Genomic DNA, 230,686 nt, shown 5'->3' with positions numbered 1-230,686 from the left:
GCCGTGGTTTCGGCAGTGTCAGCCTGCGCGAGGTGGCGAAGACCGCTGGCATCGTACCGACCGGCTTCTACCGGCATTTTTCCGACATGGATGCCCTGGGCCTGGCCTTGGTGGCCGAAATCGACACCACCTTCCGCCAGACCATCCGCCTGGTGCGGCAAAACGAATTCGAACTGGGCGGCATCACCGACGCTTCGGTGCGCATCTTCCTCGACGTGGTAGCCGCCCACCGCGCGCAGTTCCTGTTCCTGGCCCGCGAACAGTACGGCGGTTCGCAGGCCGTGCGCCAGGCCATTGCCCGCCTGCGCCAGGACATAAGCGATGACCTGGCCACCGACCTTGCGCGCATGAAGCGCTGGCAGCACCTGGACAGCGCCGCGCTGGCGGTGATGGCCGACCTGGTAGTGAAGACCGTGTTCGCCACCCTGCCCGAACTTATCGACAGCCCGGAAGCAGGTTACCCACAGGCGCTGACGCCGCAGGAAAAGATCACCCAGCAGTTGCGCTTCATCTTCGTCGGGGCGCGGCATTGGCAGGGCTTGGGCAACCCTCAACCCTAGTTCTGCTAACATGGCGCCCTGCCCGACAGCGACGAGCGCCGACATGTCCGACCCCCGCCCCACCCTGCCCGAACTGGCCCGTTTCAACCAGCACTTCGCCGAACGCATCGTGCCAATGTGGCAAGGCCCAGGCTGGAACGCCGACATGGCCCTGCCCTACGAGGCGCTGGACGCCCAGCACCAACCCTTGCCGGTGCAGCGCTACCGGGCCATGGCCTGCGCACGCCAGCTGTATCTGTTCAGCAGCCGTATCGGGCAACCGGGCGCCGCCGAGCGCGCATCAGCCCTGTTCCGTTCGCTGCAAAAGCACTTCCACGATGCCGAGCACGGTGGCTGGTTCTACAGCATCGACGCCCAGGGCAAGCCGCTGGACCGGCGCAAAGACCTGTACACCCATGCCTTCATCGTGTTCGCCTGCGCGCACTACTGGGGCAAGGTGCGTGAAAGCCTGGTGGAATCCACCCTCAACGCCGCGCTCGACATCATCGACCAGCAGTTCGCCCGTGACGACGGCCTGTACGAAGCCAGCCTGGGCGAAGACTGGGCCGACCTGGGCAGCGGCCCACTGCAGAACCCGCAGATGCACTTGGCCGAGGCGTTTCTGCAGGTACTGGCAGTACGTGACGATGAACATGTCCGCCAGTCACTGCTGCAACTGTGCGAGGCGCTTGAGGCGCACTTCATCGAACCGGCCCACGGCCTGATGCTGGAAAAGCCACGCGGGGCTGTGGATAACTGGTTCGAACCGGGGCACCAGTTCGAATGGTTCTACTTGCTGCACACCTCGCCGCTGCTACGTGACACGCCGCTTTATGCGTCCATCGACCGGGCTTTCGGCTTTGCCGAACAGTTCGGAGTGAACGATGCGGCGGTGTTGGCGATGCTGAATGTGGACGGTCAGGTGCTTGATGCCACCCAGCGCATCTGGGCACAGGCGGAATACCTGCGAGCGCTTGTGTTGCGCGCGGGGGGCGAGGCAAAGCTGTCGGGGCAGTTGCAGGCGCTGCAAACGCGGTTCCTGCGGGAAGCGGGCTGGTATGAGTGCCGCGATGGTGAGGGGGCGGTGAGTCGGCATGATATGCCCTCTACTACGCCCTATCATTTGGCGACCTGCCTGGAAGGGTTGCAGCGCCTGAACTGACGCATTCGCGGGTAAACCCGCTCCCACAGTGATCGCGCCAGCTTTTAGGTTTTGTGCAAGACCGGTGCTCCCACAAGGATTGCACAGTACCTGTGGGAGCGGGTTTACCTGCGAAAAGGCCCTTGGATCAGCCCTTGGCCGACCGGTCGATCGAGAAGCCTGCCCAGTCCTGACTCACCGGCATCAGCTCCAGGCTGTTGATGTTGATGTGCGCCGGCTGGTTAAGGATCCAGAAGATGGTCTCGGCAATGTCCTGCGGCTGGATCGGCTCGGCACCTGCGTAGGTGGCGTCGTACTTGGCCTGGTCACCGCCGAAACGCACCAGCGAGAACTCGCTCTCGCACAGGCCCGGCTCGATGTTGCTCACGCGCACGCCGGTGCCGCGCAGGTCGCAGCGCAGGCTCAACGAGAACTGGCCGACGAAGGCCTTGGTGCCACCGTAGACGTTGCTGCCCGGGTACGGGTAGTTGCCCGCCACGGAACCTACGTTGAGGATCGAAGCGCCGCGGCCATGGGCGATCAGCCGTGGCAGCAGCAGCCGGGTGGTGTACATCAGGCCCTTGATGTTGGTATCGACCATGGTTTCCCAGTCGTCCAGGCTACAGTTCTGCGCCGCATCCACACCCAATGCAAGGCCGGCGTTGTTGACCAGGCCGCGAATCTTTTCGAACCCGGCCGGCAGATTGGCGATGGCCTGCTCCATGGCCTTGCGGTCACGTACGTCGAGCACCAGGCCATGCACTTCGGTCTTTGCCGACAGCTCGGCGCACAGGGCGTCCAGGCGCTCCTTGCGGCGGCCAGTGAGCACCAGCTTCCAGCCAGCCTCAGCGAAGCGGCGGGCGGTGGCCTCACCGAAACCGGAAGTGGCACCAGTGATGAATACGGTGGACGTCATGCTCTGTTCCTCAAGGTAGGTTCTCATGGCAGCTTTGCAGCATGCCCTCGCCAAGCGCCGGCAGCAAGCCGTTCAAGGCACTGATCATTTTTTGTTCATATTCGGCAAACCCTTGTGGCAGAGGGCTCGCCGACAGGTATGCGCATGTTATCCACAAGGCTTTCCCCACGGATTGGGGGCAACTTTTCCACCGTGCGGAACCCATTCAGCGCTCCGTGGTCGGTGGATATCTTTCAGGTGATGGCGCAAGGCTTTCAAGCATGCCGCCTGCAGCGGTCTGTCCAAGGTTTTTGCACAGAGTTATGCACAGGTTCGGCGCTAATTCCGGGGTGCTTTCAGGGCTGTGGGAAACCTTGGAAAATCATCCACAACGGGGATGTGATCAAAAAATGATCGCATTGCTGCAGAGCCTGGTATCAGTGGGCTGGAGCGAGATGCCACCATGTTTTCCACAGGCGGTTCCACATTATCCGTGGACAAGATCAACTTTGTGGAAACAAGGGTTTGTGAGGGAGTATTGGTGTGTGTCGAGAGCAAGACGCGGCAAGTTGTCCACATTGAGAATGGGGCTGCATTGCAGCCCCCGAATACAACTCAGTGCCCGCCAAGGTAGGCGTTACGCACCTCCTCGTTGACCAACAGCTCCTGCCCGGTCCCGGTCATGCGAATCTGCCCGTTGACCATCACATACGCCCGGTCCGACAGTTTCAGCGCATGGTTGGCGTTCTGCTCCACCAGGAAGATGGTCATCCCGGTCTTGGCCAGCTCTCGCAAGGTCGAGAAGATCTGCTTGACCACGATCGGCGCCAGCCCCAGCGAGGGCTCGTCCAGCAACAACAACTTCGGCCGGCTCATCAGCGCCCGGGCAATCGCCAACATCTGCTGCTCGCCACCGGACATGGTCATGGCCCGCTGGTTACGCCGCTCCTTCAAGCGTGGGAACAACTCGTACATGCGCTGCATGTCTTCGTCGGCATGTTTGTCGCCGATGGGGATGGTACCCATCATCAGGTTTTCCTCGACGGTCATGTCAGGGAACACCCGGCGCCCTTCCGGCGACTGGGCAATACCGTTGGAGGCGATGTAGTGCGACGACTTGCGGGTAATGTCGGTGCCGCGATAGACGATATGCCCAGACGCTGCCCGCGGCTGGCCGAAAATCGACATCAGCAGGGTCGACTTACCGGCACCGTTGGCACCAATCAGGCTGACCGTCTCACCTTCGTTGATGTACATCGAGACCTTTTTCAACGCCTGGATCGGCCCATAGAACACGTCCAGGTCCTTCAGCTCCAGAATGGGTGCACTCATACCAGTTCCTCTTCGTCTGCACCCAGGTAGGCGGCGATCACCGTCGGGTTGTGGCGGATGTCCTGCGGCGCGCCTTCGGCAATCACGTTGCCATGGTCCAGCACCACGATATGGTCGGAAATGCTCATGACCATGCCCATGTCATGCTCGATCAGCACCACGGTGATGTCGTGCTCGTCACGCAGTACGCGGATCATGCGGCTGAGGGCTTCGGTTTCCTGGGGGTTCAGGCCCGCCGCCGGTTCATCCAGGCAGATGATTTTCGGCCGTGTGCACATGGCTCGGGCAATTTCCAGGCGCCGCTGCTGGCCGTACGACAACTCGCCGGCCAGGCGGTTGGCGCAGTCGACCAGGTCGACCACTTCAAGCCAGTAGAACGCGTGGTCCAACGCATCGCTTTCGGCCTTGCGGTAGGCCTTGGTGTTGAGCACCCCGGCCAGCAGGTTGCGATTGACCCACATGTGCTGGGCCACCAGCAGGTTCTCCACCACCGACATTTCCTTGAACAGGCGAATGTTCTGGAAGGTGCGCGCCAGGCCCGCGCGGTTGACCAGGTGGGTGCCGCCGAACATCTTGTAGTACATGCGGTTGGCAAAGCGCGCAGGCGACACGAAATCGGCCGCCTGGAAGCGTTCGCCAAGCAGCTGGATGACGTTGGTGTGACTGCCGCGCACGTTCAGCTCGATACGCCCGCCACTGGCCTTGTAGAAGCCGGTCAGGCAGTTGAATACCGTGGTCTTGCCGGCGCCGTTGGGGCCGATCAAGGCAAAGATCTGATTGCGCCGGACCTTGAGGCTGACGTCGCTGAGCGCCTTGATGCCACCGAACTGCATCATCAGGTTGTCGACCGAGAGAATGATATCGTCGCTCATGGCGCCACTCCTTTACGCGGGGTCACACCGGTACGGCTGATGCGGATCAGCCCACGCGGTCGCCAGATCATCATCAGCACCATCAACACGCCGAACAGCAACACCCGGTACTCGGAGAAGCTGCGCAGCAGCTCCGGCGCCACTGTAAGCACGAACGCCGCGATGACCACGCCCACGGTCGACCCCATGCCACCCAGTACGACGATGGCCAAGATCAGCGCCGACTCGAAGAAGGTGAATGACGACGGGTTGACGAAGCCCTGGTAGGTGGCGAAGAACACCCCGGCCAAGCCGGCGGTGGAGGCACCCAAGGTAAACGCCGAAAGCTTGACCAGCACGTGGTTCAAGCCCATCGAACGGCAGGCGATTTCGTCTTCGCGCAGCGCTTCCCAGGCCCGGCCGACCGGCATGCGAGTCAGGCGGTGCTTGATGTACAGCACGGCCAGCACAACCAGGAACAGCACGGCGTAGATGAACACGAACTTGAGGTTGGCGTTGTACTCGAAGCCGAAGAACTCGTGGATCGGCACCCCGCCATCCTTGGCCCGGCGGCCGAACTCCAGGCCGAAGAAGGTTGGCGAAGGCGCCGGCATGCCGTTGGGGCCACCGGTGAACGACAGCCAGTTGTTCAGCACCAGGCGGATAATCTCGCCAAAGCCCAGGGTCACGATCGCCAGGTAGTCACCGTGCATTCGTAGCACCGGGAAACCAAGGATGCAGCCCGCCAGCGCCGCAGCGATGGCCGCCAGCGGCAGCACGCTCCAGAAGCCCAGGCCGAGGTACTGGTAACCCAGCGCCAGGCCGTAGGCACCGATGGCGTAGAACGCCACGTAGCCCAGGTCGAGCAGGCCGGCCAAGCCGACCACGATGTTCAGGCCAAGGCCCAGCAGCACGTAGATCAGGCCGAGGATGACCACGGTCAGCAGGTACTTGTTGGCGAAGATCGGGAAGACGATGGCAATCACGATCAGTGCAGGGATGATGTAGCGCAGGCGCGACTTGTAGTCCGGGGCATTCACATGCACGCCCGAGCCACCGCTGTCGAAGCTCTGGAGCATGCGCTGCCCAGGGGCGGTCTGCAGGAACAGGCTGAGCAGGAAGCGCCCGACCATCACACCACCGACCAGCCACGCCACGCGGCGCGGCTCGGCATTGAAGGTGTAGCCGTCGAGCACCACGCCAACGACCGGGCCAAACACGATGAGTGCCAGCAGGCCAGCGACGAGGGTCTCCAGCAGGCTGCGTTTAATGTCGAAACCCTTGGTTTCGCTAACAGAGGCAGTTTTGGCAACGGACATGTTCATCACACCTTAGCCACGAGCGGGCGACCCAGCAGGCCTTGTGGGCGGAAGATAAGGATCATCACCAGCAGCGAGAAGCTGAACACATCCTTGTAGTCGGAGTTGATCAAGCCAGAGAACAGCGACTCGGAAATACCCAGGATGATGCCGCCGAGCATGGCGCCAGGCAGTGAGCCGATACCCCCGAGCACCGCGGCGGTGAATGCCTTGATACCGATGATGAAGCCGGCGTAGAAGTCGAACGTGCCGTAGTTCATGGTGATCAGCACGCCGGCCAGGGCGGCCATCACGGCGCCGATGACGAACACGTAGGAGATTACCCGGTCGGTGTTGATGCCCAGGATCGAGGCCATCTTGCGGTCTTGCTGGGTGGCACGGCACATGCGGCCGAGCTTGGTGTACTTGATCACGTAGGTCAGCAGGCCCATGCCGACGAAGGCTGCCACCAGAATGAAGATCTTGGTATAGGTCAGTTGCACGAAGCCGGTGCCGACTTCGACACGCATGGCACCTTCCAGCAAGGTTGGCACGCCTTGCTGGCGGGCGCCCTGGCTGATCTGTGCGTAGTTTTGCAGGATCAGCGAAATGCCGATGGCACTGATCAGCGGCGCCAGGCGGGTGGAGTTACGCAGGGGTTTGTAGGCGATGCGCTCGATGGTGAAGCCATAGACGCCCGTGACGACGACGGTGAACAACAGCGTGCCCAACATCAGTAGCGGGAACGACTCGACGCCGAAGTAAGCCAGCAATGCCAGGCTGATTGCCGCGAGGTACGCGGAAATCATATACACCTCGCCGTGCGCGAAGTTGATCATGCCGATGATGCCATAGACCATTGTGTAGCCGATGGCGATCAGGCCATAGACCGACCCGAGGGTCAGGCCGTTGACCAGTTGCTGCAGGAAAATACCATCCATAACGCAATCTCACCTGATTGAGATTGCACGAGCGCCGACCACGGCGCGGGCCACCTGAGCGGGGCCCTCGCAGCGCAGAACTGTGCAGATCTACGAATAAAGACTGGTACCGCGGGGCTTGGGCCCGAGCATCAGCCCGGGCCGTGGGCCGTTTTTATTTTTGTTTTTCCAGCTGGTGGTATTTACCGTCTTTGTCCCACTGGTAGACCACATAGTCGGAGACGGTCAGGTCACCTTTGCTGTCCCACTTTTTCTCGCCCATGACGGTCTGCACCGGGTTGGCCTTGAGCCACTTGGCAGCGTCTTCGCCTTTGTTCGACTTGGCGCCATTGAACGCGGCGGCCAGGGCCTGCAGCGAGGCATAGGCGTACAGGGTGTAGCCTTCAGGTTCGGTACCGGCCTTACGGAACTCCTCCACCACCGCCTTGCTGTCTGGCAGCAGGCGCGGGTCGGCACCGAAGGTCATGTACACGCCATCGACGTACTGCGCACCGCCAGCGGTGGACACCAGTTCGTCGGTGACGATGCCGTCATCGGACATGAACTTGACGTCCTTCAGGCCCTGCTCGCGCAGCTGGCGTACCAGCGGGCCGGCTTCCGGGTGCAGACCACCGAAGTAGACAACGTCGGCGCCGGTGGAGCGGATCTTGGTCACCACGGCGCTGAAGTCTTTCTCGCCACGGGTCAGGCCTTCGTACAACACTGGCTTCACGCCGCGTTTTTCCAGCTGCGCCTTGGTCGCGTCCGCCAGGCCCTGGCCATAGGTGTCCTTGTCGTGCAGTACCGCGACTTTCTTGCCCTTGAGCACGTCGACGATGTAGTCGCCAGCGACGATACCCTGCTGGTCGTCACGGCCGCACATGCGGAACATGGCGCTCAGGCCGCGCTCGGTAACCTGTGGGTTGGTGGAGCCCGGAGTAATGGCGATGACACCCGCCTCGTCATACACCTCGGACGCCGGGATGGTGTTGGAGGAACAGAAGTGGCCGACCACGCCGATCACCTTGTCCTGATCCACCAGGCGGTTGGCCACGGCCACGGCCTGCTTCGGTTCACAGGCGTCATCGCCTTTGACCAGGACGATTTTCTCGCCGTTCACGCCACCGGCGGCGTTGATCTTGTCGGCCGCTGCCTGCGCACCTTTCATGTACTGCTCGCCAAACGCTGCGTTTGCCCCGGTCATGGGGCCCGCTACACCGATCTTGACGTCGGCCTGAACATACGAAGAAACACCCAGTGCCGTAGCTACGGCCAGAGCCAGGAAACCTTTCTTGTAAAACGTCTGCGACATGAGGTGGTGCTCCTAGAGTTTTTTTTGGTTGGCACTACAACTTCTCAGCCCTGTGCTCTGAGCAAGGGCCGTGCCATAGGTTTTGTCTTCCGGGAAAACACACTGTGCAGGGTGCCAGCAGGCGACCGGCGGCCTTTTCTTTATTGAGCGTGCAACCGTCTGCCGTGCGGCGGGCGCCACCACACGTACAGACAAGGAGCAACCGCCTGGTGCCATCATTGCAACCTCGGCAAGTGTTTACGTGCAACCGCCCTGTAACAGCGGACGTCACCGAAGTGCACACCGCTGGTGCGCGACTGCTACAGGCGGCACCGTTTGAAGGCTAGCCGGTGCACGGAAAAACACCTCTGTTTTGGCTGTTCTGGCTTCTTCGCGGGCCGGAACAGGCACAACAAGGCGCAAAAGGCTGGCACAATGTCGGCCATTCGCCGCTTCCGGAGCCCCCTTGATGAGCGAAAGCGCATTCGCCGAGCGCATCGTGCACAACCTGCTCGACACCGACTTCTACAAACTCACCATGATGCAGGGTGTGCTGCACAACTACCCGGACGCCGACGTCGAATGGGAATTCCGCTGCCGCAACGGCGAGGACTTGCGCCCTTACCTCGGCGAGATCCGCAACCAGCTGGAACGGCTCAACGACCTTACCCTGGACGATGGCCAACTGCCTTTCCTGGAACGCATCAGCTTCCTCAAGCCCGACTTCCTGCGCTTTCTGCGCCTGTTTCGCTTCAACTTGCGCTATGTGCGCGTCGGCATCGAGAACGACCAGCTGTTCCTGCGCCTGAAAGGCCCATGGCTGCATGTAATCCTGTTCGAAGTGCCGCTGCTGGCCATCATCAGCGAAGTGCGCAACCGCCAGCTGCACCCGCACATGCGCCTGGCCGAGGCGCGCGACCAGCTGTACCGCAAGTTCGACTGGCTGCGCGCGCATGCCAGCGACGAAGAACTGGCCGAACTGCAGGTAGCCGACTTCGGTACCCGTAGACGCTTCTCCAGCCGCGTGCAGGAAGAAGTGGTTCGCGTGTTGCGCGATGATTTTCCGGCCCGCTTCGTCGGCACCAGCAATGTCGACCTGGCATGGAAACTGGATATCAAGCCGCTAGGCACCATGGCCCATGAATGGATCATGGCCCACCAGCAGCTCGGCCCACGGCTGATCGACAGCCAGATTGCCGCGCTGGACTGCTGGGTGCGCGAGTACCGCGGCCTGCTCGGCATCGCACTGACCGACTGCATCACCATGGATGCCTTCCTCGGCGACTTCGATCTGTACTTCGCCAAGCTGTTCGACGGCCTGCGCCACGACTCGGGCGAGCCGGTGGCCTGGGCAGAAAAGGCCATCGCCCATTACCAGAAACTGGGTATCGACCCGATGACCAAGACCCTGGTGTTTTCCGATGGCCTCAACCTGACCCGCTCGCTGGAGATCTTCCGTGCCCTGCGCGGTCGCATCAACGTCAGTTTTGGCATCGGCACCAACCTGACCTGCGACATCCCGGGTGTGGCGCCAATGAGCATCGTGCTTAAAATGACCGACTGCAACGGCGCGCCGGTGGCCAAGATCTCGGACGAAGCCGCCAAGACCCAGTGCCGCGACGAGAACTTCGTCGCCTACATGCGCCACGTATTCAAAGTCCCCAGCAAGGAGTAACCCATGCAAGCGGTTCAGCAAGAGATTGCCCAGGCGCTGAAGGTACAGCCGCCGTTCGCCGACGCTGCAGCGCTTGAGGCCGAAGTTGCCCGGCGCGTGACGTTCATCAAGGGCTGCCTGGCCAACGCCCGGCTCAAGACCCTGGTGCTGGGCATCAGCGGTGGCGTCGACTCGCTGACTGCCGCCCTGCTCGCCCAGCGCGCCATCAACGAGTTGCGCGCCGAGACCGGCGACAAGGCCTACACCTTCATAGCCGTGCGCCTGCCGTACCAGGTGCAGCATGACGAGCATGACGCCCAGGCCTGCCTGGACGTGATCAAGGCCGATGAAGTGCACACCGTGGACATTGCCCCGGCGGTACGGGCTTTGGCGGCTGAAGTGGTGGAGTTGAAGAACGGCTCGCCGACGTTGGTGGACTTCGTGGTCGGCAACGTCAAGGCGCGTACGCGCATGGTCGCCCAATACACCATCGCTGGCGCCCGCGCAGGCCTGGTGATCGGTACCGACCACGCTGCCGAGGCGGTGATGGGCTTCTTCACCAAGTTTGGTGATGGTGCCTGCGACCTGGCGCCGCTGAGCGGGCTGGTGAAGAACCAGGTGCGAGCGATTGCACGCAGCTTCGGCGCACCGGAGTCACTGGTGGAGAAAGTGCCGACGGCGGACCTGGAAGACCTGGAGCCGGGCAAGCCGGACGAAGCGTCGCATGGCGTGACCTACCAGCAGATCGATGCCTTCCTGCATGGGCAGCCGGTTGACCAGGCAGCGTTCGACATCATCGTCGCCACCTACCGCAAGACCCAGCACAAGCGCGAACTGCCGTTCGCCCCATGAAAGCTTCGCGGGCACGCCCGCTCCCACAGATACACCACGCAAGCTGAACCTTGTGGTGTACCTGTGGGAGCGGGCGTGCCCGCGAATAGGCCCGAAAGCCCTGCAGCACTATCGTTACTTGACGATGACCTTGCCTTTCATCATCGAGATGTGGCCCGGGAAGGTGCAGAAGAAGCTGTAGTCACCACCGGCTTCCAGCTTGGAAGTGTCGAACTTCACTTCGGTTTCTTTTTCTGGCGCACCGATCATCGCGGTGTGGGCGATGATGTTGGCGTTATCTTCCTTCAGGTAGCCCTTTTCAATGCCCTGGCTCATGCCTTCGGTAGCAATGCCCTGCATGTCGGCAGTCTTGCTGATCACCAGGTTGTGGCCCATGACGTTCTTCGGCAGGTTGCCGGAGTGGGTCAGTTTGACGGTGAATTCCTTGCAGCTCTTGTCGACGGTGAATTCCTTGGTGGTATAGGACATTTGGTCCGTCGATTCGACAGTTACCGAGCACTCGGCGGCGAAGACAGAGGCGCTGGCGAGGGTCAGCAGGGATACCGCTACAGCTTTCGCAAACATCATGAATCTCCTTGGCAGGGTTTTATCAATTGCGAGACTGCCTGAACCCGTTCAGCCCCTTGCTGATATGGGTCAAGGGGGTGTCAAGTGGCCAGCCAGTAGAATTGTTCAATGGATTGTATACAACCAATCTAAGGGCACATCATGCCCTTTTATTGGACGATGGGACAACCTCTCATTTAGGAGCAATACCAAATGCCCATCTCCAACTTCCTGAATAGCCTGCTCGCTGCCTACGCCCATGGAGCCACCGGCGCCATCTGCGAATTCTCCCGGCCGGAGTGAAAGCGGCCTTGGAAGCGACGGACATGCACCGTACCCTGTGCACCTGAGTGACAGGAGATGAGCAATGCCCGTACGTTCCGTTTGTGTGTTCTGCGGCGCCAGCATCGGCGCCAACCCCGCCTACCGTGAAGCGGCCGTCGCGCTTGGCCAGGCCATTGCGCGTCGTGGGCTGACGCTGGTGTATGGCGGCGGCGCCGTTGGCCTGATGGGTGTGGTGGCTGACGCTGCCATGGCAGCAGGTGGCGAAGTGGTGGGAATCATCCCGCAGAGCCTGCTGGACGCTGAAGTCGGCCACAAGGGCCTGACTCGCCTGGAAGTGGTTGATGGCATGCACGCGCGCAAGGCCCGCATGGCCGAGCTGAGCGATGCCTTCATTGCCTTGCCGGGCGGGCTCGGTACGCTGGAGGAGTTGTTCGAAGTGTGGACCTGGGGGCAGCTGGGCTATCACGCCAAGCCGCTGGGGCTGCTCGATGTGAATGGCTTCTACGACAAGCTGGGCGGCTTCCTCGACCATATCGTCGAAGAAGGCTTTGTGCGGCCGCAGCACCGGGCGATGTTGCTGCTGGCGCAGCAGCCAGATGAGCTGCTAAATGACATGGACAGCTTCGTAGCGCCGGTGGCGCCGAAGTGGGTCGACAAGAAGCCTGATTGACCTCGAGATGTTGGGACCGCTTTGCGGTCCCAACATGGATCGATCAGCGCGGGATAACAGGCTGACGTGGCTTCTTGTTGCCCTTGCCACCCTTGGCCGCTTCCTTGCGCTCCTTGGCCGCCTTCTCGTTTCGGGCAAACGCTTCGGCCTTGGCCTTCTCACGCTTGTCCCAAGGCTTGCTGCCATCGCTGGCACGCGGCGGCAGACCGGTGTGCTGGGTCAGGATCTTCTGGTCCTTGCCCACCTTGTAGCTACCCGCCGGCGTCGAGTTCTTGCGGCGCGCGCTCTGGTAGGTATCGCTCTGCGGCTGGTGCAGCGGGATCAGTTGGTGCTTACCCGGCCCGATCAGGTCGGCGCGGCCCATGCGCTCCAGCGCTTCACGCAGCATTGGCCAGCCTTTCGGGTCGTGGTAGCGCAAGAACGCCTTGTGCAGGCGGCGTTGCTCGTCGCTCTTGACGATCTCCACCCCTTCGCTCTTGTAGGTCACCTTGCGCAGCGGGTTCTTGCCCGAGTGGTACATGGCCGTGGCCGACGCCATCGGTGACGGGTAGAACGCCTGCACCTGGTCGGCGCGGAAGCCGTTGCCCTTCAGCCACAGGGCCAGGTTCATCATGTCTTCGTCGGTGGTGCCTGGGTGGGCGGCGATGAAGTACGGGATCAGGTACTGCTCCTTGCCCGCTTCCTTCGAGAACTTCTCGAACATGCGCTTGAAGCGGTCGTAGGTGCCGATACCCGGCTTCATCATCTTGTCCAACGGGCCACGCTCGGTGTGCTCCGGGGCAATCTTCAGGTAACCACCAACGTGGTGGGTCACCAGCTCCTTGACGTACTCCGGTGATTCCACCGCCAGGTCGTAGCGCAGGCCGGAGGCGATCAGGATCTTCTTCACACCCGGCAAGGCACGGGCCTTGCGGTACAGCTCGATCAGCGAGCTGTGGTCGGTGTTGAGGTTTTCGCAGATGCCCGGGAACACGCACGACGGCTTGCGGCAGTGCTTCTCGATGTCGTGGCTCTTGCAGGCGATGCGGTACATGTTGGCAGTCGGGCCGCCAAGGTCGGAGACCACGCCGGTGAAGCCCGGCACCTTGTCGCGCATCTCTTCGATCTCGTTCAGGATCGATTCGTGCGAGCGGTTCTGGATGATGCGGCCTTCGTGCTCGGTGATCGAGCAGAAGGTGCAGCCACCAAAGCAGCCACGCATGATGTTCACCGAGAAACGGATCATTTCGTAGGCCGGGATGCGCTCCTTGCCATAGGCCGGGTGCGGCACACGGGCGTAAGGCATGCCGAACACGTAGTCCATTTCTTCGGTGCTCATGGGGATGGGTGGCGGGTTGAACCACACATCCACTTCGCCATGCTTCTGCACCAGTGCGCGGGCGTTGCCTGGGTTGGTCTCCAGGTGCAGCACGCGGTTGGCGTGGGCGTAGAGTACCGGGTCGTTACGCACCTTTTCGAACGACGGCAGGCGGATCACCGACTTTTCCCGGGTCACGCTCGGGCTGTCGAGAATCTGCACCACCTTGGCTTCGTTCGGGTCTTCCTGGTCGCCCTTGGCCTGCTCGATGGCGCAGGCCTGGGTGTCCTGGGTGTTCACGTACGGGTTGATGATCTTGTCGACGCGGCCCGGGCGGTCGATACGGGTGGAGTCGATTTCGTACCAGCCTTGTGGTGTATCACGGCGCACGAAGGCGGTGCCACGCACGTCGGTGATGGTCTCGATCTTCTCGCCGTTGGACAGGCGCTGGGCCACTTCGACCACCGCGCGCTCGGCGTTGCCGAACAGCAGGATATCGGCGCTGGCGTCGATCAGGATCGAATGGCGAACCTTGTCCTGCCAGTAGTCGTAGTGGGCAATGCGGCGCAGCGAAGCCTCGATGCCGCCGAGCACGATCGGCACATGCTTGTAGGCTTCCTTGCAGCGCTGGCTGTACACCAGGCTGGCGCGGTCCGGACGGCTGCCGGCCAGGCCACCTGGGGTGTAGGCGTCGTCGGAACGGATCTTCTTGTCTGCGGTGTAACGGTTGATCATCGAGTCCATGTTGCCGGCGGCCACGCCGAAGAACAGGTTCGGCTCGCCGAGCTTCATGAAGTCGTCTTTCGACTGCCAGTTCGGCTGGGCGATGATGCCCACGCGGAAGCCCTGGGCCTCCAGCAGACGGCCGATGATGGCCATGCCGAACGATGGGTGGTCGACGTAGGCATCACCGGTCACGATGATGATGTCGCAGGAATCCCAGCCGAGCAGATCCATCTCCTCCCTGCTCATCGGCAGGAAAGGTGCTGGCCCGAAGCATTCGGCCCAGTACTTGGGATAGTCGTAGAGTGGTTTGGCTGCTTGCATGTCAGTGACCGGTTCTGGTGTGCAGGGAAATCGCGGGCGCGGAATATAGCACAAATTTTGACCAAATCCGACTGGATTCGTGGGGATTGGTGAGCTGGGACGACAGTTGGGGGCGCGGGGTGTCGGCGATCACCGGCGCAGGCGGTGCCATCCTCCGCGCTGGATTCTTCGCGACTGAAGCCGCTCCCAGAGGTGTCCCTGCTAACCCAGTGAATTACGCGCTGCTACACGAAAACAGGCTTTATTCATCATCGAAGTTATACATACCCGGCGCCAAGTTATTGAAGCGGGTGTACTAACAGATAACCGGCTCTGATGTAATAGGAACTAGCAGGTGCGGGATATAGCACAAATTTTGACCTAATCCGACTGCAATGGCCGGCTGATCTCCCTCGAATGATCTGGCAATGTTGCCAGTTTCATCAACTTCCTGGCCCACCTAGCATTTAGGAAACACCCAACCCAGGAAGCAAGTGATGAAAATATTCTACGCGTCTCATCGCCCAACCCTATTGCTGGATGGCCGTGGATTCACCCGTATCTTCAATGCAGGGCCAGGCACCCTTACCACGCACCAGGAAAATCACAGCCGCTTGATCGGCAGTGAAATGTCCAATTCACCCTCTTGCACACTTGACCAAAACGGCCGCACCCAGCTGACCTTCAGTGCATACGGCGCTAGGGTCGACCACGGACAAATACCTGCCTTCAAAGGCGAGCTTGAGGATCTGGTCACCGGCCATTACCTGCTGGGAAATGGCTACCGCGCTTACAACCCTCATCTCATGCGTTTCAACAGTCCAGACAGCGACAGCCCATTCGCAAAAGGAGGGTTGAATACCTACTCATTTGCTCTTTGCGACCCGATCAACCGCCGTGATCCGACGGGGCACGCTTTCGAGTTCATTCGTAAGCTATTCGTCAACAAGACCTATCGCGGACCTATCGTGGCGGAGTTCGACGGAATTGTTGTTTTTACTGGGCAAGAACGACCGGACGGAAAATTACCCACCCTGTATATCAGCGCCCATGGCGCTCCAGGCGTGATAGGTGCTGACGGCACCAATACTTACGATGCAACACGCACTTTCAAGGCACTGACAAGCCGCAATATCCAGCTGCACAACAGGCAAATTCATGTACTTGCATGTGACACAGCTTTCCCCCACCCGCTTACCGGCAGCTCATATATCAGCGACCTAAGCGCCCTTACAAAGTTTCAAGTTTCTGGCTACGCGACCACAGTTGCAGTCGTGGAGCGCCGTCAAGGCAACGAATACATTGTAGAGAAACAAAGGGTGCTGCCGCACCATGGAATGACATCGACAAAGACCCGAGCGGGTAAAGGTAGAAAGCAGCAAGACGCCACTGACGACATTCAGGCTGAGATATCCAAGCGGATCAGGACTGCCTGAACATTGAGTCGCTCTAACGAGGCGAGCCTCTACCGACTCTTCTCATTCGTCGTCGTCGAAGTTGTACATGCCCGGTGCGAGGTTCTCGAAGCGGGTGTACTTGCCGATAAACGCCAGGCGCACAAAGCCAATAGGGCCGTTACGCTGTTTACCGATGATGATTTCCGCCACACCCTTGTGCTCGGTCTCGGGGTGGTACACCTCGTCGCGGTACACGAACATGATCACGTCGGCGTCCTGCTCGATTGCACCGGATTCACGCAAGTCGGAGTTCACCGGGCGTTTGTTCGGGCGCTGTTCCAGGGAGCGGTTCAGCTGCGACAGGGCGATGACCGGGCAGTTGAATTCCTTGGCCAGGGCCTTGAGCGAGCGGGAAATTTCGGAAATCTCGTTGGTGCGGTTATCACCGGAAGAGCCCGGGATCTGCATCAGCTGCAGGTAGTCGACCATGATCATGCCGATTTCACCGTGCTCACGCGCCAAGCGCCGCGTACGCGCACGCATTTCAGACGGGCTGATGCCGGCGGTATCGTCGATGAACAGCTTGCGGTCGTTGAGCAGGTTGACTGCCGAGGTCAGGCGTGGCCAGTCGTCGTCGTCCAGCTGGCCGGAACGAACCTTGGTCTGATCGATACGGCCAAGGGAGGAAAGCATACGCATGATCAGCGATTCACCTGGCATTTCGAGGGAGAACACCAGCACCGCCTTTTCGCTGCGTAGGACGGCGTTCTCAACCAGGTTCATGGCAAAGGTGGTTTTACCCATCGACGGACGGCCGGCGACGATGATCAAGTCGGCAGCCTGCAGGCCGCTGGTTTTTTCGTCCAGGTCGGTGTACCCGGTAGAGATACCGGTGATATCACTGTCGGAGTTGAACAGCGTATCGATACGGTCGATGGCCATGGTCAACAGCTCGTTGACGCCTACCGGGCCACCGGTTTTTGGCCGAGCCTCGGCAATCTGGAAGATTTGCCGCTCGGCATCGTCGAGAATCTCTGCAGCGTTGCGCCCCTGGGGGTTGAACGCGTTGTCGGCGATGTCGGTACTGATACTGATCAACTGGCGCAGCGTAGCCCGTTCGCGAATGATCGCGGCGTAGGCCTTGATGTTGGCCACCGACGGGGTGTTCTTGGCCAGCTCGGCCAGGTACGCCAGGCCTCCTACCTGCGAGGACAGGCCTTCCTTGTCCAACTGCTCGTGCAGGGTCACCACGTCGAATGGCTGGTTGGCATCGACCAACTTGTGCACGGCGCGGAAGATCAGCCGGTGGTCATGCCGGTAGAAGTCACCATCCGACACCTGGTCCAGCACCCGCTCCCAGGCATCGTTGTCCAGCATCAGGCCACCGAGCACGGCCTGTTCGGCCTCGATGGAATGCGGCGGTACCTTCAGGGCTGCGGTTTGCAGGTCTAGCTGTTCGGAGGTGGTGATCTCGTTCATGGCCACGAAAGAATTCTAGAGGATGAAAAAGACAAAGGGCACGGCCTGTAAAAAACAGGACCGTGCCCGATGTTAACCGCCTGACTCGCAAGGAGCCAGCCAGTTAGCGCAGCTTAGGCAGCTACGACGACCACACGTACGGTGGCTTCAACGTCGCTGTGCAGGTGCACGGCTACGTCGTATTCGCCAACCTGACGGATGGTGCCGTTCGGCAGACGAACTTCAGCTTTGGCCACTTCTACGCCGGAGGCGGTCAGGGCGTCAGCGATGTCGTGGGTGCCGATCGAACCGAACAGCTTGCCTTCGTCGCCAGCGGTGGCAGTGATGGTCACTTCCAGCTCGGCCAGTTGGGCAGCACGGCTTTCAGCCGACGATTTCTTGTCAGCAGCTGCTTTTTCCAGCTCGGCGCGACGTTCTTCGAACGCAGCCAGGTTGGCGGCGTTGGCAACGGTGGCCTTGCCGAATGGCAGCAGGAAGTTACGGCCGTAACCAGCCTTAACTTTTACTTTGTCGCCCAGGTTGCCCAGGTTAGCGACTTTTTCCAGCAGGATCAGTTCCATTTGGTAAAACCTCTTAACTTTTAACCTTCACCGTTCGCGGAGTCATTCCCCTTGGGGGACTTGCGACCGCGAAAATCAATCAGGCTGTCGACAATGGCCAAAACCATCAGCAAGGGGTAAATCAGCTGCATGATCAGCGGCAGCGTCACGTACATGCCCACCAGCCAGAAACCAGCCAGTCGGCCCTGTGCCACCAGCCCATGCATCAAAGCGATGCCGGCCAGCACCAGAACCAGGCTTGAGGCCGATGCCAGGATGATGAACTGCGGCCCGATGAACGGGGCCACCACCATCACTGCCACCAAGACCGCCATGGTCTGTTTCGGCAACTTCAGCGCGCGAAACTCGCGACCGAAGCCTCCAGGGTTGTACAACGCTGCCTGCCAGTAGCGCGCCAGCACCAAGGCCAGCACACTGAACAACTGCACCGTCACTGCTGTGGAAGCGACCAGCACAGGGCGGATCAGCTCACCGGAGAGCACCGGCTGCCCCTCGATTTTCGGCATGGCTTCGGCAAACGCCTTGGCCAGCACATCGAAGGTTTGCGCCAGCGCCAGATCGAGCACGAGGCTGAAAGCCACGGCGAACACGGCACTGACCAGCAACACACGGCTCCAGGGATGCTCGGCACGCAACAGGGCGGCCAAGGCCACAGCACCCGCAATCACCAAAAAGGTGATGGGATCGCCCATGACCCATACGGCCAGCCCGGCCAGCAGGCCGCCGGCGATGACCGTTGTAGCATCCTTGAACCCACGCCGCAGCAGCACAAGGCTGCAGGCAGCGGCACTCAACCAGAACAGCAGCGGCAGTACCGCGCTGATGACCACCACCAGGGTGGCCTGCACACGACCGCGCATGATGAAACTTGCTAACGCTCGCATGCTAATCCCTTACTGCTTGTCGACGACCCGGTCTCAGCGGCCGTGGCTGTCGGTGTAGGGCAGCAGGGCCAGGAAGCGGGCGCGCTTGATAGCGGTAGCCAGCTGACGCTGATAACGAGCTTTGGTACCGGTGATACGGCTTGGAACGATCTTGCCGGTTTCGGATACGTAAGCTTTCAGGGTGTTGAGATCTTTGAAGTCGATCTCTTTCACGTCTTCAGCAGTGAAGCGGCAGAATTTACGACGACGGAAGAAACGTGCCATTTAATAGGCTCCTCTAAAGGTCCGTGGATTACTCGTCAGCGTTATCGCTGGAGTCGCTGTCATTGCTGTCGTCGCCTTCGGCGGAGTCAGCATGCTCAGGACGCTCACGACGCTCACGGCGCTCGCTGCGGTTTTCTTCAGCCTTCAGCATCTCGGACTGGCCGGTAACGGCTTCGTCGCGACGGATGACCAGGTTACGGATAACGGCATCGTTGTAGCGGAAGTTGTCTTCCAGCTCGGCCAGGGCCTTGCCGGTGCACTCAACGTTCAGCATCACGTAGTGAGCCTTGTGAACATTGTTGATTGCGTAGGCCAGTTGACGACGGCCCCAGTCTTCCAGGCGGTGGATCTTGCCACCGTCTTCTTCGATCAGCTTGGTGTAACGCTCAACCATGCCGCCGACTTGCTCGCTCTGGTCCGGGTGAACCAGGAAGATGATTTCGTAATGACGCATGAATGCTCCTTACGGGTTAGTAGTCTGCCAGCGAATCTGGTCAGACAAGGAGTGAATGACACTGTATGTCTTGCACGGAGGGGAGGCACATAAGCGCCTGCCAGCTCGGCAAGGGGCGCAATTGTAGAGAAGGCGGGGCGCACAAGCAAGGCAATTGGTGAATATTTGAACAGCCTGAAACATATTCAGAATGTGCCCGCCCCCACAAGCAATCCGCATTGCCAAAGGCAACAGTGAACCTGTGGGAGCGGGCGCGCTCGCGAAGACGGTGGAACTGGCTGAAGATCAGCGCTTGGCTTGACGCTGACGCACCGCTTCGAACAGGCAAACCCCGGTCGCAACCGACACGTTCAGGCTGCTGACGCTGCCAGCCATCGGCAATTTCACCAGAAAATCGCAATGCTCGCGGGTGAGACGGCGCATGCCCTTGCCTTCTGCGCCCATGATCACCACCAGGGGGCCGGTCAGGTCCTGCTGGTAGATCTCCTGCTCGGCCTCGCCAGCGGTACCCACTACCCACAAGCCACGCTGCTGCAGCTTTTCCAGGGTACGCGCCAGGTTGGTCACGGCCACCAGCGGGATCACTTCCGCCGCACCGCATGCCACCTTGCGCACAACCGGCGTCAGCGTTGCAGATTTGTCCTTGGGCACGATCACTGCCGTGGCACCCGCCGCATCGGCCGTGCGCAGGCAAGCGCCAAGGTTGTGCGGATCGGTGACACCGTCCAGCACCAGGATCAGCGGCGGCGTTTCAGTGCGCTCGAGCAACTCCTCGAGCATCAACTCGCCCCATACCTGGCTCGGGCTCACCTCGGCGACCACGCCCTGATGCACGCCCTCTACCCAGGCATCCAACTCACGGCGCTCGGCCTGGCCGACCGGCACGCGGTTCTCCGCGGCCAGCGCCAGCAAGGTTTCGAGGCGTGGCTCGCTGCGCCCTTCCGACAGCCAGATCTGCTTGACCCGCTTTGGATGGTGCTGCAGCAATGCCTGCACGGCGTGCACGCCGTAGATCTTTTCCAGCTGACTCATGACTTGCTCTTGCTCTTGCGTGGCGCGCCGGACTTCGGCGGGCCTTTACGGTGCTTGGTCGGTTTGCCGGACGGCTTGCCACCTTTTTCCGACTTGCTGCCAGCACTGCTGCGCGCGTCGGTCATCAGGGCTTTTTTCATCTCGCGGCTTTTACGCACTTCAGCATTGCGCTGCACGGCATCCTTGGGGAAATACGCTTCGGACGCTTCGCTTTTGCGGCTGCGCGGCTTGGGCGTGGCTTTCGCTTCGGCAACCGGCGGCTGCTCGGCCTTTTCGGTAGCCTGTGCGGCGCCGCGCTGCTTGCGGCCGATCGGTGCGGCGAGGGTCTTGTCCGACACTTCGAAGTCGATCTTGCGCTCGTCCAGATCGACGCGCATGACCTTGACTTCGATGGTGTCGCCCAGGCGGAAGCTGCGCCCTGTGCGCTCGCCGGACAGGCGGTGATGCACCGGGTCGAAGTGGTAATAGTCGCCCGGCAGCGCACTGACGTGCACCAGGCCTTCCACATAGATATCGGTCAGCTCGACGAACAGGCCAAAACCGGTCACCGCAGTGATCACACCCGGGAACGTCTCGCCCACACGGTCCTTCATGAACTCGCACTTGAGCCAGTTGACCACGTCACGGGTGGCCTCGTCGGCCCGGCGCTCGGTCATCGAGCACTGTTCGCCGAGTTGCTCCAGGGTGTTTTCGTCGTACGGGTAGATACGCGCCTTGGGGATGCTCATGGCACCGGCACGCTTGACGTGCGGGGTATCTACCTTGGAACGGATGATGCTGCGGATGGCGCGGTGCACCAGCAGGTCCGGGTAACGGCGGATCGGCGAGGTAAAGTGGGTGTACGCCTCGTAGTTCAAGCCAAAGTGGCCGTTGTTCTCGGTGCTGTACACCGCCTGGCTCAGCGAGCGCAGCATGACGGTCTGAATCAGGTGGAAGTCCGGGCGCCCGGCGATGCTCGCCAGCAGAGCCTGGTAGTCCTTCGGCGACGGGTCCTTGCCCTTGTGCAGGCTCAGGCCCAGCTCACCCAGGAAGGCGCGCAGCTTTTCCAGGCGCTCCGGCGGCGGGCCGTCGTGCACGCGGTACAGGGCTGGCACGCCATGCTTCTGCAGGAACTCGGCGGTGGCCACGTTGGCCGCCAGCATGCATTCCTCGATCAGCTTGTGGGCATCATTGCGTACGGTCGGGCGAATTTCCGCGATCTTGCGCTGGTCACCGAAGATGATGCGGGTTTCCTGGGTTTCGAAGTCGATGGCACCACGCGTGTGACGCGCATCCACCAGCACCTTGTACAGGTTGTACAGGTTCTTCAGGTCCGGCACGACTTCCTTGTACTCTTCGCGCAGCGCTTTACCCTCACGGGTACGGGCGTGCTCGAGCATGCTGCTGACCTTGTTGTAGGTCAGGCGGGCGTGAGAGTGGATCACGCCTTCGTAGAACTGATAGTCGACCATCTGGCCGGCTTTGTTCATGGTCATTTCACAAACCATGGCCAACCGGTCGACATGCGGGTTCAGCGAGCACAGGCCGTTGGACAGCTCTTCGGGGAGCATCGGCACCACACGCTCGGGGAAGTACACCGAGTTGCCGCGCTGCTGGGCTTCGACATCCAGGGCCGAGCCCAGGCGCACGTAGCTGGAAACGTCGGCAATGGCCACGTACAGACGCCAGCCACCGGAGAACAGGCGCAGCTTGCCCAGGGGCTCGCAATAAACGGCATCGTCGAAGTCGCGGGCGTCTTCACCATCAATGGTGACGAACGGCAGATGGCGCAGGTCGACGCGCTTCTCTTTATCCTTCTCCTCGACTTCGGAGCGGAACTTGCGTGCTTCCTTGACCACATCAGCAGGCCAGACGTGCGGGATGTCGTAGCTGCGCAGGGCTACGTCGATTTCCATGCCTGGGGCCATGTAGTTGCCGATGACCTCGACCACATCGCCTTGCGGCTGGAAGCGCGGGGTTGGCCAGTGGGTGATCTTGATTTCGACGAACTGACCGATCTTGGCACCGCCGTTACGCCCGGCGGTCACCAGCACTTCCTGCTGGATCTTCGGGTTGTCCGGCGTCACGTAGCCAATGCCGCCTTCTTCGAAATAGCGACCGACCACGCTCTCATGGGCGCGGGAAATGACCTCGACGATCACCCCTTCACGGCGCCCACGGCGGTCTGTGCCGGAAACCCGCGCCAACGCGCGGTCGCCATCGAAGGCCAGACGCATCTGCGACGGGCCAAGGAACAGGTCATCACTGCCATCATCGGGGATGAGGAAACCAAAACCGTCGCGGTGGCCGGAGATACGGCCGCAGATCAGGTCCAGCTTGTCCACCGGGGCATAAGTGCCGCGCCGGGTATAGATAAGCTGGCCATCGCGCTCCATGGCACGCAGGCGGCGGCGCAGGGCTTCGATCTGGTCTTCCTCATACAGACCAAACTCTTTCGCCAGCTCCTCGCGGGCAGCGGGTTCGCCACGGTCGGCGAGGCGCTGCAGGATCAGCTCACGGCTGGGAATGGGGTTGTCGTATTTTTCCGCTTCGCGAGCGGCCTCGGGATCGAGGGATTGCCAATCGGCCATCAGAAGGGGTTCACCTTGGGGTATATAGATAGGAATTCTGGCATAGGCGTATTGAAACCGGAAATGTCTGCCTTGGACAGCCCCCGCTGCAGTGCATAGACAGCCGTAATAGGCCTGTGGAATCAACAAGTTGAATTTTTTGAATTTTTTTTTGATTGGGGGCTTTACAGCCTTGGGGAGCGTCCGTATAGTGCGCACCACAACGACGGACAACCCCGAAGTTGTAGTAGAGATGAACGGCGCTGTAAAGCATCTTGTAATCTCGAATGTGTGCCCAGGTGGCGGAATTGGTAGACGCGCTGGTTTCAGGTATCAGTGACCGCAAGGTCGTGGAAGTTCGAGTCTTCTCCTGGGCACCAAATATTTTCAAGTAACAGATGACCAAGGATCTGTTACTACTGTGTGAAAGCGAACGATAGTCGCCTTCTGCAGATGATGTAAAGCTTTGCCCAGGTGGCGGAATTGGTAGACGCGCTGGTTTCAGGTATCAGTGACCGCAAGGTCGTGGAAGTTCGAGTCTTCTCCTGGGCACCATACAAAAACCCACTAGCTTGCTAGTGGGTTTTTTCTTGCCTGCGTTTTGTGCATCCCTCCCCTTTCGGCCATTGGTGCAAACCCATTTCGACGGTTACACCATCGTCTGACCATGAATTTCTCGTCACCCGGCCACTTGAGAAACGATTTCGTTTACCATTGTTTCCAAATATGTAGCCGTAAGCGAGGAAGTACCCGCATGACGATCCGCCCGCAACCGCTGATGCGCACCTTGGCCGCCGCCGTGCTGAGCCTGGTCATCGGCGCTCCGGCCGCCATGGCAGACGCACCGGTCAGCCTGACCATGTACAACGGTCAGCACAAGGAAATCGGCGAAGCCATCGCCAAGGCCTACGAGGCCAAGACCGGTATTCATATCGACATCCGCAAGGGCAGCAGCAACCAGCTGGCCAGCCAGATCATCGAGGAAGGCGACCGTTCGCCGGCCGACATCATCTACACCGAAGAGTCCCCACCCCTGAACAACCTGGGCGAACTGGGCCTGCTGGCGAAGATCGACGACGCCACCGCGAACATGATGCCCAAGGAGTACGTTGGCGCCAACGGCACCTGGATGGGTATCACGGCCCGTACGCGCATCGTGGTGTACAACCCGAAGAAGGTCGACGAAAAAGACCTGCCAACCACGGTGATGGACTTCGCCAACCCTGAGTGGGAAGGCCGCGTCGGCTACGTGCCCACCAGTGGTGCGTTCCAGGAGCAGGCCGTGGCCATTCTGAAGATGCATGGCCGCGAAGCCACCGAAGAATGGCTGACCGGCCTGAAAGCTTTCGGCAAGACCTACACCAACAACATGGTCGCCCTCAAAGCCGTGGAAAAAGGCGAAGTGGCGGCGGTCCTGGTGAACAATTACTACTGGTACGCGCTTGAACGCGAGCGCGGCAAGCTGGACACCAAGCTCTACTACCTGGCCGACGGCGATGCCGGCAACCTGGTCACCATCTCTGGCGCGGCCGTGGTCAAGGCCAGCAAGCACCCGAAAGAAGCCCAGGCTCTGCTCAACTGGATGGCCAGCGAAGAGGGCCAACGCGTGATTACCCAGACTACCGCCGAGTACCCGCTGCACAAGGGCATGGTTTCGGACCGTGGCCTGAAGCCGTTCAACGAGCTGCGCCCGCCGAACATCTCGCCAGCCGACCTGGGTAATGCCGAAGAAGCCATCGAGCTCGAGCGCGAGGTCGGTCTGCTCTGATGACTGCCGCCCTGTCCGAACCGGCGCCGGTACGCTTCGTTCCGCGCCGCAAGCGCCCGTCCATCTGGGTGGTGCTGCCTGTGCTGTTCCTGGTGGCGATGAGCTTGCTGCCACTGGCTTACGTCGCCATCAAAGCCTGGGAAGCAGGCTGGCGCGAAGCCTTGCACCTGCTGTGGCGCCCCTTTGTCTGGGGGCTGATGCGCAACACCCTGATGCTGATGGTCGGGGTGACGCTGACCTGCATGGTGGTCGGCCTGGCGCTGGCCTGGTTGCTGGAGCGCAGCAACCTGGCCGGCCGTCGGCTGTGGGGCGTGGTGTTGTGCCTGCCGTTCGCCGTGCCATCGTTCGTCAGCAGCTTCACCTGGGTGTCGCTGAGCTCGGACTTCGAAGGCCTTGGTGGGGCGATCATGGTCATGGCCCTGTCCAAGTACCCGCTGGTGTTCCTGCCCGTTGCCGCGACCCTGCGCAACCTCGACACCTCGCTTGAGGAATCGGCGCGCACCCTGGGCTGCAGCCGCTGGGGCGTGTTCAGCAAGGTCACCCTGCCGCTGCTGTGGCCGTCGATGCTCGGTGGTGCGCTACTGATTGCCCTGCATATGCTGGTGGAGTTTGGCGCGCTGTCGATCCTAGGCCTGCAGACGTTCACCACGGCCATCTACCAGCAGTTCGAACTGGAGTTCAGCAATGCCAACGCGGCCATGCTGTCTGCTGTGCTGCTGGCGATGTGCCTGGTGATGCTTTGGTTGGAACTGCGCGTACGCGGCAAAGCCCGCCATGTGCGCATCGGCCAAGGCGTAGCGCGGCGCGCGCAACCCGTGCGGCTGCGGGGCTGGGCGGTGCTGGCGCAGCTGTTCTGCATTGGCCTGGCAGTGCTGGGCAGCGGTATTCCGCTGGCCATGCTCGGCTACTGGCTTAGCGTCGGTTCATCGGCAGCGTTCCCGGTGGCAGCCATTTCCAAGGCGCTGTTCACTTCGCTGTCGGTGTCACTTGGCGGTGCAGGTTTCTGTGTGTTGCTGGCCCTGCCGATCAGCTTCCTGGTGGTACGTTACAAAGGTCGCCTGGCGATCTGGGCCGAGCGCCTGCCGTACCTGTTGCACGCCCTCCCCGGCCTAGTGATTGCCCTGACCTTGGTGTTCTTCGCCCTGCACTACGTGCCGGCGCTGTACCAGACCACGGCATTGCTGCTGCTGGCTTATGCGCTGCTCTTCTTGCCATTGGCCCAGTCGCCAGTGCGCACCGCGCTGAACAAGGCCTCGCCGACGCTGGAGGAAGCCGCGCGCACGCTGGGTGCCAACAGCTTCGCGGCGTTCTGCCGGGTGACCTTGCCAATCATCTTCCCAGCCATGGCGGCAGCGTTTGCGCTGGTGTTCCTGGATGCCATGAAAGAGCTGACCGCTACCCTGCTACTGAGCCCGACCGGGATGACCACCCTGGCGACCGAGGTATGGGCACACACCGCCAACGTCGAATTCGCCGCAGCGGCGCCTTATGCGGCATTGCTGATCGTGGTGTCGGGGTTGCCGGTTTATCTGCTGACCACGCGGATGTACCTGAACAAGGCATGAGTCGCGTAGCCCTCATCGCCTGCAAGGCAGCGATGAGGGCACCCCAGCCATCACGCGATATTGCGCAGCATGCGCCGCACGATTGGCCCGTGAGCCATGCCGACAGGCAGCATGTAGTAGCGACCGAAACGATTGAAGCACTGCACCGAGGTGGTGACGCTAAGGCGCTGCCGACCTTGCTCTGCTTCATCCAGGTCCATGCTCACCATGACCGCCAAGTGCGTGTCACGTGAAGTCAGGACCAGTTGCTGGTCGCTGATCGCCTCGACGGTGAAGAAATCCAGAAGCCCACCCACTACCGGAGCCCGCTCGGGGTTAAGTGACGAGAAGCCGTGGATAGCAGCGACGTTGAACCGGCGCGAGATGAAGTCGCGCAGGCGGAAGGCTGCAGCCAACCAGCCCGGCACGTCCGAGGTCATGGCGTAATAGGCCTTGATGGCAGTCATTGGCGCAGTGACGTTTATGCCATCGCTATGAAGAAAATCCAGCTCCGCCGGAGCGGCGACCAGTTGGGCGGACATGAACAACTCCTTTTGTCACGTGTCGCCGCCATCATAGCAATGCCGCCCACGGAGTAACGGCCCTGTGTGCCGCTCCCACAACGCTCACCTTATGCCCTGAATTGTCCCAGGCTTGCCCGCAATTGCGCCGCCAAGTCATCCAGCACCTTGCTGCTGGCCGTGGTCTGCATCACCACCTCAGCCGAGCGCTCAGCCTGGGCATGGATGGTTTCCACCCGGCCACGCACCGCCTGCGCGCCATTCGCCTGCTGCTCAGCAGCGCGGGTAGCAAGGCCAATGGCCGCATGCACCTGCTCGACCGCCGCCTGCACCGACTGTTGCCGGCGTTCGTTGTCACGCAGCACCAGCAACCCTTCGCTGGCCTTGAGCCCGGCCTGGCTGATAGTCGCCACTGCTTCCTTGGCGCCCTTCTGCAACGCGGCAATATGCGCCTGGATATCCCCGGTGGAGCTTTGCGTCTTGCTCGCCAGCGCCCGCACTTCGTCGGCTACCACGGCAAAACCGCGCCCGGTTTCACCAGCTCGGGCCGCCTCGATGGCAGCATTCAAGGCCAACAGATTGGTCTGCTCGGCGATGCCATGGATCACTGTCAGCACCACTTCGATCTGCTCACTCTGCTTGGCCAGCCGCTCGATCACCTGGGAGCCGGTATTCACTTGCCCGGCCAGGTTCTCGATCAAGCCGGCGAGCTGGGTCGAGGTGCGACTGTTCTCGTCAGTGGCCTGGCGGATATCCACCACCTGCTGCAAGGCCGCCTGCATCGCATGGCTTTCGGCCTGAGCCTCATCGGCCATGCTCGACAGGTCACGCAGGCTAGCCGCCACTTCATCGCGCTGCAGCGCAGCAGCGGCATCGGCACCCGCATTGCGCTGGGCCATTGCACCAATTTCCACGCCGGTGCGCTGCGCCACTTCACCCGCCTCGCGCACGATCGGTTGCAGCTTGTCGACAAAGCGGTTCACCGCCGAGGCCATGTCGCCAATTTCATCGCGGCTGTCGAGCGGCACGCGCTTGGTCAGGTCACCTTCACCGGCCGCCAGATCGTCCAAGGCGCCAATTAACAAACGCAGCTTGCTCAACACTCGACGACCCAGCACTAAAGCCACCACCAACAGTACGCCCAGGCCAACCAGCACCAGGCCCAGACCGATGCGCCAGCGCAGCTCGGCGGCGGCTTCGCGCACGGTCTGCGCGGTATTGGCCTGCATTGCGGCCGCGCTGCCTTGGGCTTTCTCCAGGCGTTCGCGCAGGGTCTTGCCACTGTCGGCAGCAGCGCCGACCAGGCTGTCACCAACCAGCTGTTCACCACTGGCGATCAGTGCCGCAAAGCGTTGATCCAGGGCTTTGAGCTCCTGATCGATACCGGCCGTGGAAACCCCCATCACCACCTTGCCGATTTCTGCGCCATTGGGGTTGATCGAGGCTTCGACAAAGTACACCGCCGGGTCGCGCCGGGCGGCATCGATCACCTTGTCCAGCGCACGCTCGCCTTGGCCCTTTTCCATCAGCGCCTGATTGATCGGGTTTTGCCGGTTGAGGTAGCGGGTCAGGTGCTGGCCCTGGGCGTCGTCGTACACCACGAACAGCACGTTAGGGTTGCGCTGGGCGCGCCGGGCGAAGTCGGAGAGTACCGGCACATCGTTGTCCCAGATCGCCCTAGGCGCAACCGAAGCCAGTAGCTCGGCCATGTCGTTGGCGGAGTCCTTGAGGTTCTTTTCCAGGGTGTTGCGCAGTTGCTGCTGTTCGCTTTGCAGGCGTTCCGACAACCCTGCACTCAGGCGCTGACGGGTGCTGCTGGACAGGCCGTCGAGCCCCGTGCGCACATCTTGCCCAGCTTGCTCCAGGTCGCTGGCGAGCTGGCGGCTGTCATTGCCCAGGCGCTCGCCAAGGTCGGCCTCCAGAGCAGTGACTGTGCTTCGGGTAAGCGCAACGGCCACCAGCACCTGCACCAAAAGAGCGATACCAAGGGCAACAAACACAGGCCGCAAGAGGCGGCTTCGTAACAGTGAGAGGATGGCAGACACGGTGTAACCCTCGTGTTTTCTGGCGCCACTATTTTGATGGCATCTACAGAAACTTCTTACAGCAAGGGTTGTGCCGGAGGCAGCAGGGATAAACGCCAAGGTTCAGCAAGGCGGTTACCTGCCCCACAAATGAAAACGCCGCAGCCCCTTTCAGGGCCACGGCGTCAGATCAGCCTGGAGGGCAGATCAGGCGAACGGGTGACGCAGCACGATGGTCTCGTTGCGGTCCGGGCCGGTCGAAATGATGTCGATCGGTGCGCCGACCAGCTCTTCAATGCGCTTGATGTAGTCACGCGCAGCTTGCGGCAGCTCTTCCAGGGTTTTCACGCCCAGGGTCGACTCGCTCCAGCCTGGCATCTCTTCGTACACCGGCTCCAGGCCAATGTAGCTGTCGGCGTCGGAAGGCGCGTCGATGACAGCACCGTTCTCGTTCTTGTAGCCCACGCAGATGTTGATGGTTTCCAGGCCGTCCAGTACGTCCAGCTTGGTCAGGCAGATGCCCGAGATGCTGTTGACGTCGATGGCGCGACGCAGGATCACGGCATCGAACCAGCCGCAACGACGGGCACGGCCAGTGGTGGAACCGAACTCGTGGCCACGCTTGGCCAGGGTAGCGCCGGTCTCGTCGAACAGCTCGGTCGGGAACGGACCGGAACCTACGCGAGTGGTGTAGGCCTTGGTGATACCCAGGATGTAGTCCAGGTACATAGGACCAACGCCGGAACCGGTGGAGATACCGCCAGCAGTGGTGTTGGAGCTGGTGACGTACGGGTAGGTACCGTGGTCGATGTCCAGCAGCGAGCCCTGGGCGCCTTCGAACATGATGTCCTTGCCGGCGCGACGCAGGTTGTGCAGCTCGGCGGTGACATCGAGCATCATCGGCTTGAGCTGTTCGGCGTAGGCCATGCACTCATCCAGGGTTTGCTGGAAGTCGATGGCCGGCTCTTTGTAGTAGTTCACCAGCTGGAAGTTGTGGTAGTCCAGCAGTTCACCCAGCTTGGCAGCGAAACGCTCGCGGTGGAACAGGTCACCCACGCGCAGGCCGCGGCGCGCGACCTTGTCTTCGTAGGCTGGGCCGATGCCACGGCCGGTGGTGCCGATCTTGGCTTCGCCACGGGCTTTTTCACGGGCCTGGTCCAGGGCCACGTGGTACGACAGGATCAGCGGCGCAGCCGGGGAGATGCGCAGGCGCTCGCGCACCGGTACGCCCTTCTCTTCCAGCTTGGTGATTTCACGCATCAGTGCGTCCGGGGCAACGACCACGCCGTTGCCGATCAGGCACTGTACGCCTTCACGCAGGATGCCGGACGGAATCAGGTGCAGAACGGTCTTCTCACCGTTGATCACCAGGGTGTGGCCCGCGTTGTGGCCACCTTGGTAGCGCACTACGGCGGCAGCATGTTCGGTCAGCAGATCGACGATCTTGCCTTTGCCCTCATCACCCCACTGGGTGCCCAGGACGACGACATTCTTACCCATTACATTGGTCCTCATTCACGCAAACTTGGTTGCCGGCCTGTTGCCGACGCAGAAACTCACTGGGCCAGCAGCAGAACCTGCCAGCGCCCGTCTTGCTGAATCAATTGCCGATCACAATCCGCCTCGAGAGCAGCACTCAACGGCTGGCCAGGCAAAGCCTGGACCACACGCTGGCCCTCGTTGCGCAACTGGCAGACTTGCTGCCAGAGGGCCGCGTCGCCACTGTCCGGCATCCAGATGCCGCCCGTAGGCAATACGACCTCCGCTCGCCCCAGTGTGACCAGGGTCTTCAAATCCGTGGAGAAACCGGTGGCCGGGCGTGCCCGGCCAAAGTCGGCGCCGATGTCGTCGTAGCGCCCGCCCTGGGCGATCGATTGACCCTCGCCCGGCACGAACACGGCGAACACCACGCCAGTGTGATAGTTGTAACCGCGCAGTTCGCCGAGGTCGAAGTACAGCGGCAGGTCGGGGTAGCGCGACGCCAGGCGATCAGCGATCGCCAGCAGGTCGTCCAGCGCCGCCAGCACGCTGGCCGGGGCACGGCCCAGGCGCACGCGGGCGTCGGCCAGCACTTCACGGCCACCGCACAGCTCGACCAGTGCGCGCAGCATGTTGCCCAGATCCTTCGGCAGGTCAGCGGTCAGCGCCTGCACTTCATCGACGGCCTTGCGCTGCAGGGCGTCGAACAGCTGCTGCTCGACCGCGCCGGACAGGCCGGCAGCACGGGCCAGGCCGCGGTAGATACCGACGTGGCCCAGGTCCATGTGCACGTCCGGCACATCGGTCAGTTGCAGCGTGGCAAGCATCAGGCTGATGACTTCGACGTCGCTGGTCGGGCTGGCATCGCCATACAGTTCAGCGCCCAACTGTATCGGGCTGCGCGAGGTGGACAGTGCACGCGGCTGAGCGTGCAGCACGCTGCCGGCATAGCACAGGCGGCTCGGGCCTTCACGGCGCAGGGTATGGGCGTCGATACGCGCCACCTGCGGAGTGAAGTCGGCGCGGAAGCCCATCAGGCGGCCGGACTGCGGGTCCACTACCTTGAAGGTGCGCTGATCCAGGTCCTGGCCGGCGCCGGTGAGCAGCGACTCCAGGTACTCGATATGCGGGGTGACGACCAGTTCGTAGCCCCAACTCTGGAACAGGTCCAACACCTGGCGACGCGCGATCTCGATGCGCGCAGCCTCAGGTGGCAGTACTTCCTCGATGCCATCTGGCAGCAGCCAGCGGTCTACCGTTGCCATTACGCCATTTCCCCTCTGGTCCGGGCGGCTTGCCAGCAGGCGAGCCGTCAGTAAAGCCGGTATCGCGCACAGCAGCGGGCAGCACTGATCCCAGCGCAGCCACCGTACCCGACACCCTCGAATTGCCTTGCGACCTGACCAAACCGTCAACTGGCGCGGTGCCAATCAACCTTGCAGACGCAAAAAAGCCGGGAAATTTCCCGGCTGCCTCATCATACACCCCTTTTCATTCAGGATGCACCCCGCCTGGTGTTTTAGCTGCCAGGCGGGGCGCCGCTGCATGAAAATCAGGGCCTGAGCATCACGGCTTGCTCTTGTCCAGGTAACGGAAGAACTCGTTCTTCGGGTCCAGGACCAGCACGTCGCTCTTGCTCGAGAAGCTTTCGCGGTATGCCTGCAGGCTACGGTGGAACGCATAGAAATCAGCGTCCTGGCTGTAGGCCTTGGCATAGATGGCGGCCGCCTGGGCGTCACCATCACCGCGGGTTTCTTCTGCTTCGCGATAGGCCTCGGCCAGCAGCACACGGCGCTGACGGTCGGCATCGGCACGGATACCTTCAGCCAGCTCGTTACCTTTGGCACGGTGCTCGCGGGCTTCACGCTCACGCTCGGTGCTCATGCGATCGAACACGCTGCGGTTGACTTCCTTCGGCAGGTCGATGGCCTTGACGCGCACGTCGACCACCTCGATACCCAGCTCCTTGTTGGCCATGCGGTTCAGCGATGCAGTGATGTCAGCCATCAGTGCGTCACGTTCACCGGAAACCACCTCGTGCAAGGTACGTTTACCGAACTGGTCACGCAGGCCGCTTTCCAGACGACGCGACAGACGCTCGTCGGCGATCTGCTTCATACCGGACGTGGCAGTGTAGAAGCGCTCGGCATCCTTGACGCGCCACTTGGCGTAGGCGTCGACCATCACGGCTTTCTTCTCCAGGGTCAGGAACCGCTGGGTCGGGGCGTCGAGGGTCATGAGGCGGGCGTCGAACTTGCGCACCTGGTTCACGTACGGAATCTTCACGTGCAGGCCAGGCTGAACGTCCGCCTGGACCACCTTACCAAAACGCAGCAGTACCGCACGTTCGGTCTGGGACACGATGTAGAAGCTGTTCCAGGCCACGATGGCCAGGACCACGGCGGCGATCAGGGCGATCAGCGATCTATTGCTCATCAGCGGCTCTCCCTAGTACGCAGCGGCTGCTGTTGCTGTTGCATGTCCTGCGCCGCACGGGCGGCCGCATCGTTGACCGATGGCGACACAGTGCTGCTTGGCGTGGACGGGTTGCGGCTGCCTTCGACCATCTTGTCCAGTGGCAGGTAGAGCAGGTTGTTCTGCCCGTCCTTGGTCGCCACCATGACCTTGCTCGAATTGCTGTAGACCTCTTGCATGGTCTCCAGGTACAGACGCTGACGGGTCACGTCAGGTGCCTTGTGGTACTCGGCAACCAGCTTGGTGAATCGGTCGGCCTCACCCTTGGCGCGGGCGATGACTTCGTCGCGGTAACCGTTGGCGTCCTCGATGATGCGCTGGGCCTGACCACGGGCTTCCGGCACCACGCCATTGGCGTAGGATTCGGCCTGGTTGCGGGCACGCTGCTCGTCTTCGCGGGCACGGATCACGTCATCGAAGGCTTCCTGCACTTCACGCGGGGCTGCCGCGCTCTGTACGTTGACCTGGGTAACGGTGATACCGGTACGGTAGTTGTCGAGGAAGCGCTGCAGACGTTCGCGGATATCCACGGCCATCTGTTCACGGCCTTCGGTCAGCACCTGGTCCATCGAGGTGGAACCCACCACGTGGCGCAAGGCACTGTCGGTCGCGTGCTGCAGGCTCACCTCAGGCTGGTCGACGTTGAGCACGAAGTCCTGAAGGTTGCTGATCTTGTACTGGACGGTCAGCGGCACCTCGACGATGTTCTCGTCTTCGGTCAGCATCTGGCCCTGCTTGGTATAGGCACGCTCGCGCGTGACGTTTTCCATGTACTTGCGATCGATCGGCGGGAAGTAGATGTTCAGGCCGGGACCGACCGTCTCGTAGTACTTGCCGAAGCGCAGCACCACGGCCTGCTCCTGCTCGTCGACCACGTACACGGCGCTGTACAGCCAGATGGCCGCCAGTACCGCCAGGCCAATGCCCAGCAGGCCCAGGCCACCGCCCTTGCCGACATTGCGGTCACCGCCGCCACGTTTTTTGCTACCGCCGAACATGCCGTTGAGGCTGTCCTGCAGTTTGCGGAAGGCCTCGTCCAGATCCGGCGGACCTTTTTTGTCACCACCACCGCCACCGCCACCACGGCGGCCGCCCCAGGGATCCTGATTGTTCGAGTTGCCACCCGGCTCGTTCCAAGCCATAGCGCTCTCCATCTGATAAAGCAAAGACGCGCCCACGGCGCGCCGTCCAATGCTACAGAATGCCTGTCACTGCTGCCCGGCGACCTCGACGAGCATTTATTGCAAAGTGTGTTGCTCGACAAACACTTGCGGCTCCATGCCTTCGCGGCTGACCAGGCGATTCAGTTCGACCATGGGCAGTCGCACGCTCAGCAGGCTGCGCCCTTCTTCATCATGCTCTTCACTCTGCACGGCACCCAGGGCAAAGAATTGCGCGCGCAAGCGGGCAAAACGCTGCTCCAGGCACAGGGTACCGACAAACAGATCATCCCCCAGCAACTCGGCAACCGCCTGGCCAACCAGCTCCAGGCCACGACCATCGCGTGCCGATACCCAGACCCGTTCCGGCTTGCCATCGGCGTTGCGCTGGATCTGTGGCTCGACATCTTCGAGCAGGTCGAGTTTGTTATACACCTCGAGGATCGGCAAGCCTTCAGCGCCAATCTCGCCCAACACGGCCAGCACCTGCTCGATCTGCTCCATGCGCTCTGGCTCATGGGCGTCGATCACATGCAGCAACAGGTCGGAGTTGCTCGACTCTTCGAGCGTAGCCCGAAATGCCTCGACCAGCTTGTGCGGCAGATGGCGAATGAAGCCCACGGTGTCGGCCAGCACGATTGGCCCCAGGTCATTGAGCTCGAGCCGGCGCAGGGTCGGGTCGAGGGTGGCGAACAGCTGGTCCGCAGCGTACACCTCGGACTCGGTCAGGGCGTTGAACAGTGTGGACTTGCCGGCGTTGGTGTAACCCACCAGCGACACGGACGGAATATCCGCACGCTTGCGCCCACGCCGCGCCTGCTCGCGCTGGCTGCGCACTTTCTCCAGGCGTGACTTGATCTGGCGTATGCGCACCCGCAACAGTCGGCGGTCGGTTTCGAGCTGCGTTTCACCCGGGCCGCGCAGGCCGATACCACCTTTCTGTCGCTCAAGGTGAGTCCAGCCGCGCACCAGCCGCGTGCTCATGTGCTCCAGCTGGGCCAGTTCGACCTGCAGCTTGCCTTCATGGGTACGCGCCCGTTGGGCGAAGATATCGAGGATCAGCCCGGTACGGTCGAGCACACGACACTCGAACACACGTTCAAGGTTGCGCTCCTGACTGGGCGTGAGGGTGTGATTGAAAATCACCAGGTCTACCTGCTCGGCATGGACCAGGTCGTGCAATTCCTCGACCTTGCCACTGCCAATCAGGTATTTGGCGGAAGGCTGATGCCTTGTCACCGTGACCAGCGAGACGATGTCGGCACCGGCCGACAATGCCAACTCCTGAAACTCCTGCGGGTCTTCGCGCGCCTCAGGGTTCTGACCTTCCAAGTGAACGAGCAACGCTCGCTCACCACCACCGTGGCGCTCAAAGAACAATGCAGGCTCCTATCAGGCGTTGCCTGGCTCGCTGTCGCCGTGCTCGCCATCGGTCGGGCTTGGCAGGCGGACCGGACGGGCCGGAACCACGGTCGAAATGGCGTGCTTGTAGACCATCTGGCTGACGGTGTTCTTCAGCAGAACCACGAACTGGTCGAACGATTCGATCGAACCCTGCAGCTTGATACCGTTGACCAGGTAGATGGATACCGGGACCTTTTCTTTTCTCAAGGTGTTCAAGTAAGGGTCTTGTAGCGAATGCCCTTTTGACATATGCCGCACTCCTGTAAGGATAAATAATAGAAAATCAATAAAATCGATAAATTAGGCCGCCCCTTCGCAAGAATAGACGGCAATCAGCAGGGACTCAGCTCAATATGGAGATGGCCCCAAGGTATTTCAAGGTGCGGGACAGATTGTCGCAGGCCAGGCTGTCAAGCCAGTGCACTTCAGGCCAGCCACGCAACCAGGTGAACTGCCGTTTGGCCAGCTGCCGAGTAGCAATGATACCGCGTTCACGCATCTCATTCTCAGTCAGCTTGCCGTCCAGGTAATCCCAGACTTGCCGATAACCCACTGCCCGTATAGACGGCAGCCCGGCGTGCAAGTCACTTCTGGCTCGCAGCGATCGGACCTCCTCAACGAAGCCCTGTTCCAGCATCTGCGAAAATCGTAACGCAATTCGCTGATGCAAAATGTGACGATCTGTAGGAGCAATCGCCAAACTGGCGACAGTATAGGGCAAATGTCCGCCAGCGCCTGCGTCTGCGCCGCGACTTTCCGCGAATTGACGTTGACGATGGGCCGTCATGCTCTCGCCGCTCACCCGGTATACCTCCAGCGCCCGGATCAGCCGCTGCGGGTCGTTGGGGTGGATGCGCGCCGCCGACACCGGGTCGACCTCGGCCAGTTGACGGTGCAACTCGGCCAGCCCCAAGGCTTCGGCCTGGGCTTCCAGCTCGGCGCGCACTGCGGCATCGGCCGCCGGCATGTCGGCCAGGCCATCGATCAACGCCTTGTAATAGAGCATGGTGCCGCCGACCAGCAACGGGATCTTGCCGCGCGCAGTGATCTCGGCCATGGCCTCCAAGGCATCGGCACGGAACTGTGCGGCCGAATAGCTCTCGGCCGGGTCACGAATGTCGATCAGCCGGTGCGGGTGGGCGGCGAGGATTTCTTTCGAGGGTTTGGCCGAGCCGATGTCCATGCCCCGGTAGACCAGTGCCGAATCGACGCTGATCAGTTCACAGGGCAGCACTTTGGTCAGCTCGATGGCCAGGTCGGTCTTGCCGGCCGCCGTCGGGCCCATCAGGAATATTGCAGGGGGCTTGCTGCTCATTTCATCGACCGCGCAGGAAGAGTTTGTCCAGGTCGTCCAGGCCCATCTGGGTCCAGGTGGGACGGCCATGGTTGCACTGGCCGCTGCGCTCGGTGTTTTCCATGTCGCGCAGCAGGGCGTTCATCTCGGGAATTGCCAGGCGCCGGTTGGCGCGCACGGCGCCATGGCAGGCCATGGTACCGAGCAGTTCGTTGAGGTGCGCCTGAATACGGTCGCTGGTGCCGTATTCCATCAAGTCGGCCAGCACGTCCTGCACCAGGCGGTTGGCCTCGGCCTGCTTGAGCAAGGCCGGGATCTGGCGAACCGCCAAGGTCTCGGGGCCCAGGCGTTGCAATTCGAAGCCCAGGCGCTGGAACCACTGAGCATGCTCTTCGGCACAGTCGGCCTCACGCTGGCTCAGGGCCAGGGTTTCCGGCACCAGCAGCGGCTGGCCACTGAGGCCCTCGCTGGCCATGGCCACCTTGAGCCGCTCGTACATGATCCGCTCATGGGCGGCGTGCATGTCCACCAGCACCAGGCCGACGGCATTCTCGGCCAGGATGTAGATACCCTTGAGCTGCGCCAGCGCGTAGCCAAGCGGGGGAATGTCACCTTGGCTTTCGGGCAAGGCCGTCGCAGCTGCGGCACCGTTGTCCAACGGCTTGTAGAACTCGCGATACACCGCCTGCGCCTCGGCGGCCGGCAGCGGCTGCGAAGGACGCGGGGTGTACTGGTACTGGTAACCGGCGCCACTGCCGCCATTGGAAAATGACTGTTGCGGGGCTCGCGGCTGTTCGAGCACCGGCGAGGCCAGGCGCATTTCACCCTGGGGGCCGAACTCACCAGCCTGCTGGCCAGTGGGGCGAGCCAGCTCGGGCACGGCGGCAGGCGCGGCCAGTTGGTCTTCCGGGCGAACATCAGCCAGGGCTCGGTGCAAAGTGCCATACAGGAAATCGTGCACCGAGCGCCCTTCGCGGAAGCGCACTTCATGCTTGGTCGGGTGCACGTTCACATCGACGCCGTTGGGCTCCAGCTCCAGGAACAGCACGAACGTGGGGTGACGACCATTGAACAACACATCGCGGTAGGCCTGGCGCACGGCGTGGGCGACCAGCTTGTCGCGCACCGCGCGGCCGTTGACGAAGAAGTACTGCAAGTCGGCCTGGCTGCGCGAGAACGTCGGCAGGCCAACCCAGCCCCACAGGCGCAGGCCGTTGCGCTCGACGTCGATCGGCAGCGCCTGCTCCATGAAGCCAGGGCCGCAGATGGCACCCACCCGCCGTGCACGGGCGGTTTCGTCGTGAGCCTCGTGCAGGCTGAGGATGCTCTTGCCGTTGTGGCGCAGGTGGAAGCCGACATCGAAACGCGCCAGCGCCAGCCGGCGGATCACTTCCTGCAGGTGGTCGAATTCGGTTTTTTCGGCCTTGAGGAACTTGCGCCGGGCCGGGGTATTGAAGAACAGGTCGCGCACTTCCACCGAGGTCCCGACCGGGTGCGCCGCTGGCTGCACCCGTGGGGTCATGTCGCGGCCTTCGGTTTCCACCTGCCAGGCCTCGCTGGCACTGGCAGTACGGGAGGTCATGGTCAAACGCGCCACCGAGCTGATCGAGGCCAGCGCCTCGCCACGGAAGCCCAGGCTCATGACGCCTTCCAGGTCCTCAAGCTCACGAATCTTGCTGGTGGCGTGACGCGCCAGGGCCAGCGGCAGGTCATCGGCAGAAATACCGCTGCCATCGTCCCGTACCTTCAGCAGCTTGACGCCGCCCTGCTCCACTTCCACATCGATGCGCCGGGCACCGGAGTCCAGGCTGTTTTCCAGCAATTCCTTGGCGACAGAAGCCGGCCGCTCGACAACCTCGCCGGCGGCAATCTGGTTGGCCAGCCGCGGGCTAAGCAGCTGAATGCGCGAACCGCCGCTCATTATTGCGCCGCCAGGGTCGTGGCGGGTACATCAAGGCGTTGGCCGACCTTCAGCTCATCGGTCTTGAGGCTGTTGGTGCTGCGCAGGCTGGCCACGCTGACCTGGTAGCGTACAGCCAGCATCGCCAGGGTTTCGCCAGGCCGGACGGTGTGCTCACGCGGCCCAGCCGCAATCTTGCCGGTGTCGCGCAGCCAGGCGATATAAGTGCCTGGCGGCGGGTTCTGCTGGAAGTACTGGCGTACACCGGTGTGGATCGAGCGGGCCAGGGCTTGCTGGTGGCTCGCAGTGGCCAGCTTGGCGGCTTCGTTGTTGTTCGAAATGAACCCGGTTTCAACCAGGATCGACGGAATATCCGGCGACTTCAGCACCATGAAGCCGGCCTGTTCCACGCGCTGTTTGTGCAGCGAGGTGACACGCCCCATGTTGCCCAGCACTTTCTGCCCCACATTGAGGCTGGAGCTGAGCGTGGCGGTCATGGAGAGGTCGAGCAGCACCCCCGCGAGCATACGGTCCTTGTCGTCGAGGCTGACGTTACCCGCACCACCGATCAGGTCGGAGCGGTTTTCCGTGTCGGCCAGCCAGCGCGCAGTCTCGGAAGTGGCGCCGCGGTCGGACAGGGCAAATACCGAGGCGCCAAAGGCCGCACGCGACGGCGCGGCGTCGGCGTGGATCGAAATGAACAGGTCGGCGCCCTTCTTGCGGGCGATTTCCGTGCGTTTACGCAGTGGAATGAAGTAGTCGCCAGTGCGGGTCAGCTCCGCCCGGAAGCCGCGTTCGCTGTTGATCTGGCGCTGCAGTTCCTTGGCGATCTGCAGCACGATGTCTTTTTCATGCTGGCCACGCGAACCGGATGCACCGGGGTCTTCGCCACCGTGACCGGCATCGATGGCCACAACGATTTCACGCTTGCCGCTCGGCACCGGTGGCAGCTTGATGGCAGGCTGGGCCGGGCTTACCGGCACCGCAGGCGTGGTCGCAGGTGTTTGTACCGGGGTCGGGGTAGGAGGTGGCGCGCTGGCTGCAATGGCGTCGGCTTCCTGGTCGTACAGGTCGACCACCAGGCGATTGCCGTACTGGGCATTGGGCGCCAAGGTGAAGCTTTTTGGGGTAACCGACTTTTTCAGGTCGACCACCACGCGCAGGTCGGTCGGGGTACGTTGTGCCGAACGCACGCTGCTGATCGGCGTATTGGAGGTGGCCACGTTCAATGGCGCGGCCAGGGTCGCACCATTGATGTCGATAACCAGACGATCCGGTGCGCTCAAGGTGAAGACGCTGTGCTGCACGGGGCCAGACAGGTCGAAGACCAGCCGCGTGTTGTCTGGCGCGCGCCACAGGCGCATGCTCTTGACTTGTGTGACGGCCAGAGCGTCAACGGTCACCGTTGTCAGCAGCAGCCCAACGATGGCGACCAGTGCGCGTATGCGCATACCTACCCCACTTACTGTTTATAGTGTTCGGCCAGTGCCACGCACCAGGCCTCGCCGCGAGCCCCCTGCGGCGAAAGGATCAGCGAGCGTCCGCCCGCTTGGGGGCTTATGGTAATGGTCAGGTCAGGCTTTGGCAAAACGCCCGCACCCTTTTGTGGCCACTCGAACAGGCACAGCGGGTCGCCCTCGAAATAATCACGAATACCCATGAACTCAAGCTCCTCCGGGTCGACCAGGCGATACAGGTCGAAGTGAAAGGCTCGGACCTCGCCGATTTCGTAGGGTTCGACCACGGTAAAGGTCGGGCTTTTCACTGCACCAGTATGGCCCAGGCCACGGATCAGCCCCCGGGAAAGCGTAGTCTTGCCCGCCCCCAGGTCGCCTTCAAGAAAGATCACGCCGCGACCACCGGTCACCTCGGCCATTTTTGCACCGAAGTCGACCGTGGCCGCTTCATCGGCCAGAAACAGATTTAAGCCAGACACGCAGAATGCTCCTCCAACAACTCACGAATGACCGGCGCCAGATCACTGGCCGCCAGGCCTCTACCTTTTACCCCCAGACGCTCGCCCGCACAGGCGTGCAGCCATGTTCCCAAGCAACCCGCGCTCCAGGCGTCCAGGCCTTGGGCCAACAGTGCCGCCAGCACGCCGGTCAGCACGTCGCCCAGCCCGGCGCCAGCCATCGCCGGGTGGCCGCGCTCGCATAGCGCCAGTTGCCCGGCCGGTGCGGCCACCAGGGTGCCGGCACCTTTGAGTACGCAGACGCTGTTGTAACGGCGCGCCAACTTGCGCGCAGCCCCTGGGCGGTCGGCCTGCACGGCCTCGGTGGAAATGCCCAGCAGCCGCGCCGCCTCCCCCGGGTGAGGGGTGAGGATACTGCCACTGGGCAAGGCCAGCGGGGTGCGCGCCAGCAAATTCAGGGCATCGGCATCCCACACCTGCGGCCGCTCGGCGTTGGCCACCGCCGACAACAGGCTGCGGCCCCACGCCGCCTGCCCGAGGCCCGGACCGACCACCAGCACCGAGGCGCGCTCCAGCACGCCCATCAGCTGGTTGGCCGAACTGGCGCCAAGGCACATGACTTCGGGCAGGCGCGCCAGGCTGGCCGCTACATGCTCCGGCCGGGTTGCCACGCTGACCAGCCCGGCCCCGCAACGCAGGGCGGCTTCGGCACTGAGCAATACGGCGCCACCCGTGCCGAGGTCGCCACCGACCACCAGCACATGGCCAAAGTCACCTTTATGGGCAAGCGCGTGGCGTGCCGGCAGGTGCGCCACGGTCACGCTGCTGAGCAATTGAGGGGCATTGCTGGGGTGTTTGGTCTGCGGCATGGGGTCAAAGGCTCCAATGTCTGGCAGAATTATACGCACCTGAGCCCGTATTGCCTTGCCCATCCATGTCCGCCTCTACACCTGACCTCGCCCAACTGGCCCAATCGATCAAGATTTGGGGCCAGGAACTCGGTTTTGCCCATGTTGGCATCGCCGGGGTTGACCTTGGCGAACACGAACACCACCTGCAGCGCTGGCTCGACGCCGGCTACCAGGGCGAAATGGAATACCTGGGCGCCCACGGCAGCAAAAGGTCACACCCCGACCAGCTGATCCCCGGCACGGTACGCGTGGTCTCGCTGCGCATGGACTACCTGCCTGGCGACACACAAATGGCGCAGCGCCTGGCACAACCAGAAAAGGCCTACATTTCGCGCTATGCGCTGGGCCGGGACTACCACAAACTGGTGCGCAAGCGCGTGCAGTTCCTTGCCGATCGTATTCAGGAAGCCATCGGCCCGTTCGGGTACCGCGCCTTCGTCGACAGCGCCCCGGTGCTGGAAAAGGCCTTGGCCGAACAGGCCGGGCTGGGCTGGATCGGCAAGAACACGCTGTTGCTCAACCGCAAGGCCGGTAGCTATTTCTTCCTTGCCGAACTGTTTGTCGACCTGCCGTTGCCGGTGGACGAAGCCACCACCAGCGAGCACTGCGGGCGGTGCCAGGCCTGCCTGGACATCTGCCCGACCCAGGCGTTTGTCGGGCCCTATGTGCTGGATGCACGGCGCTGCATCTCGTACCTGACCATCGAGCTGAGGGGCGCGATCCCTGTCGAGCTGCGCGCGAAGATGGGCAACCGGGTGTTCGGTTGCGACGACTGCCAGATCGTCTGCCCCTGGAACCGCTTCGCCAAGCACAGCCAGGAGCAGGATTTCCAGCCACGGCACGGGCTGGAGAATGCCGAGTTGGCGGAAATGTTCCTGTGGGATGAACGCACCTTCCTGCGCAAGACCGAAGGTGGGCCGTTGCGGCGGGCGGGGTATGAACGGTTCTTGCGCAACCTGGCGGTGGGGTTGGGCAATGCGCCGTCCACGATTCCAGTGATAGAGGCACTGAAGGCGCGGCGTGAAGATGCATCTGAGCTGGTACGCGAGCACGTTGAATGGGCGCTGGCCCGACACGACATTCAGTAGCTGGGGCCGCGGCGCGGCCCAGAATTCACTGCTGGTCGTTGTAGTGGAACTTGGGCATTTCCCAGTGGAAGCGAATCGCCAACAGGCGCAGCAGGAAACCGCCAAACAAGGTCAGCAGCATCGCCTGCTCCGCCGGCACCTTGAAATACACGCAGCCCAGATAGAACCACGCCGCCGCGAACGACACGCTGGCATACAGTTCGCGACGGAACACCAGCGGGATGTCGTTGCAGAAGATATCCCGCAGGATGCCGCCAAACACCCCGGTGATCACCCCGCTGATGGACGCCACCAGCATGCCCTGCCCCATTTCCAGCGCCGTCATGCAGCCAATCAGGGTAAACGCCACCAGCCCCAGGGCATCGAGCACCAGAAACAGCGAGCGCAGGCGGCGCATCATCGGCGCAATGAAAATAGTCAGCAGCGCCGCAAAGCTGGTCAACACCAGGTACTCGGGGTGCTTCACCCAGGTCAGCGGGTAGTGCCCGAGCAGCACATCACGCACCGAGCCGCCCCCCAGGGCGGTGACGCAGGCAATCAGCACCACGCCGAACCAGTCCATGCCGCGACGCCCGGCAGACAGCGCGCCAGTCATGGCTTCGGCGGTGATGGCAACGAGATAGAGCATCAACAACATGGTGCGGGTCCGTGCAGGAAAGGCGCGCAGTCTAACCAGTTGCCCAAGGCACCAAAAGGGGGCGCAGACACAATATCTGCGCCGTTTCGGATCACAGCTTGATGAAGTGCTCGCGGTAGTGACGCAGTTCGGCGATCGACTCGCGAATATCGTCCAGCGCCAGGTGGGTATTGCCCTTCTTGAAGCTGTCACGCACATTCGGCGCCCAGCGCGCGGCCAGCTCCTTCAGAGTGGAAACATCCAGGTTGCGATAGTGGAAGTAGTTTTCCAGGTTGCGCATGTGACGGTAGAGGAAACGGCGGTCCTGGCAGATGCTGTTGCCGCAGATCGGCGACTTGCCTTTGGGTACCCACTGTTCAAGGAAGGCGATGGTCTGCGCCTCGGCTTCAGCCATGCTGACCTTGCTCTCGCGCACGCGCTGGGTCAGGCCCGAAGCGCCATGGGTGCGGGTGTTCCACTCATCCATACGCGCCAGCACGTCGTCACTGTGGTGGATGGCGATCACCGGCCCTTCGGCCAGGGTGTTCAGCTCGCTGTCGGTGACGATGGTTGCCATTTCGATGATGACGTCGCTGTCTGGATCCAGGCCGGTCATTTCCAGGTCGATCCAGATCAGGTTCTGTGGGTTTTGCATGCAGGGGCTCCTCGTATAGCCCGTCATAGTAGCCTAGTGGCCCAGGCACGCCCATTCACCGCTCAAAGGTTAGCGGAATAGTCCAGCGCCTGGCGTGCTAAACTGCCTGCCGTTTTCAATGCCCCACCCCGGGCCTTTCTCACGGTACCTTCATGGCCAAACGCCAGCTCAATCGCCGCCAGAACTGGCGGATCGAAAAAATCCAGGGCGAGCGCGCCGCTCGTGCAGCCAAACGCGAGCAGCATGCGCTGCAGGAACTGGAGGGAGGCGACCTGGGGCCGGAGCAACTGGGCCTGGTGATCGCGCACTTCGGCGTGCAGGTAGAAGTAGAAGCCCAGGATGGCGAAGGCGCAGGCCAGGTATTCCGCTGCCACCTGCGCGCCAACCTGCCGGCGCTGGTTACCGGCGACCGCGTCGTGTGGCGGGCGGGCAACCAGGGCATTGGTGTGATCGTGGCGCAGATGCCTCGCAGCACCGAGCTTTGCCGGCCGAACAACCACGGCCAGCTGAAACCGGTGGCGGCCAACGTCGACCTGATCGTGATTGTCTTTGCCCCGGCCCCGGAGCCACACCCGAACCTGATCGACCGCTACCTGGTAGCTGCCGAGCACGCCGGCCTGCGCCCGCTGCTGCTGCTGAACAAAGCCGACCTGATCAACGACGAGAACGGCCCCGGCCTGCATGCACTGCTGGAGGTCTACCGCGAACTGGGCTACCCGCTGCTGGAAGTATCGGCACACCAGGGTGACGGCATGCAGCGCCTGCAACAGCAACTCGACGGTCACATCAGCGTGTTCGTCGGCCAGTCGGGGGTGGGCAAGTCATCGCTGGTCAACAGCCTGCTGCCAGACGCTGGCACTCGCGTCGGCGACCTGTCGGAATGGTCGGGCCAAGGCACTCACACCACCACCACGGCGCGGCTGTACCACTTCCCGAACGGCGGCGACCTGATCGACTCGCCGGGTATTCGTGAGTTCGGCCTTGGCCACGTCAGCCGCGACGACGTGGAAGATGGCTTCATCGAGTTCCGTGACCTGTTCGGTACATGCCGTTTCCGCGACTGCAAGCATGACCGAGAACCGGGCTGTGCGTTGCTCAAGGCCCTGGACGAGGGGCGTATCAAGCCGCAGCGCATGAACAGCTACCGCTCGATCATCGCCAGCCTCACAGAAGACAGCTACTGACTGGGCGGCGGGCCAGAGCAATCTGTAGGATTTATTACCGAGCCGTGTAGGACGGCTCTGGTTTCGCCGTCATCTATTGCCCACACGTCCGCTTTCCCTGATGGTCATGGCTTCTATCAGGGAGGGTAACCGCCATGCCGGTTCTTATCAGCTACCGCCACGAAGTGCGGCTCGACGCCTTTATTCTCAACGAGCGCCTGCTGCTCGAAGGCATCCCCACCCAAGTGGTGCAGTTGGACTGCGACGGGCAAACCCATGACGACCTGTATGGCAGTTTCTGCCAGCAGATGAACGATGCCACCCACTGGATCGGAGTATTGCCGACCGATACCAACGACGCCTGGTGGACCGCCTGGCTGCTGGGGGCGGCAGCGATTACCTGCCGGCGAGTGAGTTTCTTCCGCAAAGGTTCAGGCGCACTGCCGGTTTGCCTGAGCAAATGGCCGGCCATGCGCGAACGTACGCATATCGACCTGTTCGTGCGGGCTTATCATGACGAACGCATGTTCGAGCGAGCCATGACACTGCCGCCGGGGCGCGGCTCTTGCACTGACAGGGATAATGCAGCCTTCTTTCATGCTGATCTCAAGGCCAAGATCAGGCGGGGGTTCTGACGGAGATGCAGCCGCAAACACCGGCTACGCCGGTGATCGCGAACCCCCTGGATGTTGAGCAAGACAGTTGTGCCCGCGAAATGCCGGGCTTACTGGTCCTTGGCCTCATCCATCTTCAACGTACCATCCTCGAAGATGTTCAGTTTCTGGCGCAGTTCGCGCGGCTGCATCGGTGCCTGTTCGGCCTCGCCACCCGTCCCCGATGCAGCTGGCGCGGCCGGTGCCGAAGCCCCTGGCGCAGCGTCATTGGCTGGCGGTGCGGCAGGCGGGGCGGCCGGTGCCTCCGGCGCTCCCTGCTCACCCTCGATGTTGCGCTGGGCCTTCTTGGTCAGCACGATGATGTCGATGCGGCGGTTGACCGGGTTGAACGGGTCCTTGCGGTCGAACAGCGACGACGAGGCGTAGCCCACCACCCGCGCCACCTGGCCGTCCGGGTAACCACCGGCCACCAGCGCACGACGTGCGGCGTTGGCGCGGTTGGCCGACAGCTCCCAGTTACCGAACTCGCCGGTGCCGGCATACGGCTTGGCATCGGTGTGGCCGCTGATGCTGATCTTGTTCGGCACCGCCTTGATGGTGTCGGCCATGGCCAGCAGGATGTCTTCGAAGTACGGCTGCAGGCGCGCACTGCCAATGTCGAACATTGGCCGGTTCTCGGCGTCCATGATCTGGATACGCAGGCCGTCCTGGGTGATCTCGAACAGAATCTGGTCCTTGAACTTCTGCAACTGCGGGTTCTCTTCCACCTTGTTCTGCAGTTCTTGCAGCAGCAGTTCCAGGCGCTCACGCTCCACCTGCTCGGCCATGGTCTCGACCTGGTCCTTGCTCAGTTGGGTGGTGGACTCTTGCGTCGGTTCGGCCTTCACTTCCGGGTTGATGGTCTTTTCCGGTGCCAGCTCAGGCGAGCCGCCCAGGTCGATGACGTAGGGCGTGCCGCTTTCCGAAAAGCCGATCGGGTCTTTGAAGTAGCCGGCAATAGCGATCTTCTGTTCTGGCGTGGCCGTGGACATCAGCCACAGCACCAGGAAGAACGCCATCATCGCCGTGGCGAAGTCGGCGAAGGCGATTTTCCAGGCGCCGCCGTGGTGGCCGCCGCCAAAGCGCTTGACGCGCTTGACGATAATGGGCTGGTTGTTTTCCATGACTCAGCGACCGCGAACCGCTTGTTCCAGTTCGGCGAAGCTTGGGCGGTGCTTGGGGTACAGCACCTTGCGCCCGAACTCGACCGCCAACGAAGGCGGCATGCCCGAGGCAGAGGCCACCAGCGAAGCCTTGATCGATTCGTACAGGTTCAGCTCTTCCTTGGCGTCGTGCTCCAGGCACTTGGCCAACGGGCCGAAGAAGCCGTAGGCCGCCAGAATACCGAAGAAGGTACCGACCAGCGCCGCACCCACGTGCATGCCGATGGCCGCCTGGTCACCTTCGCCCAGCGAGGCCATGGTCACCACGATACCCAGTACCGCCGCGACGATGCCGAAGCCCGGCATGCCGTCGGCGATGCCGGTCACCGCGTGCGACGGGTGCTCCAGCTCTTCTTTCATGCTCAGCAGTTCCATGTCGAACAGGCCCTCGAGCTCGTGCGGGGCCATGTTGCCGGTAGACATGATGCGCAGGTAGTCGCAGACGAACGCAGTCATGCGTTCATCGGCCAGTACCGTCGGGTACTTGGCGAAAATCGGGCTGGCGGCGGCGTCCTCGATGTCGGCCTCGATGGCCATCATGCCTTCGCGACGGCTCTTGTTGAGGATCTCGTACACCAGGCCCAACACCTCCAGATAGAAGGCATGACTGAAGCGCGAGCCGAACATTTTCATCGACTTCTTGATGACGTGCATGGTCATGTGGCCAGGGTTGGCCTGCAGGAACGCACCAAAGGCCGCACCGCCAATGATCAGTACTTCGAACGGCTGGATCAGCGCTGCGATTTTGCCGTGGGAGAGCACGTAGCCGCCGAGCACGCTCGCGAATACGACGATGATGCCGATAATTTTAGCCATAGGTTCAAAGCACTTGCTGTCGTGGTCAGGGGAAGAGACGGGAGCTTTAAAACTCTTCTTCTACTTATCGGCAGAACTGCGCCAGACTATAGCCACTCAATGCGAAAAGCCAGTTCGGACTGATGTCAAAATGCCAATTGAAACCAAGGTGCCCGCTCAGGCCCCGCGTACGTTAGAGGCCTGGGTAAAGCTGCTCGAGAGTGTTCGCATCCCCGTGCCGAAGCACAGCTACGACCGGGTCATGGCCGCCATAAACGATAGCCGCCGCTCGCTGCGCGATATCGCCGAACTGATGCAGGACAGCCCGGCACTGGTGCTGTCGGTGATGCGCGAAGCCAATCACCCCACCAATGCCAGCCTGGCCGAGCCCGCCGAAAGCCTGGAAGTCGCACTCAACCGTCTGGGCCTGGAGCGCAGCGAACAGCTGCTCAGACGCCTGCCAGCGTTGCCTGTGGAAGAAATCCCGCCGGTACTGTGCCAGTTCCAGATGATCAGCCAGCACGCCGCACAGCAGGCCAGCGGTCTGTTCGCCAGCCGCCTGGCACGGCTCTGGCAAGAAATTCACTGGGGCAGCCTGCTGTTCCTTTCGCCACTGTGGCCGCTGGCGCTGGCCTACCCCAAGTTGCTCGATACCTGGGAGTTGCGGGTAATCCACAAGGGGGAGGACGCAGCAGGGGTGGAGGAAGAACTGTTTGGCGTGCGCATCATGGCGCTGTGCCAGACCATGGCCGAGTACTGGCGCCTGCCACAATGGGTCACCCAGGGTTACCGCCTGCTGCTGGAAGAACGCGATCAACTGGCCCAGGTGCTGAACATCGCCCGCGACGAAGACCTGCTCAGCCAGCAGCACCGCCTGGACGCCGAGCCCGGCCTGCGGCGCTGGTTCAACCAGCCGGCCAATACCGTGTTGCTGGCCAACAACCTGGCCCTGGCAGCACAGGTCGGCTGGGACAACCCACACTTGCTGCGCTGGCAACTGCTGACTGCGTTGTACCTGCAGACCTCGCTGGAAGACGTGCAGCAGCAGGTGCACCAGCAGGCCGCTGCCAGCGCCCGCCGCCACGCCCGACATGCCTTGTTCCATCCGGCAGAAGCGTTGATCTGGCCGTGGCACCAACGCCGCCCGCACCCGGACATGCTGGCCCCGCCACCGCCCAGCAGCGACGACCTGGCACGCTGGCGCACACTGTGCCAGGACCTGCTGGCCCAACCCAGCCCGTTCACCAACACCGTGCACCTGGCCACCCAGGCCCGCGAGGCCCTGCTGGCCTGCGGCATGCAACGCATCATGCTGTTGAGCCTGGACAAGGCCAGTGACTACCTGCGCGTACAGCAGATTGCCGGCCTGCCCAAGGAAGCCGGGGCTTTGGCCCTGCAGGTGTCGCAGAACAAGCTGCTGCAAAAGCTGATGAGCCAGGCTGGGCAACTGCGCATAACCCCGGAAAACCACAGCCAGTTTTCGGCCCTGCTGCCCGCCCCGCTGCGTGCCTTGTTCCGCAGCGAGCATGTACTGCTGCGTTCATTGGCGGTGAACGACCAGGTGCTGATGCTGCTGGTGGCCGACCAGGGCTGTCGGCCCTTGGCCGATATCAGCGTGCAAGCTGTCGGCAAGACCGCGCAATGCATCGAGCGCGCCCTGTCGGTGTTTGCCAACCGCAAGGGCTGAGCCTTGCGCTACAATCGCCCCTCTTTCCACACTGGAGACCGTGGATGACTGACTTTTCCGGCCTGCCCCTGGTGATCGAAGCTGCAGACCTGCTGCCACGCCTGGATTCGCCGCAGCTGATCCTGGTCGACCTGAGCAGCGCCAACCGCTATGTCAGCGGGCATATCCCCGGCGCACGCTTTGTCGAAGGCAAGCGCACCCAGCTTGGCCAGCCACCCGCGCCCGGCCTGCTGCCGGCCCTGGGCGAACTGGAAAAACTGTTCAGCGAACTCGGCCATCGCGACGACGCCGTGTATGTGGTGTACGACGATGAAGGCGGCGGCTGGGCGGGGCGTTTCATCTGGCTGCTCGATGTGATCGGGCACAAGGGCTACCACTACCTCAATGGCGGTATCCAGGCCTGGCCGGCAGATACGCTGTCCACTGAAGTGCCCGCCAGCGGCAACACCCCGGTACGCCTGCGTATCGACAGCGCCCCCACGGCCACGCGCGAGTACCTGCAAAGCCGCCTGGGCGCCGATGACCTGGTCATCTGGGACGCGCGCGGCCCGCAGGAATTCAGTGGCGAGAAAGTGCTGGCAGCCAAGGGCGGCCACATCCCCGGTGCGATCAACTTCGAGTGGACCGCCGGCATGGACCTCAACGACCACCTGCGCATTCGCCAGGACATCGCCGACGTCCTGCTGGAGCTGGGCATCACACCGGACAAGGAAGTGATCACCCATTGCCAGACCCACCGCCGCTCCGGCTTCACTTATCTGGTGGCCAAGGCCCTCGGCTACCCACGCGTCAAGGCTTACGCCGGCTCGTGGAGCGAATGGGGCAACCACCCGGACACGCCTGTAGAAGTTTAAGGAACCTGCATGAAATCCCGTTTGTTCATCATCAGCCAGTACCTGCTGCCGCACCACCTGCTGTCGCGACTGGCCGGCTGCGTCGCCGAGTGCCGCGCACGCTGGTTCAAAAATGCCTTCACTGCCTGGTTCGCCAAGCGCTATCAGGTCAACATGAGCGAAGCGCTGGTCGAAGACCTGAGCGCGTACGAGCATTTCAACGCGTTCTTCACCCGCGCCCTGAAGCCAGGCGCCCGCCCGCTGGACGAAACCCCGGGCGCCATCCTGTGCCCGGCCGACGGTGCTGTCAGCCAGCTCGGCCCGATCGAGCACGGCCGCATCTTCCAGGCCAAAGGCCACGGTTTCAGCGCGCAAGAGCTGCTGGGCGGTGACCCGGCCATGGCCGCGCCGTTCATGGGCGGCGAGTTCGCCACCATTTACCTGTCGCCCAAGGACTACCACCGCGTGCACATGCCGCTGGCCGGCACCCTGCGTGAAATGGTCTATGTGCCGGGCCGCCTGTTCTCGGTCAACCAGACCACCGCAGAGAACGTTCCCGAGCTGTTCGCTCGCAACGAGCGTGTGGTCTGCCTGTTCGATACCGAACGTGGGCCAATGGCTGTGGTGCTGGTTGGCGCGATGATCGTTGCCTCGATCGAAACCGTATGGGCCGGGCTGGTCACGCCGCCAAAGCGTGAGCTGAAAACCTTCCGTTACGACGAAGCCAGCCGCGCGCCGATCCATCTGGAAAAGGGCGCCGAGCTGGGCCGCTTCAAGCTGGGCTCGACCGCCATCGTGCTGTTCGGGCCGGAGCAGGTGAGGTGGGCTGAAAGCCTGGGTGCTGGTTCTGCAGTGCGCATGGGGCAACTGCTGGCAGAGCCTGTACAGGCTTGACTGCGGTTTTTGCTTTGAAGTGGCTGGCGCGGTTTATTTAGCGCCTGTGAGATCGAGCGCCACCCGCGCGGCGCTCGATCTCACAGGCACTGAAGATACAACGACAAACTAGCCGCGCGCGTCGCGGTCGCGTAGGCCCAGCAGGTACAGCACGCCATCCAACCCCAGGGTAGAAATAGCCTGCTTGGCCGATTGGCGCACCAGCGGCTTGGCACGGAACGCGACACCCAGCCCAGCCAGCGACAGCATCGGCAGGTCGTTGGCACCATCCCCCACGGCAATGGTCTGCTCCAGCTGCAAGCCTTCTTCGTTGGCCAGCTTTTGCAACAGCTCGGCTTTGCGCTGGGCGTCGACGATCGGCTCTACCGCCACCCCGGTCACCTTGCCATCGACCACTTCCAGCTCGTTGGCGAACACATAGTCGATACCCAGGCGCGCCTGCACCTGGCGGGCGAAGTAGGTAAAGCCACCGGACAGGATCGCAGTCTTGTAACCCAGGCGCTTGAGCTCGGCGAACAGGTTTTCGGCACCCTCGGTCAGGCGCAGCGAGGCACCGATTTCGTCCAGCACCCCCACATCCAGGCCCTTGAGCAGCGCCATGCGCTCCTTGAAACTGGCGCGGAAATCCAGCTCCCCGCGCATGGCACGCTCGGTGATCGCCGCGACCTGCTCGCCCACACCGGCCGCCTTGGCCAGCTCGTCGATGACTTCAGCCTCAATCAGCGTGGAATCCATGTCGAACACCGCCAGGCGGCGGTTGCGGCGGAACAGGTCGTCTTTCTGGAAGGCGATGTCGATGCTCAGCGCTTCAGCCAAGGCAAAGAAATCGGCACGCAGGGCCTGGGCATCGCTCGGTACGCCGCGCACGGAAATCTCGACGGCTGCCTTGCCCTTGTCGGTTTCGGCATCCAGCGCCACACGGGCCGACAGGCGCTCGATGCGCTCGATGGTCAGGCCGTACTGGCTGATCACCGCACTCACCCGCTGCAACTGCTCGGGGGTGATCTTGCGGCTGAGCAGCGTAACGATGTGGCGCGCTTCGCCATGGCCATCGGCCCAGTGCTGGTAATCCGCCTCGGAAATAGGGGTGTAGCGGGCCTGCAGGTTCAGCTCGTGGGCCTTGGCCTGCACGCTTTGCAGCAGGGCAGTCGCCACTTCGTTGTCCGGGATATCGACCAGGATGCCAAACGACAAGGTGCCGTGCATGACCGCCAGGCCGATGTCGAGGATACTCACACCGCCCTGCAGCAGGACGCCGGTGATAGCCGCAGTGAGACCGGGACGGTCCTCACCGGTGATGTTGATCAGGACGATTTCGCGCACAACCTGGCTCCGACTTCGATGAAAAATGCGCATTCTACCGATTTTCCATGACCATCGGGCGCCAACGATACTTTGCCGACAAAACCCGGCTCGCTATACTCCCCCCACTTTCATGCCATTAAGAGCCGAGCTCAGTGAACCGGCCAACGCCAGTCAAACCAGATAACTTCTTCCTGATGATCTATCGTGCCCTGAGTCAACGTCGCGTGCCGCTGGCACTGCGCATCGCCTGCACCAACATCTTCCTGGTGGCGCTGGCGCTGGTGATCTACGCCTGCGTGATGGGCCTGCAGTTCAAGCAGGCCATGCATGAGCAGGCCGATGCCCTGGGGCAGAGCCTGACCACCCAGACTGCCACGTCGGCAACCGAGCTGCTGGTGTCGAACGACATCCTCAGCCTCAATGTGCTGCTCGGCAACCTGGTGAAAAACCCGCTGGTGGCCCATGCGGCGATCTACAGCGTGGACAACCGTATCCTCGCCGAAGCTGGCCAGCGCCCGCGCAACAGCCTGTTGGGCGAAGCCGAAGGCCTGTACCAGACCAAGATCACCTTCCAGGACGTGACAGCCGGGCAGTTGCGCATCAGCCTGGACATGAGCCAGTTCCAGCAGCCGATGTTGATCAGCCTGCAGAGCATGGGCATTCTGGCCGCGATTCTGCTGGCCCTGGCCTTGGCCCTGAGCTTGCGTCAAGGCCGCTACATCACCCTGCCGCTGCTGCAACTGCGGGTATGGCTGCGCGACCCACAGCCCTATACCCCGGCCACCGACCGCCAGGACGAGATTGGCGACATCGCCCGCCAGCTGCATGCACGCCTGGCTCCACCGCCGCCGCCAGAACCAGAGCTCGAGGAAGACGACGACGAGTCGTTTGACGACCTGCACGAAGCTGCCCCCCCCGCCAAGGCCGCGCCGCGCGCCAAGGTTGTCGCCGTGGAAGACGAGCATGACGACGAAGCCTTCGCCGGCCTGCTGGACGACGACCCTGCGCCCAAAGCCGCCGCGCTGGTCGAGTCCGATGAGCCGCAGTACAGCGCCGTACTGGCCGTGCAGCTGGGCTCGCAGGAGCAACTGCGCCGCCTGCCACGCACACGCCTGACCGAGCTGACCGAGCGCTACCGCGACTGCCTGGAGCACGCGGCCTCACTCTACGACGGCGAAACCCACACGCTCGACGATGGCAGCACCCTGGTGCTGTTCCACAGCCGCGAGTGTGGCGAAGACTATCTGACCAACGCCATTTGTTGCGGCGAGCTGTTGCGCGCCCTGGGCCATGCTCTGCAGATCGAAGTGGCCGACAGCGGCATCACCTTGCAGCTGCAACTGGGCCTGGTGCTGGGCAACGACCTGCATGGGCTGGAACTGGTTGATCTGCTGATGGCCGAGAAGGTTCAGGATGCTTTGGCACTGTCGCAGCACAGCCGCAACCTGTTGTTGGTGGAGCGGCAGATCAGCGATGACGCGCTGATTCGTCAGCGCGCCCGCATTCGTCCGATTGCCAGCCCAGAAGGCGCCTGCTGCGTAGAGCGCCTGATGGAGCCCTACCCGTCGATGCTGGAACGGCAGCTGGCGCGGATGCACGAGCGCAGGGCCTGACAGCTATGGAAGCGGCCTCTCTGTAGAGGCAAAAAAAAGCCCGCATGATCGCGGGCTTTTTCGTACCTGGCAGTTCGATCAGAACCGATAAACTTCCATATCGGTACGAATCGGGGAGGCCATCGGGATCTTGGATTTCTCCGGTGCCTTCTTCACCTGTACCGGCGCAGCGGGCTTTTTAGGCGACTCTTCGGCAATCGCCGGCTGGTTGGCCAGCGGCTTCAGCGCTGTGCTCAGCTGTTCGGCCAGCTTCTGCAGCAGTTGGCCCTGAGCCTGAACCTGCGACGATTCGCTGCCCTCGTGCGGCTGTTCGAGGTGAACGATACGGTTGTCACGCACATGGCCACGGCGGTCGAGCAGACGCCACTGGGCATCCAGTATGGCCGGCTGATCCTTGCCCGAGTCCAGGCGAGTGATCGACAACAACACCTGCACGTCCGGGCTGAAGCCCGTGGTCGCCGGTGCCAGCACAACGCGTTGGCTGTCCAGACGCCAGGCCAGTTGGCGCACCAGCAGTTGGTCGATATCCGACGAAAGGCTGCCAGCCCAACGGCCGTCGGTCGCCGCACTCAGGCTGCCATCGGCTTGACGCTGCAGAAAGGTTTCACGCTGCAGGTAATCGGCCACCGATACCGGGCCGAGCACCACGGCCATGCCCGCACTCTGCGAAGGCTGGCCAGGATCACCACTGTCGAGCTGGTACAGGGCAACCGGCTGATGCATGGTGCACCCGCCAAGGCCCAGCAGGCCAGTCATCAACAGCGCAAATGGAAGGCGCAGAAATTTCATCATCCCATCCAGGCGGCCGCCACAAGGCACACCGCAGTGATACATGTAGATTCAAACGGGCACACGACTACGTCGGCACCGCAAGGGCCATATCATCCGCGAAATAACCGTCCGACTCCAGCATTTCTGCCCGGAACGGCGCTGAAATTGCCGTTCCAGACATTTCTGGCCGTTACGCCGGCACTTCCACCTGCAACCCATCGACGCGCTGGAACCCGCGTGGCAGCTTGCTGCCGCGCCGCCCACGCTCGCCCTTGTAATGCTCCAGATCGTCCCCTTTCAAAGACAGGGTACGCTTGCCGGCCTGCAATACAAGGGTTGCACCTTCAGGAATCACGGCCAGATCGGTGACAAATTCTTCACGGCTGGCCACCCGGTCGCCGGGCACGCCAATGATCTTGTTGCCCTTGCCTTTACCCAGCTGTGGCAGGTCGCTGACCTTGAACACCAACAGGCGACCTTCGGTGGTCACCGCCGCCAGCCAGTCCTGCTCGCGGTCCGCCACCGGGCGTGGGGTCATGACCTTGGCGCCGTTGGGCAGGCTGAGCAAACCTTTGCCGGCCTTGTTCTTGGCCTGCAGGTCTTCACCTTTGACCACGAAGCCGTAGCCGGCATCCGAAGCCACCACGTACAGCGCATCGTCATCAGGCAGCAGTACGCATTCGAAAGTGGCCCCCGGTGGCGGTGTCAGGCGGCCTGTCAGCGGCTCGCCCTGGCCACGCGCCGATGGCAGGCTGTGGGCGGGCAGCGAGTAGCTGCGCCCGGTGGAATCGATCAGCACGGCAAACTGGTTGGAGCGCCCGGCCGCAGCGGCCTTGAAGCCGTCGCCAGCCTTGTAGGAAAGGCCGGTGGCGTCGATGTCATGGCCCTTGGCGCAGCGCACCCAGCCCTTCTCGGAGAGCACCACGGTGACCGGCTCGGTCGGCATCAGCTCGTTTTCCGACAGGGCCTTGGCTTCGGCGCGCTCGACAATTGGCGAACGGCGATCGTCGCCATAGGTTTCGGCATCCTTGATCAGCTCGCTGCGCACCAACTTGCGCAGTTTGGCCTCGCTGCCCAGCAGGGCCTGCAGCTTGGCTTGCTCCTTCAGCAACTCGTCCTGTTCGCCGCGGATCTTCATTTCTTCCAGGCGCGCCAACTGCCGCAGGCGGGTCTCGAGGATGTAGTCGGCCTGGATTTCGGTGAGTTCGAAGCGGGCGATCAACGCCTGCTTGGGGTGCTCCTCGGTACGGATGATGTGGATCACTTCATCCAGGTTGAGGAACGCGGTGAGCAAACCGTCCAACAGGTGCAAGCGCTTCTCGACCTTATCCAGACGGTGCTGCAAGCGGCGACGAACGGTATTGGTACGGAACTCCAGCCACTCCACCAGGATGGTTCGCAGGTTTTTCAACTGCGGCCGGCCGTCGAGGCCGATGATATTCACGTTGACCCGGTAGGTGCTCTCCAGGTCGGTGGTGGCAAACAGGTGCTGCATCAGCTCGTCGGCATCCACGCGATTGGACCGAGGGATGATGACGATACGGCACGGGTTTTCGTGGTCCGACTCGTCGCGCAGGTCGGCGACCATCGGCAGCTTCTTGGCCTGCATCTGTGCGGCGATCTGCTCCAGCACCTTGGCCCCGGAGACCTGGTGCGGCAGCGCGGTGACAACGACGTCGCCATCCTCGACGCGGTACACGGCGCGCATGCGGATCGAGCCACGGCCACTTTCGTACATTTTGAGGATTTCGGCCCGTGGCGTGACGATTTCGGCCTCGGTCGGGTAATCCGGCCCCTGGATATGCTCGCACAGCTGCTCGATGGTGGCCTTGGGCTCGTCGAGCAGGCGCACGCACGCGCTGGCTACTTCACGCAGGTTGTGCGGCGGCACGTCGGTGGCCATGCCCACGGCGATACCGGTGGTGCCATTGAGCAGGATATTGGGCAGGCGCGCCGGTAACACGGCCGGCTCCTGCAAGGTGCCGTCGAAGTTCGGCACCCAGTCCACGGTGCCCTGGCCGACTTCGCTAAGCAGCACTTCGGCGTAGCGCGACAACCGCGCTTCGGTGTAACGCATGGCGGCGAATGACTTCGGATCGTCCGGCGCACCCCAGTTGCCCTGGCCATCGACCAGGGTATAGCGGTAGCTGAACGGCTGCGCCATCAGCACCATGGCCTCGTAGCAGGCCAAGTCGCCGTGGGGATGGAACTTGCCGAGCACGTCACCGACGGTACGCGCCGACTTCTTGTGCTTGGAATCGGCATCGAGCCCCAACTCGCTCATGGCGTAGACGATGCGTCGCTGCACCGGCTTCAGGCCGTCGCCGATGTGCGGCAAGGCGCGGTCCATGATCACGTACATGGAGTAGTTGAGGTAGGCCTGTTCGGTGAAGTCAGCCAGCGAGCGGCGTTCGACACCGTCCAGGCTGAGTTCCAGTGAGTCGCTCATGCGGGCCTCGTCATTTCAGGTTCTGGCGCAACAGCATGGTGCCGCCGCGCTGGGTAAATTCAAGTTGCTGCAGGGCACTCATGCCCAGCAATACGGTGGGCCCGTCCAGGCCCGGTACCACGATGGCGCGTACGTCCTGCAGGCGGATATCGCCCAATTGCAGGCTGGCCAGACGCGTGCGGTAACCCTCGGTACGGCCGTTGGCAGTGCTGAGCAGCACCGGGCTGCCGCGTTCGAGGTTCAACTCGCGGGCCAGCGCTTCAGGGATCGCCACGTCGGTGGCACCGGTGTCGAGCATGAAGTGCACCACCTGGCCGTTGATCGCACCGTCGAGCACGAAGTGCCCTTGGCCGTTGCCCAACAGGCGCACTTCGATAAAACCTTCGCCATGCTCGGACTGCACCTGGCTATTGGGGTTGCGCTGACTGTCTTCCCATTGGCCGAAAAAGCGCGTGGCAAGGAACAGCGCCGCCGCCCAAGCGACGACCATCAGCACCCTGCCCGCGCGCTTGCCCGGCGCCTGGCTCATGGCTTGGCGCTCCAGCCGCCTTGCGGCGCATCAAAACGCCAGACGATCGGGCGGGTTTCGCCATCGGCGCGGGCGCCGTTGTTGTTGTCCAGGCCGATCCAGGCGCCCTTGGCATCGATCACCAGTGCTTCGGCAAGGCCAAACGGCTGCGAATAGCGGCGTGATTCCACCAGCGCATCGGCAGCGAACGACCAGCAACGCTCGACCTTGCCACTGTCGGCATCCCGCCGGCACACCCGGTAGGCGTTACGTTCGAGGGTAAACAGCTTGCCCTCGTACCAGGCCAGGTCGGCGAAATCGCGCGACAAGGCCCGGGCATCGGGCATTTGCGCCGGCTGCATCTCGACCCCGGCCTCGCTCAGCAGCACGCAACTACGCCCGCAGGTCCATACCGATTGCTGGCGCTCGATAGCCACCAGGCCGCGGCGTTCACGCTCGGCGGCCAGCCACAGACGGTCCCCCGCCGGGTTGATCGCCAAGCCTTCGAACAGGGCATTGAAGTTCAGCAACATGCCACTGGCCCGGGCCTGACGCACCATGGCCGGGTCGATCTTCAACCAGTCCGGCTCGCCTTGCAGCGGCAATTGCAGCACCGCGGCATGGGCTTCACTGACCAGGTACAGGTTACCCGCCTGGTCACAGGTGATGCCTTCGAAATCCAGCTCGCCACCGCGAATGTACGACGCTGCCCAGTTGCGCGACTTCAGCCCCCACGGCAGGCCGCTTTCCGGCGGCGTTGGCGGGGTGAAGGTAAGCGGTTGTGCGCGCCAGGTGGTGTTCTGCTGGTCGAAGCGGTAAATGCGGTCGTCGTCGCGATCGGAAACACCCCACAGCCCGCCCCGACATTGCGCCAGGCCAGACAGGTTGCCACCGCGCATGCCATCGATCGGGTGCTCGCCACTGAGCTTCAGCTCTGGCCAGTTGCCCGCCAGGCAAGGCAGGGCAACCAGCGCAAGGCAAACGGCAAGTACTTGCCGAATCAAACCATGACCTCGGCCAGGTTGCCTTTGGTTTCCAGCCAACTCTTGCGGTCACCGGCGCGCTTCTTGGCCAACAGCTTGTCCATCAGCTCGCAGGTGGCCTCCACGTCATCCAGGGTCAACTGCACCAGGCGCCGGGTGTTCGGGTCCATGGTGGTTTCGCGCAGCTGTGGCGGGTTCATCTCGCCCAGGCCCTTGAAGCGGGTGACCTGCGGCTTGCCGCGCTTCTTCTCGGCCACCAGGCGGTCGAGAATGCCGTCACGCTCGGCTTCGTCGAGGGCGTAGTAGATTTCCTTGCCAAGGTCGATGCGGTACAGCGGCGGCATGGCCACGTACACATGCCCGGCCTCGACCAGCGCACGGAAGTGCTGGACGAACAGCGCGCACAGCAGCGTGGCGATGTGCAGCCCGTCGGAGTCGGCGTCGGCGAGGATGCAGATCTTGCCGTAGCGCAGCTGCGCAAGGTCGGTGGCACCCGGATCTACGCCGATGGCCACGGCAATGTTATGCACTTCCTGGCTGGCCAGGACTTCGCCACCGTCCACTTCCCAGGTGTTGAGGATCTTGCCGCGCAGCGGCAGGATGGCCTGGAACTCCTTGTCCCGCGCCTGCTTGGCCGAGCCACCTGCCGAGTCACCCTCGACCAGGAACAGTTCGGCACGCATCGGGTCCTGGCCGGCGCAATCGGCCAGCTTGCCAGGCAGTGCCGGGCCCTGGGTGATGCGCTTGCGTTCGACCTTTTTACTGGCCTTAAGGCGGCGCCCGGCGTTGCTGATGGCCAGCTCTGCCAGTTGCATGCCCAGCTCGGGGTGGGCGTTGAGCCAAAGGCTGAAGGCGTCCTTGACCACGCCGGAAACGAACGCGGCCGCCTCGCGCGATGACAGGCGCTCTTTGGTCTGCCCAGAGAACTGCGGCTCCTGCATTTTCATCGAGAGCACGAAAGAAATGCGCTCCCAGATGTCCTCTGGCGCAAGCTTCACGCCACGCGGCAGCAAATTGCGGAACTCGCAGAACTCACGCATGGCATCCAGCAGGCCCTGACGCAAGCCGTTGACATGGGTGCCGCCCTGAGCGGTGGGGATCAGGTTGACGTAGCTTTCCTGGATGCTGTCGCCACCTTCTGGCAACCACAGCAACGCCCAGTCCACGGCTTCCTTGTTGCCAGCCAGGCTGCCGCAGAACGGCTCGTCGGGCAGACGCAGGAATTCGCTGACCGAATCGACCAGGTAAGAACGCAGGCCATCTTCATAATGCCACTCGACTTTCTCGCCGCTGGCCTTGTCCTCGAAGGTGACCAGCAGGCCCGGGCACAGTACTGCCTTGGCCTTGAGCACGTGCTTGAGGCGGCTGATGGAAAACTTGGCCGAGTCGAAGTACTTGGGGTCGGGGCTGAAGTACACGCTGGTGCCGGTGTTGCGCTTGCCGACCGAGCCGACCACTTCCAGCTCGCTGGCCTTGAAGCCGTCGGCGAACGTCATCTGGTATTCGTTGCCGTCACGTTTGACACGCACGCGCACCTGGGTCGACAGGGCGTTGACCACCGAAATGCCCACACCATGCAGGCCGCCAGAAAACTGGTAGTTCTTGTTGGAGAACTTGCCGCCAGCGTGCAGCTTGGTGAGGATCAGCTCGACCCCGGACACGCCCTCTTCCGGGTGGATGTCCACCGGCATGCCACGGCCGTCGTCGCTGACTTCCAGCGAGTGGTCGGCATGCAGGATGACCTGCACCGAACGCGCGTGGCCGGCCAGGGCTTCGTCGACACTGTTGTCGATGACTTCCTGGGCCAGGTGGTTGGGGCGGCTGGTATCGGTGTACATGCCCGGCCGCTTGCGGACCGGGTCAAGGCCCGAGAGGACTTCGATGGCGTCTGCGTTATAGGCGCTAGCGCTGGGATTGGCCATAGGGTCTCGTCGTCAGTCTGGTGAGTGCAAAAAGTCAAAATACAGAAAAATCGAGCGCAGCATACTGCCCACGGGCAATGCCGGCGAACGCCAACAGTGCCGGCAGGCGCTCGGCGAAGCCTTGGAAGCTGTGGTCGCCACCGGCCTGAATGCGCAGGGCACAAGCACGGTAATAGCGCTCGGCGTGGCGATAGTCCAGGGTTTCATCGGCGGTCTGCAGCCACACTTGATAGCGGCTGGCATCTACCGGGGCCGGCACTTCCAGCTCGGCCAGTGCCTGCACGTGGTCGTGGGTCAGCTCCCAGGTTTCACCGCTGTAGTGATTGCGCTGGGTGCCCAGGTAACCGTCGAAATGCTTGTGCGGGGTTACCGCCGGGTTGACCAGCAACGCCTTGAGGCCATGGCGCTCGGCCAGATGGGTGGCATAGTAGCCGCCGAGCGAACTGCCCACCAACAGTGGCGCACCAAGTTCGGCGATGGCCGCTTCGAGCTGGGCGATGGCCTGGCGTGGGTGGTGGTGCAAGGCGGGCACACGTAGCTGGGCCGACAAGCCCAGTTGCTGCATCACGGCTTCGAGCTGGCGCGCCTTGGTCGAAAGCGGCGAGCTGTTGAAGCCATGGATATAGAGGATGGAACCCGACATGCTGCCCCCGGAATCTGTGGCTTCGCGCCTGATGGTGCGGGCGCAGGGACGCGCAGTGTAGCGCGTTCGCCGGGTTTTGACGCAGTGTCACGGGTTTCGCAACAATTTCTTCAATACCCTGGGCTATCGAAGTCGAGTTTCACAGCGAAGTCCAGCGCCCGCTCCACCCCGGTTTCCAGCCGCCCGTCGGCATGCAGACGCAACCAGCGGTAGCCCGGCTGTTCTTCGCTCACTTTGAAGTCTTCGCTGCGTGCGGCGAACTGGATACAGGTCGACGGAGTAGCCAGCAAACGCCGCCCCCCGCGTACTTCATCCCACTCCTGATGCACATGCCCCCACAGCAAGGCCCGCACCTGTGGATAACCCTCGACAATGTCGAACAGCGCCTGGGCATTGCGCAAGCCGATCGGCGCGATCCAGGCGCAGCCAATGTCCACCGGCTGATGGTGGAAACACACCAGGCAATGCCGCTCGCCCGCATCTTTCAAGGCTTCTTTCAACACGGCCAACTGGCCATCTTCGAGAAACCCGTGGGTAGCGCCGTGCACGGCGGTGTTGAGCATGATGACGCGCCACGTACCCATATCGGTGACCGCTTGTACCAGCTCTGGCGCCACGTGCGCCATCACCTGGGCCTCGTCATGGTTGCCCGGCAACCAGCGGGTGGGCGCGGCAAACGTTGCGGTCAGTTCACGAAACGCTTCATAGGATGCAACGCTGGCGTCCTGGGACAGGTCGCCCGTACACAGCAACAAATCGACAAGCGGCTGCTCGCGCCGCACCTGGGCCACCACATGGCGCAGGCTGTCACGGGTTTTCAGGCCCAGCATGCTGCCGGCCGGGTCGGCGAACAGGTGGGCATCAGTCAGTTGCACCACATGCACGGGGCGGGATTGGTCTGGCGGCGACAACGGCCATCTCCTCGAACGATTTCAGCACGAATTATGGCTGCGCGAAGGTCACGAGCAAACACCCGCAACCGACCCACGTCACAATTCAGCGAACACTTGCCAGTTCATGGCCACAGGCCAGGCAGTGGCTGAGCCATTCACCGAGGAACAGGTTGAGCTGGGCCTTTTCGTCCGGCTGATGCATGGCCGCGTTCGGGTAGGGGTAAATACTGCGCAGGCGCCGGGTGTGTTCGGCGCTGACCACTTCGGCCATGCGTGCATCGTGGTACACCTGCACCTCCAGGTGCGGCACGGGCAACCACGGCAGGCTGTGTTCCTGGCGCACATGCAGGGTGGTGGTATACGGGCAGGCCAGGACCACGTCGAGTACCAGCACGCCAAGCATCTGGTCGCCCTGGGTCATACCGATACGGCGCGAGCTTTGAGTGGTGCGCATGTCAGGCAACAGACGCATCAGCCGGGCGTAGTTGGCCTCGCAGGCTGCCTGCAGCCCGACCAGGTCGACTCGATAGCGCTCACGCAGCAGGTTCACTTCCACATACCTCGTACTTCGTCACGGTTCAGCGCCAGCCATTGCAGGCCAATGATGGTCGCTGCGTTGCAGATGCGCCCGTCGCGCACCGCCTGCAAGGCATCCTCGAACGACCACACACGCACACGGATGTCTTCACCCTCTTCTTCCAGGCCATGCAGGCCGCCCGCGCCCTGGCTGCTGCAACGGCCAAGGAACAGGTGAACATATTCGTCACTACCGCCAGGCGACGGGAAGTAACGCGTCATAGGCCACAGGGCGCTGAATGTCAGGCCAGCTTCTTCCTCAGCTTCGCGGTGAGCGACTTCCTCGGGTTGCTCGTCCTTGTCGATCAGCCCGGCAACCATTTCGATCAGCCAGGGGTTATCGACCTTGTCCAGTGCACCCACACGGAACTGTTCGATCAGCACCACTTCATCGCGCAACGGGTCGTACGGCAGCACGCACACGGCATCATGGCGCACGAACAGTTCACGGCTGATCTCGCGGCCCATGCCCCCGGCAAACAACTCATGGCGCAGGCGTAGCTTGTCGAGCTTGTAAAAGCCCTGGAAGCAATTGGCCCGCTCGATGATTTCGAAGCCCTTGGGCACTGAGTTCAACGCGTCTGACATGGAAATCCTCATTACCTCGAATACTGCTTCGCGCCATCCTACTCTGCACGCCTGCCGGTTTCATCCCTTTCTGGCAACCGCTGGCGCACTCGGGACAGCAGGTCTTCACTCTGTTAGCTTAGTGGCGAACTGAAGGCCGCGCAGACGGTCAAAGGCCGACTTTTCCCTGTTCTGCAAGGATCATCATGACACTTGTCAAACTGACTTCCGTGGCCGTGCTGGCACTCGCTCTAGGCGCCTGCCAGAGCCTGTTCACGCCCAACTACCGGGCTCCGCTCGAGGTCAAGCGCGACGCCTGGGAGCATGTCAAACCCGGCTGCAGCGAGCGTGACTGCCCGCTGGTGAATATCGACATGGTCCACTTCCCGGCCCTGCCCAAGCTCGATGGCATCGTTGAAAAACGCCTGCTGCAATTGACCGAAGACAATCAGCATGGCACCGCGCCAAGCACCCTGCAGGCCTACGAACAGCAATACCTGGCCAATGCCGACAAACGTAACAGCAGCTACTTGCAGGCCAAGGTACGCGAGCAGCATGACGGGCTGGTGATCATCGAGTTGTCCAGCTACCTGGACAGCGGTGGCGCCCACGGCATGCCGGGGCGTGGCTTCATCAACTACTCGCGCAAGCTGGACAAGGTACTGACCCTGCAGGACATGTTGGTGCCGGGCCAGGAGGACACCTTCTGGAAAACCGTCGAGGAGTCACACCGCGCCTGGTTGATGAGCGTGGGCATGGACAAGGACGCCGAGTTCGTCAAAACCTGGCCGTTCAAGAAGTCGCCGCACATCGCCCTGACGTACGGCGCGGTAGTGGTCAAGTACGAGGTCTATGCCATCGCGCCCTACTCCATGGGCCACGTGGAATTGAAGATCCCCTACCCACGCCTCAATGGCGTGCTCAAGCCTGAGCTGTTTCCCGGCCGCGGCTGAGGCTTAGCAGCCCATGCAGCACACCTGCCAGCAGCAATGCTGGCAGGGTAGCGCCCAGTTCCGGTGCATTAGCGGCAATCAGGTGATAGGCCGCCACACCCGCAAACCAGGCCACCAGCGCTTGCCAGTGCAAGCCATCGATTTGCGCAGGCAGGCGACGACGACGGATCACGTAATGGTCCATCAGCACCACACCGAACAGCGGCGCGAATACCGAACCGATCAGCAACAGGAAGTTCTCATACTGGGCCAAGGGGGCCAGCAGGGCGATCAAGGTGCACAGCACGCCGATCGCAAGTGCCAGGTGCTCGACCTTCAGCGGCAGCAGCACACCGGTTGAAACTGCCGCCGAGTGGATGTCGGCGAAGGCTTTTTCCGACTCATCCAGCAGAATCAGCAGCAACGGGATACCCATGCCGGCCCCCGCCAGCGCCAGCAGCAGCGCATTGACTTCGCCACTGGCGGCGAAAGCCAGGGTGTAGGCCACGCCCAGGCTCATCAGCCAGGTGTTGCCGATGAAATAGCCCACGACCGTGCCACCGAACACATGCTTGCCGTTGCGGGCGAAACGCGAGTAGTCGGCAATCAGTGGCAACCAGGACAGCGGCATGGCGATGACGATATCAAAGCCCACCGCCAGGGACATCGAACCGTCACCCGCGCGGCTCCACAGATCAGCCAGGTCGGCCTTGGCGAACAGGTTCCAGGTGAGCCAGACGCAAGCGCCCAGCAGCAACCAGATCCCCCAGGCGCGCAGCACCTTGCGCACGAAGGCCAGTGGCCCGCTGACGGCCAGCAAGGTGGCTAGCGCACCGAAACACAGGGTCCACAGCATCGGGCTGTTCCAGGCACTCTCCTCACCGAAGGCTCGCGCGCCCAACAGGCTGGCAGCATCGCGCATGACGATGATTTCGAACGCGCCCCAGCCCACCAGTTGCAGCAGGTTGAGCAACGCCGGCAAACGCGCGCCATGGCTGCCCAGGCTGAGTTTCAACGTGCCCATGGCGGACAGGCCGGTGTCGCTGCCGATCACCCCGGCGGCGCCCAGCAACAGCACACCGACACCGGTGCCCAGGGCGATGGCCAGCACCGCGCCGGCAAGGCCCAGGCCTGGCGCCAGCATGGCACCGACTTGCAGCACCATCAGGCCGATGCCTAGGGAGAACCACAGCGAAAACAGGTCGCGGGCACCGAAGATACGCTGGTGGGTGGGGACCGGGTGGTCGGGGGAGAATTGGCTGGGTGATGTCATGGTTGGCGCTCGCCGGCAATGTTGTTGGTGTTCTTGGCAAGGACTTCGTCCTCGAATCGCGACGCAAGGCCGCTCCCACAGTGGCCGCGCAGGCCTTGAGCCTTGTGCGGTCCCTGTGGGAGCGGCCTTGTGTCGCGAAAGGGCCGCTAAGCGGCCCCAGCGTTCTTACACTTTGTGGTACAGCTGGCTGCCTTCCTGGCGGAACCGCTCGGCCTGCTCACGCATGCCTTCTTCGACCGTCACATCCACGGCCTCGATCTTGGCGGCGTACTCACGCACTTCCTGGGTGATCTTCATCGAGCAGAACTTCGGCCCGCACATCGAGCAGAAGTGCGCGACCTTGGCCGATTCCTTCGGCAGCGTCTCGTCGTGGAAGGCACGGGCCGTGTCCGGGTCAAGGCCAAGGTTGAACTGGTCTTCCCAACGGAACTCGAAACGCGCCTTCGACAGGGCGTTGTCGCGAATCTGCGCACCTGGGTGGCCCTTGGCAAGGTCGGCGGCATGCGCGGCGATCTTGTAGGTGATGATGCCGGTCTTGACGTCGTCTTTGTTCGGCAGGCCCAAATGTTCCTTGGGCGTGACGTAGCACAGCATGGCGCAACCGAACCAGCCGATCATCGCCGCACCAATACCCGAAGTGATGTGGTCGTAGCCCGGAGCAATGTCGGTGGTCAGTGGGCCGAGGGTGTAGAACGGCGCTTCGTCGCAGCACTCCAGCTGCTTGTCCATGTTCTCTTTGATCAACTGCATCGGCACGTGGCCAGGGCCTTCGATCATGCATTGCACGTCGTGCTTCCAGGCAATCTTGGTCAGTTCGCCGAGGGTTTCCAGCTCACCGAACTGCGCGGCGTCGTTGGCGTCGGCAATCGAGCCAGGGCGCAGGCCGTCGCCCAGCGAGAAGCTGACGTCGTAGGCCTTCATGATTTCGCAGATTTCGTCGAAGTGGGTGTACAGGAAGTTTTCCTTGTGATGCGCCAGGCACCACTTGGCCATGATCGAGCCCCCACGGCTGACGATACCGGTGACACGCTTGGCGGTCAGCGGCACATAACGCAGCAGCACACCGGCGTGGATAGTGAAGTAGTCCACCCCCTGCTCGGCCTGCTCGATCAGTGTGTCGCGGAACAGCTCCCAGATCAGGTCCTCGGCCACGCCGTTGACCTTTTCCAGGGCCTGATAGATCGGCACGGTGCCGATCGGCACCGGCGAGTTGCGGATGATCCACTCGCGGGTTTCGTGAATGTGCTTGCCGGTGGACAGGTCCATGACCGTGTCCGAGCCCCAGCGGATGCCCCAGGTCAGCTTGGCCACTTCTTCCTCGATCGAGGACCCCAAGGCGCTGTTGCCGATGTTGCCGTTGATCTTCACCAGGAAATTGCGGCCGATGATCATCGGCTCAACTTCCGGGTGGTTGATGTTGGCCGGAATGATCGCGCGGCCACGGGCGATTTCCTGGCGGACGAATTCGGGGGTGATTTCTTTCGGGATGTTGGCACCGAAGCTGTGGCCAGCATGCTGCTCTTTGAGCAGGCCAGCTGCGCGGGCCTCCTGCAGCTTCATGTTTTCGCGGATGGCCACGTATTCCATCTCGGCGGTGATGATGCCCCGGCGGGCATAGTGCATCTGCGAGACGTTGGCACCCGCCTTGGCACGACGCGGGTTGCGCACATGGGCGAAACGCAGCTTGGCCAGCTCGGCGTCGTTCAGGCGCTGCTGGCCGAAGTCGGAGCTCAGGCCGTCCAGGCGCTCGGTGTCACCACGGGCGTCGATCCACGCTGAACGCACGTCGGCCAGGCCTTTGCGCACGTCGATGATCACGTTGGGGTCGGTGTATGGGCCGGAGGTGTCGTACACCAGCACCGGGGCATTGGTCTCGCCACCAAAATCGGTAGGGGTGTCATCCAGGCTGATTTCACGCATGGGTACACGGATGTCCGGGCGCGAGCCTTCGACATAGACCTTGCGCGAACGCGGGAACGGTTGCACGGACTGCTGATCGACTTGTGCCGATTCGCTGAGGTTGATCGCTTTTTCTTGTTTGGTCATCACAGGCTCTCCAGACGGCTTCCTAGCAGTGGAATGTCGGGGTGAACCTGAAACGCGCGGACGCACCCTCTTTGGAGTGCAGTGCCGGGTATGGGGGTGCCTGAAGCTGCATGCAGCTGTGACAATCCCGGACCTGGCACAAGAGGCTCCCCGGGAAGGCGAGCAATCTTGTTCCCTACGCAGGCGCTAACCTGATCAGGTTCAACGGGATCCGCACCTCTGCGATCTCAGCCTTTGCTTCAAGGCACCCCGACAAGAACCTGCGCAGTCTAGACTGGAGTGGTCGGCAAAGCCAAGCGGGTAAATGCGCGGATGATGAAAGGCACACCAAGCGATTGTTGCCGGGTGCGCATGGCACTACACTGGCCCGTCGCGCGATACTCAACAGTTCAGTAATTAAATTTCGTACAAGGATTGCCTCTATGCTGCGCAAACTCTCACTGGCGATAGCCGTGTCTTGTGCGTCCAACGGAGTGGTCTGGGCAGCGGACGTGCCCCAATCAGTAAAGACCGACCTGGTCAGCGTCTATCAGGAAGCGGTCGACAACAACGCCGACCTGGCGGCGGCACGCGCCGATTACGGCGCCCGCAAAGAGGTGGTGCCCCAAGCCCGTGCCGGGTTGCTGCCAAACCTGTCGGCCGGCGCAGAAATGCTGAACACGCGCACCAAGCTGGACGAACCATCGACCACCAGCAACCGCAGCGGCAACACCTGGAGCGCCACCCTGGCTCAGCCGATCTTCCGCGCTGACCGCTGGTTCCAGCTGCAAGCGGCCGAAGCGGTCAACGAACAGGCAGCGCTGGAGCTGTCGGCGACCGAGCAGAACCTGATCCTGCAAACCGCGCAGAACTACTTCGCCGTACTTCGCGCACAGGACAACCTGGCCGCGACCAAGGCCGAGGAAGCGGCCTTCAAACGCCAGCTGGACCAGTCCAACGAACGCTTCGACGTCGGCCTTTCCGACAAGACCGACGTGCTGCAGTCCCAAGCCAGCTACGACACCGCCCGGGCCAACCGGATCATCGCCGAACGCCAGGTGCAAGACGCCTTCGAGGCCCTGGTGACCCTGACCAACCGCGAATACACCTCGATCCAGGGGGTGGTGCACACCCTGCCGGTGCAGGTGCCTACACCTAACGACGCCAAGGCCTGGGTAGAAACCGCTGGTCGCCAGAACCTCAACCTGTTGGCGACCAACTACGCGGTTTCCGCCGCCGAAGAAACCCTGCGCCAGCGCAAGGCCGGCCATGCGCCGACCCTTGACGCAGTGGCCAAGTACCAGAAAGGTGACAACGACAACTTCGGTTTCACCAACCCCGCACCAGCCCCCGTCACGCGCTACGGCGGCGATGTCGAGCAGACCAGCATCGGCCTGCAACTGAACATCCCGATCTACAGCGGCGGCCTGACCAGCTCGCAGGTGCGCGAGGCCTACCAGCGCCTGAGCCAGAGCGAGCAGCAACGCGAAAGCCTGCGCCGCCAGGTGGTGGAAAACACCCGCAACCTGCACCGCGCGGTGAACACCGATGTAGAGCAGGTACAGGCGCGCAAGCAGTCGATCATCTCCAACCAGAGTGCGCTGGAAGCCACCGAAATCGGTTACCAGGTCGGTACACGCAACATCGTCGACGTGCTCGATGCCCAGCGCCAGCTGTACACCTCGGTGCGCGACTACAACAACAGCCGCTATGACTACATTCTCGACAACCTGAGCCTGAAGCAGGCAGCCGGCACCCTGAGCCCGCAAGACCTGCAGGACCTCAAGCGTTACCTGAAAGCGGACTACAACCCGGACAAGGACTTCCTGCCACCGGACCTGGCGGCTGCCGCGGCGAAGAACTTCGAGCGCCGCCCTTGAGATAGATGTTGGCTTTTTCGCGGGCTCGCCCGCTCCCACAATTCAAATCCTGTGGGAGCGGGCAAGCCCGCGAAGAAGGCGATGCAATAATCAGCGGATAAGCGCACTCAGCCCATCGAGCAAGCGCTGCAGCGCCCCCTGATTGGCCTGCATCACCGCCCTGCCCGCCTCACCCATGCGTTGGGCATCCTGCGGCAGCTCGACCAGACGCCGCACAGCACCGGCCAGTCCATCGGTATCATCCACCTGCTGCAACGCCCCCGCCTCGCGCAGCATCGCGCTGATTTCGAGGAAGTTGAACACATGCGGCCCCATGAGCACCGGCAAGGCAAGCGCCGCAGGCTCCAACGGGTTGTGCCCGCCGGTCGCTACCAGGCTGCCACCGACGAAGGCAATGTCGGCCAAGGCATACAGGAACAGCAGTTCGCCCATGGTGTCGCCCAGCAATACCCGGGTTTGCCCATCGACCAGCGTGCCAGCAGAACGGCGCACGGTGGCGAATTGCTCGCTGCACAACGCGTGTACCGCATTGAATCGCTCGGGATGGCGCGGCACCAGGATCAGCAAGGCATCGCCATGCACCTGCAACAACTGCCGGTGCGCCTGCAAAATCAGCGCATCCTCGCCTTCATGGGTGCTGGCAGCAATCCACACTGGGCGCTGCTCGGCACCCCACTGCTCACGCAGTGCCTTTGCACGTGGTAGCAGTTGCTCATCAATCTTCAGGTCGAACTTGATCGAACCGGTGACCTGCACGCACTCAGTGCGCGCACCCAGGTCACGGAAACGCTGCGCCTCGGTTTCGGTCTGCACGGCAATCAGGCTCATTTCGGCCAGCATCGGCCGGGTCAGCTTGGCAAAGCGCCCATAACCACGGGCCGAGCGCTCGGATAACCGCGCATTGGCCAGCGCTACCGGAATCCCGCGTTTGGCGCACTGGTGGATGTGGTTGGGCCACAGCTCGGTTTCCATGATGATGCCCAGCTTCGGCCGCACATGATCGAGAAAACGCCCCGCCGCCCATGGCAGGTCGTAGGGCAGGTAGCAGTGCTGCACGCGCGGTTCGTCGGCGAACATGGCGCGAATACGCTCGGAACCGGTGGGAGTCATGCAGGTAAGGGTGATGGGCAGTTCGGGGTAGGCCTTGAGCAGGGCACGCACCATGGGCGCGGCAGCAATGCTCTCACCCACCGACACCGCATGCACCCAGATGCCGCCCTGGCGCATGGTCGGCAGCTTGAAGGCAAAGCGCTCACCGATACGCTGGCCATAGGCCGGCGCCTTGCGTGCGCGCAGGTACAGGCGCAGCGCAACCAGCGGCAGGCCCAGGTGAAACAGCAAGGTATAGAGTGTTCTGTTCATGGCGGCGAAGTTTACCCGATCGCACGCAGGTGTACTGCAAAGCGCTCGGCCAGCCACTGCGCAGCGGGCCCCAGTGGCTCATCGCGGCGCCAGGCCAGCTCCGCCACCAGCGCCGGCGGGCGCCACTCACTGTCCAGTTCGACCATGTGCGCCTGGTAGGTCGGGTACTGCACCACGTGCCGCGGCAGCCAGGCCCAGCCCAGGCCGCGCATCAGCAGTTCAGCCATGGCGTAGAAGCTGTCGGCACGCCATACCTGCGGGCTGATTGCCTCGCCGCCAGGGTAACCACTTTGCTGTGGGGTGATGAGTAATTGCCGGTGGCGCGCCAGTTGCTGGCGGGTTGCCCGGCCTTGCCCCGCGAGCGGGTGGCCGACTGCGCACACCGTGACCATTTCGACGCTGCCCAGGACGCGACGCTCCAGCGAAGACGGGATGCTTTCATGGTGGAAGAACAGCCCAAGATCGGCTCGGCGCTCAACCAGCTTGCGCGCTACATCGCCCTGGGCGCCGCTGGCCAGTTGTACCTCCAGGTACGGGAAGCGGCTGGCCAGTTCGTCGAGGCTGTCGATCACCGGTTGATAAGGCATGGCCTCATCCTGAGCAACCCGCAGCAAGGCCTCCTGCCCACGCATCAGGGCCAGGGCGCGACCATCCAGGTGTTCGCACTGGCGTAGCAGTTCGCGGGCGTCTTCCAGCAACGCGCTGCCACTTTCGGTCAGTTTTGGTTGCCGGCCGCTGCTGCGCTCGAACAACGTGACACCCAAGTCTGCTTCCAGCAGGGCGATGGCATTGCTGATGGCCGATTGGGCCTTGCGTTGTTCGCGGGCCACGGCAGAAAACGAGCGCAATTCGGCGACGCGCAAAAAAATACGCAACTGCTCCAGACTCCATTGCTCAGCCATCATCCTATCCCCATATCAGATAGGTAATGACTTTACCGCATCTGGCCAAGGTCTAGAATGCCCAACCAGTTACCGGAGGATCCCGCCATGAATGCCTACACCTACCTCGCCATTGCCATCTGCGCAGAAGTCATCGCCACCGCTTCGATGAAAGCGGTGAAGGGCCTGAGCACGCCGTTGCCACTGCTGCTGATGGTGGTGGGGTATGGCGTTGCCTTCTGGATGCTGACCTTGGTGGTGCGCAGCATTCCTGTAGGGATTGCCTATGCCATCTGGTCGGGGCTGGGGATTGTGCTGATCAGTGTGGCGGCATTGGTGATCTACGGGCAGAAGCTCGATGTGCCGGCGATGCTGGGCATGGCCATGATTGTGGGGGGCGTGGTGGTGATACAGCTGTTTTCGAAAGCGGCTGGGCACTGAGGCTGGCTTGCCGACGATAGGGCCCTCTCAGGTATAGCCTGTATACTTGCCAGCTGTCCCAGTCTTCGAGGTACCGCCATGCCATCTGCCATTTCCACTGACGTGCTGATCGTCGGCGCCGGGGTCGCAGGCCTCTGGCTCAATGCCCGCCTGCGCCGCCAGGGCTACTCGACAGTGCTGGTGGAGCGCGCCAGCCTTGGCGGCGAGCAGACCATCAAGTCGCAGGGCATCATCCACGGCGGCACCAAGTACGCCCTCCACGGTGCCCTGACCGGCGCCTCGGAAGCCATTGCCGACATGCCGCGCCGCTGGCGCGAAGCCTTGAGCGGCAGCGGCGAACTGGACCTGAGCGGCACTCGCCTGCTGTCCGATGCGCACTACCTGTGGTCGCCAGGCACCCTGGCCGGCAACCTCACCAGCTTCTTCGCCAGCAAGGCCGTACGTGGGCGAGTCGACCAAGTAAAAGGTGAGCAACTGCCGCCGGCCCTGCAAGACCGCGCCTTCAAGGGCAAGGTTTACCGCCTGGCCGAACTGGTCATCGACGTGCCCAGCCTGCTGGCCAACCTGGCCGAACTGGCGGGCGACAGCCTGCTGGCTGGGGAGCGCATTGAGCCGCTGCGCGAAAACGACGAGCTGGTCGGCCTGCGCGTTGACGGTCGCGACATCCGTGCCCAACGCGTCGTGCTCAGCGCCGGCGCCGGCACCGAGGAACTGCTGCACGCCCTGGGCCTGAACCAACCGGCCATGCAAACACGGCCGCTGCACATGGTCATGGCCAAAGGCGCCAACCTGAAACCCCTTTACGCTCACTGCCTGGGTGGCGGGCCCAAGCCGCGCGTTACGGTGACCACCCATCCGGCAGCCGATGGCCAGTGGGTCTGGTACCTGGGCGGCGACCTGGCCGAAGCCGATGGCGTGGCGCGCGAGCCAGCCGCACAAATCGCCGCAGCGCAAAAGGAAATCGCCAACCTGCTGCCATGGGTCGACCAAAGCTTGGTGCGCTGGGCCGCCCTGCGCGTCGACCGCGCCGAACCTGCGCAATCGGGCCTGGTACGCCCGGACAATGCCTTCCTTGCCGACCAGCAGCGCCTGCTGGTGGGCTGGCCGACCAAGCTGGCGCTGGCACCTGACTTCAGCGACCGGGTCATCAGCCACCTGGAGCGCGACGGCATCCGTCCACAAGCACAAGCCGACCTGGCCGACCTGCCACGCCCACCGCTGGGCGTACCGGCTTGGGAGCAACTGCTGCCATGACCTTGCCAACCCTGCACGACTTCCATCGCCCGCTGGGCAGCACCGGCTTCAAGGTTTCACCGCTGGGCCTGGGCACGGTAAAACTGGGCCGCGACCAAGGTGTGAAATACCCCACCGGCTTCACCATCCCCGGCGATGACGAAGCCCGCTTGCTGCTGGCCCAGGCCCGCGAGCTTGGCATCAATCTGATCGACACCGCCCCGGCTTATGGCCGCAGTGAAGAACGCCTCGGCCCGCTGCTGCGCGGCCAGCGCGATGAATGGGTGATCGTCAGCAAGGTCGGCGAAGAATTCGATCAAGGCCAATCGCATTTCGATTTCAGTGCCGCCCACACCCGCCGCTCGGTGGAGCGCAGCCTGCGACGCCTGGAAACCGACCGCATCGAACTGGTACTGGTACATTCCGACGGTAACGACCTGGCCATCCTCGAACAGCAGGAGGTCTACCAGACCCTGGCAGCGCTCAAGCAGGAGGGCAAGATCCTTGGCTTCGGCCTGTCGGGCAAGACCGTCGCCGGCGGCCTGAAGGCGCTGGAGCAAGGCGACTGCGCCATGGTCACCTACAACCTCAACGAGCAGGCAGAACGCCCGGTGCTGGACTACGCTGCCGAACACGGCAAGGCCATCCTGGTAAAAAAGGCCCTGGCCAGCGGGCATATCTGCCTGGCCCCGGGCGTTGACCCGGTGCAGGCCAGCTTCGAGCTGCTGTTCGCCCACCCCGGCGTCAGCAGTGCTATCGTCGGCACCATCAACCCGTTGCACCTGGCCCATAACGTGGCCACCGTCGCCCGTATCCTGGGCCAGCATTGAGTTACCCCTGGCCCAAGGGCCAGGAGACTGACCCGACGCAAGGAGTAGCCTCGTGGCGCGAACGCTGATCCGCAAGAACCCGAGCAACTTCAAGACACTGCCACTGCATGTCGAGGCCACGGCTGAAGGCCTGATCTACCAAAGCATCGGCATGCCGCTGAACTTTGCCCAGACCCAGCAGCGGCGCAAGGCGATCCAGTTACCCGACGTGCAGCGTTTTGTGGTCGAACTGGCAAACCTGGGCGTGTCGGTGCGCCTTACCCTGCATTGGCAAAACCGCGATTACTGGGTGCTGGTGCGCCAGCGCCGGCAAGACCGTGGCGACGTGGTGCTGAAACTGATTTCCGGTTATGTACCGGCGCAGGAGTTGAACCTGCCGCTGCACACGGCTGTGCAGGAAGTGGCCGAGGAGTGCCTGCTGGAAACCCCAGAGGGCTGGCTTGGCGGGCGTTTCAACGATACCTGGCTGCCCGTCCCTTACGCTGCCGCCCTGCACTACCGTGAAACGCCGCACTTCGTGCTGGCCCCGCAGTCCGGCGCAGCACGCCCGGTACACTGCGGCCAGCTGATGCTGCTGGAGCGCCCACGGGCCTATGTGCACTTGCCCACCGCCTCGCTGCAACTGATCTACGATATGCGCCTGCAGGTACCCCGTGAGGCCAAGAAACTCAGCCTGTTCCACGTCGATGAACGGCTGGAGGGCGGCCAGCTGGTGGCGCGACTCAACCGCAAACGGCCAGACCTGTATCTGATGCCGTTAAAGGACGGCCAGCCGCTGGCGGAGCTGTATACGCTTAAAAAGGATGAGCTGGTGCCGGCGAGCACACGCGGGCTGTACCTGGCCGAGAGTTTTGCCCGGCAGGAAGGCTGGGTGGTGGCGGATGAGCGGGTACGCTGGAAGGACTGGGTGAAGCAGCAGGGGCTGGTGGAAAACAAGCCGGTGAAGGCATCGCACCTGCAGCGCTTTGGCGACAAGGCGCGGGCACTGCTGGAGCGGGCTCGTACTAGCCTGAACAAGTGATAGCGGGGCTGCTCTGCAGCCCCAGCTGTATCAGTTCTTGCGAATTTTCTCGACAATCGCCGTGGTCGAGCTGTTCTCGACCAGCCCCAGCACCTTCACGGTGCCGCCATAGGCCTTGACGATATCGGCACCCACCACCTGGTCGATGCCGTAGTCGCCACCCTTGACCAGCACATCCGGCTTGACCTGGCTCAGCAGGTTTTCCGGGGTGCCTTCCGGGAAGCTGATCACCCAATCCACCGCGCCCAAGCCGGCCAGTACGGCCATGCGCCGGTCGACACTGTTGATTGGCCGGCCCGGCCCTTTCAGGCGGCTGACCGAAGCATCGTCGTTGACCGCGACGATCAGGCGATCGCCTTGGGCCCGTGCCTGTTCCAGGTAGGTGACATGCCCGGCATGCAGGATGTCGAAGCAGCCGTTGGTGAAGACGATCTTCTCTTTGTGTGCCCGCGCGTCATCGATGGCCAGCAGCAGTTGCTCCAGGCCCAGCACACCGCGCTCGGAGCCTTCCTCACGCTGGATGGCGCGGCGCAGTTCAGGGGCGCTGATGGCCGCCGTACCCAGCTTGCCGACCACGATGCCTGCCGCCAGGTTGGCCAGGGCCACAGCATGGGGCAGGTCCTCGCCAGCGGCAATGGCTGCGGCGAGGGTGGAGATGACGGTATCACCGGCACCGGTCACGTCGAACACTTCACGTGCCCGCGCCGGCAGGTGCAGCGCCGGCTGGCCCACGCGCAGCAGGGTCATGCCGTGCTCGCCACGGGTTACCAGCAAGGCGCCGAGGTCCAGGTCCTGCAGCAGTTGCAAACCCTTGGCAACCAGGTCGGCCTCATCGGTGCAACGGCCAACGATGGTCTCGAACTCGCTGAGGTTCGGGGTGATTAGGCTGGCACCACGGTAAATGGAAAAGTCCTTGCCCTTGGGGTCGGCCAGCACCGGAATGCCTTTGGCCCGCGCCGCCTGGATCAGGCTTTGGTGATTCTTCAGCGCGCCCTTGCCGTAGTCGGACAGAACCAGCACCTTGACGCCCTCGAGCAGGCTGTCGACCTCGGTGGCCAGCGACAATGGGTCGGTGGCGAACGGCTCTTCGAAATCGATACGCAGCAGTTGCTGGTGACGGCTCATGACCCGCAGCTTGACGATGGTCGGCTGGTGCGCGATGCGCTGGAACACCGAACGCACACCGGCAGCCTGCAGGCTGTTGGCCAGGCTGTCGGCAGCTTCGTCCTGGCCGGTGACGCCGATCAGCGAAGCCGGCGCGCCCAGCGCGGCAATGTTCAAGGCAACGTTGGCCGCGCCGCCGGGGCGATCCTCGATTTGATCGACCTTGACCACCGGGACTGGCGCTTCAGGCGAAATACGCGAAGTACCGCCATGCCAGTAGCGGTCGAGCATGACATCGCCGACCACCAGTACCGGGGCTTGATCGAAACGCGGCATGGACAACTTCATGGGCAACCCATATGGAAATAATGAACAGGGGCAGGATATTAGCACAGGGTAGTCGACGGCTTTATGGCCAGATCGTACCCAGAAAATTCCCGTGACAATCGGGGCCATGACGGCCCCGATCAAGGAGGGTTCAGGTGATATCGGCCTTGGCCGGCTCATCCAGGCCCATGGCATGCAAGCGGGCATAATGGCCATTGGCCGCAAGCAGCTCGGCATGCGTGCCACGCTCGACCAGGCGGCCCTGGTCCATGACCAGGATCTGGTCGGCCTTCTCGATCGTCGACAGGCGGTGAGCGATCACCAGCGTGGTACGGCCTTGCATCACGTGATCCAGGGCAGCCTGGATATGCCGCTCGGACTCGGTATCCAACGCAGAAGTAGCCTCGTCGAGGATCAGCAGCGGCGCGTTTTTCAGCAGCGCCCGTGCAATTGCCAGGCGCTGGCGCTGGCCACCGGACAGCAGTACACCGTTCTCTCCCACTTCGGTATCGAAGCCCTTCGGCAGCCGGTCGACGAACTCCTTGGCGTAGGCATCGGCTGCGGCGGCTTCGATGTCTGCGCGTGGGGCACCGGCCAAGTCACCGTAGGCGATGTTGTTGGCCACGGTGTCGTTGAACAGGGTGACGTGCTGGGTTACCTGCGAAACATGGCGACGCAGGTTGCGCAGGCGATAGTTTTCGATTTCCACGCCATCGAGCAGAATCTGCCCCTGGTCGTGGTGATAGAAGCGTGGGATAAGCGCCGCCAAGGTCGACTTGCCACTGCCGGAACGGCCGACCAGGGCGATCATCTGCCCAGGTTCGGCGACAAAACTGATGTCGCTCAGCACTTCACGCTCGGTACCCGGGTAGGTGAAGCTCAGGTTGCGCACTTCCAGGCGCCCTTCCACACGCTCCTTCTCGACAGTACCGGTGTCCAGCTCAGGCTCTTCGTCCAACTGCTCGAAGATGCTCTCGGCACCTGCCAGGCCCTTCTGGATGGTCGAGCTGACTTCCGACAGCTGGCGAATCGGCTTGGGCAGCAGGCCAGCAGCAGTGATATAGGCTACCAGGTCACCGGCGGTGGACTCGCCCCGCAGGAACAGCACCAGGAACATCAGCGCGGCCATGGCGCTGTAGATCACCAGTTGCAGCATCGGCGTGTACAGCGAGCCGGTCTTGGTCATGCGCAGTTGCTTGTCGGTGTTGCTCTGGCTGGCTTTGCCGAAACGCTGCTCCTCGTAGGCCTCGCCGCCGAAGCTGCGGACCACGCGGTAGCCCTGGATGGTTTCCGACGCCACGTGGGTAACGTCGCCCATTGCCACCTGGATCTTCTTGCTCTGCTTGCGGAATTTCTTGCTGGCGATGCTGACCATGACCGCGATCACCGGCAGGATGGCGACCATCACCAGGGTCAGGTGCCAGTTCATCCACAGCAGGTAGGCAAACAGGAACACCACGGTCAGGCCTTCGCGGATCACCACCTTGATGGCATCGGTGGCCGCGCCGGTGACCATGGTCACGTTGAAGGTGATGCGCGAAATCAGGTGACCGGAGTTGTGGTTGTCGAAGTAGCGGTTAGGCAGCACCAGCAGCTTGTTGAACAACTCCACACGCAGGTCGTGCACCAGGCACAGGGACACCTTGGCCAGGAAGTAGTTGCCGAGGAACGAGCCCAGGCCCTGCCAGGCGGCGATCAGGATGATCAGCAGCGGCACCGCCTGCAGCAATTGCAGGTCACGCAGGTAGGGCACGTTGGGGAACAACACCGCTTCGGGGTTGCTCAGGCCATCGACGAAATACTTGAGAATGCCGGCCAGCATCGGCTGGGTCGAGGCAAAGATCACGAAACCGACAATGCTCAGCAGGAAAATGCCGACATAGGGTTTCACATAGCTCAGCAGCCGGAAGTAGATCTTCAGGCTGGAGGTGTGCTCCGCCGGTCGCGGGGTTTCGGCCATTATCGAGCTCGCTGTTCAGGTTGAACCGGAAATTTTACCACAGGCGTCATTTTCGGCACGCCCCCATGGCAGCATCATGGCAAGGCCCACCGGCAGCCAGCTGATGAACCATTCGGCACGCGGCGTACCAGTGAGGCTGGCAGCATCGAACTGCATGGCCAGGGTCGAATACACCCAGAACCCCAGCAGGACCTTGCCGAACAGGGTGCCGCGCGCGCGCACGATTTCACCCAGCGTGAACAGCCATACCATGGTCCACAGCAGCATACCGGGCAGCCCCATCTCGACCGCGATGTGGGTGAACATGTTGTGGGTATGGTCAAAATGCTTGCCAACCGCACTCACCTCGTAGGCCGAGCCCAGGCCCAGGCCAGTCCAGGGATGCGCGGCAATCATGTCCACCACAGCATGGAAGATTTCCGGCCGGTACGACGAGCCACGCTTGGCGATCAGATCGTACACCAAGTAGAAAGCAAGGCCCGTGGCAATGACTGCGAGGATGGAAAACACTCGGCTGTGGCGGTCGCGGAACCACAGCGGCGCCATCACCACGGTGATCACCAGCGCCAGAAGCGCCCCACGGCTCTGGCTGAGCATGGCGAAGGCCCCCAGGCAAGCCAGTGCCGCCAGCCACAACAGCTGCAAGCCTCGTTGCCGAGGTGGCTCGTAGAGCAGGAAGAGCACGGCCGAGCCAATGACATAGGCGCCCAGGATGGGGTGGGATATCTCACCGATACCCGCCAGCCTCATCAGCAAAGGCATGCGCTGCAACCCATAGAACTTGATGATCGAGACCAGTGCCGCAATGGCCAGTAGCGCGCTGCCAAGCAGCAACAGCTGGCGAATACGGCCCAGGCCAAGCTGGGCGAGCAACGGGAAAGCCAACAGGAACACCAGGATGTAGAGCAGCCGTTTGATCTCGCGCCCGTCATCTTCCGCAGATGACCACACCAGGCTCAGCCCGCTCCAGGCCAACAGCAGCAGCACGCTCCCCCACAGCGCCGGCTGGCGCTTCCAGGCCTGCACCAGCACGTCACGCGCCGACCAGGCCAAGACCAGCGTCGGCAGCCACAGGAACAACACCAGCCCCTGCTGATAAACCTTGTTGCTCGGTGCCAGGGCAATCGCCGCCAGGAACCAGACCAGACCCAAACCTAACCAGGCCCGTGCCCAGCTTTTTTGATACAACATCCTTTCCCCCGATGAATCAAAGACACCATCCATGGTGCTACAGCATTATTTTCGGCATTATTGCCGGTCATTTTGCTCGCCAGACGACAAGGCTCTATTCATGCAATGCTCCCGGCTCACCCAGGTCGACTTCGATCAGCTGACACAAGGCGCACAGGTGCTTGAGGCAGACAGCCATGGTGCCAAAGTCTACCTGCTCGCGAATGGAAATTTCCTTAAGGTTTTTCGTAGGAAGCGGCTGATTTCATCTGCGCTTTTGCGCCCTTACTCCCAGCGCTTTGTCGATAACGCCGCGCAGCTGGCGCAACTGGGCATCCCCACCCTCGAGGTGATCAGCCAGCACAAGCTCGACCTGCCTGGCCGCACCGCCGTGCTGTATCGCCCGCTGCCCGGGCGCACGCTGCTGCAGATGTCGCGCGATGAAGGCTTCAGCTGGGACGTTTACCTGCCACGCCTGATCGAACTGATTCGCCAGCTGCACCGCAGCGGTGTGTACTTTCGCTCGCTGCACCTGGGCAACGTGGTGGTCACCCCCGACCAGCGCCTGGGCCTGATCGACGTGGCCGATATGCGTTTCCTGCGCCCGCCGCTGTCGGCACGCATGATTCGGCGCAATGTGCAGCATATGGTGCGCTATATCGAGCGGGAGAACCTGGGCGACCGGTTCCCCCTCGCCGCCTTCGAGGCAGCCCTGCTGGCGCGCTGAGCGTCAGCTGCGCAACAGGCTCTGCGAGCCGTTGCAGAACGCCTGCCAGGCCTGCTCCGGCGCCAACGCCTGGCGCTGCTGCGCGGCAACCGCCGAAGCGCTCAACGCCGAACAACGCTCGATCGCCTCGGCCCAGGCGCTCTCGTCGGCAATGGGCAGGTAGCCCCCGGTGTCGCGTAACTGCTCGCGGAACACTTGCAGGTCGCTGCACACCACCGGCACATCGGCCATCACGGCCTCTTGCACTACCAGCCCCAGCCCTTCGGAACGCGAAGGCACCAATAGCCAGTCGAAGGCCCGATACAACTGCTGCAGGTCTTCGCGGTGGCCACATAGATGAACCCGCCCAGCCAGGCCCAGCGCGTCGATACGTGCCTGGAGCGCGGCGTGCTGCGGCCCCTCGCCAATGATCGCCAGTTGCAGGCACGGTTGCCGAGCACATGCTTTGGCGAATGCCTCGATCAGCATTTCAAAGCCCTTGCTCTCTACCAAACGCCCTACCGCACCCAACATCACCCCGCCGGCCTGAGGCAATCGCAGCGCCTGCCTGGCCTGGTCCCGGCTCAGCAACGGCTCGACGAACGCCAGTGGGTCGAGCGCCATGCGTAGCGTCTGCACCGGCCTGCCCAGATCGCGTTCCAGCGACTCGGCCAAGGTCTGCGACACCGCTGCGATACTCAGGCGCTCGGCCGGGAGCCTGCGCAACAGGCGAATATCGCTGGCGTGCAGACGCGTCTTGCCATGGAACAGCACCTTGGCGCGCACCTCGGGAATGTTCTGCAGCAACGGCAGCACCAGCCGCGCGACGCCAATACCGTCGAGCAGCACGATTTCTGCCCTGGCTTCGGCCAGCGCCTTGCGCAAGCGCATGCGCAGCCACGGGCGAAGCAAGCGCCACAAGTGCCGCCCTTTGAGCGCACGTGACGGCATGTGCCACTCCCGGGTAGAACCGAGCCCACAGCAGAGCCCGCTGCCCAGCAGCAGCCAGTTACTGATCCGGGCATCGGCACCCGCGTTCGACAACACCTGCCGATGCACCTTGTGGATGGACATGTACGGCGTTCCACCCGCCCACATCATATTGACGATGTTCATGGGCCCTCTCCCGCTCATGTCAGGTGGGACAGCGACTTCATTGAACAAAAATGGTGATACCCATGCCGATCAAGGCACCCGTCACCAGCGTCAATGCCAGCTTTATCCGATCACGTTGACGACGCTTGGCCTTACGCTCCACTTCAATGGGCAAGGTCACGTGATTACCGAATCCTGTGTGCAAGACTGCATCACCCTCCAAGGTGACCGCTGTCAGATTTAACTCAGCGTAGCGTCGGGAAAGCGCCTTCTCTCCAGCATAGGCGGCAAATGGCGCGCAGCGCTGGTAATCGCTCAAGCGACGCAGGCCAGGATTGAGCGAGAATGCCTGCCATTCGGCTTTTTCGGAAAGCAGCGGATAACACGGCACGCCGGCGATCACCTGGCGATCACCCAGGTGGATGTACGGGCTGTGGATAGCCAGGTCGTGGGCATGGCTGCGCAGCCACACCTGCAACAGGTTGGGGCTGACCTCCAGAATGGCCCGCGAGTCTTCGACGAAGCCTTGGCGGTAGAAATGCCAGTCGTCTTCGCAGTGAAAGATGTACGGCGTCTTGACGTGGCTGTAAGCCAGGTCGATAGACGGCAATTGGCCAAGCTTGGGGCGATTGACGAACACCTTGCAGTACGGCTTCCAGTGCTCCGGCACAGCGGCATGCACGGCATCGTCACCGGAATCTTCGGTGATGAATACCTCGCGAATGGGCGCGGTGTTGTAGCGATCGAAACTCTCAAGGGTGTCTTTGAGCAGATCGAACCGCCCACAACTGGTCACGACGAGCGTGACGTCACTCTCATTTGAAAAGCGCACCGGACTCCCTCCGCATTGCGACTGTCGGCTTTCAACAACCCGCTCCTGGGCGTGAAAGCTCTTATTTAGATGCCCAGCTTCAGGCGCAGCCGCTGCCATGCAGACAATGGCGGGTGGGGCCTGAGCGCCGGGCGCATTTGGTCGACGATGCTACGTCCAACTGCGCCGAAACTGAAACGGGAAACCGCCAAATGGCGGCCGTTTTCTGCAATCTGCCGGGCCAGATCAGGGTCCGCGCGCAAGCGGCGGAGCTTTTCCTGAAGGGTCGGGATGTTGTCATAGAACACCACGTTGTGCATGTCCTGCAGGCCCAATGCGCGGTTTTCTTCCTCGCCCTGGTCGTACGCCAGCAACACACAGCCACAGGCCATGGCTTCGAAGTTCTTGATCATGTATTCGCCCATACCGACGTCGGCACTGACGAAAAAACGGATACGGTTGAGCGTGTTGCAGTAGTCCTCACCCGACTTGGTGCGGGTTACCAGCAGGTTCTCGACCTGCCCCAACTCGTCCAGCAACGCCTTGCGACCGCTGTAGGCCACGCTGTTGACACTGCCGACGAAGGCCAGTTCGATATCGCGCTCACGCCCCTGGTCCGTCAGCAACTGCTCGTCGTAGCCCTTGGGCACGAACACCGCGTCAAAACCCTCCTGGCGCAGGCGTTCGCTGACCATGTAGCCAGAGCTGATCACCCGGGCCCATGGCAGTTGCCGGTAATGGGCGCTGAACTTGCCGGTGTACTTGCACGGGATGTAGTTCTGGTAGGCGTCGTGCTCGAGGATGACCAGGTTCGGCACGGTACGGATGAAGGCCACCTGGCGGATCTCCTGCTTGAAGCGCAGGAAGAACACGATGCGGTCATAGCGTTCGACCTGCACTTCACGCTTGAAATAGCGACGCAGGTTGCGTTGGTCTTCGCTGGTCAGCCAGCGCAGGTCGCATTCGCAGTTGGCCGCGACGCCGTCGTACAGGCGGTCGAGAATCGCCCGCTGTTCCTTCTGTACCAGAAATAGGACTTTCATTGCTTTCCTTGGGCGCTCTGCGCCATCGCGGTCAACCATGGGGCGTGCTTACAGCTCGCGCCGCCAGAACAGTTCGTGTCGGCGCACGGCCTTGCGGAAGAACTCGTTCTCTCCATAAGGCGACGGCCGACGCGCGGCCAGCCAGCGTTGCAACCAGCGGCGCAGGCGGCGCTTGAACGGCGCGGGCGGCTGCAGGTCGTGCATCATGCCCAGGGCCATGGCCTTGTCGTGCTGGGTAGCCCGGTCCAGGACCAGGCTGCAAGGTGCCCAGGCCTGCGCAGCGCTCAACTGCGGAGGCAGGGCCACGCCATCGCCGCTGTCGCCCATAGGCCAGCGGTCGTTGTCATGCAGGTGGTTGGCATAGCACAGCAGGGTTTGTGGCTGCCAGGCCAGGCCTTGCAGGGCTTCCAGCACTGCCGCCTGAGCGCAGATGTGGTCGGGATGCGGGTCGAGTTGCGGGTGCGGCATCACCAACACCTCTGGCCTTGCCAGTTCCAGCAAGGCACGCAGGTCGGCCAGCAGGTTGTGCCAGGTTGGCGCGCCATCGCGGTCGCCTGGCAATGGGAACGGGTTGAACTGGCGGAACAGGCGAATATCGGCGAGTTCGGCGTCACGAGAGACGGCCGGCTGATCGGGCGCGGCCTGCATGGCAGGCAGTTGCAGGCAGAAGTAACCCAGTTGCACGCAACGCGACTCCGGCACACCGGCCCAACGCGGCACGGCGATGCTGTCCCAGGCACGCAGGCGGCCCTTCAGACGCGCGGCCTCAGCTTTTGCCAGGCCCATCTGTTGATAATGCTCGGCCTCGATCTCACCGGCGGTCAGGGTCACCACCCAGGTTTCGTCGGCCTGACTGTACAGGCCATACGCGGCCAGCTCGGCGTCGTCGGCATGTGGCGCGATTACCATCACCCGACGCCGCTGCAGCTCGACCGCCGGGGTTATCCACAGCCGAGCCTGGCCCAGCAGCCGGCAATGCCGACCGCGCAGGCGCAACGTGCCGGCTTGCAGCGGCGCAGCCAGGCCAGTCAGGTTGAGGAACCGCACGCCATCGACACCACGCTCGAACGTTTGCCGATCGGACTGATCGGCAGCGGTCAGCTCGACCCGAGGGTCGAGAAACCGCCCCAGCCAGCTGCTTTTTACGTGCAGCTCAAGCACCAGGGTTTCGTCGCCCTGCAGCGCGCACTCGGCCTTGAGCAGACCGTCCTGCAGGCTGGCTGGTACCGGTTGCGCCTGGTCGCCAAAGTCGTAGGCATAGTCCTCACCTGGCGCATAGAACAGGTGGTCGGCAAACCAGGCTTCATGGGCAGCCCAGAGCAGCGGCAACAGCAGCAGTGGCAGCCACCACCAGCTGATAACACCGAGGGCGACAAGCGCGACTAGGCCCACCAGCAGGCCCAGGCGCTTGTTGCGCCGGTGGCGCTTGAGCAACTGCTGCTTGCGGCTCACGCCTGATACACCGGCACGGGGTTGCACCAACGGTCCTTGTACTCGCGGTCGGCACGGCCGAACGAGAACCGCAGTGGCTTGTTGCGCGCGCGGGCATCTTCCCAAGCGGCCTGGGTATTGAGGAAGCTCAGCACACTGCCGGGGCTGAAGGCCTTGGTTTCAGGGTCGACGCCGCCATTGATGTATTCGACGCTGATCCACTCTGGCGCTTCGACGCGGTACACCAACTGGATGGCAATCGGCTTGCCGTCCAGCAGCAGCACCGAGCCGATCAGCAGCTCGCGCAGGCGCTCCAGCACATCGGCCATGCGCTCGGCGCCTGTGGCTGGAAAGCCCCAGCGGCGCAGGAACAGGTCGCAGTACATGCTGGCGATGTCCTGGGCAGCGAAGTCACTGATCGGGCGTACCACGCCGCCCGCCTCTTCCAGCAGGCGCAGTTCGCGGCGCTGGTTGTAGCGGAACTTCTTCGACAGATCTTCGGGCGCCCGGGCCATCGCCAACTGCTCCTTCTGCGCCTTCAGGCCGCTGAAGCGCCCTTGGTTCAGCTCGGACAGGTAACGCACGGTATGACGCAACGGCGCCGCGGCATCGACCGCCGCCGGCAGGATGATTTCGGCATTGCCAAGGTCGAACAGGGCTTTCTTGCCGGCACGCTTGAGCACGTCCTTGGCCAGCGCCAGGTGGTGCCCCCAGGTGGGAATGGCGGCCTTGAGCTCACCGGCCTGATACCAACCCAGGTATCGCACCGGGATCTGCGCCAGATCAGCCAGTTGCTCGACCACCAGCGGATGGGTGGCGACACTGCCACCAAAGCGCGCCCATGCCTCGGCATAGGCCTTGGCGTCGACAGTTTGCCAACCGCGTTCGCGGAAGGCCTGGATACGATTGAGCATCAGGCCTGCCCCACCAGCGCACGCACCTGCGGCAGCTGCCAGAAGGCCTCGCGCACTGCCTGGTCGGAGAAACGCTCACGCAGGCGCTGCAGCATGTGCTCGGCACAAGCCTGGCGCTGCTCGGCGTCCAGCGTGGCCATGTGCTTCAGGCCTTGAGCCAGCTGGGCAGCATCGCCCAACGGGAACAGCACGCCAACACCCTCGACGACTTCGCGGGCACCGCCACAGGCCGTGGCCAGCACCGGCACGCCGGCGACCATGGCTTCGAGCAGGACCATGCCGAACGGCTCATGGTCGGAGCTCAGGGCGAACACATCGAAGGCCTGGAAGTAACGCCGCGCATCCGGCACCTGACCCAGGAAGTCCACCTGCCCGGCAATACCGAGCTCGGCAGCCAAGGCCTTGAGTTCGTCCGCCAGGCGGCCCTTGCCGAGGATAGCCAAGCGAGCACCCGCCGGCAGCCCCGGCAGCGCTTGGGCAAAGCCACGCAACAAAGTGGCCTGGTCCTTGTCCGGGTGCAAGCGCCCGACGTTGCCGACGATCCACGCCTGCGCATCCAGGCCCAGGGCCTGGCGCGCCTCGGCATGCGGCACCAGGGCCATTTGCAGGGCGTCGATGTCGATGCGGTTGTACAGGGTCTGGATGCGTTCGGCCGGCCACTGTGGCAGGCACCGACGCATGTCGTCACGCACCGCGTCCGACACACCCAGCAGGCTCAGGCGCTTGCTGAACAGGTTGGCGAACAGCCGGCGGCCCTTGCGCTCATAGTCACCAAAGGCATGGTGCACGCCAATCACCGGCAGGCCGGTACCCAGCAGGGCGACGTAGATGGGCTTGAAGCGGTGGGCGATGCAGAAGGCGAAGTTGCGCTCGGCCGCGATCCGCCGCAACGCGCGGATCGCCCCGAGCTTCAAACCGCGCACGGCCTTGGAGCTGAACTCCAGGAACAACACCTCGTCCGACGCACAGCCGGCCGCTACCTGCGGGTCGGCTGCCCCGGTGAGGAACACCGTGGTGACCTGGTAGCCACGCCCCTGGAACAGGCTGGCGTACTGACGGGCGCAGTCGAGGAAAGGCCCGTCATAACCATGGCAGAACTGCAGGATGCGCGGTTCAGAGCGGCTGGTCATAGGCGGCGGCGCCGTCCTTCACGACCAGGATGTCTTCCATGATCAGGTACTGCAGGTCCGAGCCGAAGAACATGTTCAGGGCATCGGTCGGTGAGCAGATCATCGGTTCGCCACGGCGGTTCAGCGAGGTGTTCAGCGACACGCCGTTGCCGGTCAGGTCTTCCAGCGCCTTCATCATGTCGTAGTAGCGCGGGTTGTACTCGCGCTTGAGCACCTGGGCACGCGAAGTGCCGTCCTCGTGCACCACTTCCGGTACGCGCGTCTTCCACTCCTCAGCCACTTCGAAGGTGAAGGTCATGAATGGCGCCGGGTGGTCGACCTTGATCATCTGCGGGGCAACGGTGTCGAGCATCGACGGGCAGAAAGGTCTCCAGCGTTCACGGAACTTGATCTGGTGGTTGATGCGGTCGGCCACGCCTTCGACGCTCGGGCAGCCAATGATCGAACGGCCACCCAGGGCACGCGGACCGAACTCCATGCGGCCTTGGAACCAGGCCACCGGATTGCCATCCACCATGATCTTGGCGATCTGCTGGGGCATGTTCTCAAGCTTGCGCCACTTCGGCTGGTTCGGATGACGGGCGCAGGCGGCAATCACGTCCTCGTTGGAGTACGAAGGGCCGAGGTAGACGTGTTCCATCTTCTCGACCGGTACGCCACGGGCGTGGGAAACGTAGGCTGCGGCGCCAACGGCAGTGCCGGCGTCGCCGGAGGCCGGCTGGACGAACAGTTCCTTCACGTCCGGGCGGGCGATGATCTTCTGGTTGAGCTTGACGTTCAGCGCGCAGCCGCCGGCGAAGGCCAGCTTGCCGGTTTCACGCAGGGTGTCGCCCAGGTAGTGGTCGATCATCTGCAGCGCCAGCTTCTCGAACAGCGCCTGCATGCTGGCCGCGTAGTGGATGTACGGCTCGTCGGCGATGTCGCCTTCGCGCTTGGGGCCCAGCCATTCGATCAGTTTCGGCGAGAAGTAGAAACCCTTGCCCTTCTCTTTATAGCGGCGCAGGCCGATGACGTTGGCGTACTCGGTGTTGATCACCAGCTCGCCGTTTTCGAAGCTGGCCAGGCGCGAGAAATCGTACTTGCTGGCGTCGCCGTAAGGCGCCATGCCCATGACCTTGAACTCGCCATCGAGCATCTCGAAGCCGAGGAACTCGGTGATCGCGCCGTACAGGCCGCCCAACGAGTCCGGGTCGAAGAATTCCTTGATCTTGTGGATCTTGCCGTTTTCGCCGTAGCCAAAGAAGGTGGTGGCGTACTCGCCTTTACCGTCAATGCCGAGAATCGCGGTTTTTTCCTTGAAGCCCGAGCAGTGGTACGCACTGGAAGCGTGGGCCAGGTGGTGCTCGACCGGCTCGATCTTGACCTTTTTCGGGTCGAAGCCCAGTTGCTCCAGGCACCAGACGATCTTCTTGCGGTAGCGCTTGTAGCGACGGTTGCCCATCAGGATGGCGTCGAGGGCGCGATCCGGGGCGTACCAGTAGCGCTTGGCATAGTGCCAGCGCGCCTTGCCGAACAGGCTGATCGGGGCGAACGGGATGGCTACCACGTCGACATCGGACGGCTTGATGCCTGCCTGTTCCAGGCAGAACTTCGCCGACTCGTAGGGCATGCGGTTCTTCGCATGCTTGTCACGCACGAAGCGCTCTTCTTCGGCGGCGGCAATCAGCTTGCCGTCAATGTACAGGGCCGCGGAAGGGTCATGGCTAAGGGCGCCGGACAGGCCAAGAATCGTCAATGCCAAGGGATTAGCCTCTTCATTCGGTAAAAATGCGCCAGCTGCCTCTTGGGCGGGTGGCGGCTAAAGGGCGGAATTATAACGCAAACATGTGCGCAACGCGGCAACCTGTATTATTCGGCGATCAGCCAATCCATGCGGTAGCTACCGTCCGTCTGCGCCAGCTCTTTGGCCAGCCAAGGCAACAACTCCTTGAGCTCTTCTTCCAGGCCCCACGGCGGGTTGGCGATGGCCAGGCCCGAACCATTAAGGCCCTGCGGGCTGTCCTGGTGGTGCACGTATAGCTCGACCCGCAGCAATTTCGGCGCGCCGGTGCTGGTCAGGTCCTGGTAATAGCGGGTCAGCGAGCGCTGGTCCTTGATCGGGTACCAGATGGCCACAACCGTCTGACGCATGCGGCCAATCGCCTCTTTCATGGCATTGGTGCAACGCTTGAGCTCATCGGCCTGTTCGAACGGCGGGTCGATCAGCATGATCGCGCGCTTTTCCTGCACAGGCAGCAAGGCACGCGGCACATGCCAGCCTTCGCCCAGATGCACGACCACGCGCGGGTCTTTCTTCATGTTCTCTTTGAGCAGCGGGCCGTCTTCGGGGTGCTTCTCGTTGAGCAGGGCACGGTCCTGCTGGCGCATCAGGCGGCGGGCCAGTTCGGGCGAACCTGGGTAGTAGCGCAGCTCGCCGTCGGCGTTCAGGCGCTTGATGACGCGCAGGTAGTCGTCGGCCATGGCCGGCAGGTCATCGCGGTTCCACAGACGAGCGACGCCTTCCAGGTACTCGCCGGTGCGAGTTGCCTGGTCGCCTTGCAGGTCGTACAGGCCAAGGCCTGCGTGGGTATCGATGTAGGCGAACGGCTGCTCCTTGCGCGACATCAGGGCGATGAGGCGGGTCAGCACGATGTGTTTGAGGACGTCGGCGTGGTTGCCGGCGTGGAAGGCGTGACGATAGTTCATGGCAACTCCTGCGGGGAGTGCAAGTTTACCTTGCCTTGCAGGCGGAGTCAGGCCTGGCTGCTGATTGGCGGCGCCCGCTGAGCAGGCGCCGCCAATTCAACGGCTGTTACTTGTCAGCGTGGTACGCCGCATCGGCAGTCTCGAAGCGCTGCACCATCGCCTTCGAAGGGCTGCCCATCTTGCTCACCAGCACGATGGCGATGCTCGCCAGCAGGAAGCCTGGGATGATTTCGTACAGGCCCCAGGTATCGATCTGCTTCCACACGATCACGGTCACTGCGCCCACCACGATACCGGCCAGTGCGCCGTTGCGGGTCATGCCTTTCCACAGTACCGAAATCAGCACCACCGGGCCGAATGCAGCGCCGAAGCCGGCCCAGGCGTAGGCCACCAGGCCCAGCACGCGGTTTTCCGGGTTGGCAGCCATGGCAATGGCGATCAGGGCTACGGCCAGCACCATCAGACGACCGACCCACACCAGCTCGAGCTGCGAAGCGTTCTTGCGCAGGAACGACTTGTAGAAGTCTTCGGTCAGGGCACTGGAGCACACCAGCAGTTGGCAGCTCAGGGTGCTCATCACCGCCGCCAGAATGGCCGACAGCAATACACCGGCGATCCATGGGCTGAACAGGATCTTCGCCAGCTCGATGAACACGCGCTCGTGGTTTTCGGTCACCGGGCCCGCCAGATCAGGGTTGGCCGAGAAGTAGGCGATACCGAAGAAGCCCACGGCACAGGTACCGGCCAGGCACAGAATCATCCAGGTCATGGAGATGCGACGGGCTTTGGCAATCGATTTCACCGAATCGGCGGCCATGAAACGCGCCAGGATGTGCGGCTGACCGAAATAGCCCAGGCCCCAACCCATCAGCGAGATGATGCCAATGAAGGTAGCGCCCTTGAACATGTCGAAGTTGGCCGGGTTGACCGCCTCGATGGCAGCGAAGGTGGTGTCGAAGCCACCCGTGGAGATCAGCACGATCACCGGGGTCAGGATCAGCGCGAAGATCATCAGCGAAGCCTGCACGGTGTCGGTCCAACTTACCGCCAGGAAGCCACCCACGAAGGTGTAGGCGATGGTCGCCGCGGCGCCGGCCCACAGGGCTGTCTCGTACGACATGCCGAAGGTGCTTTCGAACAGACGGGCACCGGCAACGATGCCGGAAGCGCAGTAGATGGTGAAGAACACCAGGATGACGATCGCCGAAATGATCCGCAGCAGGCCGCTTTGGTCTTCGAAACGGCTGGAGAAGTAGTCCGGCAGGGTCAGTGCGTCACCGTTGTGTTCGGTCTGCACACGCAGACGGCCGGCCACGAACAGCCAGTTCAGGTAGGCACCAACGGTCAGGCCGATGGCGATCCAGGCCTCGGACAGGCCCGAGAAGTAGATGGCGCCCGGCAGGCCCATCAGCAGCCAGCCGCTCATGTCGGATGCGCCGGCAGACAGCGCGGTAACCACGCTACCCAGGCTGCGACCGCCCAGAATGTAATCGGAAAGGTTGTTGGTGGCGCGATAGGCGGCGAAGCCGATCAGCACCATTGCCGCGATGTAGACCACGAAAGTGATCGTTAGTGGATTGCCCATGCGTGTGCCCTGGCGTTTGTTTTTATCTCATGCACAACCGCAGCCATGGCGGTTGCACCCAGGCGGCGAATCCTATGCAACAACGCAAAGCAGGTGCAACCATTTTTCATTTGCAAGTTGCACCTTGCCGAGCATTTTTCGTAACAGCAGCCTTTTTGCTCCTTTTTGGAGCAAAAAGGCGGTTTTTCAGAATAAAACGCACCGAAAGCACCCCTTTTCAAGGTGTGGAAATGCCTGTCGGACGAGTTGCACCTTCTTCAGAAAAAATTCGGGTTGCACCTGGTTGCACCCGAATTGTCCTACAGCTACTCTTGGCGCCAGCTTAGGCCACAGCCGTGGCAATAACGAGGATAAGAAATGGCGACGACCACCCTTGGGGTCAAACTCGACGACCCGACCCGTGAGCGACTCAAAGCAGCTGCGCAGTCCATTGACCGCACGCCGCACTGGTTGATCAAGCAAGCGATCTTCAACTATCTGGAGAAGCTCGAGGGTGGTGCCACCCTGACCGAACTCAACGGTCATGTCAGCAACCTGGCCGATGATGCCGGTGAAGTCCAGGCCGACCACAGCCACCAGTGCTTCCTCGAATTCGCCGAGAGCATCCTGCCGCAGTCGGTACTGCGCTCGGCGATCACTGCCGCCTACCGCCGCCCCGAGCAGGAAGTGGTGCCGATGCTGCTGGAGCAGGCACGCCTGAGCGCGCCATTGGCCGAAGCCACCAACAAGCTGGCAGCCGGCATCGCCGAAAAACTGCGCAACCAGAAGAGCGCTGGCGGCCGTGCCGGCATCGTCCAGGGCCTGTTGCAGGAGTTCTCGCTGTCGTCCCAGGAAGGCGTGGCACTGATGTGCCTGGCCGAAGCGCTGCTGCGCATCCCTGACAAGGGCACCCGCGACGCGCTGATCCGCGACAAGATCAGCACCGGCAACTGGCAGCCGCACCTGGGCAACAGCCCGTCGCTGTTCGTCAACGCCGCTACCTGGGGCCTGCTGCTGACCGGCAAGCTGGTCAGCACCCATAACGAATCCGGCCTCACCTCCTCGCTCACCCGCATCATCGGCAAGAGCGGCGAGCCGATGATCCGCAAGGGCGTCGACATGGCCATGCGCCTGATGGGCGAGCAGTTCGTCACCGGTGAAACCATCGCCGAAGCCCTGGCCAACGCCAGCCGCTTCGAGGCCAAGGGTTTCCGCTATTCCTACGACATGCTCGGCGAAGCCGCGCTGACCGAACACGACGCGCAGAAGTACCTGGCGTCCTACGAGCAGGCCATCCACTCGATTGGCAAGGCCTCCCATGGCCGCGGCATCTATGAAGGCCCAGGTATCTCGATCAAGCTGTCGGCACTGCACCCACGCTACAGCCGTGCCCAGTACGAGCGCGTGATGGAAGAGCTGTACCCGCGCCTGCTGTCGCTGACCCTGCTGGCCAAGCAGTACGACATCGGCCTGAACATCGACGCCGAAGAGGCCGACCGCCTGGAGCTGTCGCTCGACCTGCTCGAGCGCCTGTGCTTCGAACCTTCGCTGGCGGGCTGGAACGGCATCGGTTTCGTCATCCAGGCCTACCAGAAGCGCTGCCCGTACGTGATCGACTACGTCATCGACCTGGCCAAGCGCAGCCGCCACCGCCTGATGATCCGCCTGGTTAAAGGCGCCTACTGGGACAGCGAGATCAAGCGTGCCCAGGTCGAAGGCCTGGAAGGCTACCCGGTGTACACCCGCAAGGTGTACACCGACGTGTCCTACGTTGCCTGCGCCCGCAAGCTGCTGGCCGTACCAGAAGCCATCTACCCACAGTTCGCCACCCACAACGCCCACACCCTGTCGGCCATCTACCACATCGCCGGGCAGAACTATTACCCGGGGCAGTACGAGTTCCAGTGCCTGCACGGCATGGGTGAGCCGCTGTATGAGCAAGTGGTCGGCAAGATTGCCGATGGCAAGCTGAACCGCCCGTGCCGCGTCTATGCGCCGGTCGGCACCCACGAAACACTGCTGGCCTACCTGGTACGCCGCCTGCTGGAAAACGGCGCCAACACCTCGTTCGTCAACCGCATCGCCGACCACTCCATCTCCATCCAGGAACTGGTCGCCGACCCGGTCGCCAGCATCGAGCGCATGGGCACCCAGGAAGGCAGCATCGGCCTGCCGCACCCACGCATCCCGCTGCCGCGCGACTTGTATGGCAACGAGCGGGCCAACTCGGCCGGCATCGACATGGCCAACGAACACCGCCTGGCGTCGCTGTCCTGCGCCATGCTGGCCACCGCTCACAACGACTGGAAAGCCGCCCCGCTGCTGGCCTGCGCCGCCAGCGATAGCGCTGCCGTGCCGGTGCTGAACCCGGCCGACCTTCGCGATGTGGTGGGCCATGTGCAGGAGGCCACCGTCGCCGATGTCGACAACGCCATCCAGTGTGCACTGAACGCCGCACCGATCTGGCAGGCCACCCCACCCGCCGAACGTGCCGCCATTCTGGAGCGCACCGCCGACCTGATGGAGGCCGAGATCCAACCGCTGATGGGCCTGCTCATCCGCGAAGCCGGCAAAACCTTCGCCAACGCCATCGCAGAGGTGCGTGAAGCCGTGGACTTCCTGCGCTACTACGCGGTGCAGGCACGCAACGACTTCAGCAACGACGCCCACCGCCCGCTGGGCCCGGTGGTGTGCATCAGCCCATGGAACTTCCCGCTGGCGATCTTCACCGGCCAGGTGGCCGCAGCCCTGGCTGCCGGCAACCCGGTACTGGCCAAGCCCGCCGAGCAAACCCCGCTGATCGCCGCCCAGGCCGTGCGCCTGCTGCTGGAAGCCGGCATCCCCGAGGGCGTGCTGCAGTTGCTGCCAGGCCGCGGTGAAACCGTCGGTGCTGGCCTGGTCGGTGACGAGCGCGTCAAAGGCGTGATGTTCACCGGCTCCACCGAAGTCGCCCGCCTGCTGCAGCGCAACGTCGCCGGTCGCCTGGACAACCAGGGCCGCCCGATCCCGCTGATCGCCGAAACCGGTGGCCAGAACGCGATGATCGTCGACTCCTCGGCACTGACCGAGCAGGTGGTGATCGACGTGGTTTCCTCGGCCTTCGACAGCGCTGGCCAGCGTTGCTCGGCCCTGCGCGTACTGTGCCTGCAGGAAGACTCCGCCGACCGCGTGATCGAAATGCTCAAGGGCGCCATGGCCGAAAGCCGCCTGGGCTGCCCGGACCGCCTGGCCGTGGACATTGGCCCGGTGATCGACGCCGAAGCCAAGGCCGGCATCGAGAAGCACATCCAGGGCATGCGTGAAAAAGGCCGCTCGGTCTATCAGGTTGCCATTGCCGATGCTGCCGAGATCAAGCGCGGCACCTTCGTCATGCCAACCCTGATCGAGCTGGACAGCTTCGACGAGCTCAAGCGTGAAATCTTCGGCCCGGTACTGCACGTGGTGCGCTACAACCGCCGCAACCTGGACCAGCTGATCGAGCAGATCAACAACTCTGGCTATGGCCTGACCCTCGGCGTGCACACCCGCATCGACGAGACCATCGCCAAGGTGGTGGAAACCGCCAATGCCGGCAACATGTACGTAAACCGCAATATTGTCGGTGCGGTGGTGGGCGTGCAGCCGTTCGGCGGTGAAGGCCTATCCGGCACCGGCCCGAAAGCAGGCGGCCCGCTGTACCTGTACCGCCTGCTGTCGACCCGCCCGGCCGACGCGATTGGCCGCCACTTCCAGCAGCAGGACGGCGAAGGCAAGCCAGACCGCACCCTGCACGAACAGCTGATCAAGCCGCTGCATGGTCTGAAGGCCTGGGCCGAGAGCAACCAGCTGGCTGACCTGGCTGCGCTGTGCGACCAGTTCGCCAGCCAGTCGCAAAGCGGTATCGCCCGCCTGCTGCCAGGCCCGACCGGCGAGCGCAACAGCTACACCATCCTGCCGCGCGAGCACGTGCTGTGCCTGGCGGACAACGAAGCCGACCTGCTGGCGCAACTGGCTGCGGTACTGGCCGTTGGCAGCTCGGCGGTGTGGGCTGACAGCGAACCGGGCAAGGCCCTGCGTGCCCGCCTGCCGCGTGAGCTGCAGGCCAAGGTCAAGCTGGTGGCGGACTGGAACAAGGATGACGTGGCGTTCGACGCCGTGATCCACCATGGCGACTCGGACCAGCTGCGCAGCGTGTGCCAGCAGGTGGCCAAGCGCGCCGGGGCGATCGTCGGTGTGCACGGGCTGTCCAGCGGGGATCACCAGATTGCGCTGGAGCGGTTGGTGATTGAGCGGGCGGTGAGTGTGAATACTGCGGCGGCGGGTGGTAACGCCAGCCTGATGACCATTGGCTGAGGCTGAGGGTTGTTGAAGAAAAGGGAGGGCTTAGGCTCTCCCTTTTTTATGGGCGGTTGTCTTGAGATAGGGTTGGGCTGACAGGTGCTCGCCACAGCATTTTCTGCGCCTGTGAGACCGAGCGCCGCCCGCGCGGCGCATCGCGACGCAAGGCCGCTCCTACATTTGTTTCGGGCCAGTTCATCCTGTTAGGCCACCGCTGTCCGCCTTGTTTGTTCCATGCGGTATTGAAGGGGGCGCAGTCGCTCTTATCGATCTCCAGCCATGCCTCCAGGGTACGCGCGCCATAGGCACAGGAGAGACTGGCCCGAAACAAATGTAGGAGCGGCCTTGCGTCGCGATGCGCCGCGCGGGCGGCGCTCGGTCTCACAGGCGCAGAAAGCATCAAGGCAAGCACCTGTATGCCCCAACCGTTCTAAACCCATATCACCCAAACCTATTAACCTCCCCCCACACCACCCGGTTCCCTACACTCGCAGCATCCCGCCTCAGGACCGCACCCATGCCCGAGACCCTGCTCAGCCCTCGTAACCTGGCCTTCGAGCTCTACGAAGTACTCGACGCCGAAGCCCTCACCCAGCGCCCGCGTTTCGCCGAGCACAGCCGTGAAACCTTCGACGCGGCACTGACCACCGCCCGCACCATCGCCGAAAAGTACTTCGCCCCGCACAACCGCAAGGCCGACGAGAACGAGCCGCGCTACGTGGATGGTCGCGCGGAGCTGATCACCGAGGTGAAGCCTGCCGTCGACGCCTTCCTCGAAGCCGGCTTTCTCAACACCAACCGGGACTTCGAGGTGGGTGGCATGCAGCTGCCCAGCCTGGTGTCGCAGGCCTGCTTCGCCCACTTCCAGGCCGCCAACGCCGGCACCACGGCCTACCCATTCCTGACCATGGGCGCAGCCAACCTGATCGAGAGTTTCGGCACAGAGGAACAGAAGCGCCTGTTCCTGCAACCGATGATCGAGGGCCGCTACTTCGGTACCATGGCGCTGACCGAGCCCCACGCCGGCTCGTCTCTGGCCGACATCCGCACCCGCGCCGAACCTGCAGCCGACGGCAGCTACCGGCTCAAAGGCAACAAGATCTTCATCTCCGGTGGCGACCACGAACTGTCGGAAAACATCGTGCACATGGTGCTGGCCAAGCTGCCGGACGCCCCGCCCGGGGTGAAAGGCATCTCGCTGTTCATCGTGCCCAAGTTCAACGTCAACCCGGACGGCAGCCGTGGCCCGCGTAACGGCGTGCTGCTGGCCGGCTTGTTCCACAAGATGGGCTGGCGTGGCACCACCTCCACCGCGCTGAACTTCGGCGACAACGGCGAGTGCGTCGGCTACCTGGTGGGCCAGCCGCACCAGGGCCTGGCCTGCATGTTCCAGATGATGAACGAGGCGCGTATCGGCGTCGGCATGGGTGCAGTGATGCTAGGTTACGCCGGCTACCTTTACTCGTTGGAATACGCCCGACAGCGTCCGCAGGGCCGGCTACCGGACAACAAAGACCCACACAGCCAAGCGGTGCCGATCATCGAACATAGCGATGTAAAGCGCATGCTGCTGGCCCAGAAGGCTTACGTGGAAGGTGCCTTTGACCTGGGCCTGTATGCCGCCCGTCTATTCGACGATACTCACACCGCCAGCGAAGAAAGCACCCGCCAGCAGACCCAGGAACTGCTCGACCTGCTGACTCCGATCGTCAAGTCGTGGCCGTCGACGTTCTGCCTCAAGGCCAACGAACTGGCGATCCAGATTCTCGGCGGCCACGGCTACACCCGCGAATATCCGGTGGAACAGTATTACCGCGACAACCGCCTGAACCCGATTCACGAAGGCACCGAGGGCATTCAGTCGCTCGACTTGCTTGGCCGCAAGCTGGCGCAAAACAATGGCGCCGGGCTCAAACAACTCATCCGCCTGATCGCCAACACCGGCGAGCGCGCCAGCCACCACCCCAACCTCGACCCTCTGCGCCAGCCGCTGGAGCAACTAGTCAACCGCCTGCAAAGCGTAACGCTGGCCCTGCTCGGCGACCTGGCACAAGGCAAAGTCGCTGGTGCCTTGGCCAACTCGGCCCTGTACCTCAAGGCCTTCGGCCACTGCGTTATCGGCTGGCGCTGGCTGGAGCAGGCGATTCACGCCGAGCTTGGTTTGCTAAAGGGCAACGCTGCCGACCGCGACTTCTACCTCGGCAAGCTCCAGGCCGCACGTTATTTCCTGACCTGGGAAGTACCGGGCTGCCATAATGAGCTGGCATTGCTAGAGGCGCGCGACGATACCTGCCTCGCCATGCAAGACGGGTGGTTCTAGGGGGAGCCACCGTGTACACGGAGGCTTTTGCATGTTCGATTCCAGCGCCCTGCTGCGCCAGCGCTTTGCCGCGCTGCGCAGTACGGCCGAGTTGTTTTCCCTGCGCCATGTGAAACAGTCGCACCAGGCGCTGTCGGTTCGGCGCAACGTTGCCGAACCACCGTTCTTCAGCCAGGACGAAGGCGCCATGCTCACCGTGCGGGTCAACGGCGTGGAGGCCTATGCGGCCACCGCCGACATGTCCCAGGCCGGCCTGCAACGCGCACTGGAACAAGCCGAGGCACTTGCCCGGCAGATCGCTCCGCACAGCCTGCTGGACCTGCGCGAGCAGCCAGTGACCAGTGCTCGTCACGACCATCTCTCACCCCATTTCGACCAGCCCGTGCCTAGCCTCGCCGACTGCCTTGGCCTGCTGGCTGCCGAATCGGCCAGCGTGCCCAAGGACAGCCGCCTAGTGGACTGGCAGGCCAGCCTGGGCCTGAGCCTGGTCGAGCAAACCTACCTGAACTCGGCCGGCGCCGAGCTACGCCATGCCCAGCGTTTCCTGTTCCCAGGCCTGGGTGTGACCGCCAGCGACGGCCAGGATAGCCAAAGCCGCAGCCTGGGCCGCGACAACTTCGGCCAACAGGGCGGTTTCGAGATCATCGAGCGTTGCGGGCTGGTCGGCGCCGCCCGGCAGGTCGCCGACGAGGCACTGCAACTGCTGATGGCCCCCAACACCCCCAGCGGCCCGCGCGACCTGCTGCTGATGCCGGACCAGATGATGCTGCAGATCCACGAGTCCATCGGCCACCCGCTGGAGATGGACCGCATCCTCGGCGACGAGCGCAACTACGCCGGCACCAGCTTCGTCAAAGCCAGCGACTTCGGCCACCTGCAGTACGGTTCCAGCCTGTTGAACGTGACCTTCGACCCGACCATCGGCGAAGAGCTGGCCAGCTACAGCTTTGATGATGACGGCACCCCGGCCAGCAAGCAGTTCCTGATCCGCGACGGCCTGCTGCTGCGCCCACTGGGCGGCGCGCTGTCGCAGTTCCGCTCTGGCCTGGACGGCGTGGCCAACAGCCGCGCCTGTGGCTGGAACCGTGCCCCGATCGACCGCATGGCCAACCTCAACATCGAACCGGGCGACCAAAGCCTGCATCAGCTGATCCAGGACATCGAGCACGGCATCCTGATGCGTACCAACCGTTCCTGGTCCATCGACGATGCGCGCAACAAGTTCCAGTTCGGCTGCGAATGGGGCCAACTGATCGAAAATGGCGAGCTGAAGGGCATCGTCAAGAACCCCAACTACCGTGGCATCTCCGCGCAGTTCTGGCTCAACCTGTCGGCCGTCGGCGACCGCAGCACCTTCCAGGTACTGGGCACGCCCAACTGCGGCAAGGGCGAACCCAACCAGGTGGTGCGGGTCGGCCATGCCTCGCCGGCCTGCGTGTTCCGCCAGATCGACGTATTCGGAGGAGACGCCTGATGCAACATGCTTTCGAAACCCTGGTCGGGGATGTGCGCGCCGCCCTGCAAGCAGGCGAACAGTTCACCCTCGGCTACAGCGCCGAACAGTCGCAATTCGTGCGTTTCAACCACGCCAAGGTGCGCCAGGCCGGTGAAGTGAGCCAGGCCAGCGCTCAACTGCGGCTGGTGCACGATGGCCGCCAGGCGGAACAGCAAGTGACCTTGAGTGGCGAGGTGCAGGTGGACCGCCAGCGCCTGGCCGATGCTCTGGCGCAATTGCGCCAGACCCTGCCGCTGTTGGCCCTCGACCCCTACCTGCGCCTGGACGAAAGCGCCTGGCACAGCCACAGCCTGCAAGAACAACCACTGCCCGAGCTGGACGAAGTGCTGGCCTTGCTCGACAGCGAGGCAGGTGACCTGGACCTGGTCGGCATCTACGCCGCAGGCCCTATCTGCCGAGGCTTTGCCAGTTCGTTCGGGGCCTTTGGCTGGCACCAGGCCAACAGTTTCAACTTCGACTGGAGCCTTTTCCACGAAAACGGCCAGGCGGTGAAGGCCAACTATGCCGGCCAGCTGTGGAGCGCAGACGACTTCATCGCACGCCTGCGCCAGGCACGTGAACAACTGGGCTTCCTCGGTCGCCCGGCGATCACCCTCAAACCGGGAAGCTACCGCGCCTACCTGGCTCCGGCAGCCATGGACGAGATCGCCGGCATGCTCTGCTGGGGCGGTTTTTCCGCGCAGGCCCTGGCCACTGGCAACAGCGCCCTGCAGCGCTTGTACAACGGCGATGCACGGCTGAGCCCGCTGGTGAGTTTCACCGAGCAGGTCAGCGGGTCGCTAAGCCCGGCGTTTTCCGACGAAGGTGCGCCGCGTCTGGATGTGCCATTGATCCAGCACGGTGAGGCGCTGCAACGCTTGATCAGTGCGCGCAGTGCAGCCGAGTTCGCGTTGCTGGCCAATGGTGCCGACAGTTACGAATCGCCGTGTGCGCTGAGCCTGGCGCCGGGTAATCTGGCCAGCGAGCAGGTGCTTGAGCGGCTGGGCACCGGGCTGTACATCAGCAACCTGTGGTACCTGAACTACTCTGACCTGCCGGCAGCACGCATGACCGGGCTGACCCGCTTCGCCACGTTCTGGGTGGAAAACGGGCAGATCCAGGGGCCGGTAAGTACCATGCGCTTCGATGATAGCCTGTACAGCTTGCTGGGTAGCCAACTGGAGGACCTGACCCGGGAGCGCGAGATGATCTTGTCGACCAGTACCTATGGACAGCGCAGTACCGGGTCGAGTCATTTGCCCGGGGCACTGGTCAAAGGCCTGACCCTGACACTGTGACTGGACTTGCCGGCCCTTTCGCGGCTAAAGCCGCTCCCACAGGATCTCCACTGCCCTCAAATGTGGTGATATTCCTGTGGGAGCGGATTCATCCGCGAAGAGGCCGGCACTGACAAACGAGGAAGTCATGCCCGAACGCACCCCGCTGGACCCCGTCACCGCCCGCTGGATCCCCTGGGTGGTAGCCATCGCCTTCTTCATGCAGTCCCTGGACGGCACTATCCTCAACACCGCGCTGCCGGCCATGGCCCGCTCGCTGGCCGAAGACCCGCTGCGCATGCAGGGCGTGATCATCGCCTACATGCTCACCGTGGCCCTGCTGATCCCTGCTTCGGGCTGGATCGCCGACCGCTTTGGCACCAAACGCATCTTCTTCAGCGCCATCCTGCTGTTCAGCTTCGGCTCGCTGCTGTGCGCCGCCGCCAACAGCCTCGGTTTCCTGATCTTCGCCCGCGTCGTGCAGGGCCTGGGCGGTGCGCTGATGCTGCCGGTTGGGCGGCTGGTGGTGCTGCGTGCTTACCCGCGCAGCGAACTGGTGCGGATCATGAGCTTCATCACCATCCCCGGCCTGCTGGGGCCATTGCTGGGCCCCACGGTCGGTGGCTGGCTGGTGGAAATCCTCAGCTGGCACTGGATCTTCCTGCTCAACCTGCCGGTTGGCCTGATCGGCTGCATTGCAGTATGGAAGTTCATCCCGGACCTGCGCGGGGCGGAGCGAACCTCGTTCGACGGCCCCGGCTTCCTGCTGTTCGGCGCGGCGATGGTGCTGATCACCATCGCCATGGAAGGCCTGGGCGAGTTGCACCTGCCGCACTTGCGGGTCATGTTGCTGCTGTTCGCCGGTATGGCCTGCCTTGCCGCCTACTGGCTGCGCGCCGGGCGCGACCCGGAGCCACTGTTCTCGCCCAGCCTGTTCCGCGTGCGTACCTTCGCCATCGGCATCCTCGGCAACCTGTTCGCCCGCCTGGGCAGCGGCGCCCTGCCCTTCCTGGTGCCATTACTGCTGCAGGTGGCGCTGGGCTACTCTCCGGCGCAGGCTGGCATGAGCATGATCCCGCTGGCGGCGGCGGCCATGCTTGCCAAGTCCATCGCCAGGCCGCTGATCGAGCGGTTCGGCTACCGCATCATCCTCACCGGCAACACGTTGCTGCTGGGCCTGCTGCTGGCCAGCCTCGGCCTGGTCGACGAGCAAACGCCCTACGCCGTGCTGTTGATCCAGCTGGGCCTGCTCGGCGCTGTCAACTCGATGCAGTTCACGGCCATGAACACAGTAACCCTGATCGACCTGGACGACGCCAGCGCCAGCAGCGGCAACAGCCTGCTGTCGGTGGTCGCGCAACTGGCGTTGAGCCTGGGCGTGGCCTGCGCCGGCGCACTGCTCGGCGGCTTTACCGCAGCGGGCAGTGCCGAGGGCGTGGAAAGCACCCTGGGCGCCTTCCAGCTGACCTTCGTCACCATCGGCATCATGGCCATGCTGGCGGCGGCGATCTTCCTGCAACTGGCGCCGACGGACGGAAGGCGTGCCCGTCGTCCGGAACAACACATGGAATCATAGGGCGAATGGCCACGAGGCTGGTAGACTGTGCGGCATTTTTCGCTTCGCAACGCAGGCCCGCCTCGTGACCACCGAATCCACCGCCTTTGCCACTCTGCCGTTGTCCACCGCCATGCTGGCGAACCTGGACGCCCTCGGCTATGCCTCGATGACGCCGATCCAGGCCCAGAGCCTGCCAGTCATCCTCAAAGGCCAGGACCTGATCGCCCAGGCCAAGACCGGCAGTGGCAAGACCGCCGCCTTCGGCATCGGCCTGCTCAACCCGATCAACCCGCGCTACTTCGGCTGCCAGGCACTGGTGCTGTGCCCTACCCGCGAGCTTGCCGACCAGGTGGCCAAGGAACTGCGCCGCCTGGCCCGCGCTGAGGACAACATCAAGATCCTCACCCTGTGCGGCGGCGTTTCGCTGGGCCCGCAAATCGCTTCGCTGGAGCACGGTGCGCACATCATCGTCGGCACCCCAGGGCGCATCCAGCAACACCTGGACAAAGGCACCCTGGTGCTCGATGGCCTCAACACCCTGGTACTCGACGAAGCCGACCGCATGCTCGACATGGGCTTCTTCGATGCCATCGCCAGCATCATCGGCAAGACCCCGGCGCGCCGCCAGACCCTGCTGTTCTCGGCCACTTACCCGGCTGGCATCAAGCAGCTGGCCGCCGACTTCATGCGCAACCCGCAGCAAGTCAAGGTCGAGAGCCTGCACACCGACAACCAGATCGAGCAGCGCTTCATCGAGATCGACCCGCAGCACCGCCTGGAGGCCGTCACCCGCGTGCTCGGCCACTACCGCCCGCAGTCCTGCGTGGCGTTCTGCTTCACCAAGCAGCAGTGCGAGGATGTGGTTGCCCACCTGACCGCCAAGGGCATCGTCGCCCAGGCCCTGCACGGCGACCTGGAGCAACGTGACCGCGACCAGGTGCTGACCATGTTCGCCAACCGCAGCAGCTCGGTGCTGGTGGCGACCGACGTGGCCGCGCGTGGCCTGGACATCGATGGCCTGGACATGGTCATCAACGTGGAACTGGCACGTGATGCGGAAATCCACGTGCACCGTGTGGGTCGTACTGGCCGTGCTGGCGAGAAAGGGATCGCGGTCAGCCTGGTGGCACCGGCCGAAGGCCACCGTGCCCAAGCCATCGAAGACCTGCAGAAAAGCCCGCTGCGCTGGGACTCGCTGGACAGCCTGAAGAACAAGGGCGGCGAACCACTGCTGCCGGTGATGACCACGCTGTGCATTGCCGCTGGCCGCAAGGACAAGCTGCGCCCTGGCGACATTCTCGGTGCGCTGACCGGTGATGCCGGGATCCCAGGCAAGCAGGTGGGCAAGATCGCCATCTTCGACTTCCAGGCGTTCGTGGCCGTGGAGCGGGCGTTGGCCAAACAGGCCATGCAGCGGCTGAACAGCGGCAAGATCAAGGGTCGCGCCCTGAAAGTCCGCATTATCTAAAGCCAGGCAAGGTCCCTGTGGGAGCGGGTTTACCCGCGAATTCGATGGTGCGTGCACCGCCCTATTCGCGGGTAAACCCGCTCCCACAGGTTCGGCGTAGCCATTACGAATCCAGATAGGTTTATACCGTGCACTCCACCGACGTGATCATCCTCGGCGCCGGCGCCGCCGGCCTGATGTGCGCCCAGCTCAGCGCCCGCCGTGGCCGCCGGGTACTGCTGCTCGACCACGCCAACAAGCCAGGCAAGAAGATCCTCATGTCCGGCGGCGGGCGCTGCAACTTCACCAACATGTACACCGAGCCAGCCAACTTCCTGTCGCAGAATGCGCACTTCTGTAAGTCGGCCCTGGCCCGCTACACCCAGTGGGACTTCATCGAGCTGGTGTGCAAACACGGCGTGGCGTACCACGAGAAGAAACTTGGCCAGCTGTTCTGCGACAACAAGGCCAGCGACATCCTCGACATGCTGCTGGCCGAATGCGACGAGGCCGGCGCCGAGATCCGCATGCACACCAGCATCGAACAGATCGAGAAGACCGAAAACGGCTACCTGCTGCAGACCAACGGCGGCCAGTTCGCCTGCCAGTCGCTGGTGATCGCCACGGGCGGCCTGTCGATTCCCACCCTGGGCGCCACCGGCTTCGGCTACCAAGTGGCGCGCCAGTTCGGCCACACGCTGCTGCCGACCCGCGCCGGGCTGGTGCCGTTCACCATCACCGAGCCCCAACTCAAGGCACTGTGCACCGAGTTGTCCGGCACCTCACTGGATTGCACCGCCAGCTGCAACGGCACCAGCTTCCGCGAGAACCTGCTGTTCACCCACCGCGGCCTGAGCGGCCCGGCAATCCTGCAGATCTCGTCGTTCTGGGAAGCCGGCGACACGGTCGAGATCAACCTGCTGCCCGACCGCGATGCGCTGACCTGGCTGCAGCAAATGCAGGCCGAACGCGCCAACGCCGAACTGAAGACCGTGCTGGGCGAAGTGTTCACCCGCAAGCTGGCCAACCTGCTGGCCGAGCAGTGGTTCGAGTCCAAGCCGATGAAGCAGTACACCCCAGCAGAGCTGGCGCAAATCGCCGAAAAGCTGGCGAACTGGCAAGTGGTGCCGGCCGGCACCGAAGGCTATCGCACCGCCGAAGTGACCTTGGGCGGCGTCGATACCCGCGAAGTGTCGTCCAAGACCATGGAGTCGCTGAAAAGCCCTGGGCTGTACTTCATCGGCGAAGTGCTGGACGTCACCGGCCACCTGGGCGGTTTCAACTTCCAGTGGGCCTGGGCATCGGCCAACGCCGCAGCGCAGTTCGTGTAGAGTAGAATCCATTCAGCAGCACGGAACGCTTCTTGCTGGCCCGTGCTGCATTGCATTCTTCGCTCACTGCCTAGCAGGCCATCATGTCATCGAGCTCGTTCCGTCAGTCACTGCGTCGCCTGTGGGGCCAAGACAAGTTCAGCTACAGCATCCGGGTCACCATCGCCCTCACCGGCAGCCTGGCCCTGTGCTGGTACCAGAACGAGATGGCCCTGCTGATTCCGCTGTTCCTCGGCATCATCGCCAGCGCCCTGGCCGAAACCGACGACAGCTGGCAAGGCCGCCTTAGCGCCTTGGCCGTTACCCTGGTGTGTTTCGCCATCGCTGCGCTGGCGGTCGAACTACTGTTCCCCTACCCCTGGGTCTTTGCCATCGCCCTGGCCCTGGCGGCGTTTGGTCTGACCATGCTTGGCGCCTTGGGCGAGCGCTATGGTGCGATTGCCTCGGCGACACTGATCACGGCGGTTTACACCATGATCGGTGTGGACCAGCGCGGCGGCCAAGTGACGGACTTCTGGCACGAGCCGCTGCTGCTGGTGGCGGGTGCGGCCTGGTACGGGCTGCTTTCAGTACTTTGGCAGGCGCTGTTTTCCAACCAGCCGGTGCAGCAGAGCCTGGCCAAGCTGTTCTACGAACTGGGCAGCTACCTCAAGCTGAAGGCCAGCCTGTTCGAACCGATCCGCACCCTCGACGTCGAGGCCCGGCGCCTGGAGCTGGCCCAACAGAATGGCAAGGTGGTGGCCGCGCTGAACGCAGCCAAGGAAATCATCCTGCACCGGGTGGGCAACAGCCAACCGAACTCGAAGGTCAGCCGTTACCTCAAGCTGTACTTCCTGGCCCAGGACATTCACGAACGGGTCAGTGCCTCGCACTACCCCTACAACGCACTGACCGAGGCGTTTTTCCACAGTGACGTGATGTTCCGCTGCCAGCGCCTGCTGCGTAAGCAGGGTTCATCCTGCCAGGAGCTGGCCCGCTCGATCCGCCTGCGCCAGCCATTCGTGCTGGCAAGCGGTTATCCCGAAGCCCTCGAGGACCTCAACGCTTCACTTGAGCACCTGCGTATCCAGAGCAACCCGGCCTGGCGTGGCCTGTTGCGCTCGCTGCGGGCGCTGGCCGCCAACCTGGCAACGCTGGACCGCCAGCTCAGTGCCGCCAGCAACCCTGACAGCCTGGCCGACGCCAGCGACAGCAGCCTGCTCGACCGCTCGCCACGCTCGCTGAAGGATGTGTGGACGCGCCTGCGCACCCAGCTCACACCGACCTCGTTGCTGTTCCGCCACGCCTTGCGCCTGCCGCTGGCGCTGTCGATCGGCTACGGCATGGTGCACCTGATTCACCCGACCCAGGGCTACTGGATCATCCTCACCACGCTGTTCGTGTGCCAGCCCAACTACGGTGCAACCCGGCGCAAGCTGGTGCAGCGCATCTTCGGCACCGCTGTCGGCCTGACGGTGGGCTGGGCCTTGTTCGACCTGTTCCCCAACCCGGTCATCCAGTCGCTGTTCGCCGTGGTCGCCGGGGTGGTGTTCTTCGTCAACCGCACCACCCGCTACACCTTGGCCACGGCCGCGATCACCCTGATGGTGCTGTTCTGCTTCAACCAGATCGGCGATGGCTACGGCCTGTTCCTGCCACGCCTGTTCGATACCCTGGTGGGCAGCCTGATCGCCATCCTTGCGGTGTTCCTGTTCTTGCCTGACTGGCAAGGGCGACGGCTGAACAAGGCGCTGGCCAATACCCTGGCCTGCGCCAGCGTGTACCTGCGCCAGATCATGCAGCAGTATGCCCATGGCAAGCGTGACGACCTGGCTTACCGCCTGGCCCGGCGCAATGCTCACAACGCCGACGCGGCACTGTCCACCACCTTGGCCAACATGCTGATGGAGCCGGGACATTTCCGTAAGGAGGCCGACGTTGGCTTCCGCTTCCTGGTGCTGTCGCACACCTTGCTCAGCTACCTCTCGGGGCTGGGCGCGCACCGCGACACGGCGTTGCCGGCGCAGGTGCAGGAGCAGTTGATCGAAGGTGCCGGGCAAAGCCTGGCCAGCAGCCTGGACGAGATCGCCAACGGTTTGGCGGCGCGGCTGCCGATCGCGATTCACAGTGATGCCGAAGAAGCACTGGCCAATGCCCTGGAGCAAATGCCGGAAGAACTGGATGAGCATCAGCGGCTGGTGCAGACGCAGTTGGCATTGATCTGCCGGCAGTTGGGGCCATTGAGGACCTTGGCGGCGCACCTGATCAAGGAAGGTGCGCCGGCCTGATTTTGCTCGATAAGCCGGTGCGGGCCTCAGAAGTCAAAAGCCATGTTGGCGCAGCAGCCGGGCATAGCTGCCATCGGCCTTCATCGCCGCAATCGCCTGCTCGAAACGCTCGACGATTCGCTGATGCTCCGGGTGCTTCAGGCTGACCAGGATGTGCAGGGTGTTTTCCCCCAACGGCGGCTCCACCAGCATCACCCCATCACGCACGTCCTGCGGCTCGCGCTGCAGGTTGTAACGCGCCACGTACTCGTCCTCCACCGCCAGGTTCACCCGCCCTGCCGCCAGCATGCGCACCGCGGAAGAGAAGTTGCGCACCGGCACCTTGTGCAGGCGAGTATCGCCGTCGAATTCTGGTGAGTAGGCGTAATCACGCACCACGGCGATGCTGTAGGGGTACAAGTCAGACTGGTGCTTGTAGTGGAACGCTTCGCCCTTGCGCTGCAGCAGGCGAATGCGGTTACTCAGATAGGCTTTGGAAAATTGCCCGATGTTGGCGCGTGAGTCGTTGTACCAGGCATTGATCAGCACGTCGTAGCGCCCTTCACCAACCCCCAGCAACGCCCGCGCCCACGGCACTTCTTCATAGCCGCTGGCGTAGCCGGCACGGGCCAATGCCGTGGTGACGATGCTGGTCGCCAGGCCGCCACCCGCCATGTTGGCATCGGTGAACGGTGGCCAGTTGTCGGCCACCAGGCGTAGCCTGTCGTGACCCGGGGCGGGTGTTGCCAGCATCATTGCCAGTAATCCCAGAACACAAAGCAGTGGCCGCATGCTCACGTCCTTTCGCAATGGGGGGCGCACACTGCCGATGAGATTACACAAAGCCGTTGCCGAGGGCAGCGGCCAATAGTGTCATTTAGCCTCTATTTTGGCCGAAGCACAGATGACGTGCGATGATCGACAGCCCATTCAAGGAGTTCGCCAATGTCCATCGACTGGCTCTGCAAGCACCACACCGACCTCGGCAAGGACCAGCTCTATGCCATTTTGCAATTGCGCACCGAAGTGTTCGTGGTCGAGCAGCGTTGCGCGTACCAGGAAGTCGATGGCCAGGACCTGAGCGGCGATACCTTGCACCTGATGGCCTGGCAGGAAGACAAGCTGGTGGCCTACCTGCGGCTGCTCGACCCGCAGTCACAGGGCGGGGACGTGGTGATCGGGCGCGTGGTGACCGCACCCGAGGCACGTGGGCAAAAGCTGGGGCACCCGTTGCTGCTCAAAGGCCTGGAAGCGGCTGAACATTGCTGGCCGGGAGTACCGGTATACCTGTCAGCGCAGGCTCATTTGCAGGGGTTTTATGCACGCCATGGGTTTGCGGTGGTGGGCGAGGAATACCTGGAAGACGACATTCCGCATATCGGGATGCGCAAGGGTTGAGCCAACCGTGTGGGAGCGGCCCTTTCGCGACACAAGGCCGCGCCCACAGGGCACTGCGGCCACCCGCTTGATCAGGGGTAACCCAGCACTTCGCGGATCTGCCGCAGGTGTCGGATGATCCACTGCTTGTCGATCGCCCCCCACTCATGGATGCGGTAATGCCCGGCGTGGTTGCGTGCGCCTTCCAGCTGCTCGAACTCGCAGACGATGTCCAGGTCGGCCAGGGCGGCGATGGTGTCCTGGGCTGTGCGCCGGGGCATGCCGGTGGCCTCCATCAGGGCGGGCACGCTGGTCGCGGTCTGGCTGTCGATCAGCCAGGCCACGTATAGGCGCCGGTAGAAGCTGCTCTTGGTCTTGCTCACTTCCATGCTGCATGTTCCTTAGAGGTTGCCCGGCAGCTCCCGGTAGGTCAGGTAGACGCGCAGGTCGAATTCCAGTTGGTGATAGTCCGGCTCCATGTGCTGGCAGAGCTGGTAGAACGCCTTGTTGTGATCGCGCTCGCGCAGGTGCGCCAGCTCGTGCACCACGATCATGCGCAAGAACTGTGGCGCGGCCTCCTTGAACAAGGAAGCAATGCGGATTTCCTTCTTCGCCTTGAGCTTGCCGCCCTGCACCCGGGACACTGCCGTGTTCAGGCCCAGGGCACGGTGGGTCAGGTCGAGGCGGCTGTCGAACAGCACCTTGTCCAGGCCCGGCGCGCTGCGCAGGTACTGCTGGCGCAGATCCTGGGCATAGCCGTACAGCGCCTTGTCGCTTTGCACGTCATGGCGGTCGGGATAGCGGCGCTGCAGGTACTCACCCAGGCGGTCACTGTCGATCATCTGCCGCACCTGCTGCTGCAGGTGCGGCGGGTAGGCTTGCAAGTAACGTAATACGGTCATGGCGCTGTAGTCGGCGTAACGAATGCCGATTCTAGCCAATCATGGCCCTGGCCAGGAGAAAATCGCCGGGAAGCCGCTGGCGTCCGCGGCAGTCATCGGATAAGCCACCAGGAAACCCTGAACGTATTCACAACCATTGGCTTTGAGCCAGGCCACCTGTGCCGGGGTTTCCACACCCTCGGCGATCACCGTGATGCTGTAGTCGGCACACAGCCCGATAACGCTGCGCACCAGGGCGGCATCCACTGCCGAGTCGGGCAAGCGCGCTACCAGGTGACGGTCGAGTTTCAAGGTGTCGATCGGCAAGTCACGCAGCATGCGCAGCGAACAGTCGCCCGCACCAAAGTCATCCAGGGCCACCCGCACGCCAAGCTCGCGCAAGCGGTGTATCTGTTTGACGGCCGCATCGATGTTGTACATCAGCGAGGTTTCCGCCACCTCCACCTCCAGCTGCGCCGGGACAAGCTGGTAAAGCTGGATGACCCGCTGCAGCTCTTCGACCAGGCCTGGCATCACGAACTGCGCGCGGCTCAGGCTGATGCCAAGCACAAGGTCTGCCGGAAAGCGTTCGTACCAGGCCTGCCGCTGGGCCGCGCCCTGGCGGTAGATCCAGCTGGCCAGGCGGTTGATCAACCGCGCCTCCTCCAGCAACGGGATGAACAGCCCCGGCGGCACATCGCCAACACTGGGGTGCTGCCAGCGCAGCAAGGCTTCGAACCCTCGCAGACGGCCATCGTTGAAGGAGACCTGCGGCTGGTACACCAAGGTGAAGTCTTGCTGCTCGATGGCCGTGCGCACACCGTCCTCAAGCATCAACCGCGAGCGCGCCCTGCCATTGAGTTCCTGATCGTAGAAGCGATATTGCTGGCGGCCGGCCCGCTTGGCCGCGTACATCGCGGCATCGGCTGCGCGTAGCAGGCCTTCTACATTGGCGCCGCAGTCCGGGTAGGTGGCGATGCCGATGCTCACCCCAAGGCATACGTCGAGCCCGTCTACCTCATGGCTGATGGAAACACGCTCGAGCAGCCGTTCGGCATAACGCCCGGCCTGCTCCGGGTAAGGCAAGCTGTCGAACAGTGCGGTGAACTCATCCCCGCCCATGCGCGCCAGCAAAGCCTCACTGCCCAGGCAGTCCTTGAGCTGCTCGGCCACCCAGCGCAACACCCGGTCGCCCGCATCATGGCCAAGCGAGTCGTTGATACGCTTGAAGCCGTCCAGGTCCATGTACATCAGCGCCTGCGCCTTGTCCGAGCGCTCGTTGCGCAACAGCGCACCTTCGGCGGCCTGATAGAAACCGCGACGGTTGAGCAGTCCGGTGAGCGGGTCGGTAATGGCTTGGTACTCCAGTTGCTGGTGCAGGTTGCGCACCACCGACATGTCCAGCACGGTCACCACCATGGCCTGCTGGTCGACGGGCAACGGTGCGCAGGACAGCGCCACCGGCACCAGTTCGCCCCCCTGTGTGCGTAGTTGGGCATCGTGTACACGGAAAATCTGGCGCCCCAGATAGGCCTGGTAGAAGTCCGATTCGCGCCACAGGCTGGCACTGGCCAGTTGCATCAGGTCGAGCAGGTGGGCGCCCTGCAGCTGCTGCACCGGGGACGACAGCAAGCGCGAGATGGCCGGGTTGGCAAAACTGATGGTGCCTTCGGCATCTACCACCAGGATGCCTTCGGCGGCATTTTCCAGGATCGACGCGTTGAAGGCCCTGGCCGCTTCCAGCTCACGGCTCAGCCGCTGCAGCATGCGACGGTTGCGCTGCTGGTCGAGCAGCGCCTGAACCTTGGGTTTGAGAATCTGCGGGTCGAACGGTTTGAACATGTAGTCCACGGCGCCGCTGGCGTAGCCTTTGAGCACGGCCGCTTCGGACTGTTCGTTGGCGGTGAGGAAAATGATCGGGGTCAGCCGGGTGCGTTGGCTGCCGCGCATCAGCCGGGCAACCTCAAAACCGTCCATTTCCGGCATCTGTACATCCAGCAGCACCAGGTCGACTTCGTGTTCAAGCAACGCACTCAAGGCTTCCATCCCCGAGCTTGCCGTCAACACTTGCCAATCCTGCCGGGCCAGCAAGGCCCGCATGCTGATCAGGTTCTCGGGGTAGTCGTCTACTACCAGAAGAACCGAGCTGCCATCCAGTGGCTGTGGTTGAGGGTGAGCGCCATCCATGCTGCTTCTCTGTTATGTGACCGACTTCAAAATACGGTTGGATCCATCAATACTCTAGACCCGAGGCTGTAACGCGCAATGCAATCAGAACGCTATCAGTGGCTCAACTGTACGGTAGCCGACTAACGGTCGGTCTGCCGAAATTATGCGCAGGCTTTCTTTGCCCATAAAAAAACCCGCATCGCTGCGGGTTTTTCAGGGCTGCCTGTCGATCAGTTGACCTTGGCGGCCAGCTCACCTTTCAGGTAACGCTGATACATGCCTTCCAGGGAGATCGGCTTGATCTTCGAGGCATTGCCAGCGGTGCCGAAGGCTTCGTAACGGGCGATGCACACGTCACGCATGGCCTTGACGGTTTCACCGAAGAACTTGCGCGGGTCAAACTCGCTCGGGTTGGTCGCCATCAGGCGGCGCATGGCACCGGTAGAGGCCAGACGCAGGTCGGTATCGATGTTGACCTTGCGCACGCCGTACTTGATGCCTTCGACGATCTCTTCGACCGGTACACCGTAGGTTTCCTTGATGTCGCCGCCGTACTGGTTGATGATCGCCAGCCACTCTTGCGGTACCGAGGACGAACCGTGCATCACCAGGTGGGTGTTGGGGATGCGCTTGTGAATTTCCTTGATGCGGTCGATGGCCAGCACGTCACCGGTAGGTGGCTTGGTGAACTTGTAGGCACCGTGACTGGTACCGATGGCAATCGCCAGGGCGTCGACCTGGGTCTTCTTGACGAAGTCGGCGGCCTCTTCCGGGTCGGTTAGCATCTGGCTGTGGTCCAGCACGCCTTCGGCGCCGATACCGTCTTCTTCACCGGCCATGCCGGTTTCCAGCGAACCCAGGCAGCCCAGCTCGCCTTCTACCGAAACGCCGCAGGCGTGCGCCATGGCAACGGTCTGCTGGGTAACGCGGACGTTGTACTCGTAGTCGGTCGGGGTCTTGCCGTCTTCACCCAGCGAGCCGTCCATCATCACCGAGCTGAAGCCCAGCTGGATCGAACGTTGGCAGACGTCAGGGCTGGTGCCGTGGTCCTGGTGCATGCACACCGGGATATGCGGGAACTCTTCGATGGCAGCCAGGATCAGGTGGCGCAGGAACGGGGCGCCGGCGTATTTGCGGGCACCGGCCGAAGCCTGGACGATCACGGGGGAATCGGTCTTGTCGGCCGCTTCCATGATGGCGCGCATCTGCTCGAGGTTGTTGACGTTGAAAGCTGGTACGCCGTAACCGAACTCGGCGGCGTGGTCCAGCATCTGGCGCATGCTAATGAGTGCCATTGTGTATCTCTCTCCCGACAAGCGTCGTTTGTTTCGTGCAAGCCTGCCGCAGGGGCGGTTGCTGTTCAAGTAGTGTGGGCCACCCTCGCGGCCCGGCCAGTCACGGTGCCTTGCAGCCCCGCCCAATCAGATCGTTGGTTGCCACCCAGTACACCAGGCCTTCTTCGCCCTTGGTGTGGAAGGCCAGCATGCCATCGCTGTACAGCGCACCCGAAGCACCCGGCTCGGACTTGAGCCGGTAGACCTGGTCACCGCCGCCAAGGCGCACGTCGACCTGGTCGCGTTGTGCATCGGCGAAGCGCCACAGCACTTCGGCCTGGGTGTCGCAGACCCAACGGGTCCAGTTGTCTGCCGGGGCGGGTTGCGCCGGCTGCAGCAGTGAGCATCCTGCCAGTGTCGCCAGGGCCGTCACGGCCAAAAGCGCTTTCATTGCATATCCTCTAGCTGACCACACAGCGGCCGCTTGGTTGCCTGAGCCGACGAAACGCCGGGTTCAAGGGCAGCCTGGCGCCTTGCGCTGGTGGTCTTCGTCGTACTTTTCCAGGCCTTCCGGGCCCACGCGCTTGCTGATGACCGGCACGGTTTCGGCCTGCCACTCGGACTGGTAGCACCCGCCCTTGGGCGGGTGCGCCGGGTCGCCATCGGAGGCCGGGCTACCCGAGCAGGCGCTCAGCAGGCCAGCCAGCATCATCACAGGCAACTGCTTGACCATCAGGCCACTCCCTTTGCCAAGCGCCGACGTCATCAGGCCTTGGCCCGCTCTTCCAGGATTGCCACCGCTGGCAGAACCTTGCCTTCGACGAATTCGAGGAAGGCACCACCCCCGGTAGAAATGTAGGAGATTTCCTTGCTGACGCCATATTTGTCGATGGCTGCCAGGGTGTCACCGCCACCGGCGATGGAAAACGCGGCGCTGTCGGCAATGGCTTTGGCCAGCACCTTGGTGCCGTTGCCGAACTGGTCGAACTCGAACACGCCGACCGGGCCGTTCCACAGGATGGTCTTCGACGACTTCAGCAGTTCGGCGAAGTTGGCTGCGGTTTGCGGGCCGATGTCCAGGATCATGTCGTCGGCGGCAACGTCGGCGATGGCCTTGACGGTGGCTTCGGCGGTTTCAGCGAATTCCTTGGCGACCACCACGTCGACTGGCAGCGGTACGCTGACCTTGGCAGCGATGGCTTTTGCAGTATCGACCAGGTCCGGCTCGTACAGCGACTTGCCCACCGGGTGCCCAGCAGCGGCCAGGAAGGTGTTGGCAATACCGCCGCCGACGATCAGCTGGTCGCAGACGTTGCTCAGGCTGTTCAGCACGTCCAGCTTGGTGGAAACCTTGGAGCCGGCAACGATGGCCGCCATCGGTTTGGCCGGGGCCTTCAGGGCCTTGCCCAGGGCATCCAGCTCGGCCGCCAGCAGCGGGCCGGCAGCAGCGACTTTGGCGAACTTGGCTACGCCATGGGTCGAACCTTCGGCGCGGTGCGCGGTGCCGAAAGCGTCCATGACGAACACATCGCACAGGGCGGCGTATTTCTGCGCCAGCTCGTCGGCGTTCTTTTTCTCGCCCTTGTTGAAGCGCACGTTCTCGAACAGCACCAGCTCACCGGCCTGTACCGAGACACCGTCCAGGTAGTCGGCAACCAGCGGCACATCACGGCCCAGGGCCTTGCTCAGGTAGTCGGCAACCGGCTTGAGGCTGTTCTCGGCAGAGAATTCGCCTTCAGTCGGGCGGCCCAGGTGCGAGCAGACCATTACCGCCGCGCCCTTCTCCAGGGCCAGCTTGATGGTCGGCAGCGCTGCCAGGATACGCGCGTCGCTGGCTACCACACCGTCCTTCACAGGCACGTTGAGGTCTTCGCGGATCAGTACGCGCTTACCTTGCAGGTCGAGGTCGGTCATCTTCAACACGGTCATGAATGCAGTCCTTCAGGGCTGTTTGTTGCGGGTTGGGTGGACGACGTGCAGAAAGTGTTCTGCAACGTCGAGCATACGGTTGGCAAAACCCCATTCGTTGTCGAACCAGGCCAGCAGGTTCACCAGGCGCGGGCCGGAAACACGAGTCTGGCTGGCATCGACGATCGCCGAATGCGGGTCATGGTTGAAATCACAGCTGGCGTGCGGCAGCTCGGTGTAGGCCAGCAGGCCTTTCAGCGGGCCTTCCAGCGCGGCCTCGCGCAGCACCCGGTTGACCTCGGCCGCGCTGGTGTCGCGGGCGGTCTGCAGGGTGATGTCCAGGCACGAGACGTTGACGGTCGGTACCCGTACCGCTTTGGCCTGGATTCGCCCGGCAAGTTCCGGGAGCAGGCGTTCGATGCCACGCGCCAGACCAGTGGACACCGGGATCACCGACTGGAAGGCCGAGCGCGTGCGGCGCAGGTCTTCGTGGTGGTAGGCGTCGATCACCGGCTGGTCGTTCATGGCCGAGTGGATGGTGGTGATCTGCACATATTCGATGCCGAACGCCTGGTCCAGCACCCGCAGCAGTGGCACGCCGCAGTTGGTGGTGCACGAGGCGTTGGACACCAGGCGCTCGCTGCCGGTCAGGCAGGCCTGGTTGATGCCATAGACCACCGTGGCGTCAACGTCGGCCTCGCTGGCCATCGGCTGCGAGAACAGCACCCGGGGCGCACCGGCATCGAGGAAGCGCTGGCCATCGGCACGGGTGTTGTAGGCACCGGAGCACTCCAGCACCAGGTCGATGCCCAGCGCGGCCCAGTCGATGCCTTCGGGGGTGGCACTGCGCATCACCTTCACGCAGTCGCCATTGATATGCAGACAGTCGCCGTCGACCTTCACCTCGCCGGGGAAACGCCCGTGGGTGGAGTCGAAGCGGGTCAGGTATTCCAAGCTGGCCTGGTCGGCCAGGTCGTTCAGCGCGACGATCTCGAAACCGGCCTTTGCCCCCCGCTCGAACAGCGCGCGCAGGACACAGCGGCCGATGCGGCCATAACCGTTGAGTGCAACTTTGTAGGGACGCAGGTGGGGCATTCGTTGGCTCGCTAACGCATGATGGCTTTTGGGGCCGCGTTGCGGCCCATCGCGACACAAGGCCGCTCCTACAGGTACCGCGGCAACATCGGGGTTGCGCGGTACCTGTAGGAGCGGCCTTGCGTCGCGATGGAGGGCGAAGCCCTCCCCTTGCACGACCTGGAGGGCGTCACTGCCCTCCATTGTTACATCAGTCTTCCAGCAGCTCTTCGGCAGTACCCAGGATGTTCTCCAGGGTGAAACCAAACTCTTCGAACAGTGCCGAAGCTGGCGCCGACTCACCGTAGGTGGTCATGCCAATGATACGACCTTCCAGGCCGACGTACTTGTACCAGAAGTCGGCGTGGGCGGCTTCGATGGCGATGCGCGCACCGACTTCCAGCGGCAGCACGGACTGCTTGTAGGCAGCGTCCTGGGCATCGAACACGCTGGTGCACGGCATGGAGACCACGCGCGCCTTGCGGCCTTGCTCGGTCAGCTTGTCGAAGGCCTGAACAGCCAGGCCCACTTCCGAACCGGTAGCGATCAGGATCAGCTCAGGCTCGCCAGCGCAGTCCTTGAGCACGTAGCCACCACGGCTGATGTCGGCGATCTGCTGGGCGTTGCGGTCCTGGTGCTGCAGGTTCTGACGCGAGAAGATCAGCGCCGAAGGGCCGTCCTTGCGCTCCAGGGCGTTTTTCCAGGACACGGCGGACTCCACCGCGTCGGCTGGGCGCCAGGTGTCCAGGTTCGGCGTGCTGCGCAGGCTGGTCAGCTGCTCGATCGGCTGGTGAGTCGGGCCGTCTTCGCCCAGGCCGATGGAGTCGTGGGTGTACACGTGGATCACGCGCTGCTTCATCAGCGCCGACATGCGCACGGCGTTGCGGGCGTATTCCATGAACATCAGGAAGGTCGCGCCGTAAGGCACCAGGCCACCGTGCAGGGCAACGCCGTTCATGATGGCGGTCATGCCGAACTCGCGCACGCCGTAGAACACGTAGTTGCCGCTGGCGTCATTGGCTTCGACACCCTTGCAACCTTTCCACAGGGTCAGGTTGGAGCCGGCCAGGTCAGCCGAGCCGCCGAGGAACTCGGGCAGCAGCGGGCCGAAAGCGTTCAGGGCGTTCTGGCTGGCTTTGCGGCTGGCGATGGTTTCGCCTTTGGCAGCCACTTCGTTGATGTAGGCCTGGGCCTTCTCGCTGAAGTCGGCCGGCAGCTCGCCGCTGTCACGGCGCTTGAACTCGGCAGCCAGCTCCGGGTAGGCCTTGGCGTAGGCGTCGAAGCGCTGGTTCCAGTCGGCTTCGGCCTTGGCACCGGCGGCCTTGGCATCCCACTCGGCATAAATGTCGGCTGGGATTTCGAACGGGCCGTGGTTCCAGTTCAGTTCCTTGCGGGCCAGGGCGATTTCGTCGTTGCCCAGCGGGGCACCGTGGCAGTCTTCCTTGCCCTGCTTGTTCGGCGAACCGAAACCGATGATGGTCTTGCAGCAGATCAGGGTCGGACGGTCGCTTTTGCGCGCCGTTTCGATGGCCATCTTGATTTCTTCGGCATCGTGGCCGTCGACGTTGCGGATCACCTGCCAGTTGTACGCCTCGAAGCGCGCCGGGGTGTTGTCGGTGAACCAGCCGTGCACTTCGCCGTCGATGGAAATGCCGTTGTCGTCGTAGAAGGCGATCAGCTTGTTCAGGCCCAGGGTGCCGGCCAGCGAGGCGACTTCGTGGGAGATACCTTCCATCATGCAGCCGTCGCCGAGGAACACGTAGGTGTTGTGGTCGACGATGTTGTGGCCGTCACGGTTGAACTGGGCAGCCAGCACTTTTTCGGCCAGGGCGAAGCCCACGGCATTGGCGATACCTTGGCCGAGCGGGCCAGTGGTGGTCTCGACGCCTGGGGTGTAGCCGTATTCCGGGTGGCCCGGGGTGCGGCTGTGCAGCTGGCGGAAGCCTTTGATGTCATCGATGGTGACGTCGTAGCCGGTCAGGTGCAGCAGCGAGTAGATCAGCATCGAGCCGTGGCCGTTGGACAGCACGAAGCGGTCACGGTCGGCGAAGCTCGGGTTGCTCGGGTTGTGCTTCAGATAGTCGCGCCAAAGCACTTCGGCGATATCCGCCATGCCCATGGGGGCACCTGGGTGGCCGCTGTTGGCCTTTTGCACGGCATCCATGCTGAGGGCACGAATGGCGTTGGCACGTTCACGACGGCTGGGCATCGCTGATCTCCTGGGGGGCTTGAATAGGTGGTGTCACGAAAAAAGGCGGCCATTTTCGCCCACTGGGGGGGCTTGGGGCAATGACGTATGGTCGCAGTCGGGGGATTTTCCTGTGATTGGCATTCAATTCGGGGCAAAACCGGGTTAGCCGCCCCGCTTATCACTCAATATCAAAACTTTTTGATATTGGCCTTGCTAGGGCATCGATGCCTGTCTAGACTGCCGCCCCATGAACCTGCGCGCGCAATCGACACCCGAGCAACGCGAAGCATTGGCCGCCCTGTGCAAAGCCAGTGGCGATGCGTTGCGCCTGAACGTATTGCGCGCCCTGGCCAACGATTCGTTCGGCGTGCTGGAACTGGCGCAGATTTTCGACATCGGCCAGTCGGGCATGAGTCACCATCTGAAGGTGCTGGCCCAGGCCGAGCTGGTGGCAACCCGGCGCGAAGGCAACGCCATCTTCTACCGCCGCGCCCTGCCTGACGGCCTGCGCCTGGGCGGTCGGCTGCATGTGGCGCTGCTCGAAGAAGTCGACGACCTGGCCCTGCCGCCCGATGTGCAGGCACGCATCGCCCAAGTGCAGCAACGCCGCGCGGCCACCAGCCAGGACTTCTTCCTGCGCGTGGAAGAGAAGTTCCGCGCCCAGCAAGACCTGATCGCCGGCCTGCCGCAGTACCGCGAAAGCCTGCTGGCGCTGCTCGACAAGCTGCATTTCGACCCGGCTGCCAGCGCGCTTGAGGTCGGCCCCGGTGACGGTGGCTTCCTGCCTGACCTGGCACGGCGCTTCGCCCAGGTCACCGCCCTGGACAACAGCCCGACCATGCTCGAACTGGCGCGCCAGGTGTGCCAGCGCGAAGGGCTCGAAAACGTGAACCTGCAGTTGGCCGATGCACTGGGTGCAACGGATGTGGCCGCCGACTGCGTTGTGCTGAACATGGTGCTGCACCATTTCAGCGACCCGGCCCTGGCCTTGCGCCAGCTGGCCAAACGGGTGAAGGCAGGCGGCAGCCTGCTGGTAACCGAACTGTGCAGCCATGACCAGGGGTGGGCGCGCGAAGCCTGCGGCGACCTGTGGCTTGGCTTTGAGCAGGACGACCTGGCGCGCTGGGCCAACGCTGCCGGGCTGGCCCATGGGGACAGCCTGTACGTGGGCTTGCGTAACGGTTTCCAGATCCAGGTCCGCCATTTCCAGCGGACGGCTGACGACATACACCATCGGTAAATTTCAGGAACCTTCGAGATGAGCGAATACTCCCTTTTCACCTCCGAGTCCGTGTCCGAAGGGCATCCGGACAAGATCGCCGACCAGATTTCGGACGCTGTCCTCGATGCCATCATCGCCCAGGACAAGTACGCCCGCGTAGCCTGCGAAACGCTGGTCAAGACCGGTGTCGCCATCATCGCCGGCGAAGTCACCACTTCGGCCTGGGTCGACCTGGAAGACCTGGTGCGCAAAGTCATCATCGACATCGGCTACAACAGCTCCGACGTCGGTTTCGACGGTGCCACCTGCGCCGTGATGAACATCATCGGCAAGCAGTCGGTAGACATCGCCCAGGGCGTGGACCGCTCCAAGCCAGAAGACCAGGGCGCCGGTGACCAGGGCCTGATGTTCGGCTACGCCAGCAACGAAACCGAAGTGCTGATGCCGGCGCCGATCTGCTTCTCGCACCGTCTGGTCGAGCGCCAGGCCGAAGCGCGCAAGTCCGGCCTGCTGCCATGGCTGCGTCCGGATGCCAAGTCGCAGGTCACCTGCCGCTACGAAAATGGCAAGGTAGTCGGCATCGACGCCGTGGTGCTGTCGACCCAGCATAACCCGGAAGTGTCGCAGAAAGACCTGCAAGAAGCCGTGATGGAGCTGATCGTCAAGCACACCCTGCCGGCCGAACTGCTGCACAAAGGCACCCAGTACCACATCAACCCGACCGGCAACTTCATCATCGGTGGCCCGGTGGGTGACTGCGGCCTGACCGGCCGCAAGATCATCGTCGACTCCTACGGCGGCATGGCCCGCCACGGGGGTGGCGCGTTCTCCGGCAAGGACCCGTCCAAGGTCGACCGCTCCGCCGCCTACGCCGGCCGCTACGTGGCCAAGAACATCGTTGCCGCCGGCCTGGCCGAGCGCTGCGAGATCCAGGTGTCGTACGCCATTGGCGTGGCCCAGCCGACCTCCATCTCGATCAACACCTTCGGCACCGGCAAGGTTTCCGACGACAAGATCATCCAGCTGGTGCGCGAGTGCTTCGACCTGCGTCCATACGCCATCACCACCATGCTCGACCTGCTGCACCCGATGTATCAGGAAACCGCTGCCTACGGTCACTTCGGCCGTACCCCGCAGCAGAAGACTGTCGGCGACGACACCTTCACCACCTTCACCTGGGAGCGCACCGACCGCGCCCAGTCGCTGCGTGACGCTGCCGGCCTGTAAGTTTCCTACAGCACCAGGCGAAAGCCCCTGCCGAGCAATCGGCAGGGGCTTTTTTGTGACATATCGGCTGACAATGGTGCTTCAGCAAGCGCCAGAGAACCTGCCTAGTCTGGGGGTTCCTACCTGCCATGCAAGGATGCTGGCCATGCCGTACCTGCTGTTGTTCGCCATGCTGTTTGCGCTAAATACCCCACTGGCCTGGGCCGCCTCATGCCCCGACTGGACCCCGCAAAAGGCCGAGGCTGAAGCCGCGCAACTACAGGCCACCCTTACCGGCTGGGACGAGCACTACCATCGCCAGGGTATCGCGCTGGTGGCTGATGAGCTTTACGACCAGAGCCGCCAGCGCCTGGTGCACCTGCAGCAGTGCTTTGGCCTCGCGCCCAGCCCGTCACCCTTGACCAGCGCTCGCGGTCCACTCCCTCACCCCGTGCCGCATACCGGTGTCGACAAGCTGGCGGACCGCCAGGCCGTGGCACGCTGGATGGCCGGGAAAACCGGGGTATGGGTACAGCCCAAGTTCGACGGTGTCGCAGCTTCCCTCATTTATCGACAAGGCCAATTGGTACAGCTGATCAGCCGGGGGGACGGGCTGCAGGGGCATGACTGGAGCAGGCACATTCCCCAGCTCGGTGCAGTCACCCGGCAGTTGCCTCAGGCGATTGACCTGCACTTGCAGGGTGAGCTGTACCTGCGCCTGAACGAACACGTACAGGCCAAGGCAGGCAGTGCCAACGCTCGCGGTACCGTGGCCGGGCTGCTCGCACGCAAACAACTGACTCGCGAGCAAGGGAACACGATCGGCCTGTTCGTGTGGGGCTGGCCGCATGGCCCCGAGCGACAGGCCGATCGCCTCGCGCAGCTGGCACAACTGGGCTTCCCGGATAGCCAGCATTACAGTATCGCCGTCGACACGCTGGAGGATGCAGCGCGCTGGCGTGAGCACTGGTACCGTTCACCCCTGCCCTTTGCCAGCGACGGCGTGATCCTGCGCCTGGGCAGCCGGCCGCCTGCCGAGCGCTGGCAGGCCAAGGCGCCGTACTGGATCGCCGCCTGGAAATACCCCTATGTACAAGCGTTGGCCGAAGTACGCGACGTGCGCTTTCGGGTTGGCCGCACTGGCAGGATCACGCCCATTGCGCATGTGCAGCCGGTAACCCTCGATGACCGGCGCATCACCCAGGTCAGCCTCGGCTCGCTGGCGCGTTGGCAAGCCCTGGATATTCGCCCCGGTGACCAGGTCGCTATCAGCCTCGCCGGGCTGACCATCCCTCGCCTTGAGCACGTCGTGCACCGCGCGGTCGAACGCCAACCACTGGGCGCGCCTGCACCCGGTCGGCATCATGCCCTCAGTTGCTGGCAGCCCAGCGAAGGCTGCGAGGAACAATTCATCGCCCGGCTCACCTGGCTCAGCGGCAAACAGGGCTTGGCCCTCCCACGTACCGGGCCCGGCACATGGCGTCGGCTGGTCGATGCGGGCCTGGTAACTTCGATGACCGATTGGCTGCAGCTCGATGCCGAACGCCTGCAGCAGGTGCCCGGCATCAGCAGCCTTACAGCGGCCCAACTGCTGGGCAGTTTCGACCAAGCCCGCTCACGCCCCTTCGATCAGTGGCTGCGCGGCCTTGGCGCGCCCATTGGCAAGCATTTGCAACTGACAGGCGGCTGGCAAGAAATGGCTTCGCGCAGCGCGGGTCAATGGCAAACAGTGCCCGACATCGGCGTAAAACGCTCGCGTCAGCTTGTGGGTTTCTTCGCGGCCGCGGAGGTGCAAGCCATTGCCACACGGTTGGCGGAATCCGGCATTGAAGGGTTTTCGCCCCCCCCTGAGCGCATCGAGCAATGATTTTTTACCAAAAAGCCTGCAGGAAAACCCGGGATTCAACCGGAAAACCTCACCAAGGGTTTCTAAATGGGCAAAACCAAGGCAGGATTTCCAGCAACTTTTGCTGCCCCGCCCCGTTCAGGAGGCTTTTCATGAAACGCATTTCAACTCTTTTCCTGCTCGCATCGCTGGGTTTGGCTGCAGGCGCCGTGCAAGCGGCCCAGCCGGACCCTGGCCTGACCGGTTGCGCCGCCAAACGCAGCGCCATCGAGAACCAGCTGAAAATTGCCCGTGACCACGGTAACAGCGACCAAGTCGCGGGGCTGGAAGAAGCGCTGCGCGGCGTAGACAACTGCACGGATGCCAGCCTGCGCAAAGAGCGTGAGCAGAAGGTGCTCGATGCACGTCACGAAGTGGCGCAGCGGGAAAAGGACCTGAAGAAAGCCGAGAAGAAAGGCGACGCGGAGAAGATCAACAAGCGCAAGGACAAGCTGGCCGAATCGCGTAAAGAGCTGCAGGAAGCGGTCGACGACCTCGACCGCTGAGGCATCCGACGGATAAGCGCGGCCGCCCTACAGGAATTCAAGACAGTTCCACAGAGGGCAGCGCAGGCCATCAATGATTACGAAACTCGGTATGGCACGCCTTGCAAGCCGCTTCGACCTTGTCCATCGGCACTTTCAACTGCGCAGCATCCAGCGGCTGGCTGCGGGTTACCTCGACCAGTTCGCCGGTAACACCCTCCAGCTGACGGGCCAGGTCATGAAAGCGCGCCTGACGCACCCATACTTCGGCACGGGCGGCGCTGTCACCCCCATCGCGTACCTGTGGAAAGTGCTGCCAGGGCTGGTGCGCAAGGCCGTCCAGCTTCAACGCACCGTCGGCAAATTTCACCCCGTCGAACGGCAACCGGCCACGCAACATGCCGCCCAGGTCTTCGCTGGTCTTGAGCATGTCCTTGAAAATTACCTTGCGCTTGCCCAGCGGCGAGTTGGGGTCGACCCTATCGCACCCACTCAGGGCACCGCCCAGGGCCAGTGCGGCCAGAACAACAACGGTCAATCGCTTCAACATCACACTCACTTCGGCCTACGCAAATGGGCGGCCAGTATCGCTGCCCAAGGGCCAAAGACCAATAGCCACATAAAAAACAGGGGCGAATCTTCATGTTCGCCCATGACAGGAATGCACACATGAAATCTGCCCTGCGCCATCTGGCCTGGACACTGCCAGTGCTGGCTTTGCTGGCCGGTTGCAACGGCGGCGAAAACGCCAAGCCCGAGCCCCACGCCATCGCCACCTACGCCCCGGCCAACTGGAAAGACCTGCCCGCGGTCAGCGATGAAGACTTGCTGGCCGGTTTCTACGCCTGGCGCAGCGGCTGCGAAAAGCTCAAGCGTGACGCGGTGTGGGCCGCCACCTGCGAAGCCGCCGGCAACGCCACAGCCAGCGCCGCCCAGGTGCGTACCTTCCTTGAGCAGAACTTGCAGGTTTACGGCCTGCGCTCCGCCGAGAACAATGCCAACGGTCTGATTACCGGTTACTACGAGCCGGTCTACCCCGGCAGCCTGAGGCAATCGGCGAGCAACCATGTGGCGGTCTACGGCATCCCGGATGACATGATCGTGGTGGACCTGGCCAGCGTGTACCCCGAGCTCAAGGGTAAACGCCTGCGCGGTCGGCTCGATGGCCGGGTGCTCAAACCGTACGACACAGCCGAAGTGATCAACCGCAATGGCGTCAAGGCGCCTGTGCTGGCCTGGCTGACTGATCCAATGGACCTGCAGTTCCTGCAGATCCAGGGCTCCGGCCGGGTTCAACTGGAAGACGGCCGCCAACTGCGCCTGGGCTACGCCGACCAGAACGGCCACCCTTACCGGCCGATCGGCCGCTGGCTGGTGGAACAGGGCCAGCTGAAGAAAGAGGAAGTAAGCATGGGTGCCATTCATGCCTGGGCCCAGGCCAACCCGCAGCGCGTACCGGAACTGCTGGCCAGCAACCCCAGCTACGTGTTCTTCAGCACCCGGCCGGACAGCAATGAAGGCCCGCGCGGTTCGCTGAACGTGCCGCTCACCGCCGGCTACAGCGTGGCCATCGATCGCAAGGTGATTCCGCTGGGGAGCCTGTTATGGCTGTCTACCACACGCCCGGACGGTTCACCCGTGGTACGACCGGTAGGCGCACAGGACACCGGCGGGGCGATTACGGGTGAAGTGCGTGCAGACCTGTTCTGGGGCACCGGGCCGGAAGCCGGCGAGTTGGCCGGGAACATGAAGCAGCAAGGGCAGATCTGGATGTTGTGGCCCAAGGGCCAACCACTGCCAGAAGTACCTAAAGTACTTTGATCGGCGTTGGTTTCTTCGCGGGCGTTGCCCGCGAAGCAGGCAACGCGGCTTCAGATGGAAACCACGAAGAACGATACGATAATTGCCAATCCGGCAAACCACACCAGCGAGCGCAAGGCCGCCCAGTCGGCCAGGTAGCAGATGATGTATAGCAGGCGGCTGGTGATATACATCACCCCCAACACATCCTGGGTCACCTGCTCGGCATTGCCGACGATATCCGCCACCAGCACCGCCGCTGCAAATGCCGGAAACGCCTCATAGCCGTTCTGCTGCGCAGCATGGGCGCGCCGTGGCAGGCCCGACAAGGTATCGAGGAAGGCACGCGGATCGTGATTGTCCTTTAGTCCGAACCGGCCACTGCTCACCTTGGCGATCAAGGCACAAAGCGGGTTCAACAGCAGCGCGATCAGGATGCACCACAGGGCAACGGTCATGCTCAAGACTCCTTGTTCGAAAATGGGTTAGAGCTTCATCACCAGCGTGCCTGCCAGGACCAGCCCGCAAGCTAGGAGTCTCGGCCCGCCAAAAGGTTCTTTGAGGTAGCGCATACCCAGCAGCACCACCAGAATCACGCTCAGTTCCCGTAACGCTGCCGCCTCGGCCACCGACCCCAGGTGCATGGCCCACAACACCAGGGCATAACTGAACAATACGCAAAACCCAACCGCCAAACCCAAACGCCATTGCGTTCGCCAAAACAGGACGAACGGTGCTCGCCGCGCCACGCTGGCCAGCAACGGGAACTGCCAGGCGCTGAGCAGGGTCAGCCACACCAGGTAATCCCACGGTTTGCCCCATAGGCGCACGGCTTGGCCGTCGAACCAGGTGTAGCAGCCGATGCACAGGCCAATCAAGGCGACTACCGGCAGCATCGACCAGGGCAGCCGGTCACCGCCGCCGCCCTGCCACAACAGGCACGCCATGCCGCAGGGGATCAGCAGGATACCGATGATCTGCTGCTGGCTCAGCGATTCCCCGGCAAAGGCCAGGGTCAGCCCCAGCACCACCAGCGGCGACAGCCCGCGCATCAGAGGATAGACCAGCCCCAGGTCACCCACGCGGTAGGCCTGGATCAGCAAATAGCGGTACAGCTGCTCGGCCAACGCGGAGGCGATCAGCCAGGGCCAGATTTCGGCAGGTGGCACATCGACGAAAGGCACGGCCAGCAACGCGAACGCAAGCGCCACCGTGTCCATGCTGGCGATGACCAGCAAGCGCTCACCGCTGAATTTGATCAGGGTATTCCAGGTCGCATGCAGCAGGGCGGCGACCAGCACCAGGGATGTTGCCAACACGCCTTCTTATCCTTGTGCGGTGTTCAAGGGTTGAATATATGGCATTCCAGAGGGCCACTGCATGGGAACGATTACAGAGATTCCGGTCAAACCCTGTGTCCCGAACCCCGCGCCAGGTCATCAAAGAGCTGCCCGAGCCATTCGGGTTACGACTTGGAAGCCACTGTTACAGGATTCGGGATGCTTGAATTAGTTGCCGCGTTTATCTGCCTCACCACCCTCCTTACCTACGTCAATTACCGCTTCATCGGCCTGCCACCCGCCATCGGCGTGATGGTCACGGCACTGCTGTTCTCCCTGATGCTGCAGGGCCTTAGCCTGATCGGCTTCCCTGGCCTGGAAGAACGTGTCGAAGGCTTGATGAACCAAATCGATTTCAACGACCTGCTGATGCACTGGATGTTGGCCTTCCTGCTGTTTGCCGGTGCATTGCACGTCAACCTCAGCGACCTGCGCAGCTACCGCTGGCCCATTGGCCTGCTGGCCACCTTGGGCGTGCTGATCGCTACCGTAGTCATTGGCTACCTGTCGCACTGGGTATTCGCCCTGTTCGGCTGGCAGGTACCGCTGATCTACTGCCTGCTGTTCGGTGCGCTGATCTCGCCCACCGACCCGATTGCCGTACTGGGCGCGCTGCGTACCGCCAATGCGTCCAAACCGCTGAAAACCACCATCGTTGGCGAATCGCTGTTCAACGACGGCACGGCGGTCGTGGTGTTCACCGTGTTGCTGGGCATCATCCAGCTGGGTGAAACGCCAAGCCTGACCGACACGGCGATCCTGTTCGCCCGCGAGGCCATTGGCGGCGTGGTATTCGGCGGCCTGATCGGCTATGCCACGTACCGCATGATCAAGAGCATCGAGCAGTACCAGGTGGAGGTCATGCTGACCCTGGCACTGGTTATCGGTGGCTCGGCGATGTGCTACGAGCTGCACGTGTCGGCACCGATCGCCATGGTGGTGGCCGGCCTGATCATCGGTAACCTGGGGCGAAACCTGGCGATGAATGACATGACGCGCCGCTACATGGACGGTTTCTGGGAGCTGATCGATGACATGCTCAATGCCTTGCTGTTCGCCTTGATCGGCCTGGAGCTGTTGCTGCTGCCGTTCAACTGGATGCACCTGGCGGCCGGCGGCGTGCTGGCGCTGGCGGTGCTGCTGTCGCGGTTGCTGACCGTGGCCCCGGCGATCGTGCTGCTGCGCCGCTGGCGCCCTGTGCCCAAGGGCACGGTACGGGTGCTGACTTGGGGCGGCCTGCGCGGCGGGGTGTCGGTGGCCCTGGCACTGTCGCTGCCGTTGGGCGAGGAGCGTGACCTGCTGCTGTCGATCACCTACATCGTGGTGTTGTCTTCGATTCTGGTGCAGGGTTTGAGCATCGGGCGGGTGGTGCGCAAGGTCAGCGCCCAGCCGTGAGGTTTTTGGGGCCGCTTTGCGGCCCCAGAAAATCACTCTACTGCCGAATCCGGGAACTGGTCCTGCACGTACTTGATCTCGGTGCGCCCATGGGCTGCCGGCAAGCCGTCTTCACCCAGGTTTACGAACACCATCTTGTCGACGGTCAGGATACTCTTGCGGGTGATCTTGTTGCGCACTTCGCACTTGAGGGTGATCGAGGTGCGGCCGAACTCGGTGGCGGTAATGCCCAGCTCGATGATGTCGCCCTGGCGCGACGCACTGACGAAGTTGATTTCCGACATGTACTTGGTCACCACGCGCTGGTTGCCCAGCTGGACGATGGCGTAGATCGCCGCCTCTTCGTCGATCCAGCGCAACAGGCTGCCACCGAACAGGGTGCCATTGGGGTTGAGGTCTTCGGGTTTAACCCATTTGCGGGTGTGAAAGTTCATCTGTACTCCTGACCTGCTTGGCTAACGTGTAGCAATGATGGCAGAGCGGCCGCCATCGCTCCATTGAACATCGACTATCGTCGCGATTAATCGACAGAAAACCTTGGGTGAAGGTGCCGCTCGCGGCTATAATCTGCGCCGCTTTACATGGCTGCCCACAGCGGGGCCATGCCCGCCACCTGTCCGAGGGGCGCTGCAGCAGGCTAGGCCTGTCAGGCTCGGATGGGGCGTTGCTCGCTCTCGCGGGCGCTTAACGCACAACGGCGCCCATTCGCACACTACGAATGGAGGCTCTCATGAGCGCTGCAAACATGCCTGCTGGTTTTACCGATTACAAAGTCGCTGACATCTCCCTGGCCGCCTGGGGCCGTCGCGAAACCATCATTGCCGAATCGGAAATGCCAGCCCTGATGGGCCTGCGTCGCAAGTACCTGACCGAGCAACCGCTCAAGGGTGCGAAGATCCTGGGCTGCATCCACATGACCATCCAGACCGCCGTACTGATCGAAACCCTGGTTGCCCTGGGTGCCGAAGTGCGCTGGTCGTCCTGCAACATCTTCTCGACTCAAGACCAGGCCGCCGCATCGATCGCAGCCGCCGGCATCCCGGTATTCGCCTGGAAAGGTGAAACCGAAGAAGAGTACGAGTGGTGCCTGGAGCAAACCATCCTGAAAGATGGCCAGCCATGGGACGCCAACATGATCCTCGACGACGGCGGCGACCTGACCGAACTGCTGCACAAGAAGTACCCACAGGTGCTGGACCGTGTTCACGGCGTGACCGAAGAAACCACCACCGGCGTGCACCGCCTGCTGGACATGCTGGCCAAGGGCGAGCTGAAAGTCCCGGCGATCAACGTCAACGACTCGGTCACCAAAAGCAAGAACGACAACAAATACGGCTGCCGTCACAGCCTGAACGACGCCATCAAGCGTGGTACCGACCACCTGCTGTCGGGCAAGCAAGCCCTGGTGATCGGCTACGGTGACGTGGGCAAGGGTTCGGCCCAGTCCCTGCGTCAGGAAGGCATGATCGTCAAGGTCACCGAAGTTGACCCAATCTGCGCCATGCAGGCCTGCATGGACGGCTTCGAGCTGGTCTCGCCGTTCATCGACGGTATCAACGACGGCACCGAAGCCAGCATCGACAAGGCCCTGCTGGGCAAGATCGACCTGATCGTGACCACCACCGGTAACGTCAACGTCTGCGACGCCAACATGCTCAAGGCCCTGAAGAAGCGTGCCGTGGTCTGCAACATCGGCCACTTCGACAACGAGATCGACACCGCCTTCATGCGCAAGAACTGGGCTTGGGAAGAGGTCAAGCCGCAGGTGCACAAGATCCACCGCACCGGCGCTGGCAGCTTCGACCCGCAGAACGACGACTACCTGATCCTGCTGGCCGAAGGCCGCCTGGTCAACCTGGGCAACGCCACTGGCCACCCAAGCCGCATCATGGACGGTTCGTTCGCCAACCAGGTACTGGCACAGATCTTCCTGTTCGAGCAGAAGTACGCCGACCTGTCGGCCGAGAAGAAAGCCGAGCGCCTGACCGTTGAAGTGCTGCCGAAGAAGCTCGACGAAGAAGTGGCCCTGGAAATGGTCCGCGGCTTCGGCGGCGTGGTCACCAAACTGACCAAGCAGCAAGCCGACTACATCGGCGTGACCGTCGAAGGCCCGTTCAAGCCACACGCCTACCGCTACTAAGCGGCAAGCTTGAAGCATCGAGCTTCAAGGTTCATGAACGATGCCCAAGCCAGATCGGCCATCACCGATCTGGCTTTTACTTGCAGCTTGCCGCTAGCAGCTGGCTGCTTGAGGAACGAGTGATGTCACAAGAACGCCGCTACAGTTTCGAGTTCTTTCCGACCAAGACCGATGCCGGTCACGAAAAGCTGATGGGCGTCGCCCGCCAGCTGGCCACTTACAACCCGGACTTCTTTTCCTGCACCTACGGTGCCGGTGGCTCGACCCGCGACCGCACGCTGAACACCGTGCTACAGCTGGAAAACGAAGTGAAGGTGCCTGCCGCGCCGCACCTGTCATGCGTGGGTGACTCCAAGGACGACCTGCGCGCCCTGCTGGCCGAATACAAGGCTGCCGGCATCAAGCGCATTGTCGCCCTGCGTGGCGACCTGCCGTCGGGTATGGGCATGGCCAGTGGCGAATTGCGCTACGCCAGTGACCTGGTCGAGTTCATCCGCCAGGAAACCGCCGATCACTTCCACCTGGAAGTGGCCGCCTACCCAGAAATGCACCCACAGGCGCGCAACTTCGAAACCGACTTGGCCAACTTCGTGCACAAGGTCAAGGCCGGCGCCGACAGCGCCATCACCCAGTACTTCTTCAACGCCGACAGCTACTTCTACTTCGTCGAGCGCGCGCAGAAGCTGGGCGTGGACATCCCGGTAGTACCGGGCATCATGCCGATTACCAACTACAGCAAGCTGGCCCGCTTCTCCGATGCCTGCGGCGCCGAGATCCCACGTTGGATCCGCAAGCAGCTGGAAGCCTATGCCGACGACACCGCCAGCATCCAGGCCTTCGGCGAAGAAGTGATTACCCGCATGTGCGAACAGCTGCTGCAAGGCGGCGCACCGGGCCTGCACTTCTATACCCTGAACCAAGCCGAACCGAGCCTGGCGATCTGGAACAACCTGAAGCTGCCACGCTGAAATCTTTTGGCAAAGTCTGCTTAAGAAATGATTAAGGCTTTGGTCATAGACTAAAGCCTTATTCATTTTCGGGTTAAACAGGTCTTGCCTGCCATGCAGCACCCCCAGCCTTCGCGCCCACAGCTTGTCTACCTGGCTTTCGGCCCAGCCACCTATCATCAGGAAGCCTGCTTCAGCATCATCAGCGCCCTCGCCCAACTGGGCAGCGCAGCCAGCGACGCCATAGGCATCCAGGTTTACACCGACAATCCGCAGCCCTACGCCAGCCTGCCCGTCACCGTGCACCTGCTGGACGAGGCCACCCGCCAGGCATGGAACGCCCCGCACGGTTATCACTTTCGCAGCAAGCATGTACTGCTGCGCCAGGTACTGCAGCAACACCCGCTGGCAGTGTTGATCGACACCGACACGTTCTTCCGCACTTCGCCACTGCAACTGTTCGCGCGCGTGGCGCCCGGCCGCCTACTGTGCAACGCCATCGGCCCGCGCTATGGCGCCGACCAGAAGTGCCTGCTGTACAAAAACCTGCTGACCATTCTCGGCTCACGGGGCCTGGCCGATTGCCAGATGCCACTGATCAACTCCGGGTTGATCGGCCTTACTGCCGAAGACAGCAACACCCTGGACCGCTCCATCGCCATGATGGACGAGTTCTACCCCTTGGCGCGCGAAGCCTACACCCTCGAGGAGTTCTGCTTGGCAGTGGCGGCTTATCGCAAGCTGGAACTGGCCGAGTGCACCGACGTCATCCATCACTACTGGAGCCGCAAGGCGCAGTTCCGCGCCAAGATTCAGGCCTGGCTGCGCAAGCACGGCCACGACCCACTGAGCCCGGCAGCGTTGGCCGACGTTAGTTTGGTCAACGACCAGTTGCCGCGGCCACCCACCCTGCACCGCCTGGGTTACAAGGCACTGAGCCTGACGCTGCCCAGCCAAGAGCGCCAATTCGCCCGCGAATTACTGTATGGCTGCTACCCCTACCCCAACGAATTCGACCGTGCCTGCGCGCCGGCCTGGTGGGACAAGGCCCTGGAAAACCTCAATGCCCGCCATGGCCACATGGAACCCGAGCGACTGCGACAATGCCTGCGCCACCCAGGGTTGCGGTTGTCGCTGGGTGAGCGGCGCAAGGATGTCGAGGCGCATCTGCTGCAAACATCGCAAGGCTGAGACATTCGAGGGGCACTGGCCTTGGGCCGGCCGACCGCGTAATCTCCGGCCATGCCACACATCGCCCGCCTGTTCTGGATCCTGCTGCTCGCCTGCCTGAGCCCGTTGGCTCTGGGCGAGCGCCTGCGCCTGGTGACCGACGACTGGGCACCCTATGTGTATCAGCACAACGGCCAACCGCGCGGTATCGACTACGAAGTCACCAGCCAGGTCTTCAAGCGCCTCGGCGTAGAAGTGGAGTGGCAGTTCCTGCCGTGGAAACGCTGCCTGGCCATGGTCGAACAAGGCTTGGCCGATGGCATCCTCGACATCTTCCAGACCGAATCGCGTCAGCCCTACCTGGTGTACGCCCCCGAGCCTATGTCGGACGTCGAATTCGTCCTGTTCCAGGCGCGTGCACGTCGCCATGGCGTAGCCCACCTGGAGGACCTCGCCGGCCTCACCGTCGGCACATCGCCCGGCTACGCCTATGGTGCAGCGTTCAACGACGCCCCCTATTTCGCACGCGAACCCGCGCCTACTCTCGAGGCCAATTTCGGCAAATTGATGCTGGGCCGCATCGACCTGGCGATCACCGACCGTAGGGTTGGGCATTACCTGCTCCATCAGCTGGGCCTGCAACAGCAAGTCGAGGAATTACCGTTGGTGATCAGCCGCCAGACCCAGTATCTGGGGTTGGTGCGCAAGCCCGGGCGGGAAGCACTGGCCCTGGCCTTTGCCGAAGAACTGCAGCGGTTCAAGCAAGAACCGGCCTATGCAGCGATCAGCAACCGCTACACAGGCGACATTGGAAACATTCTCAACGCCGTTGAGCAGCAGGAAAGCAGCACAGCGCGATAGCTCTGTTATACTCGGGCCTTCCCGCCCGGCTCACGCCCGGACGCTCGGCCTCGCAACAGGCATCCCGATCGGCACAGACGCCCCTCGCGTCCAGCCCCCGTTTCCCGGATGTGCAGTGAAAGCCCAGCTGGACCGGACGCGATCGCATCCCACCGATGCCCGTCGCGCCAGGCAGAACATCCCAACGGGCCCAGCCCACACGAGAACAGGATCGCCCATGTCCTTTGCTTCCCTCGGTCTCTCCGAGGCTCTTGTCCGCGCTATCGAGGCTGCGGGCTACACCCAGCCGACCCCCGTGCAACAGCGGGCCATTCCCGCCGTGTTGCAAGGCCGCGACCTGATGGTTGCCGCACAGACAGGTACGGGTAAAACCGGCGGCTTCGCCCTGCCGATCCTCGAGCGCCTGTTCCCGGCCGGCCACCCCGACAAGTCGCAGCGTCACGGCCCGCGCCAGCCCCGCGTGCTGGTCCTGACCCCGACCCGCGAACTGGCAGCCCAGGTGCATGACAGCTTCAAGGTCTATGCCCGTGACCTGCCACTGGTCAGCGCCTGCATCTTCGGCGGCGTTGGCATGAACCCGCAGATCCAGGCCATTGCCAAAGGCGTTGACGTGCTGGTCGCCTGCCCAGGCCGCCTGCTCGACCTGGCCGGCCAAGGCAAGGTCGACCTGGCCCACGTGGAAATCCTGGTGCTCGACGAAGCCGACCGCATGCTCGACATGGGCTTCATTCACGACGTCAAGAAGGTCCTCGCCCGCCTGCCGGCCAAGCGCCAGAACCTGCTGTTCTCGGCCACCTTCTCCAAGGACATCACCGACCTCGCCGACAAGCTTCTGCACAACCCGGAGCGTATCGAGGTCACGCCGCCGAACACCACCGTCGAGCGTATCGAGCAGCGCGTCTATCGCCTGCCCGCCAGCCACAAGCGTGCACTGCTGGCACACCTGATCACCCAGGGCGCCTGGGAACAGGTACTGGTGTTCACCCGGACCAAGCACGGCGCCAACCGCTTGGCCGAGTATCTGGAAAAGCACGGCCTGACCGCCGCTGCAATCCACGGCAACAAAAGCCAGAACGCCCGCACCAAAGCCCTGGCCGATTTCAAGGCCAACAGTGTGCGCGTGCTGGTCGCCACCGACATCGCCGCCCGTGGCCTGGACATCGACCAACTGCCGCACGTGGTCAACTTCGAGCTACCGAATGTCGAGGAAGATTACGTTCACCGCATCGGCCGTACCGGCCGTGCCGGTCGCTCGGGCGAAGCCATTTCCATGGTCGCGCCAGATGAAGAGAAGCTGCTCAAGAGCATCGAGCGGGTGACCAAGCAACGCATCCAGGATGGCGACCTGATGGGCTTCGACGCCAGCCAGGTAGAAGCCGAAAAGCCTGAAGTGCGCGAGCGCCCGCAGAACAGCGGCCGCGGTGGCCGCAACCAGCAGGGCCGCGGCGAAGGCGGTAAAGACGCCAACGGCGGCCGCAAGGACAAGGGCAAGGACAAAGGCAAGGCCAAGCAGCAAGCTGCAGAAAAGCCGGCCGACAAGGAAAACAGCGGCGACAAGCAACAGCAGCCGCGCAAGCCGCGTGACAAGAAGCCACGCCAACAGCAGCAGGCCAGCAGCAACAGCGTGCCGAAAGTACCGGCCGACCGCGACCCGGAAGAATTCCTGGACGACGATGTCGACAACTTCGGTAACCGTGCCGACTACGTCAGCCCGTACCAAGGCAAGAACCAAGGCCGCAATCGCCGCCCGGGTGGCGGTGCAGGCCAGGGCCAGAATAGCGGTCAACGCAGCAACGCTGGGGGCCAGGGCCAAGCTCGCAGTGGCGGCCAGCAGCGTAGTGGCGGCAGCGGTGGTGGCGGCGAAAAGCGCCCTGCCCGCGCCAACAACGGTGGCGGTGCCCGTCGTGACGGCGGTGGCCGTGGTCGCCCAGCCCGTGATGACGCAGCCCGGCAGGAGCCTGCCGTGCGTAACCCACGCCAGCCAGAAAAACAACCGGTGATCATCCGCAAGGAATCCAAGCTCGACCGTTACCCAACGCCTGAGCAGTTGGATGACGTGCCGACCCGACCACGCGGTGAGCGCCCGGCCTTGTTGACCCGAAAAGGCTGAACCCGGAGTAGCCCGATTTCAGGGCACTCCACGGGAAACGAAAACGCCGCCCAATGGGCGGCGTTTTTCATTGCCAAGGCAATGCTTACTTCTGCTTCACACCTTCGACACTGATATCCAGGTCCAGCGTCTGCGAAGTAGCGCCTGGGCCTTTGATGCCGAAGTCATTCAGGTTCAGGGTGGTGGTGGCGTTGAAACCAGCGCGCTCACCGCCCCATGGGTCCTTGCCTTCACCGTTGAAGGTTGCCTTGAAGGTGACCGGCTTGGTTACGCCGTGCATGGTCAGGTCGCCCGTAACGTCAGCAGTCTTTTCGCCAGTCGACTTGACGGCAGTAGAGACGAACTTGGCTTCAGGATACTTCTTCACATCGAGGAAGTCGGCGCTGGCGATGTGCTTGTCACGCTCGGCGTGGTTCGACCACAGGCTGGCGGTCTTCAGGTCGACGCTGATCTTGCTGGCTTCAGGCTTGGCGCTGTCCCAGGTGAAGTTGCCGTCGAAGTCCTTGAAGGTACCGTGGATGAAGCTGTAGCCCAGGTGGCTGATTTTCCAGTCAACGAACGCGTGCTGGCCTTCCTTGTCGATCTTGTACTCGGCAGCCATGGCCTGGCCAGCGGAGAGCAGAGCGGTACCGAGCGCCAGAGCGGCAAAAGTCTTTTTCAACATCCTGTTCCTTCCTATGCAATTGAGGTTGAGAGTCAAGCTTTGCGGCCCAGCATACGGGTCAGGGTCGCGTCACGGTCGATGAAATGGTGCTTGAGCGCTGCCAGGGCATGCAGCACGGCAAAAATCACCAGGCCCCATGCCAGCCACAGATGAATCACCCCCGCCACATCTGCCTGGTCGGGCAGGTCGCTGACCAGTGCCGGCACTTCGAACAGGCCGAACACCGGAATGCCGACGCCGTCGGCGGTGGAAATCAGGTAACCGGCCGCCATCACCGCAAACAGCCCAAGGTACAGGGCCAAATGGCCCAGCTTGGCCGCCAGGCGTGTGACCGCGCCATGGTTGGCGGGCGCCGGAGGTGGGGGGCTGATGAAACGCCAGATCACCCGCAGCAACATCACTGCCAGCAAAACCAGGCCGATACTCTTGTGCAGGTCCGGCCCGGCTTTGCGCCAGGGGCTGTAGTAGTCGAGACCGACCATCCACAGGCCCAGGCCGAACAGGCCGAAGACTGCCAGCGCCACGCCCCAATGCAGGACGATACTGACCACGCCGTAGCGAGAGGGTGAATTGCGCAGTTGCATGTTGGCGTGTTTCTCCGTGAAAGCTGTGCACAGACTAACGCGTAACGTATCGAATAAAAGCGGAAAAAATTGCTTCGGATTATCGAGAAATCCGATATGTATTCTGTAAGCTTCCCATTAAGGAAACATTAACGATAGCCGGGGAAATAGAGGTTGCCAGTACCGGCCTCGTGCTGCCAAGCGGTCGGTACTGGCGATCGATCAGCCAGCCTTGGCCTGGGTATTGGCCACAGCCTTCTTCGCAGGCTCGGACTTGGCTGTCGCTTTCTTGGCCTCAACAGGTTTGTGCGTCGGCGCATGCTTGGCCGGTGCCGCCTTGGTGGCCGCAGGCTTGGCAGCCGCTTCCTTCACTGCAGGTGCAGGCGCGACCGGGGCGGGCGCGGTTTGGGGAGCAGGCGCTGGGGCTGGCGCCACTGCTTCAGCCTTGGCAATCGGTTCTGCCTTCACCTCGGGCGTGTCCGCCCCACCAAACAGACGCTTGAAGAAGCCAGGTTTGTCCTGCTTGGCCTCATCGACAGGCTTCGACTCAGCTTTGGCAGGCGCCGCGTCAGGCTTGTCAGCCTTGTCAGACGAACCACCAAACATGTTCGAGAAGAACCCACCCTTGCTCGCCTTGGCGGCCGCCGAACCCGCCGCCGCCGCTGCGACCGGTGCCGCCTTGGCAGGGTCAAACGACTTGCCGGCCAGCAGATCCTGGGCCTGGCTGGCCGCACGCTGGCCGCTGCGCAGGGCGCCTTCCAGGGTGCCTGGATACAGGGCGTCGGTGTGCTCGCCAGCAAAAGTGATGCGCTGCACAGGGCGCTCCCACAGGCGCCAGTACTTGCTGATCTGCCCTGGGCCATAGGCCAGATAGGCGCCGCCGGTACCGGCGTCGGTGCTGTAGCGCTTGACCTCATAACCGGTGAAGGCACCACGGGCCTGCGGGTAGAAGGCATGCAGGCGTATCAGCACCTGGTCGACCATCTGCTTGTCGCCAAACGCCTGCAGCAGGCGGGCGTTGTCGCCGGACAGGTTGATGACCACGTTGGCGCCGCCCTTGAGCGCCGGCTCGATCCACAGCATGCCAAGGCCGGCGTTACTGAAGATTTCGCCCGACATGCGCGCGCGGCTTTCCCATACCGGCTTCTTGAACTTGAGCATCAGCTGGTCGCGCCAGCCATAGTTGGTACCCTTGAGCGCGGCCAGGTGCTGGCTGTCCAGGCCTGGGGTCATCTGGATTTTGGCCAGGGCGCGCAGCGGCACGGCCATTACCAGGTAATCCGCCTGGTAGCCGACGCTGCCGACTTTTACCGTGACGCCGTCCTTGTCCTGGACAATGGCGGTGACCGGCGAGCTGGTCTTGATGGTTTTCAATTGCTTGACGAAGGCCTGGGCCAGCACCGGGCTGCCACCGGGCAGCCGCGCGGCGCGCAGGTCGCGGTCGCTGACGCCGCGGTACACGCGGTTCTGCTGGGCGAAGTACAGCAACGACAGGCGCGACGGTTCATCGTAGCGCGTACGGATCTGCTGGTTGACCAGCTGGCGGGCGGTGGTCGGCAGTTGCAGTTTGTCCAGCCAGGTGGAGACGTTGATCTGGTCGAGGGCGAACAACGTGCTGTTTGCTTGCGGGTTCAGCGGGTCGTCGATCGAACGGGCCAGGTCGTCGAGGGTTTTCTCGTAACGCTTGAGCGCCTCGGCGGTAGCCGGCTGCTTGGTGGCCAGGTCGGTGGCACTGAAGTACTCGCCGTCGATCAGGTAACCGGGGGTACGCACGAACTCCGGCGCTGGCAGTGTTTCAAGCTTGAAACGGTCCAGGTACTGGTTCAGCACCGGCTGCGCCTTGGCATTGCCGATCCACTCGCTGGTTGCCAGGCCAGAACGCCCGCCCATGCCCGCCTTGGCCTCCAGCAGCGTCACCTGCCAGCCTTTGTTCTGCAACTCGTAGGCGGCCGTCAGGCCTGCCAGGCCGCCACCTACGACAATTGCCGTGGGCGTCTTGTCCTTTGCCAGCGCGGCGCCGCTGGACACACCAATCAATACCAACGCGCACAGGCGCACCCAAGCAGCAGCCATGTTGGCGAACTCCGAGTCAGAGGTTACAGAAACGGGGAGAGGCAGGGATGCCCCAGGAAGATGCGTTAAGAATACGTCAGGTCCGACCACCCTGCCAGCGCAGTGACATCAAGTCCTTTTGGCAACTGACATTTTTGCCAGTAGCCATGTCACACGATGGCAGGTAAAGCTGGCGAAGTTGGCCAGCAGCCCCGCCAGGAGGGCATACGCATGATCTTCGAGGAGCACTTCCAACACGTCGAACGGCAGTATCTGTGGCACAAGCAGACGCTTCATATGGCATCCGGGCTGAGTATCCGCTCCAACAGCACCTCCTGGACCGGCTTTCATGAAGCGTTCAAGGGTGAAGACGGCACCGAACTGGTGATTGGTGAACACAGCGACGTGGAAATCACCTTCGCCCAGGAAGTCGAATGCTTGCGGCTGGAATACTATGTGGTCAGCGATTTTCTCTGCGACGACCTGCACATGTTGTTCGATGCCGAGAACCAAGGCCATGACCTGGCTGCACCGACGCTGCTCAACTTCTACTGGCTTACCTTGGAAGGCAACGGCTTGCGCGACCTGCGCCCCGGCCCCATCGCCACACACCCCTACTACCAGCTGATCGAAGGGCCATTCCGGCGCCTGACCATTTCCACCTCGCAGGCTGGCACCGTGCACATCCGTCGCCTCGAATGGACCGGCACCCACCGCCATTGAACGGCAGCGGTTGTCCTGCCCTGCGGCATTGCTTAGGCTTACGCGGTCGAACCACGCCGTAAAGCCAGGAGAAGTGCCGATGGGCCTCAATGATCAGTGGATGCAACGCGACCTCAAGGTCCTGTGGCACCCCTGCACCCAGATGAAAGACCACGAGCAGCTGCCGCTGATCCCGATCAAACGCGGCGAAGGTGTGTGGCTGGAGGACTTCGAAGGCAAGCGCTACCTGGACGCGGTGAGCAGTTGGTGGGTCAATGTGTTCGGCCACGCCAACCCGCGCATCAACCAGCGCATCAAGGACCAGGTGGATCAGCTGGAACACGTGATCCTGGCCGGTTTCAGCCACCAGCCGGTCATCGAGTTGTCCGAGCGCCTGGTGGCCATGACCCCGGCCGGCCTCGACCGGGTGTTTTACGCCGACAATGGCTCGTCGTGCATCGAAGTGGCGCTGAAGATGAGCTTCCACTACTGGCAGAATGTCGGCAAACCGGACAAGAAGCGCTTCGTCACCCTGACCAACAGCTATCACGGCGAAACCATTGCCGCCATGTCGGTAGGCGATGTGCCGCTGTTTACCGAAACCTACAAGGCGCTGCTGCTCGACACCCTCAAGGTGCCCAGCCCCGATTGCTACCTGCGCCCCGAGGGCATGAGCTGGGAAGAGCACTCGCGCAACATGTTCCAGGCCATGGAACAGACCCTGGCCGAGCACCACGCCTCGATCAGCGCCGTGATCGTCGAGCCGCTGATCCAAGGTGCAGGCGGCATGCGCATGTACCACCCGGTTTACCTCAAGCTGCTGCGCGAGGCCTGCGACCGCTACGACGTGCACCTGATCCACGACGAGATCGCCGTGGGCTTCGGCCGTACCGGCACGATGTTCGCCTGCGAGCAGGCCGGCATCCGCCCAGACTTCCTGTGCCTGTCCAAGGCCCTGACCGGCGGTTACCTGCCGCTGGCCGCCTGCCTGACCACCGACAAGGTGTACCAGGCCTTCTACGATGACTACCCGACCTTGCGTGCGTTCCTGCATTCGCACAGCTACACCGGCAACCCGCTGGCGTGCGCAGCGGCGCTGGCGACCCTGGACATCTTCGAGCAGGACAACGTGATCGAGGCCAACAAGGCTCTTGCCACGCGTATGGCCACAGCCACTGCGCACCTGGCCGACCATGCTCACGTTGCCGAAATTCGTCAGACCGGCATGGCCCTGGCCATCGAGATGGTGAAAGACAAGACTGGCAAGGTTGCCTACCCCTGGCAAGAGCGGCGTGGCCTGAAGGTATTCGAACACGCCCTGACCCGCGGCGCCCTGCTGCGGCCGCTGGGCAGTGTGGTGTACTTCCTGCCGCCGTATGTGATCACCCCGGAGCAGATCGACTTCCTTGCCGAGGTGGCCAGTGAAGGCATCGACATAGCCACCCGCGATAGCGTCAGCGTTGCCGTGCCGGCCAACTTCCACCCCGATTTCCGCGACCCGGGCTAAGCCCGAAAGCCCGCGCCGACCCCCTGTAGGAGCGGCCTTGTGTCGCGAAAGGGCCGCGCAGCGGCCCCAAGCAATTCATGCATCGCCGCTGAAACCCTGGGGCCGCTGCGCAGCCCTTTCGCGACACAAGGCCGCTCCTACAACGGGCGAGTAAACCTTTAAAACGAGCACCCCATGAGACTGTCCCGCTTCTTCATCGACGCCCCCCTGAGCCTTGGCGAACACGACCTGCCCGAGGCCCAGGCCCACTACATCGGCCGCGTGCTGCGCATGGCCCCCGGCGACGCCGTGCAGCTGTTCGACGGCAGCGGCCAGGAATACCTCGGCCAACTGCTTGAAGTGGGCAAGAAAACCGTGCGTGTCAGCCTCGACCAAGCCCTCACCGGCCAGGCCGACTCACCGCTGCACGTGCACCTCGGCCAAGGCCTGTCGCGCGGCGAACGCATGGACTGGGCGATCCAGAAGGCCACCGAACTGGGCGCCAACGAAATCACCCCGATCGTCAGCGAACGCTGCGAAGTGCGCCTGAAGGACGAACGTGCCGACAAACGTCTGGCCCACTGGCGCCAAGTGGCGATCAGTGCCTGCGAACAATGCGGGCGCTCAACCTTGCCGGTCATCCACCCACCCGTGCCCCTAACCGAGTGGCTGAGCAGCACTCAGGCTGACCTGAAGCTGGTCCTGCACCCGGTGGCCGAACCGCTCACCAGCCATGCCAAGCCTGCAGGCCTGGCCTTCCTGATCGGCCCCGAAGGCGGCCTTAGCGAAGCCGAAGTCGAACAGGCCAAAGCCGCCGGTTTCCACGCAGCACGCCTTGGCCCACGCGTGCTGCGCACCGAAACCGCGCCGGTGGTGGCGCTGTCGGTGGCACAGCAGCTGTGGGGCGACTTTTAACTAACGCACATAGAACGACACCGCCACGAAGTGCATGAGGCTGCCGGCAATTACGAAGAGGTGCCAGATGCCGTGCCAGTGGCGGAAACGGCTATCGAAGGCGAAGAAGATGATGCCGACGGTGTAGAACACCCCGCCGGCCGCCAGCCAGGTAAAACCTGCGGTGCCCAGCGTATTGAGCAATGGCTTGACTGCAACCAGCACGATCCAGCCCATCACGGCATAAATAATGATCGACAGGATCCGCGCCTCGGAGCGCGGCTTGATCTCCTGCAACATGCCGATCACCGCCAGCCCCCAGACCACACCGAACAGGCTCCAGCCCCACGGGCCGCGCAGGCTGACCAGGCAAAACGGCGTGTAGCTGCCGGCGATCAACAGGTAGATCGACAGGTGATCGAGCTTGCGCATGATCACCTTCGCCCGCCCGCGGGTGCTGTGGTACAGGGTGGAAATGCTGTACAGCAACAGCAGCGTGCTGCCGTAGATGGAGAAACTGACGATCTTCCACGGGTCGCCTTGCAGGCCCGCGACCACGATCAGCCAGATGGCACCGATACAGGCGAGGACAGCACCGACCAGGTGAGTCCAGGCGTTGAAGCGTTCACCGTAATACATGCAAACACAGACCTCCCGAGGTGGGCTGGGTTCCTGAAGCAGTCTTTTTCGGCCTTACATCCTACCCAAGATCAGGTTGCAGATCCGCGTCACGCACCAGCCTTTCCAATGCAACCAGGTCCGGCACCCTTGCCACCTGCTCGCCCACCTGCACCGCCGCCAACTCCAGGCGCCCCAGTGCCACGTCCACATAGTTGAGCTGGCTGTCGAGCTTGCATGAACGCGGGATGTCCTGCAGCAACAGCGCCAGGTAACGCAGCCCGGTATCGCCCAAGGCATTGAGCACCACTACGCGTGCCCGCTCACCGCACGGCGTCTCGCCACCGCACGCCGCCTCGAAACCAATCAGCGGCAAGCGTTGCTGGCGCCAGTCGATCCAGCCCAGGTGCCAAGCGGGATCACCGTGCTGACACACCAGGTTGCGCTGCCCGCTCAACTCGGCCACCGCCACGTTGGGCAGCACCAGGGTGCGGTCACCCAACGGCAGCAACAGCCCGGTCAGGCTGCTGCGTTGGCCGGCAATCAGTTCAAGCATGGGTCTGGCTCCAATGGGCGATGCTCTGCAACAACAGCGACTCCTGGTACGGCTTGCCCAGGTACTCGTTGACGCCGATGGCCATGGCGCGGTCGCGGTGCTTCTGCCCGGTACGCGAAGTGATCATGATGATAGGCAGGTCCTTCAGGCGGGCGTCACGGCGGATACGTGTAGCCACCTCGAAACCATCCATACGTGGCATCTCGATGTCCAGTAGCAACACGTCGGGCCGGTGCTCTTCCAGCAAGGCCATGGCGTCAACACCGTCTTTGGCTGTGAGCACGCTCATGCCGTGGCGCTCCAGCAGGCGGCTGGTGACCTTGCGCACGGTTACCGAATCGTCCACCACCATCACCAGCAAGGGGCGGCGTGGTGCCGGGCCAAGCAGTTGGCGTTGGCTGCCACCAGCGGGCAGGCGAGCCAGCCGTCGCTGCTGGCCGCGCAGCTGGCCCAGCAGGTCAAGAATCAACACCACCCGACCATCGCCCAGCAACGTTGCCCCCGACAACCCGGCAACCGCGGCAAACTGCGGCCCCAGGCTCTTCACCACGATCTCGCGGCTGGGCGACAGGCCGTCGGCCTGGATGGCGAACGATTGCTCCTTGGCATGCACCAGCAGCACCGGCAATGGCACGCTCTGCCCCAGCAGCGTCGGGCGTGGCACACCTTGCAGCAACTCGCCCAGGTAGCGCAGCTCGTATTCGTGGCCGGCGTAGACATAACGTGGCGCGTCCAACTGGTAGCACGCCGCCAGCTCGGCCGGCGGCACACGAACGATACCTTCGATGGTATTGAGCCCAATTGCGTACTGCTCTTCGCCCAGGTGCACCATCAACGCGCGGTTGATGGACACCGTGAACGGCAGGCGGATCAAGAAGCGCGCGCCTTTGCCCTGGGCCGACTCGATGCTCATCGAGCCCCCTAGTTGCTTGACCTCCTCATGCACCACATCCATGCCCAGCCCGCGACCGGAAATTTGGGTGATCTTTTCGGCGGTGGAAAAGCCCGGGCGCAGGATGAACTGCAGGATCTCGTGATCGCTCAACTGGGCCTGCGGGTCCAGCAGGCCGCGTTTGATGGCCTTGCGCCGCACCGCCTCCAGTGGCACGCCGGCACCGTCATCGGTCATTTCGATGACGATATCGGCACCTTCGTGCAACAAATTCAGGTGAATGGTGCCCTGCTCCGGCTTGCCGGCAGCCAGGCGCATTTCGCGGCTTTCCAGGCCATGGTCGACGGCGTTGCGCAGCATATGCTCCAGCGGCGCCACCATGCGTTCGAGCACGCTGCGGTCCAGCTCACCCTCGGCATTGCCGACCACCAGCTCCACCTGTTTGCCCAGCTCGCTGGCCACCTGCCGCACCACGCGCTGCAAGCGCGGCACCAGGCGTTCGAACGGCACCATCAGGGTGGCGGTCAGGCCTTCCTGCAACTGGCTGTTCACCCGCGCCTGCTGCTGCAGCAGGCTATACGCCTCCTGAGCGCGCTGGGCCAGGGTTTCCTTCAGGTCGAGCAGGTCCGAGGCAGACTCGAACAGGGCCCTCGACAGTTGCTGCAGCTGCGAATGGCGGTCCATTTCCAGCGGGTCGAAATCGTCATAGGCATCGCCTTCGAACTGCTGACGGCTGGAAATTCGCCCTTGGGTCTCGACGTCCAGGCGCAGCAACTGGTCGCGCATGCGCTCGAGGGTGGTTTCCATCTCGTTGAGGGTGAACTGCGCATCGTTGACCTGCTGCTCGATGCGCCCACGAATGATCGAGTGCTCGCCGGCCAGGTTACCCAGGTCGTCGAGCAGCTCGGCATCGACCTTGACCATGTCGCCCGGCGCCCGCTCTGGCGCCGCTGCCGGCACTTCGGCGGTTGCAGCCTCCAGCGCCCCCTGGCCCGCGGCACTGTCGGTCAGTGCCGCGCTGCTGAAATTGCGAATGTAGTCGATCAGCGCCGTGGCAGCATGCAGCGGCTGCCCCAGGCGCACGGCATCGAGCATGTGCGCCAGACGGTCGTGGCAGTTCTGTAGCAGGGCGAACAGTGGCGCGCTCGGTGGCAAACGGCCGGCGGCCAACAGTTCGTAGAGAAACTCCAGTTCGTGGGCCAGGTCGCCGATCGGGGCGATTTCGACCATGCGCGCCACGCCCTTGAGGGTGTGCAGGTCGCGCATCAGGTTGTCCACCTCGACGCTGTTGCGCGGGTCGGCCTGCCAGCGCGCCAGGGCTGCTGCGGCGCTTTCGACGATGTCCGAGCTTTCTTCGAGGAACACTTCCAGCAGTTCTTCGCCGGGGTTTTCCGGCTTCTCGACCAGCGGCTCGGCGGCCCCCGGCAGCAACGACGGGTGCCCCAGCCCCAAGGTATCGGTCAGGTCCATGTCCGGGTGCAGCGGTGTGACCGTATCAATGCCCACAAGGCCGGTTGCATCCGGGGGCAGGGCCTGGTCCAACAGGTTGCGCAGGCTGCCAACCAGTTCTGGGCGCGGCGCCAGATCCTGTCCAGCCGCCACTTCGTCGAGCATGTCCAGCAGGGCTTCATGGGCGTGCTGCGCCTGGGCGAAGAAGCGTGCATCGGCGGGCAGGCTGCCCTCTTCTACTGCACCGTACAGGTCGAGCAAGGCCTCGCACACATCATCCATCTGCCACAGGTCAGCCAGGTGAGCGGCATGGCCCAGGGTGGTCATTTCATCAAGCAGGGTGTCCAGTGCGTCACGCTGACCTGGCTGCTGCTGCCAGCGCGACAGCACCGACTCGGCATTGAGCAGAATGTCCATGGCCTGGGCCAGGAAACTGGCGACCAACTGCGGGTCGCGCTTGCTGCGCCGCGCGTGCTGCGGGTCGTCATGCAAGCTGGCCAGGCGGCCGTCCACTGCCTGGCCAACCTGCTCGATCAGCTCCGCAGCGCCGGGTATGGCAGCCAGCGGCGTACTGTCAAGTTGCGCCAGGCCCAGATGAAACAGCGAGCGCGCGGCTTCCAACCATTCCATCTCGGCCATTTGCAGCGGCAGTTGATGCCCCTTGTACTCACGGGCCAAGCGGTCGAAGGCGGTGGCGAGTTCGGCGACCGGCATCACCCCGGCCATGGCGGCACTGCCTTTGAGCGTGTGCAGGGCACGCTGCAGGCCATCGCTGACCGGCGTATCGTGACCATCGGCGCCCTGCAGGAAGGCATCGAGGCTGGCCAAGTGGCCCTGCGCTTCACTGCGGAAAATATCCAGTAACTGCGGATCCAGGCCATCGATATTGGCCGTGGCTGGTGCGTCGTTTTCAGCCAGGGCGTGCAGGTGCCCAGCCAGTTGCTCGATTTCGGTCAGTTGCGGCAGCTGGCCGGCGGCAAAGTCGGCCAGCAAATCGGGCAGATGGACAAACACCTGCTGCAGGGCCACCACGCCCTCCGGGCTGAGCACGCTGCGGCCTTCCAGTACCCGGTTCAGCAGGTGCTCGGCGCCCCAAGCCAGTTCAGCCACCGCCTCGGCATGCACCATGCGACCGCTGCCTTTGAGGGTATGCAACGCACGACGTACTTCCCCCAGCGCCCCACGCTGCTGGTTGTCCGCACGCCAGCGCAGCCAGTGACGCTCGATTTCCGGGAGCAACTCGCCAGCTTCCTCGAGAAACACTTCGCGCAGTTCGTCGTCGATGCCATCGCCATCGGCTCCCAGGCCCGCTCGGGCGTCAGCCTGCGCACAGTGCACGCCCAGCGCCGCCAGACTGGCACGCGCCCTGTCGATGAAGGGCTGGCCATCCGCCAACGGGTCGGCCACCCGCCATTGCAGGTAACACTCGGCAGCACTCAGCGCCTCGGCCAGGTGCGTCAGCTCATCGGCGGGCGGCTCTTCGTCCAGGTGCTGCAACCAACGCTGCACATAACTTGCGCAGCCGGCAAACAGCTCGGCCACGGCGGGCAACATCAACATGGCCAAAGCCCCGCGAACCTGCTGCAATAGCCCTGGCAAAGGTTGCAGGCGCTGCCGAGGCCAGTCGGACTCCAGGTAGTCGCCGATCAGGTCCTTGGCCTGCTGCAATACATTCAGCGACTCGCTCAACACCAGCTGGCGTATCTCGGCCAGGTCCGAGCCCGGCAGGCTACCCTGGCCGTTTTCCTCCAGTGGGCCGACCATGCCGTTCAGCGAAGCCTCCACGTACAGCAAGGCCCCCGCCACATCCATAAGCACCGCATCGTCCACCGACCGCTCGCCCTGGGCCAAGGCCTGCAGCGCCAGCACCTGGTCGATGATCACCCGCCGTGGTTGTTGGAAGCCCAGTACAGCCAGGGTATCGGCCACGTGGCGCAGCGGCGCCAGCAGGGCATCGAGCTGCTCGCTGTGCTGACGATCGCTGCGCACGAACTGGTCCAGGCGCTCCTTGATGCGCATGAGGTCGTCGCAGAGCGCGGTCACCACCGAGCGCAGGGCATCGCGGCCCGGCCCGGCCTGCAATTGATCGCGCCAGTTGCCCAACGACAGGTCGAGGTTGGCCAGGTCGTCGGACCCGGCAAAGCGTTGCGCAGCACCACTTATCAGGCTTGCCTGGGCTAGCGGCTCGATGCCACGGCAGGCGCGCAGCTGGTTGAGCAGTGGCAGCATCACCAACGGCAGATCGTGGCGGGCGCCGCGCAAGCGTTCAAGGTACGACGGCAACTGCTCCAGACCACGGAACAGCGCACCCAGGCAATCGCCCCGTGGGCTGACCTGGCCATCGGCCAACGCCTTGGCGAACAGCTCCAGTTCCTCTGCCAGGCGCGTGGCGCCACGCAGCTCGAGCATGCGCAGGCAGCCATGCACCTGGTGCAAGTTGTCGACCACGAAGGCCAGCATCGACAAGTCGCCCGGTTCGCCGGCGAAGCGCTCCAGCGCCTGCCGTGCCTGGCCCAGGCAATCGAGAATGGCGGCCTTGGTCCAGGCCAGCGCCACCGTTTCGTGGCGCTCGGGGCTTACAGCAGCGACAGCCATGGGCACTCCTCTGCGCGGCGCTTCACTTGGGTTCTGCCGGTGGCGGCAGGGTGAAACCGGACACCGAACGGCGCATCTCGCTGGCCATGCGGGCCAGGTGGCGAATACTGTCGGCGGTGGCACCCGAGCCTGCGGAGGTTTGCGCGGTAATCTGCTGGATCACCGCCATGGTATGGGAGATCTGCCCTGCCGAAGAAGTCTGCAACTGGGCAGCGTCGGAAATGCTGTGGATGAGGTCGGCAAGGTTCTGCGATACCCCTTCGATCTCGGCCAGCGCCACCCCGGCATCCTGGGCCAGGCGGGCGCCGCGCACCACTTCGGCGGTGGTCTGCTCCATGGAGATCACCGCTTCGTTGGTGTCGGCCTGAATGGTGCGCACCAGTGCCTCGATCTGGCGGGTGGCCGACGACGAGCGTTCGGCCAGGCGCTGTACCTCGTCGGCGACCACGGCAAACCCGCGGCCGGCCTCACCGGCCAGCGAGGCCTGGATCGCAGCGTTGAGTGCGAGAATGTTGGTTTGGTCGGCAATGTCGTCGATCAGGCTGACGATGTCGCCGATTTCCTGGGAAGACTCGCCCAGGCGCTTGATCCGCTTGGCGGTGTCCTGGATCTGCTCGCGAATGTTGTCCATGCCGTTGATGGTGTTATGCACCACCTCGTTGCCCTTGTTGGCAATAGCCACCGAGCGCTCGGCCACCTTGGCCGATTCATAGGCATGCGCCGACACCCGATCGATCGACTCGACCATGTCGCCAACCGCCTCGGACGCTTCGCTGATTTGTGCGGCCTGGTGCTCGGAGGCCTTGGCCAGTTGGCGAGCGGTGTTCTGCGTGTCCTGCACAGCGGCGGCAACCTGCATGGCGCTGTGGTTGATGGTGGCGACCAGGTCGCGCAGCTGGTCCACGGAATAGTTGATCGAGTCGGCAATGGCGCCGGTGAAGTCTTCGGTCACCGACACGGTCACGGTCAGGTCGCCGTCGGCCAGCTCTTCGATTTCGTCGAGCAGGCGCATGATCGCCTGCTGGTTGCGTTCGTTCTTTTCTGCGGTCTCGCGCAACTGGCGGTTGGTGGTACGCACCATGACCAGGCCGATGAGGATGATCGAGGCCAGCGCCAGCAGGCCCAGGGCGTAACCGCCAACGGTGTCGAGGGTGCGCCCACCGGCCAGGTTCTCGAAACCGTTGGCCAAGTGCGAGGCTTCGTCGAGCAAGGTTTGCGAAAGGCTGAAAATGTTGCCTGCGGCTTCACGCACACGGAACAGTTCGGGCGAAGTTTCGAGAATTTCATCGACCGAACCTGCAACGAACTGGAACAGTTCGGCAATTTCGGCCAGCCGTGCGCGGGCGTCGGCGTCCTCGACGCGGGTTACCTGGATGGTCGCATTGCCATTGAGCATACCCTCCAGCACCTGACCAAAGCGCCCGGCGTCGCGGCCAAAGGCATCGGCCGCCTGGGCTGCGCTGTCGTCACCGGCCAACACCGTGTTGACCGAGCCGAGAATACGCTCGGCCAGCAACAGCTGGCGCTGGGCCACCGCCACCTGATTGGCCGGGGCACCGCTCTGCAGCAGGATCTCGACCACTTTTTCGTATTCCACCTGCAACTGCGGCACGGTCTCGGCCAGGGTCGCCGCCACCTGGTGCAACGACAGCACGGTCTGCTCGCTGGCCAGGATGATGTCGGTGTTCTTACGCAGGTTTTCCCAGTCACGGCGTACCGACTCCATCTCGTCACGCACCGAGGGTGGCGCAGGCGGCAGGCCGGTGGACTTGTCACCCTGACGCAGGTAGCCCCAGCGACGCTCGAAATCGTTGCGCGCATCCGACAGCAGCTTGAACGCCAACGCCTTGCCGGTGGCCGCTTCGGTGGCGTTCTTGGCAATGCGTTGCGACAGCACACGCAGCTCACCGGCATGGCCGATGTACTGCTTGTCGTAGTTGGACTGGGTATTGAGGTAGGCGAAGTTGGCGAACAGCAGGATGATCGACAGGATCAGGATCAGGAACAGCACGGTGATCTGCGCGATGCTGCGGGTACGTGGGGTCACGGTGGTGGCAGTGACGGGGGTGGCAGGCTTGTTCACGTTCGCAGGTCCTATAACGCCACATCGAGAAAGCCCGGCGCCTGGGCCAGGGCGAAGGGGCTGAAGATCGCCCAGTTGCGTTCACGCGGGAAGTGCCCCTGCACAAAGCGTGCAGCGGCCCGGATCAGTGGTTGCGGCGGCGACAGCTGCAAGCTGTCGAGGGCAAAGTGCTGCAGGCCCAGTACCTCGTCCACCAGCAGGCCGACGAACAGGTCATCGTGGTCCAGCACCAGCACCCGCCGCTGCTTGCCTGGGGCGGCGTGGCCCAGGCCGAAGAAGCTGCTCAGGTCCATCACCGGCAACAGCCGGCCACGCAGGTTGGCCACCCCGCACACCCACGGCTGCACGCCGGGAACACGGCTACTGCGCGGTTCGCGCAACACTTCGGCCACTTCGCCCATGGGCGCGACGAACCACTGCCCGGCAATGCGAAAACCGATGCCGCTCCACTGCTGCAGGCGGTTGTCCTGCGGTGGCTGGTCGGCCACCAGCAGGCGGCAGCGCCGGTCGATGTCCAGCAACAACTCGAAGGCGGTCAACGACGCGCCCTGCGGGCGGGTGGTCAAGCCCCCAGCACTTCTTTGAGCTTGGCGATCAGCGCGTCCTCTTCCACCGGCTTGGTCAGGAAGTCACGTGCACCCTGGCGCGTGGCCCAGATGCGGTCGGTTTCCTGGTCCTTGGTGGTCACCACGATTACCGGGATGGCGCTGGTCTCTGGGTCCTTGCTGAGCTGGCGAGTGGCCTGGAAACCGTTCATGCCAGGCATGACGATGTCCATCAGCACAGCGTCGGGCTTGTCTTGCCGGGCCAGGGCCACGCCATCGGCACCGTTGCTGGCCTTGAGCACCTGGTAGCCGTGCTTCTCCAGCCATTCGGTCAATCTGTACATCTCTGTCGGCGAGTCGTCGACAATCAGAACTCGGGCCATGCTGTTTCCCCATCAGGAAAGTAGGACCGTGCCATGGCGGGGCGCGGTCAGGGTGCGTGTTGTTGAGGTACGGCAAACCCGGGCACGTGGGCGCGGATCGCGTCGAGCAATTCTTCCTTGCTGAACGGCTTGGTCAGGAACTGATCGGAACCGACCACCCGGCCACGAGCCTTGTCGAACAGGCCGTCGCGCGACGACAGCAGGATCACCGGGGTGTCCTTGAAGACACTGTTGTGCTTGATGACCGCGCAGGTCTGGTAACCGTCCAGGCGCGGCATCAGCACATCGACGAAAATGATGCTGGGCTGGTGGTCGACGATCTTGGCCAGGGCATCGAAGCCATCGCTGGCGGTGATCACCTCGCAGCCCGCTTCACCGAGCAACATCTGTGCGGTGCGGCGGATCGTGCGGGAATCGTCGATCACCATCACCTTCAGGGGTTGTTCCATAGACGCCTACCAATGGAAATTAGCTGCACTTTTAGCACACTCCGGAAGGCCATTCCATCTGCGCCGCCCCTTGACCGGCGGCGCTCGCGGCGCCACCCTGAGCCACTTTTCTTTCGAGCCATCGCGGCCAAGCGCCGCCAAGAGGAACCACCCCATGAGCGTTCGCCTCGGCATTGTCATGGACCCCATCGCGTCCATCTCCTACAAGAAGGACAGTTCGCTGGCCATGCTGCTGGCCGCCCAGGCACGCGGCTGGAGCCTGTTCTACATGGAACAGCAAGACCTGTACCAGGGCGAAAGCAAGGCCCGTGCACGCATGCGCCCGCTGAAGGTGTTCGCCGACCCGGCACATTGGTTCGAGCTGGGCGAGGAGCAGGACAGCCCGCTGGCCGAGCTGGACGTGATCCTGATGCGCAAAGACCCGCCGTTCGACATGGAGTTCGTCTACAGCACCTACCTGCTGGAACAGGCCGAGAATGATGGCGTGCTGGTGGTCAACCGCCCGCAGAGCCTGCGCGACTGCAACGAGAAGATGTTCGCCACGCTGTTCCCGCAATGCACCACGCCGACCCTGGTCAGCCGCCGCCCGGACATCATTCGCGAATTCGCCGCCAAGCATGCTGACGTGATCCTCAAACCACTGGATGGCATGGGCGGTACGTCGATCTTCCGTCACCGCGCTGGCGACCCCAACCTGTCGGTGATCCTGGAAACCCTGACAGCGCTGGGTACCCAGCAGATCATGGCCCAGGCCTACCTGCCGGCGATCAAGGACGGCGACAAGCGCATCCTGATGATCGATGGCGAGCCGGTGGACTATTGCCTGGCGCGTATCCCTGCCAGTGGCGAGACCCGTGGCAACCTGGCCGCTGGCGGCCGTGGCGAGGCCCGCCCGCTGACCGAGCGCGACCGCTGGATCGCCGCCCAGGTCGGGCCGACCCTGCGCGAGAAGGGCCTGCTGTTCGTGGGCCTGGACGTGATCGGCGACTTCCTCACCGAAATCAACGTCACCAGCCCCACCTGTATTCGCGAGATCGATGCCGCCTACAACACCGATATCGGTGGCAAGTTGATGGATGCCATTGATCGCAAGCTCAAGGCGCGCTGACAGCCAACGCGAAGCTAGACCCTAGAGTGGGGTATGATGCCGGTCCTATTCGACTGAGCTACTGCCCCGCCCTGCGGTTGCTGGATACCTGATGACGCTGCCCGCTGACATCCCTGCCGACCTGCTGCCTCCCCGTGTTCGCCCGGTGGACCGGCTCGGCTTCACCCTGTTTCTGGCTGCCCTGGTGCACCTGGCGCTGATTCTTGGCGTCGGCTTCACCGTGGTCAAGCCTGCCGAAATTCGCCACACCATGGACATCACCCTGGCCACCTTCAAAAGCGAGAAAGCGCCCGAGAAGGCCGATTTCCAGGCCCAGGACAACCAGCAGGGCAGCGGCACCCTGGACAAGAAGGCGGTCCCCACGACCACCGAACTGGCCCCGTTCCAGGACAGCAAGATCAACAAGATTACCCCACCACCCGCCGCCAGGCCCGAAGTGGTACCCCCGCCTACCCCGCAGAAGTCGGCGGTAGTGACGACCGCGCCCAAGCCGCAAAAGGTCGAACCCAAGCCCAAGGAAAGCAAGGCGCAGCCCAAACCGGCCGCGCCTGCGCCAGACTTCGACAGCTCGCAGCTGTCCAGCCAGATCGCCAGCCTGGAGGCGGAGCTTTCCAACGAACAGCAGATGTACGCCAAACGCCCGCGCATTCACCGCCTGAACGCCGCCTCGACCATGCGCGACAAGGGCGCCTGGTACAAGGAAGAGTGGCGCAAGAAGGTCGAGCGGGTGGGCAACCTGAACTACCCCGACGAAGCGCGCCGGCAGCAGATTTACGGCAACTTGCGCATGATGGTGTCGATCAACCGTGATGGCTCGCTGTACGAGGTGCTGGTGCTGGAGTCGTCCGGGCAACCGGTGCTGGACCAGGCGGCACAGCGCATCGTAAGGCTGGCGGCGCCGTTTGCACCGTTTACTGGGGATTTGGCTGAGTTTGACCGGTTGGAGATTATTCGGACATGGCGGTTTGCCCGTGGGGACCGTTTGTCCAGTAATTGAGTATTGGCCTTGGGCGTAGGGCTTGCGAGATGCGGTGGCGCGGAGATCGAGCGCCGCGCGGGCGGCGCTCGATCTCAAAGACACCAAAAACCTCAAGACAGACACCAACCAAACGACACAAATCCGCACCTTGTCAGCCTCGCCACCTGGCGCCACACTATCCCCCATGAAAACCCTAGCCCCCAGCTACCTCAAGCATCAGTTTCTGATCGCCATGCCGCACATGGCCGATCCGAACTTCGCCCAGACCCTCACCTACATCGTCGAGCACAATGAGCATGGCGCCATGGGCCTGGTGGTCAACCGGCCGCAGGAACTGAGCCTGGCCGACATCCTCGAGCAGCTGCGCCCGGACGAAATGCCGCCGGCCAGCACCTCGCAGGTGCCGATCTACCAGGGCGGCCCGGTGCAGACCGACCGCGGCTTCGTGCTGCACAGCAGCGAGTGCAGCTTCCAGGCCACAGTGGCCCTGGAAGGCCTGTCGCTGACCACATCGCAGGATGTGTTGCTTGCGATTGCCGCAGGGGTAGGCCCGAAACAGAGCCTGATCACCCTGGGTTATGCCGGCTGGGAAGCGGGCCAACTGGAGGCCGAGCTGGCCGACAACGCCTGGCTGAACTGCCCGTTCGACCCGGAAATCATCTTCGGCATGGCCAACGACCTGCGCCTGGAAGCTGCAGCCGCCAGCCTGGGGATCAACCTGCACCTGCTGACCAGCCAGGCGGGCCACGCCTGATGGCCGAGCTACGCCTACTGCTGGGCTTCGACTACGGCAGCAAACAGATCGGTGTGGCCGTCGGCCAGGTGATAACCGGCCAGGCCCGCGAACTGTGCACCCTGAAGGCACAGAACGGCGTGCCGGACTGGGCCCAGGTGGAAAAGCTGATCGCCGAATGGAAGCCGGACGCCATTGTCGTCGGCCTGCCACTGAACATGGACGGTACGCCCAGCGAAATGAGCGCCCGCGCCGAAAAGTTCGCCCGCCGCCTGAACGGCCGCTTCAACCTGCCCGTGCACACCCACGACGAGCGCCTGACCACCTTCGAGGCCAAAGGCGAACGCATGGCCCGTGGCGGCCAGCGCGGCAGCTACCGCGACAACCCGGTCGATGCCATCGCCGCTGCCTTGTTGCTGCAAGGCTGGCTGGAGGCCAACACCTGATCATCTTTGCCGCCGGGCCCACCCGGCGCACCCTTCCGAGGAGCCCGCAATGAGCCTACCCAATCCCGCCGAGCTGATCCGGCAGATGGCTGTCGACCTTCGCGCCCACCTGGCCCGCCGTCACATCAGCGAGCCGCGCTATATCGGTATCCGCACCGGCGGTGTCTGGGTTGCCCAGGCCCTGCAGGAAGCCATGGGCGACACCAGCCCCATGGGCACCCTGGACGTTTCGTTCTACCGCGATGACTTCAGCCAGAACGGCCTGCACCCGCAAGTGCGTCCGTCCGAGCTGCCGTTCGAAGTCGAAGGCCAACACCTGGTGCTGGTGGATGACGTACTGATGAGCGGCCGCACCATTCGCGCTGCGCTCAACGAGCTGTTCGATTATGGCCGCCCGGCCAGCGTTACCCTGGTCTGCCTGCTGGACCTGGATGCCGGCGAACTGCCAATCCGTCCGAACGTGCTTGGCGCCACCCTGTCGCTGGCGGCCCATGAACGGGTAAAATTGACCGGACCCGCACCGCTCGCCCTCGAGCGCCAGGACCTCGCCTCCGCTTCCGCCCTTTAAGAGTCCCCCGCGATGACGCCAATCGACGCCAAGCGCCCGCTGCAGCTCAATGATCAGGGCCAGCTGCGCCACTTCCTCTCGCTCGACGGTTTGCCCCGCGAACTGCTCACCGAGATTCTCGACACCGCCGACTCCTTCCTGGAAGTCGGTGCCCGGGCCGTGAAAAAAGTCCCGCTGCTGCGCGGCAAGACCGTATGCAACGTGTTCTTCGAGAACTCGACCCGTACCCGTACCACCTTCGAACTGGCGGCCCAGCGCCTGTCGGCCGACGTGATCAGCCTGAACGTGTCGACCTCCTCGACCAGCAAGGGCGAAACGCTGTTCGACACCCTGCGCAACCTTGAAGCCATGGCGGCCGATATGTTCGTCGTGCGCCACTCCGACTCGGGCGCCGCGCACTTCATCGCCGAACATGTGTGCCCGGACGTTGCCGTGATCAACGGCGGTGACGGCCGCCACGCGCACCCGACCCAGGGCATGCTCGACATGCTCACCATCCGCCGCCACAAGGGCAGCTTCGAAAACCTGTCGGTGGCCATCGTCGGTGACATCCTGCATTCGCGCGTGGCCCGCTCCGACATGCTCGCGCTCAAAGCGCTGGGTTGCCCGGACATTCGCGTGATCGGCCCGAAAACCCTGATCCCGATCGGTATCGAGCAGTACGGCGTAAAGGTCTACACCGACCTCGCCGAAGGCCTGAAAGACGTCGACGTGGTGATCATGCTGCGTCTGCAGCGTGAGCGCATGGCCGGTGGCCTGCTACCCAGCGAAGGCGAGTTCTACCGCCTGTTCGGCCTGACCACCGCACGCCTGGCCGGGGCCAAGCCCGACGCCATCGTCATGCACCCAGGCCCGATCAACCGAGGTGTCGAAATCGAGTCTGCAGTGGCCGACGGCAAGCACTCGGTGATCCTCAACCAGGTCACCTACGGCATCGCCGTGCGCATGGCCGTGTTGTCCATGGCCATGAGCGGGCAGAACGCGCAACGTCAATTCGACCAGGAGAACGCCCAGTGACCATCAGTATTCTCGGCGCCCGGGTCATCGACCCCAACAGCGGCCTGGACCAAGTCACCGACCTGCACCTGGAGGGCGGCCGCATTGCCGCCATCGGCGCCGCCCCGGCCGGTTTCAGCGCCAGCCGCACGATCCAGGCCGATGGCCTGGTCGCCGCGCCCGGCCTGGTCGACCTTGGCGTTTCCCTGCGCGAGCCGGGTTACAGCCGCAAAGGCAACATCGCCAGTGAAACCCGCGCGGCCGTGGCCGGCGGCGTTACCAGCCTGTGCTGCCCGCCGCAGACCAAGCCGGTGCTGGACACCTCGGCGGTGGCCGAGCTGATCCTCGACCGTGCCCGCGAAGCGGCCAACAGCAAGGTCTACCCGATCGGCGCCCTGACCAAAGGCCTGGAGGGCGAGCAACTGGCCGAGCTGGTGGCCCTGCGTGACACCGGCTGCGTGGCATTCGGCAACGGCCTGAAGGAAATCCCCAACAACCGTACCCTGGCTCGTGCCCTGGAGTACGCGGCCACCTTCGATCTGACGGTGGTGTTCCACTCCCAGGACCGCGACCTGGCACAGGGCGGCCTGGCCCACGAAGGTGCCATGGCCAGCTTCCTTGGCCTGCCGGGCATCCCGGAAAGCGCCGAAACCGTGGCCCTGGCGCGCAACCTGTTGCTGGTGGAGCAGAGTGGTGTGCGTGCGCACTTCAGCCAGATCACCAGCGCCCGTGGCGCGCGGCTGATCGCCCAAGCCCAAGCCCTGGGCCTGCCGGTGACCGCCGATGTGGCGCTGTACCAGCTGATCCTCACCGACGAGTCGCTGCGCGAATTCTCCAGCCTGTACCACGTGCAGCCGCCGCTGCGCACCGCAGCCGACCGTGACGGCCTGCGCGAGGCAGTGAAGTCGGGGGTGATTCAGGCGATTTCCAGCCACCACCAGCCGCATGAGCGCGACGCCAAGCTGGCCCCGTTCGGCGCCACCGAGCCGGGTATCAGCAGCGTCGAGTTGCTGCTGCCGCTGGCCATGACCTTGGTGCAGGATGGCCTGCTCGACCTGCCAACCTTGCTCGCCCGCCTGAGCAGCGGCCCGGCTGCCGCCTTGCGCCTGCCAGCCGGCGAGCTGAAAGTGGGTGGGGCGGCCGACCTGGTGCTGTTCGACCCGCAAGCCTCCACCGTTGCCGGCGAGCAGTGGTTCTCGCGCGGCGAGAACTGCCCGTTCATCGGCCACTGCCTGCCGGGTGCGGTGCGCTATACCTTGGTCGATGGGCACGTCTGCCACGAGGCCTGACAAAGCGCGAACTTGCTTTGTGTAGGAGCGGCCTTGTGTCGCGAACGGGCCGCGCAGCGGCCCCAGGGTCTCTGCATCACGCATGAATCGCTGGGGCCGCTTTGCGGCCCTTTCGCGACACAAGGCCGCTCCTACATCGACCGTGCCCGGTTCGAAGACCGGACCAACCATTCATCCCCCACGGTTGAAATCCTTCCCCCCACCCCCATATGAGTCTGCATCAGGCACTTTCGCCCCGCTGCGTGGAGACTCTCCCCTTGACCACCATCGTTTCTGTCCGCCGTAACGGCAAAGTCGTCATGGGCGGCGACGGCCAGGTATCCCTCGGCAATACCGTGATGAAAGGCAACGCCAAAAAGGTGCGCCGCCTGTACCACGGCCAGGTCATTGCGGGCTTCGCCGGTGCTACCGCCGACGCCTTCACCCTGTTCGAACGCTTTGAAGGCCAGCTGGAAAAACACCAGGGCCACCTGGTCCGCGCCGCCGTCGAGCTGGCCAAGGAATGGCGTACAGACCGCTCCCTGAGCCGCCTGGAAGCCATGCTGGCCGTGGCTAACAAGGACGCCTCCCTGATCATCACCGGCAACGGTGACGTGGTCGAGCCCGAAGATGGCCTGATCGCCATGGGTTCCGGCGGCGCCTATGCACAGGCCGCCGCCCGCGCCCTGCTGAACAAGACTGACCTCTCGGCACGCGAAATCGCTGAAACCGCCCTGAACATCGCCGGCGACATCTGCGTGTTCACCAACCATAACCTGACCATCGAGGAGCAGGACCTGGCCGACTGATTCAGCTGTTCTGGCGCCCCTTCCCGGTGAAGGGGTTTTTCCACGCTGACTCATCTGCCCAAGGACCCTATTGATCATGTCCATGACCCCCCGCGAGATCGTCCACGAACTCAACCGCCACATCATCGGCCAGGACGACGCCAAGCGCGCCGTGGCCATTGCCCTGCGCAACCGCTGGCGGCGCATGCAGCTCCCTGCCGAGCTGCGTGCCGAAGTCACCCCGAAGAACATCCTGATGATCGGCCCTACCGGCGTCGGCAAGACCGAAATCGCCCGCCGCCTGGCCAAGTTGGCCAACGCGCCGTTCCTCAAGGTCGAAGCCACCAAGTTCACCGAGGTGGGCTATGTGGGCCGCGACGTCGAGTCGATCATCCGTGACCTGGCTGATGCCGCGCTGAAAATGCTGCGCGAGCAAGAAATCATCCGCGTGCGCCACCGCGCCGAAGATGCCGCCGAAGACCGCATTCTCGATGCCCTGCTGCCACAAGCGCGCGTCACCAGCTTCAGCGAGGAAGCCGCACAGACCAGCAGCGACTCCAACACGCGCCAACTGTTCCGCAAGCGCCTGCGCGAAGGCCAGTTGGACGACAAGGAAATCGAGATCGAAGTGGCCGATGCCGTAGGCGTGGAAATTGCTGCACCGCCCGGCATGGAAGAAATGACCAACCAGTTGCAGAGCCTGTTCGCCAACATGGGCAAGGGCAAGCGCAAAGCGCGCAAGCTGAAGGTGAAAGAAGCGCTTAAGATGGTTCGCGATGAAGAAGCGAGCCGCCTGGTCAATGAGGAAGAACTCAAGGCCAAGGCCCTGGAAGCAGTCGAGCAGCACGGTATCGTGTTCATCGACGAAATCGACAAAGTGGCCAAGCGTGGCAACGTTGGCGGTGCCGACGTGTCCCGTGAAGGCGTACAGCGCGACCTGCTGCCGCTGATCGAAGGCTGCACCGTCAACACCAAGCTGGGCATGGTCAAGACCGACCACATCCTGTTCATTGCCTCGGGCGCGTTCCACCTGAGCAAACCGAGCGACCTGGTGCCTGAACTGCAAGGCCGCCTGCCAATTCGTGTGGAGCTGAAGGCGCTGACCCCAGAAGACTTCGAGCGCATCCTGCAAGAACCGCACGCGTCGCTGACCGAGCAGTACCAGGCATTGCTCAAGACCGAAGGCCTGAACATCGCGTTCCAGGCTGACGGCATCAAGCGCCTGGCCGAGATTGCCTACCAGGTCAACGAGAAGACCGAGAACATCGGTGCCCGTCGCCTGCACACCCTGCTCGAGCGTTTGCTCGAAGAGGTGTCGTTCAGCGCGGGCGACCTGGCCAGCACCCACGACGAAGCGCCGATCCAGATCGACGCGGCGTACGTGAACAGCCACCTGGGTGAGCTGGCGCAGAACGAAGACCTGTCGCGTTACATCCTGTAATACCGCAGGGGGCCGCTTTGCGGCCCCCTTGCACATTCCCCCAAATCTCCTGAAGCTGTGCTTTATCAGCTCCCGAGAGATTCTGCCCATGGCCCGCCTGCCCACTGCCATCAACCTGCACAAAGCCTCGAAAACCCTCAGCCTCACCTACGCCCCCGGCGAGGTCTACCAACTGCCCGCCGAATTCCTGCGCGTGCACTCCCCCTCCGCCGAAGTCCAGGGCCACGGCAACCCCATTCTGCAGTTCGGCAAGATCAACGTCGGCCTCGTCGGCCTCGAACCCGCCGGCCAATATGCACTGAAACTGACCTTCGACGACGGCCACGACAGCGGTCTGTTCACCTGGGAATACCTCGAGCAGCTGTGCCTGCGCCAGGAACAGCTGTGGGCGGAATACCTCGACGAGCTGCACAAGGCCGGCAAATCCCGCGACCCGGCCGAGTCGGTGGTCAAACTGATGCTCTAGCGCAAGGCCTGCGGGGTTTAGAGCGCATTTTCTAAATTCATCTGTTTGAATGGCTTGCAGACAGCCCAGTGAGGGGCTGTCTTGCGCATTACATGAAAGTCGGGTAACCAATGGGTGTGGCAAGTTCCCTGCATCACTTTGCAGGTCGTCAGAACCCCCGCAGCACCGCTGTTCCTTATCACTGGTCACCCGAGTAGCAGTACCGGGCTCAGCGCTGTGCACCCGCCACGGCAACCGGTACTCGTCTCAGGACAACGGAGCGTCGTAGATGAGTAACAAGAACAACGATGAGCTGCAGCGGCAGGCCTCGGAAAACACCCTGGGGCTGAACCCGGTCATCGGCATTCGCCGCAAGGACCTGTTGAGCTCGGCACGCACTGTGCTGCGCCAGGCCGTGCGCCAACCGCTGCACAGCGCCAAGCATGTGGCCCACTTTGGCCTGGAACTGAAGAACGTGTTGCTGGGCAAGTCCAACCTGGCCCCGGAAGGCGACGACCGTCGCTTCAACGACCCGGCCTGGAGCAACAACCCACTGTACCGCCGCTACCTGCAAACCTACCTGGCCTGGCGCAATGAACTACAGGACTGGATCGGCAGCAGCGACCTGTCACCCCAGGACATCAGCCGCGGCCAGTTCGTCATCAACCTGATGACCGAGGCCATGGCGCCGACCAATACCCTGTCCAACCCGGCCGCGGTCAAACGTTTCTTCGAAACAGGCGGCAAGAGCCTGCTCGATGGCCTGTCAAACCTGGCCAAGGACATGGTCAACAATGGCGGCATGCCCAGCCAGGTGAACATGGATGCCTTCGAAGTGGGCAAGAACCTGGGTACCAGCGAAGGCGCGGTGGTGTACCGCAACGATGTGCTGGAACTGATCCAGTACAGCCCCATCACCGAGCAGGTACACGCTCGCCCGCTGCTGGTGGTACCGCCGCAGATCAACAAGTTCTACGTGTTCGACCTGAGCCCGGAAAAAAGCCTGGCACGCTTCTGCCTGCGCTCGCAGCAGCAGACCTTCATCATCAGCTGGCGCAACCCGACCAAGGCCCAGCGCGAGTGGGGCCTGTCCACCTACATCGATGCGCTCAAAGAAGCAGTCGACGCGGTGCTGGCGATTACCGGCAGCAAGGACCTGAACATGCTCGGTGCCTGCTCTGGCGGCATCACCTGCACCGCACTGGTGGGTCACTATGCCGCCATTGGCGAAAACAAGGTCAACGCCCTGACCCTGCTGGTCAGCGTGCTCGACACCACCATGGACAACCAGGTTGCATTGTTCGTCGACGAGCAGACCCTGGAGGCCGCCAAGCGCCACCCCTACCAGGCAGGCGTGCTGGAAGGCAGCGAAATGGCCAAGGTGTTCGCCTGGATGCGCCCCAATGACTTGATCTGGAACTACTGGGTCAACAACTACCTGCTCGGCAATGAACCGCCGGTGTTCGACATCCTGTTCTGGAACAACGACACCACGCGCCTGCCGGCCGCCTTCCACGGCGACCTGATCGAAATGTTCAAGAGCAACCCGCTGACGCGCCCCGAAGCCCTGGAAGTGTGCGGCACCGCAATCGACCTGAAGCAGGTCAAATGCGACATCTACAGCCTTGCCGGCACCAACGACCACATCACCCCCTGGCAGTCGTGCTACCGCTCGGCACACCTGTTTGGCGGCAAGATCGAGTTCGTGCTGTCCAACAGCGGGCATATCCAGAGCATCCTCAACCCGCCGGGCAACCCCAAGGCACGCTTCATGACCGGTGCCGACCGCCCAGGCGACCCAGTGGCCTGGCAGGAAAACGCCACCAAGCATGCCGACTCCTGGTGGTTGCACTGGCAAAGTTGGCTGGGCGAGCGTGCCGGCGCGCTGAAAAAGGCGCCCACCCGCCTGGGCAACCGTGCCTACGCTGCCGGCGAGGCCTCCCCAGGCACGTACGTTCACGAACGTTGAGTAGCAGCGCCGTGGCCACCTACGGGGGCGCCACGGTGTTTACTTCACCCAAGAGTCACGCGCATGCCGCAACCCTACATTTTCAGGACCGTCGAGCTGGACGACCAGTCCATCCGCACCGCCGTCCGCCCGGGCAAGCCGCACCTGACGCCGTTGCTGATCTTCAACGGCATCGGCGCCAACCTGGAGCTGGTGTTTCCGTTCATCGAAGCATTGGACCCGGACCTGGAAGTCATCGCTTTCGACGTGCCCGGTGTCGGTGGCTCGTCCACCCCACGCCACCCGTATCGCTTCCCTGGGCTGGCCAAGCTGACGGCACGGATGCTCGACTACCTCGACTACGGCCAGGTCAACGTCATCGGCGTGTCCTGGGGCGGCGCCCTGGCCCAGCAGTTCGCGCACGACTACCCCGAGCGCTGCAAGAAGCTGGTGCTGGCCGCCACCGCTGCTGGCGCGGTCATGGTGCCAGGCAAGCCCAAGGTGCTGTGGATGATGGCCAGCCCCCGCCGCTACGTGCAGCCGTCGCATGTCATACGCATTGCGCCGATGATCTATGGCGGCGGCTTCCGGCGCGACCCGGACCTGGCCATGCACCATGCCGCCAAGGTGCGCTCTGGCGGCAAGCTGGGTTACTACTGGCAGCTGTTCGCCGGGCTTGGCTGGACCAGCATCCACTGGCTGCACAAGATCCAGCAGCCCACCCTGGTATTGGCCGGCGACGACGACCCGCTGATCCCGCTGATCAACATGCGCCTGCTGGCCTGGCGGATTCCCAATGCCCAGCTACACATTATCGACGACGGCCATTTGTTCCTGATCACCCGGGCCGAGGCCGTCGCCCCCATCATCATGAAGTTTCTGCAGCAAGAACGTCAGCGCGCAGTCATGCACCCTCGCCCGGCTTCGGGCGTGTAGGCGCGGGCTTGCCCGCGAGGCGGCGCCATGGCCAGAACGAGGGAGTGTTGCCATGAAAGACAAACCGGGCAAAGGATCGACAACGCTCCCCGCCACCCGCATGAACGTGCAGAACGCCATCCTCGGCCTGCGCGGCCGCGACCTGCTGTCCACGTTGCGCAACGTCGGCCGCCACGGCCTGCGCCACCCGCTGCATACCGCGCACCATCTACTGGCGCTTGGCGGGCAACTGGGGCGGGTGATGCTGGGGGACACGCCCTACCAGGCAAACCCACGTGACGCGCGCTTCAGTGACCCGACCTGGAGCCAGAACCCGTTCTACCGCCGTGGCCTGCAGGCCTATCTGGCCTGGCAGAAACAGACGCGCCAGTGGATCGATGAAAGCCACTTGAACGACGATGATCGAGCACGCGCCCATTTCCTGTTCAACCTGATCAACGATGCGCTGGCCCCCAGCAACTCACTGCTCAACCCGCTGGCAATCAAGGAGCTGCTCAACACCGGCGGTCAGAGCCTGGTGCGTGGCGTAGCCCACCTGCTCGAAGACTTGCGCCACAACGATGGCCTGCCGCGCCAGGTGGACGAGCGTGCGTTCGAGGTGGGCGGCAATCTCGCCGCGACGCCTGGCGCCGTGGTTTTTCGCAATGAGCTTTTGGAGCTGATCCAGTACAAGCCGCTGAGCGAGACGCAGCACGCCCGCCCTCTGTTGGTGGTGCCTCCACAGATCAACAAGTTCTACATCTTCGACCTCAGCTCGACCAACAGCTTCGTCCAGTACATGCTCAAGAACGGCTTGCAGGTGTTCATGGTCAGCTGGCGCAACCCCGACCCACGCCACCGCGAATGGGGCCTTTCCAGTTACGTGCAGGCCCTGGAAGAAGCACTGAATGCCTGCCGCAGCATCAGCGGCAACCGTGACCCCAACCTGATGGGCGCCTGTGCCGGTGGCCTGACCATGGCTGCGCTGCAGGGCCACCTGCAAGCCAAGAAACAGTTGCGTCGCGTGCGCAGCGCCACCTACCTGGTCAGCTTGCTGGACAGCAAGTTCGAAAGCCCAGCCAGCCTGTTCGCCGATGAGCAGACCATCGAAGCCGCCAAACGCCGCTCCTATCAGCGCGGCGTGCTGGACGGTGGCGAGGTGGCACGGATCTTTGCCTGGATGCGGCCCAACGACTTGATCTGGAACTACTGGGTCAACAACTACCTGCTCGGCAAGACACCGCCGGCTTTCGATATCCTGTACTGGAACGCCGACAGCACGCGCCTGCCCGCCGCGCTGCATGGCGACCTGCTGGAGTTCTTCAAGCTCAACCCCTTGACCTACCCGGCCGGGCTGGAAGTGTGCGGCACGCCCATCGACCTGCAGCAGGTCAACCTGGACAGCTTTACCGTGGCCGGCAGCAACGACCACATCACCCCATGGGACGCGGTGTACCGCTCGGCCTTGCTGCTGGGTGGCGAGCGGCGCTTCGTGCTGGCCAACAGCGGGCATATCCAGAGCATCATCAACCCGCCCGGCAACCCCAAGGCGTACTACCTGGCCAACCCCAGGCTGAGCAGCGACCCCCGCGCCTGGTTCCACGACGCCAAACGCAGCGAAGGCAGCTGGTGGCCGTTGTGGCTGGAATGGATCACTGCACGCTCCGGCCCGCTCAAGGCGCCGCGCAGCGAGCTGGGCAATACCACTTACCCACCGCTAGGCCCCGCGCCAGGCACCTATGTGCTGACCCGATGAGCATGCTGACTGGATGAAAACCCGCGACCGTATCCTGGAATGCGCCCTGCAGCTGTTCAACCAGCAGGGCGAACCCAACGTCTCCACCCTGGAAATTGCCAACGAAATGGGCATCAGCCCAGGCAACCTGTATTACCACTTCCATGGCAAGGAACCCTTGGTATTGGGCCTTTTCGAGCGTTTCGAGGAAGCGCTGATGCCCTTGCTCGACCCTCCCCTGGATGTGCGCCTGGATGCCGAGGACTATTGGCTGTTCCTGCACTTGATCGTCGAGCGCATGTCACAGTACCGCTTCCTGTTCCAGGACCTGTCCAACCTGACCGGGCGCCTGCCCAAGCTGGCCCGTGGCATGCGCGGCCTGATCAATGCGCTCAAACGCACACTCGCGGCGCTGTTGGCCAGCCTCAAGGGCCAGGGGCTGGTAGAGAGTGAGACCCAGGCGCTGGGGCAACTGGTGGAGCAGATCACATTGACGCTGATGTTTTCGCTGGATTACCAGCGGGTGCTGGGGCGCGAGGCGGATGTGGGGATCGTGGTGTACCAGGTGATGATGCTGGTGGCGCCGCATCTGCAGGCGCAGGCACGGGCGGCGGCAGAGCAATTGGCGGTGCGCTATCTGGAAGGATAAACCTGCTGTTTCGGCGCAGAGGCCTTCGCGGGCATGCCCGCCCCCACAGGGCCTGCGCTGACCTGCTGATCGGCACTGTACCTGTGGGAGCGGGCAAGCCCGCGAAGAAGGCGACGCGGTATCAGATCAGGGTACCGGTGCCAGTCGGAGCCGACGGCGTGCTGCTTGCCGGGGCGGCGGCAGGTGCCGGTGCTGCGGTCGCGGCCGGTGCGGCGCTGGCCGCTGGAGCTGCAGGCTTCGCGGCTGCCGGTTTGGCCGGTGCCTTCTTCACTGCGGGTTTCTTCGCTGCCGCTGGTTTGGCTGCTGCCGGTTTCGCCGCAGGCTTGGCTGCCACGGGTTTGGCTGCTGGCTTGGCCGCAGGTTTGGCCGCCGCAATTTTAGCTGCAGGTTTTGCCGCCGCAGGCTTGGCCGCTGCGGCCTTGGCCAATGGCTTGGTTGCTGCCTTGCTCGCAGCCGGTTTGGCCGCGGCAGTGCGCGACGATATCGGCGTAACCGAAGCACCGGTCAGTTTCTCGATCTGCTTGGTCAGGCTATCCACCTGCTGATGCAGGGCCTTGATCTCGTTGCGGCTCGGCACGCCCAGGCGTGAGATGGCGCTGTTCAGACGCTTGTCGAAAGCCTCTTCGAGCTCGCTCCACTTGCCCAGCGCACGGTCCTTCACACCAGACACACGCGAAGTGGTCGATGATTTGGCGGATTCGGCTACTTCTTCAGCCGTCTTCTTCGCCTGCTTCTCGGCCTTCTCGCCATCTTTCACCAGCGTGTCGAACAGCTTCGGGCCGTCCTGGTCGATCTTCGAATAGATACCCAGCCCCGCCAGCCAGATCTTGCGGGAGTATTTCTCGATCCCGCCGACCCAGGAGCTGCCTTCTTTTTCGGTGTTCTTCTTGCCAGCCATCCTGCTCTCCTTATGGTTTGTGCGCGACGCGTTCAAGCAGTTCGTGCAGCTGTTCAAGCTTGATCGACAACGCCTCAACGTCATGTTTAGACGGAATGCCGAGGCGATTCAAGGCGCGCCCTACCCGTGCGTCGAAAGCTTTTTCGATCTTGTCGAGTTGAATCTCTACCTTGCCGCGTACGCGGCTGACTTCTTCAGCGGCTTCATCGATCTGGTTGTTGGCAGCATCGAGCTCTTTGTCGATACGTTTCTTGCCACGCTTCTCGACGCCTTCGCCGGCCTTGACCAGCTCCTGGAAATAATCGGAGCCTTCCTGGCCCACGCGCGCATAAGCGCCGATGCCAGCCAGCCAGATCTTGCGCGCGTAGCCGCGCACTTCGCCCAGCGTACCCAGGGCGTCGTCCTTTTTCTTCACAGTCACTTTGGCCATGCTCTGTACCTCATGCTCATGAGTGGAGGAGGAACCGCCCATGGAGGCTGGGCTTGAGCATAAGGTAGAGGCTGTAATTAGAATCTTCACCCTAAGATCGCCACGCTGACTTATCTACCGCCACTGCTTCAGGTTGGCGTTTCAGCATTCGGCTCCCTTTGACCGGAGCCACAAACCATGCCCCAATCACTGCCCCTGGCATACCTATCATTCAAGCAACAGGTAGCGCAGCAGTTCGCCAACCGCCCCAGCCTGCGCGAAGTCGTAGCCAGCGCAGGTTACGACGCACTCGTGGCACGCTACCCATGGACCCGCGAAAACCACCCAGAGCTGCGCTCCATAGCGGGCTTCAGCATCCTGCATAGCCTGGATGAAGAGCTACCTGCACAGCCAAGCAACTTGGTGGATACACTGCTCGAACATTTTCTCAGCGGCCAGCCCATGGCGCTCGAGCCCACGGATCAGCTCAGCCTGAACCCACCAACCGTCTTTCGCCCCCAGCATGTCGCGCCGGCCATCGATATTCGCATGGCCGACCTGAACACTGACTACGACGATGTGCTGGCAACCCTTTGCGAGACATTTCAGCAGGCACAGATCAGTTACTGGAACGGCCGCGACGGTGACTCGGACGTAACCCGCCTTCAGTGGATGCAACAGGTACTCAAGGCCGCACTGCTCGCCACGCTTGAGCACCAAGGCCTGGACAGTGATCAGAAGGCCTTGCTGTACACCCTGCTCGCTCGATCCCATACAACGGTAGACGTACAGGCTTTGCAGGTTTCGCTCGGCAACCCAGGCAACGTGGCCCATGAGGTGTTGCCGGACCTGCTCATCACGGGCAAAAAAGATGCACGCGATCTGGTTCTGTGGTGCAGCCCCTCCGGTACCGTGCGCGGTTTCAACGGGCTCAGCGCGTTCGCCGCCGCCCTGCGCGACGAGCTTTCCGAGCACCATGCGTTCGATACGATGACCTGGGCCTGCGTGGCATTGACCGAAGACCCGTTCGCCTATCAGGCCCGGCAATTGCTCAACGGCCTGCTGCAAAAGATTGACCGGGTGCAGCTTGGCACTATCGAGCAGGTTGTTGATCTGGAGCGCGTATTCAGCAAGCTGAGCGACCCCTCATCGATATTCCCGGCGAGCTTTCGTATCGAACGGTCGGCACCCTCGATCACGCTGCCTGACTGGCTTGAAAAGGCCACGGCAACTGACCGCTTCCAATACCACATGGCACTGCTGGAGCTAACGGCAGGGCACATGCTGGCACGCGGTGAAACCTCCCTGGACGGGATCGAAGACTTGCAGCACTACACGGCTCGCCGCCTGCGCGAGCAAATGCGTCATGACCACCCGAACCAGCCGCTTTGCGACCCTGACCAGGTGCGGATCACGATTTCACAAGTCGTGCAGGTGTCCTCCGTGGGGCCCGCGAAGCTTGAGTACCTGAAAACCATCAGCCTGACCGAGCTGGCCATCTCACGTTTGCCATTGGGTAGCGACCAGGTGGCTTCGGCGGTTCAACTGGCCGGGCAACAGCCGCCCGGCAGTTGGATGGACCTTGATTATGTCGATGCACTGATCACTGCCGTGGATGTCGGAGGCCAGTACCCGAAGTATGTCCACGACCAGTTGCAGACGGGTTCTGACAACGACGAACGTCGCCAGCGCTTTGCTGAAGAATGGCGTGTTGCGCTACTGCTTAGCGCGCTACAGGCCAAGATCACGGGGCAGTTGAACGAGCGCACCTGGCAGGCCGTTGCGGATTTTTGCCGCCGTGAAGCCCATGCCAGTACATCGCTGAAGATGGGGCCACTGTCATTGTGCAGCGTGCCGGGTGGCCCAAAGACCAACCTGGTGCATGGCATGTTCGTCATCGAAGTACCCGCAACTGGGGCCTGGATACTCTACCGGCCCTTGTTTGCCAGGCAGGCCATCAGGCAGTTCGACAGCCGCAGCCAATTGATGACGAGCATTCGGACCGAACACACCCTGCAGCAAGAAGTCCTTGACTGGCTGGATGACGATGCCCGCCCCATTTATGCCAATGATGGTTTCACCCACCCACACTTGCATGCTGGTCTCGCTGAACTGGCCCACCTGTTGGGACCTGGCCCTGGGCTGGCCGCTGATGCCCTCGAGCGCTTGCGAGCACCTGCCACATTGGCTTTCACGCCATGGTCAGGCGATGTGGACAGTTCGATGTACCAGGCCAGGGCGAGCGTTCTCCTGCTACTGGCCTCACGGCAGAGCCTCTCCAATGCCCAGCAACGCTGGGCTTTGGTCGTGCGGCTCGCATGGCTGGCGTTCAACACGGTCACGCCACTGCTGCGTGGGCCGGCAGGTCTGCTGGCTTGGCTGGTGGAAGCCCTGCTCGCCATCAAGGATGACCTGACAGCCTTGACCCAGGGTAGCGACGAAGAAAAGTTGCTCGCCGGTGCCGACATCCTGCTGAACCTGGCCATGCTGCTGGCCCACGGGCCCGGTACTGCCGAGCACGAAGCTGAACTGCCGCTTCAGCCCGAACCGCGCCGTGCTCGCAGCGCAATTGCACAGCAGCCGTCCGAACAGGAAACCTGGCAAGCTCCTGCCGAGCAGTCCCGGCCCGCACCAATCCACATCAGCCAATGGGGCCACGACCAACGGCTCGGCAACCTGCCCCGCGAAGCCCGTGCGGCGCTCGCCACCTTACGCGCCAAGATCAGCCTTAACGAGCAGACTGCGCTGGCCAGCGGCCGTCTGCGGGGCCTGTACAAGGTTGACGACCGCTACTACGTGAAATTGCAGGATGTCGCCTACGAGGTCGAAGAAAGTTGGAGCGGCGTACGCATCATCGGACCGCAGGTCAGTCACAGCGAATGGTCGCAGTCATGGGGTGCAACCCCTGACGGCTACTACATTGTCGGCCGCGAACGCAGCCGCGGCCCTTGGCTGACGCGCTGGAACGGTGAATGGATGCTCGACTTGCACCTGTCGGGCGGTATGCCGAGAACAGCCAAGGCACTGATCGACGAAAAAAAACAAGCGCTGAAGAAAATGCAGGAAGACCGAGCGGCGAATGACAAAAAGCTCACCAACACAGAAATATTCCTCGACGGCTATCTGCAACGGGTAAAGCCATATGACGAGGCATACCTGGCATTTCAGCGATCCCTCGATGCCTACCCCGACACAGCCCTCGACGACCTGCCGGAGGAGCTGCAAGCAAGGCGGCGGGCACTGCGCACGCTGCGCAACGAGTCACGTGCGAACTTTGATGTGCTCGCCCTCACCTACGAAAAACAGGCCGAGCTGATAAGTAATCAAGCGCAGCTCTTCGCCAGCATGAGTGACCCCAAATACGCCAGATTCGACCCCAACGCAGTGGCCTCCTTCGCCCGTGGGCAATGGTGGGAACAGTTGCTTACCGCCGACTTGCATCAGTTCCACCGACTGCTCGATATGAATGACTATGCCGCACTTAAAGACCAGTCACGTCGGCTCTTGCAGTTACCCTTCGGCCAGGAGCAGGCACAGCTGTACCTGGACTACAGCAAGAAGGTCGAAGCAGCACTGGCCACCCATAGACGCCTCTTCAACGTCAGCCAACGCCTTGACCACAACCTCAGCGAGGCACTGACAGATGGGCAGATCCAGTTCTCTGGCAAACGCAAGAAGCTCGATGTCATCATCAACAACCGGCGATATTCCACACTGATGGTCCGAGCTCAGATCCTGAGCGACCTGTATCAGTTGGTCGTGAGCAGAGATCAGCTAACTGCGGAGGACTTCGAAAGTGTCCTGCTCTCGCATAAAACCCTGCGTAACAAGCCACTGCACGAAGCGCTGCTTAGCCACGACAGCCTGGCTGCAGCCCAGCTGGCCCCAGAAGAACAGAAAGAGCCACTGGAAAGCGCGTTAGGCGAATACAAACTGTCACTGGGCAATGCCGAGTATTTGCTTTCACGCAACATTCCGGCGGTGAACAGCAGCAAACTCAACGAATACATCGCAGAGCTGAATGCACTGATAACCCTGACTGAGCGTGACTTGGCCGCCACTTCTGCCGCGGCCGATCTGCAGGAAACAGCGCTCGAACAGCCGCTGACCCACAAAGTGCGATCTGTGAAACGCAAGGTTATCCGCACCAGCCGGGGCAAATCAGTGGTGGTCGAAGAAACCAAGGACGGCGACGAAGCCGTGCAGGTCGACCCGTTGACCGAAAAAACGGTTGCGCGCTATCAGCAACAAGGTGATCACTGGGAAGCGGTGCCGCAAGCTGCGTCAGCACCCGACTACACGCGCTTGCGCCGCACCGGCGCCGACCTGCTGGCTCAGAAAGATACCAGGATCGCCCACGCCTCCCGCCACCTGGACGGGCCAAACAGCCTGGCGGACCAGCTTGATTTCTACATTCAGGACATGGCAGACATCGCCGACGCGTTGCGCGCCGGCCCGGACCAAGGGCATGCACTGGCCACCAGGCTGGACCTGGCAGTTACCGAAGTGCGGGCAGAAAAAAAGCGCCTCTTGACCACCGCCTACCTGGGCACTCAGCACCCGGACAGCAAGGCCCTGCATTTCCTCCTGGAGGCAAACGAAATCGAGGTCAAGCTCACCAGGGCCCGCAAAAGGCTCAAGGCCAATGACTTTCTGGATGTCTATGACGTTTATCGCCTGGAACCCAGGCAGAAGCTCTGGGAAGCGCATTTCCACTACACCAGCGCAAATGCCAACCCACGGCGCTTTGCCAAAGGCCATTTGAAGTTCCCGAACACCATGAGCCGCGAGGAGCGTTTGCAACGCGCACAGGCCCCGGCAGAGCGATACGAAATCTACCGGGGTGATCTGCGCCTCGAGCAGGTCGAGGACATCATCCCGTTCCCCGATAGCTGAAGGCCGCAGGCGTCAGGCCAGCGCCTTGTCCAGCGCCCGCTCGATTTCACCCTTGATGGTGGCGCTCATCATCGACAGCATCATGCCCAGCTTCAGTTCCACGCGGATGCTGTCATCAAAGATGTGCACACTGCCATTGGCGCCGCTGCGGGCCACATCGACCCGGTCACCGTTCCAGGTGGCCTTGAGGTCATATTCGCGGCTGAGCTTGTCGACCAGCGCTTCGGCCTTGGCGCGGGCGGCATCGCGGCCGAGGGAGTGTTTGCGTTCGACGCTGATCTGGGTCATGCGGGCATTCCTGAAGATGTAGACATAATTGGCATTATGCCCGCCCCTGCCCACTGGCACACCCCGCCAAGACAAATCCGCCCGTTCGCCCTAGAATGGCGGTAATTTTTTTCGGTGAAGCGATATGAACGACCAGCGCAAAGGCGACCACGCCGAACCCACCACTCATTTTGGCTACCAGGACGTGCCTGAAAGCCAGAAGGCGAAGAAAGTCGCCGAAGTGTTCCACTCGGTAGCCGCCAAGTACGACCTGATGAACGACGTGCTGTCCGGCGGCATGCACCGGCTGTGGAAGCGCTTTACCATCGAGCTGTCGGGTGTGCGCAGCGGCAACCGCGTACTGGACATTGCCGGCGGCACCGGTGACCTGGCGGCCAAGTTCTCGCGCCTGGTAGGCCCGACCGGGCAAGTGGTACTGGCCGACATCAACGATTCGATGCTCAAGGTTGGCCGTGACCGCCTGCTTGACCGTGGTGTGGCCGGCAACATCGAGTTCGTCCAGGCCGACGCCGAAAAGCTGCCGTTCCCGGACAACCACTTCGACTGCGTGACCATCGCCTTCGGCCTGCGCAACGTCACCCACAAAGACGAAGCCATCCGTTCGATGTTGCGCGTGCTCAAGCCCGGTGGCCGCCTGTTGATCCTGGAGTTCTCCAAGCCGACCAACAAGCTGATGTCCAGGGCCTACGACGCTTACTCGTTCGCCTTCATGCCGCTGGCCGGCAAGCTGATCACCAATGACGCCGAGAGCTACCGTTACCTCGCCGAGTCGATCCGCATGCACCCGGACCAGGAAACCCTCAAGAGCATGATGGTCGAGGCCGGCTTCGACCGCGTCACCTACCACAACATGACCAGCGGTATCGTTGCCGTACACCGGGGGATCAAGCCCTGATGCTGCTGGCCGGGCTGCTCGCCAGCGTCGAACATGGCCTGAACCGCGTCCTGCGCATGGACAGCACGGCCCTGCCGCGCCTGGCCGCGCTGGAAGGCAAGGTCATCGAGATCGACTGCCGCCAACCGGCCCTGCAGGTGTTCATCCTGCCCGATGAAGACGGCCTGATGCTCGCCGCCCACTGGGAGGGCGAAGTCGACTGCAGCCTGCGTGCCCCGGCTGGCAGCCTGGCGCAGCTGGCCCTGGCCAGGGACAAGACCGCTGTGCTGCACAGCCCGCAGGTCGAGCTGCATGGCGACAGTGCCGTACTGCTCGACCTGTTCGGCGTGCTGCAGGACCTGGAGCTGGACTGGGAGCACGAGCTGCAACGCTGGCTCGGCCCCGTCGCCACGGCCATGCTGGCCGGCCATATCCGCCTGCGTGCACGCTGGACCCGCCAAGGCCTGGCACGTTTCAGCCAGAACCTGTCCGAGTACCTGGCCGAAGAGTCCCGCACCCTGGTCGGCAAGCGCGAAGCCGAAGCCGCCTTCAGCGAACTCGATGCCCTGAAGCTCGATACAGAACGCCTCGAGGCGCGCCTCAAGCGCCTCTCCCGATCCCTTGATACCAGCGATAACGCATGAAGCTGCTCGCCGTCCGCCGTCTTTTTCGCATCCAGCGTGTGGTGATCCGCTACCGTCTCGATGACCTGTTGTTCGAACAGCCACTGCTGCCTTGGTGGCTGGCCAGCCTGCGCCTGCTGATGCCGTGGCGCTGGCTGCCCCGCAAGCCCACCGAACTCAGCCGTGGCGCGCGCCTGCGCCTGGCGCTGCAGGACCTGGGGCCGATCTTCATCAAGTTCGGCCAACTGCTGTCCACCCGCCGCGACCTGCTGCCCACCGACATCGCCGACGAGTTGATGCTGCTGCAGGACCGTGTGCCACCGTTCGACCCGCAAAAAGCCGTGGCGTTGATCGAGGAACAGCTCGGTGCAAAAGTCGGCGAGGTGTTCAGCCGCTTTGACGTCGAGCCACTGGCCTCGGCCTCGGTGGCCCAGGTACATGCCGCCCGCCTGAAAACCGGTGAAGAGGTGGTGGTCAAGGTGGTACGCCCGGGCCTGAAGCCGGTCATCGCCCAGGACTTGGCCTGGCTGTTCCTGATCGCCAAGGCCGCCGAGCGAGCCTCGGCCGATGCCCGTCGCCTGCACCCGGTGGAAATCGTCGGCGACTACGAAAAGACCATCTACGACGAACTCGACCTGCTGCGCGAGGCGGCCAACGCCAGCCAGCTGCGACGCAACTTCGAAGGCTCCGAGCTGATGTACGTGCCCCAGGTGTACTGGGACCTGTGCCGCCCCAAGGTGCTGGTAATGGAGCGCATCTACGGCGTACCGGTAACCGACATGGTCACCCTGGCCGACCAGCGCACCGACATGAAGCTGCTGGCCGAGCGTGGCGTGGAGGTGTTCTTCACCCAGGTGTTCCGCGACAGCTTCTTCCACGCCGACATGCACCCCGGCAACATCTTCGTCAGCACGGTCAAACCGTGGAGCCCGCAGTACATCGCCATCGACTGCGGCATCGTCGGCAGCCTGACCGCCGAGGACCAGGACTACCTGGCGCGCAACCTGATTGCCTTCTTCAAGCGTGATTACCGCCGCGTCGCCCAGTTGCACATCGATTCGGGCTGGGTGCCGGCGCACACCAAGGTCAACGAGTTCGAAGCGGCGATCCGCACCGTGTGCGAGCCGATCTTCGAAAAACCGTTAAAGGATATTTCCTTCGGCCAGGTGCTGATGCGCCTGTTCCAGACCGCGCGGCGCTTCAACATGGAAGTACAACCGCAGCTGGTACTGCTGCAGAAGACCCTGCTCAACATCGAAGGGCTGGGCCGCCAGCTGTACCCTGACCTGGACCTGTGGAGCACCGCCAAACCGTTCCTTGAACGCTGGATGCGCGATCGCTACAGCCCAAAGGCCGTGTTCGGCAACATTCATGGGCAGGTCGAGCAGTTGCCGCACCTGGCCAACATGGCCCGCGACCTGCTCGAACGCCTGTCGCAGCCGCACCTGAACGACCCGCAACTGCCGGAGCGTCGCCGCCAGGGTGACCGCTGGGCACTGCGCCTGCTGGGTGCCGGCCTGCTCGGCGGTGGTGCGGTATTGGCCGCAGGCGCCGCCGAGGCCGCGAGCCTGGCCGCCCCTGCTGCCTGGCCGGCCTGGCTGATGCTGGCCGCCGGCCTTTACCTGATCGTGCGCCAATAGCCAGCCGCGCCCGTGGCTGGCACACTAGCGCAAAGGGCCCGGTACAGGAGCGGGCCCGCTTTGGAGTCGACGATGAAAGACTGGCTGGACGAGATCAAGTGGAACAGCGATGGCCTGGTACCGGCGATCGCCCAGGACCACAAGACCGGACGCGTGCTGATGATGGCCTGGATGAACCGTGAATCGCTGGCCCTGACCGCCACCGAGCAACGCGCCATCTACTGGTCGCGTTCGCGCGGCAAGCTGTGGCGCAAAGGCGAGGAATCCGGGCACGTGCAAAAGCTGCATGAGCTGCGCCTGGACTGCGACGCCGACGTGATCATCCTGATGGTCGAGCAACTGGGCCATATCGCCTGCCATACCGGCCGTGAAAGCTGCTTCTACCGCGTGTATGAAGACGGCCAGTGGAAAATCGTCGACCCGGTCCTGAAGGACCCGGATGCCATCTACAGCGCAGGACACTGACATGAGCGACACCCTCAACCGCCTGGCCGAAGTGCTTGAAGAACGCAAGCACGCGGCGCCTGACAGCTCCTATGTGGCCAGCCTGTACCACAAGGGCCTGAACAAGATTCTCGAAAAGCTCGGCGAAGAGTCGGTCGAAACGATCATTGCTGCCAAGGATGCCGAGCACAGCAAGGATTACAGCGATGTCATCTACGAAACCGCCGACCTGTGGTTTCATAGCCTGGTGATGCTCAGCGCACTGGGCCAGCATCCACAAGCCGTACTCGATGAGCTGGAGCGCCGTTTCGGGCTTTCCGGGCACGATGAAAAGGCCGCGCGTCAGCCCTCGGCTTGAGCACAAAGCATTCTAGGAGAGCACCATGGGTATTTTTGACTGGAAACACTGGATCGTCCTGTTGGTCGTCGTGGTCCTGGTGTTCGGCACCAAGAAGCTGAAAAACTTCGGCAGCGACCTGGGCGAATCGATCAAGGGCTTCCGCAAGGCCATGAACGAAGAAGAGACCAAGCCAGCCGAGCAAACGCCGCCGCCTGCCCAGCCCGTGCCACCGGTGCAAAACACCGCGCAGCCGCAGCAAGGCCACACCATCGATGGCCAGGCCCAACCGGTCCAAGAGCCGCAGCGGAAAGACTGACCCATGTTCGGCATCAGTTTCAGCGAGCTGCTGCTCGTAGGCCTGGTCGCCCTGCTGGTGCTCGGCCCCGAGCGCTTGCCGGGTGCCGCACGCACGGCAGGGCTGTGGATCGGCCGGCTCAAGCGCAGCTTCAACAGCATCAAGATGGAAGTGGAGCGCGAGATCGGCGCTGACGACATCCGCCGGCAGCTGCACAACGAGCACATCCTGCAGATGGAAGAGGAAGCCAAGCGCATCCTCAACCCGCTGACGCCACCCGCGCAGCCGCCGGTAACCACGGCCAGCGTGCAGCCGCCTGCCGGGCTCGAAGCCAGGCCGGTCGAAGCACCTGCCGCCCCGGTCGCACCTTCTGAACCGCCTCAACCGCCGCGAGCCCCATGAGCGAGAATCCGGAACACGACCAGCCTATGCCGCTGGTTTCGCACCTGACCGAACTGCGCACCCGCCTGCTGCGCTGCGTTGCCGTCATTTTCCTGATCTTTGCCGGGCTGTTCTCCTTCGCCCAGCAGATCTACACCCTGGTCTCGGCGCCTCTGCGCGACCATTTGCCGGCCAACGCGACGATGATCGCCACCGACGTGGCCTCGCCGTTCCTCACGCCGTTCAAGCTGACCATGATCGTGTCGCTGTTCCTGGCCATCCCGTTCATTCTCCAGCAGATCTGGGGCTTTATCGCGCCAGGGCTGTACCGCCATGAAAAACGCATTGCCATTCCACTGCTGGTGTCGAGCATTCTGTTGTTCTACGCCGGTATGGCCTTTGCCTATTTCCTGGTGTTCCCGCTGATGTTCAAGTTCTTTGCCGCCGCCACCCCGGCAGGCGTGGCAATGATGACCGACATCGCCAACTACCTCGACTTCGTGATGACGCTGTTCTTCGCCTTTGGCGTTGCCTTCGAAATCCCGGTGGCGGTGGTGCTGCTGGTGTGGATCGGCGTGGTCGACGTGAAGTACCTGAAGAAGATCCGCCCCTACGTGATCATCGGCTGTTTCGTGGTCGGCATGGTCCTCACCCCGCCGGACATCTTCTCCCAGACTTTGCTGGCCGTGCCCATGTGGCTGCTGTTCGAGGTCGGTGTGCTGTGCGGCAGCCTGATCCGCAAGCGTAGTGCCCACGACGAAGAAGCCAACGACCACAACGACCAGCCACCTGCGACCCAACCGTGAACCTGTTGCTTCTTGAAGAGGCCGACTTCGTCTCGGCCGACCGCGTCGTTCTCGCCGACCGACGCTTCATCCACATGCAGGAAATCCATCGCGTGGCGGTGGGTGACAACCTGCGCGTGGGCCGCATCAACGGCCTGATGGGCAAAGCCACGGTGCTGCGCCTGGAAAAGCACGAAGCCGAACTTGAAGTAGCCTTCGACCAGCCACCACCGGCCAAGCTGCCATTAACCCTCATATTGGCGGTGCCGCGGCCCAAAATGCTGCGGCGGCTGTTCCAGACCGTGGCCACCCTCGGCGTATCACGGCTGATCCTGGTAAACAGCTACAAGGTCGAGAAAAGCTTCTGGCAAACGCCTTTCCTGCAGCCCGAGAGCATTCGCGAAAACCTGATCCTCGGCCTGGAACAGGCGCGGGACACGGTGCTGCCCGAGGTGATCATCGAGAAACGTTTCAAGCCTTTCGTCGAAGATCGGCTACCCGCCATCGCCACTGGCACCCTGGGCCTGGTCGGCCACCCCGGCCCCTACCCCGCCTGCCCGCGTGCCGTGGAGCAAGCCGTAACCCTGGCCATTGGCCCCGAGGGCGGCTGGATCCCCTACGAAATCGAGCTGCTGGGCAAGGCTGGGCTGGCACCGGTGCAACTGGGTGATCGCATCCTACGGGTAGAGACCGCCGTCACCGCGCTGCTTTCGCGTATTTTCTGACGTAAACGCCCCTTTTTCACCCATCAAGTTTCCCTCCCCGGGGCCGATGGCCTTGGCAACACAACAACTATTTGTGCTGCCAAGCCGCCGGGGAGTCGTACATGTATCAATGGTTAGCCCAATCGCTGGGCAATGTGAGCGTCAATCGCAAATTGGGGCTGGGCTTCGGCCTGGTGCTGCTGTTGACCTTGGCCATTACCCTGGCCGGCTGGCACGGCATGGACAGCATCATCGACCGTGGCGACAAGCTGGGTAACATCTCGGTCATCCAGCAGTACACCCAGGAACTGCGCATTGCCCGCCAGCATTACGAGCGCCGCAGTGATGATGCGTCGGTGGCCGAGCTGGAAAAAGCCCTGGCCAACCTCGACCGCCAGGTGCAGCTGATGCTCGGGCAGATCGAACACCCCGCCGACCGCCAGCGCCTGGAGCAGCAGCGTGAGGCTGTGCGCATCTACCAGCAGGCATTCAACGAGCTGAAGCAGGCCGGCCAGCGCCGCGAGGCCAGCCGTAGTGTGCTTGGCGACAGCGCCGACAAGGCCGCAGAGCTGATCGGCCGCGTGCAGCGGGGCCTGCTGCAAGGTGGCGATATCAACCAGTACCAGCACGCTGTGGAGGTGAGCGCCCTGCTCCAGCAAGCCCGCTTCCAGGTGCGTGGCTACACCTACAGCGGCAATGCCGAGTTCCAGCAAACGGCGCTGAAGGCCATCGACCAGGCCCTGGCCGAGCTGCGCGCATTGCCGGCCAAAGTGTCGGCCGAACATGCCGCCGGCCTCGACGATGCTGCCACTGCCATGGGCGGCTACCGCGATGCGGTCACCCAGTTCGGCAATGCCCAGGCCGCCAGCGAGCAGGCCCTGCAGCACATGGCCGAGCAAGGTACGCTGCTGCTGCAGACCAGCCAGGCGATGACCACATCGCAGACCGAGGTACGTGACGCAGGCGCAGCCCAGGCCAAGACCCTGCTCGCCGTGGCCACGGTGCTGGCCCTAGCCCTCGGCCTGCTGGCCGCCTGGGCCATTACCCGGCAGATCATCATCCCCCTGCGCCAAACCTTGCGCGCCGCCGAGCGCGTGGCCAGTGGCGACCTGACCCAGAACCTGCAAGTGCAACGTCGCGACGAACTGGGCCAGTTGCAGGCCAGCATGCAGCGCATGACCCAAGGCTTGCGGGAACTGATCGGCGGCATTGGCGACGGCGTCACGCAGATCGCCAGCGCTGCCGAGCAACTGTCGGCCGTCACCGAGCAGACCAGCGCCGGGGTCAACAACCAGAAGGTCGAAACCGACCAAGTGGCGACTGCCATGAACCAGATGACGGCCACCGTGCACGAAGTAGCGCGCAATGCCGAACAGGCCTCGGAAGCCGCCTTGATGGCCGACCAGCAGGCCCGTGAAGGCGACCGGGTGGTGGGCGAAGCGGTGGCGCAGATCGAGCGCCTGGCGGGCGAAGTGATCAACTCCAGCGAAGCGATGAACCAGCTCAAGGCCGAAAGCGACAAAATCGGCAGCGTGCTCGACGTGATCAAGTCGGTGGCCCAGCAAACCAACCTGCTGGCCCTCAACGCGGCGATCGAAGCCGCCCGCGCCGGTGAGGCCGGGCGTGGCTTTGCCGTGGTGGCCGACGAAGTGCGCAGCCTGGCCCAACGCACCCAGCAGTCGACTGAAGAGATCGAAGAGCTGATTGCCGGCCTGCAAAGCGGCACCCAACGGGTGGCCAGCGTGATGGACAACAGCCGCCAACTGACCGACAGCAGCGTCGAGCTGACCCGCCGCGCCGGCAGCTCGCTGGAAACCATCACCCGTACCGTGTCGTCGATTCAGGCGATGAACCAGCAGATTGCCACGGCGGCAGAGGAACAGACAGCCGTGGCCGAGGAGATCAACCGCAGCGTGATGAATGTGCGGGATATTTCTGACCAGACCTCGGCGGCCAGCGAAGAGACGGCCAGCTCCAGCGTTGAGCTGGCGCGGCTGGGGACCCACCTGCAGGGGTTGGTGGGGCGGTTCAAGCTCTGAGCTGAGAGGTGGTTCGCCTGTACAGGCGAACCATCCTACATGCAGCAGTGAAATTTCCTACCTGATTATCAGGTCAAGTCCTACAACTCCGCTGCCGATTGGCAGGGATGTGATGCCGGCAATACGCCTGCATGCATTTTCCCAATCGCTCGGAGATTCCCCATGCTCGGCTACCTCAACCGCAAGCTCGGCAACATCAGTGTCGCTGCCAAGCTGGCCCTCGGCTTCGCCGTGGTCCTGCTACTCACCCTGGCCACCACACTCAGTGGCTGGCGCGCCCTGGATGGCGCGATCGTGCGCTCGCAGCAGCTCGGCGAAATAAACCTGATCAACGACCTGGGCAAAGACCTGCGCGCAGAACGCATCACCTACCGCGTGCTCAGCGACGACACCAGCAAGACGCGCATGACCGGCATCTACGACCAGCTCGAAAACCTCCTGACCACGTTGCAGCATCGCAGCAGCATCGATGAATCACGGCAGTTGCTGGCTAAAGACCTGGCACTGTTGCAGCGCATGCGCAGCGACTTCAGCGAACTGCAGCAATACGTCGCCAAGCGTACTGGCTTGCGTAAGGCCATGCAGATACAGGAGCAGAAACTCAACGAGGCGATCGACGAACTGCAAACCCAGGCTTTACTGAAGATGCCTGCAGACAGCCAGCAAAACGGTGTACTGGGGCTGATGGACACCCTCACCCGGCATGTCGACGGGGCCAACCAGCAAAGCCTGGTGCCGGCCTATACCTTCGATCCGGTCGAGGATTTCGCCAAAGTCGGCGACAACGCCCTGGATGCCGCCAACAGTAGCCTCGGGCAACTGCTTGCAGGCCTTGCGCCGCTGGGCTTGCCACGCGCAGTCAGCGAGCAGCCTGGTGTCGAGCTGGCCAAGTACCGCGCCAGCCTTGAGCAGTACCGCCACGCCGCCGTACGTGTCGAGCAGTTGCAGAACAACCTGGACATCATGGGCACCGAGCTGCGGGCGACGAGCCTCGAACTGGGCAAACGCAAGGTCGAACAACGCGACAGTGAGGCCCTGGCCGCCCGCTCGCTGCTGACCAGCGTGGCGCTGATGGCACTGGTGGTAGGGGTATTGGCCGCCTGGCTGATCACCGTGCAGATCACCCAACCGTTGCGCCAGACACTCGCCGTGGCCGCGCGTATCGCCAAGGGTGACCTGAGCCAGGTTGACGCAGTGCACCGCCGCGACGAAATGGGCCAGCTGCAAACCAGCATGCGCCAGATGACCTTGAGCCTGCGCGAACTGATCGGTGGCATCGACCAGGGTGTCGGCCAACTGTCACAGGCCGCCACTCAGTTGGCGGCCAGTAGCGAGGACACCAAGCTGCGCATCAACCAACAGCGCGAAGAGACCGACCAAGTGGCCACCGCCATGAACCAGATGAGCGCCACCGTGCAGGAAGTGGCACAGAACGCCGAGCAGGCCTCGCTGGCCGCGAGCAACGCCGACCAGCAGGCACAACTGGGCGACCGAGTGGTGGCAGAGGCCATCGGCCGTATCGAACAACTGGCCGGGCAGATGGACCATTGCCTGGCGGCCATGCAACACCTGGCGGGCGAGAGCCAGCGCATTGGCAGCATCCTCGACGTGATCAAGTCGGTTTCCGAACAGACCAACCTGCTGGCCCTGAACGCGGCGATCGAAGCTGCACGGGCGGGAGAAGCCGGGCGTGGCTTTGCCGTGGTGGCCGATGAAGTGCGCGGCCTGGCCCAGCGCACCTCGACGGCGACCGAGGAGATTGGCCAGTTGATCGACAGCCTGCACAACGGTACCGACGAAGTGACCCGCCTGCTGGACAGCAGCAAGAGCCTGACCGAGCAAAGCGTGGAGCTGAGCCGCAAGGCCGGGCAGGCGTTGGGCCAGATAACCGATACGGTGTCGAGCATTCAGGGCATGAACCAGCAAATCGCCACGGCCAGTGAAGAACAGAGCGTGGTGGCCGAGCAGATCAACCGCAGTGTGATCAACGTGCGGGATGTGTCGGATCAGACCAGTGCGGCCAGTGAACAGACGGCGGCTTCGAGCGGGGAGCTGGAGCAGCTGGGGCAGCAGTTGCGGGGGATGGTGGGGCGGTTCAACATCTGAAATTGCTGGGGGGCGCAAAGCGCCCCCCATGCGGTTACAGCACCTGGCGCAGGAAGGCCTGCGCACGCGGGTCTTTCGGGGCGGCGAAGAACGCGGCCGGGGCCGAATCCTCCAGCAGCTTGCCATGATCGAAGAACAGCACACGGTCGGCCACTTCGCGGGCAAAGCCCATTTCGTGGGTGACGCAGACCATGGTCATGCCTTCCTGGGCCAAGGTCTTCATCACGTCCAGTACCTCGCCGACCATTTCCGGGTCGAGCGCCGAGGTTGGTTCGTCGAACAGCATCACTTTCGGGTCCATCGCCAGCGCTCGGGCAATCGCTACGCGCTGCTGCTGCCCGCCAGAAAGCCGAGACGGGAACTCGTTGGCCTTTTGCGCAATGCCGACCTTTTCCAGCAGCGCCCGGGCCTTGGCTTCGCGGTCAGCCTTGTTGCGCTTGCGCACCACCTTCTGCGCCAGGCACAGGTTTTCCAGCACGGTCATGTGCGGGAACAGGTTGAAGTGCTGGAACACCATGCCGACTTCGCGGCGGTAGGCGTTGATGTCGGTCTTGGGGTCGGCCAGCTGCAGACCGTCGATGGCCACATGGCCCTGGTCGAAATGCTCCAGGCCGTTGAGGCAACGCAGGAAGGTCGACTTGCCCGACCCCGACGGGCCGAGCACTACCACCACTTCGCCCTTGGCGACCTGGGTGGTGACGTTATCCACAGCCCGTACCACCTGGCCACGGGTGTCGAAGACTTTCAGCAGGTCACGGACTTCAATCACTTTGCGCAAGCCTCCGCTCGAGCCGACTGGCAATGTGCGACAGCGGCAGGTTGATCAGCAGGTACAGGCCTGCCACGCAGAACCAGATTTCGAAGGTAGAGAACGAGGTGGTGATAGCCTCACGGCCACTCTTGGTCAGCTCGGTGATGGCGATTACCGACACCAGCGAAGTGTCCTTGACCAGGCTGATGAACTGGCCGGCCAGCGGTGGCAGCACACGTTTGAACGCCTGCGGCAAGATGACGTGGCGCATCGACTGGCCAGCGTTCAGGCCCAGGGAACGAGCTGCTTCATTCTGGCCCTTGGCGATCGACTGCACGCCGGCACGGACAATTTCGGCCACGTAGGCGCCAGTGAACAGCGCCAGCGCCGCCACCCCGGCAAATTCCCGGGACAGGTTGAGCACAGTGCCGATGAAGAAGTAGAAGATGAAGATCTGCACCAGCAGCGGCGTGCCGCGCACCAGTTCGACATAAACGGTCGACAGGTCGCGCAGGGTGGGGTTGTTGGACAACCGGCACAAGCCAGCGAACAGGCCGATCACCAGGCCCAGTGCCCCGGACACCACCGAGATCCACAAGGTGGTCCAAAGGCCCCAGGCCAGCGGGCCCGCTGCCCAATGCCGGGTTACACCAATCGGGTCGCCTTCGGCGACATCGTCGCCACGGCTCAGCTGCAGGCTGTCCTTGGCCACATCGAGCACTTGCTCGGCACCGCTCTCGTCCTTCAGCGTGACGCGAGCGTTATCGCCGGAGATGACGATTTCCTGCACGGTGCCGTAATTGGCAGCGCGCTGTGTTTCCTCGGCCTTGTAGGCAAAGTACTGCGGTACGCGGTTCCAGCGCCACTCGTAGGAAATCATCGAAGTGGCCATGTACAGGCTGAGCGCCAGGCCCACCAGGACCAGGGCGGTCAGCCCGTGCCAGGGCCACTGGGCTTTCTTGTGTTTGATCACGTGGGGTACTTCCGTAAATGCGAACGCGCAGGGTTTGCCTGCGCGTCGGGGTCATAAAGCCGGGCTTTTGGCCTGGGCCTTATTCCATTTCCTTCAGCCAGTCCTTGTTCTTGAACCACTTGTCGTGGATACGATCGTAGGTCCCGTCATGCTTGATCTGGTGCAGGAAGTTGTTGATGAAGTTGATGCTGTCGTAGTCGCCTTTCTTCAGGCCGAAGGCCAGCGGCTCGTAGGTGAAGGGCTCTTCGAGGAACAGCAGCTTGCCGGCGCCGGCTTTTTCCACGGCAACCACGTTGTATGGGGCGTCATAGACGAAGGCATCGGCCTTGCCGTTGACCACGTCCATCACCGCTTCCTGCTCGTTGTCGTAGCCGTGGTACTTGGCTTTGCCGATCAACTTCTTGGAAACCATTTCGCCGGTGGTGCCCAGCTTGGACGTCAGGCGGTACTTCTCGTTGTTCAGGTCCTTGTACGACTTGATCTCGCCAGCCAGCTCTTTGCGGATCAGCAGGGTCTGACCAACCACGATGAAGGGTTCGCTGAAGTTCAGGCGCAGGTTGCGCTCCTGGGTCAGGGTCATGCCGCTGCCGATCATGTCGAACTTGTCGGTCAGCAGGGCCGGGATGATGCCGTCATAGGCGGTGGACACTGCCTCGAACTTGACGCCCATCGACTTGGCCATGGCTTTGAGGATATCGACTTCGAAGCCGATGATCTCGCCACGCTTGTTGGTCATCTGGAACGGCATGTAGGTCGGGTCCATGCCCACCCGCAAGGTGCCGCGCTTGACCGCGTCATCGATGGCGCCCGCCTGGGCCGCTGTCACGGCGACCAGGGCGGTAACACCGACCAACAGTCGCGAAAGGTATTTCTTGATCATCACCAAGTCCCCTAGCAAGAAAAGTAGCGAATCTTATTGTTGGCACGGCCGTGCAGGCCGATGAGTCGTATCGGAGAGGGATGCTAACGCATGGCGGCCCGGGGACCTAGAGCTGGGGGGGACTTTGTTGGCCAAAATCGGTTATGCAGGGACATTGCTGGCGAGGGCTTCCGCTCCTACAGAGGAATGTATATCCCTGTAGGAGCGGCCTTGTGTCGCGAATGGGCCGCAAAGCGGCCCCAAGATCTATCAGGCGCCGGCGAGTACTGGTTGGCCTTCACTCTCCGGATGCAACGGCAACAGCGGCGAGTGCGGGTCGTTTTTGATGGAAGCACGCCACACATCGATCCACGCCGCATTGTGCTCGGCCCACACTTGCTCATGCAGGCGAGTCAGCGCCACGGGGTCACTGAGCAGAGCCAGACGGGTATTGAGGTCCAGCCCTTTCGGCCCGACCTCCATCGCCTTGGCCACGCGCTCGGCACGCAGTGCTTCGATCGGCGCCGCCTGGCCGTGACGGGCAGTGGCCATGGCGCAGGCCAGGGCGTTCTGCCGCGGGTCGACCACTGCCCGCACGAAGCCATCATGCAGGGCATGCCAGCGGTTTTCGTGGGTGTACTGGTCGGTAGCCAGCAGCTCTTGCGGGGTGGCGTATTCCTCGGGGATGAGGAACAGCTTCTCATCCTTGGCCGCCAGGCCCAGGCGGGTGCGGCTGGAAATTACCGACACCGGGATCGACAGCACCAGCGAACCGACGATAGGCGCCAGCCACCACAGGAAGCTTGGGTTCAACCACGCCACCAGCGCGGCCCAGGCAATACCCAGCAGTGTTTGTGGGCCGTGGCGACGCACCGCTTCGCTCCACGGCGTGGAGTCGTCGTCACGCTGCGGCGAGTTCCAGGTCGCGGCCCAGCCGAGGAACGCGGCCAGCACGAAGCGGGTGTGGAAGATCATGCGTACCGGTGCCAGCAGCATGGAGAACAGCATCTCCATCAGCATCGACAAGGTAACCTTGATCCGCCCGCCGAACTCGACGGCGCCCTTGGCCCAGATCAGGATGACACTGAGCAGCTTGGGCAGGAACAGCAGCACGATGGTGGTGGAGAACAGCGCCACGGCCTTTTCCGGGTGCCACTGCGGCCACAGCGGGTAAAGCTGGTACGGCTCGATGAAATACTGCGGCTCCATCAGCGTGTTGGTCGCCAGCAGCGCAGTCGACAGCACCAGGAACAGGAACCACAACGGTGCCGACAGGTACGACATGACCCCGGTGAGGAACACCGCACGGTGTACCGGGTGCATGCCCTTGACCAGGAACAGGCGGAAGTTCATCAGGTTGCCGTGGCACCAGCGGCGGTCGCGCTTGAGCTCGTCGAGCAGGTTCGGCGGCAGTTCTTCGTAGCTGCCCGGCAGGTCGTAGGCGATCCACACGCCCCAGCCGGCGCGGCGCATCAGCGCGGCTTCGACGAAGTCGTGGGAAAGGATGGCACCGGCGAACGCGCCCTTACCCGGCAACGGCGCCAGGGCGCAGTGCTCGATGAACGGCTTCATGCGGATGATCGCGTTGTGGCCCCAGTAGTGCGACTCGCCCAGCTGCCAGAAGTGCAGGCCAGCGGTGAACAGCGGGCCGTACACGCGGGTGGCGAACTGCTGCATGCGTGCATACAGGGTGTCCATGCCCGAGGCTTTTGGCCCGGTCTGGATGATGCCGGCGTCCGGGTTGGCCTCCATCAGGCGCACCAGGCTGCTCAGGCACTCGCCGCTCATGACGCTGTCGGCGTCGAGCACGACCATGTACTTGTACTCGCCACCCCAGCGACGGCAGAAGTCGTCGAGGTTGCCGCTCTTGCGCTTCACCCGGCGCCGACGGCGGCGGTAGAAGATGCGGCCAAAGCCTTTGGTTTCGCGGCACACGTCCAGCCAGGCCTGTTGCTCCGCCACGGCAATGTCGGTGTCGTTGGTGTCGCTGAGCACGAAGAAGTCGAAGCGGTCGAGGTTGCCGCTGGCGGCCACCGACTCGAACGTTGCGCGCAGGCCGGCGAACACGCGCGGCACGTCTTCGTTGCAGATCGGCATCACCAACGCGGTACGCGCCTCGGGTGCAATCGGCTCGTTGCCGGCGCTACTGCCCGAAATCTTGTATTTGTCGCGCCCGGTGAGCAGCTCGAGGAAGCCCATCAGTGCGGTCCAGAAGCCCGCCGATACCCAGCAGAACAGGATGCCGAAGAGGATCAGGATGGAGGTTTGCAAGGCATACGGCCACACCTGCACGACGGTGTCCCACAGCGACTGACTGAGGATTTCGTCGAGGTCGACGAACGACCAGCCCTGGTACGGCAGGATGCCCTTCATGTACCAACCGGCGACGATGGTCTGGCCGATCATCAGGGCCAGCAGGATGTAACGGCGGATCGACCCGACCGTGCGCCAGCGTGCCGGCGGCAGCTCGCGCTTGGGTGGCTGCGGCGCGTTGGGACGGCCGGTCATGCGCCGCCACATGCGGATCAGCACGTTGGTGCGCCACGGCTCGGGCACGACCTTGGTGCGTTTGATCGGCGGGGCGATCTTCAGGCACAGGCGGCCGCTGCCATCGACACCGAGCATTTCGGCATCTTCCAGCTCGGCAGCACTGCCCACGGTCAAACGTGGACCGACCGAGGCCTGTACGGCCTCGGCAGGGCCGGCGGCCGGGTCGGCCGCCAGACGTTGGTGCAGCTCACTGAACGACGAGCAACTGGCGAGTTCCGCCCGTTGCTCGTCACTCAGTGGCAGGTGAGCCAGGTACTCGCCAAGCGATACTGGCCTTGCGTTTGAGTTACTCATCGGCAGGCAACTGATAGCTCCAGGTCTCGGTCAGCACCTTCTCGGTGGTGGCCGGGGCCCCGTTGGTGGGCGCCGCATCGGCGGCAGGTTGTTCGGCCTTGGCAGGTTGCTCGGCCTTCACGGCTTTCTCGGCCTTGGCATGTTTGGCTGCGGCCTTGTCCTGCTTGGCGTCCTGGGCAGGCTTGGCGGGCTCGACCGGCACATCACGCACCAGCGCGGCACGCATTTCGGTCGACTTGTTGGCTTCCTTGACCTTCAGACGCAGGGTCAGGCGCCAGCCCTTGGTCTCAGGGTTATAGCGCAGATTGTTTTCGACCACCTCGGCGTTGTCGTCAACGCTGATCTGGCTGCGCACGGCGGTATCTTCCGGCAAGGCGGCCAAGGCGGGGCCTGTGAAATCGACCAGGAAGGCCACGCTGCCGTCTGGCTGGCGGATCAGGTTGGACTGCTTGACGTCACCGGTGGAGCGCAGGGTCTGCTTGACCGAGCCCAGATCAGGCGCCTGGAATTTCGCCTCGTCGATGGTCCAGTGCAGGCGGTAGGCGTACTCGATCGGCTTGCCTGGCTCTGGCAGCTTCTCCGGGCTCCAGAAAGCTACGATGTTGTCGTTGGTTTCGTCGGCAGTCGGGATTTCGACCAGGTCGACGGTGCCCTTGCCCCAGTCACCCTTTGGCTCGATCCAGGCGCTTGGGCGCTTCTGGTAGTTGTCGTCGAGGTCTTCGAAGTCGCTGAAGGCACGCTGACGCTGCATCAAGCCGAAACCACGCGGGTTCTCGACGCTGAAGTTGCTCACGGCGAGGTGTTTCGGGTTGTTCAGCGGGCGCCACAGCCACTCGCCATTGCCGGCGTGAATCGACAGGCCTTCGGAGTCGTGCAGGGCCGGGCGGTAGTTGAGCACTTTGGACGGCTGGTTGGGGCCGAACAGGTACATGCTGGTCAGCGGGGCAATGCCCAGGCGGCTGACCTGGTCACGCAGGAACACGCGGGACTGCACGTCGACCACGGTATCGTTGCCTGGGCGCAGGGTCAGCTTGTAGGCACCGGTGGAGCGCGGCGAGTCCAGCAAGGCGTAGATCACCAGGTGCTTGTCGGCCGGCTTGGGTTTCTCGACCCAGAACTCGGTGAAGCGCGGGAACTCTTCGCCCGATGGCAGTGCAGTGTCGATGGCCAGGCCACGGGCCGACAGGCCGTACACATGGCCCTTGCCGACCACGCGGAAATAGCTGGCGCCAAGCAGGGTCATGATCTCGTCCTGCTTGTCGGCCTTGTTGATCGGGTACAGCACGCGGAAGCCGGCGTAACCAAGGTTCTTGGTGGTTTCCGGGTCGTGCGGCACGTCACCGAACTCGAAGCGGCTCGGGTCGTACTTGATTTCCTCGACCTTGGAGGCGGTGACTTCGTTGATTTTCACCGGGGTGTCGAAGTGCATGCCCTGGTGATAGAACGACAGTTTGAACGGGGTCTTGTCCTTGGCCCACTCGGCCTTTTCCTGCAGGAAATGGATTTTCTGGTAGTCCGCGAACTTCATGTCGCGGAACACCGCAGGCAGGTTGCTTTTTGGTGCGTCGTACTTCTGGCCGGCCAGATCCTTTGCCTTGGCTGCAACATCGTCAAGATTGAATGCCCACAGCTGGCCCGCGCTCATCAGGCCGACCAGTGCCACACTGGCCATCAGGGCCTTGCGTAGACGCACGCCGGGGATTCTTGATGCTTTTTGGGGACTAACAATCACGAGCAACCCTCGCCGAAAACAGATCATGAAACCAACGGCCAGCGACAAATGCCGGGTTGGCGAGCACTGTTCGGACCCCGTGAGGGCGTAATGATTCCCCAAACGGATCCAGACAATGCTCGAGTCAGAGTGAAACGAACCTGCGAACGCAGGTCCATGCAGCGCGCGATTATCCAGCAGGTCGCGTGACAACGCATCAGGCTGGAACAACTATTTATCGTACAAAACCCCTTGTTTTCCTATAAACAAAGGGTTTTTTGACCTCACATTTGTAACATAAATGTTACGGGGCCATCATTGACCAGGTGCACCTGCATATCCGCACCGAAGCGGCCGCTGGCCACGTCGGCGTGCTGAGCGTTTGCCTGCTGCAAAAGATAGTCGAACAATTCGGCGCCGAGGGCCGGTGGCGCTGCCGTCGAGAAGCTTGGGCGCATGCCATTGCGGGTGTCGGCCGCCAAGGTGAACTGCGACACCAGCAACAAGCCACCCCCGACATCCTTGAGCGACAGGTTCATCTTGCCTTGCTCGTCGCTGAACACACGGTAGTTCAGCAGCTTGTGCAACAGCTTATCGGCCTGTTCACGGGAATCTTCAGGCTCGACCGCCACCAGTACCAGCAGACCCTGGTCGATGGCGCCGACCACCTCCCCCGCTACTTCGACGCGTGCACCGCGCACGCGCTGCAGCAGGCCCCTCATGCTTCTTCCAGGGGCAGGTCGAGCAGGCGCCGGGCCATCTGGTCGGCGGCACGTACCAGGGCATCGGTGATGCCAGGCTCCGAAGCCGCGTGACCGGCGTCACGGATCACTTTCAACTCGCTGTTCGGCCAGGCCTGGTGCAGGGCCCAGGCGTTGTCCAGCGGGCAGATCACGTCGTAGCGGCCGTGCACGATCACCGCCGGCAGATGGGCGATTTTCGGCAAGTCGCGGATCAGCTGATCCGGCTCGAGGAAGGCATTGTTCATGAAGTAGTGGCATTCGATACGGGCGATCGACAGCGCACGCTGCGGTTCGGAGAACCGGTCGACGACCAGCGGGTTCGGACGCAGGGTGGCGGTACGGCCTTCCCAGGTGGACCAGGCCTTGGCCGCATGCATCTGGGCAATCTGGTCGTTGCCGGTCAGGCGCTTGTGGAAAGCCTTGACCAGATCGCCACGCTCTTCCGGCGGAATCGGTGCGATGTAGTCCTGCCAGTAGTCCGGGAACATGCGGCTGGCGCCTTCCTGGTAGAACCATTCGATCTCCTGTGGCCGGCACAGGAAGATGCCGCGCAGGATCAGGCCATGCACACGCTCGGGGTGGGCCTGGGCGTACGCCAGGGCCAGGGTCGAGCCCCACGAGCCGCCGAAGAGCACCCACTTGTCGATACCCAGGTGCTCACGAATGCGCTCCAGGTCCTCGACCAGGTGCCAGGTGGTGTTGTTCTCCAGGCTCGCATGGGGCGTGGAGCGGCCACAGCCGCGCTGGTCGAAGGTGATGATGCGGTACAGCGTTGGGTCGAAGTAGCAACGGCTCTGGGCGTCGCAACCGGCGCCCGGCCCACCGTGGATGAACACCACCGGCAGACCTTCTGGCGAGCCGCTCTCGTCGACATACAGCACATGCGGCGCTTCCACGGCCAGATCGTGCCGGGCGTAGGGTTTGATCTGCGGGTAGAGGGTCTGCATTGCGCACTCCGTGTGAGGATTATTCGGCCGTGGGCCATCATAAACCTGAATTGCGCTTTGAGCACCGCCTCTTCCACTCAACGCGGGTAACGCGCTTCCCCCCAAGCCAGCAGCGCTTGCAAAAGCTGCTTCAATACCACTTGCGTCGGTTGCGCCAAGTCTTCCCGGTAGGCAAACGGCTCGGTTTCCTCCATGTACGTGCTTTGCGCCAGCTCCAACTGCACCGCATGGATATGGTTGGCCGGGTCGCCATAATGCCGGGTGATGTGCCCGCCCTTGAACCGGCCATTAAGCACATGGCTGTAACCTTGCGCCTCGGCGCACACGGCCTGCAGCCGCTCAGCCAGTGCCGGGTCGCAACTGGCACCGTTGAAAGTGCCCAGGTTGAAGTCCGGCAACTTGCCGTCGAACAGGTGCGGGATATGCGAACGGATCGAATGGGCATCCCACAGCAGCGCATAGCCAAACTGCTCGCGCAGCCGGTCCAGCTCGTGACGAAGGGTGTCGTGATAAGGGCGCCAGATTTGCTCCAGGTAACGTTTACGTTCTTCGCCGGACGGCACCAGCCCATCCTTGAACAGCGGCTCGCCTTCGAACAACGTGGCCGGGTACAGGCCCGTGGTCGCGCCGGCGTACAGCGGTTTGTCGTCATCCGGGCGATTCAGGTCGATGACGAAACGCGAATACTCCGCGGCCACCACGCTGGCACCCAGGTCACGGGCAAAGTCATACAGCCGCGGGATGTGCCAGTCGGTGTCCGGCAAGCTGCGCGCCTGGTCGACCAGGCCGTCGCGCACGGCGTCGCTCAGGCGCAGGCCGGCGTGCGGCATGCTGATCAGCAGCGGCAGGCGGCCTTGGTGAAAACTCAGTGCCTTGTCCATCATGCCTCGCTCAGTTGGAGATTTCGTGGCCCTTGCGCACCACGCGCTTGGGCAGGTCGCCACCCAGCCAGTAGGCCAGGTCGGCGGGACGTTCGATTTGCCAGGCGACGAAGTCGGCCACCTTGCCCACCTCCAGCGAGCCGTGGCTGTCGCCCAGGCCCAAAGCAGTGGCGGCATGCACGGTGACGCCGGCCAAGGCTTCTTCCGGGGTCATGCGGAAACAGGTACAGCCCATGTTCAGCATCAAGCGCAGTGACAGCCCTGGCGAAGTGCCGGGGTTGAGGTCGCTGGCCAGGGCAATCTTCACTCCGTGGCGGCGCAAGGCGTCCATGGGCGGCAACTGGGTTTCGCGCAGGAAGTAGAAGGCGCCCGGCAGCAGCACGGCGACCGTGCCGGCTTTTGCCATGGCAATGGCGTCTTCCTCGGTCATGAACTCCAGGTGGTCGGCCGACAGTGCCTGGTAGCGTGCTGCCAGGCTGGAGCCATGCAACGACGACAGCTGTTCGGCGTGCAGTTTGACCGGCAGGCCCAGCGCGCGCGCCTTGATGAACAACCGCTCGACCTGGGCTGGGGAGAACGCCAGGTGTTCGCAGAAGGCATCCACCGCATCCACCAGGCCTTCGGCGGCCAGGGCTGGCAGCATCTCGTCACAGATGTGCGCGATGTAATCGTCGGCCCGGCCCGCGTACTCCGGCGGCAAGGCATGCGCCGCCAGGCAGGTGGCACGCACCGCCAACGGCAGCTCGTCGGCCAAGCGCCGGGCCACACGCAGCATCTTGCGCTCGTTGGCCAGGTCCAGGCCGTAGCCGGACTTGATCTCGATCGTGGTCACGCCATCGCGCATCAGCGCCTGGACCCGCTGGCGAGCACTGGCGAACAGCTCGTCTTCGCTGGCCGCGCGGGTGGCCCGCACGGTGCTGGCGATACCACCGCCTTGCGCTGCGATTTCGGCATAGCTCACGCCTTGCAGGCGCTGCTCGAACTCACCGCTGCGGTTGCCACCGAACACCGCGTGGGTGTGGCAGTCGATCAGCCCCGGGGTGACCCATGCGCCGCCCAGGTCCACCGTGCGGTCAGCCTCGACCGGTGCCAGCTCGGCGCGTGGGCCGATCCATTCGATCAGCCCGGCGCTGGTGACGATGGCCGCGTCTTCGATGGCCGAGTATCGGCCTTCGGCCATGGTTGCCACATGGCAATGCTGCCAGAGGGTTCTCATGCACAATCTCCTTTACTAGCGGTGCAGCTCGGCCGGTTCCACTGCCGGCTGGCCCTGCCCTGCGCGCGGCTTGCACCACAGCAGGTAGGACGCCACCAGGAACACCACCCAGATCACGCCGACGATCAATGCCGCCTGGGTGTCCGGGAAGTAGCCAAGCACGCCAAAGATGAACACCATGAACGCAATGGCCATGGCCGGGCCATAGGGCCAGAACGGTACCGGGAACTTGAGCTGGGCCACTTCCTCACGGCTCATGCTGCGGCGCATGGCCACCTGGGTAAGCAGGATCATCAGCCACACCCACACCGTGGCGAAGGTGGCGATCGAGGCAATCAGCAGGAACACGTTTTCCGGGATCAGGTAGTTGAGCAGCACGCCGATCAGCAATGCAGCGCCCATCACCACCACGGTCATCCACGGCACGCCATGTTTCGACAGCTTGCCGAAGCTGCGTGGCGCATGGCCTTGATGGGCCAGGCCGTACATCATGCGGCCGGCGCCGAAGATGTCGCTGTTGATGGCCGAGATGGCGGCGGAAATCACCACGACATTCAGCACGGCGGCGGCCGAGCCAATCCCCAGGTTGCTGAAGATCTGCACGAACGGGCTGCCCTGGCTGCCGATTTGCGGCCAGGGGTACAGGCACATCAGCACGAACAGGGTGAGCACGTAGAACAGCAGGATGCGCAGGGGCACCGCGTTGATCGCTTTGGGGATGACGCGTTGCGGGTCCTTGGCCTCACCGGCGGTGACGCCGATGATCTCGATACCGCCGAAAGCGAACATCACCACGGCAAACGACGCAATCAGCCCGCCGATGCCGTTAGGCATGAAGCCGCCGTGGTCGAACAGGTTGCTCATGCCCACGGCATGCCCGGTGCCCACCTGGCTGAAACCGAAGGCCATGATGCCGAGCCCGGCCAGGATCATCGCGACGATGGCGCCGACCTTGAGCAGCGACAGCCAGAACTCCATCTCGCCAAATACCTTGACGTTGCACAGGTTGAGGCCGCCGATGATGAACACGATACCCAGCACCCAGATCCAGCGGGCGACCTCCGGAAACCAGAAGCCCATGTAGATCCCGAAGGCGGTGACGTCGGCGATGGCGACGATGACCATCTCGAAGGCGTAGGTCCAGCCGAGGATGAAGCCGGCCATGGGGCCGAGGTAGGTGCTGGCGTAGTGACCGAAGGAACCGGCCACCGGGTTGTGCACGGCCATTTCGCCGAGGGCGCGCATGACCATGAACACAGCGGCGCCGCCGATCAGGTAGGCCAGCAGCACGGCCGGGCCGGCCATCTGGATGGCCGAGGCGGAACCGTAGAACAGCCCGGTGCCGATGGCGGAACCGAGGGCCATGAAACGGATGTGGCGGGCACTTAGCCCGCGTTTGAGACCTTGAGCTTGTTGCATGTCACGTCCTTAAATTGTTTTTGTGGTCGTGAGATCAGAAGGGGCTGCTGCGTAGCCCATTCGCGGGCACGCCCGCTCCCACAGGAATACCGCAGCTTTGTGCCGTACCTATGAGAGCGGGCGCGCCCGCAAAGGGCCGCAATGCGGCCCCAGGGGCATTACAGGCTTGGCAGCACACCCGCCGGCAACAAACCGGTCAGGCTGCCCTTGGCCAACAGTTCCACAGCCTTTTCGATGTCTGGCGCGAAGAAACGGTCACGGTCGTAGTGCGCCACTTCGCTGCGCAGCGCCTGGCGTGCCTTCTCCAGCTTGGCCGAAGTCTTCAGGCCCTTGCGCAGGTCCAGACCCTGGCAGGCGCCCAGCCATTCGATGGCCAGTACGCCACGGGTGTTTTCGGCCATTTCCCACAGGCGCTTGCCGGCAGCCGGGGCCATCGACACATGGTCTTCCTGGTTGGCCGAGGTTGGCAGGCTGTCGACGCTGTGCGGGTGCGACAGGGCCTTGTTCTCGCTGGCCAGGGCGGCAGCGGTCACCTGGGCGATCATGAAGCCGGAGTTCACCCCACCGTTTTCCACCAGGAACGGCGGCAGCTGGGACATGTGCTTGTCCATCATCAGCGAGATGCGGCGCTCGCTGAGCGAGCCGATTTCGGCAATGGCCAGGGCCAGGTTGTCGGCAGCCATGGCCACGGGCTCTGCGTGGAAGTTACCACCGGAAATCACGTCACCCTCGGCAGCGAACACCAGCGGGTTGTCCGACACAGCGTTGGCTTCGACGCCCAGTACCTCGGCGGCCTGGCGCAGCTGGGTCAGGCACGCGCCCATGACCTGCGGCTGGCAGCGCAGCGAGTACGGGTCCTGAACCTTGTCACAGTTCTTGTGCGACAGCGACACTTCGCTGGAATCGCCCAGCAGGTCGCGGAAGCAGGCGGCGGTGTCGATCTGGCCGCGCTGGCCACGCGCTTCGTGGATACGCGCATCGAACGGCGAACGCGAGCCCAATACGGCTTCGACGCTTAGGCCGCCGCAGGCGATGGCGGCGGCATACAGGTCTTCGGCCTGGAACAGGCCACGCAGGGCATAGGCGGTGGACGCCTGGGTGCCGTTGAGCAGGGCCAGGCCTTCTTTGGCAGCCAGGGTCAGCGGTTCGAGGCCGGCAACCGCCAGGGCTTCGGTAGCCGACAGCCATTGGCCCTTGTAGCGGGCTTTGCCTTCACCCAGCAGCACCAGCGACATGTGCGCCAGCGGTGCCAAGTCGCCGGAAGCACCCACGGAGCCTTTCAGCGGGATGTGCGGATAGACTTCGGCGTTTACCAGGGCAATCAGGGCGTCGATGACTTTGCGACGAATGCCTGAAAAACCACGGCTGAGGCTGTTGATTTTCAGCACCATGATCAACCGCACCAGGTCGTCATCCAGCGGCGCGCCGATACCGGCGGCGTGGGACAGCACCAGCGAGCGCTGCAGGTTTTCCAGGTCGTGGCTGGCAATGCGGGTCGAGGCCAACAGGCCGAAACCGGTGTTGATGCCGTAGGCGGTGCGGTCTTCGGCAATGATTTGCTCGACGCAGGCAACGCTGGCGTCGATGGCCGGCGCGGCGCTGGCATCCAGTTGCAGGCGCACGGGCGCGGCGTGGATCGCGCGCAACTGGGCCAAGGTCAGGGTGCCAGGCTTGAGGGTGAGTTCGGTCACTTTGCTACTCCAATCGCGTGGAGCCGCAGGCCCGTCGTTGGGTGCCTGCGCGCTCCTTCTTGTTGTTCAGTATCACCCCTTGCGGGGTGCGATCCAAAGCGTGGCGATCAGCCAGTGATCATCGGCAGGTCCAGGCCCTGCTCCTTGGCGCAGTCGATGGCGATGTCATAACCGGCATCGGCGTGGCGCATGACGCCAGTCCCTGGATCGTTGGTCAGTACGCGGGCGATACGCTCGGCAGCTTCATCGGTACCGTCACAGACGATGACCATGCCCGAGTGCTGCGAGAAGCCCATGCCCACACCACCGCCGTGGTGCAGCGACACCCAGGTGGCGCCGCCTGCGGTGTTCAGCAGGGCGTTGAGCAGTGGCCAATCGGAAACGGCGTCCGAACCATCACGCATGGCTTCGGTTTCGCGGTTGGGGCTGGATACCGAACCCGAGTCCAGGTGGTCACGGCCGATCACCACCGGTGCCGACAGCTCGCCGCTGCGGACCATTTCGTTGAAGGCCAGGCCCAGCTTGGCGCGAAGGCCCAGGCCAACCCAGCAGATACGCGCCGGCAGGCCCTGGAAGCTGATGCGCTCGCGGGCCATGTCCAGCCAGCGGTGCAGGTGGGCGTCGTCGGGGATCAGTTCCTTGACCTTGGCGTCGGTCTTGTAGATGTCCTCTGCCTCGCCAGACAGCGCCGCCCAGCGGAACGGGCCGATACCACGGCAGAACAGCGGGCGGATGTAGGCAGGGACGAAGCCTGGGAAGTCGAAGGCATTGGCCACGCCTTCTTCCTTGGCCATCTGACGGATGTTGTTGCCGTAGTCGAAGGTCGGGATGCCCTGTTTCTGGAAGTCCAGCATGGCCTGTACGTGCACGGCCATCGACTGCTTGGCGGCCTTGACCACTGCAGCCGGTTCGGTCTGCGCACGGTCGCGGTACTGTTCCCAGGTCCAGCCGGCAGGCAGGTAGCCGTTCAGCGGGTCGTGGGCGCTGGTCTGGTCGGTGACCATGTCCGGGCGCACGCCACGCTTGACCAGCTCTGGCAGGATTTCGGCGGCGTTGCCGTGCAGGGCGATGGAAATGGCCTTGCCTTCGGCGGTGTACTTGGCGATGCGCGCCAGGGCGTCGTCAAGGTCAGTGGCCTGCTCGTCTACGTAGCGGGTTTCCAGACGGAAGTCGATGCGGCTCTGCTGGCACTCGATGTTCAGCGAGCAGGCACCGGCCAGGGTAGCGGCCAGTGGCTGCGCGCCACCCATGCCGCCGAGGCCTGCGGTGAGCACCCACTTGCCTTTCAGGCTGCCACCGTAGTGCTGGCGACCGGCTTCGACGAAGGTTTCATAGGTGCCCTGAACGATGCCTTGGCTGCCGATGTAGATCCAGCTGCCGGCGGTCATCTGGCCGTACATGGCCAGGCCCTTGGCGTCCAGTTCGTTGAAATGTTCCCAGTTGGCCCAGTGTGGCACCAGGTTGGAGTTGGCGATCAACACGCGCGGGGCGTTGCTGTGGGTCTTGAACACGCCGACCGGCTTGCCCGACTGCACCAGCAGGGTTTCGTCGTCTTCCAGGCGGGTCAGGGTTTCGACGATCTTGTCGTAGCATTCCCAGTTACGGGCGGCGCGGCCGATACCGCCGTACACCACCAGTTCTTTCGGGTTTTCCGCGACCTGCGGGTCGAGGTTGTTCATCAGCATGCGCAGTGGCGCTTCGGTCAGCCAGCTTTTGGCGGTCAGCTTGTTGCCACGTGGGGCACGGATTTCAACGTCACGGTATTTGTTGTTGTCGGTCACGGGAAAGGTCCTCTGCGGTCGTCCGCGGGCGGGTATGTCGTGGTGAATATACAAACACACCTTTACTTGTATGTACAAGCATGGACAACCAAAATAATTGGACCTGTGCGTTCCTGGCTTGGGTTTTGTGGTGGTGCATAGATCGAGCGCCGCCCGCGCGGCGCTTCGCGAGCTGCGCTCGCTCCTACGTTTGTTTCGGGCCAGTATCGCCTGTGACAGGCGCGCGCGACCGCCTGGTTTGTACGACGCGATATCGAGCCGTGCGCCCAGGCGTTCGCGCGCAAATCCCACAGGCATGATTGGCCCGAAACAAACGTAGGAGCGAGCGCAGCTCGCGATGCGCCGCGCGGGCGGCGCTCGATCTCACAGGCAATGAAAATGCATTGCCAAGCCCATCAGCGCAAAATGAGCTCGATCAAGCAAAACCGCCCCTGAACCTCCAGCCCAAGCAACTCGTCGTTGCCCTCCAGCCGCAGGCAGTCATACAACCCCAACCGCTGCGTCTCACGCCCGGCAACGCCAACCTCGACCTGGCTACCGGCCGCAAACAACAGCACCGTCGACGCCGAGCTGTACAACCGGCTGGTGCCATCGAACCACTGCAACCGCGCCCGATACCGCTGCGGCGCATAGATCAGGTTGAAATCGCGGATCGCCCCCCCCAGCAGCTTGCAACTGACCTGGCTTTCACCGCTGAAGGCAAAGGCATCGAACGGCAGCAACGGCCGGCTGGCCTGGCCGTCGACCATCAAGCGCATGCCGTCGCCCTGCAGCACGGTGATGATTCGCTGATAACCGGCGAAGGTGGAAAAACCACCCGACTCTTCGATATCGGCAATCGACAGGCGCCAGCCAAAGCCATCCAGGCCCTCGCCACTGTCGCGGGTAATTTCTTCGGTGAAACCGCCACCGTTCTTCCACGGCATGCGCGGGTAATCCTGCGCACGCAACAACTGCAGCTGGCTCATTTACTGAAACGTCCTTCCAGGCGATGACGGGAACCGGGGTGGATCAGCCGTGCAGCGGTCACCGGCTGGCGGCCGGACCAGGTACGGCGGCGAATCAGCAGGCACGGCTCGCCCCGCTCGATCTGCAGCAGGCGGCACTCTTCCGGCTCGGCCAGAATGGCCTCGACCACGTGCTCACCTTCGGTCAGCGGCGCCACCTGGGACAGGTAGGCGTAAGGCGTCTGCCGGGTGAAGTCCTGCTTGAGGTAGTCGGGGGCAATGGCCGCGTTGACGTAGCGGTCCTCGATCTGCACCGGCACGCCGTTCTCGAAATGCACGATCAGCGAGTGGAACACGCGCTGGCCTTCGCGCATGTCCAGGGCCAAGGCCCGCTCGGAGCCGGCGGCTTCCTCGTTGAGGGTGATCACCTGGCAGCTATGCTGGTGGCCGCGCGCGGCAATTTCGTCGGCAATGTTGTTGACTTCGAACAGCGCCGAACGGCCCTTGGGCTCGGCCACGAAGGTGCCGACCCCTTGCATGCGCACCAGCAGCCCTTCGGCGGTGAGTTCACGCAGGGCACGGTTGATGGTCATGCGGCTGAAGCCCAGCTCGCTGACCAGTTCACTCTCCGAGGGGACCCGGTGATGGGGTGGCCAGCTGCCGTTGTCGATCTGCTGGATGATCATCTGTTTGACCCGGGCGTACAACGGCGCCGGGCCCTCGCCCATCTGGGCAACCAGCGCGGAGACAGGAGGTGTCGGCACGGCGTTGGATCCTTGTGCATATGGAGTGAGCGGTAGCTTGCCGCAGTTTACCCGGCAGGCAAACGGCTGTATATGTATATACAAGTTAACAATAACAGGATTTGCACAGATGTCCGCCTACTTCGCCGAACGCGCCCTGCTCCCCACGGGCTGGGCCAGCCATGTCCGTATCGAGGTCGCCAGCGATGGCCATGTGGCCCGCATCGAGCCCGGCGCTTCGGCCGAAGGCGCCGAGCGCCTGGCCGGCCCGCTGCTGCCCGGCATGCCCAATCTTCACTCGCATGCCTTCCAGCGCGCCATGGCGGGCCTGGCGGAAGTGGCCGGCAACCCCAACGACAGCTTCTGGACCTGGCGCGACCTGATGTACCGCCTGGTCGGGCAGATCACGCCGGACCAGTTGCAGATCATCGCCCGCCAGCTGTACATCGAAATGCTCAAGGCCGGCTACACCTCGGTGGCGGAATTCCACTACGTGCACCATGACCAGGCCGGCAAGCCCTACGCGGACCCGGCCGAACTGTCCTGCCGCATCAGCGCGGCCGCAGCCGACAGCGGCATAGGCCTGACCTTGCTGCCGGTACTGTACAGCCACGCAGGCTTCGGCGGCCAAGCACCGAACGACGGGCAGCGGCGCTTCATCAACTCCACCGAACAGTACCTGAAGCTGCAGGCACAACTGGCCCCGCTGCTGGCCGCGCAACCGGCGCAGCAACTGGGCTTGTGCTTCCATTCACTGCGGGCGGTAACGCCTGGGCAAATCGCCGATGTGCTGGCAGCCAGCGCCCCACAATGCCCGGTGCATATCCACATCGCCGAGCAGCAGAAGGAGGTGGACGATTGCCTGGCCTGGAGTGGCCTGCGTCCATTGCAGTGGCTGTACGAACATGTGGACGTGAACCCGCGCTGGTGCCTGGTGCACGCCACCCACGCCGAGCCGGACGAGGTCACCGCCATGGCCCGCAGTGGCGCGGTGGCTGGGCTGTGCCTGACTACCGAAGCCAACCTGGGCGACGGGATATTCCCGGCGGTGGACTTCCTGGCCCAGGGCGGGCGCATGGGCATTGGTTCGGACAGCCATGTGTCGCTGAGCGTGGTGGAAGAACTGCGCTGGCTGGAGTATGGCCAGCGGCTACGGGACCAGCGACGCAATCGCCTGTATCGTGGCGACCAGCCGATGGTCGGGCGCACGCTGTACGACGCTGCACTGGCAGGCGGCGCGCAGGCGCTGGGGCAGGCGGTCGGGGAGCTGGCCGTGGGCAAGCGCGCCGACTGGCTGGTGCTCGATGGGCAGGACCCTTACATCGCCATGGCGGATGGCGACGCCATTCTCAACCGCTGGCTGTTCGCCGGTGGGGATCGCCAGGTACGCGACGTGATGGTGAACGGACAGTGGGTGGTGCGCCAGGGTCGGCATGCGCAGGAAGCGGAAAGCGCGCAGGCATTTGCCGGCGTGCTGCGCCAGCTCTTGGGTTGAGCGTAATGGGGCTGCAAAGCAGCCCCAAACATCAGTGCATTTTCACGATTTGCTGATCGGACGCTCGCCAGATCAACCGACTGGTGTCATACCCCTGCTGCCGCGCCTTGGACAGCAGGTTCTCGCGCTCCCAGGCCGGCAACGTCGGCGTGCGCGACAGAATCCACAGGTGCTTGCGGTCCGGGCTGCCGACCACCGCTGTGCGGTAGCGATCATCCACGTACAGAATCCAGTACTCGCCCCGCGCCACGCCAGGCACCAGCTTGGTGAACCAGTTATCGAACTCTACCCACAGCTTGTCGGTATGCCCCGGCTCCTGGATGCTGGCATGCCCTTCGGCGCGCAGCCATTCATCACCCATGGTACGGCAGCGGTTGAGCACGCCAAAGGTGCCGTCCGGCTTGAGGTTGTAGTGTGCCTCGGACTGCTCGCAGCCGGTCTGGTAGCGCATGGGCAGGCGCGCCAGTTCGAACCATTTGCCCTGGTAGCGCTTGAGGTCGACATTGCCAGCGGTTTTCGGCGCCAGCGGGTCGTGCACGGAGCCTGCGCAACCACCCAGCAGCAACGCCAGGCATACCCCCATCAGCAGGTACAGGCGCCTCATTTGAGGCCCTGCCCGGAGTACATCAGTACCTTGTCAGCCGCGTACTGCACGCTGATGAAGCTCTTCTCGTCCCCCCAGGTGCAGCTGCTCATGCCCAGCGCGCCCGAACACTCGGTCGGCGTGCCGAGCAACTGCTCGACCTCGGCCTTGTTCATACCGGCCTTGATCTTGGAATAGTTTTCCTGATTGATCTTGCTGCAGGCAGTCAGAACGACGCACAGCGACAACAGGGCGAGGGAACGCAACGACATGAAGGACACTCCTGGAAGATGATACAGGCGAGTGGCCTGCAGTGATCTTCGACGGGAAAATCCCTCCCTGGTTCCCTGCCCCACCCCCTTTGCCCCTACACCATTGGTCGGATGGCCATTACTGTGCGATTAATCACAAAGAAATAGTCGTTCGCATCGAGTAGGAGGCGGCTTCACAGCCGCCGTCCTCTCACACCACCGTGCGTACGGTTCCGTACACGGCGGTTCAGGTTATACGGCTAAGCCGGTTTATCGTATCCAGTATCGAGACCAGTCCGAACCTATCCCATAGCCTCTTCGGTAGCGCCTGATTCACATGAGATGCTCCCGAGTTCCACCACGGGCCTCGGCCATTAAAGGCCGATTTACAGGCACGTTCTTCGCTCAGGCCCAGGCGCATCAGGTTGCGCGCCCTCGTTGAGGGCCGTTTCCATTGACGCCAGATGACGCAGCGAAGTTTATGCCTGACCCAACCATCCAATTTCTCAAGTGGGCGTTTGCTCTGGCTGAGCTTGAAGTAGCCAGCCCAGCCTCGCAGGACAGGGTTGATTCGCTCAATGACAGTCGCCACTTTGCGGGCCCTTACACTGCGTAGCAATATTCTGAGTCGGTCGCGTAAGCGCCCCAGGCTCATCGTTGCCACACGCAGCCTTGGTTGCTGGTGCCTGCTCATCCCGTAACCCAAGTAGTCACACTTCCAAGCCCCTGCTACTTGGCTCTTCTTCCGGTTCACCGTCAGTTTCAAACGATGGCACAGGAAGCGCTCGATACTGGCCAACACCCGCTCGCCCGCCCGAGGACTGCGCACATAAATGTTCGCATCATCGGCGTAGCGCACGAAGCGATGACCCCGCCGTTCCAATTCGCGGTCGAGCTCATCCAGAAGGATATTCGACAGCAACGGCGAGAGTGGGCCGCCTTGCGGTGTCCCCTCTTGCCGTTGGCTGACGATACCGCCCGACATGGCCCCAGCTTCAAGGTAGCGGCGGATGAGCCTAAGCACTCGCTTGTCTTCGACGCGACGCTGCAAGCAGGCCATCAGGATGTCGTGGTTGACCCGATCAAAGAACTTTTCCAGATCAAGCTCCACGCACCAGCGATGCCCCGCCGCCACATGGGAGCGGGCCAGTTCAACGGCTTGGTGAGCGCTTTTGCCCGGACGAAAACCGTAGCTGTAGTCCGAAAACAGCGGATCGAAGAGTAGCGTGAGTTGTTGCTGTAATGCTTGCTGGATCAGGCGATCCACGACGGTGGGGATTCCCAGTTGCCGTGTGCCGCCCTGCGGCTTGGGAATTTCAACCGCTCGCACTGCTTGGGGATGGTATTCACCGGCCAGCAACCTGGCCTTGAGGGTTGGCCAATACTGTTTCACGTAGCCCGCCAAGTCAGCGACCGTCATGCCATCGGCACCCGGAGCCCCCTTGTTGCTAACCACGCGTTGATACGCACGCCTGAGGTTGGCCGGTGCAAGCACCCGCTCCATCAGCGTGTCCGGCTCCGCGTTCGTCCACGTCGCTGACGCCGCCGGCACCTTTGCACTGTCAGGCATCACCCTCGGCTTCTGGCCGGGATTCGGAGTGACAGATTCCGTTGTAGGAAATTTCTGCATTACGGCTACCAACGAGACAGTGACGCCTACTGGCGGCATAACCTGTTCGGCCCTTGGTGGCGCGGTTAACCGCCACTTACTACGGCCTCGGCTGACTTCTGCACGCTCGTCCCGTCGCCTCTCGACGCTCGGTAGCACAGTGGCAAACGTGCAGATCTCCCAGGGTAATTCGCGTGACCTTCCTGCTTATGCCTGTCGGATTTACGTCACAGCGTCCCGTGCAAGTACTGGGCTTTGACGATTTGGGCCGCCTCACCCCGCTGTGCCGCCTCTATCCGCTTCCTGTTCGTCAGGCCAGCAGTTTGCCTCGGGCTTCCTTCAGATTCGCGGTCGCCCACGACACCCTTGCCTCTGGCTAACACTTCCCCTTGCCGGGTGTGTAGAGGACTTTCACCTCCAAGTCACCCGCTTTGGCCACCACAACCAAGCGGGTTGCGCTACGCGCAACGCGCCATGCCTGGCGCACATCGAGTAGGAGGCGGCTTCACAGCCGCCGTCCTCTCACACCACCGTGCGTACGGTTCCGTACACGGCGGTTCAGGTTATACGGCTAAGCCGGTTTATCGTATCCAGTATCGAGACCAGTCCGAACCTATCCCATAGCCTCTTCGGTAGCGCCTGATTCACATGAGATGCTCCCGAGTTCCACCACGGGCCTCGGCCATTAAAGGCCGATTTACAGGCACGTTCTTCGCTCAGGCCCAGGCGCATCAGGTTGCGCGCCCTCGTTGAGGGCCGTTTCCATTGACGCCAGATGACGCAGCGAAGTTTATGCCTGACCCAACCATCCAATTTCTCAAGTGGGCGTTTGCTCTGGCTGAGCTTGAAGTAGCCAGCCCAGCCTCGCAGGACAGGGTTGATTCGCTCAATGACAGTCGCCACTTTGCGGGCCCTTACACTGCGTAGCAATATTCTGAGTCGGTCGCGTAAGCGCCCCAGGCTCATCGTTGCCACACGCAGCCTTGGTTGCTGGTGCCTGCTCATCCCGTAACCCAAGTAGTCACACTTCCAAGCCCCTGCTACTTGGCTCTTCTTCCGGTTCACCGTCAGTTTCAAACGATGGCACAGGAAGCGCTCGATACTGGCCAACACCCGCTCGCCCGCCCGAGGACTGCGCACATAAATGTTCGCATCATCGGCGTAGCGCACGAAGCGATGACCCCGCCGTTCCAATTCGCGGTCGAGCTCATCCAGAAGGATATTCGACAGCAACGGCGAGAGTGGGCCGCCTTGCGGTGTCCCCTCTTGCCGTTGGCTGACGATACCGCCCGACATGGCCCCAGCTTCAAGGTAGCGGCGGATGAGCCTAAGCACTCGCTTGTCTTCGACGCGACGCTGCAAGCAGGCCATCAGGATGTCGTGGTTGACCCGATCAAAGAACTTTTCCAGATCAAGCTCCACGCACCAGCGATGCCCCGCCGCCACATGGGAGCGGGCCAGTTCAACGGCTTGGTGAGCGCTTTTGCCCGGACGAAAACCGTAGCTGTAGTCCGAAAACAGCGGATCGAAGAGTAGCGTGAGTTGTTGCTGTAATGCTTGCTGGATCAGGCGATCCACGACGGTGGGGATTCCCAGTTGCCGTGTGCCGCCCTGCGGCTTGGGAATTTCAACCGCTCGCACTGCTTGGGGATGGTATTCACCGGCCAGCAACCTGGCCTTGAGGGTTGGCCAATACTGTTTCACGTAGCCCGCCAAGTCAGCGACCGTCATGCCATCGGCACCCGGAGCCCCCTTGTTGCTAACCACGCGTTGATACGCACGCCTGAGGTTGGCCGGTGCAAGCACCCGCTCCATCAGCGTGTCCGGCTCCGCGTTCGTCCACGTCGCTGACGCCGCCGGCACCTTTGCACTGTCAGGCATCACCCTCGGCTTCTGGCCGGGATTCGGAGTGACAGATTCCGTTGTAGGAAATTTCTGCATTACGGCTACCAACGAGACAGTGACGCCTACTGGCGGCATAACCTGTTCGGCCCTTGGTGGCGCGGTTAACCGCCACTTACTACGGCCTCGGCTGACTTCTGCACGCTCGTCCCGTCGCCTCTCGACGCTCGGTAGCACAGTGGCAAACGTGCAGATCTCCCAGGGTAATTCGCGTGACCTTCCTGCTTATGCCTGTCGGATTTACGTCACAGCGTCCCGTGCAAGTACTGGGCTTTGACGATTTGGGCCGCCTCACCCCGCTGTGCCGCCTCTATCCGCTTCCTGTTCGTCAGGCCAGCAGTTTGCCTCGGGCTTCCTTCAGATTCGCGGTCGCCCACGACACCCTTGCCTCTGGCTAACACTTCCCCTTGCCGGGTGTGTAGAGGACTTTCACCTCCAAGTCACCCGCTTTGGCCACCACAACCAAGCGGGTTGCGCTACGCGCAACGCGCCATGCCTGGCGCACCCAAAAAAAAGGCCCGTCACACGACGGGCCTCTTCATTCACTTCACGCTCAGCGCTTGACCGGCGCCGGCTGCTGCTGGGTCAGGCAGTGGATATTGCCGCCACCCAAGAGCAACTCGCGGCCCGGGATCATCACCACCTCATGGTCGGGGAAGATCTTCGCCAGGATCGCTCTGGCTTCGGCGTCTGCAGGGTCGTCGAAGCTTGGCGCGATGATGCCACCGTTGACGATCAGGAAGTTCACGTACGAACCGGCCAGGCGCACCGACGGGTCACGCTCCTGGCTGCCGGCCACCTGGTCGACACCGGCGCACTCTTCGGCGGTGGCGAACAGTGGGCCCGGAATCGGCATCTTGTGCACGATGAACTCACGGCCCTTGGCGTCGCGAGTGTTCTTCAACACCTCCATGGCCGCGTGGCAGCGCGCATAGTTGGGGTCGTTGGAATCATCGGTCCAGGCCAGTAACACTTCGCCCGGGCGCACGTAACAGCAGAAATTGTCCACATGGCCGTCGGTTTCGTCGTTGAACAAGCCATCCGGCAACCAAACCACGGTGTCCACCGCCAGCTGATCGCGCAGCACCGCTTCGATCTGCTCGCGGTTCATGTGCGGGTTGCGGTTGCGATTGAGCAGGCATTCCTCGGTGGTGATCACGGTGCCTTCACCGTCCACGTGGATCGAACCACCTTCAAGCACGAAACCTTCGGTCTGATAGCGCTGGCAGCGCTCCATTTCCAGCACCTTGGCGGCCAGCTCCTCGTCGCGGTTCCACGGCGCGTACAGGCCGCCATCGAAGCCGCCCCAGGCATTGAAGCCCCAATCCACACCGCGCACTTCGCCATGGTCGTTGATGACGAAGGTTGGGCCGGTGTCACGCACCCAGGCGTCGTCGTTGCTGATTTCGACCACACGAATGTTCGGCTGGTCGAGCTGGCGACGGGCGTTTTCGTACTGGCCGGCGGAGGCCGCGACGGTTACAGGCTCGAAGCGGGCAATGGCCTTGGCCAGGGTTACGTGGGCGGCCTGCGCCGGCTTGCCGCCGAGGCGCCAGTTGTCCGGGCGCTCTGGCCAGACCATCCACACCTGGGTCTGCGGGGCCCACTCGGCGGGCATGTGGAAACCATCGGCACGGGGTGTGGAATTGAGGGTTTTCATGGGTGACCTCTGTGATGGCCCTGAGCCGGAGTGCGCTGGGGCGTTTGCCAATTTATAACCGATATATATCGATATTTAAAGCCGATCCGGTAGAAATTCCGGGGCCGTTCGGCGCATTTAAATCGATAACAATCGGCACAAGCTAACCTTAGCCTGGTGAAAGGAGCAGCCTGCCGTCTACCATAGCCACACCTTATGCATCCTGTTGCAGCTACACACGGAAAATTCCGACAAGTACGACTAGGGTCAATACGTGAGCAACGGGCCAGCGAGCCGCTATGAACATCATCCCTACCGCAATCCCTGAAGTACTGATCATCGAACCGAAAGTGTTCGGTGACAGCCGTGGTTTTTTCTTCGAGGCATTCAACGCCCGTGAGTTCGCACGGCAAACCGGCGTGAACGTGGAATTCGTCCAGGACAACCACTCGCGCTCCATCAAGGGCGTGCTGCGTGGGCTGCACTACCAGGTGGCAAACACCCAGGGCAAACTGGTGCGCGTGGTGCATGGCGAGATCCGCGATATTGCCGTGGATGTGCGCAAAAGCTCGCCAACCTTTGGCCAATGGGTTGCCGTGCACCTGTCGGCCGACAACCACCGCCAACTGTGGATTCCACCCGGTTTTGCCCACGGTTTTGCGGTGATGAGCGAATCGGCCGAATTCCTCTACAAGACCACCGACTACTACAACCCCGGCGCCGACCGCTGCATCCGCTGGGACGACCCGCAACTGGGCATCGACTGGGGGCTACGGCAGCCACCGGTACTGTCGGACAAGGACAAGGTCGGCCTGCCACTGGCAGAGGCGGAACTGCTCCCTTAACTAGCGCATAATTGCGCCAGACTTTTCTGGCGCCTATACGTGATGATCGCAAAACCCACGCCCCCACGCCGTCCCCGCTGGCGCAGCCTGGCCTTGCTGGCCCTGTGCCTGGCACCGTTACTGTGGCCGTTGCACCATCTGGCCGAACGCTACTACCAGCAAGAGCTGGCCTCGCAGAACCGCCAGACCCTCGACCTGTATGTCGCCAACCTGCTCGGCACCCTGCACCGCTACGAGACCCTCCCGCAAATCCTCGGCGACCTGCCGGCATTGCGTGGCGTGTTGGCCGACCCGTTCCGCCTGGAAGCGGTGACCAACGCCAACCGCCTGCTCAAAGACATTGTCCAGCAGACCGGTGCCGAGGTGATGTACCTGATGGACGTCAGCGGCAACACCCTGGCCGCCTCCAATTGGGACAAGCACGACAGCTTCGTCGGCCGCAATTTCGCCTTCCGTCCCTACTTCAACGAGGCCATGGCCGGGCATCTGGGCCGTTTCTTCGGCCAGGGCACCACGTCGGCCAAACGCGGCTACTTTTTCGCCGCAGCAGTACGGGACCGTGAGCGGACCGTGGGCGTGCTGGTGGTCAAGGTCGACCTGGATCACACCGAAACCCTGTGGGGTCGTACCCCTGAGCAGTTGTTGCTGACCGATCACAATGGCGTGGTCATCCTCACCTCGCGGCCCGACTGGCGCTTTCGTGCCACCCGTGTGCTGAGCGAGGCCGAGCGCCAGGCCATCATCGCCATCCAGCCCTACCCGACCCAGGCCCCGCAACCGCTGGTACTCAGCCCGGACGCCTGGATCTCCCAAACCCGCGACATCAAGGAAACCGGCTGGCAAGTGAGCATCCTTGCCCCACGCACACTGGTCGACCGCTCGGTACAGACGGTGATGGCAATCGGCGCCGGCACCTTGCTGGTGGTAATGCTGCTGGCCGGGCTGGTGATGCAGCGGCGGCGCCATTACATCGACCGCATCGACTTCGAGGCCCGTGGCCGCCAAGAGCTGGAAAAACGTGTAGCCGAACGTACCGCCGACCTCGAAGGCCTGAACACCCGCCTGAAAAGCGCCGTGCTGGAACGCGAGAACGCTCAGCAGGAAGCCGTGCGCGCCCAGGACGAACTGGTGCAGGCCGGCAAGCTGTCGGTACTGGGCACCATGTCGGCCAGCATCAGCCATGAGCTGAACCAGCCGCTGGCGGCCATTCGCAGCTACGCGGAAAACGCCGAGATCCTACTCGACCACCAACGCACCGAAGACGCACGCGGCAACCTCAAGCTGATCGGCGAGCTGACCGGGCGCATGGCCTCGATCATCGCCCACCTGCGCGCCTTCGCCCGCCGCGACCGCCACGCCCCGGAAAGCGTGGCCCTGCAGCCGGCCCTGGACGATGCCCTGGCGCTGCTGGCCAAACGCCGCCGGGCAATGGCCGTAGAGCTGATCCGCGACCTGCCTGAAGCCACTTTGTGGGTACAGGCCGGTGAAACCCGACTGCGCCAGGTGCTGGGCAACCTGCTGGCCAATGCCCTCGATGCCCTGACCGAAAAGGCCAACCCGCGCCGTTTGTGGCTAAGTGCCGAGCAACGTGATGGCTGCGTCTACCTGTACATCCGCGACAACGGCCCCGGTTTCAGCCGCCAGGCCCTGGAGCACGCCAAGGAGCCGTTCTTCACCACCAAGACCCGTACCCAGGGCTTGGGCCTTGGCCTGGCCATCTGCGAAAGCCTGATGCGCGCCCTGGGCGGTGAACTGCTGCTGGCCAACCACCCGGAAGGTGGCGCACTGCTGACCCTGCAGCTGCGTGTGGCCGCGCCTGGCGCTACTTTGCCCAATTCGGAGGACCCCTCGGCATGACCACCGAGACACTGATCGACAGCCGAGCCCAGGTCATCCTGGTCGACGATGACCCCCACCTGCGCCAGGCCTTGAGCCAGACCCTGGACCTGGCAGGGCTCAAGGTAGTCGCCTTGGCCGATGCCCAAGGCCTGGCCGAGCGAATCGAGGCCGACTGGCCGGGCGTGGTGGTCAGCGACATCCGCATGCCCGGTATCGATGGCTTGCAGTTGCTGGAACAACTGCACAGCCGCGACAGCGAACTACCGGTGCTGCTGATTACCGGCCATGGCGATGTGCCGCTGGCAGTGCAGGCAATGCGCGCCGGGGCTTATGACTTCCTGGAAAAGCCGTTTGCCACGGACGCCCTGCTCGACAGCGTGCGCCGCGCCCTGGCCCTGCGCCGCCTGGTGCTGGACAACCGCAGCCTGCGCCTGGCGCTAAGCGACCGTCAGCAGCTGGCCACCCGCCTGGTGGGCCATTCACCGGCCATGCAGCGCCTGCGCGAGCAAATCGGCGCCTTGGCCGGCACCCGTGCCGATGTGCTGATTTTGGGCGAAACCGGCGCAGGCAAAGAGGTGGTGGCCCGTGCCCTGCACGACCTTTCCAGCCGCCGCGACGGCCCGTTCGTGGCGATCAACGCGGGGGCACTGGCCGAGTCGGTGGTCGAAAGCGAGCTGTTCGGCCATGAGCCCGGCGCGTTCACCGGCGCGCAGAAGCGGCGCATCGGCAAGTTCGAATTTGCCAACGGCGGCACGCTGTTTCTCGATGAAATCGAGAGCATGAGCCTGGATGTTCAGGTGAAACTGCTGCGCATGCTGCAAGAGCGGGTGGTCGAACGCCTGGGCGGCAACCAGCTTATCCCGCTGGATATCCGCATCATCGCTGCCACCAAGGAAGACCTGCGTCAGGCCGCAGACCAGGGGCGCTTCCGCGCCGACTTGTATTACCGCCTTAACGTCGCACCGCTGCGTATTCCGCCGCTGCGCGAACGCGGCGATGACATTCTGGTGTTGTTCCAGCATTTCGCCGATGCCGCCAGCCAGCGACATGGCCTGTCACCGCACGCGCTGCAGCCAGCACAACGAGCCCTGCTGCTGCGTCACGACTGGCCGGGTAATGTGCGCGAACTGCAGAACGCCGCCGAGCGCTTCGCCCTTGGCCTGGAACTGGCCCTGGATGGCCAGGCACCTCCGGCAGCAGCACCCGCAGCACCATTGCTGAGCGGCAACCTCAGCGAGCAGGTGGAGCAGTTCGAACGCTCGCTGATCGCTGCCGAACTGGCCCAGCCACACAGCTCCATGCGCAGCTTGGCCGAGGCGCTGGGCATCCCCCGCAAAACCCTGCACGACAAACTGCGCAAGCATGGCTTGAACTTCGACGGAGGCAGTGGCGGGCATGACGAACAAGAGGACAATCGTTAATGAGCACCGATAGCCAGTATCTGCAGTCCGTACTGCACAGCGACATCCCCCTGACCCGCGAAATGGGCCTGGAAGTGATCGATTGGCAGCAGCACACCCTGCGCCTGCAGCTGCCGCTGGCGGCCAACGTCAATCACAAAAGCACCATGTTCGGCGGCAGCCTGTACTGCGCAGCGGTGCTGGTGGGGTGGGGCTGGTTGCACCTGCGCCTGCGAGCGCTGGGGATCGATGACGGGCATATCGTCATTCAGGAGGGGCAGATCAGTTATCCACTGCCAGTTACCGGCACGGCGGTGGCGCGTTGTGCAGCGCCGGACGAGAAGACCTGGGAGCGATTCCTGAACATGTACCAACGGCGCGGGCGGGCGCGGTTGACGCTGGAGACCACGGTAAGCAATGCCGGTAGTGACGAGCCTGCCGTTACCTTCAGCGGCCAGTACGTTCTGCACCGCTAGCCCAACAGCCTTGCGCAAAATCCAAAGGCTCCCACAGCAAAACCCCGTCAGATCAGGTTAAGGAACGCCTGGCGCCAGGCAGCATTTGCCGGCAACGCCAGGAAATACGGGTTAAGCAACGACTCGCGCGGTGGATACCGGAACGGCAACCCATCCAGCCCGATGACCTCGCCCCCGGCCCCTTCCACCACACCCTGCGCCGCCGCAGTGTCCCACTGCGAAGTCGGCGCCAGGCGCGGATAGCAATCGGCGCTACCCTCAGCCAACAGGCAGAACTTCAACGAGCTGCCAACGTTGGCCAGTTCCAGCTCCCCCACCGCAGCACCCAGCCCGGCCAGCAGCGCTTCCTGCTCCGGGCTGGAGTGCCGGCGGCTGGCAACCACGGTGAAACACTCACCTGCAGGAGGCGCGTTACGCACCTGAATCGCCTTGGCAGCCTCACCCGCGTCGGCCCGCCAGGCACCCAGGCCGCGACCACCGAAATAGCAGCGCCCGTTGGTCGGCATCGACACCACGCCGAACACCACCTGGCCGTTTTCGATCAGGGCGATGTTGACCGTGAACTCTTCGCTGCCGGCGATGAATTCCTTGGTGCCATCCAGCGGGTCGACCAGCCACCAGCGGCCCCAGCCCTGACGCTCGGCCAGGGGAATATTGCAATCCTCTTCGGACAGCACCGGTATGTGCGGCGCCAGCGCCAACAGGCCATCGGCAATCACCCGGTGCGCCGCCAGGTCGGCAACGGTAACCGGCGAATCGTCGGCCTTGTTGGTCACCGCCACATCGGCGCGCCAGAACGGCAGGATCGCCTCGCCTGCCGTCAGTGCCAGCTTGACCACTTCGTGCATCAGTTGCAGGTCGTTCATAGCTCCAGCAAACCCCGCTGAATCAACAGGTCACGGGCCAGGTAAAGCGCCGCCAGGGCGCGCCCCTCGGTGAACTGCGGGTGCATGGCCAAGGCCGAAAGCTCACGCAGGTTGACCTTGTCGACCCGCATCGGCTCCGGCTCGTCGCCTTCCAGGCGCTCTTCATACAGCTCGCTGGCCAGCACCACCTGGATCTTCTGGCTCATGTAGCCCGGCGACAACGACAGCTCGGTCAGGTGCTCCAGCTGGCGTGCGCCAAAACCGGCTTCTTCCTTGAGCTCCCGGTCGGCGGCCGCCAGCACGTCTTCGCCAGGCTCGATCAAGCCCTTGGGCAACGACAACTCATATTCATCGGTGCCGCCGCAGTATTCTTCCACCAGCACGGCATGCTCGGCGTCGAGCATGGCCACGATCATCACCGCACCGTAGCCATTCCCCCGGCCGACCAGGCGCTCGTAGGTGCGCTCGTTGCCATTGCTGAAGCGCAATTGCACGGCTTCGACGCGAAACAGGCGGCTACTGGCGACGATTTCGCGGCTGAGTACGGTGGGTTTCTGGCGCATGGGGCGGCTCCTTGGCGTGAACGGGTTACTATACCGTGGCTTGCCGACTGATCGAGAGTTTCCCATGCCTGTTCTTCCCTGGTCCGCCATCGATACCGTCCTGCTGGACATGGACGGCACCCTGCTCGACCTGCATTACGACAACCGCTTCTGGCTGGACCACCTGCCCCAGCGCTATGCCGAGCTGCACGGGGTAAGCCGCGCCATGGCGGAAATGGAGCTGCAACCGCTGTTCGAACGCAATGCCGGCACCTTGAACTGGTATTGCCTGGATTTCTGGAGCCGCGAGCTGCGCCTGCCCATTCGCGAGCTGAAGCGGGAAATTGCCGACCTTATTGCCCTGCGCCCGGATGCCGATACCTTCCTGGCTGCGATTCGCCAGGCAGGCAAGCGCGTGGTGATGATCACCAATGCCCACCGTGATTCACTGTCGCTGAAGCTGGAGCGTGTAGAACTGGCGCCGTACTTCGAGCGGCTGATCAGCTCCCACGACTATGGCTACCCGAAGGAAAGCCCGCAGTTCTGGGATGCCTTGCAGGCGGATATCGGCTTCGAACCGGGGCGCAGCCTGTTCATCGATGACACGCTGGCGATTCTGCGCAGTGCGCGGCGCTTTGGTGTGGGGCACCTGCTGGCGGTGCGGCAGCCCGATAGCAAGGCGCAGCCGCGTGATACCGAGGAATTTGCAGCGGTCGAGGATTATCGGGAGTTATTGGTAGGCCTGTGAGGCCCCATTCGCGGGCGCGCCCGCGAAGAGGCCGCTACAGGCTTTAGAGATCAGTCAGGAATACGCAGCACCTGCCCCGGATAAATCTTGTCCGGGTGCGTGAGCATCGGCTTGTTGGCCTCAAAGATTTTGTTGTACTGGTTGGCATTGCCATAAACCACCACAGAGATGGCCGACAGCGTGTCGCCCTTCTTCACCGTAACAAACCTGGCCGCCGCCACCACTGGCCCGGTCACAGTGATCTGGTCATCGACACTGGCCACACCATTGATGTTGCCGGCTGCGAGAATGATCTTCTCCTTCTCTTCCTGGCTGGCCACTTCTCCCTTGAGGATGATCTTGTCTCCCTCTACAGTGGCGGTGATGTTCGGGTTGCCCAGGCCGACACTTTCCACGTGTTTCTTAAGCTGCTCTTCGGCATTGGCGTTGCCAGGGGTCAGCAGGTCGATCAACTTCTCGCCGGCTTCCTTCACGAAACTGAACAGGCTCATTGCGCTCTCCTTGTTGACGAAACCTCGGACACAGGAGTCTAGGCCAGCTTTGCCACTCTCGCCCCATGCGGCCAATCGACGCGGTCTATCAAGGCATAGAGCCTAGCGATTAGACGCCGCTGGCACGCAAGCCTAGGCTTGTGCAATCAGAAAGCCGCCGGTATTCAGCGCCCCCGATGAACAGCAAACCTCCGGTCTGCGCGGCCTCATCGCCCTTGTCCATGCCCGCCGCCAGCAACAGATACGATTACGTCCAGCTCAGCGACGCCAAACGCGACAGCACCCCGCTGGCCGAGGAAGTGGCCCTGGCCATCGTCTATAACGGCCTCAACCAGGCGGTGATGCTGGTCAGCCCCACCGATTTGGAAGATTTCGCCGTGGGCTTCAGCGTCGGCAGCGGGATTGTCGAAGGCACCGCAGAAATCTACGACCTCAAGCTCTCGGGCAGCGGCTCGGCGATGTATGCCGACCTGGAAATTTCCAGCCGGGCATTCTGGAACCTGAAGAACCAGCGCCGCCAGCTGGCCGGCACCAGTGGTTGTGGCCTGTGTGGGGTCGAAGCCCTGGAGCAGGCGCTGCCGGAACTGGCCGTGCTGCCGGGTGCCCCCCTGCCGCCGGCCCAGTGGCTGGCCGGCCTGCGCGAGCGCATCGATGCCTTCCAGCCTCTGGGCCAGCACTGCGGCGCCGTACATGCGGCACTGTTCATGGACCGCCACGGCGAATTGCTGCTCGGCCGTGAAGACATTGGTCGGCACAACGCCCTCGACAAGCTGATCGGCGCCTTGCTGCGCCAAGGCATCGACAGCCAGGGCGGCCTGGCCATCGTCACCAGCCGCTGCAGCCTGGAGCTGATCCAGAAGGTGCTGCGCGCCGGTATCCAGACCCTGGTCAGCCTGTCGGCGCCCACTGGCCTTGCCCTGCAATGGGCACGCAAGCACAACCTCAACCTCATCCATTTGCCCAAGCACAGCGCACCGCGGGTCTACAGCCCAGCGGCGGAGTCGTAACAGCCGTGACCTCGTACCAGCACCTTCCGGACAACGCCCCAGCCTCTACCCCTCGCTACAAGCCCTACCACGGCCCCGCCGGTGGCTGGGGCGCACTGCGCAGCGTGGCCAAGGCCTGGGTCGGCAGCGATAACGCACTGAAGAACATTCGCGCCCTGCTCAAAACCAACCAGAACGGCGGTTTCGACTGCCCCGGCTGTGCCTGGGGCGACTCGCCGGAAAACGGCATGGTCAAGTTCTGCGAGAACGGCGCCAAGGCGGTGAACTGGGAGGCGACCAAGCGCCGTGTCGATGCGGCCTTCTTCGCCCGTTACAGTGTCACCTCGTTGCTGCAGCAGAGCGATTACTGGCTGGAATACCAGGGGCGCCTGAGCGAGCCGATGGTCTACGACGCACCCAGCGACCGCTACCTGCCTATCCGCTGGGAGGCCGCATTCGCCCTGATCGCCCGCGAGCTGAACAAGCTGGCCAACCCGGACCAGGCCGAATTCTATACCTCGGGGCGCGCCAGCAACGAAGCGGCGTACCTGTACCAACTGTTCGTGCGCGCTTACGGCACCAACAACTTCCCCGACTGCTCGAACATGTGCCACGAGGCCAGCGGCGTGGCCCTGGGGCAAAGCGTCGGGGTTGGCAAGGGCACCGTCACCTTCGACGACTTCGAGCATGCCGATGCGATCTTTGTCTGGGGCCAGAACCCCGGTACCAACCACCCTCGCATGCTCGACCCGCTGCGTGATGCGGTGAAACGTGGCGCCCAGGTGGTGTGCGTAAACCCGCTCAAGGAACGTGGCCTGGAGCGCTTCCAGCACCCGCAGAACCCGCTGGAGATGCTGACCAACAGTGACCGGCCAACCAACACCGCGTTCTTCCGCCCGGCGCTGGGCGGCGACATGGCGATGCTGCGCGGCATGGCCAAGTTCGTCCTGCAATGGGAACGCGAAGCCCAGGCCAAAGGCGAGCCGGCCGTGTTCGACCATGCCTTCATTGCCGAGCATGGCCATGGCGTCGACGAGTACCTGGCTGTGGTGGATGCCACGCCGTGGGAACACATCCAGGCGCAGTCCGGCCTGACCCTGGCCGACATCGAGCTGGCCGCGCGCATGTACTGCCGTGGCAAGCGGGTGATCATGTGTTGGGCAATGGGCATCACCCAGCACCGCCATTCGGTGCCGACCATCCAGGAAATCGTCAACCTGCAGATGCTGCGCGGCAACATCGGCGCGCCAGGCGCCGGCCTGTGCCCGGTGCGCGGCCACAGCAACGTGCAGGGTGACCGTACCATGGGCATCAACGAGCGCCCGCCGGTGGCCCTGCTTGACGCCCTCGAAAAGCGCTTTGGCTTCCCCGTGCCCCGGCACAATGGCCACAACACCGTCGAAGCCATCCACGCCATGCTCGACGGCCGCGCCAAAGTATTCATCGGCCTGGGTGGCAACTTCGCCCAAGCCACGCCAGACACCGAGCGCACCGCCCAGGCGTTGCGCAACTGCGAGCTGACCGTGCACATCAGCACCAAGCTCAACCGCAGCCATCTGGTCCACGGCAAGCAGGCGCTGATCCTGCCGTGCCTGGGCCGTACCGACATCGACCTGCAGGCCGACGGGCCACAAGCGGTGACAGTGGAAGACTCGTTCAGCATGGTGCATGCCTCCAACGGCCAGCTGAAGCCGCTGTCGACGCAAATGCGCTCGGAACCGGCAGTCGTTGCCGGCATCGCCGCCGCCACCCTGGGCAAGCAACCGGTGGACTGGCACTGGCTGGTGGCTGACTACGACCGAATCCGCGACCTGATCGGCGATACCATCGCCGGCTTCAGCGGTTTCAACCAGCGCCTGCAACACCCAGGTGGCTTCTACCTGGGCAACAGCGCCGCCAGTCGCGAATGGAAGACCAGCACCGGTCGCGCCAACTTCAAGGCCAACCTGCTGCCGGATTCGCTACTCGATGAGCGCGTGCGCGCCAGTGGCCAACTGCCGGACCTGATCATGCAGTCCATGCGCTCGCACGATCAGTACAACACCACCATCTACGGCCTGGACGACCGCTACCGGGGCGTGCGCGGCCAACGTGAGGTGCTGTTCGCCAACGAAGCCGACATCATCCGCCTAGGCTTCCAGCCAGGGCAGAAAGTCGACATCGTTTCGCTGTGGGGAGATGAGCATGTGCGCCGGGTGCAAGGCTTTACCTTGCTGCCTTTCGACATCCCGGCCGGGCAGGCGGCGGCGTATTACCCCGAGGTGAACCCGCTGGTGCCGCTGGAGAGCATTGGCGATGGCAGCCACACACCGACATCGAAGTTCATCGCGATCAAACTGGAGCGCGCGCGGGACGACGGGCGCATCCTGTAAAAACGAAAAAAGCCCTGTTCCGTTGGGGTTCAGGGCTTTGTCATAAAGGTCTCAGACAGCCGAAAATCGATAAAGTTTCACAGCAAATACAGTAACTTAGAGAATTGTGTACAACTCGTGTTACTCGTCGGATTTCCGTTGCCAGCCAGGCCGCTTAGCCTCAAATTCGCCTCGTCATCCCTATGAGGCTCTCTTGATGAAGAAGTACTCCTCGATTCTGTTGTTGTCTTTCAGCTTGCTCAGCGGCGTTGCCATGGCAGGCGGCACCACCGAGGCCGGCATTGGCGGCGCATTGGGTGGGGTACTGGGCTCAGTGGTGGGCAACTCCATCGGCGGTAGCACCGGCGGCGCCATTGGTGCCGGCCTGGGCGGCGCGGCAGGCGGTGCCCTGGGCGCGGACAAGCGCCAGCGCGGTGAGGCCGCTATCGGCGGCGCACTGGGCGCGGCAGGCGGTAACGTGGTAGGTCGCTCGGTGGGCGGCACCACCGGTAGCTACATTGGCGCGGCAGCCGGCGGTGGTGCCGGTGGCGCACTGGGTAACTACATGGGCAACAAGGCCGACGAAGACGAGCGTCATGACGATCGCCGCTACCGTCGCGGCTACGACGACCGTCGCCACTACGACCGTGGCCACCATTACGGCCACCGCAAGCACAAGCGCCACTGGCGCGACTGATGCCTGAGGGCCTCGCCCCGGCAGCAAAAGCCCCGCCCCTTGTGGCGGGGCTTTTTTATGCCTGTGGTTCAAGTACAAGGCCGGACAGGATCGCCTGAAGCGCCTCTGGCAGTGCCACAGGCCGGCCACTGGCACGCTCGATGAACACCTGCACCACCGTGCCCGCCGCGCACGCCTCTGATTCGCCTGGACGGTAAAGCGCCAAGCGGTACTCCACCGTGCTGCCCGCCAGGCGCGTCACTCCCAACCCCACCTCCAGCACGTCCGGGAAGCCCGGCAGTGCGTAGAAGTCCGCCGCCGAACTGACCACGAAGGCCGCCAGTTCGCCGTCACGCAGGTCCAGTTCGGCCTGTTCGACGAAAAATGCCTGGATGGCGGTTTCGAAAAAGCCATGCACGGTAGCCCCGGCGATATGGCCGTTGATGTCGTTGTCCGAAGGGCGGGTGAGGACGGTGTGGAAGTGGGAGAAGGCAGTGCGCTGAGGGGATTCGGTCATCTGTCTGGCTCTTGTCTTCGCAATTGATGCTGACAGTGAATCAGAAAATCCAGGTTTGCGCTGCCTGCGCTCCCCTGTGGGAGCGGCCTTGCTGATTTGCAGGAACAAAAAAGCCGCCCCTGGGGGCGGCTTTCTCGTTGCGGCTGGCTCAGCTTACAGCTGTGGACCAGCGGCCTTGATGGCGTCGGAAACTTCGAACTTCTTGAAGTTTTCGATGAACAGCTTGGCCAGACCTTTGGCGGCCTCGTCGTAGGCAGCTTTGTCAGCCCAGTTGGTGCGCGGGTTGAGCAGCTCGGTTTCAACGCCCGGAACAGCCTTCGGCACGTCCAGGTTAATGATGTCCAGGTGCTCGGTTTCGGCACCGACCAGCGCGCCGCTCTGGATCGCAGCGATCACGGCACGGGTGGTCGGGATGCTGAAGCGCTTGCCAACGCCGTAGCCACCACCGGTCCAGCCGGTGTTGACCAGGTAAACCTTGGAGTTGAAGCCGTTGATGCGCTTGATCAGCAGCTCGGCGTACTCGCCAGCCGGGCGCGGGAAAAACGGTGCGCCGAAGCAGGTGGAGAAGGTCGACTTGATGCCGCCGCCCGAACCCATTTCGGTGGAACCGACCAACGCGGTATAGCCGGACAGGAAGTGGTAGGCCGCCTGCTCGTTGTTCAGGATCGAAACCGGAGGCAGTACACCGGTCAGGTCGCAGGTCAGGAAGATGACTGCGTTAGGCTCGCCGCCCAGGTTCGCTTCGGAGCGCTTGGCAACGTGCTCCAGCGGGTAGGCCGCACGGCTGTTCTGGGTCAGGCTGACATCGGTGTAGTCGGCGTGCTTGTTGGCGTCGAGCACGACGTTTTCCAGCACCGCGCCGTGCTTGATGGCTTTCCAGATCACCGGCTCGTTCTTCTCGGACAGGTCGATGCACTTGGCGTAGCAGCCACCTTCCATGTTGAAGACAACGCCTTCGCCCCAACCGTGCTCGTCGTCACCGATCAGGTAACGGCTTTCGTCGGCAGACAGGGTGGTCTTGCCGGTGCCGGACAGGCCGAAGAACAGGGTCACATCACCTTCTTCACCGATGTTGGCCGCGCAGTGCATTGGCAGCACGTCGGCAGCCGGCAGCAGGAAGTTCTGCACCGAGAACATGGCTTTCTTCATTTCACCGGCGTAACGCATGCCAGCGATCAGCACCTTCTTCTGGGCGAAGTTGATGATCACGCAACCGTCGGAGTTGGTGCCGTCACGCTCAGGCTCGCAGACGAAGTTGGCGACGTTCAGGACCTGCCACTGGTCGCGGCCAGCCGGGTTGAACTGCTCCGGGTTGATGAACAGGCAACGGCCGAACAGGTTCTGCCAGGCAGTCTGGGTGGTCATCTTCACCGGCAGGTAGTGCTCGGCAGCCGCCCCTACGTGAACATAGGAAACGAAGTGATCCTGGGCGTTGTTGAACGCCTCGACGCGAGCCCACAGGGCATCGAACTTGTCGGCCGGGAACTTGCGGTTGATCGGGCCCCAGGAAATGGCGTCCTGGGTGGAAGGTTCTTCGACGATGAAACGGTCAGCCGGCGAACGGCCAGTACGGTGACCGGTCTCTACGACCAGTGCGCCAGTATCGGCTAGTACACCTTCACCGCGTTGCAGCGCTTCTTTTACCAGCTCATCGACGCTCAGGTCGGTGTACACGGTGTTGTTGGCTTGCGTCATGAGATACCCCATCCGGCCCGAGGCCGAGTGCTCCAAACGTTTTGTAGTTGTCTTGAAAAAACTACTACAGCGAAAAAAGTGGCCGGATTATGCCAGAAACGCCCAAAAAAAGTAGGCCCCTCCTGTCAGAACTGCGCTTTTGCGCAATTCGACAGGAGATTGTCCTGTGATTAACCGTTTCAGTGGCGAGTTTCTGAGGCCACGTCAGTGCCGCCACCAGCAAACAGTTGCGCCACATCGCTGGCATCGAAGAAATAGCGCTCGTTGCAGAACTGGCAATCGATCTCCACCGTCCCGCCGCACTCTTCTACCAGCGCCTTGGCATCGTGCTCGCCCAGGCTGACCAACGCATTGCCGGAGCGCTCGCGCGAACAGCTGCAATTGAAGCGCAGCGGCTGGATATCGAACAGGCGCACGGCATCTTCGTGGTACAGGCGGTGCAACAGGGTTTCGTTGCCTTCGGCCCACTCTTCGGGCTTGAGGGTCTTGGCCAGGGCCACCACGTGCTGCCAGCTGTCCTCACGCTCTTCATCATCCGGCTGGCGATCACGCGGCAGCTGCTGCAGCAACAAGCCACGGGCCTTGCCGCCTTCGGCATTGAGCCAGAAGCGCGTATTCAACTGCTGCGACTGAATGAAGTAGTTGGTGAAGCATTCCGACAGGTTGGCGCCATCGAGGTCGACGGTACCCTGGTAGCGCTGGCCCTTGACCGGGTCGATGGTCAGGGTCAGGTGGCCGTCGGGCATCAGTTGCGACAGGCTGGCATCCGCCGGGATCTGCTCCGCTTCGTAGCGGGCCATGCCGCGAATTTCGCGATCACTGGAGCATTCCACCATCAGCAGCGGAATCGGCCCCGCCGAGCGCGCCTGCAAAATCAGCAAGCCATCGAACTTCATCGCGCCGACCAGCAAGGCGGTGGCGGCCATCAGTTCGCCGAGCAATGCCTTGACCGGCTGTGGGTACTCATGGCGCGCCAATACTGCGGCGTAGCTGTCATCCAGAGACACCCACTCGCCGCGCACATCGCGCTCGTCGAAGATGAAACGTTGGGTGAAATCGGTATCAGGCAAATCGCTCATAGGTTTTGGCTATCTAAAAATGATGACAAAATGGTTACAAGGGTTATCGGAAACCTGCGAGAACCCGTGACAGAGCGCTCACAAGGCGCTCCGATTCCTGTTTGCAATAGAGGTATTTTATGGACAATCGACCACTGTTCCAAGCAAGGTGGTCTTTGGGGCCATTGGCAGCCTGTACGCTGCTTCCCATCGCTCTACTGTGTTTCTGGTTATGGCCCATTGGCCAGATCCTGTGCCTGACTTTCGACGAGTGGCTGTTTCACAGCCTGAATGCGCCGCTGGCCGACAACACCACTTGGCGCTACATCTGGATCGTCGGCAGCCTGCGCCCGTTCGACATCGTCGTCGGCCTGATCCTGCTGACAGTGCTCATCCGTGGCGACTGGGTGTTCAAGGCAGCGCAAGTTCGCCAGGCATTTTTCGGCTTTCTGGTCACGCTACTCCTCTTAGTGGTGATTCGCGCACTGTTTTCCAAGTGGGTGGATGCAGCCGGCTGGCAACACAAGAGCCCGTCGATGATCTTCGACGACGTCGTGCACCTCAGTGACTACTACCCCAACCTGGAGAAGGCCTGGGAGCTCAAGGACCGTTCCAGCAAGAGCTTCCCGGGCGATCACGCCTCGGTGTTGCTGATCTGGGCGCTGTTCATGAGCGTGTTCTGCCGCCGCCTGGTGCAGTACCTGGTGGTCTGGGGGCTGGCGCTGCTGTTCATGCTGCCGCGCCTGGTAGCGGGTGCTCACTGGGGGCAGGATGACTACATTGGCGGGTTGCTGATGGCGGTGCTGGCGTTGGGCTGGAGCTATTTCACCCCGCTGGCGGCCAAGGGCAGCGAGGCGCTGATGCGCTGGACGGCGCCACTGTTCACAATCGCGGCCAAGTTACCGTTGGTCGGCAAGTTGGCGGTAGTCCGCTAAACCCTGGGGCTGCTGCACAGCCCATCGCGACACAAGGCCGCTTCCACGTCGAATGGTGTGCGCAGGTCCATTGTGTCGCGATAGGCCGCAAAGCGGCCCCGGCTATTCAAAGCTCCCATGCAACTGGTGTATCTGCCGCCGCTGCTTTTTGGTCGGCCGGCCATCGGTAGTCACCCCCATCGCCCCCGCCTTACGCAGGTCGGCCGCCTGCTCACGGCGACGCACACTTTCTTCGGTTTCCTCGTACAGCGTCTGCGCCTCTGGCGCCCCACGCCGCACCACCGACAACGCTTTCACCACCACAGTACGTTCATCGAACCCGGTGCGCAGCACGAACTCGTCGCCCACCCGCGGTTCTTTGCCCGGCTTGCATCGCTCGCCCCGGCAATGCACCTTGCCGCTTTCGATCGCGGCCTTGGCCAGCGCTCGCGTCTTGTAAAAGCGCGCCGCCCACAGCCATTTGTCCAGACGAACCTTATCGTCGTCTTCGTCTTTTTGTGCCATCCCGTTACCTCGGATTCTGTCTTTCATCGAACTGTACTACCTTCACATACGGATGCAAAAAGTCCCCGCCGTGCTTACAGTTCACCACCTCATTCGCAGAGTGTGCTTCGTGAAGACATTTGACCATTTGACTGTGATCGGCCTGCGCGAGTGGGTCGCCTTGCCTGACCTCGGCGTGGCCGGGCTGCGCGCCAAGATCGACACCGGTGCCAGCACCTCCAGCCTGCACGCCACAGAGGTGGAACCGTTCGAGCGCGATGGCCAGCCCTGGGTCCGTTTCACCGCGCACCTGGGCTCGGTGGTGCAACTGCGTCACCGCCGCTGCGAGGCGCCGCTGGTCACCATGAAAACCATCAAAAGCTCCAACGGCCAGGCCCAGACCCGCTATGTCATCCGCACGTCACTGGCGCTGGGCGATGGTGTGTGGGAGGTGGAGTTCACCCTGGCCTGCCGCAAGAATATGCGCTACCGCCTGTTGCTTGGTTCCAAGGCCCTCATCCACGGCCAATTGGTGGTCAACCCCGGCCTGAAATACGTACAAGACAAACCGGCCTTCCCGGCCACCCTTTCCCCTGTCACAGGTGCTGCATGAAGATCGCTGTGCTGTCGCGCAATCCGCGTCTGTATTCCACCCGCCGCCTGGTCGAAGCCGGTATCCAGCGTGGCCACGAAATGGTGGTGATCGATACCCTGCGGGCCTACATGAACATTGCCAGCCACAAGCCGCAGATCCACTATCGCGGCAAGCCGCTGGAAGGCTTCGATGCGGTGATCCCGCGCATCGGTGCTTCGGTTACCTTCTACGGCTGCGCAGTACTGCGCCAGTTCGAAATGATGGGCGTGTACCCACTCAACGAGTCGGTGGCCATTGCCCGCTCACGCGACAAGCTGCGCTCGTTGCAGTTGTTGTCGCGGCGCGGCATCGGCCTGCCGATCACAGGCTTCGCCCACTCGCCGGACGACATCCCCGACCTGATCCAGATGGTCAACGGTGCCCCTTTGGTGATCAAGGTGCTGGAAGGCACTCAAGGCATCGGCGTGGTGCTGTGCGAAACCACCCAGGCGGCCGAGTCAGTGATCGAAGCGTTCATGGGCCTCAAACAGAACATCATGGTTCAGGAGTACATCAAAGAGGCCGGTGGCGCCGACATTCGCTGCTTCGTGGTGGGCGACAAGGTGATTGCCTCGATGAAGCGTCAGGCCAAGCCGGGCGAGTTTCGCTCCAACCTGCACCGTGGTGGCGTTGCCAGCCTGATCAAGATAACCCCTGAAGAGCGGATTACCGCGATTCGCGCGGCCAAGGTGATGGGGCTGAGCGTGGCGGGCGTGGATATCCTGCGCTCCAACCATGGGCCGCTGGTGATGGAGGTGAACTCGTCGCCGGGGCTGGAAGGCATTGAAGTGACCACCGGCAAGAACGTGGCCGGGATGATCATCGAACACCTGGAGAAGAATGGCGGGCCGAATCAGACCCGGACCAAGGGCAAAGGCTGAGATTTTTGGGGCCGCTTTGCGGCCCCAGCAATCACACGGCATTACGCGGTAGCAGCAGCCCCAATGGCAGCCTGACCCGCGCTTCGATCCCGCCACCAGACCGGTTACGCAATTCCACATTCCCGCCATGCTGCGCCGCGATCCGTTTGACGATCGCCAGCCCCAGGCCTGTGCCCTTGCCACCCCGCGCCCGGTCACCACGAATGAACGGGTTGAAGATGGTTTCCAACTCCGACTCGTCGATCCCGGTGCCGCGGTCCAGCACGCTCAGCACCACGTACGGCGCACTTTCGTCACCCGACACATAGGCCGCCACCTCGACCCCCTTGCCAGCATGGTGCAAGGCGTTGCCGATAAGGTTGCCCAACATGCGCTTGAGCGAAACCCGGCGCAGCGGGAACGGTGGAATCGGCTCCAGGCACAGGCGCACGCGCTCTTGTGGCTGGTTGTACGGCGCCACCACCTCGCGTACCAGGTCAGCCAGGTCGACCTCTTCCACCGGTTCGTCACGGCCATCGCGGATAAACGCCAGGAACTGATCGAGAATCGCGTCCATGTCCTCGATATCGCGGACCATGTCGTCACTCAAATCGCTGTCGCTGTTCAGCAGTGACAACGACAGCCGCAGACGTGTCAGCGGTGTGCGCAGGTCATGGGAAACCCCAGCCAACATCAGCTCGCGCTCGCGCCCGGCCTGCTCGACATCCTCGGCCATCTGGTTGAAGGCCTTGTACACCTCGGTCATCTCGCTGGGCGTATCGCTGATCGGCAGGCGCACACTGCGCCCCTGGCCAAGCTGGCGAGCGGCAAACACCAGGCGCTTGAGCGGCTGGTTCAGCTGGCGCACGAAAATCCACGCCGAAGCGGTAGACAACAGGCCGATGGCCAGGAACCAGCCCAGCACGTTCCAGATTTTCTGCCCACGCAACGGGTGCGGGTACAGCGGCACTTTCAGCCAACCAGGCCCAAGGCTTGGCGCGTTGACCCACAACGCTGGCGGCGCGTGAATGCGCAGCCGAACTTCGGTGTCGTCACCCAGTTCGGCCTGCATCTGCCGTTGGTAGATTTCGCTGTAGGGCCAGTGCTGCTCCCCTTCGGGCACGCCCGAGCCGGTCACGCGGATAAGGCCTGCCGCCTCGGCGATCTTGTCGCGGTTTTCTTCGTCGGCGGCCCAATAGGCGCGCAAGGTCAGCGCCACCCCGTGGCTGTACTGACGGTCGACCAGCACGTCCTCGTTCATCAGCAGGTAGACCAGGGTCAGCGCCTTGGAGAACAGGACGACGATCAACACCAGCCACAGGGTGCGGGCGAAGAAGCTTTGCGGAAACCAGACCGGTGTTTTCATGAAGGGCGCGGCATCATTTACCGGCGTTTCCGTCCGGTACGAACACGTAGCCCACGCCCCATACGGTCTGGATGTAACGCGGCTTGGACGGGTCCGGTTCGATCATGCGGCGCAGGCGCGAGATCTGCACGTCGATGGAGCGCTCCAGTGCATCCCACTCACGGCCACGGGCCAGGTTCATCAGCTTGTCGCGGGTCAACGGCTCGCGGGCGTGCATCACCAGGGCCTTGAGTACGGCGAATTCACCGGTGGTGAGCATGTGCACTTCGTCGCCACGCTTGAGTTCGCGGGTGGCCAGCGAAAGCTCGTAGTCGCCGAAGGTGACCGACTCGTCTTCGCTGCCCGGCGCACCCGGTACGCTGGGCGCCTGGCGACGCAGCACAGCCTTGACCCGCGCCATCAGTTCGTCCGGGTTGAAGGGTTTGCCCAGGTAGTCGTCGGCACCCAGTTCCAGGCCTTTGATGCGGCTGAGCTCATCGCCCTTGGCGGTCAGCATGATGATCGGGATCTGGTTGTTCTGCTGGCGCAGGCGCTTGCACGCAGACAGGCCATCCTCACCTGGCAGCATCAGGTCGAGTACCACCAGGTTGAACACTTCGCGCTGCAACAGACGGTCCATCTGCTCGGTGTTGGGCACCGCGCGGGCACGGTAGCCCTTGCTGGTGAAGAAACGTTCCAGCAGGCTGCTCAGCCCCGGATCGTCGTCGACGATGAGAATCTTGTCACCTTCAGCGGTGTTTGGCGTGCCGGTCATGAATAACTCCTCTGATTTCGCCGCGCATTATGGCGTAGCCATTGCTGCACGTTGCGTGAGCATTGTTAGCAGATTTTTCCCCCGGCGCCAGTTCCGGCTGGCCGGGCGCCATCACCGCAAGGCGTTTGCGATGGGTATAATGCGCGCCTTTCATCCAGCGCCGCCGGGCGAAAAGCCCACAGGCGACCCCCGTATTCACAAATGTCAGGTGGTTTACATGGACAGCATCAACAGCCGTATCGCCGAGGAACTGGGCGTACGCCCCCAGCAGGTCGAGGCGGCCGTGGGCCTGTTGGACGAAGGCTCGACCGTGCCCTTCATCGCCCGTTACCGCAAGGAAGTGACCGGTAGCCTGGACGATACCCAGTTGCGCCATCTGGAAGAACGCCTGCGCTACCTGCGCGAACTCGACGAGCGCCGCGCCAGCATCCTGTCCAGCATCGAGGAGCAGGGCAAGCTGACCCCGGAACTGGCCCGCGAGATCAAGCTGGCCGACACCAAGACGCGCCTCGAAGACCTGTACCTGCCGTACAAGCAGAAGCGTCGCACCAAGGGCCAGATCGCCCTGGAAGCCGGCCTTGGCGAGCTGGCCGACGGCCTGTTCAACGACCCGACCCTGGCACCGGAAAGCGAAGCCGCACGCTTCGTCGACGCCGAAAAGGGCGTGGCCGACGTCAAGGCGGCACTGGAAGGCGCCAAGTACATCCTGATGGAGCGCTTTGCCGAAGACGCCGCCCTGCTCGACAAGCTGCGCAGTTTCCTCAAGCAGGAAGCCGTGCTCAGCGCCCGCCTGGTGGCCGGCAAGGAAGAAGAAGGCGCCAAGTTCCGCGATTACTTCGCCCACGACGAACTGCTGCGCACTGCGCCGTCGCACCGTGCGCTGGCCATCTTCCGCGGGCGCAATGAAGGTGTTTTGAGCGCATCGCTCAAGGTCGGCGAAGAGCTGCCCGGTACCCTGCACCCATGCGAACTGATGATCGGCAGCCACGTCGGCATCGAAAACCGCGGCCGCCCGGCCGACAAGTGGCTGGGCGAAGTGGTGCGCTGGACCTGGAAGGTCAAGCTGTATACCCACCTGGAAACCGACCTGTTCGGCGAGCTGCGGGACAACGCCGAAGGCGAAGCGATCAACGTGTTCGCCCACAACCTGCACGACCTGCTGCTGGCCGCCCCGGCTGGCCCACGTGCTACCCTGGGCTTCGACCCGGGCCTGCGCACAGGCTGCAAGATCGCCGTGGTCGATGCCACCGGCAAGCTGCTGGACTACACCACGGTCTACCCGCACGCGCCGAAGAACGACTGGGACCGCACCCTTTCCGTCATGGCCGCACTGTGCGCCAAGCACTCGGTGGAACTGATCGCTATCGGCAACGGCACCGCCAGCCGTGAAAGCGACAAGCTGGTGGCCGAGCTGGTTAAAAAATACCCAGCACTGAAGATCACCAAGATCATGGTCTCCGAAGCCGGCGCGTCGGTGTATTCGGCCTCGGAACTGGCCGCCCGCGAGTTCCCGGACCTGGACGTGTCGATCCGTGGTGCCGTGTCGATTGCTCGCCGCCTGCAGGACCCGCTGGCCGAGCTGGTGAAGATCGACCCGAAATCCATCGGTGTCGGCCAGTACCAGCACGACGTGTCCCAGCTGAAACTGGCGCGTGGCCTGGACGCCGTGGTCGAGGACTGCGTGAACGCCGTGGGTGTGGACGTGAACACCGCCTCGGTGGCGCTGCTGACCCGTATCTCCGGCCTCAACGCCACGCTGGCACAGAACATCGTTGCCCACCGCGATGCCAACGGCCCCTTCGCCACCCGTGCAGCGCTGAAAAAGGTCAGCCGCCTGGGTGAAAAAACCTTCGAGCAAGCCGCCGGCTTCCTGCGTGTGATGAACGGCGACAACCCGCTGGACGCCTCTGCGGTGCACCCTGAGGCCTACCCGCTGGTGCAGCGCATCGCCGCCGACACCGAGCGCGACATTCGCTCGCTGATTGGCGACAGCAGCTTCCTCAAGCGTTTGGACCCGAAGAAGTTCACCGACGAGTCCTTCGGCCTGCCGACCGTCACCGACATCCTGCAAGAGCTGGACAAGCCTGGTCGCGACCCACGCCCCGAGTTCAAGACCGCCACCTTCCAGGACGGCGTCGAAGACCTCAAGGACCTCGAACCCGGCATGATCCTGGAAGGCGTGGTGACCAACGTCACCAACTTCGGCGCCTTCGTCGACATCGGTGTGCACCAGGACGGCCTGGTACACATCTCGGCACTGTCGGAGAAGTTCATCAAAGACCCGCGTGAAGCGGTCAAGGCCGGCGATGTGGTCAAGGTCAAAGTCATGGAAGTGGATATCCCGCGCAAGCGCGTCGGCCTGTCCATGCGCATGAGCGACACCCCCGGCGAAAAGGTCGAAGGCAACCGTGGCGGCAATCGTGGCAATGGCGGCAACCGCCAGCAGCAGGCCCCGCGCCAGCGTGAAACCACCACTGCCGCACCGGCCAACAATGCCATGGCCTCCCTGTTCGCCAACGCCAAGCAGTTGAAGAAGAAGTGATGGACGTACCGCGCGAATACGTCGAAAGCGCCTTCAGCCAACTGCTGGGCTGCCGCCTGCAACGCCTGGATACCGGTGTTGCCGAGGTGGCCCTGGCCCTCGAGCCGCACTTGCGCAACCGTGGCCAGAAGCTGCACGGCGGGGCCATCTTCAGCCTGGTGGACATCGCCATGGGCCTGGCCTGCTCGGCCAGCCATGGCTTTGACCAGCAAAGCGTCACCATCGAGTGCAAGATCAACTACATGCGCGCCGTCAGCGACGGTGAAGTGCTGTGTACCGCCCGTGTACTGCACGCCGGGCGGCGCACCCTGGTGGTCGACGCTGACGTAGTCCAGGGCGACAAGCTGGTGGCAAAAGCGCAAGGAACCTTCGCGGTTCTCTAGCTCACCAAGCCGTATCTGCGGTATTTTCAGCAGTGCGCTGGCACTGCTGGATCCGCGTAAACCAGGCGACAACGCCAGTTCCTTTCTTCCTACCCTTGTAGACCGTTATCTCTACCCCCATATTGGGGCGACTGACGCGTGAAGGAATACATCTTGAGCGACCTCCTCAACCGCCGCCTGAGCCTGCTCGGCGCCAATCTCCCCCTGCTCAAGCAGTGCCTGCACGGCATTGAGCGCGAATGCCTGCGCGTGACCGACGAAGGTCGCCTGGCCCAGACCCCGCATCCGGACGCACTGGGATCGGCGCTGACCAACGAGCAGATCACCACCGATTATTCCGAGTCGCTGCTGGAGTTCATCACCCCAGCCCTGCCCGACCCGGCCAAGGTGCTCGAAAGCCTCGAAGAGACCCACCGTTTCGTCTACAGCAAGCTGGGCGACGAATACCTGTGGAGCCCGTCGATGCCGTGCACGCTACCGGCCGAGGAGGACATCCCGATCGCCGAGTACGGCACCTCGAACATCGGCAAGCTCAAGCACGTCTACCGCAAGGGCCTGGCCCTTCGCTACGGCCGCACCATGCAGTGCATTGCCGGTATCCATTACAACTTCTCGCTGCCCGAGGCGCTTTGGCCCCTGCTGCGCGAAGCCGAAGGCAGCACTGAAGACGACCGCGACTACCAGTCGTCGGCCTACATCGCGCTGATCCGCAACTTCCGCCGCTATAGCTGGCTGCTGATGTACCTGTTCGGCGCCTCGCCGGCCCTGGACAAAGGCTTTTTGCGTGGCCGCCCGCACCAGCTCGAAGAGCTGGACGCCGAGACCCTGTTCCTGCCCTACGCCACCAGCCTGCGCATGAGCGACCTGGGCTACCAGAGCAACGCCCAGGCCGGCCTTACGCCGTGTTACAACAACCTGGCCAGCTACACCGACAGCCTGCGCAAAGCAGTGGGCACGCCCTACCCGCCTTACGTTGAAGTCGGCACGCATGTGGACGGCGAATGGGTGCAGCTGAACACCAACATCCTGCAGATCGAAAACGAGTACTACTCGAACATTCGCCCCAAGCGCGTCACCTACACCGGCGAACGGCCGATCCAGGCCCTGACCTCGCGGGGCGTGCAGTATGTAGAGGTGCGTTGCCTGGACATCAACCCGTTCCTGCCCGTGGGCATCGACCTGACCGAAGCGCGCTTCCTCGATGCGTTCCTGCTGTTCTGCGCCCTGGAAGAAAGCCCGCAGCTGGACAACGGCGAGTGCGGCCAGTGCACCGACAACTTCTTGACCGTGGTCAAGGAAGGCCGTCGTCCGGGGCTCGAGCTGCACCGCGATGGCCAGCCTATCGGCCTGAAAGACTGGGCCAGCGAGCTGATCGAGCGTATCCGCCAGTTGGCCGACCTGCTCGACCAGGCCCAAGGTGGCGAAGCCCACGCCAAAGCCCTGGATGCCCAGCAGGCCAAGGTCGACGATACCTCGCTGACCCCATCGGCCCAGGTGCTGGCACGCATGACCGAACATGACGAAAGTTTCGTCCAGTTCTCGCTGCGCCAAAGCCGTATCCACGCCGAAACATTCCGCGAGCAACCGCTGAGCAGCGAAAAGCAGCAGGCATTCGAAACGCTGGCCCGCGAGTCGCTCGCCCGGCAATCAGAGCTGGAGCAAGACGAAGTCGGCGACTTTGACCTGTTCGTCGGTGCTTACCAGGCCAGCATCCTGGCAATCAGCAACTGATGAACCGCACCGCCACCCCACGCAAACCGCGCGCCAGCAGCCAAGCCAGGATCGAAGCGATCCTGGCGGCTGCGCGCGAGCTGCTGGCCGAACAAGGGGTAGCGGCACTGTCCATCTACAGCGTTGCCGAGCGGGCACAGATTCCACCGTCGTCGGTGTATCACTTCTTCGCCAGCGTACCTGCGTTGCTGGAAGCACTGACGGCCGACGTACACCGTG

Annotated in this window: 201 protein-coding genes, 2 tRNA genes and 2 riboswitches (2 of these 205 only partly in view); of the genes, 90 read left to right on the top strand and 113 right to left on the bottom strand. The window is 63.0% G+C overall.

Features of this window, described 5'->3' with window-relative positions:
- Nucleotides 1-560: the 3' portion of a TetR family transcriptional regulator gene (locus Q9451_RS02260; RefSeq protein WP_012274431.1), read on the top strand. The gene continues 76 nt to the left of window position 1, outside the view; 560 of the gene's 636 nt are visible here — the last part of the coding sequence; the start codon falls outside the window, past its left edge; the stop codon is at nt 558-560.
- 43 nt (nt 561-603) lie between these two features.
- Nucleotides 604-1,701, top strand: a complete 1,098-nt coding sequence (locus Q9451_RS02255; protein WP_041166604.1) for an AGE family epimerase/isomerase — start codon at nt 604-606, stop codon at nt 1,699-1,701.
- A 127-nt stretch (nt 1,702-1,828) separates the two neighbouring features.
- Here Q9451_RS02255 and Q9451_RS02250 read toward each other — a convergent pair whose 3' ends face one another.
- The 6 genes from Q9451_RS02250 to Q9451_RS02225 form a co-directional block, all read right to left on the bottom strand.
- Entirely contained in the window at nt 1,829-2,596 is a 768-nt protein-coding gene (locus tag Q9451_RS02250) for an SDR family oxidoreductase (RefSeq protein WP_012274433.1), read from the bottom strand.
- A 594-nt stretch (nt 2,597-3,190) separates the two neighbouring features.
- Entirely contained in the window at nt 3,191-3,907 is a 717-nt protein-coding gene (locus tag Q9451_RS02245; RefSeq protein ID WP_060514282.1) for an ABC transporter ATP-binding protein, read from the bottom strand.
- Nucleotides 3,904-4,779 carry an ATP-binding cassette domain-containing protein gene (locus Q9451_RS02240; RefSeq protein WP_010955466.1) on the bottom strand — a complete coding sequence of 292 codons (876 nt, stop codon included), beginning with the start codon at nt 4,777-4,779 and terminating at the stop codon, nt 3,904-3,906. The genes Q9451_RS02245 and Q9451_RS02240 overlap by 4 nt, the downstream gene beginning before the upstream one ends.
- Nucleotides 4,776-6,077 carry a high-affinity branched-chain amino acid ABC transporter permease LivM gene (gene livM / locus Q9451_RS02235; protein WP_012274435.1) on the bottom strand — a complete coding sequence of 434 codons (1,302 nt, stop codon included), beginning with the start codon at nt 6,075-6,077 and terminating at the stop codon, nt 4,776-4,778. The genes Q9451_RS02240 and livM overlap by 4 nt, the downstream gene beginning before the upstream one ends.
- Nucleotides 6,078-6,082: 5 nt before the next feature.
- Complete coding sequence (locus Q9451_RS02230; RefSeq protein WP_012274436.1) at nt 6,083-6,997, bottom strand: branched-chain amino acid ABC transporter permease; 915 nt, start codon at nt 6,995-6,997, stop codon at nt 6,083-6,085.
- A gap of 154 nt (nt 6,998-7,151) precedes the next feature.
- Entirely contained in the window at nt 7,152-8,288 is a 1,137-nt protein-coding gene (locus Q9451_RS02225) for a branched-chain amino acid ABC transporter substrate-binding protein (RefSeq protein WP_012274437.1), read from the bottom strand.
- Nucleotides 8,289-8,736: 448 nt separating this feature from the next.
- Between Q9451_RS02225 and pncB the strand changes: the two genes are divergently transcribed.
- The gene (gene pncB, locus Q9451_RS02220; RefSeq protein ID WP_012274438.1) at nt 8,737-9,942 is read left to right on the top strand and encodes a nicotinate phosphoribosyltransferase; all 1,206 of its coding nucleotides are present in this window, start codon (nt 8,737-8,739) and stop codon (nt 9,940-9,942) included.
- A gap of 3 nt (nt 9,943-9,945) precedes the next feature.
- Complete coding sequence (gene nadE / locus Q9451_RS02215) at nt 9,946-10,773, top strand: ammonia-dependent NAD(+) synthetase (protein WP_012274439.1); 828 nt, start codon at nt 9,946-9,948, stop codon at nt 10,771-10,773.
- Nucleotides 10,774-10,887: 114 nt separating this feature from the next.
- On the opposite strand, the gene azu is transcribed toward nadE, so the two are convergent.
- A complete protein-coding gene (gene azu, locus Q9451_RS02210; RefSeq protein ID WP_008099951.1) occupies nt 10,888-11,337 on the bottom strand; it encodes an azurin in 450 nt (149 codons plus the stop codon).
- 349 nt (nt 11,338-11,686) lie between these two features.
- Between azu and Q9451_RS02205 the strand changes: the two genes are divergently transcribed.
- Nucleotides 11,687-12,274 carry a TIGR00730 family Rossman fold protein gene (locus tag Q9451_RS02205; protein WP_012274441.1) on the top strand — a complete coding sequence of 196 codons (588 nt, stop codon included), beginning with the start codon at nt 11,687-11,689 and terminating at the stop codon, nt 12,272-12,274.
- Nucleotides 12,275-12,317: 43 nt separating this feature from the next.
- On the opposite strand, the gene Q9451_RS02200 is transcribed toward Q9451_RS02205, so the two are convergent.
- The gene (locus tag Q9451_RS02200) at nt 12,318-14,618 is read right to left on the bottom strand and encodes a YgiQ family radical SAM protein (protein WP_345960888.1); all 2,301 of its coding nucleotides are present in this window, start codon (nt 14,616-14,618) and stop codon (nt 12,318-12,320) included.
- A gap of 476 nt (nt 14,619-15,094) precedes the next feature.
- Between Q9451_RS02200 and Q9451_RS02195 the strand changes: the two genes are divergently transcribed.
- Entirely contained in the window at nt 15,095-16,033 is a 939-nt protein-coding gene (locus tag Q9451_RS02195) for an RHS repeat-associated core domain-containing protein (protein WP_012274443.1), read from the top strand.
- A 42-nt stretch (nt 16,034-16,075) separates the two neighbouring features.
- Here Q9451_RS02195 and dnaB read toward each other — a convergent pair whose 3' ends face one another.
- The 7 genes from dnaB to rnr all read right to left on the bottom strand — a co-directional run bounded on the left by dnaB (nt 16,076) and on the right by rnr (nt 23,237).
- Nucleotides 16,076-17,473 (bottom strand): replicative DNA helicase, encoded by a 1,398-nt coding sequence (dnaB, locus tag Q9451_RS02190; protein ID WP_012274444.1) that lies wholly within the window; start codon nt 17,471-17,473, stop codon nt 16,076-16,078.
- Between the two features lie 113 nt (nt 17,474-17,586).
- A complete protein-coding gene (gene rplI / locus Q9451_RS02185; protein WP_012274445.1) occupies nt 17,587-18,033 on the bottom strand; it encodes a 50S ribosomal protein L9 in 447 nt (148 codons plus the stop codon).
- Nucleotides 18,034-18,053: 20 nt separating this feature from the next.
- Entirely contained in the window at nt 18,054-18,917 is an 864-nt protein-coding gene (locus Q9451_RS02180; RefSeq protein WP_012274446.1) for a hypothetical protein, read from the bottom strand.
- Nucleotides 18,918-18,950: 33 nt separating this feature from the next.
- Nucleotides 18,951-19,181, bottom strand: a complete 231-nt coding sequence (gene rpsR / locus Q9451_RS02175; RefSeq protein WP_003249563.1) for a 30S ribosomal protein S18 — start codon at nt 19,179-19,181, stop codon at nt 18,951-18,953.
- Between the two features lie 28 nt (nt 19,182-19,209).
- Complete coding sequence (gene rpsF, locus Q9451_RS02170) at nt 19,210-19,635, bottom strand: 30S ribosomal protein S6 (RefSeq protein ID WP_003249557.1); 426 nt, start codon at nt 19,633-19,635, stop codon at nt 19,210-19,212.
- 285 nt (nt 19,636-19,920) lie between these two features.
- Nucleotides 19,921-20,667, bottom strand: a complete 747-nt coding sequence (gene rlmB, locus Q9451_RS02165) for a 23S rRNA (guanosine(2251)-2'-O)-methyltransferase RlmB (protein ID WP_012274447.1) — start codon at nt 20,665-20,667, stop codon at nt 19,921-19,923.
- Nucleotides 20,664-23,237 carry a ribonuclease R gene (rnr, locus tag Q9451_RS02160; protein WP_012274448.1) on the bottom strand — a complete coding sequence of 858 codons (2,574 nt, stop codon included), beginning with the start codon at nt 23,235-23,237 and terminating at the stop codon, nt 20,664-20,666. Before rnr ends, rlmB begins: the two co-directional genes overlap by 4 nt.
- A gap of 272 nt (nt 23,238-23,509) precedes the next feature.
- Here rnr and Q9451_RS02155 point away from each other — a divergent pair.
- The 4 genes from Q9451_RS02155 to Q9451_RS02140 all read left to right on the top strand — a co-directional run bounded on the left by Q9451_RS02155 (nt 23,510) and on the right by Q9451_RS02140 (nt 26,549).
- Nucleotides 23,510-23,596, top strand: a tRNA-Leu gene (locus Q9451_RS02155).
- A gap of 88 nt (nt 23,597-23,684) precedes the next feature.
- Nucleotides 23,685-23,771, top strand: a tRNA-Leu gene (locus Q9451_RS02150).
- A 199-nt stretch (nt 23,772-23,970) separates the two neighbouring features.
- Entirely contained in the window at nt 23,971-24,984 is a 1,014-nt protein-coding gene (locus Q9451_RS02145; RefSeq protein WP_012274449.1) for an extracellular solute-binding protein, read from the top strand.
- Complete coding sequence (locus Q9451_RS02140) at nt 24,984-26,549, top strand: iron ABC transporter permease (RefSeq protein WP_012274450.1); 1,566 nt, start codon at nt 24,984-24,986, stop codon at nt 26,547-26,549. Before Q9451_RS02145 ends, Q9451_RS02140 begins: the two co-directional genes overlap by 1 nt.
- Before the next feature lie 50 nt (nt 26,550-26,599).
- Here the strand turns inward: Q9451_RS02140 and Q9451_RS02135 are convergent, their stop codons facing one another.
- The 13 genes from Q9451_RS02135 to Q9451_RS02075 all read right to left on the bottom strand — a co-directional run bounded on the left by Q9451_RS02135 (nt 26,600) and on the right by Q9451_RS02075 (nt 41,569).
- On the bottom strand, nt 26,600-27,070 hold the full coding sequence (locus Q9451_RS02135) for a DUF2867 domain-containing protein (RefSeq protein WP_012274451.1): 471 nt from the start codon (nt 27,068-27,070) through the stop codon (nt 26,600-26,602).
- Nucleotides 27,071-27,159: 89 nt separating this feature from the next.
- Nucleotides 27,160-29,094, bottom strand: a complete 1,935-nt coding sequence (locus Q9451_RS02130) for a methyl-accepting chemotaxis protein (RefSeq protein ID WP_012274452.1) — start codon at nt 29,092-29,094, stop codon at nt 27,160-27,162.
- Nucleotides 29,095-29,280: 186 nt separating this feature from the next.
- Nucleotides 29,281-30,573, bottom strand: a complete 1,293-nt coding sequence (locus Q9451_RS02125) for an adenylosuccinate synthase (protein ID WP_003249542.1) — start codon at nt 30,571-30,573, stop codon at nt 29,281-29,283.
- A 56-nt stretch (nt 30,574-30,629) separates the two neighbouring features.
- Nucleotides 30,630-31,817 carry an ATP phosphoribosyltransferase regulatory subunit gene (locus Q9451_RS02120; RefSeq protein ID WP_012274453.1) on the bottom strand — a complete coding sequence of 396 codons (1,188 nt, stop codon included), beginning with the start codon at nt 31,815-31,817 and terminating at the stop codon, nt 30,630-30,632.
- Nucleotides 31,818-32,118: 301 nt separating this feature from the next.
- A complete protein-coding gene (hflC, locus tag Q9451_RS02115) occupies nt 32,119-32,988 on the bottom strand; it encodes a protease modulator HflC (RefSeq protein ID WP_012274454.1) in 870 nt (289 codons plus the stop codon).
- Nucleotides 32,988-34,169 carry an FtsH protease activity modulator HflK gene (gene hflK / locus Q9451_RS02110; protein WP_012274455.1) on the bottom strand — a complete coding sequence of 394 codons (1,182 nt, stop codon included), beginning with the start codon at nt 34,167-34,169 and terminating at the stop codon, nt 32,988-32,990. The genes hflC and hflK overlap by 1 nt, the downstream gene beginning before the upstream one ends.
- 96 nt (nt 34,170-34,265) lie before the next feature.
- Nucleotides 34,266-35,567 carry a ribosome rescue GTPase HflX gene (gene hflX, locus Q9451_RS02105; protein ID WP_012274456.1) on the bottom strand — a complete coding sequence of 434 codons (1,302 nt, stop codon included), beginning with the start codon at nt 35,565-35,567 and terminating at the stop codon, nt 34,266-34,268.
- Between the two features lie 12 nt (nt 35,568-35,579).
- The gene (hfq, locus tag Q9451_RS02100; protein WP_012274457.1) at nt 35,580-35,840 is read right to left on the bottom strand and encodes an RNA chaperone Hfq; all 261 of its coding nucleotides are present in this window, start codon (nt 35,838-35,840) and stop codon (nt 35,580-35,582) included.
- A 94-nt stretch (nt 35,841-35,934) separates the two neighbouring features.
- Nucleotides 35,935-36,906: a tRNA (adenosine(37)-N6)-dimethylallyltransferase MiaA gene (gene miaA / locus Q9451_RS02095; protein ID WP_012274458.1), complete on the bottom strand. Its 972-nt coding sequence runs from the start codon at nt 36,904-36,906 to the stop codon at nt 35,935-35,937.
- A 1-nt stretch (nt 36,907) separates the two neighbouring features.
- The gene (mutL, locus tag Q9451_RS02090) at nt 36,908-38,806 is read right to left on the bottom strand and encodes a DNA mismatch repair endonuclease MutL (protein WP_012274459.1); all 1,899 of its coding nucleotides are present in this window, start codon (nt 38,804-38,806) and stop codon (nt 36,908-36,910) included.
- On the bottom strand, nt 38,806-40,236 hold the full coding sequence (locus Q9451_RS02085; protein ID WP_012274460.1) for an N-acetylmuramoyl-L-alanine amidase: 1,431 nt from the start codon (nt 40,234-40,236) through the stop codon (nt 38,806-38,808). Before Q9451_RS02085 ends, mutL begins: the two co-directional genes overlap by 1 nt.
- Before the next feature lie 11 nt (nt 40,237-40,247).
- Nucleotides 40,248-40,721 carry a tRNA (adenosine(37)-N6)-threonylcarbamoyltransferase complex ATPase subunit type 1 TsaE gene (gene tsaE, locus Q9451_RS02080; RefSeq protein WP_012274461.1) on the bottom strand — a complete coding sequence of 158 codons (474 nt, stop codon included), beginning with the start codon at nt 40,719-40,721 and terminating at the stop codon, nt 40,248-40,250.
- Nucleotides 40,709-41,569 (bottom strand): NAD(P)H-hydrate dehydratase, encoded by an 861-nt coding sequence (locus tag Q9451_RS02075; protein ID WP_041166606.1) that lies wholly within the window; start codon nt 41,567-41,569, stop codon nt 40,709-40,711. The genes tsaE and Q9451_RS02075 overlap by 13 nt, the downstream gene beginning before the upstream one ends.
- Nucleotides 41,570-41,634: 65 nt before the next feature.
- Here Q9451_RS02075 and queG point away from each other — a divergent pair, with 65 nt between their 5' ends.
- Nucleotides 41,635-42,699 carry a tRNA epoxyqueuosine(34) reductase QueG gene (gene queG / locus Q9451_RS02070; protein ID WP_012274463.1) on the top strand — a complete coding sequence of 355 codons (1,065 nt, stop codon included), beginning with the start codon at nt 41,635-41,637 and terminating at the stop codon, nt 42,697-42,699.
- A 25-nt stretch (nt 42,700-42,724) separates the two neighbouring features.
- On the opposite strand, the gene Q9451_RS02065 is transcribed toward queG, so the two are convergent.
- Both Q9451_RS02065 and orn read right to left on the bottom strand, forming a co-directional pair.
- Nucleotides 42,725-43,336 (bottom strand): trimeric intracellular cation channel family protein, encoded by a 612-nt coding sequence (locus Q9451_RS02065; RefSeq protein ID WP_012274464.1) that lies wholly within the window; start codon nt 43,334-43,336, stop codon nt 42,725-42,727.
- A gap of 91 nt (nt 43,337-43,427) precedes the next feature.
- Nucleotides 43,428-43,970 carry an oligoribonuclease gene (gene orn / locus Q9451_RS02060; RefSeq protein WP_012274465.1) on the bottom strand — a complete coding sequence of 181 codons (543 nt, stop codon included), beginning with the start codon at nt 43,968-43,970 and terminating at the stop codon, nt 43,428-43,430.
- A gap of 152 nt (nt 43,971-44,122) precedes the next feature.
- On the opposite strand from orn, the gene rsgA reads away from it, so the two are divergent.
- Nucleotides 44,123-45,154, top strand: coding sequence for a small ribosomal subunit biogenesis GTPase RsgA (gene rsgA, locus Q9451_RS02055; RefSeq protein ID WP_012274466.1), 1,032 nt, complete (start codon nt 44,123-44,125; stop codon nt 45,152-45,154).
- 134 nt (nt 45,155-45,288) lie between these two features.
- Nucleotides 45,289-45,768, top strand: a complete 480-nt coding sequence (locus Q9451_RS02050) for a hypothetical protein (protein ID WP_012274467.1) — start codon at nt 45,289-45,291, stop codon at nt 45,766-45,768.
- A gap of 89 nt (nt 45,769-45,857) precedes the next feature.
- Here the strand turns inward: Q9451_RS02050 and motB are convergent, their stop codons facing one another.
- Together motB and motA are read right to left on the bottom strand one after the other, a co-directional pair.
- The gene (gene motB, locus Q9451_RS02045; protein WP_012274468.1) at nt 45,858-46,910 is read right to left on the bottom strand and encodes a flagellar motor protein MotB; all 1,053 of its coding nucleotides are present in this window, start codon (nt 46,908-46,910) and stop codon (nt 45,858-45,860) included.
- A 3-nt stretch (nt 46,911-46,913) separates the two neighbouring features.
- The gene (gene motA, locus Q9451_RS02040) at nt 46,914-47,765 is read right to left on the bottom strand and encodes a flagellar motor stator protein MotA (RefSeq protein ID WP_012274469.1); all 852 of its coding nucleotides are present in this window, start codon (nt 47,763-47,765) and stop codon (nt 46,914-46,916) included.
- A gap of 130 nt (nt 47,766-47,895) precedes the next feature.
- On the opposite strand from motA, the gene Q9451_RS02035 reads away from it, so the two are divergent.
- From Q9451_RS02035 to asd, 3 genes are read left to right on the top strand one after another with little or no spacing between them, the layout of a single operon-like run.
- A complete protein-coding gene (locus Q9451_RS02035) occupies nt 47,896-49,431 on the top strand; it encodes an HDOD domain-containing protein (RefSeq protein ID WP_012274470.1) in 1,536 nt (511 codons plus the stop codon).
- 44 nt (nt 49,432-49,475) lie between these two features.
- On the top strand, nt 49,476-50,285 hold the full coding sequence (locus tag Q9451_RS02030) for a rhodanese-like domain-containing protein (protein ID WP_012274471.1): 810 nt from the start codon (nt 49,476-49,478) through the stop codon (nt 50,283-50,285).
- 9 nt (nt 50,286-50,294) lie between these two features.
- The gene (asd, locus tag Q9451_RS02025; RefSeq protein ID WP_012274472.1) at nt 50,295-51,158 is read left to right on the top strand and encodes an archaetidylserine decarboxylase; all 864 of its coding nucleotides are present in this window, start codon (nt 50,295-50,297) and stop codon (nt 51,156-51,158) included.
- Between the two features lie 108 nt (nt 51,159-51,266).
- On the opposite strand, the gene serB is transcribed toward asd, so the two are convergent.
- Nucleotides 51,267-52,481, bottom strand: coding sequence for a phosphoserine phosphatase SerB (serB, locus tag Q9451_RS02020; protein WP_012274473.1), 1,215 nt, complete (start codon nt 52,479-52,481; stop codon nt 51,267-51,269).
- 134 nt (nt 52,482-52,615) lie between these two features.
- On the opposite strand from serB, the gene Q9451_RS02015 reads away from it, so the two are divergent.
- A complete protein-coding gene (locus Q9451_RS02015) occupies nt 52,616-54,076 on the top strand; it encodes an AhpA/YtjB family protein (protein ID WP_041166607.1) in 1,461 nt (486 codons plus the stop codon).
- A gap of 78 nt (nt 54,077-54,154) precedes the next feature.
- On the opposite strand, the gene Q9451_RS02010 is transcribed toward Q9451_RS02015, so the two are convergent.
- The 9 genes from Q9451_RS02010 to Q9451_RS01970 all read right to left on the bottom strand — a co-directional run bounded on the left by Q9451_RS02010 (nt 54,155) and on the right by Q9451_RS01970 (nt 63,409).
- Nucleotides 54,155-54,865: a PqiC family protein gene (locus Q9451_RS02010; RefSeq protein WP_041166608.1), complete on the bottom strand. Its 711-nt coding sequence runs from the start codon at nt 54,863-54,865 to the stop codon at nt 54,155-54,157.
- A gap of 172 nt (nt 54,866-55,037) precedes the next feature.
- The gene (parC, locus tag Q9451_RS02005; protein ID WP_123109070.1) at nt 55,038-57,296 is read right to left on the bottom strand and encodes a DNA topoisomerase IV subunit A; all 2,259 of its coding nucleotides are present in this window, start codon (nt 57,294-57,296) and stop codon (nt 55,038-55,040) included.
- Between the two features lie 10 nt (nt 57,297-57,306).
- Nucleotides 57,307-57,825 carry a TIGR02281 family clan AA aspartic protease gene (locus Q9451_RS02000; protein ID WP_012274477.1) on the bottom strand — a complete coding sequence of 173 codons (519 nt, stop codon included), beginning with the start codon at nt 57,823-57,825 and terminating at the stop codon, nt 57,307-57,309.
- Nucleotides 57,822-58,808 carry an esterase-like activity of phytase family protein gene (locus Q9451_RS01995; RefSeq protein WP_012274478.1) on the bottom strand — a complete coding sequence of 329 codons (987 nt, stop codon included), beginning with the start codon at nt 58,806-58,808 and terminating at the stop codon, nt 57,822-57,824. The genes Q9451_RS02000 and Q9451_RS01995 overlap by 4 nt, the downstream gene beginning before the upstream one ends.
- Nucleotides 58,805-60,709, bottom strand: a complete 1,905-nt coding sequence (gene parE, locus Q9451_RS01990; RefSeq protein WP_012274479.1) for a DNA topoisomerase IV subunit B — start codon at nt 60,707-60,709, stop codon at nt 58,805-58,807. Before parE ends, Q9451_RS01995 begins: the two co-directional genes overlap by 4 nt.
- A gap of 34 nt (nt 60,710-60,743) precedes the next feature.
- A complete protein-coding gene (locus Q9451_RS01985) occupies nt 60,744-61,352 on the bottom strand; it encodes a YqiA/YcfP family alpha/beta fold hydrolase (protein WP_012274480.1) in 609 nt (202 codons plus the stop codon).
- A 110-nt stretch (nt 61,353-61,462) separates the two neighbouring features.
- Nucleotides 61,463-62,263, bottom strand: a complete 801-nt coding sequence (cpdA, locus tag Q9451_RS01980; RefSeq protein ID WP_012274481.1) for a 3',5'-cyclic-AMP phosphodiesterase — start codon at nt 62,261-62,263, stop codon at nt 61,463-61,465.
- An 85-nt stretch (nt 62,264-62,348) separates the two neighbouring features.
- Complete coding sequence (locus Q9451_RS01975; protein WP_041166609.1) at nt 62,349-62,801, bottom strand: DUF1249 domain-containing protein; 453 nt, start codon at nt 62,799-62,801, stop codon at nt 62,349-62,351.
- Nucleotides 62,792-63,409 carry an NUDIX domain-containing protein gene (locus Q9451_RS01970; protein ID WP_012274483.1) on the bottom strand — a complete coding sequence of 206 codons (618 nt, stop codon included), beginning with the start codon at nt 63,407-63,409 and terminating at the stop codon, nt 62,792-62,794. The genes Q9451_RS01975 and Q9451_RS01970 overlap by 10 nt, the downstream gene beginning before the upstream one ends.
- A gap of 185 nt (nt 63,410-63,594) precedes the next feature.
- Between Q9451_RS01970 and Q9451_RS01965 the strand changes: the two genes are divergently transcribed.
- The gene (locus Q9451_RS01965) at nt 63,595-64,341 is read left to right on the top strand and encodes an RsiV family protein (protein WP_012274484.1); all 747 of its coding nucleotides are present in this window, start codon (nt 63,595-63,597) and stop codon (nt 64,339-64,341) included.
- Here Q9451_RS01965 and cytX read toward each other — a convergent pair.
- Nucleotides 64,310-65,593, bottom strand: coding sequence for a putative hydroxymethylpyrimidine transporter CytX (gene cytX, locus Q9451_RS01960; protein WP_012274485.1), 1,284 nt, complete (start codon nt 65,591-65,593; stop codon nt 64,310-64,312). The two genes, Q9451_RS01965 and cytX, sit on opposite strands and share 32 nt — an antisense overlap.
- Nucleotides 65,594-65,758: 165 nt before the next feature.
- Nucleotides 65,759-67,639, bottom strand: coding sequence for a phosphomethylpyrimidine synthase ThiC (gene thiC, locus Q9451_RS01955; protein WP_012274486.1), 1,881 nt, complete (start codon nt 67,637-67,639; stop codon nt 65,759-65,761).
- Between the two features lie 155 nt (nt 67,640-67,794).
- Nucleotides 67,795-67,901, bottom strand: a riboswitch (TPP riboswitch).
- 160 nt (nt 67,902-68,061) lie between these two features.
- Between thiC and Q9451_RS01950 the strand changes: the two genes are divergently transcribed.
- A complete protein-coding gene (locus tag Q9451_RS01950; RefSeq protein WP_012274487.1) occupies nt 68,062-69,498 on the top strand; it encodes a TolC family outer membrane protein in 1,437 nt (478 codons plus the stop codon).
- Between the two features lie 90 nt (nt 69,499-69,588).
- On the opposite strand, the gene waaA is transcribed toward Q9451_RS01950, so the two are convergent.
- Entirely contained in the window at nt 69,589-70,860 is a 1,272-nt protein-coding gene (gene waaA, locus Q9451_RS01945) for a lipid IV(A) 3-deoxy-D-manno-octulosonic acid transferase (protein WP_012274488.1), read from the bottom strand.
- Nucleotides 70,861-70,871: 11 nt separating this feature from the next.
- Nucleotides 70,872-71,762: a LysR family transcriptional regulator gene (locus Q9451_RS01940; protein ID WP_041166801.1), complete on the bottom strand. Its 891-nt coding sequence runs from the start codon at nt 71,760-71,762 to the stop codon at nt 70,872-70,874.
- 87 nt (nt 71,763-71,849) lie between these two features.
- Here Q9451_RS01940 and Q9451_RS01935 point away from each other — a divergent pair, with 87 nt between their 5' ends.
- The 4 genes from Q9451_RS01935 to Q9451_RS01920 all read left to right on the top strand — a co-directional run bounded on the left by Q9451_RS01935 (nt 71,850) and on the right by Q9451_RS01920 (nt 75,266).
- Entirely contained in the window at nt 71,850-72,182 is a 333-nt protein-coding gene (locus Q9451_RS01935) for a multidrug efflux SMR transporter (RefSeq protein WP_012274490.1), read from the top strand.
- 78 nt (nt 72,183-72,260) lie between these two features.
- Nucleotides 72,261-73,436, top strand: a complete 1,176-nt coding sequence (locus Q9451_RS01930; protein ID WP_012274491.1) for an FAD-dependent oxidoreductase — start codon at nt 72,261-72,263, stop codon at nt 73,434-73,436.
- Nucleotides 73,433-74,245: an aldo/keto reductase gene (locus tag Q9451_RS01925; protein ID WP_012274492.1), complete on the top strand. Its 813-nt coding sequence runs from the start codon at nt 73,433-73,435 to the stop codon at nt 74,243-74,245. Before Q9451_RS01930 ends, Q9451_RS01925 begins: the two co-directional genes overlap by 4 nt.
- Before the next feature lie 52 nt (nt 74,246-74,297).
- The gene (locus Q9451_RS01920) at nt 74,298-75,266 is read left to right on the top strand and encodes a hypothetical protein (RefSeq protein ID WP_012274493.1); all 969 of its coding nucleotides are present in this window, start codon (nt 74,298-74,300) and stop codon (nt 75,264-75,266) included.
- A gap of 30 nt (nt 75,267-75,296) precedes the next feature.
- Here Q9451_RS01920 and hldE read toward each other — a convergent pair whose 3' ends face one another.
- The 3 genes from hldE to Q9451_RS01905 all read right to left on the bottom strand — a co-directional run bounded on the left by hldE (nt 75,297) and on the right by Q9451_RS01905 (nt 79,848).
- Complete coding sequence (gene hldE, locus Q9451_RS01915; RefSeq protein WP_012274494.1) at nt 75,297-76,718, bottom strand: bifunctional D-glycero-beta-D-manno-heptose-7-phosphate kinase/D-glycero-beta-D-manno-heptose 1-phosphate adenylyltransferase HldE; 1,422 nt, start codon at nt 76,716-76,718, stop codon at nt 75,297-75,299.
- Between the two features lie 130 nt (nt 76,719-76,848).
- Nucleotides 76,849-78,657, bottom strand: coding sequence for a lipid A export permease/ATP-binding protein MsbA (gene msbA, locus Q9451_RS01910; RefSeq protein WP_012274495.1), 1,809 nt, complete (start codon nt 78,655-78,657; stop codon nt 76,849-76,851).
- Nucleotides 78,658-78,672: 15 nt separating this feature from the next.
- A complete protein-coding gene (locus Q9451_RS01905) occupies nt 78,673-79,848 on the bottom strand; it encodes an O-antigen ligase family protein (protein ID WP_012274496.1) in 1,176 nt (391 codons plus the stop codon).
- A 100-nt stretch (nt 79,849-79,948) separates the two neighbouring features.
- Here Q9451_RS01905 and Q9451_RS01900 point away from each other — a divergent pair, with 100 nt between their 5' ends.
- The gene (locus Q9451_RS01900; RefSeq protein WP_012274497.1) at nt 79,949-80,554 is read left to right on the top strand and encodes a hypothetical protein; all 606 of its coding nucleotides are present in this window, start codon (nt 79,949-79,951) and stop codon (nt 80,552-80,554) included.
- A 3-nt stretch (nt 80,555-80,557) separates the two neighbouring features.
- Here Q9451_RS01900 and Q9451_RS01895 read toward each other — a convergent pair whose 3' ends face one another.
- The 9 genes from Q9451_RS01895 to putP all read right to left on the bottom strand — a co-directional run bounded on the left by Q9451_RS01895 (nt 80,558) and on the right by putP (nt 91,227).
- The gene (locus tag Q9451_RS01895) at nt 80,558-81,649 is read right to left on the bottom strand and encodes a glycosyltransferase (protein WP_012274498.1); all 1,092 of its coding nucleotides are present in this window, start codon (nt 81,647-81,649) and stop codon (nt 80,558-80,560) included.
- 37 nt (nt 81,650-81,686) lie between these two features.
- Nucleotides 81,687-82,460, bottom strand: coding sequence for a hypothetical protein (locus Q9451_RS01890; protein WP_012274499.1), 774 nt, complete (start codon nt 82,458-82,460; stop codon nt 81,687-81,689).
- Between the two features lie 65 nt (nt 82,461-82,525).
- Complete coding sequence (locus tag Q9451_RS01885; protein ID WP_012274500.1) at nt 82,526-83,482, bottom strand: glycosyltransferase; 957 nt, start codon at nt 83,480-83,482, stop codon at nt 82,526-82,528.
- Nucleotides 83,483-83,530: 48 nt separating this feature from the next.
- Nucleotides 83,531-84,934 carry a PIG-L family deacetylase gene (locus tag Q9451_RS01880; protein WP_012274501.1) on the bottom strand — a complete coding sequence of 468 codons (1,404 nt, stop codon included), beginning with the start codon at nt 84,932-84,934 and terminating at the stop codon, nt 83,531-83,533.
- Nucleotides 84,931-85,827, bottom strand: a complete 897-nt coding sequence (locus Q9451_RS01875) for an antimicrobial resistance protein Mig-14 (RefSeq protein WP_012274502.1) — start codon at nt 85,825-85,827, stop codon at nt 84,931-84,933. Before Q9451_RS01875 ends, Q9451_RS01880 begins: the two co-directional genes overlap by 4 nt.
- Nucleotides 85,827-86,957 carry a glycosyltransferase gene (locus Q9451_RS01870; RefSeq protein WP_012274503.1) on the bottom strand — a complete coding sequence of 377 codons (1,131 nt, stop codon included), beginning with the start codon at nt 86,955-86,957 and terminating at the stop codon, nt 85,827-85,829. Before Q9451_RS01870 ends, Q9451_RS01875 begins: the two co-directional genes overlap by 1 nt.
- Nucleotides 86,941-88,698, bottom strand: a complete 1,758-nt coding sequence (locus tag Q9451_RS01865) for a carbamoyltransferase (protein ID WP_012274504.1) — start codon at nt 88,696-88,698, stop codon at nt 86,941-86,943. The genes Q9451_RS01870 and Q9451_RS01865 overlap by 17 nt, the downstream gene beginning before the upstream one ends.
- A 107-nt stretch (nt 88,699-88,805) precedes the next feature.
- Nucleotides 88,806-89,642, bottom strand: coding sequence for a 23S rRNA (adenine(2030)-N(6))-methyltransferase RlmJ (rlmJ, locus tag Q9451_RS01860; protein WP_012274505.1), 837 nt, complete (start codon nt 89,640-89,642; stop codon nt 88,806-88,808).
- A gap of 106 nt (nt 89,643-89,748) precedes the next feature.
- Nucleotides 89,749-91,227, bottom strand: coding sequence for a sodium/proline symporter PutP (gene putP, locus Q9451_RS01855; protein ID WP_012274506.1), 1,479 nt, complete (start codon nt 91,225-91,227; stop codon nt 89,749-89,751).
- Nucleotides 91,228-91,301: 74 nt separating this feature from the next.
- On the opposite strand from putP, the gene Q9451_RS01850 reads away from it, so the two are divergent.
- The 9 genes from Q9451_RS01850 to yccS all read left to right on the top strand — a co-directional run bounded on the left by Q9451_RS01850 (nt 91,302) and on the right by yccS (nt 107,218).
- A complete protein-coding gene (locus tag Q9451_RS01850) occupies nt 91,302-91,553 on the top strand; it encodes a hypothetical protein (protein ID WP_345960887.1) in 252 nt (83 codons plus the stop codon).
- Between the two features lie 31 nt (nt 91,554-91,584).
- Nucleotides 91,585-95,538, top strand: a complete 3,954-nt coding sequence (putA, locus tag Q9451_RS01845) for a trifunctional transcriptional regulator/proline dehydrogenase/L-glutamate gamma-semialdehyde dehydrogenase (RefSeq protein WP_012274507.1) — start codon at nt 91,585-91,587, stop codon at nt 95,536-95,538.
- Nucleotides 95,539-96,040: 502 nt separating this feature from the next.
- On the top strand, nt 96,041-97,843 hold the full coding sequence (locus tag Q9451_RS01840) for an acyl-CoA dehydrogenase (RefSeq protein ID WP_012274508.1): 1,803 nt from the start codon (nt 96,041-96,043) through the stop codon (nt 97,841-97,843).
- 31 nt (nt 97,844-97,874) lie between these two features.
- Entirely contained in the window at nt 97,875-99,317 is a 1,443-nt protein-coding gene (locus Q9451_RS01835) for a TldD/PmbA family protein (RefSeq protein ID WP_012274509.1), read from the top strand.
- On the top strand, nt 99,317-100,636 hold the full coding sequence (locus Q9451_RS01830; protein WP_012274510.1) for a TldD/PmbA family protein: 1,320 nt from the start codon (nt 99,317-99,319) through the stop codon (nt 100,634-100,636). The genes Q9451_RS01835 and Q9451_RS01830 overlap by 1 nt, the downstream gene beginning before the upstream one ends.
- A 127-nt stretch (nt 100,637-100,763) precedes the next feature.
- Nucleotides 100,764-102,191, top strand: coding sequence for a multidrug transporter subunit MdtD (gene mdtD, locus Q9451_RS01825; protein ID WP_012274511.1), 1,428 nt, complete (start codon nt 100,764-100,766; stop codon nt 102,189-102,191).
- A gap of 112 nt (nt 102,192-102,303) precedes the next feature.
- A complete protein-coding gene (gene dbpA / locus Q9451_RS01820) occupies nt 102,304-103,641 on the top strand; it encodes an ATP-dependent RNA helicase DbpA (RefSeq protein WP_238045876.1) in 1,338 nt (445 codons plus the stop codon).
- Nucleotides 103,642-103,769: 128 nt separating this feature from the next.
- Nucleotides 103,770-104,951: an NAD(P)/FAD-dependent oxidoreductase gene (locus tag Q9451_RS01815; RefSeq protein ID WP_012274513.1), complete on the top strand. Its 1,182-nt coding sequence runs from the start codon at nt 103,770-103,772 to the stop codon at nt 104,949-104,951.
- 83 nt (nt 104,952-105,034) lie between these two features.
- Complete coding sequence (yccS, locus tag Q9451_RS01810) at nt 105,035-107,218, top strand: YccS family putative transporter (RefSeq protein ID WP_012274514.1); 2,184 nt, start codon at nt 105,035-105,037, stop codon at nt 107,216-107,218.
- Nucleotides 107,219-107,251: 33 nt separating this feature from the next.
- Here yccS and Q9451_RS01805 read toward each other — a convergent pair whose 3' ends face one another.
- Nucleotides 107,252-107,989: a transporter substrate-binding domain-containing protein gene (locus tag Q9451_RS01805; RefSeq protein ID WP_012274515.1), complete on the bottom strand. Its 738-nt coding sequence runs from the start codon at nt 107,987-107,989 to the stop codon at nt 107,252-107,254.
- A gap of 153 nt (nt 107,990-108,142) precedes the next feature.
- Between Q9451_RS01805 and Q9451_RS01800 the strand changes: the two genes are divergently transcribed.
- Nucleotides 108,143-108,595 carry a GNAT family N-acetyltransferase gene (locus Q9451_RS01800; protein WP_012274516.1) on the top strand — a complete coding sequence of 151 codons (453 nt, stop codon included), beginning with the start codon at nt 108,143-108,145 and terminating at the stop codon, nt 108,593-108,595.
- A 71-nt stretch (nt 108,596-108,666) separates the two neighbouring features.
- Here the strand turns inward: Q9451_RS01800 and Q9451_RS01795 are convergent, their stop codons facing one another.
- From Q9451_RS01795 to tkt, 9 genes are all read right to left on the bottom strand, one after another.
- Complete coding sequence (locus tag Q9451_RS01795; protein WP_012274517.1) at nt 108,667-108,963, bottom strand: winged helix-turn-helix domain-containing protein; 297 nt, start codon at nt 108,961-108,963, stop codon at nt 108,667-108,669.
- A 12-nt stretch (nt 108,964-108,975) separates the two neighbouring features.
- Nucleotides 108,976-109,476: a M48 family metallopeptidase gene (locus Q9451_RS01790; RefSeq protein WP_041166610.1), complete on the bottom strand. Its 501-nt coding sequence runs from the start codon at nt 109,474-109,476 to the stop codon at nt 108,976-108,978.
- 39 nt (nt 109,477-109,515) lie between these two features.
- Nucleotides 109,516-111,642 carry an EAL domain-containing protein gene (locus Q9451_RS01785; RefSeq protein ID WP_012274519.1) on the bottom strand — a complete coding sequence of 709 codons (2,127 nt, stop codon included), beginning with the start codon at nt 111,640-111,642 and terminating at the stop codon, nt 109,516-109,518.
- Between the two features lie 212 nt (nt 111,643-111,854).
- Entirely contained in the window at nt 111,855-112,919 is a 1,065-nt protein-coding gene (fba, locus tag Q9451_RS01780) for a class II fructose-bisphosphate aldolase (RefSeq protein ID WP_012274520.1), read from the bottom strand.
- 100 nt (nt 112,920-113,019) lie between these two features.
- On the bottom strand, nt 113,020-113,349 hold the full coding sequence (locus tag Q9451_RS01775) for an MliC family protein (protein ID WP_012274521.1): 330 nt from the start codon (nt 113,347-113,349) through the stop codon (nt 113,020-113,022).
- 63 nt (nt 113,350-113,412) lie between these two features.
- A complete protein-coding gene (locus Q9451_RS01770) occupies nt 113,413-113,664 on the bottom strand; it encodes a hypothetical protein (RefSeq protein WP_016489511.1) in 252 nt (83 codons plus the stop codon).
- On the bottom strand, nt 113,664-114,827 hold the full coding sequence (locus tag Q9451_RS01765) for a phosphoglycerate kinase (RefSeq protein ID WP_345960886.1): 1,164 nt from the start codon (nt 114,825-114,827) through the stop codon (nt 113,664-113,666). Before Q9451_RS01765 ends, Q9451_RS01770 begins: the two co-directional genes overlap by 1 nt.
- A gap of 12 nt (nt 114,828-114,839) precedes the next feature.
- A complete protein-coding gene (gene epd / locus Q9451_RS01760) occupies nt 114,840-115,901 on the bottom strand; it encodes an erythrose-4-phosphate dehydrogenase (protein ID WP_012274524.1) in 1,062 nt (353 codons plus the stop codon).
- 190 nt (nt 115,902-116,091) lie between these two features.
- Nucleotides 116,092-118,089 carry a transketolase gene (gene tkt / locus Q9451_RS01755; RefSeq protein WP_012274525.1) on the bottom strand — a complete coding sequence of 666 codons (1,998 nt, stop codon included), beginning with the start codon at nt 118,087-118,089 and terminating at the stop codon, nt 116,092-116,094.
- 229 nt (nt 118,090-118,318) lie between these two features.
- Between tkt and Q9451_RS01750 the strand changes: the two genes are divergently transcribed.
- The 4 genes from Q9451_RS01750 (at nt 118,319) to Q9451_RS01735 (ending at nt 122,890) form a co-directional block, all read left to right on the top strand.
- Complete coding sequence (locus Q9451_RS01750; protein ID WP_012274526.1) at nt 118,319-119,311, top strand: metalloregulator ArsR/SmtB family transcription factor; 993 nt, start codon at nt 118,319-118,321, stop codon at nt 119,309-119,311.
- A gap of 18 nt (nt 119,312-119,329) precedes the next feature.
- Nucleotides 119,330-120,520: a methionine adenosyltransferase gene (metK, locus tag Q9451_RS01745; RefSeq protein ID WP_003249375.1), complete on the top strand. Its 1,191-nt coding sequence runs from the start codon at nt 119,330-119,332 to the stop codon at nt 120,518-120,520.
- Between the two features lie 145 nt (nt 120,521-120,665).
- The gene (gene ligB, locus Q9451_RS01740) at nt 120,666-122,366 is read left to right on the top strand and encodes an NAD-dependent DNA ligase LigB (protein ID WP_012274527.1); all 1,701 of its coding nucleotides are present in this window, start codon (nt 120,666-120,668) and stop codon (nt 122,364-122,366) included.
- A 131-nt stretch (nt 122,367-122,497) separates the two neighbouring features.
- Nucleotides 122,498-122,890 carry a DUF1090 domain-containing protein gene (locus Q9451_RS01735; protein WP_012274528.1) on the top strand — a complete coding sequence of 131 codons (393 nt, stop codon included), beginning with the start codon at nt 122,498-122,500 and terminating at the stop codon, nt 122,888-122,890.
- Nucleotides 122,891-122,960: 70 nt separating this feature from the next.
- Here Q9451_RS01735 and Q9451_RS01730 read toward each other — a convergent pair whose 3' ends face one another.
- Nucleotides 122,961-123,419, bottom strand: coding sequence for a cytochrome c (locus tag Q9451_RS01730; RefSeq protein WP_012274529.1), 459 nt, complete (start codon nt 123,417-123,419; stop codon nt 122,961-122,963).
- 119 nt (nt 123,420-123,538) lie between these two features.
- On the opposite strand from Q9451_RS01730, the gene Q9451_RS01725 reads away from it, so the two are divergent.
- Nucleotides 123,539-124,690, top strand: a complete 1,152-nt coding sequence (locus Q9451_RS01725) for an MltA domain-containing protein (RefSeq protein ID WP_012274530.1) — start codon at nt 123,539-123,541, stop codon at nt 124,688-124,690.
- Nucleotides 124,691-124,740: 50 nt separating this feature from the next.
- On the opposite strand, the gene Q9451_RS01720 is transcribed toward Q9451_RS01725, so the two are convergent.
- Both Q9451_RS01720 and Q9451_RS01715 read right to left on the bottom strand, forming a co-directional pair.
- Nucleotides 124,741-125,127, bottom strand: coding sequence for an MAPEG family protein (locus tag Q9451_RS01720; RefSeq protein WP_012274531.1), 387 nt, complete (start codon nt 125,125-125,127; stop codon nt 124,741-124,743).
- A 27-nt stretch (nt 125,128-125,154) separates the two neighbouring features.
- Nucleotides 125,155-125,988 carry an EamA family transporter gene (locus Q9451_RS01715; protein ID WP_012274532.1) on the bottom strand — a complete coding sequence of 278 codons (834 nt, stop codon included), beginning with the start codon at nt 125,986-125,988 and terminating at the stop codon, nt 125,155-125,157.
- Between the two features lie 180 nt (nt 125,989-126,168).
- On the opposite strand from Q9451_RS01715, the gene Q9451_RS01710 reads away from it, so the two are divergent.
- Nucleotides 126,169-127,404, top strand: coding sequence for a sodium:proton antiporter (locus Q9451_RS01710; protein WP_012274533.1), 1,236 nt, complete (start codon nt 126,169-126,171; stop codon nt 127,402-127,404).
- A 32-nt stretch (nt 127,405-127,436) separates the two neighbouring features.
- Here Q9451_RS01710 and Q9451_RS01705 read toward each other — a convergent pair whose 3' ends face one another.
- Nucleotides 127,437-127,838: a hotdog domain-containing protein gene (locus Q9451_RS01705; protein WP_012274534.1), complete on the bottom strand. Its 402-nt coding sequence runs from the start codon at nt 127,836-127,838 to the stop codon at nt 127,437-127,439.
- A gap of 179 nt (nt 127,839-128,017) precedes the next feature.
- Nucleotides 128,018-128,114, top strand: a riboswitch (S-adenosyl-L-homocysteine riboswitch).
- 20 nt (nt 128,115-128,134) lie between these two features.
- On the opposite strand from Q9451_RS01705, the gene ahcY reads away from it, so the two are divergent.
- From ahcY to Q9451_RS01680, 5 genes are all read left to right on the top strand, one after another.
- Nucleotides 128,135-129,544 carry an adenosylhomocysteinase gene (ahcY, locus tag Q9451_RS01700; protein ID WP_012274535.1) on the top strand — a complete coding sequence of 470 codons (1,410 nt, stop codon included), beginning with the start codon at nt 128,135-128,137 and terminating at the stop codon, nt 129,542-129,544.
- A 122-nt stretch (nt 129,545-129,666) separates the two neighbouring features.
- Nucleotides 129,667-130,512: a methylenetetrahydrofolate reductase [NAD(P)H] gene (gene metF, locus Q9451_RS01695; protein WP_012274536.1), complete on the top strand. Its 846-nt coding sequence runs from the start codon at nt 129,667-129,669 to the stop codon at nt 130,510-130,512.
- Nucleotides 130,513-130,605: 93 nt separating this feature from the next.
- Complete coding sequence (locus Q9451_RS01690) at nt 130,606-131,682, top strand: hypothetical protein (RefSeq protein WP_012274537.1); 1,077 nt, start codon at nt 130,606-130,608, stop codon at nt 131,680-131,682.
- Between the two features lie 51 nt (nt 131,683-131,733).
- On the top strand, nt 131,734-132,522 hold the full coding sequence (locus Q9451_RS01685) for a transporter substrate-binding domain-containing protein (RefSeq protein WP_012274538.1): 789 nt from the start codon (nt 131,734-131,736) through the stop codon (nt 132,520-132,522).
- 217 nt (nt 132,523-132,739) lie between these two features.
- Entirely contained in the window at nt 132,740-134,632 is a 1,893-nt protein-coding gene (locus tag Q9451_RS01680) for a DEAD/DEAH box helicase (RefSeq protein WP_264316621.1), read from the top strand.
- Between the two features lie 85 nt (nt 134,633-134,717).
- Here the strand turns inward: Q9451_RS01680 and Q9451_RS01675 are convergent, their stop codons facing one another.
- From Q9451_RS01675 to Q9451_RS01665, 3 genes are all read right to left on the bottom strand, one after another.
- The gene (locus Q9451_RS01675) at nt 134,718-135,296 is read right to left on the bottom strand and encodes a YceI family protein (RefSeq protein WP_012274540.1); all 579 of its coding nucleotides are present in this window, start codon (nt 135,294-135,296) and stop codon (nt 134,718-134,720) included.
- A 32-nt stretch (nt 135,297-135,328) separates the two neighbouring features.
- Nucleotides 135,329-135,880: a cytochrome b gene (locus Q9451_RS01670; protein ID WP_012274541.1), complete on the bottom strand. Its 552-nt coding sequence runs from the start codon at nt 135,878-135,880 to the stop codon at nt 135,329-135,331.
- A gap of 201 nt (nt 135,881-136,081) precedes the next feature.
- The gene (locus Q9451_RS01665; protein WP_012274542.1) at nt 136,082-137,932 is read right to left on the bottom strand and encodes a flavin monoamine oxidase family protein; all 1,851 of its coding nucleotides are present in this window, start codon (nt 137,930-137,932) and stop codon (nt 136,082-136,084) included.
- A gap of 210 nt (nt 137,933-138,142) precedes the next feature.
- On the opposite strand from Q9451_RS01665, the gene Q9451_RS01660 reads away from it, so the two are divergent.
- The 3 genes from Q9451_RS01660 (at nt 138,143) to Q9451_RS01650 (ending at nt 141,014) form a co-directional block, all read left to right on the top strand.
- Entirely contained in the window at nt 138,143-138,634 is a 492-nt protein-coding gene (locus Q9451_RS01660; RefSeq protein WP_012274543.1) for a hypothetical protein, read from the top strand.
- A 79-nt stretch (nt 138,635-138,713) separates the two neighbouring features.
- Nucleotides 138,714-140,120 carry an adenosylmethionine--8-amino-7-oxononanoate transaminase gene (locus Q9451_RS01655; protein WP_012274544.1) on the top strand — a complete coding sequence of 469 codons (1,407 nt, stop codon included), beginning with the start codon at nt 138,714-138,716 and terminating at the stop codon, nt 140,118-140,120.
- 174 nt (nt 140,121-140,294) lie between these two features.
- Nucleotides 140,295-141,014 (top strand): 16S rRNA (uracil(1498)-N(3))-methyltransferase, encoded by a 720-nt coding sequence (locus tag Q9451_RS01650; protein WP_012274545.1) that lies wholly within the window; start codon nt 140,295-140,297, stop codon nt 141,012-141,014.
- On the opposite strand, the gene Q9451_RS01645 is transcribed toward Q9451_RS01650, so the two are convergent.
- The 7 genes from Q9451_RS01645 to Q9451_RS01615 form a co-directional block, all read right to left on the bottom strand.
- A complete protein-coding gene (locus tag Q9451_RS01645; RefSeq protein ID WP_012274546.1) occupies nt 141,015-141,632 on the bottom strand; it encodes a hemolysin III family protein in 618 nt (205 codons plus the stop codon).
- A gap of 61 nt (nt 141,633-141,693) precedes the next feature.
- Nucleotides 141,694-142,167, bottom strand: a complete 474-nt coding sequence (locus Q9451_RS01640) for a chemotaxis protein CheW (RefSeq protein WP_012274547.1) — start codon at nt 142,165-142,167, stop codon at nt 141,694-141,696.
- Entirely contained in the window at nt 142,160-147,103 is a 4,944-nt protein-coding gene (locus Q9451_RS01635; RefSeq protein ID WP_012274548.1) for an Hpt domain-containing protein, read from the bottom strand. Before Q9451_RS01635 ends, Q9451_RS01640 begins: the two co-directional genes overlap by 8 nt.
- Nucleotides 147,104-147,125: 22 nt before the next feature.
- Nucleotides 147,126-149,150, bottom strand: coding sequence for a methyl-accepting chemotaxis protein (locus tag Q9451_RS01630; RefSeq protein WP_223296421.1), 2,025 nt, complete (start codon nt 149,148-149,150; stop codon nt 147,126-147,128).
- A 47-nt stretch (nt 149,151-149,197) separates the two neighbouring features.
- On the bottom strand, nt 149,198-149,752 hold the full coding sequence (locus Q9451_RS01625; protein WP_012274550.1) for a chemotaxis protein CheW: 555 nt from the start codon (nt 149,750-149,752) through the stop codon (nt 149,198-149,200).
- Nucleotides 149,749-150,114, bottom strand: a complete 366-nt coding sequence (pilH, locus tag Q9451_RS01620) for a twitching motility response regulator PilH (RefSeq protein ID WP_012274551.1) — start codon at nt 150,112-150,114, stop codon at nt 149,749-149,751. The genes Q9451_RS01625 and pilH overlap by 4 nt, the downstream gene beginning before the upstream one ends.
- Nucleotides 150,115-150,161: 47 nt before the next feature.
- Nucleotides 150,162-150,563, bottom strand: coding sequence for a response regulator (locus tag Q9451_RS01615; RefSeq protein ID WP_012274552.1), 402 nt, complete (start codon nt 150,561-150,563; stop codon nt 150,162-150,164).
- A 154-nt stretch (nt 150,564-150,717) separates the two neighbouring features.
- Between Q9451_RS01615 and gshB the strand changes: the two genes are divergently transcribed.
- From gshB to Q9451_RS01545, 14 genes are all read left to right on the top strand, one after another.
- On the top strand, nt 150,718-151,671 hold the full coding sequence (gene gshB / locus Q9451_RS01610) for a glutathione synthase (protein WP_012274553.1): 954 nt from the start codon (nt 150,718-150,720) through the stop codon (nt 151,669-151,671).
- 91 nt (nt 151,672-151,762) lie between these two features.
- Nucleotides 151,763-152,668 (top strand): energy transducer TonB, encoded by a 906-nt coding sequence (locus Q9451_RS01605; protein ID WP_012274554.1) that lies wholly within the window; start codon nt 151,763-151,765, stop codon nt 152,666-152,668.
- A 166-nt stretch (nt 152,669-152,834) separates the two neighbouring features.
- Entirely contained in the window at nt 152,835-153,404 is a 570-nt protein-coding gene (locus tag Q9451_RS01600; RefSeq protein WP_012274555.1) for a YqgE/AlgH family protein, read from the top strand.
- Nucleotides 153,404-153,829, top strand: a complete 426-nt coding sequence (gene ruvX, locus Q9451_RS01595; protein WP_003249316.1) for a Holliday junction resolvase RuvX — start codon at nt 153,404-153,406, stop codon at nt 153,827-153,829. Before Q9451_RS01600 ends, ruvX begins: the two co-directional genes overlap by 1 nt.
- A 49-nt stretch (nt 153,830-153,878) precedes the next feature.
- Nucleotides 153,879-154,397, top strand: a complete 519-nt coding sequence (gene pyrR / locus Q9451_RS01590; RefSeq protein ID WP_012274556.1) for a bifunctional pyr operon transcriptional regulator/uracil phosphoribosyltransferase PyrR — start codon at nt 153,879-153,881, stop codon at nt 154,395-154,397.
- Between the two features lie 12 nt (nt 154,398-154,409).
- On the top strand, nt 154,410-155,414 hold the full coding sequence (locus tag Q9451_RS01585; RefSeq protein WP_008099987.1) for an aspartate carbamoyltransferase catalytic subunit: 1,005 nt from the start codon (nt 154,410-154,412) through the stop codon (nt 155,412-155,414).
- Nucleotides 155,411-156,682 (top strand): dihydroorotase, encoded by a 1,272-nt coding sequence (locus Q9451_RS01580; protein ID WP_012274557.1) that lies wholly within the window; start codon nt 155,411-155,413, stop codon nt 156,680-156,682. Before Q9451_RS01585 ends, Q9451_RS01580 begins: the two co-directional genes overlap by 4 nt.
- Before the next feature lie 257 nt (nt 156,683-156,939).
- Complete coding sequence (gene hslV / locus Q9451_RS01575) at nt 156,940-157,470, top strand: ATP-dependent protease subunit HslV (RefSeq protein ID WP_003249309.1); 531 nt, start codon at nt 156,940-156,942, stop codon at nt 157,468-157,470.
- Between the two features lie 76 nt (nt 157,471-157,546).
- Nucleotides 157,547-158,890, top strand: coding sequence for an ATP-dependent protease ATPase subunit HslU (gene hslU, locus Q9451_RS01570; protein ID WP_012274558.1), 1,344 nt, complete (start codon nt 157,547-157,549; stop codon nt 158,888-158,890).
- Nucleotides 158,891-158,978: 88 nt separating this feature from the next.
- Nucleotides 158,979-159,356 (top strand): DUF971 domain-containing protein, encoded by a 378-nt coding sequence (locus Q9451_RS01565; RefSeq protein ID WP_012274559.1) that lies wholly within the window; start codon nt 158,979-158,981, stop codon nt 159,354-159,356.
- Nucleotides 159,357-159,624: 268 nt separating this feature from the next.
- Nucleotides 159,625-161,304, top strand: a complete 1,680-nt coding sequence (gene phaC / locus Q9451_RS01560) for a class II poly(R)-hydroxyalkanoic acid synthase (RefSeq protein ID WP_012274560.1) — start codon at nt 159,625-159,627, stop codon at nt 161,302-161,304.
- A 63-nt stretch (nt 161,305-161,367) separates the two neighbouring features.
- Complete coding sequence (gene phaZ, locus Q9451_RS01555; RefSeq protein ID WP_012274561.1) at nt 161,368-162,219, top strand: poly(3-hydroxyalkanoate) depolymerase; 852 nt, start codon at nt 161,368-161,370, stop codon at nt 162,217-162,219.
- A gap of 52 nt (nt 162,220-162,271) precedes the next feature.
- Entirely contained in the window at nt 162,272-163,954 is a 1,683-nt protein-coding gene (gene phaC, locus Q9451_RS01550; RefSeq protein ID WP_012274562.1) for a class II poly(R)-hydroxyalkanoic acid synthase, read from the top strand.
- Nucleotides 163,955-163,967: 13 nt separating this feature from the next.
- Complete coding sequence (locus Q9451_RS01545; RefSeq protein ID WP_345960885.1) at nt 163,968-164,582, top strand: TetR/AcrR family transcriptional regulator; 615 nt, start codon at nt 163,968-163,970, stop codon at nt 164,580-164,582.
- Nucleotides 164,583-164,703: 121 nt separating this feature from the next.
- Here the strand turns inward: Q9451_RS01545 and Q9451_RS01540 are convergent, their stop codons facing one another.
- Entirely contained in the window at nt 164,704-165,480 is a 777-nt protein-coding gene (locus tag Q9451_RS01540) for a phasin family protein (protein ID WP_012274564.1), read from the bottom strand.
- A gap of 10 nt (nt 165,481-165,490) precedes the next feature.
- Nucleotides 165,491-165,910: a phasin family protein gene (locus tag Q9451_RS01535; protein WP_012274565.1), complete on the bottom strand. Its 420-nt coding sequence runs from the start codon at nt 165,908-165,910 to the stop codon at nt 165,491-165,493.
- 177 nt (nt 165,911-166,087) lie between these two features.
- Between Q9451_RS01535 and Q9451_RS01530 the strand changes: the two genes are divergently transcribed.
- Nucleotides 166,088-170,785: a DUF6543 domain-containing protein gene (locus Q9451_RS01530; protein WP_012274566.1), complete on the top strand. Its 4,698-nt coding sequence runs from the start codon at nt 166,088-166,090 to the stop codon at nt 170,783-170,785.
- Between the two features lie 12 nt (nt 170,786-170,797).
- Here Q9451_RS01530 and Q9451_RS01525 read toward each other — a convergent pair whose 3' ends face one another.
- On the bottom strand, nt 170,798-171,073 hold the full coding sequence (locus Q9451_RS01525) for a polyhydroxyalkanoic acid system family protein (RefSeq protein WP_012274567.1): 276 nt from the start codon (nt 171,071-171,073) through the stop codon (nt 170,798-170,800).
- Between the two features lie 124 nt (nt 171,074-171,197).
- On the opposite strand from Q9451_RS01525, the gene ubiE reads away from it, so the two are divergent.
- From ubiE to Q9451_RS01470, 11 genes are all read left to right on the top strand, one after another.
- Complete coding sequence (gene ubiE, locus Q9451_RS01520) at nt 171,198-171,968, top strand: bifunctional demethylmenaquinone methyltransferase/2-methoxy-6-polyprenyl-1,4-benzoquinol methylase UbiE (protein WP_012274568.1); 771 nt, start codon at nt 171,198-171,200, stop codon at nt 171,966-171,968.
- Nucleotides 171,968-172,591: an SCP2 sterol-binding domain-containing protein gene (locus Q9451_RS01515; RefSeq protein WP_012274569.1), complete on the top strand. Its 624-nt coding sequence runs from the start codon at nt 171,968-171,970 to the stop codon at nt 172,589-172,591. Before ubiE ends, Q9451_RS01515 begins: the two co-directional genes overlap by 1 nt.
- Nucleotides 172,588-174,210 (top strand): ubiquinone biosynthesis regulatory protein kinase UbiB, encoded by a 1,623-nt coding sequence (ubiB, locus tag Q9451_RS01510; RefSeq protein ID WP_012274570.1) that lies wholly within the window; start codon nt 172,588-172,590, stop codon nt 174,208-174,210. Before Q9451_RS01515 ends, ubiB begins: the two co-directional genes overlap by 4 nt.
- Nucleotides 174,211-174,282: 72 nt before the next feature.
- Nucleotides 174,283-174,675: a phosphoribosyl-AMP cyclohydrolase gene (hisI, locus tag Q9451_RS01505; protein ID WP_012274571.1), complete on the top strand. Its 393-nt coding sequence runs from the start codon at nt 174,283-174,285 to the stop codon at nt 174,673-174,675.
- A gap of 1 nt (nt 174,676) precedes the next feature.
- Nucleotides 174,677-175,012 carry a phosphoribosyl-ATP diphosphatase gene (locus Q9451_RS01500; RefSeq protein WP_012274572.1) on the top strand — a complete coding sequence of 112 codons (336 nt, stop codon included), beginning with the start codon at nt 174,677-174,679 and terminating at the stop codon, nt 175,010-175,012.
- Nucleotides 175,013-175,037: 25 nt separating this feature from the next.
- Nucleotides 175,038-175,310, top strand: coding sequence for a twin-arginine translocase TatA/TatE family subunit (locus Q9451_RS01495; protein ID WP_012274573.1), 273 nt, complete (start codon nt 175,038-175,040; stop codon nt 175,308-175,310).
- Between the two features lie 3 nt (nt 175,311-175,313).
- Nucleotides 175,314-175,691 carry a Sec-independent protein translocase protein TatB gene (gene tatB / locus Q9451_RS01490; protein WP_012274574.1) on the top strand — a complete coding sequence of 126 codons (378 nt, stop codon included), beginning with the start codon at nt 175,314-175,316 and terminating at the stop codon, nt 175,689-175,691.
- Nucleotides 175,688-176,476 (top strand): twin-arginine translocase subunit TatC, encoded by a 789-nt coding sequence (gene tatC / locus Q9451_RS01485; RefSeq protein ID WP_012274575.1) that lies wholly within the window; start codon nt 175,688-175,690, stop codon nt 176,474-176,476. Before tatB ends, tatC begins: the two co-directional genes overlap by 4 nt.
- Complete coding sequence (locus tag Q9451_RS01480) at nt 176,473-177,180, top strand: 16S rRNA (uracil(1498)-N(3))-methyltransferase (RefSeq protein WP_012274576.1); 708 nt, start codon at nt 176,473-176,475, stop codon at nt 177,178-177,180. Before tatC ends, Q9451_RS01480 begins: the two co-directional genes overlap by 4 nt.
- A gap of 101 nt (nt 177,181-177,281) precedes the next feature.
- Nucleotides 177,282-179,198 (top strand): methyl-accepting chemotaxis protein, encoded by a 1,917-nt coding sequence (locus tag Q9451_RS01475; protein ID WP_012274577.1) that lies wholly within the window; start codon nt 177,282-177,284, stop codon nt 179,196-179,198.
- A 162-nt stretch (nt 179,199-179,360) separates the two neighbouring features.
- On the top strand, nt 179,361-181,304 hold the full coding sequence (locus Q9451_RS01470; RefSeq protein WP_012274578.1) for a methyl-accepting chemotaxis protein: 1,944 nt from the start codon (nt 179,361-179,363) through the stop codon (nt 181,302-181,304).
- A 34-nt stretch (nt 181,305-181,338) separates the two neighbouring features.
- Here the strand turns inward: Q9451_RS01470 and Q9451_RS01465 are convergent, their stop codons facing one another.
- The 14 genes from Q9451_RS01465 to hutC form a co-directional block, all read right to left on the bottom strand.
- Nucleotides 181,339-182,073: an amino acid ABC transporter ATP-binding protein gene (locus Q9451_RS01465; protein ID WP_003249271.1), complete on the bottom strand. Its 735-nt coding sequence runs from the start codon at nt 182,071-182,073 to the stop codon at nt 181,339-181,341.
- Complete coding sequence (locus Q9451_RS01460; protein ID WP_012274579.1) at nt 182,066-183,028, bottom strand: amino acid ABC transporter permease; 963 nt, start codon at nt 183,026-183,028, stop codon at nt 182,066-182,068. The genes Q9451_RS01465 and Q9451_RS01460 overlap by 8 nt, the downstream gene beginning before the upstream one ends.
- A 79-nt stretch (nt 183,029-183,107) precedes the next feature.
- Nucleotides 183,108-183,905 carry a transporter substrate-binding domain-containing protein gene (locus Q9451_RS01455; protein WP_025752328.1) on the bottom strand — a complete coding sequence of 266 codons (798 nt, stop codon included), beginning with the start codon at nt 183,903-183,905 and terminating at the stop codon, nt 183,108-183,110.
- A 252-nt stretch (nt 183,906-184,157) separates the two neighbouring features.
- Nucleotides 184,158-186,731 (bottom strand): glucans biosynthesis glucosyltransferase MdoH, encoded by a 2,574-nt coding sequence (mdoH, locus tag Q9451_RS01450; RefSeq protein WP_012274581.1) that lies wholly within the window; start codon nt 186,729-186,731, stop codon nt 184,158-184,160.
- Nucleotides 186,724-188,463 (bottom strand): glucan biosynthesis protein G, encoded by a 1,740-nt coding sequence (locus Q9451_RS01445; RefSeq protein ID WP_209976282.1) that lies wholly within the window; start codon nt 188,461-188,463, stop codon nt 186,724-186,726. Before Q9451_RS01445 ends, mdoH begins: the two co-directional genes overlap by 8 nt.
- Nucleotides 188,464-188,726: 263 nt before the next feature.
- Complete coding sequence (dtd, locus tag Q9451_RS01440) at nt 188,727-189,164, bottom strand: D-aminoacyl-tRNA deacylase (protein WP_012274583.1); 438 nt, start codon at nt 189,162-189,164, stop codon at nt 188,727-188,729.
- Complete coding sequence (gene pip / locus Q9451_RS01435) at nt 189,161-190,132, bottom strand: prolyl aminopeptidase (RefSeq protein WP_012274584.1); 972 nt, start codon at nt 190,130-190,132, stop codon at nt 189,161-189,163. Before pip ends, dtd begins: the two co-directional genes overlap by 4 nt.
- Before the next feature lie 77 nt (nt 190,133-190,209).
- Nucleotides 190,210-191,013 carry an N-formylglutamate deformylase gene (gene hutG / locus Q9451_RS01430; protein WP_012274585.1) on the bottom strand — a complete coding sequence of 268 codons (804 nt, stop codon included), beginning with the start codon at nt 191,011-191,013 and terminating at the stop codon, nt 190,210-190,212.
- A 10-nt stretch (nt 191,014-191,023) separates the two neighbouring features.
- Nucleotides 191,024-192,229 carry an imidazolonepropionase gene (gene hutI, locus Q9451_RS01425; RefSeq protein ID WP_012274586.1) on the bottom strand — a complete coding sequence of 402 codons (1,206 nt, stop codon included), beginning with the start codon at nt 192,227-192,229 and terminating at the stop codon, nt 191,024-191,026.
- 15 nt (nt 192,230-192,244) lie between these two features.
- The gene (locus Q9451_RS01420; RefSeq protein WP_012274587.1) at nt 192,245-193,648 is read right to left on the bottom strand and encodes an amino acid permease; all 1,404 of its coding nucleotides are present in this window, start codon (nt 193,646-193,648) and stop codon (nt 192,245-192,247) included.
- Nucleotides 193,649-193,806: 158 nt separating this feature from the next.
- Entirely contained in the window at nt 193,807-195,339 is a 1,533-nt protein-coding gene (gene hutH, locus Q9451_RS01415; RefSeq protein WP_012274588.1) for a histidine ammonia-lyase, read from the bottom strand.
- A 107-nt stretch (nt 195,340-195,446) separates the two neighbouring features.
- Complete coding sequence (gene hutU / locus Q9451_RS01410) at nt 195,447-197,120, bottom strand: urocanate hydratase (RefSeq protein WP_012274589.1); 1,674 nt, start codon at nt 197,118-197,120, stop codon at nt 195,447-195,449.
- Between the two features lie 395 nt (nt 197,121-197,515).
- On the bottom strand, nt 197,516-198,088 hold the full coding sequence (locus Q9451_RS01405) for a HutD family protein (protein ID WP_012274590.1): 573 nt from the start codon (nt 198,086-198,088) through the stop codon (nt 197,516-197,518).
- The gene (hutC, locus tag Q9451_RS01400) at nt 198,085-198,795 is read right to left on the bottom strand and encodes a histidine utilization repressor (RefSeq protein ID WP_171577230.1); all 711 of its coding nucleotides are present in this window, start codon (nt 198,793-198,795) and stop codon (nt 198,085-198,087) included. The genes Q9451_RS01405 and hutC overlap by 4 nt, the downstream gene beginning before the upstream one ends.
- 145 nt (nt 198,796-198,940) lie before the next feature.
- On the opposite strand from hutC, the gene Q9451_RS01395 reads away from it, so the two are divergent.
- Nucleotides 198,941-200,305 (top strand): formimidoylglutamate deiminase, encoded by a 1,365-nt coding sequence (locus Q9451_RS01395; protein WP_012274592.1) that lies wholly within the window; start codon nt 198,941-198,943, stop codon nt 200,303-200,305.
- A gap of 31 nt (nt 200,306-200,336) precedes the next feature.
- Here the strand turns inward: Q9451_RS01395 and Q9451_RS01390 are convergent, their stop codons facing one another.
- The 5 genes from Q9451_RS01390 to aguA all read right to left on the bottom strand — a co-directional run bounded on the left by Q9451_RS01390 (nt 200,337) and on the right by aguA (nt 206,310).
- Nucleotides 200,337-200,909, bottom strand: a complete 573-nt coding sequence (locus tag Q9451_RS01390; protein ID WP_012274593.1) for a lipocalin family protein — start codon at nt 200,907-200,909, stop codon at nt 200,337-200,339.
- Complete coding sequence (gene bamE, locus Q9451_RS01385) at nt 200,906-201,160, bottom strand: outer membrane protein assembly factor BamE (RefSeq protein WP_003249234.1); 255 nt, start codon at nt 201,158-201,160, stop codon at nt 200,906-200,908. The genes Q9451_RS01390 and bamE overlap by 4 nt, the downstream gene beginning before the upstream one ends.
- A 226-nt stretch (nt 201,161-201,386) precedes the next feature.
- The gene (gene ltrA / locus Q9451_RS01380) at nt 201,387-202,808 is read right to left on the bottom strand and encodes a group II intron reverse transcriptase/maturase (RefSeq protein ID WP_024718247.1); all 1,422 of its coding nucleotides are present in this window, start codon (nt 202,806-202,808) and stop codon (nt 201,387-201,389) included.
- Between the two features lie 498 nt (nt 202,809-203,306).
- A complete protein-coding gene (gene ltrA / locus Q9451_RS01375; protein WP_024718247.1) occupies nt 203,307-204,728 on the bottom strand; it encodes a group II intron reverse transcriptase/maturase in 1,422 nt (473 codons plus the stop codon).
- A 475-nt stretch (nt 204,729-205,203) separates the two neighbouring features.
- Nucleotides 205,204-206,310: an agmatine deiminase gene (gene aguA / locus Q9451_RS01370; protein ID WP_012270071.1), complete on the bottom strand. Its 1,107-nt coding sequence runs from the start codon at nt 206,308-206,310 to the stop codon at nt 205,204-205,206.
- 278 nt (nt 206,311-206,588) lie between these two features.
- Here aguA and rfbC point away from each other — a divergent pair, with 278 nt between their 5' ends.
- Genes rfbC through Q9451_RS01350 form a run of 4 tightly spaced genes read left to right on the top strand, consistent with a single transcriptional unit; the run spans nt 206,589 to nt 210,849 of the window.
- On the top strand, nt 206,589-207,134 hold the full coding sequence (gene rfbC / locus Q9451_RS01365; RefSeq protein WP_012270070.1) for a dTDP-4-dehydrorhamnose 3,5-epimerase: 546 nt from the start codon (nt 206,589-206,591) through the stop codon (nt 207,132-207,134).
- Nucleotides 207,135-207,176: 42 nt separating this feature from the next.
- On the top strand, nt 207,177-208,991 hold the full coding sequence (locus Q9451_RS01360; protein ID WP_012270069.1) for an ATP-binding protein: 1,815 nt from the start codon (nt 207,177-207,179) through the stop codon (nt 208,989-208,991).
- The gene (locus Q9451_RS01355) at nt 208,988-210,394 is read left to right on the top strand and encodes a sigma-54 dependent transcriptional regulator (RefSeq protein ID WP_060493554.1); all 1,407 of its coding nucleotides are present in this window, start codon (nt 208,988-208,990) and stop codon (nt 210,392-210,394) included. The genes Q9451_RS01360 and Q9451_RS01355 overlap by 4 nt, the downstream gene beginning before the upstream one ends.
- Nucleotides 210,394-210,849: a YiiD C-terminal domain-containing protein gene (locus Q9451_RS01350; RefSeq protein ID WP_060493555.1), complete on the top strand. Its 456-nt coding sequence runs from the start codon at nt 210,394-210,396 to the stop codon at nt 210,847-210,849. The genes Q9451_RS01355 and Q9451_RS01350 overlap by 1 nt, the downstream gene beginning before the upstream one ends.
- A 47-nt stretch (nt 210,850-210,896) precedes the next feature.
- Here the strand turns inward: Q9451_RS01350 and cysQ are convergent, their stop codons facing one another.
- Both cysQ and nudE read right to left on the bottom strand, forming a co-directional pair.
- Nucleotides 210,897-211,715: a 3'(2'),5'-bisphosphate nucleotidase CysQ gene (cysQ, locus tag Q9451_RS01345; RefSeq protein WP_012270066.1), complete on the bottom strand. Its 819-nt coding sequence runs from the start codon at nt 211,713-211,715 to the stop codon at nt 210,897-210,899.
- On the bottom strand, nt 211,712-212,278 hold the full coding sequence (gene nudE, locus Q9451_RS01340; protein WP_012270065.1) for an ADP compounds hydrolase NudE: 567 nt from the start codon (nt 212,276-212,278) through the stop codon (nt 211,712-211,714). The genes cysQ and nudE overlap by 4 nt, the downstream gene beginning before the upstream one ends.
- 64 nt (nt 212,279-212,342) lie before the next feature.
- Here nudE and yrfG point away from each other — a divergent pair, with 64 nt between their 5' ends.
- Nucleotides 212,343-213,005 (top strand): GMP/IMP nucleotidase, encoded by a 663-nt coding sequence (gene yrfG, locus Q9451_RS01335; RefSeq protein ID WP_012270064.1) that lies wholly within the window; start codon nt 212,343-212,345, stop codon nt 213,003-213,005.
- A 50-nt stretch (nt 213,006-213,055) separates the two neighbouring features.
- Here yrfG and lysM read toward each other — a convergent pair whose 3' ends face one another.
- Entirely contained in the window at nt 213,056-213,496 is a 441-nt protein-coding gene (gene lysM / locus Q9451_RS01330; RefSeq protein WP_012270063.1) for a peptidoglycan-binding protein LysM, read from the bottom strand.
- A gap of 176 nt (nt 213,497-213,672) precedes the next feature.
- Between lysM and fdhD the strand changes: the two genes are divergently transcribed.
- From fdhD to Q9451_RS01315, 3 genes are all read left to right on the top strand, one after another.
- Nucleotides 213,673-214,503: a formate dehydrogenase accessory sulfurtransferase FdhD gene (fdhD, locus tag Q9451_RS01325; protein ID WP_012270062.1), complete on the top strand. Its 831-nt coding sequence runs from the start codon at nt 213,673-213,675 to the stop codon at nt 214,501-214,503.
- Nucleotides 214,504-214,508: 5 nt separating this feature from the next.
- The gene (locus tag Q9451_RS01320; protein WP_012270061.1) at nt 214,509-216,854 is read left to right on the top strand and encodes an FdhF/YdeP family oxidoreductase; all 2,346 of its coding nucleotides are present in this window, start codon (nt 214,509-214,511) and stop codon (nt 216,852-216,854) included.
- Nucleotides 216,855-217,050: 196 nt separating this feature from the next.
- A complete protein-coding gene (locus tag Q9451_RS01315) occupies nt 217,051-217,530 on the top strand; it encodes a glycine zipper domain-containing protein (protein WP_012270060.1) in 480 nt (159 codons plus the stop codon).
- A 55-nt stretch (nt 217,531-217,585) separates the two neighbouring features.
- Here Q9451_RS01315 and Q9451_RS01310 read toward each other — a convergent pair whose 3' ends face one another.
- The 3 genes from Q9451_RS01310 to hslO all read right to left on the bottom strand — a co-directional run bounded on the left by Q9451_RS01310 (nt 217,586) and on the right by hslO (nt 220,800).
- Nucleotides 217,586-218,026, bottom strand: a complete 441-nt coding sequence (locus tag Q9451_RS01310) for a thioesterase family protein (RefSeq protein ID WP_012270059.1) — start codon at nt 218,024-218,026, stop codon at nt 217,586-217,588.
- Between the two features lie 153 nt (nt 218,027-218,179).
- Nucleotides 218,180-219,721, bottom strand: coding sequence for a phosphoenolpyruvate carboxykinase (locus Q9451_RS01305; protein WP_012270058.1), 1,542 nt, complete (start codon nt 219,719-219,721; stop codon nt 218,180-218,182).
- Nucleotides 219,722-219,900: 179 nt separating this feature from the next.
- Nucleotides 219,901-220,800 carry an Hsp33 family molecular chaperone HslO gene (hslO, locus tag Q9451_RS01300; protein WP_171577236.1) on the bottom strand — a complete coding sequence of 300 codons (900 nt, stop codon included), beginning with the start codon at nt 220,798-220,800 and terminating at the stop codon, nt 219,901-219,903.
- Nucleotides 220,801-220,919: 119 nt separating this feature from the next.
- Between hslO and Q9451_RS01295 the strand changes: the two genes are divergently transcribed.
- A complete protein-coding gene (locus tag Q9451_RS01295) occupies nt 220,920-221,714 on the top strand; it encodes a phosphatase PAP2 family protein (RefSeq protein WP_012270056.1) in 795 nt (264 codons plus the stop codon).
- Between the two features lie 102 nt (nt 221,715-221,816).
- Here Q9451_RS01295 and Q9451_RS01290 read toward each other — a convergent pair whose 3' ends face one another.
- On the bottom strand, nt 221,817-222,218 hold the full coding sequence (locus Q9451_RS01290; RefSeq protein ID WP_012270055.1) for a S4 domain-containing protein: 402 nt from the start codon (nt 222,216-222,218) through the stop codon (nt 221,817-221,819).
- Between the two features lie 175 nt (nt 222,219-222,393).
- Between Q9451_RS01290 and Q9451_RS01285 the strand changes: the two genes are divergently transcribed.
- Together Q9451_RS01285 and rimK are read left to right on the top strand one after the other, a co-directional pair.
- Nucleotides 222,394-222,810, top strand: coding sequence for an ATP-dependent zinc protease (locus tag Q9451_RS01285; RefSeq protein WP_231118578.1), 417 nt, complete (start codon nt 222,394-222,396; stop codon nt 222,808-222,810).
- Nucleotides 222,807-223,712 (top strand): 30S ribosomal protein S6--L-glutamate ligase, encoded by a 906-nt coding sequence (rimK, locus tag Q9451_RS01280; RefSeq protein WP_008099005.1) that lies wholly within the window; start codon nt 222,807-222,809, stop codon nt 223,710-223,712. The genes Q9451_RS01285 and rimK overlap by 4 nt, the downstream gene beginning before the upstream one ends.
- A 31-nt stretch (nt 223,713-223,743) precedes the next feature.
- Here rimK and Q9451_RS01275 read toward each other — a convergent pair whose 3' ends face one another.
- Entirely contained in the window at nt 223,744-225,057 is a 1,314-nt protein-coding gene (locus Q9451_RS01275; RefSeq protein ID WP_012270053.1) for an ATP-binding protein, read from the bottom strand.
- Nucleotides 225,058-225,070: 13 nt separating this feature from the next.
- Complete coding sequence (gene ompR, locus Q9451_RS01270) at nt 225,071-225,811, bottom strand: two-component system response regulator OmpR (protein WP_012270052.1); 741 nt, start codon at nt 225,809-225,811, stop codon at nt 225,071-225,073.
- A 217-nt stretch (nt 225,812-226,028) separates the two neighbouring features.
- Here ompR and Q9451_RS01265 point away from each other — a divergent pair, with 217 nt between their 5' ends.
- The 4 genes from Q9451_RS01265 to Q9451_RS01250 form a co-directional block, all read left to right on the top strand.
- Complete coding sequence (locus tag Q9451_RS01265) at nt 226,029-228,353, top strand: Tex family protein (RefSeq protein WP_012270051.1); 2,325 nt, start codon at nt 226,029-226,031, stop codon at nt 228,351-228,353.
- A complete protein-coding gene (locus Q9451_RS01260; protein ID WP_012270050.1) occupies nt 228,353-228,736 on the top strand; it encodes a PaaI family thioesterase in 384 nt (127 codons plus the stop codon). Before Q9451_RS01265 ends, Q9451_RS01260 begins: the two co-directional genes overlap by 1 nt.
- Before the next feature lie 153 nt (nt 228,737-228,889).
- On the top strand, nt 228,890-230,467 hold the full coding sequence (gshA, locus tag Q9451_RS01255; RefSeq protein ID WP_171577235.1) for a glutamate--cysteine ligase: 1,578 nt from the start codon (nt 228,890-228,892) through the stop codon (nt 230,465-230,467).
- A protein-coding gene (locus Q9451_RS01250) for a TetR/AcrR family transcriptional regulator (protein WP_012270048.1) crosses the window boundary here: on the top strand, nt 230,467-230,686 show its beginning. The gene runs 416 nt beyond the window's last position; the window shows 220 of its 636 coding nt (coding positions 1-220); the start codon lies at nt 230,467-230,469; its stop codon lies beyond the right edge, outside the window. Before gshA ends, Q9451_RS01250 begins: the two co-directional genes overlap by 1 nt.

Source organism: Pseudomonas sp. NY8896, assembly GCF_039634505.1.
The sequence above is the reverse complement of the archived record's forward strand: the minus strand, read 5'-3'. Positions and strand labels throughout refer to the sequence as shown.

Bases quoted from the DNA above. Each gene is read 5' to 3' on its own strand.
- Q9451_RS01395 (WP_012274592.1), top strand. From the start codon at position 198,941: ATGTCCGCCTACTTCGCCGAACGCGCCCTGCTCCCCACGGGCTGGGCC.
- Q9451_RS01690 (WP_012274537.1), top strand. From the start codon at position 130,606: ATGCAGCACCCCCAGCCTTCGCGCCCACAGCTTGTCTACCTGGCTTTC.
- Q9451_RS01925 (WP_012274492.1), top strand. From the start codon at position 73,433: ATGACCTTGCCAACCCTGCACGACTTCCATCGCCCGCTGGGCAGCACC.
- Q9451_RS01765 (WP_345960886.1), bottom strand. From the start codon at position 114,827: ATGACCGTGTTGAAGATGACCGACCTCGACCTGCAAGGTAAGCGCGTA.
- Q9451_RS02065 (WP_012274464.1), bottom strand. From the start codon at position 43,336: ATGTTGTTGATGCTCTATCTCGTTGCCATCACCGCCGAAGCCATGACT.
- Q9451_RS02225 (WP_012274437.1), bottom strand. From the start codon at position 8,288: ATGTCGCAGACGTTTTACAAGAAAGGTTTCCTGGCTCTGGCCGTAGCT.
- nadE (WP_012274439.1), top strand. From the start codon at position 9,946: ATGCAAGCGGTTCAGCAAGAGATTGCCCAGGCGCTGAAGGTACAGCCG.
- Q9451_RS01950 (WP_012274487.1), top strand. From the start codon at position 68,062: ATGCTGCGCAAACTCTCACTGGCGATAGCCGTGTCTTGTGCGTCCAAC.
- hslU (WP_012274558.1), top strand. From the start codon at position 157,547: ATGTCCATGACCCCCCGCGAGATCGTCCACGAACTCAACCGCCACATC.
- phaC (WP_012274560.1), top strand. From the start codon at position 159,625: ATGAGTAACAAGAACAACGATGAGCTGCAGCGGCAGGCCTCGGAAAAC.
- Q9451_RS01935 (WP_012274490.1), top strand. From the start codon at position 71,850: ATGAATGCCTACACCTACCTCGCCATTGCCATCTGCGCAGAAGTCATC.
- ltrA (WP_024718247.1), bottom strand. From the start codon at position 202,808: ATGCCGCCAGTAGGCGTCACTGTCTCGTTGGTAGCCGTAATGCAGAAA.
- Q9451_RS01770 (WP_016489511.1), bottom strand. From the start codon at position 113,664: ATGACGTCGGCGCTTGGCAAAGGGAGTGGCCTGATGGTCAAGCAGTTG.
- Q9451_RS01750 (WP_012274526.1), top strand. From the start codon at position 118,319: ATGAACCTGCGCGCGCAATCGACACCCGAGCAACGCGAAGCATTGGCC.
- Q9451_RS02075 (WP_041166606.1), bottom strand. From the start codon at position 41,569: ATGCCGCAGACCAAACACCCCAGCAATGCCCCTCAATTGCTCAGCAGC.
- rimK (WP_008099005.1), top strand. From the start codon at position 222,807: ATGAAGATCGCTGTGCTGTCGCGCAATCCGCGTCTGTATTCCACCCGC.
- motA (WP_012274469.1), bottom strand. From the start codon at position 47,765: ATGGCTAAAATTATCGGCATCATCGTCGTATTCGCGAGCGTGCTCGGC.
- pip (WP_012274584.1), bottom strand. From the start codon at position 190,132: ATGCAGACCCTCTACCCGCAGATCAAACCCTACGCCCGGCACGATCTG.
- metF (WP_012274536.1), top strand. From the start codon at position 129,667: ATGTCACAAGAACGCCGCTACAGTTTCGAGTTCTTTCCGACCAAGACC.
- Q9451_RS01600 (WP_012274555.1), top strand. From the start codon at position 152,835: ATGAAAACCCTAGCCCCCAGCTACCTCAAGCATCAGTTTCTGATCGCC.
- Q9451_RS02195 (WP_012274443.1), top strand. From the start codon at position 15,095: ATGAAAATATTCTACGCGTCTCATCGCCCAACCCTATTGCTGGATGGC.
- hfq (WP_012274457.1), bottom strand. From the start codon at position 35,840: ATGTCAAAAGGGCATTCGCTACAAGACCCTTACTTGAACACCTTGAGA.
- orn (WP_012274465.1), bottom strand. From the start codon at position 43,970: ATGCAAAACCCACAGAACCTGATCTGGATCGACCTGGAAATGACCGGC.
- Q9451_RS01655 (WP_012274544.1), top strand. From the start codon at position 138,714: ATGGGCCTCAATGATCAGTGGATGCAACGCGACCTCAAGGTCCTGTGG.
- pilH (WP_012274551.1), bottom strand. From the start codon at position 150,114: ATGGCCCGAGTTCTGATTGTCGACGACTCGCCGACAGAGATGTACAGA.
- Q9451_RS01905 (WP_012274496.1), bottom strand. From the start codon at position 79,848: ATGTTGTATCAAAAAAGCTGGGCACGGGCCTGGTTAGGTTTGGGTCTG.
- Q9451_RS02250 (WP_012274433.1), bottom strand. From the start codon at position 2,596: ATGACGTCCACCGTATTCATCACTGGTGCCACTTCCGGTTTCGGTGAG.
- ubiE (WP_012274568.1), top strand. From the start codon at position 171,198: ATGAACGACCAGCGCAAAGGCGACCACGCCGAACCCACCACTCATTTT.
- Q9451_RS02145 (WP_012274449.1), top strand. From the start codon at position 23,971: ATGACGATCCGCCCGCAACCGCTGATGCGCACCTTGGCCGCCGCCGTG.
- hutG (WP_012274585.1), bottom strand. From the start codon at position 191,013: ATGGACAAGGCACTGAGTTTTCACCAAGGCCGCCTGCCGCTGCTGATC.
- hslO (WP_171577236.1), bottom strand. From the start codon at position 220,800: ATGAGCGATTTGCCTGATACCGATTTCACCCAACGTTTCATCTTCGAC.
- cysQ (WP_012270066.1), bottom strand. From the start codon at position 211,715: ATGAACGACCTGCAACTGATGCACGAAGTGGTCAAGCTGGCACTGACG.
- Q9451_RS01275 (WP_012270053.1), bottom strand. From the start codon at position 225,057: ATGAAAACACCGGTCTGGTTTCCGCAAAGCTTCTTCGCCCGCACCCTG.
- ubiB (WP_012274570.1), top strand. From the start codon at position 172,588: ATGAAGCTGCTCGCCGTCCGCCGTCTTTTTCGCATCCAGCGTGTGGTG.
- Q9451_RS02205 (WP_012274441.1), top strand. From the start codon at position 11,687: ATGCCCGTACGTTCCGTTTGTGTGTTCTGCGGCGCCAGCATCGGCGCC.
- Q9451_RS01970 (WP_012274483.1), bottom strand. From the start codon at position 63,409: ATGTCAGACGCGTTGAACTCAGTGCCCAAGGGCTTCGAAATCATCGAG.
- Q9451_RS01525 (WP_012274567.1), bottom strand. From the start codon at position 171,073: ATGACCCAGATCAGCGTCGAACGCAAACACTCCCTCGGCCGCGATGCC.
- phaC (WP_012274562.1), top strand. From the start codon at position 162,272: ATGAAAGACAAACCGGGCAAAGGATCGACAACGCTCCCCGCCACCCGC.
- Q9451_RS01260 (WP_012270050.1), top strand. From the start codon at position 228,353: ATGGACGTACCGCGCGAATACGTCGAAAGCGCCTTCAGCCAACTGCTG.
- Q9451_RS01680 (WP_264316621.1), top strand. From the start codon at position 132,740: ATGTCCTTTGCTTCCCTCGGTCTCTCCGAGGCTCTTGTCCGCGCTATC.
- Q9451_RS02000 (WP_012274477.1), bottom strand. From the start codon at position 57,825: ATGAGCCAGGCGCCGGGCAAGCGCGCGGGCAGGGTGCTGATGGTCGTC.
- Q9451_RS01795 (WP_012274517.1), bottom strand. From the start codon at position 108,963: ATGGAAGTGAGCAAGACCAAGAGCAGCTTCTACCGGCGCCTATACGTG.
- Q9451_RS01645 (WP_012274546.1), bottom strand. From the start codon at position 141,632: ATGTATTACGGTGAACGCTTCAACGCCTGGACTCACCTGGTCGGTGCT.
- Q9451_RS01725 (WP_012274530.1), top strand. From the start codon at position 123,539: ATGAAATCTGCCCTGCGCCATCTGGCCTGGACACTGCCAGTGCTGGCT.
- hutI (WP_012274586.1), bottom strand. From the start codon at position 192,229: ATGAGAACCCTCTGGCAGCATTGCCATGTGGCAACCATGGCCGAAGGC.
- Q9451_RS01710 (WP_012274533.1), top strand. From the start codon at position 126,169: ATGCTTGAATTAGTTGCCGCGTTTATCTGCCTCACCACCCTCCTTACC.
- Q9451_RS01875 (WP_012274502.1), bottom strand. From the start codon at position 85,827: ATGCTCAATCGTATCCAGGCCTTCCGCGAACGCGGTTGGCAAACTGTC.
- ruvX (WP_003249316.1), top strand. From the start codon at position 153,404: ATGGCCGAGCTACGCCTACTGCTGGGCTTCGACTACGGCAGCAAACAG.
- metK (WP_003249375.1), top strand. From the start codon at position 119,330: ATGAGCGAATACTCCCTTTTCACCTCCGAGTCCGTGTCCGAAGGGCAT.
- Q9451_RS02010 (WP_041166608.1), bottom strand. From the start codon at position 54,865: ATGAAATTTCTGCGCCTTCCATTTGCGCTGTTGATGACTGGCCTGCTG.
- Q9451_RS02140 (WP_012274450.1), top strand. From the start codon at position 24,984: ATGACTGCCGCCCTGTCCGAACCGGCGCCGGTACGCTTCGTTCCGCGC.
- Q9451_RS01835 (WP_012274509.1), top strand. From the start codon at position 97,875: ATGTTCGATTCCAGCGCCCTGCTGCGCCAGCGCTTTGCCGCGCTGCGC.
- Q9451_RS02035 (WP_012274470.1), top strand. From the start codon at position 47,896: ATGCCAATTGAAACCAAGGTGCCCGCTCAGGCCCCGCGTACGTTAGAG.
- rpsF (WP_003249557.1), bottom strand. From the start codon at position 19,635: ATGCGTCATTACGAAATCATCTTCCTGGTTCACCCGGACCAGAGCGAG.
- fdhD (WP_012270062.1), top strand. From the start codon at position 213,673: ATGAACAGCAAACCTCCGGTCTGCGCGGCCTCATCGCCCTTGTCCATG.
- Q9451_RS01530 (WP_012274566.1), top strand. From the start codon at position 166,088: ATGCCCCAATCACTGCCCCTGGCATACCTATCATTCAAGCAACAGGTA.
- Q9451_RS01720 (WP_012274531.1), bottom strand. From the start codon at position 125,127: ATGACCGTTGCCCTGTGGTGCATCCTGATCGCGCTGCTGTTGAACCCG.
- Q9451_RS01420 (WP_012274587.1), bottom strand. From the start codon at position 193,648: ATGCAACAAGCTCAAGGTCTCAAACGCGGGCTAAGTGCCCGCCACATC.
- ligB (WP_012274527.1), top strand. From the start codon at position 120,666: ATGCCGTACCTGCTGTTGTTCGCCATGCTGTTTGCGCTAAATACCCCA.
- Q9451_RS01355 (WP_060493554.1), top strand. From the start codon at position 208,988: ATGACCACCGAGACACTGATCGACAGCCGAGCCCAGGTCATCCTGGTC.
- Q9451_RS01830 (WP_012274510.1), top strand. From the start codon at position 99,317: ATGCAACATGCTTTCGAAACCCTGGTCGGGGATGTGCGCGCCGCCCTG.
- Q9451_RS01965 (WP_012274484.1), top strand. From the start codon at position 63,595: ATGACACTTGTCAAACTGACTTCCGTGGCCGTGCTGGCACTCGCTCTA.
- msbA (WP_012274495.1), bottom strand. From the start codon at position 78,657: ATGGCCGAAACCCCGCGACCGGCGGAGCACACCTCCAGCCTGAAGATC.
- ltrA (WP_024718247.1), bottom strand. From the start codon at position 204,728: ATGCCGCCAGTAGGCGTCACTGTCTCGTTGGTAGCCGTAATGCAGAAA.
- queG (WP_012274463.1), top strand. From the start codon at position 41,635: ATGTCCGCCTCTACACCTGACCTCGCCCAACTGGCCCAATCGATCAAG.
- livM (WP_012274435.1), bottom strand. From the start codon at position 6,077: ATGTCCGTTGCCAAAACTGCCTCTGTTAGCGAAACCAAGGGTTTCGAC.
- Q9451_RS01545 (WP_345960885.1), top strand. From the start codon at position 163,968: ATGAAAACCCGCGACCGTATCCTGGAATGCGCCCTGCAGCTGTTCAAC.
- Q9451_RS02240 (WP_010955466.1), bottom strand. From the start codon at position 4,779: ATGAGCGACGATATCATTCTCTCGGTCGACAACCTGATGATGCAGTTC.
- Q9451_RS01475 (WP_012274577.1), top strand. From the start codon at position 177,282: ATGTATCAATGGTTAGCCCAATCGCTGGGCAATGTGAGCGTCAATCGC.
- Q9451_RS01800 (WP_012274516.1), top strand. From the start codon at position 108,143: ATGTCCATCGACTGGCTCTGCAAGCACCACACCGACCTCGGCAAGGAC.
- Q9451_RS01495 (WP_012274573.1), top strand. From the start codon at position 175,038: ATGGGTATTTTTGACTGGAAACACTGGATCGTCCTGTTGGTCGTCGTG.
- waaA (WP_012274488.1), bottom strand. From the start codon at position 70,860: ATGAACAGAACACTCTATACCTTGCTGTTTCACCTGGGCCTGCCGCTG.
- mdoH (WP_012274581.1), bottom strand. From the start codon at position 186,731: ATGAGTAACTCAAACGCAAGGCCAGTATCGCTTGGCGAGTACCTGGCT.
- Q9451_RS01295 (WP_012270056.1), top strand. From the start codon at position 220,920: ATGGACAATCGACCACTGTTCCAAGCAAGGTGGTCTTTGGGGCCATTG.
- Q9451_RS02125 (WP_003249542.1), bottom strand. From the start codon at position 30,573: ATGGGTAAGAATGTCGTCGTCCTGGGCACCCAGTGGGGTGATGAGGGC.
- putA (WP_012274507.1), top strand. From the start codon at position 91,585: ATGGCGACGACCACCCTTGGGGTCAAACTCGACGACCCGACCCGTGAG.
- cytX (WP_012274485.1), bottom strand. From the start codon at position 65,593: ATGACATCACCCAGCCAATTCTCCCCCGACCACCCGGTCCCCACCCAC.
- gshB (WP_012274553.1), top strand. From the start codon at position 150,718: ATGAGCGTTCGCCTCGGCATTGTCATGGACCCCATCGCGTCCATCTCC.
- aguA (WP_012270071.1), bottom strand. From the start codon at position 206,310: ATGAAAACCCTCAATTCCACACCCCGTGCCGATGGTTTCCACATGCCC.
- bamE (WP_003249234.1), bottom strand. From the start codon at position 201,160: ATGTCGTTGCGTTCCCTCGCCCTGTTGTCGCTGTGCGTCGTTCTGACT.
- Q9451_RS02200 (WP_345960888.1), bottom strand. From the start codon at position 14,618: ATGCAAGCAGCCAAACCACTCTACGACTATCCCAAGTACTGGGCCGAA.
- Q9451_RS02085 (WP_012274460.1), bottom strand. From the start codon at position 40,236: ATGCGCATACGCGCACTGGTCGCCATCGTTGGGCTGCTGCTGACAACG.
- Q9451_RS02180 (WP_012274446.1), bottom strand. From the start codon at position 18,917: ATGCGAGCGTTAGCAAGTTTCATCATGCGCGGTCGTGTGCAGGCCACC.
- Q9451_RS01790 (WP_041166610.1), bottom strand. From the start codon at position 109,476: ATGACCGTATTACGTTACTTGCAAGCCTACCCGCCGCACCTGCAGCAG.
- lysM (WP_012270063.1), bottom strand. From the start codon at position 213,496: ATGAGCCTGTTCAGTTTCGTGAAGGAAGCCGGCGAGAAGTTGATCGAC.
- rlmJ (WP_012274505.1), bottom strand. From the start codon at position 89,642: ATGAACTATCGTCACGCCTTCCACGCCGGCAACCACGCCGACGTCCTC.
- parC (WP_123109070.1), bottom strand. From the start codon at position 57,296: ATGAGCGACTCACTGGAACTCAGCCTGGACGGTGTCGAACGCCGCTCG.
- dnaB (WP_012274444.1), bottom strand. From the start codon at position 17,473: ATGAACGAGATCACCACCTCCGAACAGCTAGACCTGCAAACCGCAGCC.
- Q9451_RS01290 (WP_012270055.1), bottom strand. From the start codon at position 222,218: ATGGCACAAAAAGACGAAGACGACGATAAGGTTCGTCTGGACAAATGG.
- dbpA (WP_238045876.1), top strand. From the start codon at position 102,304: ATGCTGGCGAACCTGGACGCCCTCGGCTATGCCTCGATGACGCCGATC.
- Q9451_RS01840 (WP_012274508.1), top strand. From the start codon at position 96,041: ATGCCCGAGACCCTGCTCAGCCCTCGTAACCTGGCCTTCGAGCTCTAC.
- ompR (WP_012270052.1), bottom strand. From the start codon at position 225,811: ATGACCGGCACGCCAAACACCGCTGAAGGTGACAAGATTCTCATCGTC.
- hutC (WP_171577230.1), bottom strand. From the start codon at position 198,795: ATGGGCGAGGGCCCGGCGCCGTTGTACGCCCGGGTCAAACAGATGATC.
- Q9451_RS01735 (WP_012274528.1), top strand. From the start codon at position 122,498: ATGAAACGCATTTCAACTCTTTTCCTGCTCGCATCGCTGGGTTTGGCT.
- Q9451_RS01870 (WP_012274503.1), bottom strand. From the start codon at position 86,957: ATGACCAGCCGCTCTGAACCGCGCATCCTGCAGTTCTGCCATGGTTAT.
- Q9451_RS01265 (WP_012270051.1), top strand. From the start codon at position 226,029: ATGGACAGCATCAACAGCCGTATCGCCGAGGAACTGGGCGTACGCCCC.
- rplI (WP_012274445.1), bottom strand. From the start codon at position 18,033: ATGGAACTGATCCTGCTGGAAAAAGTCGCTAACCTGGGCAACCTGGGC.
- Q9451_RS01660 (WP_012274543.1), top strand. From the start codon at position 138,143: ATGATCTTCGAGGAGCACTTCCAACACGTCGAACGGCAGTATCTGTGG.
- parE (WP_012274479.1), bottom strand. From the start codon at position 60,709: ATGGCCAATCCCAGCGCTAGCGCCTATAACGCAGACGCCATCGAAGTC.
- Q9451_RS01675 (WP_012274540.1), bottom strand. From the start codon at position 135,296: ATGTTGAAAAAGACTTTTGCCGCTCTGGCGCTCGGTACCGCTCTGCTC.
- motB (WP_012274468.1), bottom strand. From the start codon at position 46,910: ATGGAAAACAACCAGCCCATTATCGTCAAGCGCGTCAAGCGCTTTGGC.
- Q9451_RS01305 (WP_012270058.1), bottom strand. From the start codon at position 219,721: ATGACGCAAGCCAACAACACCGTGTACACCGACCTGAGCGTCGATGAG.
- Q9451_RS01585 (WP_008099987.1), top strand. From the start codon at position 154,410: ATGACGCCAATCGACGCCAAGCGCCCGCTGCAGCTCAATGATCAGGGC.
- tatC (WP_012274575.1), top strand. From the start codon at position 175,688: ATGAGCGAGAATCCGGAACACGACCAGCCTATGCCGCTGGTTTCGCAC.
- ahcY (WP_012274535.1), top strand. From the start codon at position 128,135: ATGAGCGCTGCAAACATGCCTGCTGGTTTTACCGATTACAAAGTCGCT.
- Q9451_RS01350 (WP_060493555.1), top strand. From the start codon at position 210,394: ATGAGCACCGATAGCCAGTATCTGCAGTCCGTACTGCACAGCGACATC.
- rnr (WP_012274448.1), bottom strand. From the start codon at position 23,237: ATGGCCGATTGGCAATCCCTCGATCCCGAGGCCGCTCGCGAAGCGGAA.
- Q9451_RS01900 (WP_012274497.1), top strand. From the start codon at position 79,949: ATGCAATGCTCCCGGCTCACCCAGGTCGACTTCGATCAGCTGACACAA.
- Q9451_RS01670 (WP_012274541.1), bottom strand. From the start codon at position 135,880: ATGCAACTGCGCAATTCACCCTCTCGCTACGGCGTGGTCAGTATCGTC.
- Q9451_RS01405 (WP_012274590.1), bottom strand. From the start codon at position 198,088: ATGAGCCAGCTGCAGTTGTTGCGTGCGCAGGATTACCCGCGCATGCCG.
- rsgA (WP_012274466.1), top strand. From the start codon at position 44,123: ATGGCCAAACGCCAGCTCAATCGCCGCCAGAACTGGCGGATCGAAAAA.
- pncB (WP_012274438.1), top strand. From the start codon at position 8,737: ATGAGCGAAAGCGCATTCGCCGAGCGCATCGTGCACAACCTGCTCGAC.
- Q9451_RS01650 (WP_012274545.1), top strand. From the start codon at position 140,295: ATGAGACTGTCCCGCTTCTTCATCGACGCCCCCCTGAGCCTTGGCGAA.
- thiC (WP_012274486.1), bottom strand. From the start codon at position 67,639: ATGACCAAACAAGAAAAAGCGATCAACCTCAGCGAATCGGCACAAGTC.
- hldE (WP_012274494.1), bottom strand. From the start codon at position 76,718: ATGAAGTTGTCCATGCCGCGTTTCGATCAAGCCCCGGTACTGGTGGTC.
- Q9451_RS01535 (WP_012274565.1), bottom strand. From the start codon at position 165,910: ATGGCCAAAGTGACTGTGAAGAAAAAGGACGACGCCCTGGGTACGCTG.
- asd (WP_012274472.1), top strand. From the start codon at position 50,295: ATGAAATCCCGTTTGTTCATCATCAGCCAGTACCTGCTGCCGCACCAC.
- azu (WP_008099951.1), bottom strand. From the start codon at position 11,337: ATGTTTGCGAAAGCTGTAGCGGTATCCCTGCTGACCCTCGCCAGCGCC.
- rfbC (WP_012270070.1), top strand. From the start codon at position 206,589: ATGAACATCATCCCTACCGCAATCCCTGAAGTACTGATCATCGAACCG.
- Q9451_RS01360 (WP_012270069.1), top strand. From the start codon at position 207,177: ATGATCGCAAAACCCACGCCCCCACGCCGTCCCCGCTGGCGCAGCCTG.
- Q9451_RS01930 (WP_012274491.1), top strand. From the start codon at position 72,261: ATGCCATCTGCCATTTCCACTGACGTGCTGATCGTCGGCGCCGGGGTC.
- hflC (WP_012274454.1), bottom strand. From the start codon at position 32,988: ATGAGCAATAGATCGCTGATCGCCCTGATCGCCGCCGTGGTCCTGGCC.
- Q9451_RS02245 (WP_060514282.1), bottom strand. From the start codon at position 3,907: ATGAGTGCACCCATTCTGGAGCTGAAGGACCTGGACGTGTTCTATGGG.
- Q9451_RS01850 (WP_345960887.1), top strand. From the start codon at position 91,302: ATGCAACAACGCAAAGCAGGTGCAACCATTTTTCATTTGCAAGTTGCA.
- Q9451_RS01730 (WP_012274529.1), bottom strand. From the start codon at position 123,419: ATGTTGAAGCGATTGACCGTTGTTGTTCTGGCCGCACTGGCCCTGGGC.
- pyrR (WP_012274556.1), top strand. From the start codon at position 153,879: ATGAGCCTACCCAATCCCGCCGAGCTGATCCGGCAGATGGCTGTCGAC.
- Q9451_RS01470 (WP_012274578.1), top strand. From the start codon at position 179,361: ATGCTCGGCTACCTCAACCGCAAGCTCGGCAACATCAGTGTCGCTGCC.
- Q9451_RS01705 (WP_012274534.1), bottom strand. From the start codon at position 127,838: ATGAACTTTCACACCCGCAAATGGGTTAAACCCGAAGACCTCAACCCC.
- dtd (WP_012274583.1), bottom strand. From the start codon at position 189,164: ATGAGGGGCCTGCTGCAGCGCGTGCGCGGTGCACGCGTCGAAGTAGCG.
- mutL (WP_012274459.1), bottom strand. From the start codon at position 38,806: ATGAGCGGCGGTTCGCGCATTCAGCTGCTTAGCCCGCGGCTGGCCAAC.
- Q9451_RS01635 (WP_012274548.1), bottom strand. From the start codon at position 147,103: ATGGCTGTCGCTGCTGTAAGCCCCGAGCGCCACGAAACGGTGGCGCTG.
- putP (WP_012274506.1), bottom strand. From the start codon at position 91,227: ATGGGCAATCCACTAACGATCACTTTCGTGGTCTACATCGCGGCAATG.
- Q9451_RS02135 (WP_012274451.1), bottom strand. From the start codon at position 27,070: ATGTCCGCCCAACTGGTCGCCGCTCCGGCGGAGCTGGATTTTCTTCAT.
- Q9451_RS01390 (WP_012274593.1), bottom strand. From the start codon at position 200,909: ATGAGGCGCCTGTACCTGCTGATGGGGGTATGCCTGGCGTTGCTGCTG.
- yccS (WP_012274514.1), top strand. From the start codon at position 105,035: ATGTCATCGAGCTCGTTCCGTCAGTCACTGCGTCGCCTGTGGGGCCAA.
- hflK (WP_012274455.1), bottom strand. From the start codon at position 34,169: ATGGCTTGGAACGAGCCGGGTGGCAACTCGAACAATCAGGATCCCTGG.
- Q9451_RS02255 (WP_041166604.1), top strand. From the start codon at position 604: ATGTCCGACCCCCGCCCCACCCTGCCCGAACTGGCCCGTTTCAACCAG.
- Q9451_RS01775 (WP_012274521.1), bottom strand. From the start codon at position 113,349: ATGAAAGCGCTTTTGGCCGTGACGGCCCTGGCGACACTGGCAGGATGC.
- Q9451_RS01640 (WP_012274547.1), bottom strand. From the start codon at position 142,167: ATGCTTGAACTGATTGCCGGCCAACGCAGCAGCCTGACCGGGCTGTTG.
- Q9451_RS01500 (WP_012274572.1), top strand. From the start codon at position 174,677: ATGAGCGACACCCTCAACCGCCTGGCCGAAGTGCTTGAAGAACGCAAG.
- Q9451_RS01515 (WP_012274569.1), top strand. From the start codon at position 171,968: ATGCTGCTGGCCGGGCTGCTCGCCAGCGTCGAACATGGCCTGAACCGC.
- Q9451_RS02050 (WP_012274467.1), top strand. From the start codon at position 45,289: ATGCCGGTTCTTATCAGCTACCGCCACGAAGTGCGGCTCGACGCCTTT.
- Q9451_RS01615 (WP_012274552.1), bottom strand. From the start codon at position 150,563: ATGGAACAACCCCTGAAGGTGATGGTGATCGACGATTCCCGCACGATC.
- Q9451_RS01565 (WP_012274559.1), top strand. From the start codon at position 158,979: ATGGCCCGCCTGCCCACTGCCATCAACCTGCACAAAGCCTCGAAAACC.
- Q9451_RS02120 (WP_012274453.1), bottom strand. From the start codon at position 31,817: ATGGCAACGGTAGACCGCTGGCTGCTGCCAGATGGCATCGAGGAAGTA.
- nudE (WP_012270065.1), bottom strand. From the start codon at position 212,278: ATGCGCCAGAAACCCACCGTACTCAGCCGCGAAATCGTCGCCAGTAGC.
- Q9451_RS01315 (WP_012270060.1), top strand. From the start codon at position 217,051: ATGAAGAAGTACTCCTCGATTCTGTTGTTGTCTTTCAGCTTGCTCAGC.
- miaA (WP_012274458.1), bottom strand. From the start codon at position 36,906: ATGAGCAGCAAGCCCCCTGCAATATTCCTGATGGGCCCGACGGCGGCC.
- Q9451_RS01685 (WP_012274538.1), top strand. From the start codon at position 131,734: ATGCCACACATCGCCCGCCTGTTCTGGATCCTGCTGCTCGCCTGCCTG.
- mdtD (WP_012274511.1), top strand. From the start codon at position 100,764: ATGCCCGAACGCACCCCGCTGGACCCCGTCACCGCCCGCTGGATCCCC.
- phaZ (WP_012274561.1), top strand. From the start codon at position 161,368: ATGCCGCAACCCTACATTTTCAGGACCGTCGAGCTGGACGACCAGTCC.
- hisI (WP_012274571.1), top strand. From the start codon at position 174,283: ATGAAAGACTGGCTGGACGAGATCAAGTGGAACAGCGATGGCCTGGTA.
- Q9451_RS01805 (WP_012274515.1), bottom strand. From the start codon at position 107,989: ATGCGGCCACTGCTTTGTGTTCTGGGATTACTGGCAATGATGCTGGCA.
- rlmB (WP_012274447.1), bottom strand. From the start codon at position 20,667: ATGAGTCAGCTGGAAAAGATCTACGGCGTGCACGCCGTGCAGGCATTG.
- Q9451_RS02230 (WP_012274436.1), bottom strand. From the start codon at position 6,997: ATGGATGGTATTTTCCTGCAGCAACTGGTCAACGGCCTGACCCTCGGG.
- Q9451_RS01895 (WP_012274498.1), bottom strand. From the start codon at position 81,649: ATGAACATCGTCAATATGATGTGGGCGGGTGGAACGCCGTACATGTCC.
- Q9451_RS01985 (WP_012274480.1), bottom strand. From the start codon at position 61,352: ATGTCGGGTTCCATCCTCTATATCCATGGCTTCAACAGCTCGCCGCTT.
- tatB (WP_012274574.1), top strand. From the start codon at position 175,314: ATGTTCGGCATCAGTTTCAGCGAGCTGCTGCTCGTAGGCCTGGTCGCC.
- Q9451_RS01785 (WP_012274519.1), bottom strand. From the start codon at position 111,642: ATGGATGGCGCTCACCCTCAACCACAGCCACTGGATGGCAGCTCGGTT.
- Q9451_RS02030 (WP_012274471.1), top strand. From the start codon at position 49,476: ATGACTGACTTTTCCGGCCTGCCCCTGGTGATCGAAGCTGCAGACCTG.
- Q9451_RS01665 (WP_012274542.1), bottom strand. From the start codon at position 137,932: ATGGCTGCTGCTTGGGTGCGCCTGTGCGCGTTGGTATTGATTGGTGTG.
- epd (WP_012274524.1), bottom strand. From the start codon at position 115,901: ATGCCCCACCTGCGTCCCTACAAAGTTGCACTCAACGGTTATGGCCGC.
- Q9451_RS01940 (WP_041166801.1), bottom strand. From the start codon at position 71,762: ATGGCTGAGCAATGGAGTCTGGAGCAGTTGCGTATTTTTTTGCGCGTC.
- Q9451_RS01605 (WP_012274554.1), top strand. From the start codon at position 151,763: ATGACGCTGCCCGCTGACATCCCTGCCGACCTGCTGCCTCCCCGTGTT.
- rpsR (WP_003249563.1), bottom strand. From the start codon at position 19,181: ATGGCACGTTTCTTCCGTCGTCGTAAATTCTGCCGCTTCACTGCTGAA.
- Q9451_RS01540 (WP_012274564.1), bottom strand. From the start codon at position 165,480: ATGGCTGGCAAGAAGAACACCGAAAAAGAAGGCAGCTCCTGGGTCGGC.
- yrfG (WP_012270064.1), top strand. From the start codon at position 212,343: ATGCCTGTTCTTCCCTGGTCCGCCATCGATACCGTCCTGCTGGACATG.
- Q9451_RS01310 (WP_012270059.1), bottom strand. From the start codon at position 218,026: ATGACCGAATCCCCTCAGCGCACTGCCTTCTCCCACTTCCACACCGTC.
- fba (WP_012274520.1), bottom strand. From the start codon at position 112,919: ATGGCACTCATTAGCATGCGCCAGATGCTGGACCACGCCGCCGAGTTC.
- Q9451_RS01885 (WP_012274500.1), bottom strand. From the start codon at position 83,482: ATGAAAGTCCTATTTCTGGTACAGAAGGAACAGCGGGCGATTCTCGAC.
- tkt (WP_012274525.1), bottom strand. From the start codon at position 118,089: ATGCCCAGCCGTCGTGAACGTGCCAACGCCATTCGTGCCCTCAGCATG.